This is a genomic window from Lachnospiraceae bacterium KGMB03038 (genome assembly GCA_007361935.1).
Lineage (GTDB): Bacteria > Bacillota > Clostridia > Lachnospirales > Lachnospiraceae > Massilistercora.
Window position 1 is genome coordinate 346,028 of the sequence record CP041667.1, and the last position, 230,686, is coordinate 576,713.

Sequence of the window (230,686 nt, forward strand, 5' to 3'; positions counted from 1 at the left end):
GTGTTGGAGGAGATCGTACTGCTTTTAGAGATTATCTTCTATAAAAATCTATTCAGCGCTTATAATGAGATACAGCTTAGAGATAATTTCCTGAAGCGGATGATCAATGCGGAGGGAGAGGATCTGCCTTCCAACCAGATCATGACAGAGGGGAAAAGATATGGTTTAAAGAACAGTGCCTGCTATACGATCATTATCGGTAAATATATTCATTTTGAAGCCTATCGCTTTAATGCGGTACAGTTTATGCAGCGGGAAGAAAAGTATATCTTGGGATATGAATATTTCAAAAAGAAAGTGCTGGAAAAATATGGGGACAGCATCGTATTTCTTGGTGATATCGATCATTGGCAGTATATACTCCTGCTTCAAGGGTCTTGTGAAGGGATTGAAAAAAAGCTTGAACATCTGGCGCAGAGTGCAGAAGAGGCAATGCAGGAAAAAATCGTATTTTCCATGGGAGACAAGATCTATGACATTGCGTCCGCGCCCTTGTCTTATCGAGAAGTTAAGGAAAACCTGGACGGGTTAAACGAGAAAGAATTTACGGGCCACGTGCTGGAATATCGGTCGAAAAGCGCGCTGGATCTGCTCCGGGGGATTTCTAAAAACCAGAGCAGAAGCGTATGTGAACAACTTCTGGGAGAATTAGCTTTCCCGGAGGATCAGACATTAGAAGAATTAAGGAACACGCTGAAAGTGTTCCTGGAATGTCAATGCAGTATCGCAGAGACATCTAACAGGCTTTATCTTCACCGCAATACTGTTCGTTATCGGATCAAGAAATGTGAAAGTATATTGGGAAAAGAATTGAGCGATCCGGAATACTGTTTTGAACTTCAAGTTGGTCTTATCTTGTCAGAGACAGAAAAAGAAAAGTGATGATTTTGTCACTTCTGACAATTGAAAGGCAGACACGCAGATGTTATAATCATCTGGAAGATGACATTCGATAGGGGTATCGAAGCTCTTTTTCTGACAGTATTAAGGAGAGTAAGATATGACAGAAGATACAAAGATGATTATAAACGAATTGAAGATGATTTGCGGCAACATGGAAGGCTTGCAGACAGAGATGAAGGAAGTCCGGGCGGACATGGAAGAGCTGCGGACGGACGTCCGAGGCTTGCAGACAGAGATGAAGGAAGTCCGGGCGGACATAGAGGAACTGCGGACGGATGTCCAAGGCTTGCAGACAGAGATGAAGGAGGTCCGGGCGGACATGGAAGAGCTGCGGACGGACGTCCGAGGTTTGCAGACAGAGATGAAGGAAGTCCGGGCGGACATAGAGGAACTGCGGACGGACGTCCAAGGCTTGCAGACAGAGATGAAAGAGGTAAAGGCGGACATAGAGGAACTGCGGACGGACGTCCAAGGTTTGCGGACAGAGATGAAGGAGGTCCGGACAGACGTCCGAGGCTTGCAGACAGAGATGAAGGAAGTCCGGTCGGACATGGAAGAGCTGCGGACGGACGTCCGAGGTTTGCAGACAGAGATGAAGGAAGTCCGGTCGGACATGGAAGAGCTGCGGACGGACGTCCGAGGTTTGCAGACAGAGATGAAGGAAGTCCGGTCGGACATGGAAGAGCTGCGGACGGACGTCCGAGGCTTGCAGACAGAGATGAAAGAGGTAAAGGCGGACGTCCGAGGTTTGCGGACAGAGATGAAAGAGGTCAAAGGAACGGTCCATGGAATAGAATTAAAACTTGAAAATGATACCGACAGAAGTATTGCGCTTGTTGCGGAGAATCATGTGGAATTGAACCGTAAGCTGGACAAAGTATTAGCAATGGAAAGTGAAAAAGAACTGCTTTCATTGAGACTGATTCGAGTAGAAAGTGATGTAGAGAAGATAAAAGCGAAATTAGCAGAAACAGCATAAGATGACAATATCAAAGGTTATCTGGATAATAAAAGGGGGTGTCGCAAAATCATCAAATTAGGTGATGGAGCGATACCCTCGCTCCATTTAAAGGAAAACGGGGGAGTATCCCAAAGTTTGTGTAAACCTTCAAACTGATGTAAGATAGACTTACCAGTTTGGAGGTTTATTTTATGGCAAGGAAAAAGGATACCCCACAAAAAGCAGCCCTTCGAGAAATGATGGGCAACTACATGAAAGAAAACAATGTTAAAGTCAAAGATGGGACAGATGTTAACTCTATCATGCGGGACATGATGTCCATCATTCTGGAAGGTGTTCTGGACCAGGAGATGGACGAGGACTTAGGTTATTCTAAGTATGATTATCGTAACAAGGAAACGGATAATTCCAGAAATGGACATTCTCAGAAAACAATGCATACCAGCTATGGAGACATGGAAATCGACATCCCCAGGGACAGGAAAGGCGAGTTTGAACCGCAGATTGTCAAGAAATACCAGAATACTGTCACTCAGGACATGGAGGAAAAGATCATCTCTATGTATGCCAAAGGAATGACCACGAATGATATTGAAAGCCATATGCGTGAACTATACGACATCGAAATCTCTGACAGCACCATCAGCCGAATCACTGATAAGATCCTTCCCATTGTGAAAGAATGGCAGGAAAGGCCATTGGAAGAGATTTATGCCGTGGTTTTCATGGACGCCATCCATTACCATGTGCGCAATGAAGGCCGGATTGTAAAACGTGCGGTTTATATCGCCATTGGGATTGACATGGAAGGACATAAAGACGTGCTTGGCATGTATGTGGGCCAAAACGAAAGCGCGAAATTCTGGCTTTCCATTTTGAACGGGCTAAGGAACCGCGGGGTAGAAGATATCCTGATTGCATGTGTGGATGGGCTGACAGGATTTCCTCAGGCAATTGAGGCGGTATTTCCCCAGACAGAAATCCAGCAATGCATCATTCATCAGATTCGGAATACAACGAAGTTCGTTTCCTATAAGGAACTCAAGCCCCTGATGGCTGATCTGAAACGTGTATATGCGGCTCCAACAGAAGAAATCGCATTAGCAGAGCTGGACAGCTTTGATGACAAATGGAGCGGAAAATACCCGAAAATAGCGAAATCCTGGAAAGATAACTGGGTGAATCTTTCGACTTATTTTAAGTACCCGGAAGCGGTCCGCTGTCTGATCTATACTACCAATGCAATTGAGGGATTTAATCGCCAGCTCCGGAAAGTCACAAAATCCAAGACAGTGTTTCCTTCCGATGAGAGCCTTTTAAAAATGCTGTATTTGGCCATGATGGATATCACGAAAAAATGGACAGGCCACCGACAGGATTGGGGACAGATCCATTCGCAGCTGGAGATATTTTTTGAAGAACGATTATCTGGATTATAAGCCGTTTCTGTGGTCAAGCAGGGCTGGCCAAGCCAGCTCTGCTTGACATGTCTGGAAACTGCATTATAATACAAGCAGGGGCAGGACCTCAAAAAATCGGCTCTGCCCAAAGTAACTAATAACATATCTTATATCAGTTTTTTTAGTTTACACAAAACTTGAAACGGTCTCGAAAACGGAAGTGATTCCACTTTGTTCTGTGGATTACTTCCGTTTTTGAGCATACTTTAATAAAGCTGCTTAGTTTCTGTTTGATTAAGCAGATTTCTTCACTGGAAACAGATGGTTTCCGGTTCGGTCATTTTGTATTTTAGCGTGAAGTTTGTTGAGATTATAGCCCATACTCAATAAAAGAATCTCCAGTTTTACTTTGGTTTTTCCACGGAGTAAAAATCTTTGAAATTCATAGTCGTTTTTCAGGGCTCCAAATGCTCCCTCCACCTGGATCGAACGGTTCATCCGGTATAGGAGCCCGGTTTCGCTCAGGATGTTTTCATAGGATTCCTGTCGTTTCTCCAAAAAGCTTTTGGATACATACAGCCGTTTGTTCCCTTTTGCTTTTGTACATTTCTCTTTATAAGGACAGTCCGTACAATCTTCGCATTCGTAGACGGTGACTTCGGATTCATAGCCACTTTTACTTGTCTGCTTTTTCAGGAAAATCGGCCGCAGTTTCTTCCCGGCATGACACGTATAGGTATCTGTCCTTTCATCATAACCCATGTTCTCACGTTTACTGATATCCTTTTTAAAACTCCTCTTTTTCCATTTCTCATACGTTTGCGGTTTGATATAGGGCTTTTGTTTCTGGTCTCTCAGATAGCTGTATCCTTCTTCACTTTCATATCCTGAATCTGCCGTCACGCTTGGATAACGGAATCCCAGTTTTTCTTCCATTCTCTTTAAAAAAGGGACCAGCGTCCATACATCATTCCGATCCTGAAAAATATCTGTCGCGACAATATATTCGCTGTCCACTGCGATCTGTACGTTATATCCCGGCTTCAACTGGGCATTCCGCATATGGTCATCCTTCATATGCATGAATGTGGCGTCCGGATCCGTCTTACAATAATTATTCCGTCCCCGGAAGCTGGCTGTATGCCAGTCGTAGATGGTCTGCCGTTCCAGAAAACGTTGGAACAGTTCCAGATATTTCTGGTTCCGGCTTTTCCGTTTCCCTCTTCCATGGACAAAAACGGTATGCTGTTCTTTACAACTCTGTTCCAGAAACCGACAGATCTTCTGAAGATCCTGTGTTCTTGTTCCTTCCGTTACAGAAAAACTCTGTAGATACTCCTGGTTCAGAAGAGCTACGGCTTCCTGTACTTTCTGGAACATTTTTGTTTCCCATTTCCCTACGGATTTTTTCCAGACAAAGGTATATTTGTTTGCGCATGCCTCCAGCTTTGTCCCATCAATAAAAACGGTTTCCTTCGACAGCTCGCCCGCATTTTTCAGTCTCTTTACCATTTGATAGAAGAGATCTTCACAGGCATCCGCCAGGAATCCGGTACGGAAACGTGCGATCGTGCTGTGGTCAGGTGCTTTCTGCCCGGCGAGCAGCCACATAAAGTTGATATCTCGTCTGCATGCGGTTTCAATTTTTCTGGATGAATAAATGTTCTGGGAATACGCATAGGTCAGGATCTTGAACATGGTCTTAGGATCCACTGCCGGATTTCTGCCTTTGGCAGAGTAAGCCTGATACAGCAAGCTGTAATCCAATCCCTCCAATTCGTGGCTCAGCAGTCGGACAGAATCATCATCAGGAACCAAACCTTCCAAATTTAATGGCAAAACCAGTTGATAAGGTTCGCCGAATTCGGTATAATTTTTATGGTATTTTTGGTTAGTAGGCATATCTAATTATACCATGGATTACGGACTCTTCGGGGTCCGTTTTCTGTTTTTGGATATGAAAAAGGAGCGTTGCTCCATAGATGATTACTCATCTATTTTGCAACGCTCCCTTTTATTATAAAACACACTATCCTATACTATACCATTCAGTGTTTGTAATATCATTAGCTAAATGCAACAACAAAAAAAATCAGATTGTAGAAGTTGAACAATGTATTTAATAGAAAATTCCTATAAGATTATAGGCATAGAGAACGTTATAAAAATAACAATGTGGTGAAAGGGGCGGAAAATTAGGGATGAAAGTAGATGTAGAAAAGCTTGTTTCACGGATTGAAGAAATCTATGCCTGCGGCGTCAGAGAGGACGGAAGCCACACAAGGATGGCATATTCTGATGAAGATGTGAAAGCAAGAAAGCTCTTTACAAGCTACGCAAGAAATCTGGGGATGCAGACCCGTATGGATGAGGCAGGTAATCTGATCCTGCGGATGGAAGGACGAAACGAGAATCTGCCGGCGATCCAGATGGGGTCTCACTTGGATACCGTACCTGACGGAGGAAAATACGATGGGGTCTTGGGCTGCCTGGCCGGGCTTGGTGTCTGTGAAGCCTATATCGAAGCGGGAGAGAAGTCAGAGCATCCCATGGAAGTGATTGTTTTTACGGATGAAGAAGGTTTCCGTTTTGGGAAGGGGCTTTTAGGAAGCAGCGCGATCTGCGGGCAGGATCCGGATGTGTATGAATCAGAAACAGATATCTACGGCAACCTGCGAAGCGAAGTTATGAAAAGCTACGGGATCAAGTGCAAAGAGATCGGGAAAGCAAGAAGAAATCCCAAAGATGTGCGCTGTTTTATTGAACTGCATATTGAACAGGGCGCCGCATTGGACAGAAGAGAAATCCCGATCGGTGTAGTGACATCGATCGCTGGAGTAAGCCGTTACGATATTACGGTCAAAGGAGAGGCGAATCATGCGGGAAGCACCGCTATGGCAGACCGCAAAGACGCTTTGGTCGCGGCGGCCTCATTTATAAGCCGCGTTCCCGAGATTACGAAGGAATGGGGAAATGAATTTACAGTAGCGACGGTGGGAACTATAAAAGTAACGCCGCACTCTGTTAATGTGATTCCCGGCACCTGCAGTTTCAGCCTGGAGATCCGCGATCAAAAAGAAGAGGTGATCCGGACGATCGAGACAAAGCTAAGAAAGTGTTTGGAAGAAATCTGTAAAGAGTCTGGAGAAGAATATACGTTTGAGCAGACTTCCTATCACGCGCCGGCTCCTATGACGGGCTGGGTTAAGGAAAATATTGAGAAAGCGGTACAGGAATTGGGATATCCGCATATGGATCTGCCAAGCGGCGCGTTTCATGATTCCCTGATCATGAGTTCCGTATTCCCTACGGGGATGATCTTTGTGCCGAGCGTGAATGGTATCAGCCATTCCCGATATGAGCTGACACGGACGGAGGATATCGAGATGGGCTGCAATGTACTGCTGAAAGCAGTCCAGAATATAGACAAGATGAAATAATTGGGGTTTTTTATGGCGGCATAAAACGGAGCGCCATGGAAATAGGAATGTATCATCAGTGAAAGGAGAAGGAAAGATGGCAAAGAAAAAAATTGGTATTATTGGAGGCGGAATTTCAGGAGCGGCACTTGGATATCATCTGAGTCTGTATGATGAGGCGGAAGTAATCGTATTTGAGAAAGATACGATCGGCGGAGCTTCCACCGCAAAGTCCGCGGGTACTGTGTGTCTGTTTGATGATTCGCTGAAAAACCGGTACTGGGATGTAAGACTCTATGGATTTGAAACCTATCTGAAGATGGAAGCAGAAGAACCAGGAAGCGCAGGATTCGACAAAACAGGAACGCTGGTAGTCGCTACAAATGAAAAGGTGGAAGAAACGATCAAGACTGGGATCGCGCTGACAAAAGCGGCAGGATATACAGGAGAATATATTACAGACAAGGATCGTATTAAAGAAATCCTGCCGGATATCTCCACAGAGAACATCCTGGGAGCTGGATATACTCAGGATGACGGCTACTTTGACGGAACTATGATCTCTAATACATTTGCCAAGAAGATGCAGAAAAACGGCGGCGTGATCAAAACCGGCGTGAAAGTAACAGAAATCCTGAGAGATGGAGATAAAGTGACAGGATTGAAGACGGCAGATGGTGAAGAATATGCCTTTGACGTTGTGGTAGACTGTACAGGACCTTGGAGCCGCTTTACCGGCGAGATGGTAGGGCTGGATGTGCCGATCTGGCATACCAAGGCGGAAGCATTCTTCCTCTGCCCTCCGGGAAAGAAGTTAGACTATACGTTCCCGGTACTGAAGTATCCTGAGTTCTACGGATTAAGAGCGGGAGACAATATTTTTATCTGCAAATCCCACCTTTCTATGGATCTGAACAATCCAATGCACGCAGGTCAGTGGGATCCAGACAAATTGCCGGCAACTGGCGGAACAGACGATTACTTTATTGATTTCCTGCTGGATCAGTTAGAGGCTAAGGTTCCTGGAATCGTAGACAGCGGACTGGTTTCATCCTGGCTGTCATACAGGGCGGAGCCAAAAGATTTCCTGCCGATCCTTGGAAAGACTCCGGTAGAAGGCTATATGCTTGCGACCGGATACGGTGGAAATGGTGTGATCGAAGCGCCTGCGGCCAGCAGAGACTTAGCGAAGCTGATCATGAGAGGAGAGTCTACGCCGCTGCTGGAAGACTGGGCATTTGAGAGACTTCTTGAGAAATAAGACGGTCGGCCAAGAGGGCTGATCAGCAGAAATGGAGGATCACGATGAAAATAGCTGTTTTGATCAAACAGGTTCCTGTATCAAACGATGTTTCTGTGGATCCAGAAACCCATACACTTGTCCGCGCAAGTTCGGAGGGGATGATCAACCCCTCCGACTTAAACGCGGTGGAAGCGGCTCTGGAGTTAAAGGAACAGACGGACGGACAGGTTGTTGTATTTACTATGGCGCCTCAGGAAGCAGAGAAATCTCTGCGGGAGGCTATGGCAATGGGCTGTGACGAAGCATGTCTGATCACAGATCGGTGCTTTGGGGGAGCAGATACGATCGCCACAGCGAAAGTGCTGGCAGAAGGGATCAAAAAGTTTGGAGACTTTGATCTTGTTATGTGCGGGGCGCTTTCCGCGGATGGAGCGACCGGGCAGATCGGGGCGATGGTCGCTGAGTATCTGTCCATCCCCCATATAACAGAGATTCAGGGGGTAGAGTACGACCCGGCAGAAGAAGAAAAGATCATGGCCGTTAAGAAATACCATGATAAGCTTTTAAAGATCAAGAGCAGCCTTCCGGCTTTGGTGACGGTAGGGTTTGGCTGTAATACGCCCCGGCTGGCGACTCTTCGAACTATGCGGGCGGCAAAGAAAAAGCCAATGACCATCTATACAAATGAGGATCTTCAGATGGATACTGCCAAGACAGGACTGAAAGGTTCGCCTACGATAGTCATTGATTCTTTTGAGCCGGAAGCGGCAAGGAAAGCGGTCATGATCAAAGGAAGCGGAAAAGAGCTTGCGGAGAAATTGAAAGAATTGATAGAAGAAGGGGAAAAGGAATAATGGCAAATGGAATTTGTATTTACGCAGAAACCTGGAACGGCAAGCTTGAACCGGTCTTTGCCGAATTGGTTTCGGCGGCGGAGAAGATAAAAGAGACGACAGGAGAAAAGATCCAGGCCCTTCTTGTGACTGAGGATGAAGGAGGCCTGACGGAAGAGATCCAGGCGCTTGGCGTAGATGAGATCTATGTTTTGAAGACTGGAAGAAACTGTCTTATGCAGGATGATGCCGTAAGTCAGGCGGTTGCGGAAGCGCTGCGTCAGATTCAGCCGGCCAGCGTGCTGATACCGGCAACGCCGGTGGGACGCTCTATTTTTTCCCGTGTGGCGGCCAAACTGGAATGTGGACTGACCGCGGACTGCACAGAGCTTCTGGTGGGGACAAGAGAAGATGGGACCTATTTCGTAAGGCAGAACAAGCCTTCATACGGAGACAATATTTTTGTTACGATCGTGACAAAAGAGGGTGTTTATCCGCAGATGATGACGGTGCGTCCAGGCGTTTATCAGCCGGCACAGCCCCAGTCGGATAGAGAGGCAAAGGTCGTGGAGCTATCAGATATCCATTTGGGAGAATCCGGACTGGAGGTTGTTGAGATCACAGAATCAGGCACAAACGCAGACAGTATCATGTCGGCGGAGATCGTGATCGCCGGAGGAAGAGGTGTTCTGGAAGACGGGAATTTTGAACTGATGGAGAAATTTGCCCAGAAACTGGGAGCTGCCATCGGAGGCACAAGACCGCTGGCGGATTCTGGTCTGATTCCTTTTGACCATCAGATCGGTCAGACTGGGTTTACCATTAGGCCTAGGGTGTGCATCTCCCTGGGCGCCTCTGGAGCGATCCAGCATACGGAGGGGATTAAGGATACAAAATTGATGATCGCGGTAAATATTGATGAGAACGCGCCGATCTTCAATATTGCGGATTATGGCCTGGTAGGCGATATTCATGAGGTGCTCCAGAATTATCTGGAGGCGGAGCAGAGCAGATAAAACGGTTGTATGAGAGGGGACTTATTCGGGGGATGAGGGAGAGACCGTCCGGATGAGTCCCTTTGTGTAAAATGCGTTAAATATCCCGCATAATGTATCGAAACCAGAGGAGTGGCCGATGCTGCCAAAAGTTTCTAGAATGTGACCAGGAGAAGGAAGGCCGGCCAGCTCTTTGACAGGCAGAGAGAATTGGCCTTCTAAGGCGCAGGCCAAGAAAGCGGCGCTGATATCGTTGGTATCTTTCAAATGAAAATAGATTTCTTCCCGAAGAGCATGAGCCAGAGGGTGATCTTTTAGGCCGCTCAGGATCAGTCCGGCCAAGAAGCCGCAGAGGAAATCATCTCCGCTTGGGGTCAGGCCAATGCCAAGACCGATCAGACCGCGCAGTTCAAGAGCGGCATCCAGCCAGGCAGAGCTTAGGATATAAGCAGAGGCTGCTTTAAGCCTGCGCGCGGCAAGCTGGAGTACAGGATCTTCTTGGCGGGAAAAGAGATGACCCGATTCCTGAAAAGTTTGGAATAAGGGCTGAAATCCGCCGGAAGCCGAAAGATGGATGGCGGCCCGGATGTTCTGGGACAAAAGGGAAACTTGGGGGCCGGAGAGACTTTGAGAGAGGCGCAGATCCTCATGACGGCTCTGGCCGAAATCAAAGGAAACGGTGTCTTCTCCAGACGGCTGATCCGACATCAGTGTCAGAGTATTTGGAGAAATAAAAACCTTTTGCCCAGGGCGGCAGGAGATAACGTCTGAGATACCCAGGGGCAGATCGGTGATCAAACTAATGGGAGATATAGGAGAGTTCTTTGCCTGCAGCGCCAGAAGAGACCCGCCGACAGACAGGTTGACAGTTTTGCGGTATACAGAATGCACCGCTCCAAGGGAAGCGTTTCGCAAAATATGTAAACAGTAGTCAGACAGAAAAGTAATTGGACGGCCCATAGACTCTATCTCCTTTTTGTGGAATTTACATTTTAATCATGATATCAAAAATACAAGGTCCGCGCAAATCTGAAATTGCGGAAAACTGGTTTTTAAATTTCAGGAAAAAGCATATCTAATTTTAAACAAAATGAGCAGTTTTTTGTTGTAAAAGATGCTGGATACATACGATAAAATCGGAATGTGAGAGAAAAAACTGTGAAAAACTACTAAAAAGTAAGAGTTGTATTTTAGAGTCACAGGTATTGTATTTTGCTCTTCTATAGAGTAGAATAAAAGCAACTTTAAAAACAGGTTGACCAGAGGGCGGAATCCTAAGAAAAAAGGGAATCCGCAGTAAAGGAGGAATGAAGGAAGCTATGTATGATTTGGTGATTCGAAATGGAAAGCTTGTAACTCCCGACCGTATTTATGAGGCGGATATTGCTATTACCGATGGCAAATATGCGGCTTTTGCGGCGCCGGGAACTGAGCTGGAAGCAAAAGAGACCATCGACGCGAAGGGAAATTATGTATTTCCGGGAATCGTGGACTGCCATGCCCATCTGAACGAGCCTGGCTTTGAGTACCGGGAGGATTTCGAGACTGGTTCCCGCGCGGCGGTGGCGGCAGGATGTACCTGCCTGATCGATATGCCGCTGAATAATGATCCATCTTTGATGAACAAAGAGATTTTTGATCTGAAGATGGGCAAGATCAGCAAACATTCCGCGGTAGATTACGCGCTGTGGGGCGGCTTGGTAGGCGACTATGACGACCAGCCGGATTCCGTGAAAAATAATATGAAGGATCTGGTAGATCTTCATAACTGCGGCGTGGCCGCGTTTAAAGGCTTTACCTGTCCAAACGGAGATCTGTTTCCAACCGTCAACCTTGGAAATGTCCGCAAGGCTCTGGAGATTTTAAAGCCTTACAACGCTCTGTGCGGATTCCACTGCGAGGAATACGGCCAGGTGCTTGAGAGAGAGAAAGAAGCAAAAGCAAAAGAAGGAAGAAGCAATGAGGAGAAAATCCGTGACTTCTTGGATTCCCATGATGTATGGACGGAATATGTGGCGACAAAGAATGTGATCGATATGGCAAGAGCCACCGGCGGCCGTGTACACATCTGCCATGTCAGCCATCCGATGGTTGCCCAGGTAGTCAAAGACGCGATTCATGAGGGCCTTCCGATCACGGCGGAGACCTGCCCGCACTATCTTGGATTTACAGAAGATTTTGTATTTGAAAAAGGGGCTCCGGCCAAATGTACGCCTCCGATGCGTGACAAAGAAGCCATGGAGAAGCTCTGGGATTATGTGCTGGACGGAACGCTTTCCTGCGTTGGAAGCGACCATTCACCGGCGGCAGATGAAGAGAAAGACAACGCGACGAAGGATATCTGGCATGCGTGGGGCGGGTTAAATTCTATCCAGTTCTTCCTGCCGATGATGTTTGACATGGTAGTTCACAAGAAGGGATTAAGCCCAAGCCTGATCGCGAAGGTAATGGATTACAATCCGGCGAAGATCTTCGGCCTGTATGGACGTAAGGGGGCGTTTGAACTTGGCTTTGACGGAGATATCGTGATCGTAGATCCAGAGAAAGAATGGAAATGTGATCAGACAAAGCTTCTGACGAAAGGACATGTGTCCTGCTTTGACGGTTTGGAAGGAAAAGGGGCGCCTACATGCACTATTATCCGTGGGAAAGTGGTCGCGGAGGATGGCATGTATAAAGAAGAGGCCATTGGATACGGCGAATATATCACCCCTGTAAAATAGAGGCGGCACAACAGGATATTAAGGAAGGAGTAAAGATATGAGTGATGTAAAGAACGAAACAAAACAGGAAGGCGCTTCCCTGGAACCGATTTCCAAAGATAAACGAATCATGAGCTGGGGCTCCAATACAATGCTCTGGCTGGGAGGATGTATCTCTATCGGTACGCTGGCCCAGGGGTCGGCGCAGCTGGAAGCTGGACTGAATCTGACACAGTTATTCCTGGCGGTGACCATCGGAACTTTGATCTTGGTCGTAGGTATTGCGCTCAACGACCAGTTTAGTTATAAGACAGGAGCGCCTTATGCGGTACAGCTTAGAAGCGCATTTGGTACCAAAGGCAACATTGTTCCCAGTTTGATCCGGGGCGTTCCGGCTATCGTATGGTATGGATACCAGACCTGGCTGGGCGGCGCGGCGATCAACAATATTTCAATGGCGTTATTTGGGTTCGATAATATCTGGTTATGGTTCATTGTGTTCCAGATCATCCAGATCCTGCTTTCCATCAAAGGATTCCAGGGCGCCAAGTGGGTTGGCAACATTGGAGGTGTTGTTATCTCTATCGCTATGCTGTATCTGCTGTATCTGTGCGTCACAGAGTATGGTGATGTGGTAAGCCAGAATCTGATGAGCAAATCAGGAACCTGGGGTATGCCGTTTATCGCGGCGATCATCGCTTTCTTTGGAAACAGCACACCGGTTATGCTGAACGCAGGAGATTACTCTCGTGAGATGAAAGATGGAATGTCTACAATGAAACGTGGATTTTCTTACTTCCTGGCTATGGTTCCGGCGACCGTTCTGCTCGGTATCATTGGCGCTATGGCTTCTACAGCGACAGGAGTCGCAAACCCGATCAACGCGTTCGCGCAGATGGTTGACAACAAAGTAGTCATGGTTGTTACGCTGGCCTTCATCATTTTCGCTCAGTTAACGACTAACCTTGCAAGCAACGTAATCCCGCCGGCATACGCATTCATGGATGCGTTTAAGATGAAACACAGAACGGCTGTTATCCTGATCGGTATCCTGGCAGTATGTACTTGTCCGTGGATCCTGACCGATGACAGTTCTGCAGCGGGACTCGCGCTGTTCACAAAGATTTATACCGCGTTCTTTGGACCGATTTTCGCAATCCTGATCACAGACTTCTTTATTCTGCATAAGAGAAAATATGAGAAGGCGGCGCTGGATGATCTGTATAACGTAAAAGGAAATCACGCGGGCGTAAACTGGGCGGCGATCATCGCGATGTGTGTAGGCGTTGTGATCGGCCTGATCAACGTAGATATTTCTTTCTTTACCGCAACGATCCCGACAGGACTGATCTTCTACTTCTGTATGAAGTACATGAAGAGCTCGGCGCCATTTAGGATTGGAACAACTCTTGAAAAGAAATAAAATTTGCTTCGCAAAACATAAGGGAGAGAGGAGTGTTTGCTCCCTCTCCCTGATTTATATCAAGTCAAGAAATGAGGTGGACTGGAAATGAAAAGGAAACTGAAGGGAAGATTTGTCATCGGATTTGATGGGGAAGATCATGAAATCATCCGTGACGGAGAAGTGGTATATGATGGAAATGAGATCATATACGTGGGAAAAAACTACGACGGCGAAGTAGATGTGACGGAAGATGCCGGCAACGCGGTTATTATGCCGGGCTTTATCGATCTGAACGCACTGGGCGATATTGATCATGATATCCTGCATTTTGAGGCCTATGATTATGTTTTGAATAGTCTTTGGCCTTCAGAAGAATATTTTATAAAAGGAACACATGACCGTATGACGCCTGAAGAAGAGGCGTTTAAATCAAAGTTTGCTTATGCGCAGCTGATCATGAATGGCGTGACGACAGCTCTTCCCATTACATCCGTGTTCTATAAAGGCTGGGCCGAGACCTATGAAGAGGCGGAAGCGGCTGTGGAGCACGCGGGCAATATGGGGCTTCGGTTATATATGTCTCCTAGTTATCAGTGTGGTCTGAATGTGACCAAACCGGACGGAAATCTGACGGTGCGCTTCAAGGAAGGAGAAGGCGAGAAGGGACTGGAACGAGCGGTCAAATTTGTCAAGAAATATGACGGAGCCTACGATGGACTGATCCGGGGCTGTCTGAAACCGGAACGGATCGAGATGCAGACGGAAGAAAATCTGATCAATACCAGAAGATACGCCACGGAACTTGGCGTCCCGTTGAAACTCCACGCTGCTCAGAGCCCGTTTGAGTATGACTATATAAAGGCGAAAACAGGAAAATCCCCGATCGAATATCTGGAAAGTATCGGATTCCTTGGGGCGGATGTGGGAATTCCTCACGCCTTCATGCTGAAAGGCACAAAATGGGTAGAAGATCCGGGAGACGACCTTTCAATCCTTGCAAAGCACGGCACAACAGTCATCCACTGCCCGATCATTATCGGAAGGACCGGACGGCATTTGAATACCTTTAAGCGTTATTGTCAGGAAGGAATCAATGTGGCGATCGGAACAGATACATTCCCGCCGGATTTCTTTGGTGTGATCCGTACCGCCAGTATGTATTCACGGATGCAGGAAGGAACGGCAGAAGGCTCTACTTATGCGGACATTTACCGCGCTGTAACTCTGGGAGGATCGAAGATGTTGGGAAGACCAGATCTGGGGCGTCTGTGCGAAGGCGCCAAGGCAGACATGATCGTTGTGGATCTGGATGCCTTCCACATGGGAGCTGTGGATGATCCGATCCGGACAATCTTTATGTGCGGAAATGGACCGGATATCAAGATGTCCATCATAAACGGCCGCACCGTAATGAAGGATAGAAAGATGGAAGGAATCGATCTGGAAGAACTGAAAGCTAAGGGACAGACCTATTACGAAAAAATGAAATACGGTTATATGGAAAGAGATTACCAGCACTTGCCGGAAAATGAGATCTTCAGACCATCTTATAAGGTGAGATAAGTTTTAATTGGGGGCGTTGCAAAATAGATGAGTAATCATCTATGGAGCAACGCTCCTTTTTCATATCCAAAAACAGAAAACGGACCCCGAAGAGTCCGTAATCCATGGTATAATTAGATATGCCTACTAACCAAAAATACCATAAAAATTATACCGAATTCGGCGAACCTTATCAACTGGTTTTGCCATTAAATTTGGAAGGTTTGGTTCCTGATGATGATTCTGTCCGACTGCTGAGCCACGAATTGGAGGGATTGGATTACAGCTTGCTGTATCAGGCTTACTCTGCCAAAGGCAGAAATCCGGCAGTGGATCCTAAGACCATGTTCAAGATCCTGACCTATGCGTATTCCCAGAACATTTATTCATCCAGAAAAATTGAAACCGCATGCAGACGAGATATCAACTTTATGTGGCTGCTCGCCGGGCAGAAAGCACCTGACCACAGCACGATCGCACGTTTCCGTACCGGATTCCTGGCGGATGCCTGTGAAGATCTCTTCTATCAAATGGTAAAGAGACTGAAAAATGCGGGCGAGCTGTCGAAGGAAACCGTTTTTATTGATGGGACAAAGCTGGAGGCATGCGCAAACAAATATACCTTTGTCTGGAAAAAATCCGTAGGGAAATGGGAAACAAAAATGTTCCAGAAAGTACAGGAAGCCGTAGCTCTTCTGAACCAGGAGTATCTACAGAGTTTTTCTGTAACGGAAGGAACAAGAACACAGGATCTTCAGAAGATCTGTCGGTTTCTGGAACAGAGTTGTAAAGAACAGCATACCGTTTTTGTCCATGGAAGAGGGAAACGGAAAAGCCGGAACCAGAAATATCTGGAACTGTTCCAACGTTTTCTGGAACGGCAGACCATCTACGACTGGCATACAGCCAGCTTCCGGGGACGGAATAATTATTGTAAGACGGATCCGGACGCCACATTCATGCATATGAAGGATGACCATATGCGGAATGCCCAGTTGAAGCCGGGATATAACGTACAGATCGCAGTGGACAGCGAATATATTGTCGCGACAGATATTTTTCAGGATCGGAATGATGTATGGACGCTGGTCCCTTTTTTAAAGAGAATGGAAGAAAAACTGGGATTCCGTTATCCAAGCGTGACGGCAGATTCAGGATATGAAAGTGAAGAAGGATACAGCTATCTGAGAGACCAGAAACAAAAGCCCTATATCAAACCGCAAACGTATGAGAAATGGAAAAAGAGGAGTTTTAAAAAGGATATCAGTAAACGTGAGAACATGGGTTATGATGAAAGGACAGATACCTATACGTGTCATGCCGGGAAGAAACTGCGGCCGATTTTCCTGAAAAAGCAGACAAGTAAAAGTGGCTATGAATCCGAAGTCACCGTCTACGAATGCGAAGATTGTACGGACTGTCCTTATAAAGAGAAATGTACAAAAGCAAAAGGGAACAAACGGCTGTATGTATCCAAAAGCTTTTTGGAGAAACGACAGGAATCCTATGAAAACATCCTGAGCGAAACCGGGCTCCTATACCGGATGAACCGTTCGATCCAGGTGGAGGGAGCATTTGGAGCCCTGAAAAACGACTATGAATTTCAAAGATTTTTACTCCGTGGAAAAACCAAAGTAAAACTGGAGATTCTTTTATTGAGTATGGGCTATAATCTCAACAAACTTCACGCTAAAATACAAAATGACCGAACCGGAAACCATCTGTTTCCAGTGAAGAAATCTGCTTAATCAAACAGAAACTAAGCAGCTTTATTAAAGTATGCTCAAAAACGGAAGTAATCCACAGAACAAAGTGGAATCACTTCCGTTTTCCTTTAAATGGAGCGAGGGTATCGCTCCATCACCTAATTTGATGATTTTGCGACACCCCCAATTAAAAATGCCCTGTCCCTAATTGACAAAAGGCGGAAAAGTTTTTGTATATACTGTCTATTGCAAAAGGGAAAACAGGGTGTGACAATGAAGTTAGAAAGAGTGGATGACCACTTAGCCTTAGAAAAAGAATATAGGCAGAAGGAGAGGATTTAACGATGAGTTATTTAAATGGTCAGGTTGGTTACAGAGACGAATTACTGGATACACGTTCTATCGTGAAAAAGGATAATTATGTTTTGCTTGAGCCAGACGGACTGGTAAAAAACGCCATCCCAGGTTATGAGAACTGTGACGTGACGATCCTGGGGACGCCGGCGATGGGGGCGTCTTTCGCGGATTATCTGGTAACGGCCCATGAAGGCGGGAAGAATCCTGGTCTGGGAGGGGAAGGGCTGGAAACCTTCCTGTATGTGCTGGAAGGAACGGTGACGGTAAAGAACGCGGATCAGGAAGCGGAGCTTACCGAGGGAGGATACATCTTTTCCCCAGAGAGCAGCCTGGTGTCATTTGAGAATAAGGGAAACGAAGACGCGAAATTGTACGTATACAAACGCAGATATGACAGGATCGAAGGCTACAGCGCCCGCACAGTAGTAGGAAATACAAATGAGATGGAGTGGGTAGAATACGAGGGAATGGACAACTGCCACATCAAAGACCTGCTTCCGGCGGCGGGAGACTTTGGTTTTGATATGAACATGCACATTCTGAAATTCAAACTGGGAGCGTCCCATGGCTATATCGAGACCCATATCCAGGAGCATGGGATGTACTTCCTGTCCGGGAAGGGAATGTACCGTCTGGACAACGACTGGGTACCGGTAAAGAAAGGGGACTATGTATTCCTGGACGCGTATGTGCCGCAGGCGTGCTACGCGGTAGGAAGAGAAGAGGAATTTGCGTACATTTACTCCAAAGACTGCAACAGAGACGTGAAATTATAAAAATTTCAATTGGGGCCGGGGGATTTTTAAAAATCCCCCGGCCCTAATTAATTAGATTTTGTATGTATCTGGCCATTCGATTTTCTTATTTTCCTGCTGGGCCAGGAATTTTATAACAGCTTCTAATAACCTTCCTGTAAATGCGTTTGACTCATCCCGGTCGAAATCGTGCATATCGCAGGAAGCGATAAAACGCTGGGCATTGTATCGGCTGCACAGTTCCAAGAATTCGTTATAAGGAACGTCTGGATCTTTGATGCTGTGGGCGCAGAACAAGGGGCAGGGGAATTTCTCGCAGGTGCGCAGAGAATAGTCCAGGAAAAAATACTTCTTCCGCCCTTCATACAATAGATCCGCCCATTTCCCGGTCTGCCGGGCGTAAACATAGACGCTGTAGTGGGTGTCCAGATCGCCGGCGGCGTGGATATCCTGGGGAACTGCGTCCAGACAGGAAGCCGGTACCGATGGAAGGGAGCAATAATATTTACTGGGGGAATCAAACCATCCGTCGCAGAGAAAACCATATCCGTAGAAAGAAAGGACCGCTCTTGGCAAAATAGTCAGATTTCCTTTCGCGGCGGCCAGAAGGCAGAGGTAGGCTCCGGCAGAACGGCCCCACAGATAATAGGGAAGAAGCCTGCCAAAGCGGCCGGGGCTTTCTTCTATAAAAGACTGGATTGAGGCGCATACATCTCCCAGGATCATGTCCAGTTTGGCGGCCGGGGCCAAAGGATAGTCAAAAGCGATAATCGCGTATCCGGCCTGAGTCAATGTGTTTAGATGAAGCAAGGGGAGATCGTGGCGGTCTCCATATAGAAGGCCTCCGCCGTGAAAATATAAGATACATCCGCGAAGCTCCTGGTCTGTATCGAGATAATCGGTATCAAGATAAATAGTCGCATATTTAGAGAACAGAGAGCCGGACAGCTCCCAGTCGGTTTTGTGAAGCATGAGAGGACTTCCTTTCTGTATATGATGTACCGTCAGACAACGGCTCTATCATCTATCCTAACACAGAAGGAAATGGAGAACAAGGCGCAAAAGGATAGCTCCTTACTCCGGCAGAGAAAGAAATTGAATTGATAAAAATATAACAAAAAAATATTGAGAAAATTTTAGCAAAATTTTAAGCCGAAAATAGAGCGGATTTCAGGACGGCGATAACGATAAGAGAACCATATAAGCAGAGTAAACAAAAAGAGGTCGTTGTTTTGTATAAAATGTCAATTGAAAAAACAAAAGTGTATTGTCATAATGAAAATATAAAAACTGGTTGACCACAAACAGATTTAGAAAAAGATTTTAGGTAGAAGGAGAGGGTTTAAGGATGAGTTATTTAAATGGTCAGGTTGGTTACAGAGACGAATTACTGGATACACGTTCCATCGTGAAAAAGGATAATTATGTTCTGCTTGAGCCGGACGGACTGGTAAAAAACGCCATCCCAGGTTATGAGAACTGTGATGTGACGATCCTGGGGACGCCGGCGATGGGAGCGTCTTTCGCGGATTATCTGGTAACGGCCCATGAAGGCGGGAAGAATCCTGGTCTGGGAGGGGAAGGGCTGGAAACCTTCCTGTATGTGCTGGAAGGAGCGGTGACGGTAAAGAACGCGGATCAGGAAGCGGAGCTTACCGAGGGAGGATACATCTTTTCCCCAGAGAGCAGCCTGGTGTCATTTGAGAATAAGGGAAAAGCAGACGCGAAACTGTACGTATACAAACGCAGATATGACAGGATCGAAGGCTACAGCGCCCGCACAGTAGTAGGAAATACAAATGAGATGGAGTGGGTAGAATACGAGGGAATGGACAACTGCCACATCAAAGACCTGCTTCCGGCGGCGGGAGACTTTGGTTTTGATATGAACATGCACATTCTGAAATTCAAACTGGGAGCGTCCCACGGCTATATCGAGACCCATATCCAGGAGCATGGGATGTACTTCCTGTCTGGAAAGGGAATGTACCGTCTGGACAACGACTGGGTACCGGTAAAGAAAGGGGACTATGTATTCCTGGACGCGTATGTGCCGCAGGCGTGCTACGCGGTAGGAAGAGAAGAGGAATTTGCGTACATTTACTCCAAAGACTGCAACAGAGACGTGAAATTATAAGATGCCAGGGGCAAAAGGTCCCCACTGAGTAAAAGATCCTAAGGAACAGATTGCAAATAAAAAAGAAGGATGGTTTAGAAAAATGAGACTTTCACGGAATGAGTTAAAAGACTTAATGAAGAATAAGATGGCCAAGGCGGGGCTGAAAGAAGATCATGCGGAGACCGCGGCCGAGATTCTGACCTGGGCGGATGAAAGGGGATATCATTCTCATGGCGCGGTGCGTGTAGAATACTACAGCGAGCGGATTGCCAAAGGAGGTATCACCGCGGATCCGAAGATTACCTGGAAAGAGAACGGTCCCTGCAGCGGTATCCTGGATGGGGATAATGGATGCGGCTATGTGATCGCGAAACTGGGAATGGAGAAAGCCATCGAGATGGCGAAGAAAAACGGAGTCGCGATCGTAGGCATGAGCAACCTTTCCCACAGCGGATCTCTTGGTTATTACACAGAGATGGCGGCCAAAGAAGATCTGGCAGCGATTTCATTCTGCCAGTCAGATCCGATGGCAGTGCCTTACGGCGGAACAGAGCCGTACTATGGAACGAACCCTATCTCCTTTGCGGCTCCAACAGCAGATGAGAGAATGGTTGTCTTCGATATGGCTACCACCGTTCAGGCTTGGGGAAAAATCCTGGACAAACGGTCTCGGCATGAGTCAATCCCGGACAGCTGGGCGGTAGATGAGGAAGGCGCGCCGGTGACAGATCCAAACAAAGTAAACGCGCTTCTTCCGATCGCGGGAGCAAAAGGCTACGGCCTGATGATGATGGTAGATGTATTCAGCGGCGTGCTTCTTGGAGTTCCTTTTGGAAAACATGTAAGTTCTATGTACCATGATCTGTCCAAGGGAAGAGAATTAGGCCAGATGCACATCGTCATCGATCCGGCCAGATTTGTAGGCATTGATGAGTTTAAGAAAAACATGTCTCAGGTATGTGATGAGCTGAGTCAGATGAAACCGGCGCCAGGCCACGACAAAGTATACTATCCTGGAGAGAGAGCGGTCATGAGACGGGATCAGGCTTATGCGGAGGGCGGTATTGAGATCGTAGATGAGATCGTAGAATATCTGAAGAGCGATGACATCCATTATGACAGATATGACCACAAAAACAGGTTTGCGGAGTAAGTAAAGGAAAGGAGAAATTATGTTAAAGACAATCGTAAAAAAAGGAAGCTACCATGACTCTGTTGTTCTGATGCTTCTCACCAATCAGATTTCAACAATTGAAGGTGTGAAGAAAGTTTCTATTATGATGGCTACGCCAGCCAACAAGGATATTTATAAACAGAGCGGCCTCGCCACAGATGAACTGATGGAAGCCACAGCCAACGATATGGTTGTTGTCGCGGATGTGGACGATGACAGTCTTCTGGATAAAATCATGGACGAGGTAGACGAGTTCTTCAAGAAACAGTCTACTACAGAAGGCGATAAGAAAGGCGCTGAGAGCGTGAAGTCCTGGGACAAGGCTCTGGAAAAGCAGCCGGACGCCAATCTGGCAGTGATCTCCATTCCTGGCGCTTACGCGGCTCTGGAAGCAGACCGCGCGCTGGACGAGGGACTTAATGTATTTATGTTCAGCGATAACGTGGCGCTGGAAGATGAAGTGAAATTAAAGAAAAAGGCTCACGAAAAAGGACTTGCTGTGATGGGACCGGACTGCGGTACCGGAATCATCCAGAGCGTGCCGATCGCCTTTACCAATAAAGTTGCGCCAGGGTCTATCGGGATCATCGGAGCTTCCGGAACAGGTATCCAGGAGTTGACTACGATTATCGACCGTCTGGGAGAAGGCGTGACCAACGCCATCGGAATCGGCGGACGTGACCTGAACGCGGCAGTTGGCGGAATTACCATGATGGATATGATCGACGCTATGGAAGACGACGATGCGGTGAAGGTGCTGATCATCGTTTCCAAGCCGCCGGCAAAAGAAGTGCGTGACAAGATCGCCGCACGCCTCAGCAATTTCAGCAAGCCCATTGTGACGCTGTTCGTAGGTGAGAAACCAGAATACCATGAGGAAAACTTCTATCACGCGTATACACTGGATGAAGCTGCCCGTCTGGCAGTCAGCCTGGTAAGAGGCACAGAAATCCCAGAAGCAACGGTAGATGTAGATGAATCCCAGTTCTATAAAGCAGAAGACAAGAAGACCATCAAAGCTTACTATTCTGGCGGCACGCTGGCCAATGAGGCGGCTATGCTGATCAAGGACGCCATGGATGTAAAGGTTCCGCCGGAGGATATCGAAGGCTACATGCTGCAGCTGGACGGCAATGTGGTAGTAGACTTAGGAGACGATGCGTATACTCAGGGAAAGCCCCATCCGATGATCGACCCGGCAAAACGAATCGAGTGTATGCAGGAGGCTGTGGATGATGAATCTACAGGAGCCGTTCTGTTCGATATTATGTTAGGATATGGTTCTCATGAAGATATGGCTGGAGCGCTCCTTCCAACCATCAAAGAGCTGATGGCGAAGGCGGAAGCCGCCGGAAGAAAAGTATTCTTCGTAGGAACCGTATGCGGAACCAGAAGCGACTTCCAGGGCTATGATGAAGCGGTCAATAAGCTGAAAGAGGCAGGCGTGATCGTATGCGAGAATAACAAGCTTGCATGCCGGACAGCCATCCGGGCGATCGGAAGAGATTTTAAAGAGCCGGTAAAAGAGGTTCGTCCTAAGACAGTCGTAGATTTCCCGAAGGCCGCGCCTTCCGACAAACTGCGCGCGCTTCTGTCCGAGAAACCAAAGATCATCAACATTGGTCTTAAGAGTTTCGCGGAAGTAGTAGAAGAGTTTGGCTGCGATGTAGTCCAGTATGACTGGATGCCGCCGGCAGGTGGAAATCTGAAGCTGATCAAGATCCTGAATTTCCTGAGAAATTATGAAGGACTTGACGAGAAGAACAGGGAAGTGACGGCCAAAGTAGTTGCAAGCCAGCCGGTCCTGAAAGACAATGTGCGGGCGAAAGAAGTGATTCCGGAGCTTCGGGAAGGCAAAGTGATCCTTCACGCGGGTCCTCCGGTAGAATATAAGAATATGCCGGATCCGATGCAGGGTTCCTGTGTAGGCGCGGTTCTGTTCGAGGAATGGGCGGACAACGAGGCGGACGCAAGGAAAATGCTGGAGAATGGAGAGATCAAGTTCATCCCCTGCCATCATGTAAACGCGGTAGGACCAATGGGCGGCATCACATCTCCCAATATGGCAGTCTTTGTAGTGGAAAATGAAACTGGCGGAAACAGGGCTTACTGTACCATGAATGAAGGTATCGGCAAAGTACTCCGGTTTGGCGCATACTCAGAGGAAGTGATCGAGCGTCTTCGCTGGATGCGGGACGTCTTAGGCCCAACACTTGGAAAAGCTCTGCGTTCGATGGAGAACGGTCTTGCCATTAATCCGCTGATCGCCAAAGCGGTGGCGATGGGAGACGAGTTCCACCAGAGAAATATCGCAGCTTCTCTTGCCTTCCTGAAAGAAGTGGCTCCGATCATCACTAAGATGGATATGGATGAGAAAGACCGTTACGACGTGATCAAGTTCCTGGCTGATACAGACCAGTTCTTCTTAAATATTATGATGGCAACCGGTAAGGCGGTTATGGACGACGCCCGTACCGGTACGGATGGAACCATCGTGACTGCGATGTGCCGGAATGGTTATGAATTTGGTATCCGCATCGCCGGCATGGGAGACGAGTGGTTTACAGGTCCGGTCAATACTCCGCAGGGATTATACTTCACCGGATATGACGGCGAGGACGCCTGCCCGGATATGGGAGACAGCGCCATTACAGAGACCTTTGGCGTGGGCGGTATGGCTATGATCGCCGCTCCGGCGGTTACTAGATTTGTGGGCGCCGGCGGATATGAGGACGCCCTGCGTACCAGCAATGAAATGATGGAGATCGTTATCGACCGGAATCCGAACTTTACCGTTCCAACCTGGAATTTCCAGGGAATCTGCCTTGGTATCGATGCAAGACTGGTGGTAGAGAAAGGAATCACGCCTGTGATCAATACAGGTATCGCCCACAAGATCGCCGGATATGGACAGATCGGGGCCGGTACTGTTCATCCGCCGATCGAATGTTTCGAGAAAGCGATCGAAGCGTACGCGAAGAAGCTGGGATTTTCTGAGGAATAGAAGGGAGGGATCCTGATGGAAAGAAAGAAGGTTGTCATTGCCCTTGGAGGAAATGCTCTTGGAAAAGATGTGGAAGAGCAGAAAGAAGCGGTAGCAAAGACGGCGAAGGTCATTGTTGACCTGGCCCAGCAGGGCCTGGATATCATTGTGACTCATGGAAACGGTCCCCAGGTGGGGATGATCCAGGACGCCATGGACAATCTGGTATGTATGCATGAGAACTATAAGCAGATCCCTCTGCCCACCTGTGTGGCCATGAGCCAGGGATATATTGGGATCGACCTGCAGAACGCCATCAAATACGAACTTTACGAGCGGAATATCGACGGCAAGGTATCCACTATCCTGGCCCAGGTAGAAGTGGATAAGGACGATGAGGCGTTCCAGCATCCAACTAAGCCTATTGGACGTTTCTTGAGCAAAGAGGAAGCGGAGGAAAATGAGGCTAACGGCGTTCGCTGTATGGAGGATGCCGGGAGGGGCTACCGTGTGGTAGTGGCCTCTCCTATGCCCAAAAGGATCCGGGAACTGGAGACGGTGCGCACCTTGGTAAACGCGGGACATATTGTGATCACCTGTGGAGGCGGCGGAATTCCGGTAGTCAGTGAAAAAGGGAAATTGGTAGGAGTGAACGCGGTCATTGATAAGGACAATGCCAGCAGTCTTCTTGCTTCCCAGATTGGCGCGGATTACCTGGTGATCCTGACCGCGGTGGAGAAGGTGGCCATCAATTTTGGAAAAGAAAACCAGGAATGGCTTTCCGATCTGACGGTAGAACAGGCCAAAGAGTACATTGCCCAGGATCAGTTCGCGAAAGGATCTATGCTGCCTAAGATCGAGGCGGCTATCCGGTTCGCCCAGTCCGGCGAGGGGCGGCGTACGCTGATCACCCTGCTTGACAAGGCGGCTGACGGCATAGCCGGAAAGACGGGAACGGTGATCCATTCCTGAGATAAAAAGAGTTGAAGTGAGATCAAAAAGGGAAGCTCCCGGCTGGAATGCCGGGAAGCTCCCTTTGATGTCATAAGAGAGTAGGAGACGGGATATGAATATACCAACAAATCTGTTTATGTGGATAATGGCGTTTCTGCCGATTATCGTACTATTGATCTTGATGATAAAATTCCAGTGGGGAGCTACAGAAGCGGCGCCCATTGGGCTTTTGATTACGATTTTTACAGGAATCGTGTTCTACAAGGCGGATCTTGCATTGATCGCTTCTCAGAGCGCGAAGGGAGTGTGGAGCGCGCTTCCCATCCTGTTGATCATATGGACGGCCATTCTGATGTATCAGGTGGGGGATGAGGCAAAGGCATTTCTGGTAATCCGAAATGGAATGAGGAAACTGCTTCCCAATGAACTCCTTCTGGTTCTGGCTATGGGCTGGGTGTTTGAAAGTTTTCTTCAGGGAATTACCGGATTTGGTGTTCCGGTGGCGGTGGGAGCGCCGCTTCTGATCGGCATCGGCGTAAAGCCCATGTGGGCGGTGATCATTCCGCTTCTGGGCCAGGCTTGGGGAAATACCTTTGGAACTTTGGCGGCCGGCTGGGATTCTCTTGCTATGTCAGCGGGATTGCAGGCCGGAAGCGGTGAGTATCTGGCGACAGCCCTCTGGGCGGCGGCGTTCCTGTGGTTCTGGGATGTGGTGACCGGAGCTGCGGTGTGCTGGTTCTACGGAAAGGGAAAGGCGGTAAAGAAGGGGCTTCCCGCGGTTATCGTCCTGACCTTGATCCAGGGCGGCGGAGAGTTAGCGCTGACTCAGGTGAATACCACCCTGTCCTGTTTTGTTCCGTCCTGTATCTCCCTGGTAGTGATCATGCTGCTGGGGCGGCTGAAGATGTATAAGGAAGAATGGAGCATCGCGGACAGCGGCATCATGAGGCGGGACTCAGTGGAAGGAGAAAACGACGACGCGCCGGCGGATATGACCTTGATCCAGGCGTTCGTTCCTTACATCCTTTTGTCCGCTCTGACGCTGATCGTATTGCTGGTAAAACCGGTCAACACATTTTTGGGCCAGTTTACCATAGGCTTCGCCTTCCCGGAGACGGTTACCGGATATGGCTATGTGAACGAAGCGGTGGAGAGTTATTCTCCGCTTGCGCCCTTTACCCATGCAAGCATGTTCCTTTTCATTGCGGCGATCATAGGAATCCTCTATTATAAGAGTCACGGATGGATCAAAGAAGGCGGTGTAAAGCGTGTGTTCATAAAATCCGTTTCTATGACTATGCCGTCCGGCATCGCGGTGATCGGGCTGGTCATCATGTCTATGATCATGAGCGGAACAGGACAGACGGTGGTGCTTTCAGACGGTATCGCGGGTGTGCTTGGAAAAGCATATGTGGTGCTGGCTCCATTTGTAGGACTTCTTGGAACCTTTATGACAGGAAGCAATATGAGCTCCAATATTCTCTTTGGCGACTTCCAAATGACCACAGCCAATCTTCTGTCTGTCAACAGTTCCGCGATTCTGGGAGCACAGACGGCTGGCGGCGCTATCGGCGCGGCGGTAAGCCCCAGCAAGATCATCCTTGGGACGACGACGGCAGGCATCTTGGGCAGAGAAGGAGAAGTCATGAAAAAATTGCTTTCGATCACAGTTCCGGCAACGATCCTCATCGGCGCCGTTACCTTCCTGCTGATCTGCTTATAAAGGGAAAATGGAGGTGTGGCATAAGATGGAAAAGAATAGTTTTTTTAAGACAAAAGAAGGCGGGCTGACCATTGCGTTTCTTGCAATTATGGCGGCGTTTGGTATAATTATGGTAGGGCTTAACGCATCGAATGATGTGATATGTATGATCGGTTTTTTAGTGATTGTCGCAGCAATGCTGTATTCTCCATTTAAGGTCTATATCCTGGACCGGAGAAAGAAGTAATCAACAGACCTATAAAGATCAAAGGAGGAAAAAACAATGGGTGTTGAAGAGATTACGGGAAGAATTGCGAGAGATTTGGAGCATTTGAAGAGCTTTACAGCGACTCCGGGAAATGGGTGTACCAGGCTTCCATTTACCAAAGAGGCGAGAGAAGCGGTCAACTACTTGAAAGAGATCATGGAAGAGGCGGGACTCGAAGTGAGAGAAGACGCGGCCGGCAATGTGATCGGCGTCCTGAAAGGAGAAGACTCCTCTAAGCCCTGTGTGATGATGGGATCTCACTATGATTCTGTGGTAAACGGCGGAGATTTCGATGGGATCGCGGGAGTGGTCTGCGCCATCGAGACAGCCAGGCTGCTGAAAGAAAAAGGAATTGCTCCCAAGCGGGATTTTGTTGTGGTAGGTTTCTGCGATGAAGAAGGTATGCGCTTTGGAACCGGCTACTTTGGATCTGGCGCGATGCTGGGCCACAGAGATGTAGAATATTGTAAGAAATTCAAAGATACGGATGGAATCTCCATCTATGACGCTATGAAAGGCTATGGTCTGGATCCGGAGAAAGTAACAGACGCGAAATGGCCAGACGGATCTATCGGATATTTCCTGGAGGCCCATATCGAGCAGGGACCGGTCCTGGATGCGGAAAATATCGAGATCGGGCTGGTTGACTGTATCGTGGGAATCCAGAGATATATGGTGACCGTTCACGGAAGAGCGGACCATGCGGGAACGACACCTATGGATATGCGAATGGACGCGGTAGACGCGGCGACAAAAGTCATTTCCAAGATTCCGGACTGGGCGAGGGAGAAGGCCGACGGCACAGTCGCTACCACAGGCTACATCAATACCGTTCCGGGCGGTATGAATATTGTGGCGGAAAAGGTGGAATTTACCGTGGATATCCGCTCTAAGAATAACGACAACATTAATGATATCGCCAACCGGATGCGCGCGGCGCTGGATCGGGAAGTCAAAGAAATGGGCGGCAGCTATGAGATTGATACCAAACTGGTGATCACTCCGGTCAATCTGTCCCAGGATATGCTGAAGATCATGGAAGAGGGCTGCAAGGAGCACGGATACAGCTATAAGTATCTGCCAAGCGGAGCCGGACACGATGCTTTGGAGATCGGACAGGTGCTTCCCACAGTTATGCTTTTTGTGCCAAGCAAAGAGGGCAGAAGCCATTGCCCGGTAGAATTTACCAAGTACAGTGATTTCGCGAAAGCGGCCACGATCATGGAAGAACTTGCGGAGAAACTCTTAAGCGAGTAGGAGAAAAGACCTGCGGGAAATGAAAGAAGCATGGAAGGGCAAAAGAGAGGTTTGTTATGACGGTTGAGAAGATGAGCCCCACATATAAGAAAGATAATATCCGGCTGCTGAGACGTTATCTTGGATTGACTCAGAAAGAGTTTATCAGCCAATTTCTGTCCAGCGAGGATGGAAAAGAAAGCATGAGCATCGCTACGCTGTCGAATCTGGAATCCAAGGGCGGCGCCCGTTTGAGCGAGGTAGTCCTTGCGGTAGCGGAGAATCTGTCGATTGATTCCATGGCTTTCTCCATGCCGCCGGAAGAATTCGCGGAACAGCTGGAAGTGATCCTGCCGGGAGACGGGGAGTCGGACCAGATCCGCAAAAACGCGGAGAAGAAAGGAAATATCAACCGCCTGTTATACCGTCTGACTATGTATTTCTCAGAACAGCTTCTGGAGAAAAAGCTGAAAAAAGGTGATAAGATAGAATCCGACCGGGTACTGGCCCAGAAGATGGACGTAGGCCGGTCGGCTATCCGCGAAGCCTTGAAGGTACTTGATGTACTCGGAATGATTGATATTCATCCGGGACAAGGTACGTATATCAGCAGCAGCGAGACCAATTTCTTTATCATCCCGTTGTCCTGGTCCTTGTTCCTGAATGGAAATCAGACAGAGGATATCATTACAGTCCGCAATATCTTGGAGGTAAAGGCGGCGCAGCTTGCGGCCGCGTGCAGCAGAGATGACAGGCTGGGAAGGCTGTATGACAGTTCCTATAAGATCCACAAGGCGTATATGGAACGGAATTACAAGGAATTCCTGGACGGCGATCTGGAGTTCCACATCTGCATCGCGGAATGTTCCGGCAATCAGGTGATCTACAGTATGATCCAGACCATCAGCAATCTGACCCGGCGTATCAGCGGCAGCGGAATGGTGGACGAGGAACAGCTAAAGGAGATCTACGAGGAACACCAGCGGATCTATGGTTTTATCCTGGCTCACGATTCCATCGGAGCCGGGAAGGCGATGCAGGCGCATTTGGATAAGTCTTTGCGCAGGTACAATTATAGGTAGAAAATAGAGAACAGGCTGGCTGGAAATGGCCAGTCTGTTTTTTAAGGCTTTAGTAGCGAGCATCTGAGAATTTCTCTCAAATTTCCTTGAAAAGTTGTTGACAAGCTAAAAAGTTTTGTGCTATATTTAAAAATGCACTATTGTGGAAAGCTATGCCATATTGTTGCGAAAAAAACTGCTTGACAAAGCCGTTTTCAATGAGTTTGCAATGTTTTTGGGGCATTGACGCAGCCCACAAAAAAATAAATGAGGAGTGAAACGTCAATATGGAGAAAAACAGAATTCGTCCTATCAAAAGCGGAAAAAGTTCACGCATGAGCTATTCCAGGCAGAAAGAAGTTCTTCAGATGCCTAATTTGATCGAAGTCCAGAAGGATTCTTATCAGTGGTTTCTGGATGAAGGATTAAAAGAAGTATTTGATGATATTTCTCCCATCGCTGATTACAGCGGTCATCTGAGTCTGGAATTTGTTGATTTTACCCTGTGTGAGGATGACGTAAAGTACTCGATCGAGGAATGTAAGGAGCGCGATGCCACCTATGCGGCGCCTTTGAAAGTAAGGGTAAGGCTCCACAACAAAGAGACGGATGAAATCAACGAACATGAGATCTTTATGGGCGATCTGCCGCTGATGACCAGCACAGGAACCTTTGTGATCAATGGCGCGGAGCGTGTCATTGTAAGTCAGCTTGTGCGTTCGCCGGGAATCTACTATGCGATCACACATGACAAGCTGGGAAAGAAGCTGTATTCATGTACGGTCATCCCAAACCGCGGCGCGTGGCTGGAATATGAGACTGACTCCAATGACGTTTTTTATGTGCGTGTAGATAGAACCAGAAAGGTGCCGATCACGGTGCTGATCCGTGCTCTTGGAATCGGTACGAACCCAGAGATCGTAGAATTATTCGGAGAAGAGCCGAAGATCCTGGCAAGCTTTGAGAAAGACGCGGCTACCAATTACCAGGAAGGACTTCTGGAACTGTATAAGAAGATCCGTCCGGGAGAGCCTTTGGCGGTGGACAGCGCGGAAAGCCTGATCACCAGCATGTTCTTTGACCCAAGGCGGTATGACCTTGCCAAAGTGGGACGGTACAAATTCAACAAGAAGCTGATGTTCCGCAACCGCATCGCGGGCCATGTGCTTGCGGAAGATGTGGCAAGCCCTCTTACCGGCGAGATCCTTGCAGAAGCGGGGACAAAAGTGACAAGAGAATTGGCGGACATCATCCAGAATTCGGCGGTTCCGTTTGTGTGGATCGAAAGACCGGAAGAAGAGCGCAGCATCAAAGTGCTTTCTAATATGATGGTGGACCTGCAGTCTGTCGTAGATATTGATCCCAAGGAAGTAGGCGTGACAGAACTGGTATATTATCCAGTGCTGGCCGGAATCCTGGAAGAGACGGCAGGAGATGTTGATGAGCTGAAAGAAGCGATCCGCAGAGATATCCACGACCTGATCCCGAAACACATTACGAAGGAAGACATCCTTGCTTCTATTAACTATAATATGCATTTGGAGTATGGACTTGGCAATGATGATGATATCGATCATCTTGGAAACCGGCGGATCCGCGCTGTCGGCGAACTCCTGCAGAATCAGTATCGGATCGGCCTTTCCCGTTTGGAAAGAGTAGTCCGTGAGAGAATGACCACCCAGGACCTGGAGGGAATCTCCCCGCAGTCCCTGATCAACATTAAGCCAGTAACGGCGGCGGTGAAGGAATTCTTTGGTTCCTCCCAGCTGTCCCAGTTTATGGATCAGAATAACCCGCTGGGTGAGCTGACGCACAAGAGACGTCTCTCCGCCCTTGGACCGGGAGGTCTGTCCAGAGACCGGGCCGGATTCGAGGTGCGTGACGTACACTATTCCCACTATGGAAGAATGTGTCCGATCGAGACGCCGGAAGGTCCCAACATCGGTCTGATCAACTCACTGGCATGCTACGCAAGGATCAATCAGTATGGATTCGTGGAGGCTCCGTACCGCAAGATCGATCACTCTGATCCGGAGAACCCGGTGGTTACCGATGAAGTTGTATATATGACGGCGGACGAAGAAGATAATTACCATGTGGCTCAGGCCAACGAGCCTTTGGATGCGGATGGACATTTTGTCCATAAGAACGTTTCAGGACGTTACCGGGAAGAGACGCAGGAATACGAGAGGAAAATGTTCGATTATATGGACGTTTCCCCGAAGATGGTCTTCTCTGTGGCGACAGCATTGATCCCCTTCCTGGAAAATGACGATGCCAACCGTGCCCTGATGGGTTCCAACATGCAGCGTCAGGCAGTGCCGCTTCTGATGACCGAGGCTCCGGTAGTAGGAACAGGTATGGAAGAAAAGGCTGCTGTGGACTCCGGCGTATGCGTGATCGCGGAGGAGGACGGCGTGGTAGAGCGCTCTACTTCCATAGAGATCCACATCCGTCAAAACGACGGCAATCTTAAGAAATATAAACTGGCGAAATTCGTCAGAAGCAACCAGAGCAACTGTTATAACCAGAGACCGATCGTATTCAAGGGAGATAAGGTAAAAGCCGGCGACGTGATCGCGGACGGTCCTTCTACCTCCAATGGAGAGATGGCCCTTGGAAAGAATCCGCTGATCGGTTTCATGACCTGGGAAGGTTATAACTACGAGGATGCGGTCCTGCTCAGTGAAAGACTGGTGCAGGATGACGTGTACACCTCTGTGCATATCGAGGAATACGAGGCAGAGTCCCGTGATACCAAGCTTGGGCCGGAAGAGATCACCCGGGATATCCCAGGCGTAGGCGACGACGCCCTTAAGAACTTAGACGAGCGGGGAATCATCCGCATCGGAGCAGAAGTACGTGCCGGGGACATCCTGGTAGGAAAAGTGACGCCGAAGGGCGAGACAGAGCTGACCGCGGAAGAGAGACTCTTAAGAGCGATCTTCGGAGAGAAGGCCAGAGAAGTCAGAGACACATCTTTGAAAGTGCCTCATGGAGAATATGGAATCGTTGTGGACGCAAAAGTTTTCACCAGGGAAAATGGAGACGAACTGTCTCCAGGCGTCAATCAGTCTGTGCGTATCTATATCGCCCAGAAGAGAAAGATCTCTGTAGGAGATAAGATGGCCGGACGTCACGGAAATAAAGGTGTTGTTTCCCGTGTGCTTCCGGTGGAGGATATGCCGTTCCTGCCAAACGGACGGCCTCTGGATATCGTGCTGAACCCGCTGGGCGTGCCTTCTCGTATGAATATCGGGCAGGTGCTGGAAATCCATCTGTCCCTGGCGGCAAAAGCCCTTGGATTCAACATTTCCACCCCGGTTTTCGATGGGGCGGATGAGAATGATATCATGGATACCCTGGATCTGGCCAATGACTATGTAAACTTAAGCTGGGAAGAGTTTGAGGCAAAACATAAAGAAGAACTTCTTCCTGAAGTGCTGCAGTATCTCTATGATAACCGGGATCACAGAAAACTCTGGAAAGGCGTTCCGATCTCCAGAGATGGAAAAGTGCGCTTGAGAGACGGACGTACGGGTGAATACTTCGACAGTCCGGTCACCATTGGACACATGCATTACCTGAAGCTGCACCACCTGGTTGACGATAAGATCCATGCCCGTTCCACAGGACCGTACTCTCTGGTAACCCAGCAGCCGCTGGGAGGAAAAGCCCAGTTTGGAGGACAGCGTTTTGGAGAAATGGAGGTGTGGGCTCTGGAGGCATACGGAGCATCTTACACCTTGCAGGAGATCCTGACCGTGAAGTCCGACGACGTAGTGGGACGTGTGAAGACCTACGAGGCGATCATCAAGGGAGAGAACATCCCAGAACCAGGAATCCCAGAATCCTTCAAGGTACTGCTCAAAGAGCTGCAGTCCTTAGGATTGGATGTGCGTGTCCTGCGTGATGATAATACAGAAGTAGAGATCATGGAAACGGTAGATATGGGTGAAACCGATTTCCGTTCCCTGATCGAAGGCGATAAGAAATACGGCAGAGAGGACAACCTGGGAGAGCATGGCTACACCGAGCAGGAATTCCAGAATGAACAGCTTGTGGATGTAGAAGAAGAGGCTGAAGAAGACGAGTTCGAGATCGAATTCGAAGAAACTGATGATTTCGCATATAATGATTTTTCAGATAACGAATAGGAAGGGGTGCCAGTATGCCAGAAAATAACAGGGAACAAACGTATCAGCCAATGACCTTTGACGCGATCAAGATCGGTTTGGCATCACCTGAGAAGATTTTGGAGTGGTCCAGAGGAGAGGTTACAAAACCGGAGACCATTAACTATAGGACCTTGAAACCAGAGAAAGACGGTCTGTTCTGCGAGCGTATCTTTGGACCCAGCAAAGACTGGGAGTGCCACTGCGGAAAGTACAAGAAGATCCGCTATAAAGGCGTAGTCTGCGACCGATGCGGCGTAGAGGTGACCAAATCCAGCGTGCGCCGGGAACGGATGGGGCATATTGCCCTTGCGGCTCCGGTGTCACATATCTGGTACTTTAAGGGAATTCCAAGCCGTATGGGACTGATCCTGGATCTTTCCCCAAGAACCTTGGAGAAGGTGCTGTACTTTGCCTCTTATATCGTACTGGATAAAGGAGAGACAGACCTTCAGTATAAGCAGGTCCTGTCAGAGCAGGAATACCAGGAAGCAAGAGAGAGCTGGGGCGGCGCTTTCCGTGTGGGAATGGGCGCTGAGGCCATCCAGGAGCTTTTGCGGGCCATTGACCTGGATAAAGAATACACAGAATTGCAGGAAGGCTTAAAAGGCGCTACTGGCCAGAAACGTGCCCGTATCGTGAAACGTCTGGAAGTAGTGGAAGCTTTCCGTGAGTCCGGCAACAAACCGGAGTGGATGATCATGACCAATATCCCGGTCATCCCGCCGGATCTGCGGCCCATGGTACAGTTGGACGGCGGACGTTTCGCCACCAGCGACTTAAATGACCTGTACCGTCGGATCATCAACCGCAATAACCGTCTGAAACGCCTGCTGGAGCTGGGCGCGCCGGACATTATCGTAAGAAATGAGAAGAGAATGCTTCAGGAGGCGGTAGACGCTCTGATCGACAACGGCCGTCGGGGCCGTCCGGTCACTGGCCCAGGAAACCGGGCGCTGAAGTCTCTTTCCGACATGCTGAAGGGAAAATCCGGACGTTTCCGTCAGAACCTGCTTGGAAAACGTGTGGATTATTCCGGACGTTCTGTTATCGTGGTAGGACCGGAGCTGAAGATCTATCAGTGCGGTCTGCCTAAAGAGATGGCGATCGAGCTGTTCAAGCCCTTCGTTATGAAAGAGCTGGTACAGAATGGAACCGCTCACAATATCAAAAACGCTAAGAAGATGGTAGAAAGACTTCAGCCAGAGGTATGGGATGTGCTGGAGGAAGTGATCAAGGAGCACCCGGTTATGCTGAACCGTGCCCCTACGCTGCATCGTCTGGGTATCCAAGCGTTTGAGCCGATTCTGGTAGAGGGTAAGGCGATCAAGCTGCATCCGCTGGTATGTACAGCGTACAACGCAGACTTTGACGGAGACCAGATGGCGGTGCATCTGCCGCTGTCCGTAGAAGCCCAGGCAGAATGCCGGTTCCTTCTGCTGTCTCCGAATAACCTGCTGAAACCTTCTGACGGAGGTCCGGTGGCAGTTCCGTCACAGGACATGGTACTGGGAATCTATTATCTGACCCAGGAGCGTCCGGGAGCGCTGGGAGAAGGAAAATCCTTCCGCAACGTAAATGAAGCGATCTTAGCCTATGAGAACGGAGCTTTGACACTGCACTCCAGGATCAAAGTAAGAGTGACCAAGACCATGGCGGATGGAACAGAGAAATCTGCGATCATCGAGTCTACCTTGGGAAGATTCCTCTTTAACGAGATCATTCCTCAGGATCTTGGATTTGTAGACCGTGAGGTAGAAGGAAATGAACTGCTTCTGGAAGTAGACTTCCATGTAGGAAAGAAACAGCTGAAGCAGATCCTGGAAAAGGTCATCAACACGCATGGTTCCACAGCTACGGCGGAAGTGCTGGATGCGGTGAAATCCATCGGTTACAAATATTCTACGAGAGCTGCTATGACGGTATCCATTTCTGATATGACGGTGCCGCCGCAGAAACCGGAGATGATCCAGAAGGCTCAGGATACGGTAGACCGGATCACCAAGAACTATAAGCGTGGTCTGATCACAGAAGAAGAGCGTTACAAAGAAGTGGTAGAGACCTGGAAAGCAACAGACGATGCTTTGACAGAAGCGCTGCTTACCGGACTTGACAAATACAACAATATTTATATGATGGCGGACTCCGGAGCCCGTGGTTCCGACAAGCAGATCAAACAGTTGGCGGGTATGCGCGGACTGATGGCAGATACCACAGGACGTACCATTGAGCTGCCGATCAAGTCCAACTTCCGTGAAGGTCTGGACGTACTGGAATACTTCATGTCTGCCCACGGAGCCAGAAAGGGACTTTCCGATACGGCTCTTCGTACCGCCGACTCCGGTTATCTGACAAGACGTCTGGTAGACGTTTCTCAGGAGCTGATCATCCATGAGAGAGACTGTGTGGAGAAGGGCGAAGAGATTCCGGGTATGTATGTGAAAGCGTTCCTGGATGGAAACGAAGAGATCGAAAGCCTGCAGGAGAGAATCACAGGGCGGTATCTGTGCGAGGATATCAAAGACAAAGACGGCAACGTATTGGTAAAAGCCAACCATATGGTAACACCAAGACGCGCGGAACTGATCATGAAGAAAGGCGTGGATGAAAACGGCGAGCCATTAAAGAAGATCAAGATCCGTACCATCCTGACCTGCCGTTCCCACAATGGAATCTGCGCAAAGTGTTATGGCGCCAACATGGCTACCGGAGAACCGGTGCAGGTTGGTGAGGCGGTTGGAATCATTGCCGCCCAGTCCATTGGCGAGCCCGGGACTCAGCTTACCATGCGTACCTTCCATACCGGCGGCGTGGCAGGAGACGATATCACACAGGGTCTTCCCCGTGTAGAAGAGCTGTTTGAGGCGAGAAAGCCGAAAGGTCTGGCGATTATCACAGAATTCGCCGGCACGGCTACGATCAATGATACAAAGAAAAAGCGCGAGGTCATTGTTACTAACGAAGAGACGGGAGAGACCAAAGCGTACCTGATCCCTTACGGATCTCGGATCAAAGTGACGGACGGCGCCCAGCTTGAGGCCGGCGACGAGCTGACCGAAGGAAGCGTCAATCCGCATGATATCCTGAAGATCAAGGGCTTGAGGGCAGTACAGGATTACATGCTTCAGGAAGTACAGCGTGTATATCGTCTCCAGGGTGTAGACATCAATGACAAGCACATTGAGGTTATCGTACGGCAGATGCTGAAGAAAGTCCGTATTGAGGATGCGGGAGATTCTGAATTCCTGCCGGGAACCAATGTTGATATCCTGGAATTCGAGGACATGAATAAGAAATTGGAGGAAGAAGGGAAAGAACCAGCCACAGGCGAGCAGATCATGCTTGGTATCACCAAGGCTTCTCTTGCAACCAATTCCTTCCTGTCGGCGGCATCCTTCCAGGAAACCACTAAGGTCTTAACAGAAGCGGCGATCAAAGGGAAAATTGATCCGCTGGTAGGCCTGAAGGAAAATGTAATCATCGGAAAGCACATTCCAGCCGGAACTGGTATGAGAAAATACCAAGACATCCGTCTGGAAAGCGAGGAATCACTGAACAATGAGGAAGCTTATTTGGATCTGGAAAGCGATTATGAGGATGCAGAGATCGCGATGACAGATCTGGAGGATAATCTTCAGGAAAGTGTTCCGGAGACGGAACAGGCGTTGGAGGATTCGCCGGAGTTGGTTGAGAGCTAAACAGACACGGCCGCTGCTATACTGGAGAGAGACGGCATAGCAATAAAGAATAAGAAAATATAAAAGGTTAGAACACAGTGATAAGAAGCAGCTTCATGATCTTAAAGATCATGGAGCTGTTTCCATTTCGGCTGTGAAAATTTATAGAAAAAATTTTAATTTTATGAAACTTTTTTGCGGGCAGCCTTGTCTAAGTAAATGAACAGGGGGATGAAAGAGTCCTGTTGAGAAAATCTAAGAGTCAGACAAGAGAGAAAACTAAAGGAGGATATGAAAAGATGAAATGTAAGTTTTGCGGACACGAGACAACAGAAGGAGATAAGTTTTGCGGGAACTGCGGAAAACCGGTTGGACCTGCCGCTCCCACACCTCCAATTCAGAGAAGAAAAGAAACATCCGGCAAAATAGGAAAGAAGGAAAAAATAATTATTCTCGGCGGTGTGATCGGCGTTTTGATTCTGGGGATTATAGTAACGGCTAGTATCCATAACCATAATCAGTGGGAGAGGCAGGCGCAGGAACAAGCAAAAAGGGAGAAAGAAACACAGGAATATTATGAAAAGTCATCAGAAGAATACGAACAGGCGGAAGCAGAATTCCAGAAAAGAATGCAGTTCCCGGAAAATCAGGAAAGTACAGCGGTCATGAAGGAGCTGCAGGGAACATGGCACTCGATATCTACAGATGACGATCGAAGCCTTACTTTTGAAGAAACAAATACATTTTCTGGTTATACAGAGGATAGGGATTACATAAACGGACAGTACAAGATCGATACGGAGGCGAATATAATCTATCTGATTTTTGAAACCAGAAGCGCCGCTTCTTCTTATGACAATATGGATGAATATATCAATGAAGCCACCGATCAGGTCTATTATGGATATACTCAGGAGGGAGAACTTATATTGGAGTATGATAATAGGAAGTTTCGTAATCTTGTTGTAAGATAAAGAATAGGTGAGAATAAGGAGGAAAGGAAGATGTTTTGTCCAAAGTGCGGAACTAAGGTAAATGGAGGAAAGTTTTGTCCCAATTGCGGAGGGCCGGTTCCGGCGGGCTCTCCAGGGCAAGTGAAAGCTATGAATGGTGTGAATAATGTAAGAACAGAAGACAGGAAAAAACGCCCTGTCGCGCTGATCATATGTGGAATTGTTGTGCTGGCGGCAGCTGCGATATTTGTGGGCGTCAGGATCAAAAGCGAGTCAGAACGGACAGGATTTGAATTCTGTGGATATGAGTTTTCTATTCCTGAGACCTGGGACTATGATGAGGAAAGTTCTTATGATAACTATGCCGTATTCCGGATGGGCGAAGATGACTCAGAAGCCAGGGTGGACTTTTATTGCGCCGGAGAGGGATACTCAGAATGGGAAAATGAGGATCCCATGGAGGTGATCAGGACTCTGTATGAACGGTATGATGTACCGTCTACCATGCAGGCGGGAGTGCTGAACGCAGAAGAGGTCTCACCGATCGCGGGAATGCATACCATTCATGGACAGATTATGATGCCAGGAGAACAGAGCGGGGCATGGGATGTATATGCCTGCATCAATGATGATTCTGAATTGTTTTATTTCGTTCTGACGGATGAAGAAGAGCAGGATATATTTGAAGACGTGCTGTATGATACTGCTGAGCAGGGTTAAGAAAAGCCGCTGAGAAAGCGGCTTTCCTTATGTTATGTTAGGTCAGACTTTGGGGAGGGTGAAGATAAATTCTGTACCTACCCCCTCGGTACTGACCACATTGATATTTTCTCCATGGGCCTGGATGGCTTCCTTAACAATGGCAAGCCCAAGGCCGGTGCCCTTTTTATCTTTCCCTCTGGAAAGATCCGTTTTGTAAAAGCGTTCCCAGATCTTGTTCAAAGCATTCCGGGGAATTCCAATGCCGTAATCTTTGACGGAGATATACACTTTGTCACCCCGCTGTGTGGTCTCGATGGTAACGGTGGAATCTGAATCACTGAATTTAATGGCATTGTCCAGAAGATTATAGAGGACCTGCTGGATCTTTCGTTTATCCGCGGTCACTTCCAGATGCTTAGAGGCAAAAAGAAGCTCGATAGAGATTTTTCTCTGGGTGCAGGTACCCTCAAAGGAGGCCGCGACATTCTTGATCATTTCATGGATATCAAAAATCTCTTTGTTTAGAAGGAGATTTTTGGTATCAAATTCATTCAAGGTTAAAAGATCATGAGTCAGATCCGTCAGACGCTCTGTCTCAAATAGGATGATGTCCAGGTATTTTTTCTGCATTTCCGGCGGGATCGTTCCATCTGCCATAGCTTCTATATAACCTTTGATGGAGGTCAAAGGAGAACGGAAATCGTGAGATACATTGGCTACGAATTTCTTCTGATAATCTTCCATATCTTTGAGCTGAGAAGACATATAATTCAAAGAAGCGGACAGATACCCCATCTCGTCTTCTGTATTAACAGGGATTTCATAATCCAGGTTGCCGGAGGCATACTGGGTAGCAGCCTCTGTGATCTTGCGCAAAGGACGATACACGAAGAATTCCAAAGCCAGCAGGATGATGAAAGACAGCAGAAAGACTACGCCCAGGGTAATGAACGCTGCCCGCATGAGGATCTGCTGGATATCGCTGATGTCATCCAGGCTTTTGTGGATCAGAAGATAGCCTGCCGGAGAATATCCATGGATGACAGGAGCGATCACTGTGATCACATCCTCCTGGAAGTATCCGTGATAATCCCCGGTCAAATACTGAGAGTTTCCAGCTTCCGCGGGATTGAAATCCTGGATTGACGCGGGAGCGGAAGGAAACCCGTCAGACTGGGCGGAAGACAGGAGATTGCCCTCCCGGTCAACGAACCAGACAGCCGCGTCCAAATGCGTCTCCATTCCAGACAACTGGAGGTAGACATCGCTGAGGGTGATATTATCAGAAAAATATTCCGGCAGATAGTCGGTGGCCATCATATTGGCATCCTGATAGGTGGCGGAGGCCGTAACCCTGACCAGCGCGCCGCTGGTCAGGGTGGAAGTCAGTGTAGCTACTGTAAATACGCTGAGAAAAGCGAAGATAATATATATAATTATGAATTTTAGATAGAGTGTGCTTTTCATAGGGTTCCTTCCAGGGCCGTTAGGCCCCATATTCTGACATTATTTTACTTCAAATTTATATCCGATGCCCCAGACAGTGCTAAGACTCCATTCACTGTGGTCCTTGATCTTCTCCCGGAGCCGCTTGATATGTACGTCCACGGTCCGGGTATCCCCAATATATTCATATCCCCAGATCTGGTCCAGGAGCTGTTCGCGGGTAAACACCTGATTTGGCGAAGACGCAAGGAAATACAGAAGTTCCAGTTCCTTAGGGGGCATATCGATATTCTGGCCGTCTACTACAACAGAGTAATTGGTCAGGTTGATGGTAATGCCGGGATATTCGACACACTTGCCCCGGTCTTCGGCGGAGACTTCAGGTTTCGGAATAGCCTGATAGCGGCGCAGGACAGCCTTGACCCTTGCCACCAGCTCTTTGGAATCAAAAGGTTTCATGATATAGTCATCCGCCCCCAGTTCCAGCCCCAGCACTTTGTCAAAAACTTCGCCCTTAGCAGAGAGCATGATGATCGGAATGCTGGAGCGGGTACGAATCTCGCGGCAGACCTGGTATCCATCGATACCGGGAAGCATAAGATCTAAAAGAATGAGATTGGGATGGTAGCTTTCAAAGGCTACCAGGGCCTTCTCTCCGTCATGGACCATCATTGTGTCAAAGCATTCTTTTGTAAGATAAAGAGAAATCAGCTCCGCGATATTCTCATCATCGTCTACGATCAAGATTTTCTGTTTGTTTACCATAGTTGTCCTCCCCTTAGGTTATTTTAATTCTGCAATGGTAACGCCTGCATCGCCTTCGCCGAAAGCGCCCAGACGGAAAGATTTCACCCGCTTCTGTCTGCGCAGATAATCGTGGATGCCAGAGCGCAGGGCACCGGTTCCCTTTCCATGGACAATGCGGACAGAAGTCAGATGCGCCAAACTTGCATCGTCCAGATATTTGTCTAGTTCAGCCACCGCCTCATCTACCGTTCTGCCTAAAAGATTGATCTCTGGACTGACAGACATAGATTTCCCCATCTTCATCCGCCCCTTGCCGCTCTGACGGGCGGTTTTCTTCAGATAAACGGGCTTCTCATCGATGATCTCCAGATCTGAGATAGGAAGCTGGGACCGCAGGATTCCCATCTGGACGGCAACGCGCCCTTTAGAATCAGGAAGGGAGACCACAGTCCCGGTCAGATTCATGCTTAAGACTTTTACCGATTCTCCCAATTTGAAGTCCTCTGGTCTGTGAACTTTGTGAGGGATCTCCTTCTGAGAAGCCATGCCGGAACGGGCGGCTTCCATTTTGCGGCGGAGTTTCTCGCGTTCCCGCTCCATTTCGGCGGCGGAGATGTTTTCCTTTCCAAACTTATGGAAATTGCGCATGGTCTCATCAGCGGTCTCCTTGGCTTCGGCCAAGATGGCGTGCGCTTTCTCATTGGCTTCCCGGAGGATGCGCTCTCTTTGTTCTTCCAGCTTTTCCTGTTTCTTCTGTGTTTCCGTTTTTAGGCGTTCCAGTTCCCGGCGGTAGGATGCGATTTCTTCTTGCTCTTTTTCGATAGTACGCCGACTGCTCTCCAGATCTGTCAGAAGATCTTCAAAGGATTCGTCCTGCTCGCTCAAGTGCTTCTTGGCTTCCTCGATAATGGACTCGGAAAGCCCTAGTTTGCCGGCAATGGCAAAAGCGTTGCTCTTGCCGGGGATGCCGATCAGCAGATGGTAGGTAGGGCGCAGGCTCTCTACGTCAAACTCGCAGCTTGCGTTTTCTACGCCAGGAGTAGAAAGAGCGTATACTTTCAGTTCGCTGTAATGGGTCGTGGCCATGGTGCGGATCCCACGTTTGTGCAGGCGGTCCAGGATGGCGATAGCCAGAGCGGCTCCCTCGGTAGGATCAGTTCCGGCGCCCAGTTCATCGAAAAGAACCAGGGAACGTTCATCTACATGCTTTAGGAAGGAAACGATATTGGTCATATGAGAGGAAAAGGTACTTAAGCTTTGCTCAATACTCTGTTCATCTCCAATATCCGCGTAAACGCTGTGAAAGACGGAAAGTTCACTGCGGTCCAGGGCGGGGATGTGGAGTCCGGCCTGCCCCATCAAGGTGAAAAGCCCCACAGTTTTCAAAGAAACCGTCTTGCCGCCGGTATTGGGTCCTGTGATGATCAAGAGGTCAAAGGTATCCCCCAGCGACACGGTGATGGGAACTACCTTTTTCTTGTCCAGCAGCGGATGGCGTCCTTCCCGGATATGGATGCGCCCTTCTGTGTTAAAGACAGGAGGTGTGGCATTCATTTCCAGCGCAAGGGCTCCTTTGGCGAAAATGAAATCCAGTTCTGTCAGTATGGTATAGTCAGTGCGGATGGTATCGGTATATTCCGCGGCATCCGCGCTTAAGCGGGCCAATATCACCTGGATCTCCTCCTGTTCCTTTCCGTACAGTTCTTTTAGGTCATTATTCAGTTTGACCACAGCCATAGGTTCGATAAAAAGGGTGGAACCGGTAGAAGACTGGTCGTGGATCATTCCGGGGACCTGACTCCGGTACTCGGATTTGACTGGGATACAGTAGCGGTCTCCGCGCATGGTGATGATCGGATCCTGCAGATAAGAACGAAGGGAACCATTTACCATACTGGAAAGGGTAGAATGTACCTTGTCGTTTGTCTGCCCGATCTGGCGCCGGATCTTGAGCAAAACGGAACTGGCATCATCGCTGATCTCATCTTCTTCCAAGATACAGCGGCGGATCTCCGCGGTCAGAGGAAGAATGGGCGTAAGCTGATCGAAGTATCCGTCCAGACAGTCGCGAATCTCATCTGCGTTCTCGTGACGGCCGTAAGCCTTGACCTGGCCAGCGGTTTCCAGAAGCCGGCAGATGCGCAGCAGTTCACCGCTGCCTAAAGTCCCGCCGATCTCCAGACGCTTGAGAGAATCGTTGACTGGAGCGCAGCCGCCAAATGAGGGGCGCCCCTTTTTTACGATCCGCTGGAAGGAGGCGGAGGTCTCTTGCTGGGCTGTTTGGATCTTCTCGACAGAAGTCATGGGTTTCAGCCTTTTGCAGCGGGATCTGCCGCCAAAGGAAGCGGCCCGCTCTGCCAGCATCTCAATGATCTTATCATATTCTAATTTATATAATGTCTTTTCGTTCATAATATCCACCTAACGATCAAAATGTCATTTTCTACATTCCCATTATAATCTGCTCCCATACCCCTGTAAAGGACTATCTCTGGAGGAACGAGGCCGGGGTTGAACATTTACGGGCTATCAGTTATACTATAAAAAGGGTTGTAAAGGAGAGAATGCCCATGGAAGAGCGCAAGGATCCCAAAGGACAGGAAGCTCTGGAGGAAGAGAACGTACCGGCGCGGACTGAAGAATCCATGCCGGAGGAACAGCCTGTTCCACAAGAAGAGTATTCTTTTATGCAGGAAGTGATCAAAGACGAGGCAGGCGGCCGGAAGTTTAAGCGAGATGCCAAACGGATGGCGGGACTGGGACTGATCTTTGGCATTGTGGCCTGTGTGAGTTTCTGCGCCCTTCAGCCATGGATCGAGGATCAGTTTGGAAACAGTCAGGCAGAAGTGGAGATTCCAAGAGACGAGGAAGAGGAACTGACAGCGGAGGAAGGACAGGATGATCCGGATACAGAAGAAGATGGTTACCGGCAGATGCTCAACTCTTTGAAATCCATTTCAGAACAAGCGGGGAAAAGCGTTGTTTCAGTGACCGCGATTTCTGGACAGCAGGAAGGTTCTGAAGGGGAAGGGCGTCAGACCAGCGGCGTTATTGTGGCTGACAATGGACAAGAACTGCTGATTCTGGGACAAATTGTGACAAGAGAGGATCCAGGGAATGTCCAGGTTACATTTAATGACGGAAAAAGCTATGACGGGATGGTGAAACGTTATGACCGGAATCTTGGGCTTTGCGTCTATTCCGTATCCAGAGGGCTGATTACAGAGGATACCTGGGGAGCGATCCGGGTGGCAGTGCTTGGAAGCTCTTATTCGGTGGAAGACGGTGAGGCGGCTATCGTGATCGGACAGCCCTATGAAAATACGCAAATGGCTCTGTACGGGCTGGTGGAAGGCAGCGAAAGCTATGCGGATCACGCAGACGGCCATTATCGGCTGATCTCTACAGATGTGGAAGGAGATTCCAGCAGGAGCGGCGTTGTGGTGAATACCAGCGGAGAAGTCATCGGTGTGATCGGAGAACCTACAGAAGGCCGGGGAAAAGCGGGCTTGGTGGAGGCTTACGGGATCTCGGACATTAAAGATATCATAGAATATCTGTCCAACGGTCAGGATGTGCCCTATATCGGGATCCTGGGTTCTGATGTAACGGAAGAGTTGGAAAACCAAGGACTTCCGGCAGGCGTGTATGTGGATGAAGTGGAAGCGGATTCGCCGGCTATGGGGGCAGGGATCCAAAGCGGCGATATCATCACCCAGATCAACGGCGGGGAAGTGGCCAGTTTTCAAGCGTACCACAGCGCGCTCATGCAGAAGCAGGCGGGCAGTTCTTTGCGGATCACCTGCTGGAGACAGGGAACCGGCGGAGAGTATGTGGAGATTAACTTCAGTGTTACAGTGGGCACGAAAGAATAGAGAATAGAAAGGCAGAAAAAGACAGCATGAGATATATCAATACTTTGGTAGAAGGCGAAACAATCCGGAATGTGTATCTTTGTAAAGGGAAGCGTTCCGCGGAGACGAGAAATGGGAGGCCCTATGACAATCTGCTCCTTCAGGATAAGACGGGAACCTTAGACGGAAAAGTATGGGATCCCAATTCAAGTGGGATCGCGGACTATGATGAAATGGATTTCATCGAGGTATACGGGGAGGTTACAAGCTACAACAATAATCTGCAGCTGAATATCAAGCAGATCCGGAAGGCAGAGGAAGGGGAATATATGCCTGCGGATTATATGCCGACCACAGAGAAAAATGAAGATCAGATGTACCAGGAACTCCTGGCCTATGGCAGACAGGTGAAGAATCCGTATCTGCGGGCCGTGATCGAATATTATTTTGAAAAAGACCAGGCGTTTGTCAAACGGTTCAAAGCCCACTCCGCCGCGAAGAGTGTGCATCACAGTTTTTCCGGAGGACTTCTGGAGCATACTCTGAGCGTAGTAAAATTTTGTGAATATATGACGGGAGCGTATCCAATCCTAAACCGGGATCTGCTCTATACCGCGGCGATGTGCCATGATATCGGAAAGACAAAAGAACTATCCCCATTCCCAGAAAACGACTATACTGATGACGGACAGCTTCTGGGGCATATCGTGATCGGCGTGGAGATGCTGGATGACGCGATCCGGACCATCCCGGATTTCCCAAGGAAACTGGCCAGCGAATTGAAACACTGCATCCTTGCCCATCATGGAGAATTAGAATACGGTTCTCCCAAGAAACCGGCGCTGGCGGAAGCTTTCGCGCTGAATTTCGCGGACTGCGCCGATGCAAAAATGCAGACATTGATCGAGATCTTTAAAGAAAAGAATAGTAACGATTGGCTGGGATATAACCGGATGTTTGAGACGAACTTGAGAAAGACGAGTATATAAACGTTCAATTTGGGACGTAGACTTTTGCAAAAGGGCTACGTCCCAAATTGACTTTTGCCCTGTACCAAAATGGAAAATGGAGTATATTTATGCGAAAGAATGATATTGTAAAATTGCAAATTACGGATATCGGTGTTGGCGGTGAGGGCATCGGAAAAGTGGATGGATATACGCTTTTTGTAAAGGATGCTGTAATCGGCGATGTGATTGAAGCTAAGGTGATGAAGGCGAAAAAGAACTATGGATATGCAAAGCTTTTGCATATTCTTACAGCTTCAGAAGGGCGTGAAAAAAATCCGAAATGCGGAATCGCCCGGAAATGTGGGGGCTGCCAGATCCAGGAGATGAAATATGAATGGCAGTTACGTTTTAAGGAGGAAAAGGTTCGAGACAGCCTGATGCGTATCGGGCAGATTCCAGAGCGGCTTCTGGATGAGATCATGGAACCGATCCTAGGGATGGAGGAGCCTTTTTATTATCGCAATAAGGCTCAGTTCCCGATAGGAACGGATAAAAACGGCCGGTCGGTGGCAGGATTCTACGCAGGCAGGACTCACAGCATTATCCCAGTCAAGGATTGTGTGCTGGGGGTTCCGGTGAATAAAGAGATTCTGGACTGTATTCTGTGCTTCATGGAGGAATTTCAGGTTCCGGCTTATGATGAGATCCATCATGAGGGCCTGGTGCGCCATGTGCTGATCCGGTATGGGTTTCGGACTGGAGAGATCATGGTCTGTCTGGTCATCAACGGAACTTCACTTCCCAAAGCGGAGATACTGGCAGAGCGGCTGGCGGCTATTAAAAATATGACCAGTATTTCTTTGTGCATCAATCGGGAAAAGACTAATGTGATCATGGGAAATGAGGTGAGAGTCCTGTGGGGACACGGTTACATCACCGATTGGATCGGGAATGTGAAGTATCAGATTTCTCCACTGTCCTTTTATCAGGTGAATCCGAAACAGACAGAAAAGTTATACAAAACGGCGCTGGAGTATGCGGATCTGAAAGATGGAGAGGAAACAGTTGTCTGGGATCTCTACTGTGGGATTGGGACGATTTCTTTATTTCTGGCTCAGAGAGCGGGACAGGTCTATGGCGTGGAGATTGTGCCACAGGCAGTGGAGGACGCAAAGCATAACGCCAGGATCAATGCTGTCGAAAATGCAGAATTCTATGTGGGAAAGGCGGAAGAAGTGCTGCCGGAATACTATGCCGGATTTGAACAAATGCATGGAAAGAAAGCTCATGCGGATGTGATTGTGGTGGACCCGCCAAGAAAAGGCTGTGATGAAGCGCTGTTGGAGACTATCGTGAAGATGGAGCCGGAAAAAGTGGTGTATGTAAGCTGCGATCCGGCGACTCTGGCAAGAGATGTGAAGTATCTGAGAGAAAACGGATATGAGGTAAAAAAAGTGCGGCCGGTGGACATGTTCCCGCATACGGTGCATGTGGAGACTGTGGTAGGACTACAAAGGAAAAATACCTAGAAATCCTTGAATTTACGCACTTTGTTGACTTTTTCAGTTTCAACAGATTAGAGGAAAATCACAAGGAAAAGGTACTTGTAAGCAAAGTGACCGTTGTGGTTGCCTTAGACCTCGGTACGGGGAACACAAAAAATCCTGAATTATGAAAGTGAATATAGAGCTATCAATATATTGATAGAAGATAGGGATACTTGCAGCAGAGTGTCCCTATTTTTTATATAAAATTTTAAGATTCAGGAGGAAAAGCAAATGACAAAGAACACAGCGTTAGGAGCAGAAAAGAGTAAGGAAAGAAAAATTACTTTTAAGAACAAGGAACATGAGAAATTTTATAATACCTATCTTTCTAAATGTCGGTATCAGGACACAAACCATAAAGCACTGGTTTATTGCCTTGGACTGTCAGAAGATACCAGACGAAATGTAAATAGGATCTATGACTTTAAAACAGGGTTTATAAAGCCGGAGTGCCTTCAGGAAGGCTGGCAGACCAGTGGGAGCGAGAAGATTGTCCGCATTGCATTTAACCTTTATACAGATGGGACACCTACGACAGATGAATATGATGATACGGAGGAACAGATTGTTGAGACAAGGCTTTATTCCGTCAGTGATGTCTTTTGTACGGGAGATGCCAGATATTTTTGGGAAGCAATTAAAATCCGGTATCCGGATTACTGTTTCTATGTAGATTGGGAGGAGATGTTTTATGCTGAAGATTAGGCTACAGGGAACAGTGAGAGACATTCGCTGGTTTAAAAGGATTCTGGAGAAAAACCCGGAAATCCGGGTTCTCCAGACATCAGAGATATTTTCCAATAAGGGGACAAACCGATATTTTCGCTCTTATGCAGAAATTGAGAGAACAGAAAAGGAAGAAAGGTAGGTAAGATATATGTGCAGGATAATCGCAATCGCTAATCAGAAAGGCGGCGTGGGAAAGACAACATCGTGTGTGAATTTGGGAATCGGACTGGCAAGAGAAGGTAAAAAGGTACTTCTGGTGGAAGCAGACGCCCAGGGCAGCATGGCAGTGAGTTTGGGGATTCAGGAACCGGACGAGCTGGATGTTACTCTGGTCAATATCTTGGAGAAGGTTATCAATGACGAAGATGTAGAGCCGGGTGAGGGGATTTTCCAACATGAGGAAGGAATTGACTTTATCCCGGCCAATATCGAGCTTGCTGGTCTGGAAACCTCTCTTGTCAATATGATGAGCCGGGAACAGGTGCTTCGCATGTATCTGGATGAGGTAAAAGAAGTTTATGACTATATCCTGATTGACTGTATGTCCTCTTTAGGAATGCTCACGATCAATGCCCTGGTAGCGGCGGACAGTGTGTTGATTCCGGTGGAGGCGGCCTACCTGCCTGTAAAGGGATTACAGCAGCTTATCAAGACGATTGGAAAGGTACATAGACGGCTGAATCCCAGGCTGTCCATTATGGGGATTCTGCTGACAAAGGTTGACCGACGGACAAACTTCGCACGGGATATTTCCAAACAGATCCGGGAGTTTTATGGAAATAACATTCATATCTTTGAGAACTGTATCCCTATGTCCGTGCGGGCGGCAGAGACGACAGCAGAAGGAAAAAGTATTTACCGCCATGATCCGAAAGGAATTGTGGCAGAGGGGTATCGTCACCTGACCGAGGAGGTGCTTGCGGATGAAAAGTAAGAGTGCGGAGAAGATTAAGCTGACTTCTTATGACGATCTGTTTGGCACAGAAGAAAGCAACGTAGAGGGAAAATATACAAATGTTCCATTAAACCAGCTTCATCCCTTTAAAAATCACCCGTTTAAGGTACTGGATGATGAAAAAATGCAGGAAACAGTAGAAAGTATTATTCAGCACGGCGTGATCCAGCCGGGGATTGTGCGTCCTTGTACAGATGGATATGAGGTGGTGGCAGGACACCGGAGATGGCGGGCCAGTGAGCTGGCAGGAAAGACAGAGATGCCAGTGATTATCCGGGAATTAGACGATGATGCCGCCACCGTGCTGATGGTGGATACTAATATCCAGAGGGAAAACCTTTTGCCCAGTGAGAAAGCCAGAGCTTACAAGATGAAATATGAGGCGCTGAAACATCAGGGAAGCAAAGGGGACAAGCACACGGCAGATGCCGTGGGAGAAAAGGCAGGGGACAGCGGACGGACAGTGCAAAGATATATCCGGCTTGCAAGCCTGATTGACGGACTTTTAGAGCTTGTAGATGCGGGGAATATAAAAATGGTAGCCGGGGAGCGTCTGTCCTATCTGAAAATGGAAGAACAGGAGCTGGTGTTGGAAGCGGTGGCGAATATTAGTATTTATCCATCCCCGGCACAGGCGGAACGGCTTAAAGATATGAGTGAGAAAGAAACTCTGTCAGAAAAAAGTGTTTATGCGCTTCTGGTAAAAAAAGAGAACAGCGGACAGAGTGTAACGATTTCTTCAAAGAAGATCCGGAATTATTTCCCGCCGGCATATACGAAAGCGCAAATAGAGGAAGTGATTTATTCGCTTCTGGAACAGTGGAAACAAGGAAAGGAGGGGGAAACAGATGCAGGAAATACAGTTTGATTACTTCCGTGGGATGGAAGCGGAACAGTACAGTTTTTACCGTGTCCCGAAAGTGCTGTTTACAGCAGAATGTTTTAGATCCCTCTCCTGTGAGGCAAAGGTTTTATACGGTCTGATGTTAGACCGTATGAGCCTTAGCATTAAGAACCGATGGTTTGATGAGGAAGATCGGGTGTATATCATTTTTACCGTGGAAGAAATAGCAGAACTTCTGAATTGTGGAACACAGAAAGCGGTAAAGCTGATGAAAGAACTGGACAGTAATCAGGGGATTGGACTGATTGAAAAGAAACGCCTGGGGCTGGGAAAACCGAATGTAATCTATGTGAAGAACTTTCTGGTAAAAGAAAAAAATTCTTCTGAACAGGAAGAAAAAACACTGGAAAACCCTGAAAATACACAGAATAGTGAAAATCACAATTCAAGGAATGTGAAAACCACAATTCAGGAATTTCCAGAATCACAATTCAAGAATAGTGAAAATCACAATTCAGGAATGGTGAAAACCACAAATCAAGAATTTCCGGAATCACAATTCAAGAATGGTGAAAATCATACTTCAAGAATAGTGAAAATCAAAACTCAAGAAGTTCCAAAATCACAATCTAATAATACTGATATTAACAAGACTGATTTTAGTGAGACTGATCCTATCCAATCTTATCAATCCCTGACTGCGGATGAAGTGTATCCTGTGGAAGAAGATGTGATGGAGAAGATGGAAACCTACCGGGCTTTGATACAGGACAACATTGATTATGAGTGCTTCTTGGATAAAAGGGAGCGGGAGGAAGTAGATGAACTTGTGGAGCTGATGGTGGAGATCCTGATGTTGCCGGATAATCGTGTAGTGCGGATCGGCGGGGCGGACAAGCCGGTGTCAGTAGTTAAGAGCCGTTTTTTAAAGCTGACGTATTCCCATATCGAGTATGTACTGTTCAGCCTGCACCGGAATACGTCCAAAGTGGCGAATATCAAGGCATATCTTTTGGCGACGCTTTACAATTCGTCCATGACAATGAACCATTACTACCAGGCGGAAGTGAATCATGATCTGTACGGAGGTGGCTAAGATGTATGAATTTGTGAAAAAGGTGATTGTTCCGGTAGGAGCGGCAGTATTCCTGTCAGTGCTGTTTTATCCCCTCTGTGTGGAACAAGGACAGTGCGATTATTTGAAATTGTGGATGTTTGTCGGGATTCCTTTTGGCGTACATAAGATGTTCCTGTGGATTATCCCGAAAGGCTTTGACATTGGCGGAACAGTGGGGGTGTTTGTATTTAACCTGCTGATTGGCGGTGTGATCGGAGGCGTGATCCTGACGGGACGGCTGGTTCTGGCGGCCTTTTATCTGGCGAAAGCTGTTGCAGCAGGTATATGCCGGCTGGCAAAGATCAGGACAGTATGAGAAAGGGAGAATTTCCCATAGGATGTTAAACTGAATAGAGAATTTAAAAAGCAGCTAAGTCTATGTACCTGGCTGCTTTTTCTGCCTATGTGCAGAAAACTTTGCGACACGATGGCGCAAAGTCATATTTGGATCGAGAGGAGGGACTGTGTTGGGAAACCGTGCGGGATCGCAGGAGTTGATCCAGTTGGGGGAACGTATCCGACAAAAGAGAAAAGACAGCCATTTATCCCAGGAGACTCTTGCAGAGAAAGCAGGTATCAGTGTCAACACAGTGAGCCGCATTGAGGGAGGGCAGGCGGCCATGTCTATTGAGATTTTCGCAAAGATGGTGGAGGTACTGGATGCTGACGCAAACGAGTTATTGGGAAGGAAGCCGGGAGTAAAGAAAAATCCCGCCCACAAGATGATTTCCCGTGTCCTGAACCTGCGTCCAAAGGAACAGAAAGTCGTGATCCAGACCATGAGCGCCTTGATAGATGGGATTGAGGGAATACGGTAAAATCCACAGATATGAGGGGAAATCCTGTGAGTTTCCCCATATCTGCAAGGGAAAAATAGTCGGCAGAATGATACATTGGATATGCAAAGCACAGATATGTGGAAGGAGGGAGAAACTTGACCAGGGAAGAAAACCTGCTCTATCGGAGAAGCTGCCCTTATGACGCAATGGGGGATTATTCCTCGTTGATTGGGGAGGAAAAGAAAAAAACAGAACCATTGACGCAGCATCTTCAGGAGCAATCGAAAAAGGAATTGATCCGGCAGTACCGGTGATAAAATAAATGCAGGCTTTTGCAGGCAGTAGGAGGAGTTCCAGACTCCCGTTAAAAAAAACGGGCGTGTCGGGAACCTTTTTTGCTGCCTTTTTACTGGATTTCTGTGCGCTGCCATCTGGCCGCCCGGAGCCTATGGGCGGAAAGGTGGTCGCTATGATGACGTTACAGGATTTAAAGTGGATTGTGAAAAAGCCAAAGTCAGAGAAAAAAGTTCCCACAGCTCGGCATTTGCTGGAACAAGGAGAGCGAATTGTGAGCATGGGAAATGGTGGGGAAGTGCAGCTTTTGGTGTTTCGGGAAGGGTATGCACTTTACCGGATAGGAAAATATACCACTGTTTTTCCGGTACATAGCTGCGGAGATTACTGTTATGAGAATAATGGACGGCAGATCTGCGTGGACGCATCATTTTTTGAACAGCAGGAATGGTATGTACGCCTATTGTTGGAAGGGGAGGATCGTCTGGTAAAGAATCGAGAAACGTGCCATAAGGAGAGGGTGGTTTCCTATCATGCTGTCTCTGAGGAATGGTTTTTCCTGGCTTCGCCGGCACTGCCACCATTGGATCAGTTGATAGAAAAAGAGAAGATTCAGGAGTTGATGGGGCTTCTGACAGAACGGCAGAGAGATATCGTGATCCTGTATTTTTATTATGGTGAAACACAATGGGAGATTGCTAAGGAGCTTGGCATTACACAGCCCACGGTTTCCCAGACGCTCATGTCGGCACTTCGCCGGATGAGGGTCGGTCAGAAAGATATTTCCTCCAGAAAGACAGTAGATTCTGGGAAAGGTGGAGTGCTGTATGTCGGGTAAGCGTCCAAAGGAGCGGAAATGTTATGTACTTCGTGCTGGAGATGGTACAGTTGTGGAAGTAACCAGGGAAGTCTATCTGGAATGGTATCAGTCCCGGAGAAGGGAACGCTACCAAAGGGAAAAAGAACGGAAATATCAAGTGTCCAGCCTGGAAATGCTGACAGAACAGGGAGCTATCCCGATTGGTGCTGCAGATGGTGTGGAAGATACTGTGATCCGGGAAATATGTACAGAAAAACTGCGGTCAGTTATGGAAAAATTGGCGGAAGAGGACGCTTATCTATTGTATCTGCTGTATTTTGAGGAAGTCACTGTAAAGGAAGCGGCACAGATCTGCGGGTGTAGCAGAAAGACAATTGCTAACCGGAGAAAGAGAATTTTGAAGGAACTGAACGGAAAGCTGAGGGAGATGGGGATTATAGGAGGCTGTTTTTAACACTCCGTTTTCGTTTGGCATGCAGACTAACCCAGCCACTTTGTGACACAATGTCGCAAAGTGGCTATCACATTATAGGAAGTTCTTTGGATAAAATGGGGATGTAATTCTTAGTAAAGGGTGTTAGAATTATTTTATTCTACAATATAAGGGGGAACAATTGCGTGATAGACAGAATGGAAAATAGGAAATTAACGGATGATGATATTGTTAAGGAAATAATTAATTATGTTGATGAAACTTTATATAACTATGCCGTAATGATTGATGGCGAATGGGGATGTGGTAAGACATATTTCATTAAAGAGCGGCTTTGTGAAAAATTAAAAAATAATGAAAATGAACATTACAATTCGGATCAGGATTATCAACAGAGAAAAATTATATATATTTCTTTGTATGGGGTAAAATCTATAGAGGAAGTAACAAAGCAGTTGTTTATGGAAGTTCTTGTAGCAAAAGCAGGAAAAGGGCAAGGTATTATAAAAAAAGGAACTGAAGCAATCAGTTCAATGCTCCCGATAATGTTTGATATTTTGAAAAATAAAGGCATAGAGCTTAATCTTGATAATATAACTGAAGCAACAGAAAAATTTGTTCCAATTAAAAATTGTATTTTGATTTTTGATGATTTAGAACGTTGTGATTGCCCGACAAATGAAATTTTAGGGTATATTAATTCATTTGTAGAACACGAGAATATGAAAGTTATTATAGTTGCTAATCAAAAAGAAATAGGTAAAGGGATAAGTTTTGAAAATCAAGAGTTGAAATATCTGGTGGCGGCTCATGATAACATTATATTTGAGAAAGAACAAAAAAGTGATGTGATAAGTCAATATTCGAATTCGGAAAGGAAAAATGAAAATAAAAATTCTGTGGACATAGAGACTGTAAAAGATAGAGTACAGAAACTATTCGCAGAGGATAAGTTATATGATAAAGTAAAAGAAAAACTAATTGGAGTAACAATCTATTATCAGCCAGATTTGCAGACCGTTTTTAAAGAACTTATTAGTTCAGCAAAGTTAGATGATAGTCTAAAAAAATACTTATATGATGATATAGCCTTTTTTGAAGAATATATGATAAATGAAGCGCATTCTAATATAAGAACGTTTCAGTTTTTTTTATCGAAAATAAATCAGTTATATAAAAAAATTGTACAACTAGAAGATGAAGGACGAGAGGCTTTCTTAAAATATATAATTAAATATTCGTTTAAAATAAGTGTTTCCTTCAAAAACGGAGATTATAAATACGAATGGAAAGGCACAGAAGAATATGCTTTTAAAAGTATAGGCAGTATTGACATTTTCGGAAATCAATTATCGTTTCGGTTTGTAGACGATTTTATTACTAGGAGTATATTAGAAGATAAATGTATAAAAGATATGTTTGAGTTATTTGCAAATGAATATCTTAGAAGTAGAAGTCCAGAAAAAGAAGCGTTTGCGGAATTGGATTTCAATTGGTATACGCTAACAGATTTAGTGATTGAGGAAAAAATCGACATTATTTTAAAAGGCCTAAAAAATGGTGTATATGATGTTAAGGATTATCCTCGGATCATTAATCGTTTCCTTGAATTGCAAGAGCATGGTTTCCCAGAGGAAAATACAGTAAAAATGGTTGAGAATATGAAAATCAGTTTTTCTCAGTTATCTTATCATGTAAATCTTGATAATGGTTATGGATTAATGTATGAAGGAGAAAGAAGAAATAAATATCAAAAGATAGTAATAGAATTACAGAAAGATATTGATCAGAAGTTTCAGAATAATTACTCAAATATGTTAGATTCATATTTAACAATGCAGGAGGGGTGGGGAGAAAAAATGGATACATACGTTTACCATAATAAAAATGAAATTTGTTCATCAGGAGGGTTCCTCAGAGAATTAGACTTTGAAAAGTTATGCAAACGAATCAAAGACGGTACATCAAAAGATTTGAACGCATTTAGAAGTTGCATTATAAGTTTGTATATAAGAAGTAATTGGGGGAAAGTCTTAGAGGAAGAAAGCATGATGTTATCGAAATTGAGAGAATATGTAGAAAATATAAATACGGAAGGATTTGATCGTATCAAGAAAATGCAAATCGAATTTTTGATTGAAAATTTAAAAGATGGAGAGAAAATATATTCTGTAAAATAGTGTTAAATCCCTTAATTTGATATAATGGATTATGTTATAGGCTCATGCGATTCTGCATGGGTCTTTTTTATGATTTATTTCTAAGATTTTAAAATGAATACCTATATTTTCCCCTCTAAAATCTGCCATTAGTGAGAGGGCAGAGTTCTAAGAAACATTCTTACATTTCCCCTTTCGCTGAACCTTGAAAACTTCATTGCCTGTCCAGACGGATACCCAGCGGATGAGTATGCCTTCTTTTGCGTACCCTGCCGGAGAGAACGCTGCGGAAAGTGAGCCGGAGCAGGAACGGGTCTGGAAAGAGAACAGGCATAACGCTCAAAAAAGTTTTCAGCCTGCAGACGCAGGCAGGATAACAGCAGATACCATGCGGGGAAGTCTTTTTGGGCTTCTCCGTATTCATGTGCTGTTATCAGCGCAAATCCGGGAAAGGAGGGGAAGGTGCTATGAAACGATAAAAGATACAGGAACTTATTGATACAGAAATGAAGAAAGAGAGGTTTAGTCGATGAAAGGGAAAGGAAAACGACTGCTTTCCGGGTTACTCTCATTGTTGACGATCCTGACTTCTGTGATCCAGCCTGTGGTTACTTATGCCGCAGAGCCGGAGCCGGCAGGCTATGAAGCACAGTATCCGGCGCTGGAGACCGTGCGGGAGCTTCTGGATGCGGAAGAAGTGGTGACTGCAGAAGATTATGAAGTGGAAGCAGGGAGCAGTTTTGATGTGAAATCGGATTTTTCCGGTCTGGAGATCCATGATGAAAAAGTCCGGGTGACATTCCATGAAGCAAAGAACGAAGCCGGGCAGGATTTTGACGGGAACCATGCGGACACTTACAGGGTAGTGTACTTTGTGGAGCCATTAAGCGGCCATCCGTCTTATCATGTCTGCAGGAATATTATCGTGAAAGAGCCGGTGACAGAGAAACAGTCGGAGAGCCATTCTGACGGCGGAGGAACCGGTGAGGAAAGTACGGAAAGCGAGGATGAAGATTCAGAACCACAGCCGCAGACAGAAACAGAGGCAGCTACGGAAACTGACACAGAGACAGTGACAGAACTGCCGGAGGAGACAGAGATGCTGTCAGAGGAGGATCTGGATGCGGCGTTAGAAGAAACAGAAGGACAAAAGACCGTGGATGAGGAAAGCGGCCTGACGCTTGGGGAAGTGCTTCTGCAGGCGGAGGAGCAGGGCATTGACGTTCAGGGATTGGAGAGCGGTGAGAGTATTAGCTTCACGGCGCAGGCGCCTGCGGCACGGGCAGCCAGAGCGTCACAGTCCGTTACCATTACCCAGGGCAGCTATTACTATTATGCGGATTACGGTCTTGGCTCTTATGTGACCGCACCGTTTACCGTGTCTTTTGGAAATGTGACGGCTACTGCGTATTGTATCCAGCCCTCAAAACCTGGGCCAGGTAGCGGAACTTACCAGATCACCAAACTGGAAGGAAACCGGGAACTGGCAAAAGTATGTTATTACGGAACAGAGGCGTCCGGATCAGCATATTTCTTTGCAAACTACCATACGGATTTTTCTGCGGGGAAACGGTTTATCGTGGCACACCTTGCCGCTTCCTACGCCAATGGGAGCAGTGATGCGTTCTATGGTACAAACAGTACCGGGGAAGCTCTGGCAAAGGAACTTTATAATTATGCAGTCGGTCAGCCGGATATTCCGGATGTGGAAATGTCTTTTTCCAATGCCAATGTAACTGCCTATGTGGATGGGGAGCAGCAGCGGACAGAAGAGATCACATTCCATGCGGCAAGCCAGCAGACGATCACCCTGGATCTGCCGGATGGAGTAAGGCTCCATAACGTCAGCACAGGAAGGGTGAGCGCTGCCGGAGCAGCCGTGACCATTTCCGGCGGAACACGGTTTTACCTGACCGCCCCGCTGACACAGACGAAGGATGTGTCCGGTTCCTGGTCAGCAAAGATGCAGGGAAGCATTACAAAAGATTATTCTGCCTATAAGATCACCACGGGAAGCGATAACCAGGATCTTGCCCTTGTATTTGGCGAGGGCGTGGAAGATGAAAAGTATGTGAGCTTTTCTGTAAAGTGGCTGGAGCTTGCGAAGGTGGAAGTTATTAAGGTGGACTCCGACCACTCGGACGCAAAGCTGGCCGGAGCGGTGTTTGGCATTTATAGTGATAAGGACTGCACAAAGCTGATCACGCAGATGCCGGCAACGGATAAAAACGGTTCCTCTGTGGCGGAGATCATCAAAACTCAGGATACCGTGTACTTAAAAGAGATCACGGCTCCTACCGGATACCGCCTGAATACTTCTTCGTATAACGTGAACTTGGTGGCAAACCAGACCACTTCTGTTACAGTTCCGGATCAGGAGCAGCTTGGTGAGCTGACCGTTTACAAGGAAGGACAGGTTTTGGTTGGAGCAGATGTGACGGAAGATGGTGTGACTTTCCGTTATGAGAACCGCAGGCAGGAAGGAGCTGTCTATAATGTCTATGCGGGAGCGGATATTGTAACGGCTTATGGTGCTAAAGTTTACAGTAAAGGCGATCTGGTAAAAGCAAACCTGACGATGGATTCTAACGGGGCTACAGTTTTGAAAAATCTCCATCTTGGAACTTACACGATCAAAGAAGTGCAGGCTCCGGAGAATTTTTATAACGCCGGGGAGGAAAAGACCGTCACGCTGTCCTATGCCGGACAGAACGTGGAGACGGTATTCAGCGAGAGTACCTTTGTCAATGACCGGCAGAAAGCGGAAGTTTCCGTGCTGAAAAAGGACAAGGACACCTTAAATCCCCTGGATGGCGGCGTGTTTGGACTGTATGCAGGAAGCGATATTAAAAATGCAGATGGAAGTGTTGTGGTATCTAAGGGAACGCTGATTGAGAAAGCGGTGACTGGAGAGGATGGAAAAGCCGTATTTACGGCAGACCTGCCGATAGGATTTTCTTATGATGTGAAAGAAATCCAGGCTCCGGATGGTTATGTGAGAAATCAGGCGGATGTATATTCCTTTACGTTCTCTTATACCAATGACAGCGAAGCGAAAGTGATATTTACCCATACCTTTGTCAATGAGCGTGTAAACGCCACGATCCAATTACAGAAGAAAGACGCAGAGACGAACCAGGCAGCTCCACAGGGAGACGCCACACTGGAAAATGCGGTGTATGGCCTGTATGCCCGTGAGGATATTGTCCATCCGGACGGAGCAACTGGCGTGATCTATAAAGCTGGAGAGCGGGTGGCAACGCTGACCACAGATGCGAACGGGGAAGCGTCTGTAGAGAACCTTTATCTTGGGGAGTATTTTGTAAAAGAGATCACACCTCCTGCCGGGTATCTGGCAGATGAACAGGAACATGACCTGGTGTGCAGCTATGAAGGAGATCTGACAGCTACCGTGAAACGGGAGTGCGTATCACTGGAACAGGTAAAGAAGCAGCCCTTTGAGATCATCAAAGCGGCCAATAACGGGGAGACGGATGCTGACCTGCTTTCCGGCGCCGGATTTACGGCCTATCTTCTTTCAGACCTGACGGTAAAAGAAGATGGCAGCTATGATTTTGATTCCGCAGAGCCGGTGGTGATCGGGGAGAACGGAGCGACAGAGATGTTTACGGACGAGAAAGGACATGCCTGCAGCATTGCCCTTCCTTATGGTACATACCTTGTCCGTGAAACTACCACGCCCCACAATTATAAGCCGGTGGATGATTTTATCGTGCGGATCACGGAGCATAGTCCGAACACGCCCCAGGTATGGCGGGTGCTTCTGGACGAAGAATTTGAAGCGAAGCTGAAGATCATCAAGCAGGATGACGAGACGAAAAAGCCGGTACTGCAGGAAGGCACGGAGTTCCGTATCTATGATATGGACAGAGGGGAATATGTAAAACAGGTGACGACTTATCCGACAACAGAGGTTCACATATCTTTCTTTACAGACGAGGAAGGGTACTTGATTCTGCCAGAAAACCTGAAAATTGGTCACTACCGGATCGAGGAAGTCACGGCTCCAAACGGCTACACGCTGAATGAGAACTACTATGAGATCGCTGTGGATTCCGATACCGCTTACCAGGTGGACAGTGTTTCCAGAGATGTGATCATTGAGGTGGTCTATGAGAATCATCCGGTCAAAGGAAAGTTAAAGATTGTAAAACAGGGAGAAGTGCTGGACGATTTCAACAAGGACTTTGTTTATGAAACAGAGAACCTGGCAGGCGCAGTCTTTGAGGTTTCTGCAGCGGAGGATATTTATACCGCTGATTTCCAGAAAGATGAAGAAGGAAACCGTATTTTAGAGTATGCCGCCGGCGAGCTGGTGGGAACAGTGACTACGGATGAAAACGGGGAAGCGTTCCTTTCTGATCTTCCTCTCGGCAGTTACAGGATAGAAGAAGTCACGGCTCCGGAAGGTTTTGTTTTGAATGAGGAACCGCAGATTGTTACCTTTACTTATCAGGATCAGGATACGCCGGTGATCGAACAGGAAGCCGTCTTTACGAATGAACGCCAGAAGGTGGAAGTGTCTGTAGTGAAGAAAGACGCCGAGACACAGGCAGAAGTGGCAGGCGCTGTGTTTGGACTGTATGCGAAAGAGGATATCCTGGCACATGGAGAAATCATTGTGAAAGCAGACACGCTGATCGGAAAGGCATTGTCTGATGAAAACGGGAAAGCCGTATTCATGAATGACCTTCCTTTTGGACGCTACTATATCAAGGAGGAAGCGGCTCCGGACGGTTATGTTTCTTCCGATGAAGTTATAGAAGTGACTGCAGAGTATCAGGGGCAGGATATTCCGGTAGTGGAACTGTCCTCTGAATATGAAAATGAGCCGACAAAGATTTCCGTGAAAAAGACGGATCTGACAACTGGCGTGGAACTGGAGGGCGCAAAGCTGACAGTTCTGGATATGGATGGAAATATTGTAGACAGTTGGACTTCCGTAAAAGGGGAGGAACATCTGATTGAGCGGCTGACAGTGGGCGAGATATACACGCTCCGGGAAGAGCTGGCTCCTTATGGATATCTGAAAGCAGAAGAAATCACCTTTACCGTGGAAGATACCGCAGAGATCCAGAAAGTGGAAATGAAAGACGATGTTCCGACAGGAACCTTGATCATCAATAAGAAAGGCGAGTTCCTGGAGGATGTGACGCTTGCCGATACCATTGGAGGATGGATCAGCCACCTCTTTGAGTATATTACCGGCGCTCTGAAAGATGTAACTTTCGAGGTATACGCCCTGGAGGACATCAAGGCGGCGGACGGCGAGAGTGAGGACTATTACAAAAAGGACGAGCTGATCGCTACGATTACCACAGATGAGGCAGGGATTGCGAAGCTGTCTGACCTTCCTCTTGGAAAATACTATGTGAAGGAAAAGGAGACTGCGGAAGGGTATGTGCTTGACGGAGAAATCCGGGAGATCGACCTGACCTATGTGGATCAGGATACTGCAGAAGTTACCTGGTCTGGAGACTGGCAGAATAACCGCCAGAAAGTGGAAGTCTCTGTATTGAAGAAAGAGAAGGATTCAGACCGGGTACTGGAGGGCGCTGTATTTGCTCTTTCTGCAAAAGAGGACATTACCAATAAAGATGGAGATGTGGTTCTGGAAGCGGGAACAGTGATCGAGGAAAAAGCAACCGGCGAGGATGGAAAGCTGACCTTTGAGGCGGATCTGCCCATTGGATTTTCCTATACCGTGAAAGAGACTTCACCGGCTCCGGGATTTGCCACCACAGATGAGGTGCAGGAGTTTACCTTTACAGCGGAATCTTCCGAAAAAGCGACAGCTTCCTATGAATTTACCTTTGAGGACGAACCGACAGTCTTTGAATTTACGAAAACATCTCTGACTACCGGGAAAGAAATCGAGGGAGCAAAGCTGACGGTAACGGATGAAAACGGCGAAGTAGTAGATGAATGGGTGTCTGGCAAAGAACCACATATCATAAAAGAGCTGGTGGTCGGCCAGACTTACACAATGACGGAGCTTCTTCCGGCTCCAGGGTATGTGACAGCGGAGAGCATAGAGTTTACCGTGGAGGATACCGCCGAAGTCCAGAAAATCGAGATGAAGGACGATGTGACAAAGGTGGAAATCTCTAAGACAGATATTGCCGGAGAGGAACTGCCGGGAGCGAAGCTGACCATCCTGGACGAGAATGGAGAAGTCGTGGAGAGCTGGACTTCCACGGAGGAACCGCACTATATCGAGATGCTTCCGATTGGAAAGTACACACTCCATGAAGAATCCGCACCGGAAGGATATCTGGTCGCAGAGGATGTAGCGTTTGAGGTAAAAGATACCGGCGAGATCCAGAAAGTTGTAATGACGGATGAAGCAGAGCCGGAAGAAATACCGGAGACGCCGGAGACGCCGACAACCACGGTGGACGCACCAAAAACCGGGGATAACACGCCGGTTGCGGCGCTTATGATCTCCTGCGGTCTGGGGCTTGCGGGGGCTATTGCCGCCGCTGTCTGGATGAAAGCAAGAAAAAAGAAACAGGATTGATACGATAGGATTGGGCGTTTGTGGACAGCCGTGGGCTTTCCATGAGCGCCTTTTTTGGTTTTAAGAAAGAGGTGGAGAAAAATGAAATGGTTGATTGCGGCAGGCGGAGTATTTGTGTTCCTGCTCTTATTTGGACTGTACTGCTGTATTGTCGTTGCGGCAAGGGAGGACAGGTTACTGGAAGAACTGGAGAGGAAAGGCAGACAGGATGCAGGCGGGGAAAACGGATAGAGGGAAATATGCGTCGGATAAGCCCCAGGACTGTGCTTACTGTTACTTCTGGCATAGCAGGAAACGGAAATGTACAAAGAAACGCTGTTATTATCTTCTGCCGGAAGAACGGCAGGATAGCCCCGGCAGAGAAAATGGGATGCGTGGAGACTGTAAGGTCTGCCCTTATGGACGGCACTCTCCCTGTATTGGTTACTGCCTGCAGAAGATTCTTCAAGATCTGCGTCAGTGCCGTCAGAAGTGAGAAAGAAGGTGATCTGATATGCAGGATGAAGTCAACCAGAAGGTTGTGACACTCTGTATCAATGGCGGGAAGATTTCTGCCCGGATACTGAAAAATGCGCTGGTAAAGCTCCTGCGGAAGATGGAGCAGATGAAGCGGGAACAGCGGCAGGCTGCCAGAACATCCAGACAGCAGAAAGAACCGGTGGAATACCACGGAAAACAAAGTATGGAAAAGTTGATGAAACAGAACTGTCAGCTTACCAATATCGAAGTGACGGACGGGAACATCAAATCCTTTGAAAAATATGCCCGGAAGTACAATATTGATTTCAGCCTGAAAAAAGATACTTCTGTATCGCCGCCACGGTATTATGTGTTTTTCAAGGCAAAGGATGTGGATATTATGACGGCTGCTTTTAAAGAATATACCGGGAAGCAGCTCTCAAAAGGGAAAAAGCCATCTCTAAAGAAAAAATTGTCCCTGGCAAAAGAGCGGACGGCAAAGCACCGGGAGCGGGAGAAAGACCGCCGGAAGGAGCGTGGGCCGGAGCATTGATTAAGAAGCCTATAAAGAAGAATGATACATCAGTGAAAGAAACATTTAAACGGTTTTTTGAAAAAGGCGGGAGGAAACTATCGGAGACAGTCAAGAGCAATCTGCCGCCTGTTGACGGGAAGAGGCTCTTGATGATGAATATTCCCTATGTAATCGTATTCTATCTGATAGACAAAGTAGCATGGCTGTATCGGTATTGTATCGGGGATTCCCTGATCGAGAAGGTGGGGGTGCTTTCCCTTAATTTTTCCCTGGCATTTCAAAATATCCTGCCCAGCTTCCATCCCCAGGATCTTTGTGTGGGCGCTGCCGGCGCTTTGCTGGTGAAACTGGCGGTGTATCTGAAAGGGAAAAATGCGAAGAAATACCGACAGGGCGTGGAGTACGGCTCTGCCAGATGGGGAAACCAGAAGGATATAGCGCCTTTTATTGATCCGGTGTTTGAGAACAATATCCTTCTGACGCAGACGGAACGGCTGACTATGAACAGCCGCCCGAAGCTGCCGAAGTATGCCAGGAATAAAAACGTGATCGTGATCGGCGGTTCCGGCTCCGGTAAGACGAGGTTTTATGTAAAGCCGAATTTAATGCAGATGACGCCGAACGTTTCCTATGTGGTCACGGATCCGAAAGGGACAATCCTGGTGGAGTGTGGGAAGATGCTGCAGAGAGGTTCCCCGAAGATGAAAGACGGGAAGCCCCTGCGGGATAAAAACGGAAAGATCGTGTATGAGCCGTATAAGATCAAGGTGCTGAATACCATCAATTTTAAGAAGAGTATGCACTACAATCCCTTCATGTATATCCGCAGCGAGAAAGATATTCTGAAGTTGGTGAATACGATTATCGCCAATACCAAAGGGGAGGGAGAGAAATCTTCCGAGGATTTTTGGGTAAAAGCCGAGAGGCTTTTGTACTGTGCGCTGATCGGCTACATCTACTATGAAGCGCCGGAGGAGGAACAGAACTTTTCCACGCTTTTGGAGCTGATCAATGCTTCCGAAGCCAGGGAAGATGATGAGGAATTTAAAAATGCAGTGGATAAGCTGTTTGAGGAACTGGAACGGGAGAAACCGGAGCATTTCGCCGTGCGCCAATATAAGAAGTATAAGCTGGCGGCGGGAAAGACAGCAAAATCCATCCTTATTTCCTGTGGAGCCAGACTTGCACCCTTTGATATAGCGGAGCTTAGGGAACTGACCAGCTATGACGAGATGGAACTGGATATGCTTGGAGATCAGCGGACAGCCATGTTTGTCATTATCTCGGACACGGATGATACCTTTAATTTTATTGTGGCGATCATGTATACCCAGCTTTTTAATCTGCTCTGTGACCGGGCAGATGATGTGCATGGAGGACGGCTGCCTTATCATGTAAGGCTTTTACTTGATGAATTTGCCAATATCGGACAAATTCCAAAATTTGATAAGCTGATCGCAACGATCCGGAGCCGGGAAATCTCGGCTTCTATTATTTTGCAGTCGCAGTCACAGCTCAAAACCATTTATAAAGACGCCGCAGAAACAATTCTGGGGAACTGCGACACCATGCTTTTCCTGGGCGGCAAGGAGGGAAGCACACTAAAAGAAATCTCGGAGACGCTTGGAAAAGAGACGATAGACCTCTATAACACCTCGGATACCCGTGGACAGAGCCGTTCCTATGGACTGAATTATCAGAAAACCGGCAAGGAACTGATGAGCCGGGATGAACTGGCGGTGATGGACGGGAACAAGTGCATCCTGCAGCTCCGTGGGGTGCGTCCGTTTTTCAGCGACAAGTTCGATATTACCCGGCATAGGAGATATAAGTTATTGTCGGACTATGACAAAAAGAACAGCTTTGATGTGGAGGCATATATGAAACATTCGTTAAAGCTACGGATGAAAGAAGAATTTGACCTCTTTGAAGTAGAAGGGGAGGAAAGTGAATGAGTGATATTTTCCGGGATATGCAGGCAAAAATCGGCTGCCAGTATATTTCCGATCTTCCAGACCATAAACGGGCGGTCTGGTTTGAGCTGCGGCGGATGCCGCTTTCAGACTATGAGGAAAAGCAGTTGGAGGATTTTGCCCGGTATGTATTTGGGGTGCGGTATTCTATCTTGAAAGATGTGATGGCACATCTGGAAGAAACGGACTGTGCGACACGGTGACGCAAAGTGATACAGCCATGCTAACTTTACGACACGGTGACGTAAAGTTAAAGTGACAGGAAAACCTTGCGACACGATGTCGCAAAGTTGGAAAGGGGAGTTTATGGATTTTTTTACAGAGGCGGTCAATGTTTTGGCGGATATTGTCCGTGCGTTATCCTGCCCGGATTTTCCAGAAGAATGGAAGGAAATGTTTCCGGCGAAGGTAAGGGAAGCGGCTATCCTGCCGATGCGGATTAGACGCCTGTGGCCGCCAATCCGGGCGGAGCCGGGAAATTACAAGCAGGGACAGAGCGTGATGGAATAACAAAATAAAAGAGAAAGGATAAGGGAACCGGATTCCCGGAAAAGTTGGGCGGCTATGGAAAGATGGCGGCTCTTTTTTTGTCTCTGCCGATAAAGCCGGAAAGGAATCCGGTTCCCAGGTAATATATGGCTTTTTTTAGTTCCGCAATTTCAATTTTACAAACCTTAGTGGTAGCCATTGGAGCCGGCCTTGCAGTATGGGGCGTGATCAACCTGCTGGAAGGATACGGAAATGATAATCCTGGGGCTAAAAGCCAGGGAATTAAACAACTTATGGCCGGAGGAGGGGTAGTCCTGATTGGAACGCAGCTTATCCCCTTACTTGGAGGGCTGTTCTGACGTAGAAAGGGGACTCATTTATGTTCGATGGCATTTTCGAGGCAATCGAGAACTGGATGAGGGATCTTCTGACGGGGATGGTAACGTCCAACCTGACCACAATGTTTACAGATGTCAATGAAAAGACCGGGGAGATTGCGTCCCAGGTTGGACAGACGCCCCAGACATGGAACGGCAGTATTTTCAGCCTGATACAGAACCTGTCAAACTCGGTGATTATCCCCATTGCGGGGATGATCATCACGTTTGTGCTGTGCTATGAGCTGATTTCCATGCTGACGGAAAAGAATAACATGCATGAGATCGATACCTGGATGTTTTTTAAATACTTTTTCAAGATGTGGGTGGCGGTCTGGATGGTTTCTAATACCTTCACGATTACTATGGCGGTCTTTGATGTGGGACAGTATGTAGTCAATGCGGCGGGAGGTGTGATCAGTTCTGATACAGCGATTAATGTGGACTCTATGCTGGACGCTATGAATACTGCTATGGAATCCATGAATGTAGGGGAGCTGGTTGTGCTTGCACTGGAGAGTATGCTCGTCAGCTTATGTATGAAGATTCTGTCTGTCCTGATTACGGTCATTTTATATGGCCGTATGATTGAGATCTACCTTTATACCTCGGTTGCGCCGATCCCATTTGCCACGCTTTCCAACCGGGAATGGGGGCAGGTGGGAAATAACTATTTCCGTGGGCTTTTAGCTCTCGGTTTTCAGGGATTTTTTATGATGGTATGCGTCGGTATCTATGCGGTGCTGGTATCTACCATTGAAATTTCCGATAACATGCACTCGGCGCTCTTTGGCGTGGCGGCTTACACCGTGATTCTCTGCTTCAGTTTGATGAAAACGGCAAGTTTGAGCCGCTCGATCTTTAATGCGCATTAACATATAAATTGGGAAAGGAGTATATTTATGGCGTTTGTCAGCGTACCAAAAGACCTGACGAAAGTAAAAAATAAAGTAGTATTGAACCTGACAAAAAGACAGCTCATCTGTCTGTCGGCAGCGGCGGCCATTGGGCTGCCTTTTTATTTTCTCACACGGGAGTTGATCGGAACAACCAATGCTGCCACCGGTATGGTGCTTCTTATGCTTCCGGCGTTTCTTTTCGCCATGTACGAAAAGGACGGACTTCCCCTGGAGAAAATTTTATGGAATATCGTGACGGTGAAGTTCCTAAAGCCTGCCATCCGCAGGTATGAGGTGGAGAATTTCTATGAGATGGAGGAAACGCCGGCTGACCAGAAGAAAGGAGGGGAGCATTTTGGGAAAAAGAGAAGAAATCGCAGTAGATAAGCGGAGAAAGAGAAAATACTGCAGGCTGGCACGTTATGAGAAAAAGGCCAGGAAAGCGGCTGCAAAAGAAGCGGCGAAACAGAAAAAGGCCCGCAGAAAAGCAGAGAAAAGAGATAAACGGAAGCCTGCGAAGGAACAGAAAGGCGTATCCGTAGAACGGAGTGTCCAGGGACAGGGCAAGTCTCGTCCGGAGCATACTGCTCGTAAGAAAATTGTGGGCAGTACCACGAGGGGATTAAAGAAGAAGGCGGACAAAAAAGCGGAGGAAAAACGGCTGTCCGCTCAGAAATCCATCCCTTACCGGGAAATGGCAAGGGACGGGATCTGCCGGGTGCAGGATAAATATTATTCCAAAACCATCCGTTTTTACGATATTAACTATCAGTTGGCACAGAACGAGGACAAGAACGCTATTTTCGAGAATTGGTGTGACTTCCTGAATTACTTTGACAGCAGTATCCATTTCCAGTTGTCATTCATCAATCACCACAGCAACATGAAAGAATTTGAATCTGTGATCCAGATCAAGCCCCAGCATGACGCTTTTGACGATGTGCGGATGGAGTACGCACAGATGTTGAAAAATCAGCTCGCAAAAGGGAATAACGGCCTGGTGCGGACAAAGTATATCACCTTTGGTATTGAAGCCGAAAATATCCGGGAGGCAAAACCGAAGCTGGAGCGGATTGAGACGGACATCCTCAATAACTTTAAAGTGCTTGGCGTATCTGCTTATCCCCTGGATGGCCGGGAACGGCTGCAGATTATGTATGAGACATTCAATCCGGAGGAAAAAGTGCCGTTTCAGTTTTCCTTTGACCAGGTGCTGCGCTCTGGTATGGGGACAAAAGACTTTATCGCTCCCACCAGCTTTTTATTTAAAAATGGGAAGGACTTTATGATGGGAAATACCCTGGGAGCGGTGTCCTATCTGCAGATCCTGGCTCCGGAGCTGACTGACCGGATGCTGGCGGAATTTCTCGATATGGACAGGAACCTGATCGTCAACCTGCATATCCAGTCCTTAGACCAGATGAAGGCCATCAAGCTGGTGAAAAGCAAGGTGACGGACATCAACCGGATGAAGATTGAGGAGCAGAAAAAGGCGGTGCGTTCCGGATATGATATGGACATCATCCCGTCTGACCTGAACACTTACGGCGGGGAGGCGAAGCGGCTTTTGGAAGATCTCCAGTCCAGGAATGAGCGGATGTTCCTTGTGACGATTGTATTTTTGAATACGGCAAAGACGAAGCAGGAATTAGACAATGCGGTGTTCCAGACAGCGGGCATTGCGCAGAAATATAACTGTTCCCTGCGCCGTCTGGATTATATGCAGGAGCCGGGGCTGATGAGCAGTCTACCGCTGGGGTTGAACCTGATCCCCATAAAACGGGCGCTGACCACCACATCCACGGCTATTTTTGTGCCGTTCACCACTCAGGAATTATTTATGGAGGGGGAATCCCTCTACTATGGGCTGAACGCACTCTCTAACAACATGATCATGGTAGACCGGAAGAAGCTGAAAAATCCAAATGGCCTGATCCTGGGAACACCTGGCTCCGGGAAATCCTTCTCGGCAAAGCGGGAGATTACCAACGCTTTCTTTGTCACACAGGACGACATCATTATTGGAGATCCGGAGGGGGAATATTATCCCCTTGTCAATGCCCTGGGCGGGCAGGTAATCCATATCTCCCCCACAAGCCATGACTATATCAATCCCATGGACATTAACCTGGATTACTCGGATGACGATAATCCCCTGGGATTTAAGAGTGATTTTATCCTTTCCTTGTGTGAGCTGATCATGGGAAGCCGCAACGGGATTGAAGCGGAGGAAAAATCGGTCATTGACCGGTGCCTGCCGTTGGTGTATCAGAAATATTTTGAAGCGCCGGTGCCGGAAAATATGCCTATCCTGGGAGATCTCTATGAGTGCCTGCGTCAGCAAAAGGAAGTACAGGCACAGCGGATCGCTACAGCGCTGGAAATCTACGTCAATGGCTCCCTAAAAGTATTCAACCACCGTACCAATGTGGAACTGAATAACCGGATCGTGTGTTTTGATATTAAAGACCTGGGAAAGCAGTTGAAAAAACTTGGGATGCTGATCGTCCAGGATCAGGTGTGGAACCGTGTGACAGTGAACCGGGCGGCCCATAAATCTACCCGGTATTATATTGACGAGTTCCATCTTCTCCTGAAAGAAGAGCAGACAGCGGCGTATTCTGTAGAAATCTGGAAGCGTTTCCGAAAATGGGGCGGCATCCCCACAGGGATTACCCAGAATATTAAAGACCTGCTTGCCAGCCGGGAGATTGAGAACATCTTTGAAAACTCGGACTTTATCTATATGCTCAACCAGGCGGCAGGAGACAGACAGATCCTGGCAAAACAGCTCAACATTTCTCCCCATCAGCTATCCTATGTGACCAACAGCGGGGAAGGTGAAGGGCTGATTTTTTATGGCAGTACCATTATCCCGTTTAAAGATAAATTCGATAAATCCCTGCGTCTGTATTCGCTGATGACAACGAAAGTGTCGGATCTGGAGGAACAGGCGGATGGAAGGTGATATTTCTGTCCAGAAAGAGGGCGGATGGGAATGGATGAAAAATCAAATCTATTGCTGCGACTGTTTCTCTTTTTTTGAAAAAATACCGGATGGATCAGTGGATTTAATCCTGACTGATCCTCCGTATGGTATCCGTTATCAGAATCATTTTACAAAAAAGCAAAAGAAGCCGATTGCGGGAGACGAATCCCTTGATTTTTTTACAGTGGCAAAGGAATGTTACCGCGTATTGAAGGAAAACCGACACGCTTATTTTTTTACCCGGTTTGACAGCTATCCCCTGCATTACAAATATCTGGAAGAAGCGGGATTTTACATTAAAAACTGTCTCGTGGTTGAGAAAGGAACGGTTGGAGGAATCGGGGACTTGAAAGGAAGTTTTGCGAACAACAGTGAATGGATCATTTTCTGCCAGAAAGGACGGCGGATCTTTCAGCAGACGGGATTGATGAAAAACAGGAAACCGCCAGGTACGGTATTCCACCGGGGACGTAAGCCCAGCCGGGAATACAAATACAGGTTCAATAGCTGCTGGTTTGGCGAGGACTATCCGAAAGCCACCTATAATGCAGCTTGGCTGTCCAAACACCATATCCAACATCCTACCGTAAAAAATGTGGAATGCATGTCATGGCTGATCCAACTTTCTACACTGCCCCAGGAACTGGTCTTTGACCCTTTCATGGGAAGTGGTTCTACAGCACTTGCGGCTGAAAAAACAGGTAGATTGTATTGTGGGTGTGAGATGGAAGAAGAATATTGCCAGCTTATCAAGCGGAGACAACAGGGGGTGACGGAGAATAGAGAAGATACAAGAACAGGAATATAAAGCCAGGGACAAAACCGTCCGCAAGATGAACCGGGATGGGCTGACCGAGGAGAACCTGCAAAGCGGGGAAACGATCCGTGTCAGTCAGAGAGAACGGGAGGAACGGGTACTGTCAAAGCAGGCAGAAGATGTTTCCTTTTCCCGTTCAGAAAGAGATGCGGATCAACGGTCAGAAAGTGGAAAAAGACGGCAGAAACCAAAGAATCAGCCGGAGATGAAGCAGGGGGAGGCTCTTTCTGATTCCGGCGGCTTGAGAGCAGAGGTTTCAGCCGGAGCGGATTTTGATGGGCTGTCCGGCAATCTTATGGCAGCGGATCGGAGGGAAAGCCTGGAGATGGAGTCTGACGGAGAACAGGAAACCGTTCCCTCCGGTCACAGCGGTATTCGGGAGCAGTCCTTCCGCTCCGGCAATATCCGGGGGCATCCGTCCGGTACTTCTGCGTTTCTGGAATCAGCGGCGGAGACTTCCCATCTGCGGAAGAAAAAGCTGGTGCAGGAGTACGCCAGGAAAGAGAGAGGAAAGCCAGAGGATACCGCTGCCATGGAGGACTTCCGGGAGGAAATCAAAGAGAAAACCAAACGGGAGCAACTTCGCAAAGAACAGAAGAAGGCGGGACGTTTATCCTTTGGGGATGAGGAGAGCGGCATGGTGCGTGGCGCAGGCATGGGGATTTCCAAAAAGGCAGTTTCAACAGCGGCAGGCTCCGCCGCTGTTTACGTTCATGGGAAAGCCCACGAAGCCGAGCAGGAAAACGCTGCCGTGGAGGGGACACACCGGGCGGAGCTGATGGCAGAAAGTGCCCTCCGGTACGCCATGCACCGGACAAGCCGTGGACTGCACAAGAGAAATGCCCGCCTGCAGGAAGCCGGTTCCATGGAAATGGGGAAAAGCCGGCTTTTGTATGAGAAAGCTCAGGAAGCCGGTGAGAAAACGGCAGAGCAGGCAAAAAAGGGAATCCTGCGGAAGTTCTGGCAGAAACGCCAGTATCAGAAAGCATACCGGGCAGCGAAAAAAGGTGAGAAAACAGCGGCAGGAACAGCAAAAGCCACACAGACCATTGCTTCCAAAGCAAGGAGTGTGGCTTCTGCTGTTATCGGGAAAAGCAAAGGGATTTTAGGCATTGTGGCGGCTGCTGGTTTATTCTTTGTCATGATTGCTTCCCTTCTGGCGAGCTGCGGCGCATCGATCCAGGGTGGGGCGGCGTCTACGATTGCCAGCACGACTTACGGGAGTACAGATGAGGATATTTATGCAGTGGAAGATGCGTATTCCGAACTGGAAGCAGCTCTGAATGAGCAGATCAACAGTATGGAGAGCCGCCATCCCGGTTATGACGAGTACCGCTACCAGATTGACGAGATCTCCCACAATCCGTACCACCTGATCTCTTATTTTTCCGCAAAGTACGGGGAATTTACCTATGAGCAGGTAAAGGATGAGATCGAGGAAATCTTTCAGCGTCAGTACAGCATTACCACGGAAAGCACACGGGAAACCGTGACAGAGACAAAGATGGTGCGGGTGGGGGAATCTCTGGGGAAAGTTGTAACCAGTGGCTACTGCAGTTGCTCCATCTGCTGCGGACAGTGGGCCGGCGGCCCTACGGCAAGCGGCGTCTATCCCAAGGCTAACCATACCATTGCCGTGGATGCAAGCAATCCCTTTGTGCCAATGGGAACAAAAGTGATCATGAACGGTGTGGAATATGTGGTGGAAGATACGGGAGCCTTTGCACGGTACGGCGTACAGTTTGACGTGTATTACAGCGACCATGCCGCCGCATCCGCCCACGGACACCAGAAATGGGAAGCCTATCTAGCGGATGACAATGGCAGTCGGGAAGTGGAAGTGACCACAACACAGGAAGTGAACCGGCTGGACGTGACACTGACCAATCATGGCCTGGATGCTGTGCTGCGGGAATTGATGGATGAGAACGAAGAAGGACGCTATGACCTTTATAACGGTACATACGGAAACCGGGATTATCTGTTTGATACGGAAACCCTTCCGGGTGGCGGCGGTGACTTTGGCTATGAGATCCCTGCGGAAGCCCTGACGGATCAGAAGTTCGCCAACATGATCCATGAAGCGGAGAAATACCTGGGTTATCCCTATGTGTGGGGCGGCAGTTCCCCATCTACCAGTTTTGACTGCTCCGGATTCGTGAGCTGGGTAATTAACAACTGTGGCAACGGCTGGAATATCGGCAGACAGACCACAGATGGATTGATGGGATATTGTTCCCGTGTGTCACCATCCGAGGCAAAACCTGGAGATCTGATTTTCTTCCAGGGAACCTATGATACGGCAGGAGCAAGCCATGTGGGGATCTATGTGGGAGACAATATGATGATCCACTGCGGAAATCCGATCCAGTATACGAGCATTGCGTCCTCTTACTGGCAGGAGCATTTCCTGGCATTTGGACGTATCCACGGATAAGAAAGAAGGTGAGCGGTATGAACCGGAAGCTACACCGGGTTCTGGAGGAGATCCAGAGAACAGAAAAAAAGATTGCCGAGTGGCAGGAACACTTAAAAGAACTGAAACTATTAGCGGAACAGCTTGAGAATCAGGAGATTGTGAAAACCATCCGTTCTATGAAACTGGACAGCCACAGGATGTTAGAGCTTCTGGAGGGGATTCAGAGCGGAACGGTATCCATTCCCCTCCCGGAGCAAGAAGAAACAAAAGAAAGCAGCAAGGAGCAGACAGAAAGAATAGAAAAAGCGCAGGAAAGTGAGGTTAGGAATCATGAGGAAACTTAAAAAATGGCTGATGGCGCTTGCTATGGCGGCGGGGGTATTTTCCTCCACCGCCATGAACGCCTTTGCCTATACCGGAGATACCGGACAGACAGAAACAGCCGGGGAGGCTGCGGCAGGAGAGACACAGACGGTAATCCCGGAGCAGACGGAAAGCGCCGGGGAGACAGAAGCAGCGGCCCAGGAAGAAGCGTCAGGGGGAGAGGGGACACCATTTTCCATTCCGGGAAACGGGGAAGTGCTGGACGATAAGTCGGATGATGGAACGAAAGAGTTCCTGACCATCCAGACGAAAAACGGCAACACATTTTTTCTGGTGTTAGACCGCTCCAATAATACGGAAAATGTCTATATGCTCTCCATGATCGACGAGAATGACCTGGCGGAGTTTATGGATGAGACACAGACGGAGGAGATGCCGCAGGTGGTGATTCCAGAGACAGAGACAACTGTGGCACCGGAGGAAACAGAACCGGAGACGGTACAGCCGGAAGAGGACGGAGGCATGAACACAGGGGCGCTCCTGGCGATTGGCCTTCTTGCGGCAGGCGGGATCGGAGCTGGTTATTATTTTAAAGTTGTGAAGCCGAAGAAAGAGGAAGCCCAGGAAGATGGCGAGGACTTAGAGTTCTATGACGGCGGCACTTACGTTAATGAAGATCAGCCGGAGGAGGACGGTTCCACAGAGGAAGAAAATGAGGAAACATAAGCAAGAAAGATAAGGAGAGAGACAGACAGCCGGGAAACCGGCTGTCTTTTCTCATACAGGTGCAAGCCGGAAAGGAGTATTGGATGTATTTAGTATTAGGGGAGAAGCCCAGTGTGGCGTTAGCCTATGCGAAAGTGTTGGGGGCGGACAAGCGGCAGGACGGCTATCTGGAGGGAAATGGCTGGCTGGTAAGCTGGTGCCTGGGGCATCTGGCGGAGTATGTACCGCCGGAGGGCTATGAGGAAAAGTACCAAAAGTGGGAGTTTGAAGATCTCCCGATCCTGCCGGAAAAATGGCAGATGGCTGTGGCGAAAGAGAAAAAGGGGCAGTTTTCTGTGTTAAAAAAACTGCTGAACCGGAAAGATGTGGATTATGTGGTAAATGGCTGTGATGCCGGGCGGGAGGGGGAACTGATCTTTGGACGGGTCTATGAACTGTCTGGGAGCCATCTTCCCATTAAGCGGATCTGGATCAGCTCTATGGAGGATGGTGCGATCCGGGACGGATTTGCCCACTTAAAAGAGGGAGCAGAATACCAGAACCTCTATGAAGCGGCTGTCTGCCGGGCAAAAGCGGACTGGCTCATTGGGATGAACGCCACCAGAGCTTTTACCACAAAATATTTTAAACGCCTGGTGGTGGGACGGGTGCAGACACCCACACTGGAAATGCTGGTGGAGCGGGGAGAACAGATCGCCCATTTCCAGAAAGAGAAATACTATAATCTTCATTTAGACTGTGATGGTCTGGAGGTCGTAAAAGAAAAGCTGTTTGATCCCAGGGAGGTCAAGCGTATTCAGGAAGCCTGTGAGGGCGGGACTGCCACAGTGGAATTCTGCTCATCTGTGGAAAAGGCCGTCCATCCCCCGAAGCTGTATGATCTGACCACGCTCCAGAGGGAAAGCAACCGTTACTTTGGCTATACGGCAAAGGAAACACTGGATTTTACCCAGAGCCTTTACGAGCAAAAGCTGGTAACCTATCCCCGGACGGACAGCCAGTATCTGACGGAGGATATGGAGCAGACCGCACGGCAGGCGATTACAATGGCGTGTGAAAAATACGGATTTTCCTCGCTATATCCGCAGGAACCGGATGTAAAGCGAACGATGGATAACAGTAAAGTCTCGGATCACCATGCGATCATCCCTACAGCAGAGTTAAAGGGCTGTGATCTGCAGGAGCTGTCCAAAGGAGAGCAGGACATCCTGCAGTTGATCAGCGTCCGGTTGCTTTGCGCCGGGGCGCAGAAGCATGTGTTTCAGGAGACGGAAGTCCGGGTATCCTGTGCGGGGGAAAACTTCCAGGCAAAAGGGAAAGCTGTTCAGGAAATGGGATGGAAAGCAGTAGAAGCGGCGTTTCGTGAGCGTTTAGGCACAAAAGTCCGTAAAGACGGGGAGGAGCGAACCATCCCCGCTGTGACAGAGGGGCAGACATTCCACCCGGTTACAGCCAGTATATCGGAGCATTACACAACGCCGCCGAAGCCATACAGTGAGGATACCCTGCTGTCCGCAATGGAGACTGCCGGCAATCAGGAATTTGACGAGGAGACAGAGAAAAAGGGGCTTGGAACGCCAGCAACCAGGGCGTCCATTATTGAAAAGTTGGTATCTTCCGGTTATGCCGTAAGAAAGGGAAAACAGCTTTTCGCTACCCAGGACGGGGCAGACCTGATCTCGGTGCTGCCGGAGTATCTGCGGTCAGCCGCTATGACAGCAGAGTGGGAAAACCGTCTGCTCCGGATCGAAAAAGGAGAGCTGTGCGGGCAGGAATTTCTGGAGGGGATCGTAGAACTGATTGACCGGATGCTGCTGGAGTGCGGGAAAATATCCGTGGAAGAACAGAACCGTTTTTATTCCAGGGAGAGCATTGGAACCTGCCCGGTGTGCGGAAGCCCTGTCTATGAGAGTAAGCGGAATTTCTTCTGTGGGAACCGGGAGTGCGGGTTTTCCCTCTGGAAAGAGAACCGGTATCTGTCCGGGATGAAGAAAATGATCGACAAAAAGATGGCGGCAGAGCTTTTAAAAGACGGGCGGACGTATGTGCTGGATCTGTATTCGCAGAAAAAGGGACGCACGTTTGCGGCGTATCTTATGCTGGAGGCGGCAGATGGCAAGGCTGCTTTCCGCCTGGAGTTCCCGAAGAAGAAAAAATAAAACCTTCCCGCAAAGGCTGCGGGAAGGTCAGGCTTAAACGAGAGGAAAGCCTACCTTTAAGATGGAGATCCAGTCGCTTTTGGCATATAGGAAACGGATCACTGTCACCTGGTTTTCTTCTATCACGTAAAAAGCAAGATAGTTTTTGATCTGTGTGAAGCGGATGCCCCAGGCAGCCAGCAGCTTATCCTCTACAATGGGATGTTCCTGGGGAAACGGAAGCAAGGCATTGATCTTCTGATCCGTTTCCTCAAGGAGATCGTCAGCGGCTTTGGGATTTTTCAGGACAAACTCAATATAATCGGCAGCCTGGGAAATATCCCGTTCTGCAACGCTGGTGATATGCAGATGGTAACTCATCGCCTGCGCCGGCTCCGTATATCTGCCATTGCCTCAGAGAATGGGCGGGTTTTCCCGGAAGAAAGGTCATCCATGCCTTCCTGGAGAAGCCCGTATAACTCACAGCGGCCTGCGAGCTGTTCATACGCCTCAATGCTCATAACGGCAAGATCGCCTTTGCCGTTTTTGGTAATGAAAACAGGCTCCGCATATTCATGGCAGAAAGTGGAAATTTCGTTATAGCTGTTGCGCAGATCTGCGCTTGAACGGATATTTGGCATAAAAGCACCTCCTTATAAAGAAATTATAACTGAATTTCTTTATATTGTAAATGGGAAAAGAAAAATATCCGGGATTTTATGCAGAGAGAAGCACACAGAACTTTTATTTACAGGAGGATTTATATGGCGAAAATGAATGACATCCGTTTCCTGGCAAGGGAAACGGCAAAGGAAGTCAGCGGTTCCCCACGGGACTGGATGCGCTATCTGGATACTGCTTCCAGGCTCTACCGCTATCCTTTCTCTGATACACTTCTGATCCATGCACAGCGCCCGGACGCTACGGCCTGTGCGGAGCTGGAAGTGTGGAATGAGAAGATGCGCCGGTGGGTGAACCGGGGAGCAAAAGGGATTGCCCTGATTGACGATACCGGGCCGAGGCGAGTGCTGCGGTATGTGTTTGACGTATCGGATACCCATCCAGTGAGGGGAGGAAGGAGACCATATCTGTGGCGGCTGAAAGAAGATCAGCGGGAAATGCTTCTGAACCATCTGACAGATACTTACGGGTTAAACGGGGAGGAGGCTCCAGACCTGCCCTCTGCGCTGCGGCAGGTTGCAGAGGACATGGCGGCGGATAGTTTAGAGGAAGCCATGGATGGCATGGAGTATGCCATCCCCGGTACGTTTCTGGAGGGATTGGACGAGGATACGATCCGGGTGGAGTTCCGTACCCTTCTGGCAAACAGCGCCTTTTATACCCTGGCACGGCGCTGTGGACTGGAGCCGGCGAAATACCTGGAGGAAGCGGATTTCTTTGGGATCACGGATTATAATGATCTGTCTGTCTTGGCATTCTTAGGAAATGCCACCAGCCAGCTTGTGGAGCCGGTACTTCGTGACATTGGGCGCACGATCCGACAGGCCGAGCGTGAAGCGAGACAGAAAGAAAATCCAGAGAAAACGGTTGCAAAAAAGAAGGAAGTACCTTATAATAAATTTAACACGTTAATTCGTGAAAGCGAAAATGATGAAGGAGGGAAAACAAATGGAACTGACCTATCACCGCAAGGGAGACTACCTGTTTCCGAACCTGACACTGACGGAAGAACCGCAGACCATCGGGAAATACGGGATGCTGCGGAGAACATACCTGAGAGAACACAAGGAGAACCTGTACCAGAGCCTGCTGGTCAGCGGGAAGCTGGACAACCATCTGTCAGAGATAGAGAAAGCGGCGCAGGAGAGGATGGAGATCCTTCTGGACGGGCTTCTTACGGTATACCCGGCACCGGACAAAGAGACGGATCAGATGGCGTGGACAGCACACATGAACAGCCTGACACAGATGGCGGAGGAAACCGTGCTGACGGAATTGGTATACAGCTAGGGGAGGAAACAAGAGAACAGGATTTGAGTGAAGCAGAGGAGATAGAAGCCTCTGCTTTATCTTTGCCCGAATTTCCCACCGTGGAACAGCAGATCCGTTCGATTGAGGAACGGCAGGCGGCTCTGTATGCCGGGGAAACTGCCATTCCTGCGGATGTAATTGATGAAGTTTTAAGAAAAGGCGGCAACAAAGACAGAAGCCATCTGCGGATCATCTATAATTTCATGGTTGAGCAGACACCGGAGGAATACACGGATTTTGTGCGGCGGGAGTATGGCACGGGCGGTATCGGGCTTGTGATCGGTGGGAAAGAGTATTCTGTCTGGTATGATGAGCTGGGGATGCAGATCGCTGTGGGGCATACCGTACATGACCGGATTCTGGATAAAACATTTCTGTCCTGGGAGGATGTGAGCGGGCGGATTCATCAGCTTTTAAGGCAGGGGGAATATGCTCCCCAGGCGGTTCTGGATGCAGCAAGAGAAAACGCCATAAAAGAACATGCACAGGCGCTTGCCTTTATGCACGGGGATATGGCGGAAGGTGTAGCGGAGATTGTTTTTGGAACAGAACACCAATTTGGATATGGTTATCCTGAAAAGACAGAGCGGATTGAAAAGCTGATCGCACAGCCAGAGTATCTGGCAGAGTTAAATGAGCGTCTGGCGGGGCTGGCAGAAGCCTATGAAACTGACAAAGATTTAATGAGGTTTCACCATTACCGCCCGGACAAAGTGGCAGCACAGTTCCAGAAGTTTGCAAAGGAAGCAGTGCCTTATCAGTCAAGAGAAGGCTTTCAGTGGCAGGAACATGAAATTTTTATTACCCAGGATGAGATTGATTCGTTTCTTGCCGGGGGAGGCCCTTACTCGGATGGACGTTTAAGTACCTACGCTTTTTTTATCCAGGAGAAAACAGCAAAGGAAAAGGCAGATTTCCTCAAAGAAAGATATGGGATCGGCGGGTGCAGCCATGCCTTATCCGGGGCAGATGATTCCCATGCGGACTATGACGGGAAAGGGATCAAACTATGTCGGGGGGATTATTTAAAACCGGAAGCTACAGAACTTTTGAAGTGGCCCCAGGCAGCAAAGCGTGTCCAACAGCTCATAGACCAGGGGATGTACCTGAAAGCCGGGGACTACTCCCGTATGCCGGCATATGAACGGGAGGTTCTAGCCAGGAGGATCATCCGTTTTTATTCCCGGATGCCGGAGGAGATCGAGCGGCCATTTCAAGAAGATCTTTTGAACGAGGATGCAAGGAAACGTCTGCCGCAGCTTCTGGAAGAACCGGATACTGCAGAAGAATTGGCATCAAAGATGGACGCCGCCCTTGCTGCCTTACCTTTGGACTTCCCGGAGTATGAGGAAAGGGCGGAAACCCTCTCGGTGATCCATGATTATATTGACGGAACGTATACGATATTTCCGGAACAGAAGAAAGAGATAGAAGTGGAGGCAACAGGACAGCAGTTGTCTCTCTTTGACTTTATGGGAGAAAGTGTTCCGGAAAAAGAGCCACAGGAGATAATAGCGAAACAGACAGAAGAAGCGGAGACAACTTCAGAAACGGTAATAGAGCCGGAAAATGCAGGAGAAAAGGTATCTCCAGTGGAGACGCCGGAAACGGATGAACCAGGACAGGAATCGGAAAAACGGGAGCCGGGGCAGTTAGAGAGGATCTTGACGGAAGAAGAACAGGATGCCATTTATACTGTCCTTGAGGAACAGATCACGGAAAAGATGGAGAAAGCGGGGGTATCCTTTGATGTGCTTTCCCCGGAGCAGGTGGATGTCATCTATGCAGCCGCTGAAAAAGGACAGGATGTGACGCCGGTGTTAAACCCGGAGTTCTCCCCGGAACAGATGCAGTTGATCCTTGACGTACTGGAGCGCCTGGAGACAGACAACCAGGCGGCTGTAAAGAGGGAGCTGGAACATCTTACCACAGAGGTGATGTCCCTGGACACCATCAACATCATCCGGCAGTATTACCATATCCCTTTAGAGCCAGTGGAAAAGGAGCCGGCTCCGGCTTTAGGACAGCAGGAAAAGGCAGTCAATTTTCGTATTACGGACGAGACTATTGGAACCGGGAACGCAAAAGAAAAGTTCCGTGCCAACATGGATGCGATCCGTCTGCTCCACCAGATCGAACAGGAAGGACGGACAACCGCCACACCGGAAGAACAGGAAATCTTATCTCGCTATGTGGGATGGGGCGGCCTGCAGGAAGCATTCGAGGAACGAAATGAAGCCTGGTCGGAGGAATTTACAGAACTGTATGCGGAACTTGATCCGGAGGAATATAAGGCGGCAAGGGAATCCACCCTGAACGCCTTTTACACGCCGCCGGTGGTGATTAAAGCGATGTATGAAGCACTGGAAAATATGGGGCTGGAGAAAGGGAATGTTCTGGAGCCGTCCTGCGGGATCGGAAATTTCCTGGGTCTGGCGCCGGAGGGCATGGATGGGCTGAACATGTATGGCGTGGAGCTGGACAGCATTTCCGGAAGGATCGCAAAGCTCCTTTACCCGGAAGCGGATATTACCATCAGCGGATATGAAAAGACGGAGTTTCCGGACGGTTTCTTTGATGTGGCGGTGGGAAATATTCCCTTTGGCGGATATAAGCTGATAGACCGTCGCTATGACCGGCAGAAATTTTTCGTCCACGATTACTTCATTGCAAAGACCATTGATAAAGTACGTCCTGGCGGTGTGATCGCCTTTGTAACGTCTAATGGGATCAGCGGCGGAACCATGGACAAGCAGGATGCGAAAGCCAGAGAGTATATTGCACAGCGCTGTGAGCTGCTTGGAGCGATCCGTCTCCCAAACAATGCGTTCCAGGCCAATGCTGGGACAAGGATGAATACGGATATCCTGTTCCTGCAGAAGCTGGATGCTCCCCGGATGCTTGGGAAGGAGCTGCCGGAGTGGGTACAAACGGATGAACTTTTGCGGGAGGAGTATACCAATGACAAAGGGGAAACCTCCCATAACTTTGTCACCGTCAACCGTTATTTCCAGAACCATCCAGAGATGGTGCTTGGGGAGCAGAAGATTGTATCCGGCCCTTTTGGCCCACAGCTCACCTGTCAGCCTATTGAGGGTGCAGATCTGGCGGAGCAGTTAAAGGAGGCGGTCAGCCATATCCACGGCACGATCACAGAGATCGAGTTGGAGGATTCTGACTTAGGAGAGATTGACACTTCCATACCGGCAGACCCGTCCATTAAAAATTTCAGCTTTGCCAACGTGGACGGCGCTGTGTATTACCGGGAAAATTCCCGGATGAACCGGATGGAGCTGCCTGTCATGACAACAGAGCGTGTCCTGGGAATGATCGAGCTTCGTGACTTGACGCAGGCACTTCTGCAGTGCCAGCTAGAGGATGGAAGTGATGAAAAAGTCCATTCCCTGCAGGAGAAACTCAATCAGGCATATGACCGCTTTACCGGAAGATACGGGCTGATCAGCAGCAATGCCAACAAGCGGGCGTTCTCCCAGGACAGCAGTTATTGTCTGCTCGCCTCATTGGAAATCCTGGATGAAAGCGGGAATCTGAAACGGAAAGCGGATATTTTCACCAAACGGACGATCCGGAAGCCGGAAGCGGTGACTTCTGTGGATACAGCCAGTGAAGCTTTAGCCGTGTCCATTGGGGAACGGGCCAAAGTAGATGTGCCATTTATGGCGGAGCTTTCCGGGAAAACAGAAGAGCAAGTAACCGAAGATCTGACAGGAGTGATCTTCAAAAACCCGGTAACAGAAGCGTGGGAAACCTCGGATGAATACCTGTCCGGCAATGTGCGGGAGAAGCTGGCAACAGCAAGGACTTTTGCGGAGAACCATCCGGAGTACGAGATCAATGTTCAGGCATTGGAACGAGTGCAGCCGAAAGATCTGGATGCGTCAGAAATCGAGGTGCGTTTAGGTGCAACCTGGATTGATCCGGACTATATCACACAGTTTATGGGAGAACTGTTTGAGACACCGGACTATCTGCTTGGACGGAAGATTGAAGTCAAATATGCCCCGGTCAACGGACAGTGGAATGTAAGCGGGAAAAATGCGGACTACCGCAATCCCCGTGTGACTGCCACCTACGGCACACAGCGGGCAAACGCTTATCGGCTTTTAGAGGACGCCTTAAATCTGCGTGACACGAAAATTTATGACACAGTGCAAGAAGATGGCAATGAAAAGAGAGTCCTCAATAAAAAAGAAACTATGCTTGCACAGCAGAAGCAGGAGCTGATCAAAGAATCTTTCCGGGAATGGATCTTCCGGGATATGGACAGGCGGGAAACGTTATGCCGGAAATATAATGAGCTTTTCAATAGTATCCGTCCCCGTGAATATGACGGCAGCCATATCCAGTTTGCCGGGATGACACCGGAAATCACGCTGATGCCCCACCAGAAGAACGCCGTTGCCCATATCCTTTACGGACATAATACGCTGCTTGCCCATTGCGTGGGTGCGGGAAAGACTTTTCAGATGATCGCTGCCGGCATGGAGAGTAAGCGGCTTGGACTGTCGCAGAAGAATTTATATGTAGTTCCAAACCACTTGACGGAACAATGGGGCAGCGACTTCCTGCGGCTGTATCCAAACGCCAATGTGCTTGTGGCAACGAAAAAAGACTTTGAGCCTGCTAATCGGAAGAAGTTCTGTTCCCGGATTGCTACAGGGGATTATGACGCTATCATCATTGGACACAGCCAGTTTGAGCGGATTCCCTTGTCACGAGAACGGCAGGCATTGTCCATTGAAAAACAGATTGATGAGATCACCATGGCGATTGAGGAGGCGGCTGCCCAGGAAGGAACACACTATACCGTAAAGCAGATGGAAAAGACAAGGAAGAACCTGGAAACGAAACTGGAGCGGCTCAATGATCAGTCCAGAAAAGATGATGTGGTGACATTTGAGCAGCTCGGTGTAGACCGGCTGTTTGTGGATGAGAGTCATTTTTACAAAAATCTGTTTCTTTATACCAAAATGAGGAACATTGCGGGGATTGCACAGACGGATGCACAGAAAAGCTCCGATATGTTTGCAAAGTGCCAGTATCTGGACGAGATTACCGGCGGGTGTGGCGTGACTTTCGCTACGGGGACGCCTGTCTCAAACAGTATGGTGGAGCTTTATACGATCATGCGTTACCTGCAGTATGATACTATCCAGAAGATGGGTCTGGGACATTTTGACTCCTGGGCCGCCGCTTTTGGGGAGACAGTGACGGCGATAGAGTTATCGCCGGAAGGAACGGGCTACCGTGCAAAAACACGGTTTGCCCGTTTTTTTAATCTTCCGGAGTTAATTTCCCTGTTTAAAGAATCTGCTGATATTCAGACAGCGGATATGCTGCACCTCCCTGTGCCGGAAGCAGAGTACATCAACGAGGTATTGAAGCCCAGCCCGGAGCAGGAAGATCTGGTCAGTACCTTTGCTGACCGGGCGGAATTGGTGCGGGCCGGCGCTGTGGAGCCTCGTGAAGATAATATGCTTAAGATTACCAATGATGGACGTAAGTGCGCCCTGGATCAGAGGCTTATCAACGATATGCTCCCGGATTACCCGGATAGTAAGGTAAACCGTTGTGTAAAAAATGCCTTTGATATCTGGCAGGAGACAGCACAGAACCGTTCCACACAGCTTATCTTCTGTGACCTTTCCACGCCGAAAAATGACGGTTCTTTTAATGTATATGATGATGTGAGGGAAAAGCTGGTGGCAAAAGGCATTCCCAGGGAGGAAATCGCTTTTATCCATGAAGCAGGGACAGAGACAAGGAAAGCGGAACTGTTCGCAAAGGTGCGTTCCGGGAAAGTGCGTATCCTGCTTGGTTCAACGCCAAAGCTGGGGGCGGGAACCAATATCCAGGACAGGCTGATCGCTCTCCATCATCTGGACTGCCCGTGGAAGCCGGTAGACCTGGAACAACAGGAGGGGCGTATTCTCCGGCAGGGAAACCAGAATAAAAAGGTAAAGATCTTCCGGTATGTGACGGAAAACACCTTCGATGCCTATATGTGGCAGATTTTGGAAAACAAGCAGAAATTCATAAGCCAAATCATGACTTCAAAAAGCCCTGTCCGTGCCTGTGAGGATGTGGATGATGCGGCGCTTTCCTATGCGGAGATCAAGGCTCTTGCCACGGGAAATCCGTATATCAAGGAAAAGATGGATCTGGACATCCAGGTGAGCAAGCTGAAACTGATGAAAGCCAACCATACCAGCCAGAAGTACCGTTTGGAGGAGGATATCGCTAAAAATTATCCCATGCAGATTACAGCGGCGAAAGAACGTCTGGAGGGGCTGCAATCCGATTTCCAGGCAGTGAGGCCGCTCTTGGAAAAGGGGAAAGAAAAGGACGAGTTTTCCATGACGATTGGCGGCAAGGAATACACGGACAGAAAAGAGGCGGGGACAGCGCTGATCGCTGCCTGCGCCGGGCTAAAGGCGGTGAAAACCTCCGGGCAGGTCGGGGAATTTTACGGATTCCAGATGAGTGCGGAGTTTGACAGCTTTAACCAGAAATATATGGTGACGTTGAAACGCCAGTGCAGCTATAAGATTGAGGTCGGGAAGGATGCCCTGGGGAATCTGCAGAGGATCAGCAATACGCTGTCCGGTATTGAAAAGAGAGTGGCAGAGACACAACAGAAACTGGAAACATTACAGCAGCAGTTAGAGACAGCGAAAGAGGAAGTGGCAAAACCCTTTGACAAGGAAGAAGAACTGGCGGAAAAGTCTGAACGTCTGGCAGAGCTGAACGTTCTATTGAATATGGACGAAAAAGCCCCCTCGGAAGCGCTTGGAGCGGAGGATGTGACAGAGGCGGCAGACCAGCCGAGAAGCAAGGTAAATTATGCCGGGAGGGTAGCGGAGAAAGCCGTTGTTGCAGACAGCCCCCACAGGCCGTCTGTACTGGAAAAACTGGAAAATGCGAAAACCCGGATTGCAGAACAGAGGGGCAGCCATCCTTCGGCTGTGAGGAAACAAGCAGTGGAACTTTGATTTGTATAGAAATCCCGTCAGAAATCTGGCGGGATTTTATGCTAGAAGAAAGGAAAGTAAATGTCACAGATACAATACAACTTTAATAAAAATGACGAGTACCGTACTCCGGCTTATGCGGTATATCCAATCCTGAAACGACTGAAAAAGAATGCATCTATATGGTGTCCCTTTGATAAGAGCGACAGCCAATATGTGAAAGTGTTTCAGGGGCATGGTTTCCATGTGGTTTATGGGCATATCCAGACGGGGCAGGATTTTTTTGATTTTCCAGTACCCTCTTGTGATTATATCGTCAGCAATCCTCCATACAGTCGGAAAGGGGAAGTATTTCAGCGATTATTTGAACTGCAGATTCCTTTTGCTATGCTGATCAACTTCCAGGGGATTTTTGATCAAAAGGACAGATTTGAAATGTTTCGACAGCAGCACATAGAGCTGCTGTGGCTAAGCCCCAGAGTGAATTATGATACAGACAATCAAAGAAAAAGCACAAGGGTTCCATTCCAGAGCTGTTATCTCTGTCAGGGGATTTGTAAACGGCAACTGGAATTTGATTACCTGGATACAAGTTTATTGGAATAGAGGGGGACAGATATGGCGGAAAAAGACAGAAACAAGAAAATGAAAGAGATTATGGAGCGTCTGGAACAGGGAGTAAAGGAAATCTTTACTTCGGAAATGTACATGGAATATTTGAAAACCATGTCGCAATTTCACAATTACAGTTTTAACAATACGCTCCTGATTCATCTTCAGAAGCCAGATGCAAGCCTTGTTGCCGGGTATCAGGCATGGCAGAAAAAGTTTAAACGGCAGGTCAGGCGTGGGGAAAAGGGGATACAGATCATTGCCCCGGCACCGATCCGGGAAAAGGAAGAAGTCGAGAAGATCGATCCGGCTACTATGGAGCCGGTCTTAAAACCGGATGGTACGCCGGAAACGGAAGAAGTGGTGTACACCATTCCCCGTTTCCGAATCACCACGGTATTTGATGTGTCACAGACGGAGGGAGAGCCGTTACCGGAATTGGAGACACCAGAACTGACAGGGAGTGTGGGAAATTATGAGATTTTCATGCGGGCCATTCAGGATGTTTCTCCGGTGCCGTTTCGGTTTGACGAGATCGAGAGCGGAGCAAAAGGATATTACAGCAGTACAGAGAAAGAGAATGTAATCCAGGAAGGTATGAGTGAGATGCAGACTGTGAAAACGAGCATCCATGAAACCGCTCACGCAAAACTCCATGACAGGGATCTTATGGAAGAACTGGGGGAGAAAAAGGATCAAATGACAAGGGAGGTTGAAGCGGAAAGCATAGCTTATACGGTCTGCCAGCACTTTGGTCTGGATACCTCTGATTATTCTTTCCCTTATATTGCCGGCTGGAGCAGTGATAAGAATATGAAAGAACTCCGGGATTCCATGGACACTATCCGGAAAACCGCCGGAGAAATGATCGATCAGATAGAAGAAAGGATACGGGAGATCCAGAGGGAAACGCAGCGTCATCAGGAAACAGCGCTTTTCCAAAGCGAACAGGATAGATACGGGATTTATCAGATAAGAGACGACAGTAAAGGAAATCAGTACCGCTTTATGGGAATGAGCTATCTGCAGGAAAAGAGGCTGTCTGTAGATGGGGAGGATTATCAGTTTATTTATGGGGATGTGTTGGAAAATAATGATACTCTTGAGACTCTCTATGAAAAGTTTAATGTGGCTCATCCGGATGACTATACGGGACATTCCCTGTCTGTAAGCGATGTAGTGGTGCTGAAAAAGGATGGGGAACTGACGGCTCACTATGTAGACAGCTTCGGCTATCAGGAGTTGCCGGGATTTGCGCAGCAGAGAATGGCCATTACTGAAATACATCTGGAGACAAAAGAATACCCGCCGCTTTATCTGTCGGATTTATCCTACGCTATGGAACATAAAAATGTGGATGCTTATCTGGACTCCCGGAAGCTGAACCTGGACTGTAAGAAGGCGATTGAAACGGCAATTAGCGAACATTTTGACGGGTATCATTTGGCAGAGGATGCTGCGTCAGATGTGGTAGAGGCATACGGATCAGAGAGAGTGTCATTTGTGCTTGCCTGTACTGTCCAGCATCTTAAAGCTGACGGGCGGCTTTCCAAAGAGACAAAGGAATGGGCGGATAGCTTTAAAATCCCGGAGAATATCAGCCGTGGCATGGATTTAAACGCCGATTATGTTGTAACTAGCCACCCGGCGGTGCTGGACGGTTTTATTGACCTTGCGAGGCAGACAATAGGAGCAAGGGAACAGCTTATAGAGAAAGAGACGGCACAGGTAACGGCAGAGACAAAAGGCTTTCGGGCAGAAGGATATTTCGGAACCTGGCATACGGCTGAATCAAAAGAGATTGCCGGTGAGAAATTTTACCGGATGGAACATGATGAATATGGCGATACTGTAGGCGGTATTATTTTAGATGCGGATGGGAAGCTGGTTGCGGAGGACTTGGAGCATGGATTTGGTGCCGGTGCTATGAAAGCGGTCACGGAGTATTTGTATGAGAAAGTACCGGAACCGTTTATTAAGCAGTTTTATGTGGTAAATGACACATATGGGGACAAAGCAGACCGGGAGTATCAGTATTTTGCCACACTAAAGGAAGCCCTGGAAACTTATCATGTTCATCCAAACCACTTAGACAAACAGCTCGGTATGGAAAGCCGGGAGCCTGTCACTTCTAGGATGCCCCTGATCTGCTGTAAAAACGGAATTGAGGAAGTAGAAGATATTGAAAAGGTATCTTTAAGTGGGAAGTGGATGAATCCGGAGGTGACAGATGCTGTGAACCGGGCCGTTTTTTATCTGGATAACCGGGATATGGAGGCGGTCTATTTCCTTCCGGGAATGGAGCAGTATTTTTTTATCCAGTCTACAGATGGCGGGTATGATTATACCTTTTACGATGCGGATTACCGGGAGATTGACGGGGGTATCTATGAAAATGAAGATGTTTCCGAGCAGGAAGCGATTGAAGATATCCTCTCCGGCGAAGCCGGCGGGAAGCCTGTCAATTACAAAGTAATGGAACTGGAAGGGTTTTTAGATGAAGTGGAAAAGAGGCAGGAGATTGCCACGACGCAAAAAGAGGCGTCTATCTGTTTTTATGCTGCCGAGTGCATGGAGTTCCCGGTGCTGGGGGAGTATTACGGCAATCTGACACTGGAGGAAGCCTTTCAGAAATACAAAGAAATCCCATCGGAACGGATAAACGGGATCAAAGGGATTGGTTTCCGGCTGGAAGATGGAAGTATGTATGACGGGGATTATGAGCTTATGCGGGCAGGAGTGATCTCAAAAGATGCGATTGAACTGGTTCCCCACTATAAAGAGAGTCCATTGGTGCAGAAAGCCATGGCGGATCTGGAAGAAATGCTGATAAAGGAGAACCAGAAAGAAAATGAAGTGCAGCCAAAGCATGAGGCTGGCCGGGAAGAACAGGACAAACAGGCACAGAATGTACAGAGGCAGGAAGCAGAAAAACCTACCGGAGTGCGCCAGTCCGTTCTTGCGGCGCTCAGGGAACGTCAGGCAAAACAGAAAGCGGAAAAGAAAACCCAGGGACACAGGAAAGGAGAACCGGAGATATGAGAGTAAGATTTGAAGAAGATGAACGTTTTGTCATAGCAATGTTTAAAAAGAACTGCCGGACGGAAACCATGCAGGAGATTCGTAGGATACTTCCCTTTGTGAAAGAAGATACGGAGATGCTCACACTTGTAAACAGTACGCTAAAAAAGATGGAGCAGCTAACAGATCAGGAATTTTCTGTAATGGATCTGGAAGAATACCGGCAGGAACTAGCGGAGGGAGAGGAATAGTGGAAGTCAATCAGTTTGCATGGTATCAGCTAAAGACAACGCCGGAAAACCGCCTGATCCGGTTCCGCTGTTATAAGGAGCTGCAGGAGAAGAAAATCCCGGTGCGCCATGAGAATTATGGGCAGGTATATCTGGGGCGGATGAAAAACGGCGATACGCCCGCAAGCATCCGGAAACGTCTGGAAGAACATCCGCCCCGTTCCATAGCCTGCCATTCCCTTAGTGTCAGTGATGTGCTTGTCTTAAACAGCAATGGTGAGATTACCGCTTACTATGTGGATAAAGAGGGATTTATCGTGATTGCGGGCTTTCTCCGCCTGGGTTCTTCCGGTGCGCTGATCTCTTATGATACGATAGACTTCCATATCGAGGGAAAAGAGGGAAGCTGGCTTGCATACGACAGCATCATCATAGATGGCCGGGAATTTTTCCTGATGGAGCATACCGCATACGGGGCGCAGGCGGCAAATGTAGTCCTTGACGGGGACGGAAATCTGGTAGTGGACAATGTTTTCCATGGTTTTGATGAAACCGTCAAACAGCAGATCCGTGAGTATCTGCATCCGCAAAAGACGGAGCCTGCAGAGGTTAAACAAGATAAGCCGGTTTTGGAAAACTGGCAGAAAGCCTATGAAAACGGGGAATATCTGCGGAGCGCAGAGATTACAGAAGAACAGAATTATGATATGATCGACGGGCGCATGAACAATTTGCCATTGAAACCACGGAAGATCGGGGAGCGTATCTCTGTCCTGGATCGTCTCCATCTGAAGCAGGCGGAGATTGCCAGAAAGAGCGGGAAGCCTGTGCCGCAGATGGCGGCGGAAGAAGAAATGGAGCGGAGAAGAAAATAAAAAAGAGGAAGATGTTTTGCTCATGGGGGCAGGCATCTTCCTTTTTTTAGGACACAAGGTCAGGAACGTGCGTTATCTTTTTCCTGTTCATTCTGCCGGGAGCGGTCTTTCCCCAGGAAAGCTGCTAGGTTTGCCTGGACAGTATTCAACTCTTTTACATATTTCCGGAGATTCTGGTATGCGTCATACTGGCTGTTTTTCCGTGCAGTCAGTTTTTCCTTTTCTGCTTTCAGGAGCTTCATGGACGGCAGCTTTCCATCTTCCGAGTATCCTTTCAGTACCTTACGGGCAGTTTCATAAAGAGTGATTTCTGTCTGATGTTCCTGGCGGAACTTCTTCTTATTCCTGCTGTTAAGATACTGGCGGTATACAGATTTATTTGCCAGGTATTGTCCTGTATAATGGATCTGTTCATTCACCTGCCGCAATTTCTTTTCCGTAGAGCGGAGCGCTTTTCGCATATCGGCGGTCTGTGCCTGTGCTTCTGTAAATGCGTTTTTCAGATCATCTTCGGTGTCATATCCGTGCTCCTGGATATATGCGACAGTTTTTGCCATCTGCTGTAAATTGGACAATCGGACTTTCCGGGCATAAGCAGAACTGGCCTGCGCTTTAGCGCAGCTTTGCAGGTCAACCACAAGCCGGAGATCGGATTTGATAAAGACGAAAGCGGGTAGATCATTCTGATCCGCAAAGGCAGAGCGCTCGTCGGATATGGCTGCTCCAGGCGGCAGGTGCTGCAGGCGTCTGGCATTTTTCTCCCAAACTGACAGTAGATATTCCTTTTCATATCGTGTTCCCAGGCTTCGCCCTGTAATATATTTCCCACGCTCCGGATGGAGATAGCTGAATCGTCCACGGCTGACCTTGAGGGAAATATGGTATTTTTCAGTGAGCAGCTTCTGAAATTCTTCCAGACTGTGAGCGGAAGCGGCAGATTCTTCAATGGCGCTGCGGAGGAAATCTTTCTGTGTTTCAAATTTTGTTTTGCGTGGGGTGATGCCGCCGGCAGTCATTTCCCGGTTCAACTTGTCCATTTTTTTCTGCCCTCTGCGCCGTGCGTGATATTCCCGGTCAGTTATTTTCTTTTCCGCAGGAGAGAGCAGATCAACCTGGTGGAGCTGTTCCCGATGGCACAGATCCATCACATCCTGTTTCAGATAGGAGAGGTAATCATTCGTGAGATGATGTTTAAAACCGGCACGGGAATCGCAGGGACGTTCCATGAAGTCCCGGCGTTCCACATCAAGTTTCCGCAGGCTGTTAATTACAATATGTACATGGATGTTGCTGCTTCTGTTATGCCCGTCCGTATGAGTACAGACCAGAGCCTGATGACCGGGAAAATTTTTCCTGGCATACTCCAGGCCGAGCTGCTGCGCCCGCTCTCCGGTCAGCCCGCCTTCTTCCACATCTTTTGGATCAAAACTCAAAATGTAATGATGAGATTTGATTTCATCATAGGTCTGATTTTTACGGTACTGTGCGTTCAGTTCTTTACATTCCATATCAAAAGTAAAAGGATCACAGTTGATGCCGTCCAGGTAATATTCTTCACGGGGAATCAGCCTGCCATTCTCATCCAGGATCGGCTTCATGGTATCTTCATTATATTGAAACATCAGATAACGCTGTGCCTCCCCATAATCGGCATTTTTACTGGCGATATGCTTCAGGATTGCCATGGAAGGAGTCTCCTTTCTGACCAGAAGCATCTCCCGGAGAGAGGGAGAGGAAGTCTCCTGTCATTTTCAAAACTTCGTACTTCATCTCATAAATATCAGAAATCCCCTGGTTAATTCTTGTTCGCATTTCCTGTGAATGGATACCGCCGCTGTTAAAGTGGCGGGCAATCTGATTTAGGTTACTTCCGATCTTGCCAAACTCTGCGATCAGCTTTTTAAGTTCCGGCAGATCTGCCACAATCTCATATTTGATTTTCACCTGTTTCCCTGTGACTTGTTTCCGGATATACTCTGCGAGGGGAAGGCTTGCGGATTCTGCAAGGGATAAAAGGCGTTCATACTCTGTGTCCGTGAAACGGAGCATGACGGGGTGGGTGCGCCTCAGTTCCTTTTGTTTTCTCGGTCTAGCCATAAAATTCCTTTCTGCTAAAACTTGTATTCATACTATAAGCCGATTTAAAGAGCATAAAGAGAACGAAATGAATATTTTTAAAATGATTTTTTTTCGTGATGGGAACCGATCACGCTGCGACTGTCTTTCACAGGAGCCGTAATAACACATTAAATAAATGCGCTGGAACCGAGGGTATGGGGAGCGGAATCCCCATCAAGTTTGCCGGGTAAGCAAAAGCCAAGAAGTGGGTTTTGAGTTACGCAGGCGAAACTTGCTCTGAAAAAGTGTCCCCATCATAAAGCTGATTAGCGGAAGTTTATGGGAGGATTTATTTAATAAAACTTTTTGTGGCAGAAATAAAATGCCGTATAACTAAATTTAGAAAGTGCTAACAATGCTGTTGTGGATGCGAAAAGCGGAGGCATTGCTCGTAATTCCAGTAACAGTCTTTCTATTTAGGGAGACAGCGGCATTGTCTTTAATGGATGTACCGTACAGTATACGGTAATGCCAGCTTACAGAAGGTTACTTAAACTTTATGGATTTTATGTCCAGTCTGTGGCTGTAAAATCCGGTTAAAAATCCGGGAAGATACGGTTCTTGAAAATTTCCCACTATACTGTCTGAAATGCAAACATGAAACGCTGATAGCAGTACGTCAACTGAATATGTTCGTTATCTGATCATTGGCGAGGGCGAGAGCCTGACGCTGGATAAAGGGGAAAGCCAAAGAACGCCTGCTGTGCGGCACAGAAGATTCCTTATCTTGGCGTATTTCTGAACCGGCGTGGGAAAAAGCTGATCTTAAAGGTGGAACGCTGCCCGACTTGCGGCAGTATCTACCTGCCCTGTAAGGTCTATCAGAAACAGTGGGCGCAGCTAAAAGGCTATCATTTTATCCGCACCAAAACAGGGAAACCGACAGCGGAAATGTTGATCCTTAACCGTCCGCACACTGACCCGACCGCACCGGTACAGGAAAGCCGGTACACGCCGCCGGAATACAAGACACCGGCTTATCTGATCCGGGCGTTGAAATATCCCTGTCAGGGCGGGATGTGTTCTGGAAAATAGTATCTTCTCAATGACCAATAGAAAAGGAATTAGTTTGCCTATGGTTTCTATTGACATTTCGCAGGGAAAAGTATATATTATAATTAACCAATTAACCAAAAGGTTAAAAGCTGTGAAAGGTGGTGGTTCCAGTGTTAGAAGTGTCCGGCTTGTCTTTTCATTATCAACCTCATGTTCCTGTGCTGACCGATCTTACTTTTTCTGTATTAGATGGAGAAATCGTTGGTCTGTTAGGAAAGAACGGGGTTGGGAAAACTACAACCTTAAAGCTGATATTAGGATTGTTACCGATTGAAAAAGGTTCTATCTGCCTTAGCAATTACTCACTGAATCTACATCCCATGCAATACAAGAAACAAATTAACTATGTCTCTGACAACCATGACATATACAACAATCTTACGGGAAAAGAATATTTGAATTTCATAGCCGATATGTACGAAGTACCTTCTGAAACAAGAGATAAAATTTATACTCCGCTGATAAAAGCGTTTCAGGTTGAAAAATATCTGAACAGCCCTATTAAAAAATTATCTCATGGAACAAAGCAGAAAATTGCTATTATAGCTTCGTTGGTTAATGATCCCCTGCTTTGGGTATTAGATGAACCGATGACTGGACTGGATGTAGAAGCTGTTCAGGTATTAAAGGAATTGATTAAATCCAGAACGGCTTATGGGAAATCTGTTCTGTTCTCATCTCACATATTGGAAATTTGTGAAAATTTGTGTGATAAAATTGTTATTATGCAAGCTGGAACAATTAAGAAAACAATCGAGCTTCGAGATAACCCTTCCGATACTTCTTTGGAGGATATTTATATGGAGGTGGTTAATGATGTACCGATGGACAAAGATTTTTCAATTAAGCAAAACAATAAGTAAGATCAATTTCAGCTTTTTGAACTTCCGGTATAAATTGAAAGAACGCCCCGATACTTACTTTATCGTGCTGACTTGCTTTATTTTAAGTATTGTAGGTGTGTTCTATTATTACTATTTTCAAATGCTTGGCCAACTTTATGCTGGACTATCCGAGCTTGGGTTGGAGGCTTTGTTTTTACGGCTTGTACTGTTTGCGGTAGCGATGATACTCTCGGTAGTGAGCGCCTTCCTACTGATAAATATTTTTTGCTTTTCAAAGGATATAGAACGCTTGCAATTATTTCCATTAAGGCCCTGCGACATTTTCACCGGTAAGTACATTACAGTGATCTTGTTTTGCTACGGAATTGAAATTTTACTGCTGTTTCCCATGTGTATAATTCAAATGCAATACATGAGAGAATTTTCTGTGATCATCACATATATCTCTGCGGCAGCGATACTCCCTCATATTGTTGTGTTCCCTCTGGCGGTTCTTGTCACACTTTGCTTGAAAATTGCCATGCTTCTTAAACGTATGAGAACAATTCTGGTAGTCACAGGAATAGCGGTGTATTTCGCAGGCGGTGTAATCAGAGTTCTATTATCAAACGGGCAAATCGGCGTAGAACAAGACTTGCTGAACTGGGATAATGATTTTATTGTACCATTCCCGTTCTATAATCAGTATGTCAGCTTTCATCCCGGATTAAAGCTGTTCTGCATTATACTTGTGGCTGTATTCATTGCCGGATATTACTATTTGAGTAATTTTGTGATTGGAAAGAATTATGCCATTTATGATAAAGAGGGGCGGACTCGCTTAAAGGCAGTGAAATACAATTCATCGTCAAAGCTGAGAAGCTATCTTAAGAAAGAGTATCAAACTTTTTTCCGTAATCCGGCGTATGTTATAAATGGATTGTTTGGAATTTTTATTACACCATTTTTATTGCCTCTGTCTTTTCGGATCAGCGCAACCGCAGAGAGCATAGAACAAATAAGAGCCTTAGTATCAGCACCGGAATTTTCCTTTTATGCAGTATTGTTTGCGCTTGCGGTAATTGTACTTACGTCCGCAATCAATGTAGTGGCTTCAAGCAGTTTTTCCAGAGAGGGGGCAAGTTTTTGGATAACGAAAATCATTCCTTATTCATTAAAGTGGCAGGCGTTTGTGAAAGCCCTATTTTCTACAAGTATCTCAATTATGGGAATTATCATAAATTGCTTAATATTCAAGGTTTATTTTAATTATGGTTTTATACAGATAGGAATAATCGCTTTCGTTGGCATATTATTTGCAACGTTATGGAACTTGATCGGAGTATTTATAGACATGAAACGTCCAAAATTAGACTGGACGAATGAAACAGAAGCGATCAAACAAAATGTTAATGTGGTTTTGTCCATTTTACTTTGTATCGCAATTTCAATAGGGTATTTCTTTGCGGTAGCAAAAATGCTTCAGAAAGGATTCGCTGCCGGAGGCATTATAACCTTTCTATCATGCAGTGTAAGTGTTCTAATTTTACTTATGTGTATAGGAATTACATCTAATCAAGAGTAATTACCTTTCAAAATATGTTAGACAATTAAAAGGAGGAAGAAACTATGAGTAAAAAGAATTTGATCCCCGCGGTGTTATTGATTGGAACCTTTGTCATATTGTTTGTGGCAACATTTTTCCTTCCAGACAAGATACCGTTTCATTTCGATGTAAATGGTGAAGCTGGCTGGTATGCGAGTAAGTATTTTATCCTGCTGCTTACACCTGTTCCGTATTTGATCTATCATCAATTTACACACAAGAAAAAATGAATACAGTATTATGTAGAAAGGAGCTTAGTTTAGATGACCACTGTATTCAAAGCACTATCTGATGATACCAGACGACAAATCCTGAAGTTACTTGCAAACGGTGATATGACAGCAAAAGAAATTTCTGAAAATTTTACCATTTCAAAGCCTGCCATATCAAAACATCTTGATATTTTGAAAGAAGCAAGATTAGTGACAAGTGAACGAACAGGAATGTCCGTTACTTATTCTCTTAATGCTTCGGTATTGCAAACAACTTTAGGCGCTTTTTTGGAGTTTTTTGATACAAACAAAGCGACAGGAAAAGAGGGAAACGAAAATGAAACTATATAAAAATCTAAATATGATATTCTTGATTATATTCATCATAGGGACGGCTCTGTGTTTTAATTATCTCCCCGGTGAAATCCCTTTGTTTATGCAAAGTCCTCCCCGTTGGGTTTTTATTGGAATTTGTTTTGCTATTCTACTTTTATTAGCCATTGTAGCCTTTTTCCCTCACAAAATCTCCAAAAGTGACAATGAAGTAAGAAATGATATTACTCTAACTGCGATTAACTTCTTGGGGCTTGGGATATTTCTTTTCTATTTTGTCACGATAGCTAAATATTGCGGGTTAAAGATGAATTACATGAGAGGCATTGTGCTTATCGTGGGAGGCTTAATGGTATTAGTCGGAAATTTGTTACCACAAATGCCTTACCGCAGCCGTATCGGGTTTAAATTGCCTTGGATTTTAAAAGACAAACTATGCTGGCAAAAAACACATAGATTTGCTGGATATACAGCCATTCCATTTGGTATCATTCAATGCTTACTTGTTTTGTTTGTTCCCGATAATAACATAATCTTTATGTTTGGTGTTGGCTTTTGGATTATAATTGTGTGTGTTTATTCATTATTTTGTGTAAATACCAACCGTAAGCACAAATAATAGCTCTATCAAAATCGTGAAAAAATAATCATTGATATTTGTTAGCCGGAAAATACAGATATCAACTAATTGTAACTATTCAAAAATTATTAACCGGATCGAAAAAATGAATAATAATTCGTATGCTAAACAATACAAATACCAGAGAATTGCAGAGGATATTAAAATAGACATATTCTCAAACCGCATGAAAGGCAATACGCCATTACCTAGTATCAGAGAGTATGCTAAGAAATATTGTGTCAATCCAAATACGATTAGTAATGCACTTAATCTTTTGAAGAATGAAAATATTATATATACTTACCGGACTAAAGGGTATTTTGTAGTGGAAAATATTGAGGACAGAAGATATGCACTAGCACAAAAAGAAATATGTAATTTAATAAATATCTTATACAAAATCGGAATTGACAAACAATCGTTATTAAATATTTTATTAAAACCCCCGCAGATTATTGAACCCGTAAAGACTATAAAGGCAGGTGATAACATGGGAAAGTAATGGTCTTGACCTTTAAAGAAAATGAGGAAAGAGTTTTCCGGAAAATATTATCCATTCTGTCTGATGAACCGGAAATCAGACCCGTGCAACCACAGGCAGCACCGGTCATTTCCTTTCCCGGCCTCACAATCTATCCCTATCAGCGACAGGTGTTCCGAGGAGAGACAGAAATACCGCTGACCCATCTGGAATTTAGCGTCCTACTTTATCTGGCGCAACAGCCCGGACGGGTGTTCAGCCAGCAGCAGATTTTTGAGGCGGTCTGGAATGAGGACAGCGACACATGCCGCCATGCGGTTGTCAGTATCATCCACCAGCTCCGCAAGAAGATAGAGCCTGATCCGGCGCAGCCGGTTTATATCCAGACCATGATCCATACCGGCTATAAGTTCGTCATACCAAAGGAATAGACAATCAAATACACACATTTACCTAGAGCAATCGAATCCCCGGTTGCTCTTTTCTTATGCAAAAAAAGGAGGAAATTATTATGCAATTAGTCATTGCGGAAAAGCCAAGTGTGGCTATGAGTATCGCGTCTGTGCTGGGCGCAACCGACAAGAAAGACGGATATACCGAGGGCAACGGGTATCTGGTGAGCTGGTGTGTCGGACATCTGGTAGAGCTGGCGGACGCGGCACACTATGGAGACTACCAGAAATGGCGTTATGAGGATTTGCCTATCCTGCCGGAGCATTGGCAGTATATTGTTACGCCGGATAAGCAGAAACAGTTTCAAATTCTGAAAGACCTTATGCACCGCTCTGATATTTCCGAGATCATCTGTGCCACGGACGCAGGCCGGGAGGGGGAACTGATCTTCCGGTTTGTCTATGACATGGCCGGATGTGAAAAGCCCTTCCTGCGCCTGTGGATTTCCAGTATGGAGGAAAGTGCTATCCGCAAAGGATTTGAGACTTTAATGGACGGCCATGCTTATGACAGCCTGTATCATTCTGCCTTGTGCCGGGCAAAAGCGGACTGGCTGATCGGGATCAACGCCACCCGCCTTTTTTCTGTCCTGTACCGGCATACTTTGAATGTTGGCCGTGTCCAGACCCCGACCCTGTTCATGCTGGTACAAAGGGATGAGGCCATCCGCTCTTTCCAGAAAGAAAAATACTATTTGGTACGGATCGGCTGTGATGGAATTGAGGCGGTCAGCGAACCCTTCCGACAGGAATAGGAGGCGAAGGTTGCTTAATGCCATTGGCATGAGTGGAAAGCAAATGAAAAAAATGCTGATCTGGGAAAGCGCAACATATATCGGTGGCGCAATAGTTTTAACTGTGACGATGGGTAATTTGTTAGGATGGCTAATTTGTCAGGCTGAAATAGTAAAAAATCAGTGGGCTTTCATTTATCACTTCACATTGGTACCAGTAATCGTGTGTTTGCCGTTATTGATTTTAGTGGCGATTGCTATTCCACTGACATTCTACAAAAGCATCTGCAAGAAAAGCATTGTAGAACGACTTCGAGTTGAGTAAGTACAGAAATCCTGTCGGCTAACAGTAAAAAACTGTCGTTCAGTAATCCTTATCCTATGCCAAATCGAAAAAAGCCGAGAGGTTCATTACGAAAGTCTCTCGGCTTTTTTGCGCTCTATCGCCAACTCCACCTAAAAAATATCTCAAAGGCTTTGCGGGAAGAATATGCCGAAGTGCTGGAGGCCAAAAGAAAAGCCTATGCGGAATATAAGCAGGTACGGGAAGAAATGCGGGAACTGCAGAATGTGAAGGCCAATATTGACTATCTGCTGAGGCCATCTGCGGAAAGAGCGCAGGAAAAGCACCCCAGATGATTTTTGGGCATACTTTTATTCTCCATAGCTTGTATTCTTCGAGAAAGCGAAGTATAATAAATGCTGGAGGTATGTGCTATGGATTATATGACTTTAAGGGAAGCTGGCGAAAAATGGGGGATCTCTCCCCGGCAGATCAATAGCTATTGTTCTGATGGCCGTATTCCTGGAGCCGAAAAAATGGGACGGGTTTGGTTAATCCCGAAAGATGCAAAAAAGCCGATTGATGGCAGAACCAAACTTGGAAAGGAGCGCAAAGGGAATGGCGAATAATATTCTGCTGTTAGAAGATGACATGAGTTTGATAGATGGACTGCAATATTCTCTGAAAAAGAACGGGTATGCTGTTGAGGTTGCCCGTACTGTATCAGAGGCAAAAAGATTGCTGCAGAACATCGACCAATATGATTTGCTGATTTTAGATGTTACCCTGCCGGATGGCACAGGTTTTGAAATATGCGAGATGGTCCGCAATAGGAACGAACAAATTCCAATCATTTTTCTTACTGCTTCCGATGAAGAAGTAAATGTCATTCGAGGCTTGGATTCTGGTGGGGATGACTATATTACGAAGCCTTTCAAACTTGGAGAATTGTGTTCCCGTATTCGAGCCTTACTGCGCCGCGCCGGAATTTCTAAGAGAGAAAAAAGATCGGAGATTGAATGTGGCGATATTTCCATAGATTTTTTGAGCAATCGAGTTCTGCTGAATGGGCAGCTACTTGATCTAACCAATGTGGAATACCGTCTGCTCTGCCTTTTGGTGCGGAACGCAAATCAAATTGTCACCAGAGAAATGATCCTGAATGAGCTGTGGGATGATAACGGTAACTTCGTGGATGATAATACCTTATCTGTATATATACGGCGGCTCCGTGAGAAGGTTGAAACAGACCCTTCCCATCCCAAACATTTAATGACTGCTCGCGGGTTTGGGTATCAATGGAAAGAGGTGTCTGTATGAGTTTCCTTCAAGACAAGCAGATACGCAGATATATCATTTTTTTGGCGATCTTTGCGCTTGTGACTTTATGTGCGGGCGGTCTGTTTTTCATAGATCAGAGTGATGCTGTCAGAAGCAGCTATATTGCACATGATGAAGCTATTGCTTCTTCGCTTTTGGAACAAGGCGTTCCGAAAGACGTAATCGCCAATGCCCTGACAAGTACCGAAACAAGTCAAGGCGGAATCGAATTGCTTACGGAATTGGGAATTGAAAGCCAAGCAGCAGCTAATTCTCTGCCTTATCTTTCTCAATTTCAAAGGGACACGCTGATAACGGTATTGATTGGTTTGGCTGTTTTGCTTACTTTTCTTTTTGCCGGAACGCTTATTTTCTTCCTGAGAAGGAAAAACCTATATCAGCAGGCCGGGAAAGTAATAGAGAACTATATCAATGGTGATTTTTCCTTTCACCTTCCACAAAACAGCGAGGGAGCAATTTTTTATATTTTTGCTTCTGTTGAGCAGCTTGCCACAATGCTTCAAGCCAAAAGTGATACAGACCATAAAGCAAAGGAATTTTTGAAAAGTACGATTTCTGATATATCCCATCAGCTAAAAACGCCATTGGCCGCCATTACAATGTATCAGGAAATTATTGCGGATGAACCGGAAAACCCGGAAACCGTAAAAGAGTTTTCAGAGAAAATCGGGGTATCACTAAAGCGAATGGAAGAATTGATCCAATCCATGCTGAAAATCACCCGTCTGGACACAGGGAATATTGTCTTTGAAAAAAGGAATTGCCCTGTGACAGAATTGATCTCCCGTTCCATCAGTGAATTAACAGACCGGGCCATAACGGAGAATAAGCAAATCATCCTGAAAGGTAATTCAGAGCAGACAGTTTTTTGTGATCTGGAATGGACGAGTGAAGCCATTGGAAACATTGTGAAAAACGCTTTAGACCATACAAAGCCGGGAGATACGATTCAAATTTCATGGGAATGTACACCGGCGATACTTCGTATTTTTATTGCTGACAGTGGCAGTGGGATTGCACCAGAAGATATACACCATATTTTCAAACGCTTCTATCGGAGTAAACATTCCCTTGAAACACCGGGGATTGGTTTGGGGCTTCCGTTGGCTAAGTCGATTATCACCGGTCAAAACGGCCTGCTTTCCGTTCAAAGTGAATTGAACGAAGGCACAACATTCACAGTTTCCTTTCTTACTGAATCGTAAGATTAAATTCACCTGATTGTAAGCTGGCTTTGTTATCCTTTAGGAAAGGAGGCTGATGATATGGAAATCTTGAAAGTACAAAATTTATGTAAGACCTATGGTAAGGGCGAAGCAAAAGTTGACGCTTTAAAAAATGTTTCATTTTCTCTGGAAAAGGGAGAATTTGCTGCCGTTGTTGGTGAATCCGGTTCTGGAAAAAGCACCTTGCTGAATTGTATTGGTGCTTTAGACCTTCCTACTTCCGGCACAGTATTGATGGATGGGCAAAATCTTTTTTCTATGAAGGAGGAAGAACGCACCATTTTCAGACGGCGGAATATCGGATTCATTTTTCAATCCTTCCAGCTTGTTTCCGAGCTGAATGTGGAGCAGAATATCATGTTTCCGCTGCTTCTGGATTATCGCAAACCTGATCCGGCGGCCGTTAAGGAAATCCTGGAGCTGCTTGGTCTAACAAAGCGCCGCCACCATCTGCCAAACCAGCTTTCAGGCGGGCAGCAGCAAAGGGTTGCGATTGGCCGCGCTTTGATTACAAAGCCAAAGCTGATCTTGGCGGATGAACCCACCGGAAATTTGGACAGTAAAAACAGCCAGGATGTGATTGATCTGCTCACACAGGCTTCCAGACGCTTTCAGCAGACAATCTTAATGATTACCCATAATAAAAATCTGACCGCTTCGGTGGATCGGGTGTTCCGGGTAACAGATGGCGTGCTTACAGATTTAGGAGGGAATACGGATGAAGCATTATCTTGACCTTGTTCCTATTTCAGCAAAAGTCCATCGCAAGCAAAGCCGGATGTCCATTTTCTGTATCGTGCTGGCGGTGTTTCTGGTGACGACCATTTTTGGCATGGCAGATATGTTTGTCCGCAGCCAGATCATGAAAACGCAGGCGGAAACGGGAAATTGGCATATTGCACTACGCAATATTTCGGATGAAGATGCGGCAGTTATCGCTGCGCGCTCTGATATAGAGGCGGTTGTTGCTTATGATGTCTTAAATTTTCGCGGCGATCAGGGATATACCCTGAATGGAACAGAAACACTTATTTGCGGAAGTGATGAAGGGCTGTTCACAAAAATTCTCTCTGACATAATCGCAGAGGGCAATTTCCCGCAGAACGATAACGAGGCTATGGTATCGGTAAATGCAAAAGAAATGCTTGGCTTGTCGATTGAAGATCAGATTGCCGTCAACCTGCCTGACGGAAACGAACTTGCATTTACCATATCCGGTTTTGTTGAGAATACTGCAAATCTTATGAGCAGTGATTCTTATGGCGTGTTTATCACAACAGAAAAGTACCGTACGATCACTTCCACTGCTGCGGATGGTGAGCCATCTGAAAATAATACATTTTTTTATGTCCAGTTTTCTAATACAGGGAATATCCAAAATAGGATATCTGAATTGAAATCTCAATTTGGATTAAGTGATGAACAGGTTTCAGAAAACACAAAACTTCTCGGATTGCTTGGACAGAGCAGTGATTCCTTTATGGTGCAGGTCTATATTTCTGCTGCCGTTCTGTTTGTACTGGTTTTGCTTGCAGGCACTATGATGATCGCAAGCAGCCTGAACAGCAATGTTGCCCAGCGGACAGAGTTTTTCGGATTGATGCGCTGTATCGGGGCAACACCCAAACAGGTTATGCGGTTGGTACGGAAAGAAGCTCTCAGTTGGTGCCGTTTCGCAATTTCTGTGGGCGTTTTAAGCGGTATGGTCGTCATATGGATCTTATGCTTCATCCTTCGGCTCCTTAGCCCTGAATTTTTCGGAGAGATGCCTGCATTTAGTATCAGTGTGCCAAGTATTGTGGCGGGAATTATTGTAGGATTGCTGACGGTGCTTTTGGCCGCCCGGTCTCCCGCAAAGAAAGCCTCAAAGGTTTCCCCGCTGGCGGCAGTTTCCGGCAATGCGAATGACTTGCAGCCGATTCGGAAAGCGGCAAATACAAAGCGCCTCAAAGTGGATACCGCTCTCGGTATTCACCACGCAAAGGCAAGCCGCAAGAATTTTGTGCTGACGGTGTGTTCTTTTGCCTTGAGCATTGTCCTTTTCCTGGCTTTTTCTGTAACGATCACATTTATGAACCATACCCTGACCCCGTTGTATCCGTGGGCGCCGGATCTATCTATTGTAAGCTCGGACAATTCCTGCTCCGTTGACAGGGCATTTATCGACGAGCTGAAAGAAAATCCTGCTGTGGATGCGGTTTATGGCCGGATGTTTGCGTATGATGTGCCTGTTACGGTGAATGGGGCAGAAAGGACCGCCATCTTAGTTTCGTATGAGCAGCAGCAATTTGAATGGGCTTCTGACTATTTGCAATCCGGCTCATTGGAAACGGTACAAAGTGAATTGAATACCGGGCTGACCGTATATGATACACAAAACAGTATGCAGGTTGGCGACACGGTTACAATGCAAATTGGCGGCCAGCCTGTGGAAATACAAATTACAGGGCTTCTCTCAACCAGCCCGTTCAATAATACCGGCGATTCCGGCATTATCATTGTTTCCGAAGATACCTTCCGTCAGATCACCGGGGAAGAAAACTATACCATCATTGATATGCAGTTATCCTCTGACGCGACAGATGAAGATGTGAATGCGATTCATCGCACCTACGGAGCCGGATTTGATTTCGTAGACAAACGGATGGATAATAGCAGCACATTAGGCGTTTATTACTGTGTATGGCTGTTCCTCTATGGTTTCTTGGCGCTGATTGCGTTAATTACCGTATTCAATGTGATCAACAGCATTGCGTTGAGTGTTTCAGCCAGAACAAAGCAGTACGGCGCTTTCCGGGCGATTGGGTTAAGTACCCGCCAGCTTTCCAGAATGGTAATTGCCGAAGCATCCACCTATGCGATAACCGGCTGTGTGGTTGGTACTGTGCTGGGATTGATCTGCAATAGAGTCCTCTTTGCCCTGCTGATAAATTCTAAGTGGGGAGATCCCTGGGCTATTCCCTGGGTGGAACTTGGAATTATCGTATTGATTATGGTACTTTCTGTGGTTTTGGCTGTTCGCGGGCCGATCAAAAAGATGCAGAAGATGTCCATTGTAGATACAATCAGCGCACAGTAATAGCTTTTCAACAGTATATATAAGTGGGACTGCCACATCAATGGGAAATCATAGATGCGGCAGTCCCTTTCTTTATCTTTGGAAGGCGATGACGGCTAAGGCATAAGCAAACTTCGGACTATTTTGACCAGAAGATTATCTCATTGCGTCGTCCTTAAAGTGGTGGAATATACCCTAATTGAATAGCTTTTGTGATAGCTTCTACTGCTGAAGAAACCCCTAATTTTTCAAATATGTGCTGCAAATGATTGGATACCGTTCTCTCACTCATAAAAAGCTGTTCGGCAATTTCTTTCCTTTTAGTTCCTCCGGCCAGCAGAAGCAGAACTTGCTTTTCGGTCTCTGTTAGTTCCTCTATATAGGTTCCATCTTTTTCAAAGTAGGTGGAGCCATTATTTATTGCTTCCAGAATATGCAGCAGTTCTTCGGGTTCAATATCTTTGTTGATAAAACCTTTTGCCCCCAGCTTTTCAGCTTCTTTTCTGTAAACGGGCAGATCATATCCTGACAAAATTACAATTTTTTGGTCGGGATATTTTTGTAAAAGGTTCTGTGCCAGGAGCAGGCCATCTTCCTCGGACAGTTTTCCAAGATTGATGTCCATTAGGAGAATATCCGGCTTGTCCCTTCCAATCTTTGCCTCTATTTCATCAACGGATTTGATATTTGAAAACTGTTCAATGGATGGGAAGTCTGATAATACAATCGCCAAACTTTGAGCAAAAAGCGCATGGTCATCGACCAACAAAACTCGCATAGGATTCATCTCCTTTCATGGGAATAAAGATGCTGACATTGGTTCCTCCATTTGGATTTTCTTTGATCGTCATTTTGCCATTCAAAAAGGATACCTGCTCCTGAATCGAGGCAAGTCCGTGATGAATGGAGTGATCTTCGGGAGGGGTTGAAAATCCGGCTCCGTTGTCTGACACTTGCAGGATAATCATGTCATTTTCCTGTTGCAGCCTCACATCAATTCTTGCAGCATGGGAATGTTTGAGGGCGTTTACAGCCAACTCTCTCGCAAACCGACAGATCAGCATTGTGTACGGTTCCACTAAAAAAATATCGTCTTTACAATCCAGGGCAATCAAGGTATCACTATCATTGGTAATAGAGTCCAGGACGCTTTGAAGGTTCTCTTTGAATGTCAAGTTCTTTAATAATTTTGGATGGTATGCCTGCATCTGGGACCGTATGGAAGATGTGAGTTTTCGCAGCGTATCTTCCAATAGCTGCTGAATTTCGAGCTGCCCAGCCTTACGCACCAGATTCTTCATGGAAAGAAGATCCTGTAAAATATCATCGTGCAGGTAATTGGTAAACTCTTTTCGCAGTGCTTCTTCATGTTTAAGCTGCGCTATTGTGTATTCATAAAATGAAGGAACGGCTTCGGAGGTGTTATTCTCTGATCTGCTCGCTTTCCAAAATAACAGCAGGCGATAGAGCAGTCCACAAAAAACGAGCAAGTAAAGCAGCGTAATCGCGGTTAAAATGGGCAAACCAAACAACCATACAATTAGTACGAAGCTGGCAATGCAGAATAAAAGAAAAATAGCAGTTGTGGGCCAGCTTAATGAAAAAAATGGCTTTTGCTGATGATCCGTCCGAAAAATGATACTGTGGATACTGACAAATGTAAGCATGACGATGAGGTATAGTCCCATCTGCTCAACATAGTTTTCTTTCCGAGAAAAAGCTATCACATAGCAGATAAATGGAAGCAGGACAAAGATTGCTGAAAATAGCAGTTGCTTTCTTTGACTTCTTAAAACAAACCATACTCTTTTTCGATGAATTACAGATATAGCAATGCACCAGGCAAAGGAAACCAGAAATTGAATGTTGTAGAGAATGTAAAAAGATTCTCTGTCAATAAAAAAACTGAGGGTTGCTGTAAAGCAGAGGATGGCTGTCCCGGACAGGAATATCCTTCTTCCCTTGTAATTGGCTCCTTGAAAAAGAAACGCCTGCACAAAGTTCATCAGTTGATACAAACAAATCGGAAGAATAACAACGGATGCCGTATCTGCAAGGGAATAGGAACCAAATAGCGACAATCCAAAATGCCATCCAAATAGTATCAGGAGAATTGCAAATTGTGATAAGACAGGATTCCCTTTTACGTTTTTACCGGATATATAGTATCCGTCCCAAAACAGAAATGTCAGAAGTACAATATGAACGATATTTTCTGCTGGTATTGTAGCTCCGATAGTATTCATTACGCATAGAAATGCGATAAGCAATAGCTGATTGAGTATCATTAAGCCTTGCAGTACCATATATTTTCGTTTCAAAGAAGCACCTCCTATCCTAATATATTTTACTTCATTTGCACCATATCCGCAAGGAAGTGAAAGGTCCTGACAACCGCAGGCAGCCGGTACCCATACTGGATGCCGGCTGCCTGCAGCACTATTAGTTTATCGCTGCCTTATAGCAAGAGTGTTTTGTTACCTGATAATAGATAAAGTAAACGATGGAGAAAATTCCAATGGCCAGGGCTATGGGCAGGATAACCTCACTTGCCCGTCCCAGCACATCGTCCATCAATGCCGATTTGTAACATATAATGGCAAAAATGCTGTGCAGCATACCTATCATATAAGGGATCACAAAATAAATCTGAATCTGCCGCCGGACACAGCGTTTTATCATATTCCTATTATATCCCATGCGCTGAAGGATGTTGTAATCATCCCGATCATAGGTGACGGCAGACAGGTTTTGAAAATAGAGGATGCTGCCGGTAGCAATCAGGAAGATAATGGTGGCAAATGCGATCAGCAGATAGGTAGAGCTGTTCTGTTGGATGATTTCAGTCTGCCGTTGCCATGCGCTTGCAAGATAGATGTTCTCAGGCATAGCGTCTTTCAAAATCGTATAGGCAGCCCCATCGGTACGGGTCGTTCCACCATTGATGCTGACAACCGTGATCTGTTCAGGCTGTCCGTTTGCTATGGTTTGATAAAGCTGGTCGGAGACAAGAAGCGTAGCAACACTATTTGCAAACCCAATCGGATTATCCAAGGTGGTCTGAACAACCGTTACATCTGTTGTAGCTCCATCACCAATGTTCAGATGATAAACAGCACCGACATCAGAGTTTTCAGGGTCAGGCCGGTATTTCACCAAAACACATTCGTCATCACTAAGCTCAGAAATCGAACTTTCTTTTCCCTGGCTGCTCAGTAAAGTATTGTAGTCGGTCAGACTCATGCACTCAAATCCGGGTGTTCGCACTTCTTCGCCGCTAATGCTGTATTCATCGGGAAGGTGATCTGATGTGGCCGTGATTTTTAGCAAGTCAGTTTCTTGTACCTGATATTCCTGGCTATTTAATTCTTCGGCTAATGCTGCCTGCGCTTGCTTGCTTTGCTGTTCGTCCTCAACCCGGTATTCGATTGCAGACGGAATAATCCGTTCCACAGCTCTGTAAGGATACCAAACCGAAAGCGTGGTTGCCCCAAAAACGGAAAGTGTTCCGGCAACCAGCAAAATCAAAAGGATCAGTGACTTTGCATTGGATCGGATACGGTGCATAAATTTGGGAACAACAACAATCGTATTTTCCCGGTACAGAATACGGTGGCGATTTTTGACACACTGGCATACAAAGGGGACAAAGGAATAAACGGATAATACTGTGCCAACTACTACCAGTACCAGAGTCAGCAATGCAATAGGCGAAAAGCCAATCGTTGTCCAAACAGATTGAGTACCACGAACCATGTCCAGTGCCAGGGCATACCCACCGAGCAGAAAAACAATTCCGATGATGGAGAAAACGATATTCGGGCGGACAGGCTTTTCCACCTTTTTTTCCAAGCGCACCAGATCCAAAAGGGTTGATTTTAGGAGCAATACTGCATTGGAAAGTGTAAGGGTGAGCAGCACAGCAAGGATAAACAGGAAGATTGAGCCGACAGCCTGGGGATTGATAAACGGAATGGCCCCCATATCAATCGTTAAATCAAGCAAAGCAACAATTCCCGCAGTTACGCCGATGTGCAACAGGCTTCCAGCTAAAATGCCGACAATCGTACCGCCAAGGCAGACGAAAATATTTTCTATGGTCAGCAGGCAGAGCATATCCCCTTTACGGTATCCAAGCAGAGCATAAATGCCTAATTCTTTCATTCGGCGGCGCATGAAGAAATTGTTTGAGTAGAACATGTAGAACACAACAAACACCATGATAAATACAGCGACTACGCTGCACATCATTTCTACACGGCCATCCGATGAGATCTTTTCCATGATAATCTCATTCATGGAAAAAGAAGTGAAGCAAAAGTAAACCATCAAAACGAAAGAAACGGACATAAGATACAGGGAATAAAAAGAAAAGTTCCGTTTCAGATTTTTTAATGCTATTGTCGTTAAATTCATACGCTCACCCCCAGTTACCGCTTTTCGTCCTGGCGGGCAGATTCCTGCATGATAGCCTCATAGAAGTGCCGCCGTTCAGCATCGTGGCGTTGCAGTTCAGAGATGATATGTCCATCTTTGAAGTAAAGGATGCGGTCTGTATAGCTGGCAGCATAGGGATCGTGCGTAACCATGAGAATTGTGGTTCCCAAGGTGTGGTTGACTTCTGTTAATGCAGTAAGCAGTTCGGTGGCGGAGCTGGAATCCAGTGCGCCGGTAGGTTCGTCAGCAAAGATCAGCGGAGGCCGTTTCACCATTGCGCGAGCTGCCGCCACACGCTGCCGTTGGCCGCCGGACAATTCGCTGGGATATTTTTTTAGCTGGGAGTCAATTCCAAACAGTTCAGCCAGCTCCTTAACTTTCCTGTCGATTTCCTGCGCTGGCTTGTGAAGCAAAGTCAACGGGACGGCAATATTTTCGCGTACTGTCAGACTATCTAAAAGATAATATTCCTGGAAGATAAAGCCCAGATTGTTTTTGCGAAAATCCGCAGCCTGTCCCTGTCCCAGCTTTTCAATATGGGTTTTACCCATGATAATATGGCCGCTGGTCGGAATGTCGATTGTAGATAAAACATTCAGAAGGGTTGTTTTTCCAGAACCGGAAGCACCCATGATGCCTAAGAATTCGCCCTGCTTAACTTCAAAAGATACATGATCGAGGCCGGGCTTGGGTTGGTTCTTATAAATTTTGGTTACATCCATAACTTGTAATAGTGTACTCATATACATTCGCTCCTTTCATAGTTCCTCTTTAAGTATAAAGAACTCGAAAGAATAAGGCATGAGTAATTCACGCAGTTATTGTTTGCGTGAATTACTCATGCCTTCTCCTTTGCAAAGCGATAAAATAGAACTCAACTATATCAAGAGTTCCTTACTAAACTGTAAGCTAAAATTCACCTGAATGTAAGCTGGTTCCTGTAAAATTGCAAATAGATAGTTGTCGGTAAGGAGGAAACAAGGGTGAGAAAAATACTTGTTGTAGATGATAATTTAGATTACCTGGAATTGTTGGCCTCTGTTCTGGGAAAGTATTTTGAGGTTTACGAGGCAACAGGGGTAAAAGACGCCCTGCGGGTGTTGGGCGACAAAGAAAAAGAAATTGAGGCGATCTGCTCTGATTACAACATGAGGGATGGCACAGGATTAGATTTGCTTGAAAAAGTCCGTCAAGAGGGCATAACCATTCCATTTCTGCTTATGTCCGGTGATGACGACCATGTACTTAAACAAAAGGCAAGGCTTTATGGCGGAGATTTTTGCAGTAAAACGGATTGTGATTTTATCGAAAGAATAAAGGCATTAGTCAAATCAGAAACATAATTTTGTTTTACCTGGTCGGTCTATGGCTTATCAGGAAATTTGTTCAATAAAATTAGAAGTGAGGTAATCACATGAGTGATTTTGTAATTGAAACAAGGGGATTGACAAAGGTATATGGAGAACAAACGGCTGTCAATTCTGTTAATCTCCATGTTAGAGCAGGCCGTATATACGGGCTGCTTGGCCGCAATGGAGCAGGAAAAACCACGATAATGAAGATGATCCTGGGACTCGCGCCGATTACTTCCGGCGAAGTGGATGTGTTCGGCCAAAACATCAAGGGCCGAGAGAAACAAATTTATCCCCGCATTGGCGCAATCATTGAAAATCCCGGTTTTTATCCCAATCTGACCGGTACAGAGAACCTTAAAATTTTCGCTGAAATGCGCGGGATCTACCACCATAATGCGGTAAAAAGCGCCTTAGAGGTTGTAGGGCTTCCTTATCGGGACAAAAAGCTATTCAGCAAATATTCTCTTGGTATGAAACAGCGCCTTGGCATAGCCAACGCAATCCTGCATGATCCGGAATTGCTGATATTGGACGAGCCAACCAATGGGCTTGATCCCATTGGTATTGCCGAAGTACGCAATTTCATCAAGGATTTAAGTGTCGAGCGCGGTAAGACCATTTTAATTTCCAGCCATATCCTTTCTGAAATTTCTCTGCTGGCAGACGACATCGGAATCATCGACCACGGTGTATTGCTGGAAGAAAGCAGCATGGAAGAACTGGAAAAGAAAAACCGCAAGTATATCCTGCTCCAAGTGTCTGATGCGTCAAAGGCCTCTCTGCTTTTAGAGCATGAATTTCATGTGAAGGATTATGCCATGCAGGATGAACATACTTTGCGGCTTTATGACACTGCCCTTGATGTGGCGGCAATAAATAAATTTTTGGTAATGCAGGATGTGGCGGTTATCGGCTCCCAGCTTTGCCATGACACCCTGGAGGATTATTTCAAGGAGATCACAGGGGGTGTTGGGATTGCTTAAAATGCTCAAGATAGAATTTTCTAAGATGCGGCGGCGTCCGTTTATCCTGATTGCTACTTTGGCTGCGGTGATTTTGCCTGCGCCTATCTCCCTCTTGGCGGCAAGAACCGGGCAAGGGTACGATTTTTTATATAAGTCTGTTATCAACTTGGGACAGCTTATGCTTCTGATCCCTGTCCTCTGTATTGTGGCGGCAATGCTGTTTTTTGAAGAACGCGATAACAACACATTGAAATCATTGAAGATCGTTCCTGTTTCGATGAATATGCTGGCTTCTTCAAAACTGATCGTGCTATTAGTTGTTTCTGTTCTCTATTCAATTTTGGCGTTCGTATCAACGGTAGTATTTTCGTTGATCGGTCACATGACGGTGGAGCAGTTTGCAATTAAATTATTGTTCTGTATTGCTGCGGGAATTATGGTATGGGTTGCCTCCCTTCCTTGCATTGCCCTTATTGTCGTATTCAATAGGAATTACATTTTCTCTGTATTATGTTCTTTCTTGTATGCGGTTATGGGATTCATCATTACTAATGCAACCATTCGGACGGCTGCTCCCAATGTTTTTATGATATTACCTGTAAACGTAATTAACAGATGGCTCCTTCCTTTTTTTCAAAATTTAGATACGGCAAGCTACCCATTTGATATAGGGCCAAGCTCGGTAAGCACAATCTTCTGTGTGATATATCTCCTGATATATACGGTGGCATTTGGTTGGATCATCTGTAATCGCTTTAGAAAATGGGATAATTAGCGGTGAATGGTATGCGTTTGATAAAAGATGAATTTATAAAATTAAAGCGGTGTAACATCCTTTGGGTAGGGATCATAACGCTGTTGTGTTCGCCTCTGCTGTCCGTATTGCAGCAGGAATCCTTAAACGCCCCTATTACTGATTATGGGTATGCCAATTTGGTAAACGGGGTAATTTGGAACAATATGGGCTTTTTCCTTCCTGTTACACTGATGCTGCTGGGCGGTTACATGATAAACCGGGAATACACGGACGATACGCTGAAAGAAATATTTACGATCCCCATTTCTTACAAGAAATTGATGCTGGGGAAAATCGGCGCTTTGCTTATATTATCTATTCTTTACAGTTGTTATAGCTTTCTTCTGGCGACAGGAATAAGTGCGATTTTTTATCCCGGTGGTTTGAACGGTATGGCAGTAATAAAGGCACTCATTCAAATCTGCGGGATGGGACTTTGTATCTGTATTTCCATACTGCCGTTTGTTTGTTGGTGCGGGGCTGCTAAAAACCGTTTTTGGGTAGGGACAGTTCTTGTATTTGTGTATGGATTCTTAGGAATCCCATTGGCTGGACACGGATTTCAGGATTATTACCCTATAAGCGCAGGATTGTCGATTATTCAATATTCAGGAGATACAGGAAGTACAACAACCGACTTCCGGCCAGAAATTGTGGGTATTGTGTTATTGTCCACACTATTTCTATCATTGCTAATTTTGATTATCCAAAATAAAAGCAAATAATCCTAAAAATAGAATATTGGGGATAATTAAAAGATTCAAAATATGCTCTTATTTTAAATGCAATCAGCATACCACAAATTGAAAGGGAGGTGTTTACATGGGAAAGTAATGATTTTAACTTTCAAGGATGACGAGGATCAGGTTTTGAATAAAGTATTGACCTTGTTATCTGGTGAACCAAAGTTTATGACTGTTCAACATGATACTGCTCCAGTGTTCACCTTCCCCGGCCTCACAATCCACCCTTATCAGCGTCAGGTGTTCCGGGGAGAAACGGAAATACCACTGACCCATCTGGAATTTAGCGTCCTTCTTTATCTGGCGCAGCAGCCCGGACGGGTGTTCAGCCAGCAGCAGATTTTTGAAGCTGTCTGGAATGAGGACAGTGAAACATGTCAACATTCTGTTGTCAGTATCATTCACCAGCTCCGCAAGAAGGTAGAGCCTGATCCGGCGCAGCCGGTTTATATCCAGACCGTGATTCATACCGGATATAAGTTTGTCGTACCAAAGGAATAAAACACGGGAACCCGCTGACCTTCACCGGCTGCCGGGCTCCTTTTTCTTCCCGCTCGACTTATTCTGTCGAGATTTGACGACTATTCTGACTGCGCTCCTATCGCAGACAAACTTCCCCATGATTTGACAACGATATAATTTCCTTAGATTCCATAAGTAGGAACCCGTTCTGATTGAACGGCAGCTTTGCAGTCCATTTGAACGAATGACAAATTTAGCCGCCGTTTCTTTTTAAGGATAGAATAATATAAAATGAGTAAAACCAGCAGGGCATAAAAACTTATTAACCCTACTGGTTTTATTCAGAATCTTTGTTTTTTGGATTGCTCTGGAGAGCCAGGAGCTGCTCAGCCAGATAGTTCAGTGTGTTTAAAAGAATCTGGCGGCTCTGAGGACTGCAGGACTGGAACTTTCCGATGAAGCGCTGAATCTTCTCGTCTGTATCAGAAATTTCCGGCTCGAACAGAGTATTGGCGGAGATTCCCAGACGTTTGATGAGTGGATACAGAATTTCATAGGAAGGGTTCATTTGTCCTTTTTCAATCATCTGGACTGTTTTGATGGCCACATTGGATTGATCGGCCAGTTCCTGTTGCGTCAGACCGCAAGAAATTCTGGCATTCCGTATGCAGTTGCCCAGATATAGTAACCTGTCTTTAGGCATAATTATTCACCTCACATATATTCTATCTTGCCGATTAAGGTTTTTGCATAACCTTATCGTGCATATTTGATAGGCAATATTATGCCGATATATAAATGAATTTATAGCCTTGGTGAAAAGCCAATTAAAAAAAACGGCTTTTCACAGCAGGGCTTATTTGCGTTTCCCATCTGTGTTCTGCCGTCAGGAGAAACATGGATGGTTTTGTTTTGAAGAAAAGAAAAAGGGTTGGTCTAGGTGATCAGTTAAAAAAATTTTATCTGCAGATGGGCTACCGTACACTCTTCAAAGAGTATTATCATACCTATTTCACTGGTATAAAATTCCATATGGCATAAAGCTAAAAAGCAGCGTCAGGAAGCTCAAAAAACTCCCTGGCGTTATTTTTTGTCGAATTTTGTGGAACTTTCTCCACAAACCTCGAAATCGAGGGCCACCGATCATCAGAGGAAGATTCTGATGAAAGGTTTTGGAGAAGTTGGAGAAAAGTTTTTTAAAAAAATTTTCCGCTTTTTCGATTTTTTGTCAGTTTCCCTCCTGTCCTCGCTGTGAAAGGGAGGATCAGGCGTCTTTTACTACGGCTTTAAGCAGAAGGGAGGTGATCCCTTTTGAAATTGAACCGTCAGGAAAAAGAAATCGTGCGGAGAAAATTTTGTGCTTACTGCATTAAAGTTCTGCATGGTGAGGCACTGAATTATCTTGATGAATTGGAGCGGCAGAGAAAACGGGAAGTGAATTTTTCAGAACTTCTGCAGAAAGACCTAGACGCTCTGTATTGCTGTGATGATTATGATATAGCAGATTATTTCACCGTTATGGGCAGGCAGGTTCCAGTCCGTAATGAATGGATATACAAAGCACTGAAAAAACTTCCCATAAAAAAACGGGAAATTATTCTGATGCTTTATTTCCTGGATATGACGGAGAAAGAAATCGCTGCCTGCCTGAAATTGGTGCAGAGTACCGTGCATTATCACAAAGATGATTCTTTAAGACTTATGAGAAAATTGATGGAGTGAATCTACATATGAAATCTAAGAAGCATAGAGAACCGCCGGAGTTTGAAACCATCCAGGCGGCTATCGAAGGTGACGCCGAAGCAATCAATCAGGTGCTTTCCTATTTTCAGTCATTTATCAAGAGTGAGTGTAAGAGAGAATACAAGGATGATTTTGGGAGAGTTCACTATGTGACGGATGAATATATGAAAAGGCGGATGGAGACAAAGCTGATTACAAAAATTCTGGATTTTAAGATCCGGCTATAAGCTAAGGACAGGAATATTCCCTTTCTATTTCTGATCCTGAACGTACTGTACCTTGAAAACTGAATATTTTATCCTGCAGGACGTAAGGAAACAGTGGAGCCGGGCGGCAGATACGCCAGGATGATTCAGCATCAATTTTCACTTTGCGACATCGTGACGTAAAGTTTAGGTTTATATACAAATAGGGAATTTGAAGATGGATAGGAGCGAAGAAATATCATGCTGCGGGCAGAGTGTGGGAACTTTGTGGCGAGGATACTTCCGGAGAGGCTACTCCGGTCTGAAAAGATGGTGAGATACCAATGAGGCTGTTCCCCCGACAGCCACCTGCAGGATTCTTTTGCAGTGATGAAAGGGGAGAATGAAATGGATACAAAAAAGTTACTGCGATATACAATGCAGTTGGCTATGTTAAAACAGCTTTTAACAAAGAAATTGATTGATGAAAATGAGTATTCTTTGATACAGAAAAGATTGATGAAAGATTATGGTATCGTTTCCAATATTACCGCTTGACGAATCATTTGTGTCAACATATAATAAAATTAACACTATGATAGGGATACAAATTAGGGAGCGGAAAATGGAAATAGAATTGATTAAGGCAAATGACTTTTCCAAAGGTTCTGCCGGAAAACGTGTTGAGCGATTGAGAGTTGCCGCTTATTGTCGTGTGAGTACGGACGATGAGGATCAAACTAAAAGTTATAATTCTATGGTGAGATATTATACGGATCTCATTCAAAATAACAATGAGTGGGTTTTTGCAGGCATTTATGCTGATAAAGCTATTACAGGAACTAAAACGGATAAGAGAAACGAATTTCAAAGGCTGATCCAGGATTGTATGGACGGGAAGATTGATCTAATCATCGCAAAAAGTATCCCACGTTTTGCCAGAAATACGCTGGATACTTTAAAATATGTTCGCATGCTGAAAGAGAGAAATATCGCAATTTATTTTGAAGTAGAAAAAATCAATACCATAAAAGACGGCGAATTTCTTATGACAATTTTAAGTTCTGTGGCGCAGCAGGAGGTTGAAAATACTTCTGCCTATGTGAAAAAAGGATTAAAGATGAAAATGAAACGTGGGGAACTTGTTGGTTTTCAGGGTTGTACTGGATATGATTATGATGTGGCAACAAAATCAATTTCTATTAACGAAGAAGGGGCAGAAGTTGTTCGTTATATATTTGAGCGGTATGTAGCGGGAGCCGGAAGCACTATGATTGCCAGAGAACTAAATGAACAAGGGATAATGACGATTAAAGGAAATCTTTGGGTGCCATCTAGTGTCATGGGAATTATAAATAACGAAAAGTATAAGGGCGACATTTTACAGGGAAAGACATTTACGGCTGATCCGATCTCAAAAAGGCGGTTGCAAAATTTGGGGGAAGAAGATCGGTATTATATACATGATCATCACAAACCGATTATTTCAGAAGAAATGTTTGCCAGAGCGCAGGAAATCAGAAGGCGCAGAAACGTAAACCGCAAGCATGGCGTTACACCTGGAAAAAGAGAAAAATTCAGTCGTCAGTATGCGTTTAGCTGTTTGCTGGAATGTGGATTTTGTGGAGCCAATCTTTCACGCAGACGTTGGCACAGCAATTCAAAGTATAAAAAAACAATATGGCAGTGCGTGAAAGCTACGAAAAAAGGTAAGCGTTTTTGTCCGGATAGTAAAGGAATCCCAGAGCAGGTAATAGAGGAAGCCTTTGTGGAGTCATACCGGATGCTTTGCAGAGACAATAAGGATGTATTGGAAGAATTTTTGAAGCGTACTGAAAAAGCTCTTGGAGAAAATTCTGCAAAGGATCAGTTGAACAAGCTTCAAAAAAAGATTGATAATCTTTCATATAAGAGAAAAAAGCTGTTGGATAATTATTTGAGCGGCATTGTGGAGCAGGATATTTATGAAGAAACAGACGTAAGTCTCAAAACAGATTTAAGTAATACAAAAGCTAAGCTGGAGTATTTCCAACAGCAGGCAGATGAAGAAAGTTCGCTGCAAAGGAGAATTACAGATTTTAAGAAAGCACTGTCTCAAAATGAGGTGCTGGAGGAATTTGACAGAGGTATCTTTGAGAGTATAATTGAAAAGGTAATCGTTGGCGGTTACGATGAAAATGGAGAAAAAGATCCCTATAAAATCACTTTCATATATAAAACAGGATTTACAAACGGAATTGGAAATGCAAAGAAGCGTTTTGGAAAGTCCGTTGGTGTCGGGGACAAAGCGAAAAAAATGTGTTCCGATGTCAGTGACAAGGTGAAGGATGTGTATTCCAATATTAGTGACAACACATGTCGAGACGGTTGTTCTGCTGTCCGCTGTATCTTATTGAAAATTGAATTGCTGAGATCGGGAATTCATTCCAATAAGGAGGAGGTTTTATGGCTATAATTGATGGAAATAAGGCGATTCAAGATATTCTCATTAGGAGCCTTGAATTGGATACATATGAGTATATTATGAATCAGGCATATAAAGCCAATATTGCGCGGGACAATGATTTTCAGAAAAAGTTTAACCATTTTTATAGAATCAGAAGAGGCAGTAAATGGAGAGAAAAATACTACGAAATTTTTGAGAATAACAAAACAAATAAGGATGAGGTGACATTTGAAAATATTCTTTGTAATATTTACGTTTTTACGGATAAAACAGAAGCATCTTTTGCCAGTAAAATGTTAGCCACAATAAATCCAGAAAAGCCGATATGGGATAGCAGGGTACTTTCCTTTTTAAATCTTAAACCAAAAGGAAAAAATGTAAGTGAATTACAGGACTCTATGATAGAGATTTATGCACAAATTGAAGAATGGTATCGTGTATATTTGGCGACAGATGAGGCCAGGGAGAATATTAGCCTTTTTGATAGATTATTTCCACAATATAGTTGGATAAGTGATGTCAAGAAAATCGAGTACTTAATTTGGGGATTAAAAAAGCAGGAGATACTGTAAATAGTTTCCGTATAGCATCGGTTAGAGATAATCGGTGCTTTTTCACGCCCGAATCAATCCGGCCTTTCTGCGTTCTTTTAACGGAGATGAGACATGGTTCCGTTTTTATTAATTTTGGCGCGAAAAGTGTTGGTTTTTTTCGGCAGGGATTTTGCATGGCATTGATTTAGAGATAGAGCATAAAGAAGTTTGCGGGGGATTATCGTCTGGGAGAATTAGATTTATAAAAAATTATTTTTATTAAAACTTTTCTGCAGCTGCCCTTGTCTAAGCTATAGAAATAAAAAAAGAAAGGAATAGAGTATGGAACCACAAAGAATACACAATGAAAGTAAAAAGGGGAAAATCAAAGACTGGATCGCAAAACATTCCGCAGGTGTGGCGCTTGCGGCCGCGCTGATTGCATTAGGCAGGGCGGTGGGAATCGGCAATTTATTTGCGGCGCCGGGATCGTGGAAGGATCTGACGGCAGATACAGGACTTTCGATGATGCTCTCCTCCCATGATTTTATAGCGCTGTTTTTAGCCGTATTGGCGGTCGTGCTGGGCAGAAGGGCAATGAAAAGGCAGGAAGGACCAAAGAAAAAAGGGAGGGGAGGATTTGTGATCGGCATTGTCTGCATTGTCATTTTGGTGACACCCATCGGAGATGCCCTTTCTTTAATGACCAGCACATTTCCAGTGTGGATCAGGACCGCCTATTACGGAATGACCGGACAGGAAGACAAGCTGGAAGAATTAAACCAGATTGCGAACGATGGAGGGAAAACAATACCGTTAAAAGAGGGGGAATATCTGTTGGATGCGCATTTGAATAAAGCAACAAATCCTGCCTCTGGAACAGAGATGAATGTAACGGGAACTCTGACAAACCAGACGGAGCAAGAGTGGGAGTCGGTTACCATTTCTTTGATCGTGGTGGATGCGCAAGGTAATCCAAAGAAAGTCCAGTCCTATGATGAGGTTCCCATATTGGAAGCGGTGATCCCTTCGCTTTCGCCAGGAGAAACAGCAGAATTTGAGACGGAAAACTATCCGGGGATACTGGAATCGGATTATGAAAATCTGACGGATTTTCAGATCGTAGATATCAGTTATTTTGAGCCGGTAGAAAATAATTAGAAAAGGAGAAAAGAAAATGAAACGAAGAAAAATGTTAAAAGGTCTGTTTGTATGTATGATGGTAATGGTTGTTGCGGGAGCTTTATGTGCCTGCGGAGGAAATGAGTGGGTTGGAACATATGGAGGAACTTCTGCAACTGGAAACAAAGTAGAGATCACAGTGAATGAAGATGGAACTGTGGAATATAACGAGAATGGAGATATAGAAGAAGGGACCTGGAACGAAAATGAAAACAGCATCGAGCTTGATTTTGACGGCGCGGTTTCTTCCACCTGTGAGCCGCTGATCGTGACCATGTCCTCTGACGAAAGTACGATCACTGTGGAGTCGGACAGCAGTAATTGGAATGCGGATATTTACCAAAGGCGCTAGGGGAGCAGAAAGGGGTGAAAAAACTGAAGAATATTAATGTGATCCACTGGTTTGTCTGTCTGGTCAGAAAGGATATGGATGAGTATGTGGAAAATAAAGATAAGAAACGCGGTTTGTATCGTTCTCTGAGAAAAAAGTTGAATCTTCTGCGTTTGGGAGAAGAGGATGATTGACGATATATTATATTTTAACTATAATCTTTGTGGGAATTTACAATTTTTACAGGTTTAGAATTTTCCTGTTTCAATAATAGAAGAGAAAAAGGAGGAAGAAACGTGAATTATACAGAGGCAGTTGCCCTCGCAAAAGCGGGGAATGAAAGGGGGTATGGGTTTCTTTATGAAGCCACCTATAAAAGCAAATATTACTTGGCGCTCCAATATATGAAGAATGAAGAAGCGGCGGAGGACGTCCTGCAGGAAGCGTATCTGAGAGCTTTTAGGAAAATAGATACACTGGCGGAGCCGGAAGCATTCCCGGGATGGATGGGGAAGATTGTAGCGAATACGGCAAAGAATATGCTGGCCAAAAAGAATCCAATGCTGTTTTCTGAAATAGGGAGCGAGGATGAGGACGACAATTTTGAATACCGGATTGAAGATGACAGTATTGAAAACCAGCCGGAATTGTCCTATACAAGACAAGAGACACAGGAGTTGGTGCGCCAGATGATCGATTCCCTCTCAGAAGAGCAGAGACTGTGTATCCTGATGTTCCATATTGAAGGCGTGCCCATCAGTGAAATCGCGGCCACTCTGGGGTGTTCAGAAAATACAGTTAAGTCCCGTCTGAATTACGGACGGAAGAATCTGAAGAAGAGAGCAGAAGAACTGCAGAAAAAAGGTTACAAATTGTACAACGTGGCTCCGCTGCCGCTGTTCCTCTATCTGCTTCGGGCACAGGCTGGATATTTGTCCGCGGATGGAACGCTGGCTGCCGCGGGAAGATCAGCGGCTCAGACCGTCTTTCAGTCAATCTCTCAGACAGGAGCGGCTGGAACTGCGGGAGCAGGAGGAGCGGCAGGAGGGCAGATGGCCTCCGGAGCCCAGACAGCAGCAAAAGCAGGAGGAGCGGCCAAAGCCGGCTTGCTGCATACGACCCTGGGAAAAGTGGCGGCAGTGACGGTAGGTGTATGTCTGGCGGGAGGCGCCGCGTTCTATGGCGTTTCTCAGTTTATGGATCGGGACGAAGAACCGGCAGCCGTCCAGGAACAGCAGGAACCGGAAGAACCCCAGGAGCAGCAGGAACTAGAACAAGAGCCAGAAGAAACGCCGGAAGCGGTAAGAGATGAAGAATATCCGGAATTGATCGCTGGAAATCTTACCAAGGAAGAATTGGAATATGTGCTTGCCTATGGCCCCCAGGAGATTCCGGAGCAAGGATTCCAGGAAGATGAGATCGAGCAGATTTTAAACGCCCTTTGCGAGGCTTCCAGTCGGAGCGGAGACATGATCGAAGAATATGGGGTGGATGCAAATTGGCGTCCCCAGTTTTCCGCGGAAGATATAAACCGTATGTTTGCCTCCTTTAGTGATCACCAGTTTACAGAAGAAAATGATGAAGACGGCGTAGAGTACGGTGTCAACATTGATGGAGATGTGCTTACATACGTTCCGGCAACCCTCAACTATATCTGTGAGGCCCAGATTACTTCGGCGGAGTATACAGATGAAGAGATGGACCTGTATTATACCTATGATTACAGAGGGGAGAGCAGACAGGAAAGCACCCAGAAAAAGGCGGTGCTCATGCCGAACGAGGAAGGATTATACCAGATCGTCAGGATCGAGGAAGTGGAATCTGTCGATGGCCAGGGAGGAACAGACACTGGAAATTCCGAGAATCTTCAGTCGGAAGCGGAACTTCCGGTGGGAACTTACAGTTTTGTGGCGCCAGTCGGAGGATTGAGGACCTCTCTTACGATTGAAGCGTCAGGAACCGCTGAGATTATAGAATTTATGTCGGGAACGGGGGAAAGCAATACCACAACTTACCAGATTTCAGTAGAAGGAACAGACCCGGCCAGCGGAATAACGACTTATACTCTTATCCCCGCGGATGGAAGTGACAACAGGATTCTTACCTATGACAGCAATCAGGATATCCTTCACGATGTGAGCGCTGGATTTGACTGGACGCCGGTTGAAAACTAGAAATACAGATATGGTTTTGCTGTTATGACATTGCGGCGGCAGCCGGGAGATCAGATTCCCCCGGCCGCCGCCATATAAGTTTCCGCGGGCAGGAGTTCCCGGCGGCAGTCGTCCAGATACCTTAAGATAGAAGAGACGTCCTCATTGGTGGTCTCCGGATGGAGGAGGCACAGACGGAGAGCCTTTTTCCCGCGCAATTCGGTGGTGAAGATGCCGGCGTATCCACTGGAAAGGATTTTCTGTGCGATTTCCAGATTCAGCCGATCTGTTTCTTCCTCCGTCAGCCCAAAAGGATGGAATCGGAAATTGACTACACACATCTGTGCGGGGGAGAGAAGCTGGACATCCGGATATTTGGAAAGCACCTGCTGGGCATATGCGGCCAGGTCAAAACCGTGGTCGATGGCCTTGCCTATCTGCCTGGATCCCATTACCTGCAGGGTAAGCCAAAGTTTCAGGCCGCGGGCGGGACGAGTGAGCTCCGGCCCCAGATTCCAGGGATTCATAGATTCTTCCTCTGTATCCAGGTCTTTGAGATATTCTGGATGCGAGTGGAAACTGCGGACCATATCTCGTTTGTCTTTGACAAAGACCATGCCGCAGCCATATGTCTGGAACAGCCATTTATGAGCGTCCCAGCTCAGACTGTCGGCAAGCTGGACTCCATCCAGGAGATGACGATGCTTCCGAGACAGAAGGACGGAAGCGCCGAAGGCGCCGTCTATATGCATCCACATCCCATATCTTCGGCAGATAGAAGCAATCTCTGGCAAAGGATCTACGCTTCCGGTATTAGTGGTACCAGCGCTGGCTATGACGGTAAACGGGCGGAGACCTTTGGAGAGGTCTGAGCGGATGGCCTGCTCTAAGGCAGAGGCATCCATTCGGAACGTCATGTCCGTCGGGATCTTTTGGATATGGGACTCTGGGATTCCGATCATGTGCAGTCCTTTTGCTACAGAGCTGTGAGTTTGGTCTGAAACATAGGCGGTCCCCAGAGGCCAGCTTTCTTCCGGCAGGATTTTATCCCTGGCGACAGTAAGGGCTGTCAAGTTGGCCATAGAGCCTCCGGAGACAAAGAGTCCGCCTGCCTGCCGGGGGAATCCTGCCTGTCTGGCAAGCCACTGGAGTAAATTCTGTTCGATGATACAGCCGGAAGGGAAATTAGCGAAACTTCCCGCATGGCGGTTATAGGCAGAGGTCATGATATCTCCAAGCCAGGAGAGGTATGAAGCGCCGCTGGGAACGAATCCTAAGAAACGAGGATGGGCAGAATGGCAGCCAAAAGGGTAGATCTGTTCCGTCATTTCCCAGATGACTTCGTCTGGCTGCCGGCCGTTCTCTGGAATATCCATGTTTCGCAGCCGTTCCAGGAGAGGGGCTCCAGCCGTGGTGATCACTTCTTTTTCCTTCAGATCCTGGCTGAGCAGGAAGAAGTCTTGGATGAATCGCAAGGTGATCTGTTCCAATTCTTTTCTGTTTTCCTTTGTGTTGTTTTTCATATCTGCACCTCACTGAAATTTTTAAAGACGTCTTGATTTTCTTTGCTTATTATAGTAACATTCAGACAGATATTTGTTAAATTCATAGATTTTATATATAGTTGAAAATAATTAATAATTAAAAGATGGAATTTAGAAACATTATTACTTTTTTAAAAGTAGCGGAATTAAAAAATTTTTCTAAAGCAGCGGAAAAGCTGGGGTATTCTCAATCGGCGGTCACAGTCCAGATCCGTCAGCTGGAGAAGGAACTTGGGACCAGACTTTTTGAAAGGCTTGGGAAAGGCGTGGATCTGACAGACAGTGGAAAAGAGTTTGTATTTTACGCCAATGAGCTTTTATATACGGCTGGACAGGCGGCTGAATCTGTAAAGAGAAAAGCGCCGGGAGATAACGGGGAAAAGATGACGGGTGTGCTGAGGATCGGAAGCGCGGAGTCGGTTCTGACATCCCTTCTTCCGGACCTTCTGATGGAATTTCATCATCGTTTCCCGGGGGTGGAGATCATTGTCCAGACAGCGGACCGAATCGACACGTTTATAGAGCGGATCAAGAGCAATCGGCTGGATTTGCTGCTGACGCTGGAGAGAAAGGCGGAATATCCTGGATTGGTGAGAGAGCTGCTGCGCCAGGAAGAGATTATTTTTATCATTCCGGCAGGATGGGAACCAAAGGAGGCGCCCGGCAGTCTTTGGAAGAAAGAAAAGGTGGTCAGCCTTCCCTTTGCGCTCACAGAAAAAGGGGAGAGTTACAGGCATGAGCTGGAGCGGCTGCTGGCAGAGTTTGATCTGGGCATAGAAGCGCAGTTAGAAATCGGCAATACGGAGACGATCATGCATATGGTGGAAGCTGGATTTGGCGCCTCGTTCCTGCCTCGCTTCTCGGCGAGAAAAGCGCTGGAACTTGGGAGTGTCCGTAAAATTGAGACGGATCTACCTTCGCTGACAATGTGGACCCAGATGTATTACCATAAGAATAAATGGATTTCTCCCCAGATGGAAGCTTTTATCAGAGTGGTCAGAGAATATTTTGCCCAGGATATGCGGGAAGCGGGAGAGCCTGGAGAAGGAAAGAAAGGAGAAGACGAGAGGATATGATAGAATGTATAGCTGTAGGGATGGGAGGATTTTTGGGAGCGGTCTGCAGATATCTGATCGGTCTGATCCCGATAAGAGAAGGATGTCTGTTCCCAGTAAAAACATTTTTGATCAATATCACAGGATGTTTTGCTATCGGGCTGATCTCTGCCCTGGCGGTGAAAAGTAGCTCGCTAAATCCCAGGCTGGTCCTTTTTCTGAAAGCAGGGGTCTGCGGAGGATTTACTACATTTTCCTCCTTTGCTTTAGAAACGGGCGATTTGGCCAGAAGCGGAAATCTAAAGATCGCGCTGGCTTATTGTATCCTGAGCGGAGCGCTGGGGGTGGCCGCTGTATTTGCGGGACAGGCGGCGGTGAGATAGATGGGAATAGAGATAAAACAAAAAGAAAATAGAAGGGAATGTGTGTAAGATGTTGATCAGACAAGAACGAAAGGAAGATTATAAAGAAGTCTACGAACTGATCCGGGAGGCTTTCGCCTCGGCGGAACACGCGGACGGCAACGAGCAGGATCTGACGGAGGCTTTGAGAAAGGGAAACGCATTTATCCCAGAACTGTCTTTGGTGGCGGAAATTGATGGGAAACTGGCAGGGCATATTTTATTTACCAAGGCCAATATAGGAGAAAAGGAAGTCCTGGTGCTGGCCCCGCTGTCAGTAAGGCCTCAGTACCAGAGGCAGGGCGTGGGAACGGCCCTGATGGAAGAGGGCCATAGGATAGCGAGGGATTTAGGCTATGGTTATGTTCTGGTACTGGGAAGTGAGAAGTATTATCCAAGGGCAGGCTATGTTCCGGCGGAGGTTTTTGGAATTTCTGTTCCGGATGGGATCCCCTCCGCTAATTTTATGGCCTTAAAGCTCCGGGAAGATGCGGGCCCGGTCAAGGGGGCGGTAATCTACCCGGAAGAATTTGGAATGGCTTAACTGGCAGAAGCCTAGCTTTCTTTGCTGGGCCGGACTGCCAGGTCAGAAACATCTACGTTGTCTGGCTGTGACACGGCGTATAATACGGCTTTGGCAATCGCGTCCGGATGTAACCCTACATTGCGGTAGAATTCCTCTACCATGGATTTGGTCTGGGAAGGCGCGATGGTGTGGAGGAGTTCTGTCTGGATTGCTCCAGGGTAGATGGTTGTAGTGCGGATATGGGTGTTTTCCGCAACCGATTCTGCCCGGAAAGAATCCAGCATTGCCCGGACAAAATGTTTCGTACCGCAGTATACCGCATTGCCGGGAACGGATCTGGTTCCGGCAATGGAAGACGTGACGATGATGTGTCCGCTTTTCTGAGCCAGGAATTCAGGAAGAACAGCGGCAATGGAAGTCAAAACGCCTTTGATGTTGATATCTATCATATCCATCCAGTCCTGGACCTTCAGCTCAGACATGCTGCTGCCTGGCATGATCCCGGCATTGGCAAAGAGGACATCGATCCTTTCGAATGTTTCTTTTGCAAGCGCTGCCAGCGCGTTCATATCATCCTGGCTGGATACGTTGGCTTTTAAGCAGATGGCATTTGGGCCGATTGCTTTCGCAAGCTTTTTGAGACGTTCCTCCCTTCTGGCGCCAAGGACGACTTTTGCTCCGTTTGCCGCAAGCAGTTTTGCGGTTTCTTCTCCGATTCCGGAAGAAGCTCCGGTGATCAGGACAACTTTATCTTTGATATTCTGCATGGTCTGTCTCCTTTCCGGGCTGCGTTATTTCAGCCCTGATATCATGTTTCTTAGTTATCACTTGCTTATATCATAAGTAAAAATTCGTTGACTGTAAAATGCTGATTGGGTATCATGGTATAAATATTGATTATACCATGAGAGGAGATGGCATTTATGATAGAGATTTATCTGCTGGAACAGTTGGAGGCGTTTGAGCGCTGCGGGACGCTGTCCCAGGCAGCGGAAGAACTGCACATCTCCCAGCCTGCCTTGAGCAGATCCATGAAAAAACTGGAAGAAGAGATGGGAGTGCCGCTGTTTGATCGGGCAAAAAGCAAGATTGCCCTAAATGAGACCGGACAGGTGGCGGCTGGCTATGCCAGGCGTGTCCTGGAGGCGGACAGGGAGATGATCGAGAGGACTGTAGCTTTTGAGCGGAGCCGGCGGACCATAGCGGTAGGTTCCTGCGCTTCTCTGCCGGTAAATGAACTGATGCCAGCCTTTCAGGAATGTTTCTGGCAGATGGCGATCACAACGGAGATCACCAGTGATGAAAAATTATTGTGGGGGCTGAAACATGGAATTTATCATCTGGCAGTCCTTCATGAACCGCCTGGAAGCCCGGATGTTTTTTCACAGAAATATATGGAAGAACGGCTCTGTATCACCATCCCCAAGGATCACATCCTGGCGGACAGGGAGCGGATATGCTTCCATGATCTGCAGGGCATGAAGATTTTAGCCCATGGAGGGGCCGGATTCTGGCTGGATATCTGCAGGCAGAATCTGAAAGATACGAAATTGCTGGTGCAGGACAGTATGGAGATGTTGAGCGACCTGGTAGACGCCTCCACACTGCCGTTTTTTAATTCTGACCAGGCAGCAGGGCAGCATGTGGAGCCAGACGGCAGGGTTACGCTGCCAGTTGCGGATGAGGCGGCTCACGTAACCTATTATCTGGCCTGCCTGGACACTCAGAAGGGGCGGTATAGGAAGCTGTTCCAGAAGATTTCCCGGTGAGTCTCTATTGATACTTCAATGAAGAAAACAAGATCTGTTTGGAAGTACACTGCGGAAAAATGAAAAAAGTTTTAATGTAACTATTGACATTACAACTATGTGGTGTTATATTAACGCTGTGAGATGTAACTAAAATGATTACAATAAAACAAGGAGGAATAATCATGAAAATCGCAGTAGTCGATGCTTTTGGAGCATGGACGGAGGAGGCCCTTCCGCAGCACAGTACTTCTCTGAAACACTTGTGCGACATCCTTTCTGGAACAGAGATCAGGCTCTTGGTTGTGGGAGGCGCGGGAAGCCTTTATGTAAATCCGGAGCATACGGCAGTCGTTTCTGATGGACCGGATTTCCCAGAGATGTTCCTTCCTCTTGCGAAGGCGCAGGGAAAGGCGCTTGCAGAACTTCGGGACAGAAGTGACGTAAGATGGACCTTTATCAGCCCGGCCGCAGATTTCCAGGCGGAGGGAGAGAAGACAGGAGCGTATATTCTTGGAGGCGAAGAGCTGACGCTGAATGAAAAAGGTGAGAGCATCATCAGTTATGCGGATTACGCAGTGGCTATGGTGGATGAGATCACAAAAGGGAACCATATTCAGGAGCGGATCAGCGTGGTAAGAAAGTAAACGAAAGAGAGATCAAAAAGGAGAGCGGTGATGGCATTGCAGATTTTTCAGGAAAAAGGGAAGGAAAAAGAGATAGCGTTTTCGCAGTTTTTAAGCGGACGAGCGGCCAGGGATTATGTGTTTCAGGATACGCCCTATAAGGAGCAGATCCAAAAGGCAGCAAGACTGATAGAAAACGCGGAGGCCATAGTAATCGGCGCGGGGGCCGGGCTTTCTACGGCGGCAGGGCTGAATTATGGCGGCAGCCGTTTTGCCGAGCATTTTGGCCAGTTTATTGAGAAATATGGTTCCGCCAATATGACAGATATGTACAGCGCGGGATTTTATCCTTTCCCGTCAGAAGAGGCGAAATGGGGTTACTGGTCAAAACACGTGCTGGTGAACCGCATCGAACCGGAAGGGCTGCCTCTTTACCAGGCGGTCTATAAGCTGGTAAAAGAGAAACCTTATTTTGTCCTGACGACCAATGTAGACCACCAGTTCTGGAAAGCGGGATTTGAAAATGACCGTATTTTTGCTACCCAGGGAGACTATGGGGAGATCCAGTGCGCAAGAGGCTGTCACCAGAAGGTTTATGACGGGACCGATTTTTTTCTTCGGATGGACCAGGCGAGAAAGGACTGTGAGATTCCTTCCAGTATGGTCCCCAAATGCCCGGTCTGCGGCGGCAATATGGCGATGCATCTGCGAAGCGACCAATATTTTGTTGAGGATGCCCACTGGAAGGAAGCGGCGGAAAACTATGGGGAGTTCCTAAGAAGTCAGAAAGGGAAGCGGGTAGTACTCCTGGAACTTGGCGTTGGTTTCAACACTCCTGTGATCATACGATTCCCCTTTGAGCAGATGGCAGGAGAAGAAAAGAACTGGTCCCTGATCCGGCTGAATCTCAATGAGGCGGTGATCCCAGAAAGCCTTGGAGACAGAGGAATAGGAATCGGCGCGGATATCGGGGAGAGCATCCGAGACCTGTGCCAGGCGGTGGGCCATAACCAGGAAGAAGTATAGGAGGAGACCATTATGGGAAGAAAAGAGCAGGAGGAACGGCTGGATGATCTTCTTAGGGCCTTTCAAGAGGATTCCATCCGGTATCGGAATCTGGAAACAGGGGATGACTACCAAGAGAAACGGCTGCTGCTGCGTTCTCTTATGAATATCCGGATGCCGGGAAGTATGCCTGGGGAGGTGCTGGAAGAGCAGGACGCGTTTCTTAAGGAAGAAGCGCGGGAGAAGGGAATTGTGACGCTGGAGGAGATTCCAACAGCAGCCCAACAGTATGGGAGCGGCCATCCTTATGGGGAAATCTTCTCAATCTGGCAGGGAGATATCACAAGACTTCAGGCAGGGGCCATTGTAAATGCGGCGAATTCTCAGATGCTGGGCTGTTTTGTGCCCTGCCATGGATGTATTGACAACGCCATCCACAGCGCGGCCGGAATCCAGCTTCGGGAAGCCTGCAGCCATTATATGAGACAGCGGAAGCTGCAGTATGGAAGGGACTATGAAGAACCCACGGGGCGGGCAATGCTTACAGAAGGATATAATCTTCCGGCCCAGTATGTGATCCATACGGTGGGGCCGATCGTAAGCGGGCCTCTAAATCCTGCTTTGCGGGAAGACCTGCGAAATTGCTATTGGAAGGTACTGGAATGCTGCGTGGAGCACAAGATCCGTTCCGTGGCGTTCTGCTGCATCAGCACAGGAGAATTCCATTTCCCTAATGATGAGGCGGCTCATATCGCTGTAGAAACGGCAACAGAATTCTTGAAGGCCCATGGAACTGAGTTTGACCGGATCATTTTCAACGTATTTAAAGATGTGGACCGGGAGCTGTACGAGCGGGAATTAAGATGAGCTGTAATCGTTGACATTACAATTCTTCCGGTTTACAATGAGAGCTGGAAGGAGATGAACGTTTCGTGCAGATTTCAAGTAGATTTACCATCGCCATACATATGCTGACTTGTATGGAGACGTTTCAAGAAGATTACAAGATCACCAGTGATTTCCTGGCTTCCAGTATCAACGTGAATCCGGTCATTATCCGCCGGATCCTGTCCCAGCTGCGGGATGCGGGGCTGATCGAAGTCAAGCGTGGAACTGGGGGCGCAACTATCAGAAAGCCCTTGGAGGAAGTTACGTTTCTGGATGTGTACCAGGCAGTGGAGTGCGTGGAGGAAAACGCTTTGTTCCACTTTCATGAAAATCCGAATCCAAACTGCCCGGTAGGAAAGAATATCCACAATATCCTGGACGGCAGGCTGCATCAGGTGCAGGCGGCCATGGAACGGGAGTTGAACTCCATCACCCTGGCGGATGTGATCCGGGATCTGAACAATTATATCTGAACAGGGGCGCCCTTTTGAGGCGCCTCCTGTTCTCTATTGTTTCCCATATTTTTCTAGATGATCGGCAGCCTCCTTCTCAGTTAAGGAATAGGCTTCCTGGATTTTGGCCAAAATCTCTTCCTTTGTTAACTGCAATTCTTGAAGCGTACAGATCAAGCGGCGCAGTCCTTCCTGAAGACCATGAGCTTCCCCGGCCTGGTAGCCGTCCTCGTAGCCTTCCTGCTTCATTGCTTTCTCATATTTTTCCTGATCAAAGGTTTCCAGTACCATCTGCACTACCTCCGCTCTCTGCTGGATCAGGATATCCTTTAATACGCCCCGGTGGACGCAGTCATCAATGGCTTGGCCAATGGAAGCTTCCAAAGACAGATTTTCCTTGTAGTAACGGCGTACTGTCTCTACAAAGATGGCGTATTCCTCCAGTCTCCGGCACTTCTCCATCAATGCCTGGTTGTGGCCGTAGTTGATGTTCAACATGAGGGTGGTACATTCCAGGCAGGGCTCCTTCCCTGTCTGGGAAGGTGAAAAGAGGTCGCTCAGCCTTAAGATCTGCCGGTCCGGTTCCTCCTTAGTGCCATTGTAAAACACGATGTGCTGGGGGAAGGGGAACGTCTTGGCGGCGCTGCTGTAAATGTTGATCTCCAGCCGGTCGATGTGCGTCTCGTACAGCTTGGAGAAATACAGCAGTCCACGCATAGGCATGTTGGGATTGTAGGTACTCTGGTGCTCATACAGGTTCAGGTCAGCGCCGATCAGGAAGGAAACGTCGTTTTTCATAGAAAGGTACAGGACGTTTTCTAAAGTGTTGACCTCCAGGTCGTCTGGGTCCTCATAAGAGGTGCCGTTGACCGCGTTGTACAAGGAGAGAAGATCCTCCTTTTTCTGGAAGACCAGACGAAAGAGACGGTCCTTGTACTCCCGGTTTGCCGCAGGATACTCCTGATGATTCAATTGTTGGTTCATGTGATTACCTCCATTATAGAAAAGAAAAAGAATGGCTGCAACCTTTTTGGTGAGTATAAAAAAGGTCTGGAAAAGATGCGGCGGAAACCGCCGGAAAGAAAAGAACGCTGTGCCGGGCACAGCAGGCAGGATCAGAAGATCCGCTGATTGTCCGTTTATTATAGCAAGAAAGGAAGAGTATGGCAAGATGGGAACAAAGTGTGCTATAATCAGTGATACATTACGGGAAAAAGGAGAGGAGGAGAGGATATGCGGGAAGTTGATCCCATGAAGACAGACCGGGCGGTGAGCTGGAAACTCTATATTGACGCGCCTATGCCCATGGTCACCATATTTAAGACGTTAGATATCTCCCGCTTAATGGAGCGCAAAGAGCAGGGTTATAAGCTGAATATGCTCCTGTGTTACTGTATCGCCCTGGCGGCGGGCAAGACTAAAGAATTCCGTCTGCTTCCGGTGGGAAAGAAGATGATGGAGTATGACAAGATTGGTGTGAATGTGATCGTTGCCAATACAAAGGGCGGGATCAATTCCTGCGATCTTCCTTACACGACGGATCTTGAAGGATTCCGGGATATTTATCTGAACCTGACGGAAAAGGCGGCCCAAACCTGTGAAGATCATGAGATCCAGGATCATATGATCGTAGGAACATCCAATCTGGCGGGATACGAGATTGACGGCGTGATCAATATGTACAGCGGCATTTACAATAATCCGTTCCTGATCTGGGGGAAATACCGGCAGGAAGGAGAGCGGACGCTGCTTCAGGTTTCCTTCCAGTTCCATCACGTGCAGATGGATGGCAGGGAGGCCTGCGGATTTCTGGAACGGCTCCAGAAAGAAATAGATGGATTATAGGCGGCAGCGTTTTGGGCTGTTGGAAGAATAACAGATAAGGAGGAATATTTATGGAATGCAACCTTCGTAAATGGCGGATGGAAGACAAAGAAGAACTGGCCCGTCTGTTGAATAATCCTAAGATTCTGCAAAATCTTCGGGATGGGATTCCTTATCCCTATAGAGTAAAGGATGCGGAGGAATTTATCGGGGCTACGCTGGCGGCAGACGAAAACCAGACCATAGCTTTCGCGATCACAGCAGAAGACAGGCTGATCGGCAGCATCGGGGTGTTCCGCTGCGGGAATATCCATTTCCGGACGGCGGAGATGGGCTATTATCTGGGAGAACCATATTGGGGAAAAGGATACGGAACAAGCGCGGTGAAAAAGATTTGTGAGTATGTGTTCGCCCATACAGATATCCTTCGGATTTTTGCGGAACCCTTTGCTTATAATCAGGCTTCCTGCAGGGTTTTGGAAAAAGCGGGATTTCAGTTGGAAGGGATTCTGCGCAGGAACGCGGTGAAGAATGGGAACGTGCTGGATATGAAAATGTACGCTCTGATAAGAGAAGAAAAGGAGTAAAGAAGCGATGATCGAGGATAAAGATTATATTATGCGGCTCATTCATGAGACGGTGCGCACACTGATCCGGCTGATCTGGAACCGGGACATGGACAAGGAGGAAGATGGCGCTGTTTCCTTTGCTCTTTTGCAGAGGTATCAGGAACTGGCCAAAATGATCGATGATGGACAGGTGAATGAGGCGGAGAACCTTCTGTTGGATGAATTGGATCCGGATGATCCGGAATATTTTGAGATGGCGTTGCGCTTCTATGAAAAGCTGGGCGGGAAATCGGAAGAATTTCTGGCGGCACATGACTACTCCCAGCAGGAAGTGATCGATGGCTTGAAATCAGTGGTGGAGGCCTATGGATATACGGATCTTCTGGAAGTGATCTCGGAGGAACTGGGATGATCCTCCGGGCATACCGGCCGTCTGACTGCGAAGAGGCGGCCAAACTGTTTTATGAGACAGTCCACGCGGTCAACGCCAGAGACTATACAAAAGAGCAGTTAAACGCCTGGGCTTCCGAGAACATAGATTTGAGAAAATGGGATCAGTCATTCCAGGATCATTACAGTCTGGTGGCAGTGGAAACAAGGATGGCAGAAGAAGGAAAGATCCTGGGATTTGGAGACATGGATGAAACGGGGTATCTGGACCGGCTGTACGTGCATAAGGATCACCAGAGGCAAGGGATCGCAGCCATGCTTTGTGACCGGCTGGAAGCATACGCCTGGAAGAAAGGGGCGGGCAGCGTGATCACCCATGCCTCTGTCACCGCTAAACCCTTTTTTGAAAAGCGGGGATACCGGGTGGTCCGGGAACAGCAGGTGTCAAGGCAGGGGATACTTCTGACCAACTATGTGATGGAGAAAGATCACACAGACAGATAGAAAAACAAAACGAATTCGGACGGAGATTCCTGATAATTCATCCGGCCGCCGTAGCGTTCCACGATTTCCTGCATGTTGGATAAACCAAGGCCATGGTTTTTCGAGTCCTTTTTCCAGGTCTTCGGCAGACCTTCAGTATTGTCCCGGCTGGGAGAGAAGGCACAGGAATTCCGTACTTCTGTCACAAACAGCCCTTTCTGTGCGCGGGCGTGAAAGGAGATCCGGCGCTGCTTTGTCGGGAGCTTTGCCACTGCTTCCAGAGCGTTGTCCAGGGCATTTCCCAGAAGTGAGCAAAGATCCATAGGATCTATGCCGGGCAGGTCCGGGATGTCTGCCTCTATATCCAGGCAGGCCTGTAGTTCCTGGGCCTGTTCCATTTTGGAGGCCAGCAGGATATTGGCCGTCTGATTTTCGCAGAACGTCACTTTCGTGTTTAAAGCCGGGGCATCCAGCAGGTCTTGCAGATACTGGTCCCGTTCTTTTCCGGTAAGCCCTGACAGGGCGGTGAGATGATTGCGCATGTCATGTTTTAATTTCCGGACTTCTTTCTGCTGATGCTCCACCATCTGATAGTACTGCCAGCGCATCTGGGAAAAATGGGCTTTCTTTTCCAAGTCCTGCTGTCTTGCCAGCACGGGGACGGCCAAAAGCAGGATGACCCAGTAGAGCATACACAGAACAAAAAGCCAGGCGAAAAAGAACCCGTTGTTCTCGATCAATGAGTCGAAACCAGAATCCGCCAGGATCATAGGACCGCTCAAGATTCCAAAAGGCGGAAGGAATAACAGTAAGAGCAGACGCCAGAAATTGACGGGAAGGAAGTAACCGTTCCTGGGGAACAGCTTTCTTGTGATCCCAAACAGGACCAGCCAATAGCCGGTCTTAACGACCCAATACCAGGGGGAATAGACCACAGTCCAGCCTGCAAAGCTTTTTAGAAAGTTATCAGCCAGGGCGTTGACGGAAAAAGCGCTTCCCGATACGAGAAGGGCAGCAGCCAGCTTCTGTTCCAAAGGCGTCTGGCAGGAAATCCATACAGACAGGAAAAACGCCAAAAAAGAAAAAGGGAGATTGTGCAGGTCTCCTATGAAACAAGGAATTGCCATTAAAACGGTGCACAGGAAAAATAAAAGAACCTGGCAGCGTTTTTTCTTTTTTACCGGAAGGATCCGGTTTAAGACCAGCCAAGGCAGGAAAGCCAGAAAGGCGGAGAGAAGTAAGGGCCAGGTGGTGTTCCAAAAGGTATAATGCATGGTGGATGAATGAAACTCCTTTCTGCAGATGATTTAAGTAAGCAGGAACCGGGCGAAAGCGTCCAATGCTTCCTGCCTCATGGCGCGGCTGATAGGGAGAGCTTCTCCGGCGATGGTGACTTTTGTTCCGGTGACCTGTTCTACGGCGCCGGCATTGACCGCGTAGCGGTTGTGGATACGGACAAACTGTTTGGGCAGCCGTTCCATGACCGCATCCAGCTTCCCGTAGAAAGAGGTATCCACACCCCGGCTGACCACATGCACCAGCCGTTTTTCGCTGTAAAGATAGTCAATGCTGCGGAAGGGGATCCGGAAAATCCCATCTGGGCTTTTAAAGGTAAGGGCCGCGCCGTCCTTTTCGTTTAGTTCCTGGCGTACCCGCAGAAGGATCTCCAGAAGACGCTGGGAAGAAGCAGGCTTTACAATGTAATCAGCGGCCTGGACTTGATAACCGCCAAGGGCGAATTCTTCATGGCCAGTCACGAATACCAGGAATAGATCCCGGTCAAAGGAGCGGATCTTCCGTGCGGCCTCAAGGCCGGAGAAGGGAGTCATCTCTACATCCAGAAAGAGAAGTTCCATCTCCCCGGGATGTTTTTCCAGCCAGTTCACGGCGCTTTTCCCATTGGAAAATTCATAGATCACCGATTCTCCTTCCAGAAGAAGGGGATCCAGCGTCAGATATAAGGCTTCTCTTGACGCGGCTTCGTCATCGCAGATGCCGATCCTCAACATGATTTGGTTCCCTCCTTTCAATCTTCTTAAGATATTTGTCCCTGATATCTTTACTTTATCATATTCACAGAGAGATTCCCAGGGGCGGAGAAGGCGGACGGGGACCAAAGATTACCAGGAAAAGGCCAAACATGACATTTCCTGTAAGGTGCGGTCAAATATGACGCCTGCCCTGCCGGATATGACAACTGCCGCCAGCCAGAGCCCTCCGGATGCTATGCTGATCCAAAAGAGTTTTGGAGGTGACACTATGCTTTATGTCAATAATCTGCACAAATCTTACCAAAGCGGCCTTAAGACCTATGAGGTGCTGAAAGGGGTCAGTCTGAATGTGAGCAAGGGAGAGTTTACTGCCGTTATGGGGCCATCCGGATCCGGGAAAAGTACCCTGCTAAACTGCATTTCCTGTTATATTCCTTATGAAGAAGGGGTGATCACCTTGGCGGGGCAGAAACTGTCCGGCCTGCCGGAAGGGGAATTGGCGAAAGTGCGCAACGAGAAGCTGGGATTCGTCTTTCAGGATTTTATGCTGCTGGATGGGCTGACAGTGCGGGAAAATATTCTGCTTCCCAGGATCATACACGGAGAAGTGGACCGGGACGGAGAAGAAAACGCGGACCGGCTCTGTGAGATTTTTGGAATTTCTGCTATCCGGGACAAATATCCGGCGGAGATCTCTGGAGGGGAGAAGCAGCGTGCGGCAGTGGCCCGCGCCCTCATCAACCAGCCTCTTTTGATCCTGGCGGATGAACCTACCGGCAATCTGGACTCCAAGTCCAGCCGGAAGGTGATCGATTCCTTTTTGGAAGCCCAGTATACATTGGAGGCCACTATTTTTATGGTGACCCATGACAGCTTTGCGGCATCCTTTTGTGACCGGGTTATTATCCTGCGGGACGGGAAAGTCTGCCGGACTCTGGAAAGGCAAGGAGACCGGGCGGCGTTTCAGGATGAACTGCTGCTGACGATCAAGGAAATGAGTGGTGATGAAGTATGAGAACAGAGATGATCCGAACGATGAAACAGGTTTTTGGGAAACTGAGAAAATATGGAAAAAGCGATTACCGGCTGCTGCGGCTGTGCAACTTCCTTGCGGATCTTCTGATCACTGCCTTTGCGTTTATCATCTGCTCCCCTACCATCCAGGATACCTTTCCTGACAATGGAGACAGTATGAAACAGGTAATGATGATCTTCGTCCTGGCGCTGGCAGGGTGCCTGATCTTTACCGCTTATGCGGCCGCCTTGTTTTTCCGTTATAAATCCAGGGAAATAGGAGTGCTTCTGGCGCTGGGGGCCGGCAAACGGTCTCTTGGCGGCCAATTGTTCCTGGATCTTGGCATATCTATGGTACTGCCCGGCGCTGGCGGTATCCTGCTGGGGGCGCCTTTTGCCTGGGGGATCTGGCAGATCTTCCGGTTATTTTTGGTGGATAAAAGCGGGACGGTCCTCACCTTTACTTTTGGGGGACTGGCGGTGGGACTGGCATTTCTGTCGGTGTCCCTGGCGGTATCCTGTCTGCTGGGGCTCCGGTTTCTGGCAGGGGCCAGTGTGATGGACGTGGTAAATACCCAGCGCAGAAGTGAACCGATCCGGGATGTGAAAGGGTGGTATCTGCCTGTGGGAATTCTCCTCTGTATCCTGGGGGCTGTCCTTGGCTACGGACACATGGGATTTTTTGTAAATGTGCTGAAAAGGATGCCTCCGGGCTGGATGCAGATCTTATATCTCCCAATCCTGCCGGGGATCTACATGATCATTTTGTATGCGGTAATCCGGGGCAGGAAGAAGAGAAGGCATCCCTATCAGGGCATCATTTCCAGAAGCATGATGAAGTTTCAGGGACGCCAGACGGTCAATAACATGCTGGTGATGACGATATTGGTGGCAGGCGCTTGTTTTGCCCTGTTCTATGCGCCTATGACCAGCGCGGGTCTCATCTATGATATAGAATCCTGGGAAAGAGATGTATCTCTCCGGCTGCGGAAAGATTTAGATCTGCCAGACCGGCAGGAGATCAGGGAGCTGGCTGTCCAGTATGGGGTGGAGCTTTCTGAATGGCAGGAGACAGAAGTGATCTGTCTGGGCAGAGACGGAGTGCTGGATGAACTGGATGAGGAAACGGGGCGGTTTACCGAAGAATACCGGAAGATCATAGGGGATGCGCTGTGCCTCTCAGAATCCGGCTACGAGAAGCTGACGGGTCAGGAGATCCAGGTGGAGGCAGGGACCTGCGATTCGGTCGTTTCCAAAGGAAGTGAAGAGGATTCAGCCCAGGAGACAGGGATTTTTACGAATATGTCTACCGGGCGGGAGCTGGAGGCAAAGGCCGGGCAGATCCGTCATTACCGCATGCTGTCAGACTGCGTGATCTTAAACGACCAGGATTTCCAGAAGATTTCAGAAGGTCTTCAGGAGAGCTGGCGGGAGACGTTTGTCCTGTTTGATCTGGCGGGAGACAAAGACCAGCAGGGGGAATATGGATTTGCCAAGGCCCTTTACCAGAGGATCCTAGATGGCAGCGAAGGCGCTGGACTGGATTCCGAGTTTTATTCCAGGGCGGTGAAAGCGGACACCGAGAAAAGAGGGGAAGAATACTGGGCCGATTCAGATCCGGAGGGACAGTTTACCAAAGAAGAGCAGGGGACATTTTCTTTCCAGACGCTGTGGAAATACCGGCCTCAGATCCGGGTGCTGGAAGAGCAGGATCTGATCACCAGATTCGCGGTACTGTTTATGACATTCGTCTTTATGGCTCTGGTCTGCTTTACCTCCGTGCTGATCATCAGCTATACCCGGAGCCTGACGGTAGCTTTGGGAAACCGTCAGGTGTATCAGGATCTGGAACGGCTGGGAGCTGGAGTGGAATTCAGGTACGATGCTTTGCGGCGTCAGATCTCCAAGATCTACCAGGTGCCGACGATCCTTGGGATGTTGGCGATCCTTGGATTTTTCAGCATGATCCTGTACGTCAACGACGGAAAGATCAGCCCCTCAGAAGGGATGGGGCTTCTGGTATGCGTTGTACTAGAGCTCCTTTTGGCGGCAGTCCTTTTCGGGTTCTATCGGAAGTCTCTGAAAAAGGTGTGCCAAATGCTGGGAGTAAAGAGGCGGGCAGGCGGTTCATGGCAGGAGCCAAGTTGACTTTCCGGAATGAAGCTTCTATAATAGAGCGAAACCGGACTATGGAATTTGGCGGTGAAAAGAGGTTTCGCGGATGAAAGAAAACCAGATATTACTAGAAGAACATTATCCGTTCTGGGAACATTTGACGGAGGAAGAGCGGGAGACTCTGGTCTCTAACTGTGCGGAGAAAACATATCAAAAAGGAGAGCTGGTCCACCGCTCGGAGGAACAGTGCAAGGGAGCGATTCTTGTCCTGGAAGGACAGCTTCGTGTCTACATTGTCTCAGATGAAGGCCGGGAAGTGACCCTTTTTCGGATCCGGGAGGGGGAGACCTGCGTGCTGTCAGCGTCCTGTCTGTTGGACGCCATTGCTTTTGATATGCTGATCGAGGCGGTATCGGCTGCTAAGGCGCTGATCCTGCCAACTCCGGTACTGCGTCCCATTATGGAGGAAAATCCATACGTGGGGCTGTATATGTACCGGTCAGCCACCGAGCGTTTTTCAGATGTTATGTGGACGATGCAGCAGATTTTATTTATGGGCATTGACCAGAGGGTGGCCAGCTTCCTGTGGGATGAGATGCTCCATCAGGGAACAGAGATTTCTATGACCCATGAAGAGATCGCCAGACTTATCGGAAGCGCAAGAGAAGTGGTATCAAAAGTGCTGAAATATTTATCAGAGGAAGGAATTGTAACTCTGGGCAGGGGGAAGATTCGGATTGCCGCTAAAGAAAAGTTAAGAAATATCGCTCAGAAGGCATGAACGGTTGACAGAGGGATGATTTGATGGTATCGTGTGGAAGACTTTGTATTCTTCTTATAAAAAGCGGGGAATAAATATAAAAAAAACAGGAGATCATCCAAAATATGAGACAAGAAAGAAAAGATAGTCAGCCGGCGGGAATCTTTTTGATCCGCCTGTTTCAGGGAATGTTGATCGGCCTGGGAGCGGTTCTGCCGGGAATATCAGGCGGAGTCCTCTGCGTGGTCTTTGGAATCTATCGGCCGGTCATGGAACTTTTATCCAGTCCTTTTAAACGATTCCGGACTCATATGCCCAAACTGCTTCCGGTGGTCATCGGCGTGGCTGTAGGGTTTATCGGAATTGCAAACTTATTATCCTTTTTCCTGGAAAAATATCCAGATCCTTCCGTATGCGTATTTGTTGGCCTGATCACTGGGATGCTGCCTTCCCTTATGCGGGAGGCCGGGCAGGAAGGGCGAAGTAAAGGCTCCTGGATATCCATGGGGATTGCTTTCGTGGTGATCATTGTCCTTTTGACAGCGTTAAATGTGATGAATATCCAGATCGTGCCTAATACAGGCTGGTATCTGTTCTGCGGATTCTGTCTGGCATTGAGCATTATTGCTCCCGGCATGAGCTTTTCAACGCTGCTTATGCCTTTGGGATTGTATACGCCTTTTGTGGACGGTCTGGGACATTTGGATCCGCAGGTGATCTGTGCCAGCGGGATCGGCGCCATAGTGACGGTGATCTGTCTGGCCAAAGGTGTGGACGCTTTATTCAGAAACTTTTATTCTTATGCCTTCCATGGGATCATAGGAATTGTCGCGGCGGCTACCATCATGATCATACCGGTGAAAAGTTTTGCGGCTTCCGCGGGGGCTATGCTGACCAACGTGATCTGCCTTGCGGCCGGTATTGTGTGCGCTTTGGCGCTGGATAAGTTCAACAGCAGATTTCCAAAAGAATAAAAACCAAGATGCGTGAAGAAGAAACGGAGGGCAGTTTTCTGGCGAGAGCCTGAGACTGCGCTCTTTTTTTGTTTCTTTTGAAAAAGCCTTGTGGTAGAATGGAGAAGAGTGTAAATTGTGTGATAGTTCTTGCAGACAGAGGAGGAAATGAGAGAATGGGAAGTCGAAAAATCATCCAGGTAGAGGATAAGGTTCCTTTTAAACTGCTGGTGCCTCTTAGCGTCCAGCACATGTTCGCTATGTTTGGCGCATCTGTCCTGGTGCCCTTCTTATTTGGGCTGAATCCAGCGGTGGTGCTGTTTATGAATGGTGTGGGTACGCTGCTGTTCATGGTGTTGACGAAGGGCAAAGCGCCGGCCTATCTGGGGTCTAGCTTTGCCTTTATCGCGCCTGCTCAGATCGTGATCCAGGAGATGGGATATGAATATGCCCTGGGCGGATTTGTAGCGGTTGGATTCTTGGGGTGTGTACTGGCGCTGATCATCTATAAATTTGGCTCGGACTGGATCGATGTTGTCCTGCCGCCGGCTGCCATGGGACCGGTAGTGGCGCTGATCGGTCTGGAACTGTCCGGAAGCGCCGCGGATACGGCTGGAATTCTTGGGGATCAGGTGGATATGAAAAACGTGATCGTATTTGCGGTTACTTTGGGAGTGGCTGTGTTTGGGAACATTTTATTCCGCGGATTCCTTTCGGTGATCCCGATCTTGATCGCGGTGATCGCCGGATACGCGGCGGCGCTGGCCTGCGGGATCGTGGATTTCCAGGCAGTAGCGGAGGCTTCTGTATTTGCGGTTCCTAATTTCTCCTTTCCAAAATTCGATCTGGATGCGATCCTGATGATCCTGCCAGTTCTATTGGTGATCACTTCGGAACATATCGGGCATCAGGTGGTGACAAGCAAGATCGTCGGAAGAGATCTGCTGAAAAATCCGGGGCTCCACCGGTCGCTTCTGGGAGATAACCTGTCCACTATGCTGTCCGGTCTGATCGGATCGGTTCCGACTACTACCTATGGTGAAAATATTGGAGTCATGGCGGTGACAAAAGTTTACAGCGTGCGGGTGATCGCGGGAGCCGCGGTATTGTCTATCATCTGTTCTTTTGTAGGGAAACTTTCTACGCTGATCCAGACCATTCCAGGCCCGGTGATCGGCGGCATTTCCTTCCTGCTCTATGGAATGATCGGAGCTTCTGGAATCCGTATTCTGGTGGATTCCCAGGTGGACTACGGACGGTCCAGGAATCTGACTTTGACCAGCGTAGTCTTTGTCACTGGTCTTTCTGGAATCGCGGTGAAGCTTGGAGATATAGAATTGGCGGGAATGGTGCTGGCCTGTGTAACGGGAATGGTCTTAAGCCTGATCTTCCATATTTTGGACCGGCTGAATTTGACCAACGACCAGGAGGAAACGGGAGAGACAGATGAAGGCTAATGAATGTGCGGAAAACAGGGGAAGAGGAATGGCAGGGACGCTTTGTGACCTGCATACCCATACGGTTCTTTCCGATGCTTCCCGGACAGTGGAGCAGGTGATGGATTACGCCAGACAGATCGGGCTGAAATATATTGCTATCACAGATCATGATACGCTGGCCGGGACAGAAGAAGCGGTGGAACTGGGGGAAAAATACGGAATCCGGGTGATCCCTGGGACGGAGATTTCCACTAGAGATGAGAACACCGGGAGGACGGTACATCTGCTCTGCTATCGGCCCAAAGATAGGGAGGGGCTTCAGGCGTTTCTGGATGAGACACTGGAGCATCGGCGCAGGCAGAAACTCCAGATGGCGGCCAATGTACAGAAACGCTATCCCCTCCTGACGCAGGAGCTGGTGAAGGAATATGCCGAAAACAGTCAGTCTATCTACGAATGTCATATCATGCAGCCTTTGTGTGATCTGGGATATACCAATACGGCCATAGGCGAACTGATGAAATCCCTGATCTCATCCAAGGGGAGCTGTTTCGTGCCGGGGAAATATCCCACGACCAGGGAAGCAGTCCGGGCCGTCCAGGAAGCTGGCGGAATCGCGGTGGTGGCCCATGCGGAACAGTTCGATTCCTTTGGCTTGATCGAGGAATACGCAAGCAAAGGATGGCTTCAAGGAGTTGAAGTAAACCATCCAAGGAATGGAGAAGAATCCCGGCGAAGACTGCGGAAAATCGTGGAAAAGTACGGTTTGCTGGTGACGGGCGGAAGCGACTTCCACGGGCAGTATGCAAGACAGCCCCATCCGCTTGGATTCTGCGGCTGCACAGTAGAAGAGGCCCGGAAATTGATGGAGTATGTCGATTAGGTACAGGGCAAAACGCAATTTGGGACGTAGTATTTTTTAAAAATGCTACGTCCCAAATTGCGTTCAAATTGCGTTTACTGGCAGGAATATGCGCCGTCTACGATAATATCGCTTCCGGTGGTATATCCGGATGCGTCAGAAGCCAAATATAGTATGGGCGGGATCAGCTCTTCTGGCGTTCCCATCCGGTGCAGCGGAATAAGAGGCATCCAGGCGTCTTTCAGCTCTTTTGGAACATCGACGGCCATGGGGGTGGCGATATATCCAGGGCTTAAGGAATTTACCCGGATTCCGTGCTCTGCCCATTCTACGGCCAGAGATTTCGTCATATGGATGACGGCGGCTTTGGAAGCGTTGTAGGAACACTGCCATTGAGGAATGTTTACAATGCTTCCGGACATAGAAGCCATATTGATGATACTTCCTTTGATGCCACGCTCGATCATGATTCGGCCTACGGCCCGCGCCATGATAAATTCGCCAGTAAGATTTACATCCACTACCTGGCGGAACTCTTCGACTGTGGCTTCCAATGTAGATTGATGCATACAGATTCCGGCGTTGTTGAAAAGAACGTCGATAGAACCAGAGCGCTCAAGAATTGTCTGAAGCGCGTGATCCACCTGGGCTTCATCGGTCACATCCGTCTTTAAGTCGTACGCTTTTCCGCCTTCTCTTTCGATCAGTTCAACGGTTTCTTTAGCGCCGGAGCGGCACAAGATCACAACTTCCGCGCCGGCCTTCGCAAGCCCGCAGGCAATGACCTGTCCGATTCCCCGGCCTCCTCCGGTAACGATGGCAACTTTGCCGTCCAGTCCAAACATATCTTGTAAATACATAAGCAAAATCCTTTCTTTACATATATTTTTTCAATTGGGGCCGGGGGATTTTTAAAAATCCCCCGGCCCCAATTGAAAATGCCCTGTCCCAAATTAATCCAGGTACCCTTCTCTTGGGGTGACATGGAACTGTGCCGCTAAATCTTTCAGCTGTTCTTCTGGAAGGCGGCTTTTGATTTCTAAATGTGCGATTTTCATATAAATTTCCGCGGCTTTTTCTACAGTTTCGATCAGTCCGAAAGCTTCGTCCAGATCATGGCCTACGGCAAAAATGCCGTGCTGTGCCCAGATTACCAGGCGGCGGTCTTTTATTTTTTCCGCGGTAGCCTCACCGATGGCGTTTGTGCCGGAAACCATCCAAGGTACCAGTCCCACTCCATCGGGGAAAATAACGATGCACTCGGAGCACATGCCCCAAAGCGTCCGGGTGATCTCTCGTTCATCCGGCGGACATACGAAGGTCAAAGCAATGGTGTTGACTGGATGACAGTGCATGACTACCCGGTGGGAGGGATCGGTTTTCAGCCGTGCCATGTGATTCATCAGATGGGTGGGAAATTCACTGGTAGGAGCGGCGTCCCCCTGGAATCCCCACAGCACCTCAGCTTCCCGTCCATTGTCCGCAATGCGTACGATCCCAAGATTTTCAGACGGATTTTTGGCCACGTTTTTGAAATATTTCCCAGTTCCCGTGACCAGAAAAAGTTTCCCCGCAAGGGGAGCGGCGTCAAATTGAATTGGAATCTTCCGTATGACTGCGGAGAGATCCAGATATTCTTCTAATTCTCCAGAAGATAGAAGCTGGCTGATATTTCCGCCGTTGCGCTCATCCCATCCAAGCCGGTACATATTTGCTGTCATTTCACACATTTCTGTGAGAAATGGCGCTGTCAAAATATCTTTCATATCCTGCTCCTTTCCAAAAGCCGGAGATAGTCTCGATAGTGGGTATCCCATAAGGCGTGATCCTGAGGTTTATATTCTCGGACGATCGAAGCCGGAGCCAGGATAGACTTGGCCTCCTCTAACGTAGAAGCGGCGCCCATAGCAATGAGCTGGACTGTGATGTTTCCGATAGCCGTGGCTTCATCCGGTCCGGCGATCACAGTTTTTCCAGAAGCATTGGCGGTAAACTGGCAGAGCATCTCGGCTTTGGAGCCGCCTCCCATCATATTGATCACAGGCAGAGTTTTGCCAGAGATCCGCTCCAGCGTTTCCACTGTCCAGCGAAATTTCATCGCCAGACTTTCGTAAATGCAGCGTATCAGCGCGCCCACAGTCTCAGGCTTTGCGCCAAAATGTTCCTGGCAGTAATCCTGAATCTTTCTCGGAATATTTCCCGGATCATAGAACCTGGGATCGTCGGGGTCAAAGAAAAACCGGAAAGGCTCAGCCTTTTCCGCCAGCTCTCCAAGCTGGGAAAAAGAAAAATCCATTCCATGTTCCTGGTAATACCGTCGGGTTTCCTGGATAAACCAGGAACTCATGACATTGCGCAGAAGACGGTGATGGCCCGGATACCCGCCTTCGTTCGCTAGGTTTGCCTGATATCCCTCGGGCGTGATGACGCAGGAGGGAAGTTCCGTTCCGATCAGCGCCCAGGTTCCGCAGCTGATCAGCGCGCAGTCCGTGGTAAGGGGCGAAGAAAGGTAGGCAGAGGCGGTGTCGTGTTCGCAGACGACAGCCACAGGAAATCCCTTCGTTTCCATCATCTGGTTGTAAGACTGACTGGTACGGCCAAGCAAAGTGCCGGGTTTTGTCAGGGCGCCGAAGAGCCGTCGGGGAATCTGGTATGTGTCCAAAATCTCCTGGCACCAGTCATCCTGCCGGAAATCATACATCTGGCTGACAGAAGCCAGAGTGTATTCATTGATCATCTTCCCGGTGAGATAATAGAGCAGAAGATCCGGAATATACAGTAATTTATACGCGTGATCTAATAGAAAGCCGTGTCCGTCTTCCCTCATGGCGGCAAGCTGCATATAGGTGTTAAAAAGAGCGTTCTGATTCCCGCTTAAGGAATAAAGATGTTCTTTCGAGATTTTCTTATAAATTTTATCCGCGTGGCGTTTGGTGCGGTTGTCTCTGTAGCAGCGTACAGGAGAAAGTAAAGCGCCGTCCTTGTCGATCAGACCGAAATCATTGGAGAAAGAATCGATGGCAAAGGAATCAATACGATCCCCGGTCAGCGCGATAGCCTTCTTAATGCCCACATTCATTTCCCTATAAATGTTCATAATATCCCAGTACAGCGCATTTCCCATAGAATAGGAAATATTGTCGAACCGGTGGATATCCTGGACCGACACGTTTTCTCCTTCGATGGCCGCAAGGAACAGTTTTCCGCCGCTTGCGCCAAGGTCGAAAGCTAATATGTTCAATGATAAATCCTCCTCTAGTCGGTGATGATCCGGATGCCGTATTTCTTCGTGATCATCCGGACCGTCTCGGCGGTCTGAGGTGTATAGTCATATTTATCTGTGATGATATAATCCACGGCATCAAAACCGGATAAATAGAAAGGCCCATTGATCTCAAATTTTGTATGATCCGCCAGAAGATAAGTTTTCTCGGACTTACGCATCATGGCCAATTTTGTGTCAACCTCATTAAGACTGATGTCGGTAAGCTGTTTATTCAAGGTGACGCCGGTACAGGAAATGAACGTTTTATTTGGGAAAAATTCTTCCGCGCTTTTGATCGTTCTGGTCCCGTACACGGAGTAATTGTTTTGGTTGTAAAATCCGGCCAGAGAAATCAAAGACAAGTTAGGATTCTCCATCTTGGCAGCTTCCAGCAGTACCTTGATCGAGTTGGTGATGATCGTAAGGTGCAGTTCCCTTGGGATATAATCCAAAAGGAAAAGAGTAGTGGAACTGTTGTCGATAAAGATTGTGTCTCTGTCCTCAATAAACGTAGCAGCTTTCTGGGCGATCACCTTCTTAGCCGGGATGTTGCGGACATGACGCAGGGCGAAAGGATAATCATTGTTCATGACGGCTTCGCCGTACTTTGCCGCCGCCCCAACGCTGGGAGTATTGGCATTTAAGATCGCTCCGCCGTGGGTGCGAGTCAGGATGCCTTCCGCTTCCAGCCCTTTTAGATCCCGCCGGATCGTTTCTTTGGAAGTGTGCAGCATATCGGCAAGGATACTGACGCTTACAGATGACTGGGATCCCAGAAGATCAATGATTTTCGCTTTTCTTTCCTGACTATACATAATTCATACCATCCTTGTTTCTATTTTGAGCAGCTCCTAAGACTGCGCCGCGCGTGAGCGCGCCTGGAAGCGCTAGATGAGCCCTTTGGTGATGGTGCAGAACGCGTCGCACTCGATCCGCTCTAACATACTGTAAGCAAGATAGATGCTGGGGCCGGACACAACTACCCCATGTTTAGGCATGATCATGCCAATGGGTTTCTTTTCGGCAAGTTCTCTGTGATCTTCGAAATACTGATAAACATTTCTGCTCAATTCTTCAGAATAGGCCTTGGTCCATTGGATGCAGCCCACTTCTCCTCTTCCCATGGTAGCTTCTGTCACATTTGGAATGGGTTTTCCCTGTGCGACGAAAGGCATGCAATAAAACGGATGCGCGTGGATCGTACACTCGATTTCTTTGAAATTACTCAGGATCAGTACATGCATCAGACTTTCTCTGGAAAGTTTGCCCTCCCCTTCCAGAAGATTTTGATCATAGTCGATCAAAAGAAAATCTTCCGGCTTCATATTGCAGTGCTTGCGCTCGGACATCAGTGAAGGAGAGATCAGGATGCGGTTGTCGTCCACGCGGACCGCGAAATTTCCTCCCGCCGCGTTGGTGAGTCTGCGCTCCCACATAAGCTTCGCGATAGTTACCATTTCCTGTCTCATTTCATAGTAAGATAAGTTGCTCATTTTTTTCTCCTTTTACTTTAATATAATTATTGAATTTTTTCAATTGTTACCTGATTTTTCAAAGCCATTGCCCGATCCAAGTCATAGCCTACGGAAATATCGGATTCCGCGGTCGCGGCAGATACTGCGGTAGCAATGCGAAGCGTCTCTTCTATTCCGTGATTCCTGGAAACTCCGTAGACAAAACCGGCCAGATAGCAGTCTCCGCAGCCAATGGTGTTGCAGACATGTACTTTTGGGGGATGTACCCGATAGAATCCTTCCGGAGTCTTTACGATGGAACCATCTCCCCCTAATGACACCGCGATGATCGGAATGTTGTAGCGGTCCAAACTGCTGATGGCGTTCATGATAGCCGTATCGTCCTCTGGGATCGGGAAACCGGACAGGGTAGACAATTCGTCCAGGTTTGGCTTGATCATGTATGGGCTTTCCTGGATGCATTCTTTTAAGGATTTGCCGCTGGTATCCAAGAAGAACCGGACATCTTTATCCCGAAACACCCGCAGGATCCGATTGTAAACGGCAGGGTCCGGGGAATTAGAGGCATCGCCGGAGAAGACCAGGTAATCGCCTGGCCGGATCACAGCCTCCATTCTCGTGATCAGGGATTCCAGTTCATTTTCTGTAAGCTGTACGCCGCTCTCCGCGACAATGGTGCAGTCAGCGGTATCTTCGATCAGAAGATAATTCGTCCGCGTCTGACGGCCGCCGGCCTCATAGTGGTCAAACTCTACACAGATACCAGCTTTTTCCAGCATATCCATAACGCGTTTTCCCGTGGCGCCGTGGCAGATGCCAAAAGCGGTGTTGTCCTGTCCCAGCAGCTTTAGATTGATGGATACATGCGTACCCTTCCCGCCCAGAGTATCCTGGATTCTTTGGATCCGGTTCGTAACGTTCCGTTCAAACCTGTTCAGGTAAAGGATCCGATCGATGGCGGGATTCAGCGTCAATGTATGGATCATAACATACCCCTTTCTGTTTGTTTTTTGTATTTGACAAGGGTAGAATAACACAAAAACAAAAAGAAAACAACAAAAAAGTAAAAAAGTTAAAAAAATATCAAACTAAAACAGAAGTAATTATGAATAAAGTATGAATAAAAAATGTCCGAAAAAACGGGGCGGTTCATAAAAAAGAACAAGAAAGGACATCCGATAGGGCAAAAAAATGAATTGACAATAGGAGAGAAGAAGTATATCATAAAGCTATAACAAGCATAATGCATAAATATGGCGGTTAAAATAATGGTTTAACTATCGGAAATGACTAAAACAACATTTTTGATTGCTAAATCATATAAAAACGGTCAAAAACGGAAAATGCTGACGGCTTAATAATGAAGGAAGGGAGGAAGCTATTCATGAGTGAAATTCAAATGAGAGTAAGCGGGATCAGTAAATCTTTCCCGGGTGTCAAGGCGCTCAGCAATATAGATTTCGCTGTCCGTAAGGGTACAGTCCACGCGCTCTGCGGTGAGAACGGCGCAGGGAAGTCTACCTTGATGAAGATCATCAACGGGCTGTATAAAGCGGATGAGGGGCAGATCTTCATTGATGAGAAACCGGTAGAGGTTAAGAACCCGATTCAGGCCAGAGAGCTTGGAATTTCCATGATAGCGCAGGAACTCAACTACGCATCGGAATTGTCTGTAGAAGAGAATATTTTTATGGGACGTCTTCCGGTGAACAAGTTTGGAAAAGTAAATTGGAAAAAGGTCCGCAGTGAGGCAGTGAAATTTTTGGAGGAGCAGAAGCTCCCTTATGCTCCGACACAGAAACTGAAGACACTGACGGTATCAGATATCCAGATGCTGGAGATCATCAAGGCGATTACTAATAATGCCAAGATCGTGATCATGGATGAGCCGACATCATCAATTTCTCAAAGAGAAGCAGAACTGCTGTTTAAGAAGATCGCGGAGCTGAAGGCCGCTGGTGTCAGCATCATTTACATATCCCATAAGATGGACGAGGTGTTCCGTATCGCGGACGATATCACGGTCCTTCGTGACGGAACAGTGGTTTCCACAGACCGGGCGGAAGATCTTGATCTGGAAACGGTCATCAACCGGATGGTTGGGCGGAAACTGGACAACGCGTATCCAAAGGAAGAGGTTCCGCTTGGAGACGTGGCTCTGGAAGTAGAGCATTTCTCTATGAAAAATATTTTCGACGACATTTCTTTCCAGGTGCGCAAAGGAGAGATCGTTGGTTTTGCCGGTCTGGTAGGAGCTGGAAGAACAGAGACGATGAGAGCGATGTATGGCTTGGATCCGCATGATTCCGGGACCATCAAACTGAACGGCAAGGAAGTAACGATCAAAAATCCGATGGATTCGATCAAACAGGGGATGATCATGCTGTCGGAAGACCGGCGGGAATACGGGCTGATTCCAGTGCGGAGCGTACGTGAAAACGCTAGTATCGCCAATTTGGAGTCCTATATCTATGGCGGGATCACTCATAAGAAGAAAGAGGAACGAGAAGTCGCAGACATGTTCGAGAAGATGGAAGTGAAGACGCCGTCTCTGGAGACTCCGATTTCTTCACTCTCCGGCGGAAACGCGCAGAAGGTCCTCCTGGCAAGATGGATGCTCTGCAATCCAGACGTCATGATCCTGGACGAGCCTACCAGAGGTATCGATGTTGGAGCGAAGTTTGAGATTTATAAACTGATGACCGACATGGTAAAAAATGATAAAGCGGTTGTCATGGTTTCATCAGAGATGGCAGAGCTGATCGGTATGTGTGACCGGATCTACATTATGTGCCAGGGCCGGATCACAGGCTGTCTGAACAGAGATGAGTTCTCTCAGGAGACCATCATGAAATACGCGACCAACTTAATGAATCTTTAAAAATATGTTGGATGGAGGGAATGAAGAAAATGACTACGAATTCTAAATTACGTCAAAATGCTCAGAAGTACTCTATCTTTTTGATACTGATCGCGATGTTTATCATCTGTAGTATCTTAAGCCCGTACTTCTTAACGAGCAACAACTTGATCAATATTTTGCGTCAGACCTGTGTGGGCCTGCTGATCGCATACGGTGAAATGATCCTGATCATCGCTGGATTCCTGGATCTGTCTGTAGCATCTGTTCTGGCTCTTTCAGGTGTCCTGGCGGTGGATACATATCGGCATACACAGTCGCTGATCTTATCACTGGTGGTAGCGATCGTAGTAAGTATCCTGTGTAACCTGTTCAACGCGTTCTTCGTAGCTCAGTTTGATGTGCCGGCGTTCATCGCCACCTTGGGTATGCAGGAGATCGCCCGTGGTATCGCGCTTTACTACTGCGGCGGTTCTAATATCCTGCAGCTTGGAGATTTCGTTGTTCTTGGACAGGGAACGGTAGGGCCGATCCCGATTCCGGTCATCATCGTGTTTGTGATCAGTTTTATCATCTGGTATCTGGTCAACGAGACCCGGTGGGGCAGAAGCCTTTACGCCATCGGCGGAAACCGGAACGCGGCGGTAGCCAGTGGTATCAATGTAAAAGTAAGTATCTATAAAGCATATATCATTAATGGTATCATGGCCGCTTTCGCGGGAGTGATCTTTATGGCGAGAAATAACGCGGGTCTTCCCAACGGCGCGGTAGGATATGAGATGAACGGTCTGACGGCGGCTATCGTCGGCGGTACTTCCTTTACCGGCGGTATCGGAACAGTTACCGGAACCATTGCCGGTGCGTTTATCATCGCGTTCCTGGAGAATATCATGAACTTGCTGGGAATCGACTCTTATATCCAGCAGATCATCAAAGGAGCGATCGTAGTTATCGCTGTAGCCTTCGACGTAATGAGCAAGAGCAAGAAGAGCGCGAAGGTGATCATCGCGGATGATTCTGATAAGAAGAAAGAGGAGAAATAATCCAGATTGCAGCTGAGGATTTGTACGGCAAAGCGTTTTTTTCCTGCATGACGATGCTTGCGGTACTTAAAACCTAAATGAAAAAAGAAAAAGGGAGGAAAAACTATGAAAAACATCAAAAAGATCCTTTCAATGGTGCTTGTTCTGGCAATGGTGGTTGCAATGACCGCCTGCAGCGGCTCCGGCGGAGATTCCGAAGGCGGAGACGGCGGAGATGGCTATCGTGTAGCGTTTATCGCACGTGCCAGCGCTGATACATTTGCCGCGTGGCTGACTCGTGAGATGCAGTCTGAGGCAGAAAAGTATGACGACATCACCCTTGAGTACTTCAGTGGTGAGGGAGACAACAACCAGGTTAACAGTCTTCTGGAGGACTGTGTAACAAAACAGTACGATCTGGTTATCGTACAGGTTAACGATAACGCGGCATCCGCTCCTTATGTAAAACAGGTTGTAGATGCTGGAATCCCGGTTATCACAACAAACCCGGCAGTACATCAGGGCGACCTGGACGGAACAGATGATGATTCTCTTCTGGAAGGAACCGGAACTGTTGACGCTGACCCTGTAGCACAGGCACAGCCAAGCGCTGAGGCGGCGGTAGAGGAAATCCCAGAGAACGCTAATGTAGTTGTATTGATGGGACCATCCAACAACTTCCACTCTGACGGACGTCGTGACGGATGGGAGCAGTACTTCTTCGCTGAGAGACCTGACGTAACGATCCTTTACGAAGATTACGCAAACTGGAACAGTGACGAAGCTCTTGCGCTGATGGAAACATGGGTACAGGGCGGAACTCATATCGACGCGATCATCTCCATGAACGACAACATGGCAGCAGGCGCGATCGAGGCGATCCGGAACAACTCCGATTACTTCAATGAAGACGGAACACCGAACTTCCTGGCATACGGCGTTGATGGAAACGCTCAGGGCGTTCTCCTTGTAAAAGAAGGACTTCTGACCAGAACAACTCTTCAGGATGCTTCTCTGCTTGCTGAGCAGTGTATGTCCAACGCACATGACGTTCTGACAGGCGAAAAAGAAGTTACAGATGTAGAGTACTATGTAGACGCTCCTGTAATCAACAGCGAGACTGTTGACGAGTATGTACAGCTTTACGTTGACAACGGCGAGATTTCTGAAGATGGAAGCAGCCTTGTTGAGCAGTAAGATACAGATTGATTTGGGAAAGTAAGTTTTAAAGAGCAAACGAAAATGATGCAGGAATAATGACGGCGCCTCGCCGGGAGGACCTGGCGGGGCGCCCATTAAAAGGGAATACTGGGGAGTCTTACGGCTTGTCAGTTTTTTATTTTAAAACGCTTGAGAAAAAATTAACGATATGAGATCGGAAAATACGGAGAAATCCGTGGAAATTTATAAATAAATCAAAGGAAAGGAGAAGCGGTGCCTGTAGGCATCGCGGTGAGTGACTATGAAGAACAGAGGAGCATTTATGGTTGGACTGGACAAGATGGAGATCCGCGACATTCCTATGCCGGAGCCAAAGGAGAAGGAAGTTCTGGTAGAGATGGAGTATGTAGGGATCTGCGGATCCGATGTCCACTATTTCCATGACGGAAGATGTGGTTCCTATGAAGTAGAAGGCGACTTTATGCTGGGGCATGAATGTGCCGGAACGGTCGTAGCTCTTGGAGAAGGTGTACAGAATCTGAAGGTAGGCGACAGAGTCGCTCTGGAGCCGGGTATTACCTGCGGCGAGTGTGAGTTCTGTAAGAGAGGTCTTTACAATCTGTGCCCGGACGTACAGTTCCTTGCAACTCCTCCGGTACAGGGCTGCTATGAAAACTATATCGCGTTCCCGGAGAATATGTGCTTCAAGCTTCCGGAAAACATCAGCACCAAAGAGGGCGCTCTGATCGAACCCCTGTCTGTTGGTCTTCATGCCGCAAATCAGGGAAATGTTCAGCTTGGTGACTCTGTAGTCATCCTGGGCGCTGGCTGCATCGGTCTTGTTACGCTTTTGGCCTGCAAAGCCCACGGCGCATCTGACATCACAGTTGTAGACGTGATCCCGAAACGTCTGGACTATGCTATGAAACTGGGCGCTACCCGCGTTATCAATGGAAAAGAAAAAGATGCGGTAGAAGAGATCATGAAGCTGACAAATGGCGCAGGTGTTGAAAAAGTATTTGAGACCGCAGGATCTCCGTTTACTATCCAGCAGACTCCTTATCTTGTAAAGAGAGCTGGAACTATCACTTTGGTAGGAATCTCCGCGCAGGAGAAGATTGAGTATAACTTTGCCCAGATCATGGACAAAGAACCAACGATCAAATCCGTATTCCGTTACCGGAACATTTATCCGCAGGCAATCGCGGCGATCGCGGACGGAACCATCGATGTGTCTGGTATCGTGACACATGAGTTCGCGTTTGATGATATCCAGGAAGCCTTTGACTGCGCCATCAACAATAAGGATGACGTTGTAAAAGCGGTGATCAAGATTAAATAAGGATATCCTCAGGTATAAAAACAGGAGCAATTAGGGGGCGCCTGTTTCAGGCGCCCTCAGATCTTGGAGGGAAGGATCATGGATTACAGAAATTTTGATGAGAATTTCTCGCTGTCCGGCAAGACGGCCATTGTGACCGGAGCTGCCAGTGGAATTGGATATGAGATTGCGAAAATGTATGCCAGAAAAGGGGCGAATGTAGTGTGCTTTGACTTGCGCGCGCCCCAAGAGCTGGAAAAATATATGCAGGAACAAGGAGTAGGTTTCCTGGCATGTGTGGGAGACATTACGAAGACAGAAGATATCGAAGCGTGTGTAAATGCCGCGGCGGAGAAGTTCGGGGCGCTGGATATCCTGGTAAACTGCGCCGGCATCGGCGTGGTGGAAGGAGTGTTGGAACACGGAGAAGCATTGTGGGACAAGACGCTGGCTATCAACCTGACCGGAAATGTCCGTTTTATGCGGGCGGCCGCCGCGTATATGAAAGAACATGGCGGCGGTAAGATCATCAATATGGGATCTCAGGCCGGAGTAGTAGCTTTGGACGGTCATTTGACCTATGGCTGCTGCAAAGCGGCGATCATCTATGCCACAAAGCAGTTTGCTATGGAACTGGCACAGTATAACATCAATGTAAACGCCATCTCTCCGACGATCATTCTAACCCCTATGGGAGAAGAGAACTGGAACAACGAGCGGGGAGAGGAATTTAAGAAAAAGATACCGGCGCATCGGTTCGGCTATCCGGAAGAGGTGGCAGCCTGCGCGGTATTCCTTGCCAGCGATGCGGCAAGTCTGATCAACGGGGCAAACCTGGTGATCGATGGAGGATTTACGATCTGTTAATCAACAATGACAGGCAGAAAAGTAAGGCATAATCAACATGGAGGTTCTTAAAAATGGAAGAGAAAAGAGTAAAAGAACTGGCACTGCAGGCGGCGAAGATCCGTAAGACGGCGCTGAAGGCCATTGAGGCCGCTCAGTCCGGCCACGTAGGAGGATCCTTCTCAGTGGCTGATATCCTGACGGTACTGTATTTTGACAAGATGAACATTGACCCGAAAGATCCAAAGAATCCAGACAGAGACAGATTCGTTTTATCCAAAGGCCATTGTACGCCTACGATGTACGCGACACTTGCGCTGAAAGGATATTTCCCGGTAGAAGATCTAAAGACATTCCGGAATGTGGACAGCTATCTGTCCGGTCATGTAGAGATGACGAAAGTTCCGGGCGTGGATATGTCGGCAGGATCTCTGGGACAGGGACTTTCCGCGGCTATCGGAATGGCGCTGGCAGGGAAAGTAGATAAAAAGGACTATCGTGTTTACGCGGCTCTGGGAGATGGCGAGATCCAGGAAGGCCAGATCTGGGAAGCGGCTATGGCGGCTGGCAACTACGGGCTGGATAATCTGACAGTGTTCGTGGACAACAATAATCTCCAGATAGACGGAACGGTGGAAGAAGTAATGTCCCCATATCCGATCGATGAGAAATTCCGGGCGTTCAAGTGGAACGTGATCGATATAGATGGTCATGACTACGCGCAGATCGCCCAGGCTGTTGACACCGCGAAAGAGACCAAAGGTCGTCCAACGATGATCGTAGCCAAGACAGTGAAGGGAAAAGGCGTATCTTTTATGGAGAATAATGTGAAATTTCACGGAAGTACTCCGACGGCAGAACAGTTTGAACAGGCATTTAAAGAGTTGGATGCGCAGATCGCATCACTGGAGGTGTAATCATGGGAAAAGTAATCGCTACAAGAGAGGCATACGGAAGAGCTCTGTGTGAATTCGGGGCAGATGAGAGGATCATGGTATTCGACGCGGACCTTACGATCTGTACGATGTCCTGCTATTTTGCGGAAAAATATCCAGAGCGGTTTTTCAACGCGGGGATCGCGGAGTGCAACATGGCGGGAATGGCCGCTGGAGCGGCAACGGCGGGGAAAATCTCCTTCTGCCATACATTTGCTATGTTTGCCGCGGGCAGGATTTACGATCAGGTGCGCAATTCCATTGCGTATCCGGGGCTGAATGTGAAAGTAGTAGGAACCCACGCGGGCCTTTCTGTGGGGGAGGATGGAGCTACCCACCAGTGCATCGAGGACTTGAGTCTTATGCGTACGATTCCGGGAATGACGGTGATCTGCCCTTGCGATGCCAATGAGACCAGAGAGGCAGTGAAAGCAATGATCGATTATGAAGGACCGTGCTATCTGAGGCTGGGCCGTTCTGGCGTGGAATGCATCACAGATGAGATTCCGGGATATAAGTTTGAACTTGGGAAGGGAATCCAGCTGGCAGACGGAAAAGATGTGACTATCATTGCCACCGGACTGATGGTGCAAGAAGCGGTAAAAGCGGCGGAAATCCTGAAGGGAGAAGGCATCAGCGCAAGAGTGATCGACTTGCATACTATTAAACCGATCGATCGGGATATCATTGTGAAAGCGGCCAAAGAGACGGGAGCCATTGTTACTACAGAAGAGCACAACGTGATCGGCGGTCTGGGAGCCGCGGTTTCCGAAGTGGTCGGGGAGACTTGCCCGGTCCCAGTAGTGAAACATGGAGTAGAAGACGTATTTGGCCATTCTGGAACGGCGGAAGCGCTGATGGTGAAATACGGTCTGACGCCGGAGAAGATCGCGGCAAAAGCAAAAGAAGCGATCGCGCTGAAGAAATAGAAGACTTCTGCAGTCACAGAAAAGAACTGAAATTATGGAAAGGGAGTGTAAGATATGGAAATGATGCGCGCAAACGTGTATGATAAACCAGGACACTGTGAGATTACCCAGGTTCCGGTGCCGGAGATCGGCCCTCACCAGGTATTGATCAAAGTTATGTCCTGCGGAATATGCAAAGGTGCGGATGTGGCACTGGCAAACGGAGGATTTCTCGCGAAGTTCCCGCTGTTGAACGGCCATGAGTTCGCAGGTTATGTATGCAAGGTGGGTGAACATGTAGATACATTTAAGGTAGGAGACAGAGTGACCGCGGACAATACGGTATTGTGCGGAGACTGCTATTACTGCCGGAAAGACCAGCCCCTTTATTGTGAGAATTTCTATTCTCTTGGCTGTAACGGGCCGGGAGGATTTGCGGAGTATGTGGCAGTAAACGCGGATAAGGTATTTCCGATCAGCGATAAACTGTCCTTTAACGAGGCGATTTTCGCGGAGCCAACAGCCTGCGCGGTCCACTCTATGGACCGTATCCAAGTCCAGTTTGGCGACGATGTGCTGGTTTATGGCTGCGGCCCGACCGGGATCATCATGATTCAGCTTCTTATGCATTCCAACGCGAATCGGGTAGTGGTATGCGGCCCGAGCCAGGACAAGCTGGATATCCTGAAAAAATATGGATGTAAAGAAACAATCCTGATGGATCGCAACGATCCCAGCGTCCATGAAGAGCAGTTAAGGAAGATCGCGCCAAACGGATTCGATATCCTGGTAGATACAACGGCAAACGTAGATGTGATGGAAAGCATGATCAAGTTTGGAAAAATGGGCGCTAAATTTATGATGTTCGCAATGCCGCACGCAGGAGCAAAATGGGCCATCGATCCAGAATACTGGTATCTCCATGAGATCCAGCTTATTCCAACGTGGGCGCAGACCCACTGCTTTGGAAGAGCGCTGGAATATCTGGAGGCAGGAAAAGTACAGGTCAAAGATCTTGTGACCCATGAGATGGATCTGGCAGATTACGACAAAGGAATCGCTTTGGCGGCAAAAGGAGGGCCCGGAACACTGAAGGTCATCCTCCATCCTAATTACGAAGAATAGACAAGAGAAAAGTCATTTGGGTACAGGGTGAAAGTTAATTTGGGACGTAGTATTTTTTAAAAAGGCTACGTCCCCTGTTAAAGTTTAGACAAAGGTGGATATTTCATGAAGGCGGTTGGTATTGACATAGGAACTACAACAATCTGCGGAGTTTTGATGGACGGGGAGACGGGGAAACTTTTGGATTCTCGTACGCTTCCCAATGATACATCGATACAGGCGGACGATGATCGAAGCTGGGAGCATCTCCAGGATCCGGAGCGGATTCTGGGAAAATGCCGGGAGATCTTGAAGAGTTATTTAGACATCTATAGTGATATTGTCAGTGTAGGAGTGACAGGGCAGATGCATGGGATCCTGTATGTGGATCGAAATGGGAAAGCGGTCAGCCCTCTTTATACCTGGCAAGACCGCAGAGGAGATCTGGAATACGATTGCGGCCTGGAGAACGGCGGAAGGGTCACCTATGTGCAGGAGCTTGCCCGGAGAACGGGATATCCTGTAGCCGCCGGATTCGGCCTTGTGACGCATTTCTTTCATGCGCGCAATCAGAGCGTGCCTAAAGAAGCGGTTTCCCTATGTACGATTCCAGACTACATTGCCATGTCTCTGGCAGGGAAAAAACGGCCCCTTATGCATCAGAGTATGGCGGCCAGTTTAGGACTCTATGATCTGGAACATTCCTGTTTTGATAAAGAGGCTCTAAAAAAAGCCGAGATCGAACTGGAATTTCTGCCGGAGGTGACCATAGGAAATCAAGCGGCGGGACGTCTGGCTGAGTTTGACCAGATCCAGGTCAGTGTGGCTTTAGGGGATAATCAGGCCAGTTTCCTTGGGTCTGTAGGTCCAGGAGAGAGGCTGCTCTTAAATGTAGGGACTGGAAGTCAGATTTCTGCCTGTACAGAGCGTTTTGTGAAAACAAAAGAAGCGGAATGCAGGCCATATTTGGGAAAAACATGGCTGATCGCGGGATCTCCTTTGTGCGGCGGATATGCTTATTCTTTATTAAAAAGGTTTGTAGAAGAAATTTTTGCCCTTGATGGGACAAAGCCGGGCCGGTCAGTATATGAGCTGATGAATGGAGAGGCCAGGCAGGTATACGAAGAAAAAGGGCGGGAAGTACAAGTGGATACCCGGTTTAACGGAAGCCGGAGTAATCCATCCCTTACAGGCGGCATTGGGAATCTTACGGAAGAGACCTTCCATTTGGGTTCTTTTGCCCTTGGGACACTGAAAGGAATTTGCGAGGAGTTGTACTGTTTTTACAGGGAGTTTCCAGAAGAAGTAAAGAAATCAGGAACCCTTGTAGGAAGCGGCAACGGGATCCGGCTGAATCCGCTTCTTCAGGAAATATGCTGTGAGCGGTTTGAAATGGGGATGAAGATCCCGCTGTATTCAGAAGAAGCCGGATATGGCACAGCCCTTTTCTCCCTGCTGGCGGCAGGCAGATATAGGGATGTGGAGGAAGTAAAAAGCCTGATCCGCTATGAATAAAGAGGGGGGCGTTGCAAAATAGATGAGTAATCATCTATGGAGCAACGCTCCTTTTTCATATCCAAAAACAGAAAACGGACCCCGAAGAGTCCATAATCCATGGTATAATTAGATATGCCTACTAACCAAAAATACCATAAAAATTATACCGAATTCGGCGAACCTTATCAACTGGTTTTGCCATTAAATTTGGAAGGTTTGGTTCCTGATGATGATTCTGTCCGACTGCTGAGCCACGAATTGGAGGGATTGGATTACAGCTTGCTGTATCAGGCTTACTCTGCCAAAGGCGGAAATCCGGCAGTGGATCCTAAGACCATGTTCAAGATCCTGACCTATGCGTATTCCCAGAACATTTATTCATCCAGAAAAATTGAAACCGCATGCAGACGAGATATCAACTTTATGTGGCTGCTCGCCGGGCAGAAAGCACCTGACCACAGCACGATCGCACGTTTCCGTACCGGATTCCTGGCGGATGCCTGTGAAGATCTCTTCTATCAAATGGTAAAGAGACTGAAAAATGCGGGCGAGCTGTCGAAGGAAACCGTTTTTATTGATGGGACAAAGCTGGAGGCATGCGCAAACAAATATACCTTTGTCTGGAAAAAATCCGTAGGGAAATGGGAAACAAAAATGTTCCAGAAAGTACAGGAAGCCGTAGCTCTTCTGAACCAGGAGTATCTACAGAGTTTTTCTGTAACGGAAGGAACAAGAACACAGGATCTTCAGAAGATCTGTCGGTTTCTGGAACAGAGCTGTAAAGAACAGCATACCGTTTTTGTCCATGGAAGAGGGAAACAGAAAAGCCGGAACCAGAAATATCTGGAACTGTTCCAACGTTTTCTGGAACGGCAGACCATCTACGACTGGCATACAGCCAGCTTCCGGGGACGGAATAATTATTGTAAGACGGATCCGGACGCCACATTCATGCATATGAAGGATGACCATATGCGGAATGCCCAGTTGAAGCCGGGATATAACGTACAGATCGCAGTGGACAGCGAATATATTGTCGCGACAGATATTTTTCAGGATCGGAATGATGTATGGACGCTGGTCCCTTTTTTAAAGAGAATGGAAGAAAAACTGGGATTCCGTTATCCAAGCGTGACGGCAGATTCAGGATATGAAAGTGAAGAAGGATACAGCTATCTGAGAGACCAGAAACAAAAGCCCTATATCAAACCGCAAACGTATGAGAAATGGAAAAAGAGGAGTTTTAAAAAGGATATCAGTAAACGTGAGAACATGGGTTATGATGAAAGGACAGATACCTATACGTGTCATGCCGGGAAGAAACTGCGGCCGATTTTCCTGAAAAAGCAGACAAGTAAAAGTGGCTATGAATCCGAAGTCACCGTCTACGAATGCGAAGATTGTACGGACTGTCCTTATAAAGAGAAATGTACAAAAGCAAAAGGGAACAAACGGCTGTATGTATCCAAAAGCTTTTTGGAGAAACGACAGGAATCCTATGAAAACATCCTGAGCGAAACCGGGCTCCTATACCGGATGAACCGTTCGATCCAGGTGGAGGGAGCATTTGGAGCCCTGAAAAACGACTATGAATTTCAAAGATTTTTACTCCGTGGAAAAACCAAAGTAAAACTGGAGATTCTTTTATTGAGTATGGGCTATAATCTCAACAAACTTCACGCTAAAATACAAAATGACCGAACCGGAAACCATCTGTTTCCAGTGAAGAAATCTGCTTAATCAAACAGAAACTAAGCAGCTTTATTAAAGTATGCTCAAAAACGGAAGTAATCCACAGAACAAAGTGGAATCACTTCCGTTTTCCTTTAAATGGAGCGAGGGTATCGCTCCATCACCTAATTTGATGATTTTGCGACACCCCCTTTTTAGCCCGCGGTATGTTCGGCGGTCTGCGCAAAGCGCGGAATCTTATTGTGATCAGGCGATTACCAGCGGTACGCCCATTTCTTTCGCGATTTCCACATTTTCATGAGAGACTTGGCTGTCAGTTATGATTTTCTTTACTTGATTGATCGGACAGATCACCGACAGGTATCCGCCGCCAAATTTACTGCTGTCCGCCAGTACATAGACTTCCTTTGAAGCCTTTAGGATCGCCCGCTTGACCTGCATCTGCGGAGTGGCGATGGAAGTAAGACCCGCTTCGAAGTTGATTCCGTGAACGCCGATGAAGCCTTTATCCACGTGAAAACTTTCCATATTTTCCAAAGCGGATTCTCCCATGGTTGCGGACAGATGACCGCCTACGTATCCGCCGATCATGTACAGCTCCACGTGCCCGACACCTGCAAGCTCGTTTCCGGTCAGGAGGGAGTTGGTGACGACCGCGATCCGTTTCTCCGGGTGGCTTTTGATATACAGAGCCAGGTAGAAGCTGGTAGACGCGTCATCGATGATGATAGTATCGCCATCGTCGATATATTCGTATGCCCGGCGAGCGATCGCCTCTTTCCGATCCGCATTCCGGAAAATACTTTCTGTACGGTATTTTTTGGCCAGATTGGACTCCAGCCGGACCGCTCCTCCGTGGATTCGTTTTAAAAGGCCCTCATCCTGCATCTCTTTAATATCATTGCGAATGGTAACTTCAGAGCAATTTAGAGACCTGCTCAACTCTGCGACTCGTACCTTTCCTTTTTTTTCCAGCTCCTCTAAAATTGCCTGCCTGCGTTCTTCCATAATCAGCCCCCCTTATGTCTTTATTTAAACTTGTGTGTATGCTATTGCGTCAAGCGTACATGATTCAGCCCGATATGGCGGACCACCATCTGCATGATCGGTACAAATCGGTCGCCAAAGGATTCTTTTGGGATAATAAAAGCCAGATCTCTTCCATAGTAGATGCCGATAGTCTTAGGAGTGGTTACCGTTCGCTGGATTTGATCCCAGCTATATTTTGTGTTTTTCCCGTTTTGGGCTACCACAATCCCGTCTGCCTCAGAGAAAATATACTCCTTCGGATCCTTGTATTCTGGATTGGTCTTCATCTGTTTATTTGCACGGATCTTTAAAAGAATAGGCGTATAGGACAGAAAAGCGACCCCGGCGATCACGTATAGGAGAAAATGTTCAAAATCAACCCTTCCCATGACCTGCATGACGACTCCGATTACGATTACGCCCATGCCAAGCATGTTGACAAGAAAACCGGACGCCTTTGAAAATGTGTGATATAGCAAAAAATCAAATAAATGTTCCTTTGTAAGTTGTACATCCAATTTTTCCATAAGAATCTTCCTCGTTTTGATTTTAAGAAAGTCCTCTAAACATGCTAATGTTATTGTAGCATATCAGAGGACTTTTTTCACTTTTTGATTTTGATTAATCCGCGGCGCTGGGAGCGGCCACACTTGCGTCAACTTTATAGCGGGCCCAGCCTTCCGGCGAGTAGATACCCAGCTGCTTCTTCTGCATCAGCTTGTCAAAGAATGCTGTAATAAACGGGCAGAGGAACAAAGTTACAACAGAGGCTGTCGCGCACTGGGCTGTCGCCATATCTACATACTGAGCCATAGTCGGGTCGGCTTCGCCGACGGCGGCAGGGGTCATGGCGGAATTCAGCGCGGTTGTACCGATGGCCGCGCCCATAGCGTTCCTTTCTTTCTTTGGCAGCAGCAGATTGTTTGTAAAGAAGAAGATCACTGCTGTAGCGGCAGATACCAGACCAAGGATGATGCCGGCGGCGCCTGCTGTAATGATCGTATTGATATCTGTCTTGGCTCCGATGGAGATCGTCATGAAGAAAGTAACGATAGGCTGAGCGGTCGCGCAGGCTTTTCTAAAGCCGGCATCCAGATTACCCCAGATAAAGCCGATCAGCAATGGAACCAGTACCGCGATCAGGGAATCGATTGGGATGGAAGCCAGCCCGGTCGCGCCCAGAGCGATCAGAGTAAAAAACGGCCCGTCATTTAGAGACAGAATGGAGATAGCGCCAGTATCTGTCGCGTTGCCAAACTGGGAGGACAAAGAGATATACAGGGAGCCGTTTGAATTTGTGATAGTAGCGATCCATACAAACGGGGCAATCCCAAGGAAGCCGGCAGGCCCGCATAAGGTGCTGATTAAAAAGCCAATGAGCACGCCAAGGAGAAATTTGGTGGCGGTCAGAGTTACGCCTTTATAGAGAGGCATACCTACCTGCTTGATGTTGATGGCAGAACCGCAGACAATCAGGAAAAATCCCATCATACAAGAATTGCCCTCATAAAACAGCGCGGTCACATATCCGCCGATCTGATAAGCCTGTGGGAAAAAGGTGGCGATCAGGACAGCCAGGACCAGGGGGATGATGACAAGTCCGCCGGGGAGTTTCTTCATTTTATTAAGCAGATCGAGATCTGTGGGTTTCTTAACTTCATTGTTTTGTTCGCTCATTTCTATTTCCTCCAATTTTAGTTTCTTGCCGACTCGCGGAAAAGACGATCCACAATATCACAGGCAGTATTGTCATTTCCGGTCAAGCCGCCTTTCCCCACGATCGGAAGCCCGTCATAGCTTCCTACAAGCCGTCCCACATCTGTCTGGGGAATTACATAATCTACAACTTCAATACATTCTACACCGAGCTGATAACATACATTTACCATAGTGTCGCCGCCGGTGGTATAAAGACCGGCTATTTTTTCACGGCCGCATTGCTCCAAAAGCTGTGAAATAATGGTCCCAAGCCCCGCGTTAATCCGGTTGGCGCTCATGCCGCCCGCATAGTGCCGTTTATTGTCTTCTTCATCCAGATTCAACAGTTCTCCGTGGAGAGCTGTTTCAAATAAAATGGCCCGCGGAGGAACCGAGGAATTCAGAAGGTCTTCCGCTTTATGTACTGCCCGAAAGACTTCATCCAGAGAATCAGCGCCTCCCTCAACCAAAGGGATTGGATCTACACTGATGCGCGCATGACGGGGATCTTGGCACAGAATCTCCATCTGTTTTTTTGTCACTGGCGTCGCGCTGCCAGCGGCGATCAATACTGTTTTACCCGCCTCGTTGGCAGCAGGGGGGATATTATCTGCTTCTTCCTGGATCAGATCCCGGTAATAGGCCAGTTTAGAAGTAAAGGGACCGGGATCTACCGCCAGTACGTTCCACTTTAGTTCAATACATGCCTTAGCGATCTCTTCCACATCTTCCAAGGTGATCGCATCTACAACGATCACTTCACAGCCATTTGCCCTCTGCTCCCGTAACGCATCCCGGATGGCTTCTTCGCCGCCAAGTACCTGGCTTAAAGTGACCAGTCCGATTTTCCGACGGGTCTGTCCGGCAAGCAGACGTGGAACATAATTCTCTGTTACCGGCGTGCGTACGTCGTGGGCAACAGGTGTGTTGATCAAGGCTACTCCATCGATCACAGAATATCCTCCGACCAGGATCCGTCTGGATTGCGGCATGGCTGGAACTACAACGGCAATGCTGCCGCTGGCCAGTTGATCCAGCATCGCATCGATTTCCACACCAACGCCTCCGCGCAAAGTGGTGTCGATCCGTTTGGAAAAATATTGTACGCCCATACGTTTCAGGGCGAGCGTGGCGGAAGATACCTTCTCATAGGCTTCATTTGCGGGAAGCGGACGACTGTTGCTGCTAATGAGGATCGCATCCAGCTGTTCTACGCCTTCTCCTTTTTCCGCGGCTTCCTCGTTAAAAAATACAGCTGTTCTTGCCTTTGACCGGGCCAGGAGCACACCTGTCGTTGTGGCGCCTGTCAGGTCATCGGCTACAGCACCGATCAATGGCATTACTTTTCTCCCCTTTCATGCTGTTTGGCGGCGTATTCGGAAACAACCGCTGTTGATTCGATGAGGCTGATCGGATTCGCGATGCCTTTTCCCGCAATATCAAACGCGGTTCCGTGGTCTACAGAGCTTCGGATGAAAGGAAGGCCAAAAGTCAGAGTAACGGACTTTTCGAAATCCAATGTTTTGCAGGCGATATGTCCCTGATCATGATAAAGAGACAGAATCGCGTCGAATTTACCGGATTTTCCAATGTGAAATACAGAATCTGCCGGGCAGGGTCCGATCGCGTTGATGCCGAGAGCTTTGGCCGCTTCTACCGCGGGGCCGATGTCGGTAAGCTCCTCTGTGCCGAAAAGACCGTTGTCTCCATTGTGGGGATTCAATCCGGCAACGGCGATCAATGGATTTTCAATACCCACCTTGCGCAGTTCTTTGTCGATGTTGACTACATTCTCCAAGATCACATCCTTGGTAGCGTAATGGCAGGCATCGACCAGCGACATGTGGCGGCTGACGAAGAACACTCTCAGCTTATGGCAGGAAAACATAGTCAAGGCGTAAGGAGAATTTGTGGCGTGCTGATAGATCTCTGTGTGTCCGGGTTCTTTTACACCGATAAGCTTAATGGCGCCTTTGTGGATCGGCGAGGTGGATACGGCATCGATCTTTCCGGCCAGTCCAAGCTCAATTGATTTCATGATCCAGTCAATCGCCATCTGTCCGGCAAGTTCCTGGACCTGTCCCCACTGGATTGAATCGGTGTCGTAGGTTCCTGTTTCCAAGATATCGACCACCCCATATTTGAATTCTGCCTCAGAGGGATCGGTGATCTTATGGTATTCCAGATGTTTGCCGAGCACATTAGCGGCTTTTTCCATAATAGCCTCGCTTCCGATTACAAATGGCCGGCAGCATTCATGGATTCCCTGATCCAGCATGGTACCTACAACGATTTCCGGACCGATTCCGGCCGGGTCTCCCATTGTAATCGCGGTAATTGGTTTAAAAGTTTCGCTCATTTTCTCTTTCCTCCCATTTATATTTCGTTTTACTTTTGTTTGTAAATAAATTCTAAAACTTTTTGGTTTCGATTTCAATATAATTTTATAAATTTGGAGGATTTAGATAGATAAAGATAAGATAATTGTGCAGTTTAACAATTAAAAAAGAGAGAGATTTTCGTTTGGTTTCGATTTGATGAAAATAAGAAAGAATTGACGCTTACACTTAGTGTGAAATTTCCTGTACGCTATCGGCTATGTCCCGCAGTACCTTTACCGCCGAGTCTGTCACATAAGTGGAGTAATAAGCGATACCAGGGGCGGAATTTGACATTGCGCGGCTGATTCCGGCAAGCTGCAGCATTTCTGCCTCCTTTTTCCGTGAAATGATTGCGAATCCGCAAAGTAACGATTATAATAAGGATAGCGTCATTATAATATAATTACAATCTGAATGGAAGACGAGGTTAGACAAAGATGAGAATTGGAATTGGAAATGATCATGCGGCAGTGGAAATGAAAAACGAAGTGGCAGAATACCTCCGGGAAAAAGGATATGAGGTTGTCAATTATGGGACAGACACCCATGAAAGCTGTCATTATCCGGTATATGGAGAAAAAGTGGGAAGAGCGGTGGTTTCCGGTGAAGTGGATCTTGGAATCTTGATCTGCGGGACAGGCGTAGGAATCTCTCTGGCGGCCAATAAAGTAAAAGGCGTCAGGGCTGTGGTATGTTCAGAGCCCTATTCCGCGAAACTGTCCAGGCAGCATAATAATACCAATGTGCTTGCCTTTGGAGCAAGGGTGATCGGAATCGAGATGGCGAAGATGATCATTGATGAGTGGCTGAACGCGGAATTCCTGGGAGGACGCCATCAGACCAGAGTGGATATGATCATGGATATTGAGAACCGTTAGGAGTATTCGGACAGGTAAGAATATCCTGAAAGATGAGACGTAATATAAAAAGAACCGGCCATAGCGGGCCGGTTCTTTTGTTTGCCATAGCGGAGCGATCATCAGATCACATAAATTGCTGGATCACATGGAGCACCCCATCCTCATCATTAGACTTGGTCACATAATCCGCCCGTTCTTTTACCAAGGGCTGAGCGTTTGCCATAGCAACGCCAAGGCCTGCTGTTTCGATCATAGTCAGATCATTATAACCGTCTCCGCAGCAGATCATCTGGTCGGCGGTCAAGCCAATGCTGGTAAGGAGACGCAGAAGAGAATGTGCTTTGTCAATCTGAGGAGGCATGATCTCCAGGAAGAAAGGGTCCGAGCAATAGACGGACAGATAGGAACGAAAGTAATCCGTTACTTCTTTCTTTGCGCTGCTGATCATCTCCGGTTCTCCTGTAACAAGAAACTTATTCGGTTTCCTAGGGACTTGTGAGGGAAAATCATCCGCCGTAATGATCGGCATATGGTTGATATAGGATTCCAGCTGGCTGTAAGCATTGGGGCCCGCCGCGGAGATCAGATGGTCTTCTCCATAAGCCAGGATATCAAGGCCAGGATACTTCCTGATAATGTCAAACAAAGGAGCGGCCACATTGTCTGGAAGTACTTTGTTGTAGATCACCTGTCCAAGGCGGCAGTCGATTATACGTCCTCCATTGAAGGAGAGGACATATCCGCCATAGTCCTGGAGGCGGAGCTGATCCGCGAGAGGCAGGACGCCCTGAGTGGGACGCCCGCTGGCCAAGACTACTTTTTTCCCTTGTTTTTGTATATCGATCAGCGCTTCCAAAGTGGGAAGGCTGATCTCTTTTTTTGAATTGGTAAGTGTACCATCTAAATCCAGCGCTAGAATCTGATAGTCCATCTTAACGGTTCCTTTCCTGCCCGCTGCAACAGCTCATACATTTTTTTGATCTATTTATTTTGAAGCGCCTCCACGACAACCGGAAGCTTCATGTATTTGGAGGCTTTTACAAGGACATTGTCCCCTTTTTGAATCAGAGTATCCAAAGAAGAGAGAAAATCTTCCTTGGTTTCAAACCACATTCCTTTCGCGGAAGATCCGGCCTCTGTCACTCCGCGGACCAGATCCTTGGACATAGGCCCGATGCCGCAGACCAGATCGATGCCTTTTTGGGCGGCATAAGCCCCGACCTGATAGTGAAGATCCAGCTCATCGCTGCCAAGTTCTCCCATATCCCCAAGCACAGCTACTTTGCGCCCTTCAGATAAGGCGAGCACATCGATGGCGGCTTTGGTGGAGACAGGATTGGCATTATAGCAGTCGTCCAAGATCGTTAAGGAGTCGGTCTGGATCAGGTGATTCCGTCCGGGAAGAGCAGCGTAGCTTTCAATACCGGCCTTGATCTCCTCAGGAGTAAGACCTAAGGAATATCCGACAGCCGCGCCGGCCAGCGCGTTGGAAACCATATGGGATCCGGGAACGGGGATCACGCAGGTAAAGGAGTCTCCTGAAGGCAGATGGATGGTACATCTGGTCCCTTTCAGCCCAAGAGCCTGAATGTCGGATGCTCGGAACTGGCTGTTTTCCCCTGTTCCAAAGAAAAGGGGAACGCTGCCTTTGACTGGCTCCATCTGGGAGAGCAGGTCGTCATCGCCGTTCAGGATGATGGTTCCTCCGTTTTTCATGTCCTGGATCATCTCTGATTTCTCCTGCAGGATTCCTTCTCTGGTCTTGAAGAATTCCAGATGGGCTACGCCGATATTGGTAATGACACAGATATCCGGGCTGGCTACAGAAGAAAGCCGGCGCATCTCGCCAAAATGATTGACGCCCATTTCCAGGATCGCCACCTCGTGAGAATCGTTCATCTGAAAGATGGTAAGAGGAAGTCCCCATTCGTTGTTAAAATTTCCCAGGGTTTTGTGGACGTTATATTTCTGGGAAGCTACCGCGGCGATCATTTCCTTGGTGCTGGTCTTTCCAACACTTCCGGTAATTCCGACTACTTTTACGTCAAAGGAGTCACGGTACAGCTTGGCAATATCCAAGAGAGCCTGACCGGTAGATTCCACTAAGATATAAGGATAATCCGTATCTCCAAGATCTTCATGGGAGACAACGCACAAAGCGCCCTTAGCGATGGTGTCTGGAATAAACTGGTGGGCATTCACGTTCTCGCCGTCGATGGCGACGAAGAGATCGCCTTTTTCCACTTTCCGGCTGTCGATCACAACATCTGTGACTTCCTCCGAAAGCAGGCGTTCCGGTCCGTGATATGTTCCTCTGCAGGCTTTGGTAATGTTTTCCAAGGTAAGGTTTTTCAATGTTACTTTCTCCTTTCGCACTTCATTAACGATAGCGGACATTCATCGATTCTTCAATGATCAGTTCGCACAATTCTCCGTAATCAATCCCGGCGGCCTTGGCGGCTTTAGGGATCAGACTTGAAGGGGTCATCCCAGGCAGTCCGTTCATCTCCAGACAGTAGAATCTGCCGTCTGATTCGTCTACGATAAAATCAGCGCGGGCATACACGTCCATACGCAGGGCCTGAAACGCTTTTTCTCCTGCCCGGCGCATTTTTTTCTGAGTCTTCTCATCCAGAGATACCGGCGGGCACAGTTCTTGGGCGCCGCCCGCCTGATATTTATTCTCATAGTTAAACACCCCATTTTTGGGAATGATCTCGACCAAAGGAAGAGCTTTGCCGGCAACGATGCTGCAGGCGTACTCACGGCCTTTGATATAAGGCTCGATCACTACTTCGTCCTGCTGGTCTTCCTCAAAAGAACGGCGCACCGCTTCCTTGTACTCGTCTTCTGTGTGGACGATATATACGCCGATGCTGGAACCGCTGGAACAAGGTTTGATCACAAGAGGAAGGTAGTAACCCAGCTCTTCCAGCGGAGTATCTTTGGTTTCTGGAGTCAAAGATGTTCCTCTGGGAGTGGGAACACGGGTCATTTTAAAAATCTGTTTGGCTACCAGTTTATTCATAGACAGAGAGCAGCCAAGAGAATTAGGTCCTGTATAGCGGATGCCAAGGATATCGAAGGTCGCCTGGAGTTTCCCGTTTTCTCCGACAGAACCATGCAGACCCATGAATGTGATATCAGCCATTCGGCACAGCTCTACCACGTTAGGGCCAAGATAACAGTCTGACTGGTCGGGACGGGAGGCCTTGAGAGCTTCCAGATCCGGCGTAGTAGTTTTGATCCCGTCTGCGATCTCAAGTCCGCCTCCCGGCAGATCAAAGACTTTCTCAAGCTCATCGGGAGCGCAGGGATAGCCGAAGAATACGTCCAGAAGAAACGCGCGATGTCCCCGGTCTCTGAGCGTTTTGCAGATCCCGGCTCCTGAGATCAGTGAAACGTCTCTTTCTGGGCTTAATCCCCCAGCTAATACAATAATTTTCATAATTTAAAAATCTCCTCATTTTCTAGTTAATCGGTTTTCGCCATCTCATCCAAAAGGGCCTTTTTCACATCATACAGCTTCTGGGAGAGATCCACATGCACTTCGTGCGGGTAGAAGAGACGCTTGGTCTCCTCCCACAGGGTGTTCTTCTCCTGGCGGCAGTAGTCGGCGATTTCTGTGACGGTGGGAGACTGGTAAATGCACTCCCCATTCCGGAATATGGGGACAAGAATCTCCCGCATGGTGTAAGAGCCTCCGGGAAGTTTGGTTTTCTTCCAGGTCTCGATCGGATCAAAGAGCAGAAGATCTTTGCTGGTGTCGTATTTTTCGCCTACAAAGCAGATCAGGTCCGCTTTGATTTTTCCTGTTGCTTTATCATAGATCCGATAGATTGTCTTGTTTCCAGGATTGGTGATTTTTTCTGTGTTTTCTGAAATTTTGATCTTAGGGATAAACTCTCCGTTTTTATCCATGGTAGCGGCCAGCTTATAGACGCCGCCAAAGGAAGGACAGTCTTTGGAGGTGATCAGGTTTGTGCCTACACCCCAGGAGTCGATCTTAGCGCCCTGCAGTTTCAGGTCGTGGAGCAGGTATTCGTCCAAATCGTTGGAAGCGCAGATGGTAGCGTCCGGGAAACCGGCCTCATCCAGCATCTTGCGGGCTTCTTTAGAAAGATAAGCAAGGTCTCCGCTGTCTAAGCGGATTCCATATTTCTTCAGAACATGACCTTCCTTTTTGCACTCTTGAAAAACCCGGATGGCATTTGGTACTCCTGATTTAAGAGTATCGTAAGTGTCTACCAGGAGGGTGCAGTTATCGGGATACATATCCGCGTAAGTCTTGAAAGCGGTATATTCATCTTCAAAACTCATGATCCAGCTGTGAGCGTGAGTTCCCATTACAGGTACGTCAAAAAGCTGCCCGGCCAGTACATTGGAGGTTCCGATACAGCCGCCGATCATAGCCGCCCTTGCGCCGTAAAGACCGGCATCCGGTCCCTGGGCCCGCCTGAGCCCGAATTCCATGATACCGCTTCCATTTGCGGCGAAGACGATCCGGGAAGTTTTGGTAGCGATTAAAGACTGGTGATTGATGATGTTTAAGATCGCGGTTTCCACAAGCTGCGCTTCCATGATGGGAGCGATTACTTTTAAAAGAGGTTCCTTGGGGAATACCACAGTTCCCTCCGGGATGGCGTAAATGTCTCCGCTGAAATGAAATCCGCTTAAATAGTGCAGAAATTCTTCATCGAAGATTCCAAGTCCTCTCAGGTAATCTACATCTTCATAGGTGAAGTTCAGATTTTTGATGTAGCTGATGACCTGATCAAGCCCCGCGCATACAGAATATCCGTTATTACACGGGTTTTGCCGGAAGAACACGTCAAAGATGACGGTTTCATTCTGGGATTGTTTATAATAATAGCCCTGCATCATTGTCAATTCGTACAGGTCGGTCAACAGTGTCAGATCCTGTGTGTTCATTTGTTTGATTTATCTCCTTTGTCTCCTTTTCGGGCCTTTTGACCCTTGGTTACCCATCATTATAGCATTAGTATCTGGAAAATGGAAGAAAAAAAGCCGGGACCGGACCCTTATAAAAGGGCCTGGTTCCGGTTGATGGTTTCCTGTATGATATTCTGACAGTAAGACGCCAGTTTTTTGCGGGTTTCTTTGTCTAATTCATTGGGATAGATCGGTTTTCCATACTCAAGGATGACGTGAGTCTTCCGAACGAAAGGAAGATGGCTTTCAAAAATGGAGATCGTATTGTTCATACTGATAGGAATGATGGCGCAGCCAGTCTTTTCCGCGATTTTAAACGAGCCGCTGTGGAAGGGCAGCAGACTCAACTCTTCTCCAGTGTTGCGGGTTCCCTCGGGGAAAATGCAGATAGAGATTCCCTGTTTGATATAATCAATAGCCTGAAGGATGGTCTTTAAGCCTTCTTTGGGATTCTCCCGGTCCAGGAAGAGGCAGTAGAGCCGCTTCATCCAATCCCGGAGCAGGGGATAGCGCAGCATCTCTTTCTTGGCGATATATCCGGTCAGCCGCCGGCATCTGGAATAGGTAAGCAGAATGTCAAAATAGCTTCTGTGGTTGCCGATGAATAAAACCGGTTCGTCGGGCACATTTTCCTCCCCGATCACTGTGATCTTGGTACCGGCTGCGGTGAGCATCAGCTTAAATGTCCACTGCACCAGACGAAGACATTGATAATCTCTTGTTTTCTTGCTGAAGCATCCCACCAAAGCCTCGAAAAGGAGCACCGGGATGCCAAGGAGCAGATATAAGAACAGGATTAGAATAATGGTCAAAAATCTTATCATAAGTTAGGAACCTCACATTCATTTCTTAGTTTTGCACAGCACTAAAGAGTATTATACAACAAATTTGGAATTTTTCCTAGCACTGTTGTGTATCATGTTAAAGAGCAGATACCGTTTGCGGCGGTACTTATATAACAGGTGAAAGCAATGAAGCGTTTTAGAAACCGCGCGGCCGCTTTTCTTATGGCATGCGCCCTGCTTCTCCCGGCTTGCTCGATGCAGATCGACGATGAGGAAAAGCTGAGGGATATTGAGTATACGGTGGTAGATCCGGAGGAAGTGCCAGAGGAGCTTAACGCTCAGATCGAAGAGGAAAAGAAGGATGTTTTCCGTCTGACTTTTGCCGATGAAGGCTGGCTCTATCTTGCGAGAGGATATGGAGAGAAGGATACCAGCGGCTACAGCGTGGAGGTGGCGGAGTGCTGGGAATCTGATAATGCCGTCTGTCTGCGTACCCGGCTTACAGGCCCTTCCAGGGATGAAGAAATTGCAGAGGAAGCCACATGGCCATATCTTGTGGTGAAAATGGAGTATTGCGATAAGGATGTTATATTTTATTAAAAGAAAGGAGACAAAACAGATGGAATGTGAGAAGAGGAATTTCCAGGTATACCGTCAGGGAAGGACAGCCTTGGATCAATTCTATATGGATGAAGACTATAATGTACCCGATGCGAAAAGCGATGTAAAGCGTGTGATATTGAGCGAAGGAAATGTACATATTGAGGACATGAGTCTGGCAGAGAACTATGTGCGGGTCCAGGGAAATCTGAAGTTCCGGATCCTTTACGCGGCGGACGAGGAGATTCAGGGCCTGGCTTCTATGGAAGGCAGCTTTCCATTTGAGGAAATGGTTTATATGGAAGAACCTCCCATGGAGAATCTGTTTCTAAAAAGCGCCCAGGCGGACCTGGCGGTATCGGCGGTTCATTCCAGAAAGCTGAATATCCATGCTGTAGTCGAACTGCAGATCAGCTCTGAAGGGAGAGAAGAAATGGAGCTGACCGCAGATGCAAAGGGAGAAGAAACCCTGTATAAAAAATACAGGACCGAACAAATCCTGAAATTATTTGCCGTGCGTAAAGATACCTGCCGCATTCGGGAGGAGGCTCAGATCGGGGGTATGCAGGAAAGCATCGGCAGTCTTCTGTGGACAGATCTTGGCAGCAGGAAGCTGGATACCAGAGTAGGGACGGATGAACTTCTGCTGCAGGGGGAACTGCTTCTATTCTGCTTCTATGAATCTCCTGAGGGAAAAACAGACTGGATCGAGCAGACGCTTCCTTATGAGGGAAGGATGGAGTGTCCGGGCGCCCAGGATTCTATGTACCATCAGATCTATCCGGAGCTGAAAGACGTTCATATTGAAGCTCGTATGGATGAAAACGGGGAAATGCGCCTTCTTGGAGTGGAAGCGGTGATAGAGGCAAGGATCGTCCTTTATGAAGAGGAAGAGATGAGCCTGCTGGAAGATCTGTATTCTTTAAAACAGGTGTGCGCGCCCAGGCGCCGGAGTGTGGTACCGGAGCAGCTTCTCATGCAGAATCATTCAAAGTGTAAGGTGACAGAGCGGCTTTCTCTTCCGGAGATCCAGGATGATATCCTGCAGATCTGCCATAGCGGCGGAAGGATTCAGCTGGAAAATGTGTCGCCGCAAGAGGAGGGGCTTTCTATCGAGGGCGTGCTGCATGTTTCCTTTCTATATGTAAAGGCGGATGACGCGCTGCCATTTGATGTGTGGCAGGGAATGGTGCCTTTCTCCTATCTGCTGGAAAGCAACGCCACCAGCCCGGATATGGAAAGCGACCTGACATGCGGCGTGGAACAGCTTGCGGTAGGGCTTCTGGGAAATGGGGAGGTGGAAGTAAAAGCAGTGCTGGCTTTTAACAGCTTCTTGAGAAAACCGGTGCCGATCGAGAATATTGAAGAGGTGGAGACGCGGCCGGAAGATCTAAGAGAAATAGAGAACCGTCCGGGAATCATCGGTTATGTGATCCGGGAAGGGGATGAACTATGGGATCTCGCTAAACGATACCACACTACAGTAGAAGGAATACAGCAGATCAATGGAATTGAGGATTCCAAAGTTAAGCCGGGAGAAAAACTATTGATTTTTAAAGAAAATATGGGTATACTATAAAGACATTGTATACAAGATACATAGTACAAACAAAGTACAAAAGCAAGGGGAAACATAGATGGAAAAGATGGAACTAAGAGCGCTGGGCAAGATCAACTTAGGACTGGATGTGCTGGGAAGACGGGAAAATGGTTATCACGACGTGCGGATGGTAATGCAGACGGTGTACCTTTATGACCTGATCACACTGGAACTTACAAGAGAACCGGGGATCGAGATAAAGACCAATCTTTCTTTTCTTCCGGTAAATGAGAATAATCTGGCGTATCGGGCCGCAAAACTTCTGATGGATGAGTTTAAGATCCAGGATGGGATCCGGATCTCGTTAGAAAAACATATACCGGTGTCCGCGGGAATGGCAGGGGGAAGTTCTAACGCGGCGGCAGTCTTATATGGATTAAACCGGATGTTTGATCTGAAGCTTACGGATCAGCAGTTGATGGAGCGGGGAGTGACGCTGGGGGCTGACGTTCCTTATTGTATCTTACGGGGAACGGTGCTGGCGGAAGGGATCGGGGAGATCCTGACGCCTCTTCCTCCAATGCCCCGCTGCTATGTGCTTTTGGCGAAACCGCCGGTGAATGTATCTACAAAGGCGGTTTATGAGAAGCTGGACGCCTGCCGGATCGAAAGACATCCCGACATCAGCGGGATCTTGGAAGGACTGGAGGAGCAGGATCTTCATAAGGTGGCGGGAGCTATGGGGAATGTCCTGGAAGAGGTCACGGCGGGAGATTATCCGGTGATCGACGAGATCAAGAAGGTAATGAAAGAAGGCGGAGCGCTGAATGCCATGATGAGCGGAAGCGGTCCAACGGTATTTGGCATCTACGACGACCGGAGAAAGGCGAAAGCGGCGGCGTCTAAGATAAGGGAACAGAAGCTTGCAAGGCAGGTGTATGTGACAAACGTACATAACGCAAGGAGGAGATAAAACATGGAATCCAATTTTAATGTCAGTATGAATGAGTACCTTCCGCTCAGAGATGTGGTATTCAATACACTCAGACAAGCGATCCTGCGGGGAGAACTGAAGCCGGGAGAGCGGTTGATGGAGATCCAGCTTGCCAACAAACTGGGAGTGAGCCGCACACCGGTGCGGGAAGCGATCCGCAAGCTGGAGCTGGAAGGATTAGTGCTGATGATCCCGCGAAAAGGCGCGGAAGTGGCGGATATTTCGGAGAAAAGTCTGCGGGATGTCCTGGAAGTGAGGGAAGCGCTGGAAGAACTGGCGGTGCGGCTGGCCTGCGATAAGATTACGAAAGAGGGGATCGAGGAACTTAAGAAGGCGGCCCAGGATTTCAGAAAAGTACTTAAAAGTCATGATATTACAGAAATCGCGGAGGCAGACGTGCGGTTTCATGATGTGATCTGTATCATTACAGAGAACCAGAAACTGGTCCAGCTTCTGAATAATCTGCGGGAACAAATGTACCGTTACCGCATCGAGTATCTGAAAGACCCGGAAATTTATGAAAAGCTTCTGGATGAGCATGAGGAGATCATCCGGCATATTGAGAAGGGCGAGAAAGAAGAGGCCGCCAAAGTGGTCTCGCAGCATATTGAGAACCAGGCTCAGGCGGTCACGGATGTGATCCGAACGAAAAAGAATTAAGTATATGGTATAAACACGGGAAAATATGTGCAGACTCCAGACAACCAAGATCAAGGAGGTACATAAACCGTGGGAAAAGGGAAAAGATTTAGAATTGGAATAGAAAACAGAAGGGTACAGAAAGTGATCTGCATCGTGCTGGCATTCTGCAGCGCATTTCTTTTGACAGGGTCAGTGGCGGAGCGAAGGAATCTGTCTGTGGAGGCGAAGGTAAGCTCTCTGCAGGAAGACCTGGCGGAAGAAGTGCTTCGCTTCCATGTGGTCGCCAACAGCGACAGCCAGGAAGACCAGGCGGCAAAATACCAGGTGCGGGATGCGGTCATCGCTTATATGCGCCAGTCCCTTGGAACGGGAGAGGAAACATCCCTGGAACAGACCAAAGAGTGGGCGAAAGATCATCTTGGGGAGATCGAGGCAGTTGCCAGAAACGTGGTGCGGGCCGGGGGAGGAACCTATGAGGTCCGGGCTAAAATGGCGAACCTCTATTTCCCGGACAAGCGGTATGGAGACGTGTGGTTCCCCAAAGGCCGTTATGAAGCTCTCCGCGTGGAACTGGGAGACGGAGTCGGACGAAACTGGTGGTGCGTCCTCTATCCCAATCTCTGCTTTACCGATACGACCTGCGCGGTGGTGACGGACGAAGGTCGGCAGGAACTGGAGCATGTTTTGACGGAAGAAGAGTACGAGATGGTGACAGCCACCTCAGACTTTAAGATAAAATCATTTTTCTTTGGAGATTTATTTGGAGAAACGTAAGAAGCGGCAGGAGAATTGATATGACTGAATTCTTGGTAAGACATTTTGTAAAAGAGCATGAAGCGGTAGAAAAGGTGTCTGTCCGTACGGCCTACGGAGTGCTGGCCAGTATGGTAGGCATCTTTTGCAATATTTTCTTATTTATAGTAAAGTGGCTGATCGGATTTTTTCTGCAGAGCCTGTCAGTTATGGCGGATGCTTTTAATAATCTTTCGGATGCGGGCGGCTCGATCATCAGTCTGGTAGGCGTCAAGATGGCGGAAAAGCCGGCGGATAAGGATCATCCTTTCGGACATGGGAGGATTGAATACATAGCGGCGCTGGTGGTGGCGTTCCTGGTGCTGGAAGTTGGATTTACCTTCTTCAAAGACGCGGTGGGCAAGATCCGGGAACCGGAAGCTATGCGTTTCCAGCTGGTATCTATCGTTATTTTGTCGCTTTCGGTAGGAGTGAAGCTGTGGCTGTCCGTTTTTAACCGGAAACTGGGGAAGAGGATCGATTCGAAAGTGTTGCAGGCCTCAGCCGCAGATGCTATCGGAGATGTGATCACTACATCCGCGACGATTATTTCCGTACTGTTTTGGCGGATTACGGGGTTGAATATCGATGGGTTCGTAGGCCTTGGCGTGTCTTTAGTCATTATGTGGGCAGGCATCGGAATTGCCAGAGACACGCTGGAACCTTTGATCGGGGAACCGGTTTCCAGGGAAGAATATGAGAAGATCACGAAGTTTGTGGAACAATACGAGGGGATCATGGGAAGCCATGACCTGATCGTCCATAATTATGGGCCGGGAAGAAGTATGGCTTCGATTCACGCGGAGGTGCCGAATGATGTGGATATCGAAGAATCCCATGAGATCATCGACCGGATCGAGCGGGACGCGGTTAAAAATCTGGGAATTTTCCTGGTCATCCACATGGACCCGGTGGAAACCAAGGATGCCCAGGTGCTGGCGGTGAAAAACCAAGTGGAACAGATCCTGGACGCGGTAGACAGGAACGTGACCATCCATGATTTCCGTATGGTGGATGGAAAAGAGCAGATCAACCTGATCTTCGATATGGTGGTGCCATATGAATATGATGATGAGAAGCAGACCCAGCTTCGCCGTACGGTGGAAAAGCTTCTGCATATCGCAGATCCAAGGTATCAGTGTGTGATCACGGTGGAAAGGAGTTACATAGATGTTGAGAAGGGATAACGCATATTCATTTGTAAGCAGGGTAAGATTCAGCGAGATCGACCATACCAAGAAGATCACGCTCCCGGGGATCATTAATTATTTCCAGGACTGCAGTATCTTTCAGTCGGAGAGCCTGGGGCTTGGCGTAGATTATCTGGCGGAGCATGGGAAGGCGTGGGTGCTTTCTGCCTGGCAGGTGATCGTGGATCGGTATCCCAAACTGGGAGAAGAGATCCAGATCCATACCTGGGCTACCGGATTTAAAGGGTTCATTGGAAACCGGAACTTCTGTATGACAGACGGCAAGGGAGAGACTGTGGCCTATGCCAATTCAATCTGGTCGTATATGGATATGAGAAAAGGCAGGCCGGTACGGCCGTCCCAGGAGGAAGCGGCTTCCTATGGGATGGGAGAACCGCTTGCTATGGAATATGCGCCCCGGAAGATCGAACTGCCGGAAGGATTCCAGCAAAAGCCCTCTTTCCCTGTGCGGAAATATCATATTGATACCAATGAGCATGTGAATAATTGCCAATATGTACAGATGGCGCTGGAATCTTTGGATGAAGAGATCCAGGTGAGGCAGATGCGGGCGGAATATAAGAAGTCGGCAGTCTATAAAGATGTGATCATGCCGCGGGTGTCGAGGGAAGAAGACCGGATCGTAGCGGCTTTATGCGGCGCGGATCAAGAGACTTACGCAGTGGTAGAATTCCAGACAGAAACGGGCGGCTGTAAGTAAACCAGGCACACGCATCAGAAAGAACACAAGGAGAAACGTATGAGGTTAGAAGAATATTTAGGAAAAAAGCGGACGCTGATGATCGTCAAAAAAGTAGAGTTTGGAGTCTATCTTGGAACAAAGGAGGACAAGGTGCTTCTGCCGGGGAAACAGGTGCCCAAGGGATTAGAAGCAGGAGACCCGGTGGAAGTATTTTTGTACCGGGATTCAGACGACCGCCTGATCGCTACCACAGCGGAGCCTAAGATCCAGCTGGGAGAGATCCGGAAACTTAAGGTAGTGGATACCGGACGCATTGGAGCCTTTTTAGACTGGGGGCTGGAGAAGGATCTGCTGCTTCCGTTCCGGGAGCAGACCAAGAAAGTCAAAGTGGGGGATCAGGTGCTGGCGGCCCTCTATGTGGACCGGTCGGGAAGACTGTGCGCCACCATGAAGCTGTATGAACGGCTGCGCCAGGATGCCCCTTATAAAAAGGATGATATGGTCCAGGGGACGGTGTATGAAACCAGCGATAATTTCGGGGTGTTTGTGGCGGTGGACGACTGCTACAGCGCGTTGATCCCAAAGCGAGAAGTCTATGGAGAACTTCAGGCAGGAGACGTGGTAGAAGCAAGAGTGACCAGGGTCCATGAGGACGGGAAAATGGACTTAAGTCTCCGCAAGAAAGCCTTCCTTCAGATGGATGAGGACGCCGGGAAAGTGCTGGAACGGCTCAAAGAGAACGGAGGAAGTCTTCCTTTTACCGATAAGGCGGATCCGGAACTGATCAAAAGGGAGCTTGGACTTAGTAAAAATGCCTTTAAAAGAGCGGTAGGACGACTGCTGAAAGAGCAGAAGATACAAATTACCGAAAAGACTATTGAATTCCTGGAAAAATAAGTTATAATTAGGGCGTAAACATAGAAACCGAAAGGAGATCTAAGAGATGAAAGTACAGAATATCACAGATATTGATAAGTTCTTTAAAGTAGTAGATTCATGCAAAGGAAAAGTAGAGCTGGTAACAGGAGAAGGAGACAGACTGAATCTGAAGTCCAAACTGTCTCAGTATGTATCCATGGCAAATATCTTCTCTAACGGTGAGATCCCGGAATTAGAGCTTGTGGCTCATGAGCCGGAAGATATTGATAAGCTGGTTTCCTTTATGATCAACGGTTAATTTTAACAAAACATAAGGAAGCGAATGTAGAGACTCTCTGCCAGGAACATGGCAGGGAGTTTTGTTTCAATGAATCAGACAAAGGAGCGGCTATGAGTTTTGCGCATCTGCACGTCCATACGGAGTATAGTCTTCTGGACGGATCTAATAAAATCAAAGAATGTATTGCCAGGGTCAAAGAACTGGGAATGGACAGCGTGGCCATCACGGACCATGGCGTGATGTACGGAGTGATCGATTTCTACCGGGCGGCCAAGGCGGCGGGCATCCGGCCGATCCTGGGCTGTGAGGTATATGTGGCGCCTGGATCCAGATTTGATAAGGAAGCCGGAGGCGACCGGGAGGAGAGGTATTATCATTTGGTTCTTCTGGCGGAGAATGATCTGGGATATCACAATCTGATGAAAATCGTTTCCAGAGGATTTACGGAAGGATATTATTACCGTCCCCGTGTGGATATGGAAATCCTGGAGCGGTATCACGAGGGCATCATTGCCTTGAGCGCATGTCTGGCTGGAGAGGTGCAGAGAAATATCGCCAGAGGCATGTATGAAGAAGGAAAGGCTGCTGCTCTGCGCTATCAGCAGATTTTCGGCGAAGGGAACTTCTTCCTGGAGCTTCAGGACCATGGCATCCCCCAGCAGAAAATGGTCAACCAGGGTCTGGTGCGGATGGCGGGAGAGACCGGCATTGAGCTGGTGGCTACCAATGACGTCCATTATACCTATGCGGAAGATGAGAAGCCTCACGATATCCTTCTGTGCATCCAGACAGGAAAGAAGATTGCCGACGAGGACCGGATGCGCTATGAAGGCGGCCAGTACTACATCAAGTCGGAAGAAGAGATGCGGGAACTGTTCCCCTATGCGCCGCAGGCGCTGGAAAACACTCAAAAGATCGCCCAGCGCTGCAACGTGGAGATTGAATTTGGAGTGACCAAGCTTCCGAAATTCGATGTGCCGGAAGGCTATACTTCCTGGGAATATTTAAATAAGCTGTGCCGGGAAGGCTTTGAGAAAAGATATCCTGACGCCGGAGAAGACCTGAAGGAACGGCTGGAATATGAGCTGTCCACCATTCACACCATGGGGTATGTGGACTATTTCCTGATCGTGTGGGATTTCATCCGCTACGCCAGGGATCATGGGATCATGGTAGGACCGGGGCGAGGGTCCGCCGCGGGGAGCATCGTGTCCTACTGTTTGGGGATCACCAGCATCGACCCGATCAAATACCAGCTTCTGTTTGAGCGTTTTCTGAATCCGGAGCGTGTGTCCATGCCGGATATTGACGTGGACTTCTGCTTTGAGCGGCGCCAGGAGGTCATTGATTATGTGGTGAGAAAATACGGAAGCGACCGGGTGGTACAGATCGTCACCTTTGGTACTCTGGCGGCCCGCGGTGTGATCCGGGATGTGGGCCGGGTCATGGACCTGCCCTATGCTTTTGTGGACAGTATTGCCAAGATGGTTCCTCAGGAATTAAATATTACTTTGGAGAAAGCGCTGAAGATGAGTCCGGAACTTCGGAAATCATACGAGGAAGATCCCCAGGTCAAAGAACTGGTGGACATGTCCATGCGTCTGGAAGGACTTCCCAGACATACTTCCATGCACGCGGCGGGCGTCGTCATCAGCCAGAAGGCTATCGATGAGTATGTTCCCCTTTCCCTGGGATCTGACGGTTCTGTGACAACCCAGTTTACCATGACGACCCTGGAAGAACTGGGCCTGCTGAAGATGGATTTCCTGGGCCTGCGGACCTTGACGGTGATCCAGGATGCGGCCCGTCTGGCGGGACAAAGCGCGGGACATGCCATAGACATCAACCAGATCGACTACGATGACAAAGCTGTGCTGGATTCCATAGGGACAGGAAAGACGGACGGCGTCTTCCAGCTGGAAAGCGCGGGGATGAAGAGCTTCATGAAGGAACTGAAACCGCAGAGCCTGGAAGATATCATCGCCGGAATTTCCCTGTACCGTCCGGGTCCTATGGATTTTATCCCTAAGTATATCAAAGGGAAGAACAACGCGGATACCATTACTTATGACTGCCCTCAGCTGAAACCCATCCTGGAACCCACATACGGCTGTATTGTCTATCAGGAGCAGGTTATGCAGATCGTGCGGGATCTGGGAGGATATACTCTTGGGAGGAGCGACCTGGTGCGCCGGGCAATGTCAAAGAAAAAGGGCGATGTCATGAAGAAGGAACGCCAGAATTTTGTCTATGGAAACAAGGAGGAAGGCGTTCCGGGCTGTGTGGCGAATGGAATTGATGAGAAGACCGCCAATAAGATCTATGACGAGATGATCGACTTCGCTAAGTACGCCTTTAATAAATCCCACGCCGCCGCGTACGCGGTGGTGGCCTATCAGACGGCGTGGCTGAAATATTATTATCCAGTAGAGTTTATGGCGGCGCTTATGACCTCTGTCATTGATAATCCGGGAAAGGTAGCAGAGTATGTCTATAGCTGCCGGCAGATGGGAATTCGGATCCTGCCGCCGGATATCAATGAGGGATTTGGGAACTTCTCTGTGGACAGCGGAAATATCAGATACGGCCTCGCGGCGATCAAGAGTATCGGCCGGCCGGTGATCGAGGCGGTGATCCGGGAGCGTGAAAGCGCGGGGAAATTCCGCAGTTTGAAAGATTTCATTGAGCGGATGGCTGGAAAAGAAGTGAACAAAAGAGTCATCGAACATTTTATCAAGTCAGGAGCGTTTGATAGTCTGGGAGGGACTAGAAAACAGTTTATGGTGGTCTACATCCAGCTGATGGATCAGGTCAGCCAGGAGCGGAAATATTCCATGACAGGGCAGATGTCCCTGTTCGATATGGTGGGAGAGGATCAGAAAGCAGAATTTGACGTCCAGCTGCCAGATGTGGGAGAATATGAAAAAGAAACGCGGCTGTCTTTTGAAAAAGAAGTGCTGGGCGTGTATCTGAGCGGCCATCCCATGGAAGAATATGAAGAGAGGTGGCGGAAAGGGATCACCCGGACCACATTGGATTTCCAGTTGGACGAAGAGACTGGACGGACCAAAGTGCACGACGGTGTGAAAGAGACGATCGGAGGGATCATCTCAGGGAAAACGATCAAATATACCAAGAATAATAAGACGATGGCTTTCCTTACTATTGAGGACCTGGCAGGTACCGTAGAAGTGGTAGTGTTTCCCAGGGACTATGAGAAGAATCAGCAGTATCTTACTGAGGAGAGCAAAGTCTTTATCCGGGGAAGGGTCTCGGAAGAGGACGATGCGGCCAGCAAATTGATCTGCGAAGCGGTGGTCCCCTTTGACCAGACCAGGAAAGAACTGTGGCTCCAGTATGAGAAGAAAGAGGACTTCCTGGCCAGAGAAAAGGAACTCTATGAGATCATCGGTGATTCGGAAGGAGAGGATCAGGTGGTGATCTACTGCAAGGCGGAACGGGCGGTAAAACGGCTGCCAAGAGGCAGAAATGTCCGTGTAGATGCCGCCCTTTTGAACAGATTGACGAATTATCTGGGTGAATCTTGCGTAAAAGTGATGGAAAAACCAATTGAAAACCTAAGATAATTCATGTAAAATGAAGCACGGATATAGAAAATGAAACAGGAAACCGATACGAACAACGGGAGGAATTAGAATGGCAGATAAGATTATTCGTACGATAGGTGTTTTGACCAGCGGAGGCGATGCGCCGGGAATGAATGCGGCGATCCGGGCAGTTGTCAGGACGGCGTTGGGAAAAGGTCTGAAAGTCAGAGGAATCAGACGTGGTTATCAGGGACTGTTGAATGAGGAGATCATAGATATGTCCGCCAGAGATGTGTCCGATACGATCCAGCGTGGAGGAACCATCCTGCAGACGGCGCGCTGCGCGGAGATGCGTACGGAAGAGGGGCAGCAGAAAGCGGCGGCGATCTGCAAGAAATATGGGATCGATGGCCTGGTAGTCATTGGCGGAGACGGTTCCTTCGCAGGCGCCCAGAAGCTGGCGAACTTCGGGATCAATACCATCGGGCTTCCGGGAACCATCGACCTGGATATCGGATGTACCGAATATACGATCGGATTCGATACCGCGGTGAATACCGCAATGGAAGCGATCGATAAGGTAAGGGACACATCCACTTCTCATGAGCGCTGCTCCATTATCGAGGTAATGGGAAGAGATGCGGGATATCTGGCGCTCTGGTGCGGAATCGCCAATGGCGCGGAGCGTATCCTGATGCCGGAAGAGCACGATTACAATGAGGATGCGATCGTAGCAGATATTCAGGAATGTCGGAAGCGCGGCAAGAAGAATTATATCATTATCAACGCGGAAGGAATCGGAGATTCCATGAATATGGCTAAGCGGATCGAGGAAGCGACAGGAATGGAAACGAGAGCTACTGTACTTGGCCACATGCAGCGCGGAGGAAGCCCGACCTGCAAAGACAGGGTATATGCTTCTATTATGGGGGCGATGGCGGTAGACCTTCTGCTGGAAGGCAAGACAAACCGCGTGGTAGGATACAGGCACGGCCAGTATGTAGATTTTGATATTGATGAAGCGTTGAATATGAAGAAAGAAATTCCGGCTTATCAGTATGAGATCGCGAAACAGCTGGCACTCTAAGATATAGAAGAGAAGGATATGACAAAAGAGGTATTATTATCCATTTCCGGTCTTCATTACGATGTGTTTACGGGGGCGGAGGAAGAGGAAAACGAGCTCATAGAAGTCATTACCCCGGCCTCTTATTACTATAAAAACGGGAAACATTATATCATCTATGAAGAGGTGGTAGAGGGACTTCCGGGAACGATCAAAAATAAAGTGAGGATTTCCGAATATGGGATGCTGGAAATTATAAAAAGCGGCATTTCCAATCTCCATATGATCTTTGAAAAAGATAAGATCAATATGACTCAGTATGAGACACCCTATGGGGAACTTCTGGTAGGCGTCTATACAAAGGACATCCGCGTGGAGGTTTCTGAGGAAGAAATGCACATCTGCGTTTCTTATGTATTGGATATCAATGGAGAAAAAGTGGCGGATTCAGAAATCGTTATGAACGTAAAATCAAAACAAGAATAAGTAAGTTGTCAATTGGGGCCGGGGGATTTTTAAAAATCCCCCGGCCCCAATTGCGCATTTCGTAAAAAAGCGAAAGTGGACAAACCGGGATACCGGTGGTAAAATGTGCGTAGAATAAAAACTTACTAGACCAAAGGAGACGTGTATCATGAAAATTGCAATTGGGTGCGATCCAAACGCGCAGGAAGCAAAAGAAGAACTGATGAAATTTATTGAGGCAAAAGGCTATGGTGAGCTGACAGATTTTGGAAGTGAAGATCCAATCTATGCCCATACCGCGATCAAGGTAGCCGAGGCAGTTGCGGCGGGCGAGTATGACAGGGGAATTCTGATCTGCGGTACCGGAATTGGAGTATCCATTGCCGCGAACAAAGTAAAAGGCGCATACGCGGCGCTGCTGTCCGATGTGTATTCCGCACAGCGCGCGCGTTTGAGTAATGATGCGAATATCGCCTGCATGGGAGCATTTACTTCAGGAAGTAAAGAGAGAGAACTGATGACAGAGGCGTTCCTGACAAACGAATTCGTGCCGGGATGTTCTTCCCAGCCAAAGGTAGATGCCTTCGTAGAGTATGATAAGAATCGGTAAGCTGTCAAAAAGGGACAGGGCATTTTCAATCGGGGCCGGGGGATTTTTAAAAATCCCCCGGCCCCGATTGAAAATTACTGAATAATCCCGCCGTCGTTGATGGCAATGATCCGGCATGGGCAAGCCTCGATGCCAACGATCTTGAGTGGCAGCATGAAGACTAATGCTCTGCCGTTCTCAATCTTATCCAGATTGGTTAAAGATTCTACCATAGCAAGATTGTTCTTGAATGCGAGATTATGGTTCGGCTGATCTGGAATGTTGAAGTTCTCAAGAGATGTGGCATCAGTTCCGATGGCGATGATCTTTTTCTCTCGAATCAGCCATTCCATAGCATCGCAGGCTACATACGGATATGGCTCCCAGTCGTCAGTCCGCCATTTCTTGTCAAGACCGGTATGAAGAAAGACGATATCTCCTTCTTTGATCTTATCATCATAAGCTTTGAATTCTTCCAGAGACATGCAGTCGCCGGCATTCTTATCTGTGAAATCCAGGACAACCGCTTCCCCGATCAGACTGGTCAGAGGGAAATTAGCCGCGTTCATGCCGCCTTCTACATGATGCAGCGGAAATTCCACATGAGTTCCGCAGTGGGTTGAGAAGGAAACATCACCGGACACATACCAGGTTCCAGGGCTGTGAGGCTCTCCGCGCTCTCCTAAGAAATCAACATCATAGACCCAGGTCTGCAGATTAAATGGTTCCTCTCTTGGGATCATCCGATGGCTTAACTCAACTACTTTGCTGAAATCAACTTTCATAACTGACATCTCCTTTTCTTCTTATTAAATAGTAGTTTTATTTGAGTATGTCCGCGCGTTTGGACATGGTCTCTTTCAGAACGGGATAAAGTTCTTTATAGATGGTGAAGTATTCGTTATACTGTTCGTGGGCTTTGGCGGAAGGAAGAATAGCGGGGTTCATAGTGAGCCATTCGCCCATCCGGCTGTAATCTGTGATAAACCCGGCGCCTACCGCGGCTAAAAAAGCATCTCCCAGCGGGGCCTCGATCTCCTGCACCGGCGTCAAGATTGGAAGACCGGTTACATCGGCAAAGATTTGTTTCCAGATCGAGGAACGGGCGCCTCCTCCTACCAGTACAATTTTTTCGATGGCAAGGTCTGAGTCTGTCATGGACTCCATGATGTGACGGAGAGAATAAGCAACAGACTCTAGAAGAGCCCGGTAAATGTGCCCTTTCGTGTGAGATAAAGTAAGTCCAAAAAGGACACCGGAAGCCTTCTCGTCCCAGATTGGAGTCCGTTCCCCCATGAAATATGGAAGGGCGACAAGTCCATCTGATCCGGGGCCGATATTCTGGGAAAGGATCATTTGCTCTAGTTCGTCATAGGTTCTGCTGGTATCATCTCCCATAAATTGATTGGCAAACCAGCGGGGAAGCGCGCCTGCGGTAGAGGACCCGCCATAAGTATAGCTGAACCTGGAAGGCTCGATACAGTAAGGCATGGATACCAGATCGGGATTGTCCGGCCTTCGGTCGTGAATATATCCCCAATTCAAGGAAGTGCCAAGTACCGCCGCGTTATCTCCGGGGCGCACAATCCCTGCGCTCAGCATAGAAGCGATACAGTCGACAGTGCCGGCGCACATGGGAACAGGAGAGGACAGGCCTAATTTCTTCTGATATTCCGGGGTTACAGTCCCGATGATATCGCTTGGACTGTGGAAATCTTTTGGCAGCGCCTCGTAAGGGATGCCCATTTCCCGGCACATATCCTTTGACCAGGAGTGAGTGCTGTAATCGTAGATTCCGCCTACATTTCCGGCAGAACAGTAATCCACCGTCAGTTTTCCGGTCATCTTATAAAGAATATAGCTGTGTATGGGGAGGATGTGTCGGATTTTTTCCCAGTTTTCCGGTTCGTTTTCTTTGACCCATAGTAATTTGGTGTAGCCAAAGTAGGAATCGGTGCCATTTCCTGTAGTCTGAAAAATGCGTTCTCTCCCGATCGTCTCTTCCACCATGCGGCGCTCTTTCTCCGCTCTGCGGTCCATCCAGATCAAGGCCGGACGTACGGACTTCATGGATTCATCGCACATAGCCCCGGTACCTCCATAGAGCGCGCTGATACAGATTGCTTCAATCGAGCTGTCCTGGGGCGGAAGGCTGGAGATGACAGCGTGTATGGTGGAGACGGCCGCTTCCAGCCAGACGTCTGGATCCTGTTCAGCCCAATTATTATGAAGCTGGATGATGCCGTATGTAGTAGAAGATTGAGAGAGTATGTGTCCATCTTTGTCTGTGGCAACAGCTTTTGTACCGGAAGTTCCAATATCACATCCAATGAAAATCTGTCTATTCATAAATAACCTCCTGCTGGCAGATGTGCCAGAACTATACGCCTAATTTTGCGTGAAGAAAATACATGGTTTTTTTCATCCGCTCATAGACGGCATCATCATCGTCTTCGAAAATTGTAACAACTTCCAGATACTGGGGGATATCGTTCAGTCCGGCTTCGGAAGTTGCCTTTATGATTCCTTCAGGGGTGACAATACCGTCCTGAGTGAAGTCCCAGTGCCGATCCCACTGCCCGTCTGTCTGCTGGAGATGGATAGAACCAATATAAGGGGCGCAGGTTTTAAGCCATAAGCCGATATCTGCCTCATCTTTTAAAAGGGGCTTATAAAGAGCGTGTCCCCAGTCGATCAAGAGTTTGATGGGGATATCACTTCCTTCTAGATCCTTCATCATCTGGACAGAGACGGAGGGGCTGTGGGGAAATTCTGTAATCAAAGGCGTTGCCTCGATATGGATTTCCTGAAGGCCGATCTGTTTGCCGTAAGATGCGATGGCGCGCAGGTGAGAAAGCATAGATTGATACAATTCTTCTCGTTTCTGCGGATTCCTTGCATCTTGATAATCCATGCCGCCCACAGGGGTCCCCATAATAGGAGAGCCAAGCTCCAGCGACAGATCGGCGGCCCGCTTGAAGAATTCTACCGAGATATCTTGCTGCTCCGGGTAGGGAGAGAGAAGCTGCGGGTAGGAATAGGAAGCCACGCCGCCAAATGTAGCATCGATAGATACGCCCGCATCGGCGAAGGCCTTCCGGTAGCGGTCGGCCATGGCTTTTCGCTTATCCTGCGGCCACCAGGGATCAATAAGATCCCATGTAAACTGGACATGCTCTACCTCGAAGTCCTTCCGGCACATGTGGGCCAGATAGTCAGGGCGGAGCCAACGTTTGACCGCGAAGGAAAGATTTAATCCGAATTTCATAGTTATACCTCCTTGTGGATTGATCACGCCTGAAGAGCTTCCTTCAGCTCTTTCATTCCGTTTTCGTATTCTTCCTTTGTGGGAGTTTTGCCATGGAAAGCGACTACATTCTCCATGAAGGAAACTCCTTTCCCTTTGATGGTGTGAGAAATGATTGCTGTCGGGCGGTCTTTGCATTTTCTGGCCATATCCAGAGCGTCAAAAATCTCTTCAAAATCATGCCCGTTGATCTCCAGGGTGTTCCAGCCAAAAGCGCGCCATTTGGCGGCAATATCCAGCATATCTTTGACCTTCTTTGTTTCGGCATCGTTCTGGAGTCCGTTGACGTCTGTAAAAGCAACCAGGTGATCCAAGTGATAATGAGAGGCGGTAGCCGCGGCTTCCCAGATTTCCCCCTCATTGATCTCGCCGTCGCCGATCATGCAGTAGACACGAGAGTCAATTTTCTGATGTCTGAGCCCAAGTGCCATGCCGCAGGCGGCAGACAATCCAATACCTAGGGAACCACTGGTCATCTCCACGCCGGGCGTCTTCTTCATATCAGGATGCCCCTGCAGCATAGAGTCGATGTGCCGAAAAGAAGTCATCAGCTTCTCTTTTGGAAAAAATCCGGCGTTTGCCAATGTGGCATAGAGGGCTGGAGCGGTGTGGCCTTTTGACAAAACAAAGCGATCCCGATCTTTTAGCTGCGGGCGTTTTGGATCATAGTGCATTTCGTCAAAATAGAGAGCTGTCAGGACTTCGACCATGGAAAATGATCCTCCAAGGTGGCCGGATTGGGCGTTGTAGATCATTTCCAGAATGTCTCTGCGGATGATATTTGCTTGTGTTTTTAAAATGGGAATATTTCTGGACATATCTTTTACCTACCTTTTCATACTGATTGCTTTTTTTGCTGCTTTTACAATGTGGGCGGAAGTAAGGCCGTATTTGGTATATAGTTCATCTTGGGAGCCGGATTCGCCAAAATGGTCATGGACGCCTACTTTTACTACAGGAACAGGATAGTTTTCTGACAAAAACTCACTGACCGCGCCGCCTAAGCCTCCAATGACTGAGTGATCTTCTGCGGTAACAAAGGCGCCGGTTTCCTTAGCTTTGTCTAATAGAAGATCCTCTGGCAGCGGCTTGATGGAATACATATTCAGTACGGTAGCCCGAATCCCCTCAGCGGCTAAGGCGGAGGCGGCGAGAAGGGCTTGCTCTGTCATTAATCCGCAGGCCGCGATTGTAACATCCGAACCATTGGCGAGAAGGTCGGCGCCTCCTGGGATGAATTCCTTAGAGCCGCTGAAGATATCTTCCGCGAGATCCCTCCCCAGTCTTAAATAGGCGGGCCCATTGTGTTTAAGCATGGCGCTTACAGCTGCTTTTGTCTCTGTTACGTCAGCGGCCGCAAAGACTTTGAAGTTTGGGAGAGTCCTTATGACGGCCATATCTTCCAATGCCTGGTGAGTAGCGCCGTCTTGACCAACGCAGAGACCGCTGTGGGTAGCGATGATCTTAACATTTAAATTGGGATAAGCGATTGCCTGCCGGATCTGTTCGAAAGGTTTTTCGGAAACAAACATAGAGAAACCGACAACAACAGGAATCAATCCGGTGGTTGCCATTCCGGCCGCGGTTCCGATCAGATCTGCTTCGCTGATCCCCACTCCAAACATTCTGTCCGGGTAGGCGGCTTGAAAATCTGTCAGTTTTAGAGCTCTTGCGGAATCGGCGTTAAGAACCACCATATTGGGATAGATTTCCGCGTTCTCCATTATTGTATCAATCATTGTGGAGCGAAAAGATTTTTTCATGGTTGTCATTTCCTTTCTGAAGAAAAATGGTTAAAACTCAATTGTTACTCAAAGTATACCGGGGGGGGGTAAATGTCAATACAAAATAATAGACAATATAGAGGCGCTAAAGGTGTGAATAAATATACAATTTGACGAAAAGCGAAACGGAAATAGAGAAAAAATACTCCATAAATTAAAATTGAAAATGGAGTAAAAATGCGATATAATAGTAGGAAAGTACGGACAAGAGGTGCGGAATATGGAGAAAAAGGAAAATGTGCGGAATATTTTGGCGACAGCCAGATTTCTTCTCCCCAGTCTGACCCCGGCGGAAAGGAGAGTGGCGGAATTCGTTCTTGCATCGCCCAAAGAAGTGACGAAGATGTCGCTGCAGAAGCTGGCAAAGCGCTGCGAGTGCGGAGAAGCTACGGTGGTGCGCCTTTGCAGGACGATCGGCCTGTCTGGCTATACTCAGTTTAAACGGCAGCTAGCGGCGCAGCTTTTAAATCCTCAGGCGAAAGATGAAGTGGTGCAGCTTTCTGTGGGTCGTGGAATGGAAGAAATTTTGGAAAGTGTTTTCAAGCTCAACATCCTGAATCTGAAGAAAACGCTGGAAGTGGCCGCGGCAGAAGAGTATGAGAAGGCGTGTGAAGCTATTGTAAAAGCAAACAAGATCTGCTTTTTTGCTATTGGGGACGCGGCGTTTCCCTGCAGTTACGCCAGTCTGCGTTTCCGCCGGATTGGATATGATTGCTTTGCTGACAGTGATGCGGATATTCAGATTGTGAACGCCTGCAATATGAAAAAAGGAGATGTCGCGGTGGCGATCTCCCACAGCGGGCGGACGAAGCAGGTAGTGGAGTCTATGAGGATCGCGAAGGAGCGAGGGGGTTTTACGATTTGTATCACAAAAGCGGGGAAATCAGAGTTGACCAAATATTCAGATGTGGTATTGTATAATGTGACTACTGATTCTACGGCGGACAAAGAAATTATCGCTCGGCGGGTGGCGGAACAGGCGATGCTGGATGCTCTTTATATGGGCGTGCTTCGGAGGAAGGAGACGGATTCGTTTCAAAAACTGCACGAGGTTTCTGAAAGCCTGAAGGTAAATAAAATCGTGGATAAGTAGGGGGCCGGCGGAATGGACGGTGAATATGAAATATGCGGAGGGAATCGAACGTGAAATATAAGGCGAAGGATATAGCCAGAGAGCTTGGAGTGTCACCGGCTACGGTGTCCCTTGTGCTGAATAATAAACCGGGAGTAGGTGAGGCTAAGCGGAGAGAGATCATGGATAAGATCATGGAGATGGACTGTGAGTATCTTTTGAAAGAAGCGGAAGCGCACAGAGGGAATATCGGATTTGTGATCTATAAATGCGGCGGTCAGGTTGTGGAAGAATATCCTTTTTTTAACTATCTTTCGGAGAGCATTACCAGAACGCTGGAGAAAAACAGCTATACTATGTCGGTGATGTATCTGGACCGTCAGATGTCGGCGGATGAACAGTATCTGGCGCTGGAAAATTCTAAATACGCTGGCTATATCGTCTATGCGGTGGAGATGTATCCGGAGGATGCGGAGGTATTCGCGCGCTTAAACGCGCCTTGTGTATTCTTGGATAATCCATTTCCAACGCTGGCTGTGGATGCGGTGACGGTGGATAATTACTTGGGGATACATCAGGGGTTTGAGTATCTCTATCGGATGGGGCACCGGAAAATCGGATATATCAGAAGCAAGTTCCAGATCATCTGTTTTGAGGAACGGCTCCAGGCTTTTCGGGAGTGTATGAGGAAACATGGCCTGCCTTATCGGGAGGACTATGTGATGGATGTGGGGTATCTGGAGACGGAGACGGAAGCGGATGTGGAAAATTATCTGGACAGGCATAAGGATCTGCCCACCGCGTTCCTGGCGGATAACGACCTTCTTGGCTGCAGAGCGGTACAAGTTTTTAAAAAACGGGGGATCCGGATACCAGATGAAGTGTCGGTGATAGGATTTGATAACCGTCCGATCTGCTCGTTTACAGAGCCGAAGGTGACAACGATCCAGGTTCCCACAGACGGCATGGGCGAGTCGTCGGTAGAACTTTTGATGAAGCGGATCGGGAAGGAAAAAGGGGCGACTACCAAATACAAGGTTGGAACAAAATTAATTGAAAATGAGAGCGTGAAAAAGCTGAATTAGCCGAGAAATTCCAGAGAACTCTATTTTTACTAAAAATAATTTAGTAAAAATAGAGTTTTTTTATTCAAAATTTAGTTGACACGATAAGGAGAAAATGATATAACTTAGTCATAAAGTCTAATTAAGAGATGGGAATCTGTTAAATGTTAGTCAAAATGACAAATTATGATTGACGCTAATGACGAAATGCAAAATAGTTATAAAAAATAATTTAGTTATAATTTATAATATTGAGTAATTCGTTGGATGAGAGAATTCCCAAGAAAAGACTGCAAATCTAGAAGAAAGGAGGATATTTCAAAAAGTTGGACGTCTTGCAGAGACATGAGGATGTTTAAGTTTGAAAGGAGAGAATTATGAAAAAGAAAATTGTTAGTATGTTATTGGTAGCGGCTATGGTATTGACCATGGTAGGCTGCGGAAGCGGATCTAGTGACAGTTCGTCAGAAGGTTCTGACAGCTCCGCGGGAACAGAAGAAGAAGTTGCGAACGCGGAAGCCCTTGCGGATCAGGATTTCGATACAAGCTATGAGCCAAAGAAAGATGAATATTCAATTTATTGTACATATAAGCTGGTACACGCTTGGTACGATGCCATTGAAGTTGGTGTAAAAGCGGCGGTAGAAGACTTTGCCGCTAAAGGCGTTACCATTGACTATGAGTGGTACGCTCCGGTTGAGGCTGACGCTGTTGACCAAGTAAACTCTATTGAGACAGCTACCGGACAGGGCTATGACCTGATCGCTGTTGACGTAAATCAGATCGAGACTACACAGCCGGCGGTTGACGCAGCTGTAGATGCGGGCGTTAAGGTTGCGCTGTTTGCTTCTTCTGATATTCCGGAATCCAAGAGATCATTCTTCGTAGGAAACAATGATAACTATGGAGACGGCGCGGCGGTAGCGAAAGCTGTCTGCGATAAGATGCAGGAAGAAGGCAAGACTCAGATCGCGTTCTTGTCCGGAACTATCGGAGCTTCTTCTCATGAGCAGAGACTGGAAGCCTTCTATGACACTGTAGCGGAATATCCAGACATCGAAGTTGTTGACGATCAGAGAGATGATGACTTCGTAGAGAACGCTATCTCAATTACAGAAGCATGGCTGCAGTCCTATCCGGACCTTGGCGGAATCCTTTGCAACAACATGTCTAATCCGATCGGAGCTGGCCAGGCGGTTGCGGACGCAGGTAAATCCGGCGAGATCATCATCGGTGGTATGGATCATGACCTTCGTGCGCTGAATTATTTGAAAGACGGTACTCTGTACTATCTGCAGATCCAGAATTGCTACGATATGGGCTATAAACTGATCTACAACGCTGTAAAATGTATCGACGGTGAAGAAGTAGAAGAGATCACAGATGTTGGTTCTCAGGGCGCATATCAGGAAGACGCGCAGGGCTATATCGATATGCTTTTTGCTGAGGAAGCTGCGGAATAATTATATGAGTCAAATTGAAGAACGGATATGACACCATGTGCAGGACTAGATGAATGAGAGGGATTCCACGTGATTATGGTAAGCATGGTCACGTGGAATCTTTTTGTTGAGAAGGAACTAATTAAGGAAGCGGAAGAATAAAGAGTAGAGGAAGTGAAAAAGTTGAGCGAATTCATACTTGAAATGAAAGGGATCACAAAAACTTTCCCGGGAACTAAGGCGCTGGACAAGGTAGACCTCAGTATCAAGCCGGGAGAGATCCACGCGCTTCTGGGAGAAAACGGAGCGGGGAAGAGTACCCTGATGAATGTGCTGGTAGGCCAGTACATTATGGATGAAGGCGAGATCTTCATGGACGGAAAACCGATTAAGATCTCTTCTCCTAAAGAAGCATCCGCAAAACAGATCGTAATCGTGCCTCAGGAATTGAATTTGATCCCGGAAGCATCAATTGCGGAAAATATTTTCCTTGGCAATGAGCGTGCCAATGGAATGGCAATTAATTGGAAAACAGCAGAGAAAGAAGCGGCAGAGCTGCTGAAACTGTTAGATGTAGAAATAGACGTTACACAGAAAGTAAAGAAACTGTCCGCGGCGTATCAGCAGTTAGTTTCAATTGCGAGAGCGCTGGCTTATTCTCCCAGGATTCTGATCCTGGATGAGCCAACGGCGGTATTGACCAATAAGGAAGCGGAATCCTTGTTTGCCTCTATGCAGCGGCTGAAAAAGGCGGGGACCTCTATGATCTTCATTACCCATCATCTGGATGAGGTTATGGCACAGGCCGACCGTGCTACGATCATGCGGGATGGACAGCTCGTGAAGGTGACAGAGATCAAAGATATTACCAAAGATGAGATCATTACTAATATGGCGGGAAAGAAGGTACAGGAATCTAAACATGTGAACCGTACCGTGTCTGACGAGGTGTTCTTTGAGGCGAAACATCTGACCCGTGAGGGAGAGTTTCAGGATGTAAGTTTCCAGGTGAAGAAGGGGGAAATCCTTTGTGTGGCCGGATTGGTAGGCGCCGGAAGAACCGAGATCTTTAAGGGTGTATTCGGGATAACGCGCCCTGAGCCAGGCGGAGAAATGTATGTCGAGGGCAAGAAGGTAGATATCACGGATCCCCGGGTGGCAATCAGGCTGGGAATGGGATACGTATCAGAGGAGCGCCGTCATGATGGTATTACACCGGGAATGTCGGTCATGGAAAATATGGTGCTCCCATCTTATGATCAGTTAAAGGTACATGGCCTGATCAACTATAAGAAGGCGGCTGAGATTACAGATGATTATATCGGTAAATTCCACATCAAGACGGCGGGAAGAGAACAGTTGATCAAGAACCTTTCCGGCGGTAATCAGCAGAAGGTGATCGTTGCCCGCTGGATGGCGAAGGGGATCAAGATGCTGATCATGGATGAGCCGACGCGTGGAATCGATGTAAACGCAAAGTCGGAGATCCACGCCCTTGTCCGGGAACTGGCAGACAGCGGGGTGTCCGTTGTGGTGATCTCTTCGGAGATGGAAGAGGTTCTGGCGTTGGCAGACCGGGTAATGGTAGTCCATCAGGGAAGGATCAAAGGATACATTGAGGATGTAGATATGACCACGGAAGAAGATGTTCTGAAAGTGGCATTTCAGTAGGAGGTAAGAAAACATGAAAAAAGTAATAGATTTCTTTAAGTCAACCGCCGGGATGGTTCTGATCGTAACACTCCTTGCGGGATGTGTGGTACATCTGGTAACCGGTAACTTCTGGACGGCCTATAATATCAGTACCCTGACCAGATCTGCGGCGTTTGTGATCATCGTCAGCTTTGGTCAGACATTGGTCTTGTTGACAGGCGGTATCGATCTGTCTGTAGCGGCGGTCGGTTCTGTGGCAAGTATGGTGGCCGCTAAGATGATGGTAGAGCAAGGCATCAACCCGTGGATTTCCATTCTGGTTTCCTGTCTGGTAGGTCTCGTCCTTGGAATGATCAACGGATTGTTCATTGCGTATCTGAAGCTGACACCATTTATCGTAACCCTGGCGACGGCGGAAATATATAAAGGTATCGTATATATTATCACAGAGGGGACTCCGATTGTAGGTATTCCGGAGAATGCTCAGTTTCTGGCTAATGGTGTGCTGGGAGGCATTATGCCGACGATTGTGATTATTATGCTGGTCATTTGTGTAGTCTTGGCTCTTATGCTCAAATATACCAAATTTGGACGCCATGTATACGCATTAGGTGGGAACCGTAACTGCGCTAAGATTGTTGGTATTAAAACAGAAAGGGTGGAAATTCTAGTGTACAGTTTGGCCGGCCTTTTATCCGCGATTGCTGGAACTATGATGGCTTGTAAGCTGGCCTCTTTCCAGGCGTCTATCGGAGTAAACTGGGTGAACCCGACCATTGCGGCTTCTGTTCTTGGCGGAACCTCCATGACCGGTGGTATCGGCGGCGTTGTTGGTACTGTAATCGGTGGTCTTTTGAACAGTACTGTGTCTACATCCATCGTGCTTCTCCGTGTATCTTCCTATTGGGAGACGATCGTTACAGGCGGTGTTGTGCTTGTAGCCGTAACGGTTGATGCACTGAAGGAGAATCCGACAATGCGTGACAAGGTTGCCCACCTGATAAAGAAAAAATAAAGTGTGTAGCCAAAACTTGAATTTTTACAAGAAGTAGAAATATTTTGGCAGGAAGGAAATGATTATGGAAAATCTGAAAGCGTTAGCTTATGAATTAAGAGAAAACGTGATCGATATGATCGTAGAAGGCAAAGCCGGACATATCGGCGGCGATATGAGCGTCATGGAGATCCTGACAGAGATCTATTTTGAGCAGATGAATATCTCCCCGGAGAACCAGGATGATCCAGACCGGGATAAATTCATCATGAGCAAGGGACATTCCGTTGAAGCGTATTACGCGGTGCTGGCGAGGAAAGGATTCTTTGATATCAAAGAAGTCATCGCCACCTTCAGCAAGTTTGGGTCTATGTTCATCGGACATCCCAATAATAAGCTGCCGGGCATCGAGATGAATTCCGGTTCCCTGGGCCATGGGCTCCCAGTCAGTGTGGGAATGGCTCTGGCGGGAAAGATGGACGGCAGGGATTACCGGGTCTACACCGTGATGGGAGACGGGGAACTGGCGGAAGGTTCCGTCTGGGAAGGCGCTATGGCGGCCCACCAGTATGGGCTGGACAACCTGTGCGCGGTGGTAGACCGCAATCGGCTCCAGATCTCTGGGAATACCGAAGATGTGATGGGGCATGACGATCTGCATGAACGGTTCCGCGCCTTTGGATGGCATGTGATCGATGTGGCCGACGGGAACGATATCGACCAGCTCCGGGCCGCCTTTGAGGAAGCGAAGACGGTGAAAGGGAAACCGACGGTATTGATCGCCAACACGGTAAAAGGGAAAGGTTCTTCCGTGATGGAGAACAAGGCCAACTGGCATCATAAAGTTCCGAATGAGGAGGAACTGGCCCAGATCCGGAAAGATCTGGCAGAGAGGAAGGAGGCGCTGCTTCATGGCTAAGATCGCGAACAAACAGGTGATCTGTGACGTACTGATCGAGGAAGGAAAGAAGGATAAGGATATCATCGCGCTGTGCAGCGATTCGAGGGGGAGCGCGTCTTTTACGGCGTTTGCCAATGAGCTGCCCCAGCAGTTTGTGGAGACAGGGATCGCGGAACAGAACCTGGTGAGCATATCGGCGGGACTCGCAAAATGCGGGAAGAAGCCATACGCGGCGTCCCCGGCCTGCTTTTTGTCTACCAGGAGCTATGAGCAGTGCAAGGTGGACGTGGCATACTCCAATACGAACGTAAAGCTGATCGGGATCAGCGGAGGAGTCAGCTACGGAGCGTTAGGGATGAGCCATCATTCGGCCCAGGATATCGCGGCGATGGCGGCGGTGCCGAACATGCGGGTATATCTGCCCAGCGACCGGTTCCAGACCGAGAAGCTCATGCGGGAACTGTTAAAGGATGAGAAGCCGGCGTATATCCGGGTGGGCCGGAACGCGGTGGACGATGTATATGAGGAAGGGAAGGTGCCGTTCGAGATGGATAAGGCGACGGTGATCCAAGAAGGAACGGATGTGGCGCTGATCGCCTGCGGAGAAATGGTAAAGCCCTGTGTGGAAGCGGCCGAGATCCTGAAGGAGAAAGGGATCAGCGCCGCAGTCCTGGATATGTACTGCGTGAAACCGTTGGACGAGGCGGCTGTGATAAAAGCGGCCCAGAACGCCAAAGCGGTGATCACGGTGGAAGAGCACGCGCCCTATGGAGGTTTAGGGTCAATGGTGAGCCAGACGGTAGGAGCCAACTGTCCGAGGAAAGTTATAAACCTGGCTCTGCCGGACGCGCCGGTGATCACAGGGACCTCAAAGGAAGTGTTCGCCTACTATGGGCTGACCGGGGAAGGAATCGCGAAGAAAGCGGAGGAGCTGATCTAAATGTCAGAGCAATATATCATCAGTATCGATCAGAGCACACAAGGGACCAAGGCGCTTCTCTTCGATGAGAGCGGGAGCCTGATCCAGCGGACCGATAAGTCCCATGAGCAGATCGTCAATGAGAAAGGCTGGGTCTCCCATGACCCGGCCGAGATCTATCATAATACCATCGAGGTGGTCCGCCGTCTGGTGGAAGAGTCCGGGATTGAGAAAGACAAGATCGCCGGACTTGGCATCAGCAACCAGCGGGAGACCTCCCTTGCCTGGGATAAGGAGACTGGGGAGCCGATCGGTCAGGCGATCGTATGGCAGTGCGCCCGCGCGGCAGATATCTGCGAGCGGGTGGAAAGCCAGGGGAAGGCGGAGCTGATCCGCCAGAAGACAGGGATGAACCTGTCGCCCTATTTCCCGGCTTCCAAGATCGCCTGGATCTTGGAAAATGTAGAAGGCGCGAAGGAGAAATCCGACAAAGGGCAGATCTGTCATGGAACCATCGACAGTTGGCTGATCTATAAGCTGACCGGCGGGAAAGAATATAAGACGGATTACTCCAATGCCTCAAGAACCCAGCTTTTTAATATCTTTGACCTGAAGTGGGATGAAGAGATCTGCGGCTTATTTGGGATCGATCCGGCCAACATGGCAGAGGTCTGCGACTCGGATTCGGAGTTTGGCTGGACAGACTTTGAGGGCTTTCTGCCCAATAAGATCCCGATCCACGGGGTACTGGGAGATTCCCACGGGTCCCTGTTTGGGCAGGGGTGCCTCCGGCCTGGGATGATCAAGTCCACCTATGGGACAGGATCCTCGATCATGATGAACATCGGGGAGAAGCCGGTGTTGAGCACCCACGGCGTAGTGACCTCTCTTGCCTGGAGCATGGGGGGGAAGGTGAACTACGTGCTGGAAGGGAACCTGAACTATACAGGAGCGGTGATCACCTGGCTGAAAGATGACTTAAAGCTGATCCAGTCCCCGGGAGAGACGGAAGGGCTGGCAAGGGAAGCGGTACAGGATGACCAGCTGTATCTGATCCCAGCCTTCTCGGGCCTGGGAGCGCCGTACTGGGACAGCCACGCCGCGGCGGCCATTGTAGGCATGACCCGTACCACGGGGAAAGCGGAAGTGGTACGAGCGGGAGTAGAATGCATCGCTTATCAGATCACGGATATCGTGAAGGCCATGAGCGAGGACGCGGGAGTAACGGTAGGAGAGCTGCGGGTAGACGGAGGCCCAACGAGGAACGGGTATCTGATGCAGTTCCAGAGCGACATCGCGGAGGCGGCGGTACAGGTGCCGGATTCCGAGGAATTATCAGGGATCGGTCCGGCGTACGCGGCCGGGATAGCTCTCGGAGTATGGGATGAGCATATCTTTGAGAAGCTGAAGCGGACGAAATATGAGCCTAAGATGGCGAAGGAAGAGCGGGATCACAAATACGCAGGATGGAAGCGGGCGGTCGCCGGTGTGCTTAGCAAGTAGATTCATCTATGGTCTGAATGTTTATAGATGTTGATATGTAAACAAAAAATGTCTAAAAATGTTGAAGAACAAACAGAAACACAGACGCGGAATGTTGAAAGTAAGAGTTTTCCCCCAATATAATGGGCACATAGTGGTCGAGATTAGGTGAATCCTAGACGAATAAGCGGCCGCATGGAAATTTATAGAAAGAGAAAGAAAAGAGGTAGAAAAAACATGGAAGGAAAAATGAAAGTATGCGTTTTGACGGGTAAGAAGAAACTGGAATGGGTAGAGCGCGATATTCCACAGCCAGGCAAAGGCGAGATTCAGATCAAGCTGGAGTATGTAGGTGTGTGTGGATCTGACCTTCATTTCTATCAGGAGGGGCAGCTCCAGAACTGGAAGCTGGATGGCCCTCTTGCCCTGGGGCATGAGCCGGGAGGCGTGGTATCCGCCATTGGAGAAGGAGTAGAAGGATTTGAGATTGGCGACAAAGTTTCCATTGAACCGGCCGTACCCTGCGGACATTGCGAAGAGTGCCGGAAAGGTCTTTATAATCTTTGCAAAAATATTAAGATGCTGGCGATCCCGGGGGAACGGGACGGCGTGAACGCGGAATACTGTGTGCATGATGCAAGTATGTGCTACAAACTTCCGGAGAATGTGAGCACCCTGGAAGGAGCTTTGATCGAGCCTCTGGCTGTTGGTATGCATGGAACGGAGCTGTCCGATGCAAGAGTTGGGGAGTCCGCGATCATTCTTGGAAGCGGCTGCATCGGATTGTGCACGCTGCTGAGCCTGAAAGCCCGCGGTGTTGCTGAGATCTATGTGGCGGACGTGATGGATAAACGTCTGGAGAAAGCCAAAGAGTTGGGCGCAACCAGAGTATTTAACAGTACCAGAGAAGATATCGTAGAATTTGCGCATACTCTTCCGGGCGGCGGCGTGGATCAGGTATATGAGTGCGCCGGCAACCGGATTACTACGCTGCAGACTTGCAAGCTGATCAAGAGGGGCGGAAAAGTAACGCTGACAGGCGTATCGCCGGAGCCGATCCTGGAGCTGGATACCGCAACTCTGAACGCGATGGAAGGAACGATCTATTCTGTATACCGTTATCGGAATCTGTGGCCAAAAGCCATTGCGGCAGTTGCTTCCGGTATGATTCCGGTCAAAGAGATTGTGTCTCATGAGTTTGATTTCAAAGACTGTATCGAAGCCATTGATTACAGTTTAAACCATAAGGATGACGTTGTGAAATCCGTGATCAAGATGGTATAAGTCAATTGCAGAAGGTATAAAGAGAGAATTCGCTCATACTTTATACAGGGGGCAGCTTCTGTGGTGGGAGCTGCTCCCATTACTGATTTTAGGGAGAGATATTTATGAAAAAGGTATTGCTGACAGTGACCATAGCGGCGCTGCTCGCATCATTGACGGGATGCTATGGGGGAGCGGGAGAGCTCTCAAATGAATATGTGACGATCAAACAATACGTGGGGGTTGAAGTAGAGGATGTTGTTCAGGAAGAAACAACAGAAGAAGATATTGATCAAGTGCTGGATTATATGATGGATCAGTATATCCGCGACAATGATCTGCCGGAAGATACGGAGGTCACCGATGAGATTGTACGGGATGGGCTTTCCACTACAACAGACAATGTGGAGGATTTCCGCAAAGAGATTCGTAAGCAGATTGATGAGACCAAAGCGGAAAGTGCGAAGGAATCGCTGGAGACTCGGGTGTGGGAGAAGGTCATTGATAATACAACGGTGGAAAAATGGCCGGAAGACCGGGTAGAAGAAGTGAAGCAAAGCTGGATCGAACAATATGAAAATTATGCCTCGGAATATGGCATGGAATATGATGAATATATGGAGGCCATTGGACTGACGGAAGACGATGTAGAAGAAGCGGCGCGGGCTAATGTGAAGCAGGAACTGATCGCCGAGCTGATCGCGGAAAAACATGCGCTGCGGCCTACAGAAGAGGAACTGCAGACGGCTTTAGAAGAATATGCGGAAGAATATATGTTTACGAATGTGGATCTGCTTCTGGAAGCGATCCCTGAGGAAGAGATGGAATTGTTGATTCTTCAGGACAGAGTGAAAGAATGGCTGGCAGATCGCTGCGAGGTGGTGGAGCCAAGCAAAGAAGAAGAGCAGGAGCAGGAGGAAGAAACCTCAGAAGCTGAAGAAGAGGCGGAAACACAAGCGGAAGAAGAGCTGCTGCAGGAAGAGCAGACGGAGACATCGGAGTAAAGAGGGAATAAGGAGGTGCCTGCATGAAGACAAAAGTAATCATGGTACGCCATGGAGAGACAGAGTGGAATGTGCTGTGCAAATTTCTCGGAAGCGTAGATCTGCCATTGAATGAAAAGGGAAGAAGGCAGGCGGGTTATGCGAAAGAAGCGCTGAAGGATACACCGATTGATGTGATTTATTCCAGCCCGATGAAGAGAGCTTATGAGACTGGAGAGATCATCCGCGGAGAACGTCCCCTTGATATCCGGGTGGACGAAGGGCTTCGGGAGATCGGCTGCGGCAAATGGGAAGGCCTGGACGGGAAAGAAGTGGAAGAAAGATGGCCCGGCCAGATTGAACTCTGGGGAAACCGGCCGGAAGAATGCAGGATCGAAGGGGGCGACACTTTTCAGCAGGTATCGGACCGGATCGTGGAGGCGTTCTTCAGAATCGTCAATGAGAATCGTGGAAAGACAATCTTGATCACATCTCATATGATCTGTCTGACGCTTCTGATGATCCATTTTAAGGGAGGATCGATCAACGATATGTGGAAAGTGAAGCCCATCGCAAATGGAGCTCTGAATGTTGTGGAAGTCTCTGAAGATGATGATGTAAAGATCCTGGCCTGGAGTGATGACCATTTTGTGCCGGATGAAGATAAAAAAGGAAGTGCTCTGGTAGCCGGACGGAATTATGTAGAGGACTGAAGCGTGTAGCGCCAGTCCTCAGCTCCGGTTATAGTGGTGGACGATCTCGCAGGACTGTGGATTTACCACTAGAACCTCTTTCCCAAGTCCAGCGGCTTTTTTGATGATTTCTGGAGAAGTCTGGTCGTCAGTGATAATCACGTCGATCTGGTTGAGCGGGATTGAATTACACAGGGATGTATGTTCGCATTTGGTGTGGTCGATCAAAAGCACGGTCTTTTTAGCAATGGAGACCAGTGCTTTTTTTGTTTCCACCAAGGGATAAGTGTGTTCAAAAGCGCCGCCGGGGATACGGAACGCGCGGGCGGAGATAAAGGCTACATCGGCCGGGTGCTGTGTCAGGCTGTCCGCCGAATCAGTCATGATGGATTTGGTTCGATGGAAAAGAAGCCCGCCTACCACGTATGTCTGAATATTTTCCTTTGAAGATAATTCAACTGCTGTCATTAGATTGGAGGTAATAACAGAAAGAGGAACATTATCTGGAAGAAAATGGGAAAGAGTATGAGCGGTGGTTCCGGAGTCGATACAGATCACGCTGTATGGGTGTACAAAGCGGAGGGCAGCCTTCGCAATAGCCTCTTTCTCGTAAAGGTGTTCGTCGATTTGCTCATGGAAGTAATTTGGCTTTTCGTTTTTGGCGAGAAACGCACAGCCGTGTTTCCGGTGGATCAATCCCATTTCCTCTAATTCATTTAAGTCTCTGCGGATGGTCATTTCGCTGCAGTCCAGTTCTTCGGACAGTTCTTTGGGAGTGCAGACCATACGGTTTTCCAGTAGTTCTATGATTTTGGCATGGCGCGCTTTTTTCATATCGAATATCCTCCTGATCGTTTGTAATCATATGGTATAACTTTTTTTGTGTAATTGCAATATGTAAAAGCTAAAAATGTTAAAATTCGAACAAAATAGAGTTTAAAATGATTTTATTCAAACATAATGGAGTGCCTGAAATGTTGAAATAAAAACTTCTATCATTTTATAATTAACACATAAGTTATAAGACCCAAACAGGAAGGAGAAAAGACTATGATAAAAATGCCTGAGAAGGAACGGGCGGTGGGAATGTACAAGAAAATGTACCAGATCCGTCAGTATGAAGAAACTATCTATTATCTTTTCCTGGAAGGGATCATGCCTGGAACAATCCACCAGTCTCATGGCCAGGAGGCGTGTGCGGTCGGCATGATCTATGATCTGAGGAAAGAAGATTATATTTTGACGACTCACCGGCCTGCCGGACATGATCTGGCAAAAGGAGTTTCCTTGCGTTCTATGATGTGTGAGATGTTTGGAAAGGCGGAAGGCTGCTGCAAAGGTAAAGGAGGAGCAATGCACACGGGAGATATTTCTGTGGGCGCGGTGACCGCGAACGCGATCGTGGGAGGAAACCTTCCTATTGCGGCAGGAGTGGCGCTGCGCTGTAAGATGATGAAGACAGATAACGTGGCGGTCTGTTTCTTTGGTGATGGCGCCAGCAATGAGGGATCGTTCCATGAAGCATTGAACGCGGCGGCGGTATGGAAACTGCCAGTGGTATATGTGTGTGAGAATAATCTGTATTCCGCAACCACTTCAATCAAGATGACTTGTAATCTGGAAAATGTGGCGGCAGACAGAGGAAGCGCTTACGGGATTCCAAGTGAAGTGGTAGACGGAAACGATGTTTTGGCAGTCAATGAGGCGGCCGCAAGAGCGATCCATAGAGCAAGAGCTGGAGAAGGTCCTACGATCCTGGAACTCAAAACCTACCGGATCGGCGGTCATTCCAGAAACGATGCCTGTGGATACCGTCCTAAGGAAGAGGAAGAAGAGTGGTTTTCCAGAGATCCAGTACACAGCTTCCGAAAGCGCCTGATCGAAGAAGGTGTGATCAAAGAAGAGGAACTGACAAGAATTGAAGAAGAGATCACAGCGGAAATCGAGACGGAAGTAGAGTACGCCCAGAACAGCCCGGATCCAGAACCGGAATCCGCGCTGAGAGACGTTTATTGGGAAGGAGGCAGAGCATAATGGCTGAAATGTCGATCGCAGATGCGTTAAAACTGGCAATACAGGAAGAAATGAGGCGGGACGAGACAGTATTCTGCCTGGGAGAAGACGTGGATATCAAAGGCGGTATGGGCGGAGCCTTTACCGTGACCAAAGGTCTTTTGGATGAGTTTGGGCCGGAGCGGGTCATTAATACGCCGATTGCGGAAATCTTAATTTCCGGCGTTTGTGTGGGAGCCGGGATGACCGGGATGCGGCCTGTGGCAGATCTGCAGTATGGAGACTTCCTCTTCTGTATGATGGACCAGTTGGTGAACCAGGCGGCAAAGATGTGCTATATGTCCGGCGGTAAAGTACATATTCCTATGGTTATGCGGGCACCCTGCGGGGCCACTAACCGAGGCGCGCAGCACGCCCAGAGCTTGGAAAGCTATTTTATCCATGTGCCGGGACTTAAGGTGATCAGCCCATCCACTCCTTATGATGCCAAGGGGATGATGAAACAAGCGATCCGGGATGATAACCCTGTGCTTGTATTTGAACATAAGCTTCTTTATGGAGGGAGCAGAAAAGAAAAAGATGCCATTAAGACATCCGGAGAAGTTCCGCAAGAAGACTACACGATAGAATTTGGCAAAGCGGCAGTCAGAAGAGAAGGAACGGATGTGACCATTGTGGCAAATCTTTTGATGAGTTACAGGGCTCAGGAAGCGGCGAAGATTTTAGAAGCAGAAGGCATAAGCTGCGAGGTGATCGATCCCAGGAGCCTGCTTCCATTTGATTATGAAACGGTAGAGCAGTCGGTGAAAAAAACCGGAAAGTTAATGATCGTGCATGAGGATACCTATACCGGAGGATGGGGGGCTCAGGTGGCGGCCCATTTTGCGGAGCACAATATTTTTGATCTGGATGCGCCGGTGAAGATCGTGGCGGCATATGACACGCCGATTCCCTTTGCATCACCAATGGAGAATTTTGTGATCCCATCTACAGAGAGAATTACGGAAGCGGCAAGAGAATTAGCAAAATTTTAAGGAGAGAAGACCATGAGCAGAATATCTGTGAAAGAATTAATGAAACACGCAAAAGAAAACAAATACGCGGTGGGGTATTTTGAAAGCTGGAATTTAGAATCCACCCTGGCGGTAGTGCGGGCGGCGGAAAATATGAGGTCCCCGGTTATGATCGGTGTGTGCGGAACTTATATTGGAGAACCAAAAAGGAAATATAAGGAAAGCTTGACGGTGTACCAGGCAATGCTGGCCCAGATCGCCGAGGAAGCTTCCGTTCCGGTAGCCCTTCTTCTCAATGAGGCGGATGATGAGAATATGGTTCTTCAGGCGGCACAGTGTGGATTTGATATGGTGATGTTTGCTCCAGTTTTTGCCTCAGAAGCTTTGCCGCTTCAGGAGTTGACACAGATTCAGAAGCGAATCGCGGCAGAGGCTCATAAGCACGGCGTTGCCGTAGAAGGAGAAGTGGGCGAACTGCCTCTGTTTAATTCTGCTACTGGCGAACTGCATGAGGGGGAAGACACAGACCCAGAGCTTTGCGGCCAATTTGTAGAAGAAACAGGAATTGATACAGTGGCGGTGGCTGTTGGAAATTGTCATCTGAAAGAAGACGGTATGGTGACGATCAACTATGAGGCGCTGCAAACACTTGCCGAGAAGATCAATATTCCCCTTGTTCTTCACGGAGGCACAAGTATTGCAAAAGAGGATTTGTCAAAAGCAGCTTCCATGGGCGTTTGCAAAGTGAACTTCGGAACGGGCCTGAAGAGGGCTGTATTAAATACCATGAAGGCTTATCTGGCGGAACACGATGTGGATAAGATGGATCCTAACGATGTTCTGGGAAGAGGTGCGGACCGAGATATTATTGTTCAGGAACAGGAAGCAGTGATCCGTTATGTAGAAGAGACGATTCGGGCTTTGAACGGAGAAAATAAAGCATTTTAAGAGAGCAGGTGGCGGTTTATGTTAAAAGAGATTACAATGCCGGCAGGCGGCCAGACGACAGATACCTCTGTGATCGGCGCTTGGCTGGTGAAAAAGGGAGACAAAGTAAAGCGCGGCGATGCTCTTCTGGAGATTGAAACAGATAAAGCGACATTGACGGTAGAAAGCTTTGCCAAGGGAACAGTCCTGGCAATTCTTGCTGAAGAAGGAGACGAGGCTTCTGCGGGGGATGTGATCGCCTATATCGGAGAAGAAAGCGATCTGCCGGAAGTGGAAAGAAGGCTAAACGCTGGGACAACACAGTCCGCAGAGGATAAGCAAGAACTGCCAGAACAGAAGATCAGCGCAGGCAGACAGGAAGATGAATATCAACCGATAGATCTATCCGCTCCAATCAGATATGAGGCTGGAACGGAGGAGAATACCGCAGGAGGGAAAGAAGCGCTGGGAGATATCAAAGCTATGCCGAATGCCAAAAAGTTGGCGAGAGAGGAAAAGGTTTCCTTAAAAGATGTGGCTGAATATGCCGGGAAATCAATCTTAAAACGCCAGGATGTGCAGGCTTACCTGGAGCGGGCAGAAAAAATAGCGCCGCCAGATGCTGGAAATGCGGATGAGAAAATTCCGCTTACCAACATGCGTAAGGTGATCGCCAGAAGAATGACGGAGAGCGCTCAGAATATCCCTGCTTTCCAAGCGGCAGTAGAAGTGAATATGGAACGGTGTATTGCTTTCCGCAAAACGATAAATGAAGCGCGTAAAGAAGGAAAGATCTCCTATAATGATATTCTGTTCAAATGTATGGAAGCGGCGATCCGCAGATATCCTTATTTGAATGCATCTTATACAGAAGAGGCGATCATCCTCCACAAAGATGTGAACATTGGTCTTGCTGTTTCTGTGGAAGCCGGTCTTGTAGTGCCGGTAGTAAAACAGGTTAATGGAAAAGGAATTGAGGCGATTTCTGCCGAAAATAGAATAAATATTAAAAAGGCAAGGGAAGGGAAGCTCATGCCGGAGGATATGTCCGGCGGTACGATCACCCTGTCAAATCTGGGCATGTACCCGATTACAGAGTTTAACGCAATCATCAATCCTCCGGAAGTATGTATCCTGGCTGTGGGAGCTATGGAAGAGAAGCCGGTATTCGAGCAGGGACAGTGGAGACCGGTCCCGGTGATGAAGATCACAGGAAGTTTTGACCACAGAGTCATTGACGGAGCCTACGGCGCGGAATTCTTAGCGGAACTTAAGAAGGTTATCGAAAATCCTGCCCTTGCGCTGTTGTAGGCGGAAGAAAATATATAGGAGGCGTAGAAGGTGAGCAAGAAAGACTATGACATAATCGTGATCGGAGGCGGACCGGGAGGATATTCTGCCGCTATATCGGCCGCGAAAGAAGGGCAGAAAGTTCTTCTGTTTGAAGGGGAGGCTATCGGAGGCACCTGCCTGAATGTGGGATGTATTCCGACGAAATATCTGCTGGATAAAGCGGCGGCTTTGGAGAAGATCCGAAGTCTGGCTGGAAAGCGGATCTTAGAAGAAGCCGGATACTACAGCTTTCAAAAGATTCAAGAAGGCCGGTCGGCAGTGGTCAAAAAACTGGTGGGAGGCGTGGAATATCTTCTGAAAGCCAATCGGGTAGATGTGGTACGCAAAAACGCTGTTTTCAGACAGCCTGGCCAGGTGGAATGCGATGGTGAGGTTTATGAGGGAAAGCATATCATTATCGCGACCGGATCCCAGAGCAGCCAGATCCCAATTCCAGGAGCAGAGTACGCCATTACCAGTACAGAGGCGCTTGCTCTTTCCAAGATACCTAAGAAACTGACGGTGATCGGCGGAGGCGTGATCGGGATGGAACTTGCCAGCGCGTTTCATTCCTTTGGCGCGGAAGTGACGGTGATCGAAGTGCTTCCAGAACTCTTTCCGGCGGAGGACAAGAAAGCCGTATCTTATCTGACCAAAGAGTTGAAAAAGAGAGGGATCCAAATATTCTGCGGAACTGGAGTAAAGGAGATCCGGAAGGCGGCAGATGGATACCAGGTAGTATATGGAGGAGAGGAATCCGGGGAAGCGCAGGCGGATATCGTCTTGATGGCGACTGGGAGAAAACCAAGACTTACCGGTATCGACGCCGAGGCTCTGGGGTTGGAATTGACGGAGAAAAAAGAAATCAAAACGGACTGTCATATGCAGACGAACCTTCCCAATGTGTACGCGATCGGAGATGTGGCAGGTGGTTATCAGCTTGCACATGCGGCCTATGCGGAAGGAGAGGCGGCAGTAGCCCATATTCTTGGGAAGGAAGGGGAGGCAGACTTGGCTGTTATGCCAAGATGCATCTATACAATGCCGGCTTTTGCGGCCGTTGGTATGAGTGATGAGAAGGCAAAGGAACAAGGAATCGAGACGGCAGCGGGAGAGTTTTCCTATGTGGGAAACGGCATGGCTCTTGCAGAAGGGGCGGAAGGCCTGGTGCGGGTCCTGATGGATAAAAGGCAGAAGAAGACCATCGGCGTACAGATTATAGGGGAAGGCGCTCCGGAACTGATCTCGTTTGCGTCTCTGGCTGTAAAGAAAGAACTGACACTTGAGGAGTGGGGGAACTTGATCGTAGCCCATCCGTCGCTGTCTGAGATGGTAAAAGAGGCGGCACTGGATTGCTTTGGGCTAAGTGTGCATGGAAGCGTAAAGAAGTAAAGGAGGAGACGTCTATGGGAAATTATTTAATTGGACTGGATTATGGGACGGGAGGAGGAAAGGCCTGTATTATCGATGAAAATGCAGATGTGCTGGCCTATTCTTTCCAAGAATATCCGATATACGTGGATAAACCGTCCTGGTCAGAACATGATGCGGAGAACTACTGGACCCTGGCCTGTGAAACCATACGGGACTGTCTCAAGAAATCGGGAGTCTCGCCGGAAGAGATTCGTGGAATCGGCATTTCTTCAGCCCAGCCTTGCCTCGTGATGGTGGATAAGGCTTGTAATCCTATCAATCGGGCGTATAACCTGATGGACCGCCGGGCGGTGGATCAAGTAGAATGGCTGCGGGAGAATGTTGGCGTGGACGAGATCTTCCAGATCAACGGCAATCGGATCGAGGATTATCCTACGATGGTCAACATTATGTGGGAGAAAGAGAACCGGCCGGAGGATTATAAGAGAATCTGGAAAACCCTTACGATAGATGGGTTTGTACGCCTTAGGATGACAGGGGTGGCAGCTATGAGCTATTCCCACGGCGGATTCTGGGGTGTAGCCTATGATATCCGGAAAAAAGAGTTTAACCAGGAACTGATGGACAAAATCGGGATTGATATGGATCTTATGCCGGATCTCTATCCCTGTGAAGCGGTGATAGGGACAGTGACAGAGAAAGCGGCCAAAGAACTGGGGTTGGTGCCAGGGATACCCGTATGTGCGGGACAGGTGGACTGCAATGCTGGATTTGTGGGCGGCGGCGCGATCACGCCGGGAGATGTACAGATCAATCTTGGAACCTGCGGGGTCATGGGAGTAGTCAATGACAGCAAAGAGTTTATTGATCTGGTATGTAATGATGCTTATACCACGAACTCCTGCAACGACTTTATTTCGATTGCGGTAGTTCTGACGGGAGGACAGGTGCTCAGATATCTGCGGGATAATTTCTGCCAGATGGAAAATGCCACAGCGAAATTAATGGACGGCATGGATGTGTATGATATTATGAATAAAGAGGCGGAAAAGATTCCGGCGGGAAGCGAAGGGCTGATCGTACTGCCTTACCTTGCGGGCGAGCGGACGGTTTTGTGGGATGCTTATGCAAGAGGAACGGTGTTTGGCTTGTCCATGCATCACACGAAAGGCCATCTGATCCGGGCGTTCATGGAAGGGGTAGCCTATGCTCTGTATGATAACTACCGTCTGATGCTGGAGAAGGGGATCAAAGCCAACGCGCCGATCATTTTGAATGAAGGCGGGGCGAAAAGTAAGCTGTGGCGCCGGATTATTACAGATGTCTTCAATGTGCCTACCGCGTTTGTGGAGAACCGGGTAGGAGCGCCCTACGGCGATGCGATCTTGGCGGGAGTATCCGCCGGGGTTTTCCAGGACTTTACCATTGCCAAAGAAAAGGTAAACTATATTGATTATATGGAACCGGATGAGGAAAACCATAAACGGTATATGGAGTATTTCCAGATTTATCACCGGCTGTATGAACATTTAAAGGACGACTTTGCGGACTTGTATCACGCGGCGAAAAAGTATGAAGCATAAGTATCTTTTGATAAATGACTGTACCGATCCTTATTATAATCTTGCTCTGGAAGAATATCTGCTCTTGAATCACAGGGAAGGAACGATTGGGCTGCTCTGGCAGAACGATCAAACGATCGTGGTCGGGAGACACCAAAATACGATTGAAGAGATCAATCAAGGCTATGTCAAAGAGCATGGGATTAAGGTGGTAAGGCGGACTACTGGAGGGGGAGCCGTCTACCACGACCTGGGAAATCTGAATTATTCTTTGATCACAGACTATGACAAGGACGGAAGCCCTCCTACAATGAGCGAACTGGCCTATCCTGTCATTGACACACTGGAAAGCTTTGGAGTGCATGCCTCTTTTAGCGGACGAAATGATATTATGATAGAGGGAAAGAAAGTGTCTGGAACGGCGCAGAGGATTTATGAAGAAAGAATCCTGCACCACGGCTGTCTTTTGTTTGAATCCGATCTGAGCAAAGTATCAAAGAGTCTGAATGTACGAGCGGATAAGTTTTCGTCCAAAGCGGTGAAATCTGTACGGGGAAGAGTAGCCAACATCCGAGATTTCTTAACGGAAGATACTTCAATAGAAGAGTTTAAAGAACGGCTGGCTCAGCATCTTTTGGGAGAGGGAAGCTGGGTAGAACTGGAGCTCGATCAAAGGGATAAGCAGGAGATAGAGAAACTGAAGAGAGAAAAATACGAGACCTGGGAATGGAATTACGGACTTCCGATCAAGTATTCCGCCCATAATTATAGAAAGTTTCCAGGCGGGACGGTGGAAGTCTACTTAAACATTAATAAAGGCAGAATCGAAACATGCCAAATGTTTGGGGATTTTATGGCTCTGCGTCCGGCTTCAGAAGTGGCCGGGAAGCTGGAAGAGTGCCGATACCGTTATAAAGACGTGGAAAGGATTCTTGCCGGACTCAGTATAGAAGAATATTTCGGGACAGTCAGCATCGGGGAAGTGGCAAAGACGATATGCTGTGCGGAGGAATAAGAGATGAAGGTCGTTTGTATGGGAGACAGCCTGACATATGGATATGGAGTTGCAAGGGCAGCGGTGTGGACTGCCCTTCTTTCTGATGCGTGGCCCCAAATGAGCGTGATCAATAGAGGGATCAGCGGGGATACCACGGGAGGAATGATGGCGCGCCTGGAAAGGGATGTGGTGGAAGAACAGCCGGATTTTGCGATTTTGATGGGCGGAAGCAACGACATCTTTTTTGGGCGGGATTTAAAAGGGGCAAAGTGCGGCATCAGCGGGATGGTATTTCAATGTTTAGCCAATAAAATCAAAGTTGGGCTGGGCGTTCCTTTTCCGGTAGTCCAGGAAGGAATCGATGATAGGTGGAAACCATATGCGGGCGGAGAGAAAGTGCAGGAACTGCTCAAAGAATACAGACAATGGCTTCTGGAGTTTGGAGAGAGTTTTTCGATCGAGATCCTGGATTTTTGGAAAGTTCTGTCAGAACGGAAGGAAACCATAGGAAGATATTATCTGGATGGGATTCATCTGAATCCATTGGGGCATCGTTTGATCGGAGAATACCTGATAAAAAGGTTTTCCGTGAAATACAGCAATATGCTACAATAACAATACCAATATGCCGGTGTTGTGAATAAAGAAAGAAAAGAGGTTTGATCATGAAGAAAATTATCAATCACCCAGACCATGTTGTGCAGGAAATGATGGAGGGCTATATCGCTGCCTACGGAAGATATTTTAAGAAGCATCCGAAGGTAAACGGCGTCCTCTTAAAACAAAGCAGAAAAGATAAAGTTGCCCTTGTAATCGGCGGGGGAAGCGGTCATGAGCCTATGTTCTCCGGATTTGTCGGAAAAGGGTTGGCGGATGCGGCTGCCTGCGGGAACTTTTTCGCTTCTCCGGATCCAAATACAGTCTATGAGACGGCAAAAGCGGTGGAACAAGGAAAGGGAGTCCTTTTTGTCTATGGATGTTATGCCGGGGATAACTTGAACTTTGATATGGGTGAAGAGTTCTTGAATGATGAGGGGATCTCTACCGCCCACGTGCGGGTGTGGGACGACGTAGCCTCCGCTCCGAAGGAGAGGATCAGCGACCGCAGGGGTATTGCCGGGGATGTGTTCGTTGTCAAGATTGCGGGAGCGGCTTGTGATGCGGGACTCTCGCTTGAAGAAGTGACCAGGGTAACGGAGAAAGCCAGGGATAATACCAGGAGCGTAGGAGTGGCTACCGCTCCGGCTCAGCTTCCAGGGGTGGACCGTCCGATTTTTGAACTTCCGGAAGGAAAGATCGAGTATGGAATGGGACTTCATGGAGAGCGGGGAGTACTCAGGACAGACTGGCAGGAGGCGGATGTTCTGGCGGAACGTATGTATGGCCAGATTATGGAAGATGCGGATCTGTCGGCGGGAGATGAGGTGTGTGTCCTTGTAAATGGTCTTGGCTCTACTTCTATCGCGGAACTGGCGATTGTTTACCGTAAAGTGAAAGAACTGCTTGATCGGGACGGAATCAAAGTTCATGACACAGACTTGAACAGCTACTGCACCAGCCAGGAGATGGGAGGCTTTTCGATTACGCTTTTTAAGCTGGATGATGAATTGAAGAAATATTATGATATGCCTTGTTATTGTCCGTTTTATGCAAAGGGAGAGTTGACAGGAACGAGCATACAAGAAACGGAAGACTGCGCATCGGCAGCAGAGGAAACAGAAGAGCCTGAGTTTGATGAAAATGATATCGAAGATGTGGAGGTGGTCCGCAGCAAGGCGGGAGAACTGACTGAACTGAACGCGGAAGATACCAGAAATATGCTGATCTATATAGCCAATAAAATCATAGCCAATAAGCCTTATCTGACGGAAGTGGACAGCGCCATCGGAGATGGAGACCATGGGATTGGGATGGCTGGAGGAATGCAGAAAGTCCGCAGGAAAATGAGACAGATGGAAGGAGAGCATAATGCTTACGCATTATTTGAAGCTGCAGGCAAAGCCATGCTGTTGAGTATGGGCGGAGCATCGGGAGTGATTTTTGGAAGTCTATATCTGGCAGGAGCAAAGGGAATGGAAAGGAAAGAGACGCTGGCAGCTCAAGATCTGGCGCAGATGGAGCGAAAGAGCCTGGAAGCGATTCAGGAGAGAGGAAAAGCCGCGGTAGGAGACAAGACCATGGTAGATGCATTGGCGCCCGCGGTAGAAGCGCTGGAAGCGAATCAGGACAAAAGTTTGCTGGAGATGCTGAAATCAGCGGAAAAGGCGGCAAAGCAGGGAGTGGAGGACACAAAGAAATACCAGGCGAAATTTGGCCGGGCAAAATCGCTAATGGAACGTGCGATAGGTTACCAGGATGCGGGAGCGACATCAGTTTGGCTGATCTTTCAAGGAATGCGCGAGTTTGTAGAAGGATAAAAAGACATAAAAACGGATACATACTAGTATGGTATGTATCCGATTTTTTTGAGAATATTTTTGATCGAGAGTGGAAAGGGGGCTTCCCGGTGAGGGGAAAGGTAATTATTTTTTTTGTAACAAGAAGCCGGGAAGGCCTCCCCCTTTCCATCCCTTAGTGGATCAATTTCTTGACCGCACTCAGAGAGTCCCGAATAAGCCGATTAAATTTATCTGCCTGCCAGGCTGCCCGCCCGGTAAACAGTCCGTCGATGGAAGGCTGAACGATGAGTTCCTCTGCGTTTCCGGGATTAACACTCCCGCCGTAGAGGACGGGAATATCAGCTCCGGCTTTGCCAAAGATCTCGTTCAGACAGGTTTTGATCACTTGGTGCATTTCTTCGGCATAATCCGCGGTGGCAGGAGTCCCATTAACCCCTATGGACCATACCGGTTCATAGGCAACCCAGATTTTTGGAACCTGTGAGACGGGAACGTCATGAAAACCAACCTTAAGCTGTGTACGGAGAACTTCCGGACTGATGCCAAAAGCTTTCTCTTCCGCGGTTTCGCCGATACACAGCAGAGCGGTAAATCCGTGATTAAGAGCGGCTTTTACTTTCTTGTTTTCTTCCACATCCGTTTCGCCAAATACATGGCGACGTTCCGAATGACCGATCATTACAAGATCCAGTCCCAGCTCTTTAAGCATAAGAGGAGAAATCTCTCCGGTAAACTGTCCTTCGTCCTCCCAGCACATATTCTGCGCGCCCAGTTTGATATACTGCCGGTCAAAGCATTGAGTCGCGCTTTCCAGAGTGGTAAAAGAAGGAATGATAAAGAGCTCGATCTCTTCACGACTAAGATCCTTGGTGTAGTCCGCAAGAGCTTTGAGATACTCGGTTGTGTCTTTGATATTTTTATACATTTTTAAATTGCTTCCAAAATATATCTTCTTCATGCCGCGCTCCTTATATGTCATACACCTTGAATTGTAAAAACCAAAACTACTATATCTATTATACTAAAAAGGAAAGAAAAATTCAATCAAGAACAAAGGAATTTTCGATTTCATCTGTTTTTGATCAGGAAGGAAGAGTGTCAAAGCAAAACACACCGCATATTCTGATAGCAAGAGGTATTTGGAATATGAGGTGTTTTGCTATGGCTTACTCGATTATGCTGGATGCTGGGCACGGCGGCCGGGATCCGGGGGCTGTGTATAATGGACGGCAGGAAAAGGATGATACGCTCGCGCTTACGCTGGCTGTTGGAGAAATCCTCCAAAATAACGGAATCGACGTGGAGTACACCAGGACGACAGATGTCTATGAGACACCGCTTGAGAAGGCTATGGAAGCGAATAACGCGGGAGTAGACTTCTTTGTTTCAATCCACCGCAATTCGTTTCCTGTAGATAATGAAGTGTCAGGGGTGGAGACATTAGTTTATGACCTTTCCGGCCTGAAGTATCAGGTGGCGCAGGACATCAACGAGCAGTTAGAGTCGGTGGGATTTGTGGATCTTGGCGTGAAAGCGAGACCGGGACTGGTGGTTCTTAGAAGGACAGAGATGCCGGCGGTGCTGGTGGAAGCGGGATTTATCAATTCAGACACAGACAATTATCTGTTTGATGAAAATTTTGACGATATTGCACAAGCGATAGCAAGGGGGATTTTAGATGGGCTGACTTCAGCCGGTGAGATCCAGAATACAAATTACCGGGTTCAAGTGGGATTATTCCGGAATTGGAACTATGCTCAGAGATTGGAAAACGAACTGTTGGAACAGGGCTTTCCGGCGTTTATCGATGATTCCGGTCAGTATATCAGCGTGCAGGTGGGAGAATATCAGACTCTCGAAGAGGCGGCAGAGGCTGAAAGACAGTTGAAAAACGCGGGCTATCAGACATTGATTGTCAGTTAAACAGGAGTGAAGAAGTTTTACCTAAGTTTTGCGAAAGTTTACCGTATGTTTTAACAAAGAGCTCTTACAATAAAAACAAAGAAATGAGAGTTGTCGATACATAGGAGGAGGTATGACAAATGACGCTTTTGTGGAATGTGGTAAAGAGATTTTTTCATGAAGAGTGGACAGCCGGCGTATTTTTGGCGGCAAATATCCTTTTCTGGACAGCGGGAAGTATGGCGGCAGGAATGATGTTCTGCGTTGTTGCGGCAGGAGCGGCGGCAGTCAGCTGCGCGGCAAACGTTTTGTGTATATCTATCTATGCGGGGATCATCCTGGGGCTGTTCGGGGGGATTCTGTTTTTGGCCCGCAGACAGCAATAGCTTTTTGAGATTGTCTGTGATAATATATTCCCAGAAACACCAGGGGGAAATTTCCCCTGACATCTTCTTGGAAGACGGAGGGAATATAGATGGCAGAGAAAATTGGATTTCAAGAGAAGTTAAGAGGAATTCTGGAACTGGCGAAAGAACAAGGGGACGTTCTTTCTATGGAAGAAACAGAAGAATACTTTGAGGAAGAAGCGCTTTCTCAGGAGCAGATAGAATTAGTATATCAATACTTAATGGAGCAGGGAGTGCGGGTAAAAGGATACGAGCCCGCCGGAGGGATCTTAAAGGAGTCCGGCGAGGAACGGGAGGCGCTTAACGCAGAAGAGCAGAAGTATCTGGATCATTATCTGGGAGAGATAGAGACGCTTGAGGAATCGGGCGAAGATAGACTTGCCCATTATCTGGGGGAAGTTGTAGAAGAGGCAAGGGAACTGCGGCGGGGAGAGGTGTTTCTGGGGGATCTGATACAGGAAGGAAACATGCGTCTTGTGGTTTCCATGGGAGAAAATCCCGAGAAATCAGAGGAGGAGATCCTTAAGGAAGTCCGCCAGTCCATGATAAGTCTGATCGAAATAAGCGGAGCGGCCAAACAGGGAGACAGACAGATGGTTCGGAAAGTATCCCAGCTGAAAAAAGCGGTGATCGAGATGGAAAAGGAAGAAGAGCGAAAGGTGACTCTCGAAGAAGCCGCGGAACGGCTGGGGATCACAAGACAGGAGGCGGAAGCGATCTGGAAGCTGACTGGAGAAGAGGAAAATTAGAGCGCAGACAGGAACGATGGAGAGGCATCGTTCCTGTCTTTATCTATAGGATGAGGTTTGGCGGATGAAAGGCATTGTCTGGAGGGAGTGTTTTTGTTATAGTTAAAGAACGGAGAAAAAAGAAAAAGGAGGCTGGCGGCATGATTTTATTTATTGAGTATCCGAAATGCAGCACTTGCCAGAAGGCGAAGAAATGGCTGGATGAACATCAGGTGGAGTATCAAGACCGTCATATCAAAGAAAATAATCCGACAGCAGAGGAACTGCGTCAATGGCACGAGATGAGCGGGCTGCCTTTGAAGAAGTTCTTTAATACCAGCGGGATGCTGTATAAGAGCATGGAGCTGAAGAACAAACTGCCGGAGATGACAGAGGAGGAGCAGTACGAGCTGCTTGGAACGGACGGGATGTTGGTAAAGCGCCCGCTGGTCATAGGCAAAGACTTTGTACTGACCGGTTTCCGCGAGAAGGAATGGGAGGAAAAGCTGGGTTTCCATCCTTGTGTTTTTTGAAAGGATGATATATAATAAGGAAAGCAAAAAAGCAGCCCAGCGCCGATGGCAGAGCAGATGCCGCGGCGGCGGAGAAATTGGAGGATTCGTTTTATGTTAGTATCAGCAAAAGATATGCTTGAAAAAGCGGTAGCAGGCCATTACGCAGTCGGCCATTTTAACATCAATAATCTGGAATGGACGAAGGCTATCCTTACGGCGGCGGAAGAGTGCAAATCTCCCGTTATCCTTGGAGTTTCTGAGGGAGCGGGAAAATATATGACTGGTTTTAAGACGGTGACTGAGATGGTAAAAGCAATGACAGACGAAATGGGGATCACAGTACCGGTTGCTCTCCATCTGGATCACGGAACTTATGAAGGATGCTATAAATGTATTGAGGCGGGGTTCTCATCCATTATGTTTGATGGGTCTAAGTATCCGATTGAAGAAAATGTGGCGAAAACGAAAGAACTGATCGCTGTCTGCAGAGAAAAGGGAATGTCTTTGGAAGCGGAAGTAGGGGCCATCGGCGGCGAGGAAGATGGAGTCGTTGGACAAGGCGAGTGCGCTGATCCGGAGGAATGTAAGATGATCGCGGATCTGGGTGTGGATATGCTTGCGGCAGGGATTGGAAATATCCATGGGAAATATCCCGCTAACTGGGCAGGATTAAGCTTTGAGACCCTGGATGCGATCCAGAAGCTGACCGGCAATCTTCCTCTGGTACTGCACGGGGGGACAGGAATCCCGGAAGATATGATCAAAAAGGCGATCAGCCTTGGCGTGGCTAAGATCAATGTGAATACAGAGTGCCAGCTTGCGTTTGCGGATGCGACGCGGAAATATGTGGAAGCGGGGAAAGACCTGGAAGGAAAAGGGTTCGATCCAAGGAAGCTTCTCAAACCAGGATGCGATGCGATCATCGCCACAGTAAAAGAGAAGATGGAACTGTTCGGCTCCGTCGGAAAAGCGTAAGAAAAAGGAAAATAAAGGCGTTCCGGCAGTTAAGTTGGAACGCCTTCCTTGTTTGAAATCAAGAAGAAAAAGAAAGGATAAACAAAGCATGGGAGAGGCATTTAATGTAGCTGATATTTTTGGGGAAGATGTATTTAATGATACAGTCATGCAGGAAAGACTTCCTAAGAAAGTATACCGGGATCTGAAACAGACAATAGAAGAAGGCAAGGAGTTAGATCTTGCGACAGCGGATGTGATCGCCCACGAGATGAAGGAATGGGCGATTGAAAAAGGCGCGACTCATTATACGCACTGGTTTCAGCCGCTGACCGGAGTGACCGCGGAAAAGCATGATTCCTTTATCTCAGCGCCGCTGGACAGCGGCAAGGTCCTGATGAGTTTCTCGGGAAAAGAGCTGATCAAGGGAGAACCGGATGCTTCTTCTTTCCCTTCGGGAGGATTAAGGGCAACCTTTGAGGCCAGAGGCTATACAGCGTGGGATTGTACCTCTCCGGCGTTTGTAAGACACGATGCCGCGGGGGCGACCCTGTGTATTCCAACCGCGTTTTGTTCTTATACAGGAGCGGCGCTGGATCAGAAAACGCCGCTTCTTCGTTCTATGGAAGCGATCGGTGAGCAGTCTCTCCGCCTGATCCGTCACTTTGGCAATACCACATCTAAGAAAGTCATTCCGCAGGTGGGGGCGGAGCAGGAGTATTTTCTGGTAGACGCTAAGAAGTTTATGGAGAGAAAGGACCTGATCTACACCGGAAGGACTTTGTTTGGCGCAATGCCGCCCAAAGGGCAGGAATTGGATGATCACTATTTTGGAACGATTCGGCAGAGGATTGCTGCTTTTATGCGGGACGTCAATATTGAATTGTGGAAAGTTGGAGTGACGGCTAAGACTCAGCATAATGAAGTGGCGCCGGCCCAGCATGAACTTGCGCCCATTTACGCAAAGGCAAATGTGGCGGTAGACCATAACCATTTGGTTATGCAGACGATGAAGCGGATCGCGGGACAGCACGGTATGAAGTGTCTGTTTCATGAGAAACCCTTTGCCGGAGTCAATGGTTCAGGAAAACACAATAACTGGTCTTTGACTACGGATGATGGAAAAAATCTTTTGGACCCCGGGAAGACTCCTCATGAAAATATCCAATTTCTGCTGGTTCTGACGTGTATTCTGAAAGCGGTAGACGAGCATGCTGATCTCTTAAGAGAGTCGGCTGCCGATCCGGGAAATGATCACAGACTGGGAGGAAACGAAGCGCCTCCGGCTATTATCTCTGTATTTTTAGGAGATCAATTGGAAGATGTGATCCAACAGCTTGTAAGTACGGGGGAAGCGACCCACAGCTTAAAAGGCGGCAAGCTGGAGACAGGCGTGAGCACCCTTCCGCAGCTTGCGAAAGATGCGACGGACCGCAATCGGACCTCGCCATTTGCCTTTACCGGAAACAAATTCGAATTCCGCATGGTGGGGGCCAGAGATTCTGTGGCAAGCCCTAATGTAGTCTTGAATACTATCGTTGCGGAAGCGTTTGCGGAAGCTTGTGATGTGCTGGATCAGGCAGAGGATTTTGAAATGGCGGTCCATGATCTGATCAAGCAGTACGCGATCGAACATCAGAAGATTATTTTTAACGGGAATGGCTATTCGGAAGAGTGGGTCAAGGAGGCTAAGAGAAGAGGTCTGTCAAATATCCGCTCTATGGTGGAGGCAATCCCTGCGCTTACTACAGAGAAGTCGGTCAAGATGTTTGAGCGATTTAAGGTGCTGACGAAAGCGGAATTGGAATCCAGAGCGGAGATTCGTTATGAGAATTATTCCAAGGCGATCAATATTGAGGCCAGGACAATGATCGATATGGCAAGCAAGCAGTTCCTTCCGGCATTTATCAAGTATACAAAGTCTTTGGCGGATACAGTCAATTCAGTGAGAGAAGCGGGCGCGGACGCGACGGTGCAGACGGAGATCCTGCAGGAGGTGACGAAACTTCTTGGAGAGACCAGAAACGCGTTGGAAGCACTGACGAAAGCGGCGGATGAGGCGCTGGAAAAGACGGAAGGAAAAGAGAGGGCAAGATTCTACTATTTTGAAGTGACTCCGGCAATGGAAGCCTTAAGGGCGCCGGTAGACCGGATGGAAATGATCATGGATAAAGAAGCGTGGCCCATGCCGTCTTATGGAGATCTTCTTTTTGAAGTATAAACCGACAGGAGGGACTAAATGACCAAAAAGGAGTTTTTGGAAAAATTAAAAGAGGCTCTTGGCAATGACTTGAGCGGCCCTGTGGTACAGGAACAGACCGTTTATTACAGGCGGTATATTGAAGATGAAGTCAGAAAAGGAAGAAGAGAAGAGGATGTGGTAGCCGAACTGGGCGATCCCTGGGCGATCGCCCGGACCATTATCGATTCTGTGGAAATGCAGGGAGGAACGGGAGGAAGCTACGCTTATGAGCCGGAAAGCAAGAGAAGCTATGACAGATATCAGGAAGAAGCCAATGTCCATGTGTTTGGAATTGATACCTGGTGGAAGAAGCTGCTTTTGATCTTGGGCGTTGTTGGGATTTTTCTCCTGGTGATCGCGGTCATTGGGGGAATCTTCAGTCTGCTGGTACCCATCCTTATTCCGTTGATCTTGATTTCGCTGATCTTTCGTCTGCTGGATCGGCGAAGATAGGAAAATAAAGGAAAAAGTAAAAGACCGATGGGGGAGCCATCGGTCTTTTGAGGGGAGTATAAATAATTAATAAGGGGTTGTAGAAAGTATCCTTCCTACAAACATAAGTATAATATAGGGAAATATAAAAAGCAAGATAAAATTTAAAAAAATCTTAATATATTTGAGATTCTATTTTTGTGAAAAAGATACATAAAAAAAATCCGCAGGGACATAATAACCTCGTAATCAAAAAGATTAGGAGGAATTCAAATGGCTAAGAATTATCATTCATCCAACAACAGCTCAAACACATTCGACCAGAATTCTAAGAGCAAAAACGGAGCAAAACAGAATGCCGGAACTCAGAATTCAATGAATAAGAATGCATCCGGACAGAATACGTCCAATAGAAATGGAGCGGGAACTGACAGCGAAAACAGCAAATACTAGATCATGCAGAGTCAAAAAGGCGGGGCATAAGAATATGTCCCCGCCTTTTTGCGCCGCGTAAAATCAGATTGACAAAGGCATAGAGGCGGGGCTAAGATAGAGAAAGGGACTGACCCCTGGAATGTACAGGAAATGGAGAGATTCGACGGATGACTGAGAAGATAGAATTGATCGCGCCGTGTCATTTTGGCCTGGAGGCCGTCCTGAAACGGGAAATTGGGGATCTGGGATATGAGATCACTGAGGTAGATGACGGAAGGGTGACCTTCCGCGGAGATATTACGGCGGTATGCCGCGCAAATTTGTTTCTGAGGACAGCGGAGAGGATATTGATAAAAGTGGGGAGCTTTCGCGCCGAGAGCTTTGAAGAGTTGTTTGAAGAGACCAGAAAACTGCCATGGGAAGCATATATCCCAAAGGATGGAAAATTCTGGGTGTCCAAAGCGGCATCGGTCAAGAGCAGGCTGTTTAGTCCATCGGATATTCAATCCATCATGAAGAAAGCTATGGTCAGAAGATTAGGAGACCATTATCATGTGGGATGGTTTCCGGAAGACGGCGCTTCTTATCCGGTTCGGGTTTTTTTGAAAAAGGACTGTGTGACGGTAGGGCTTGACACATCTGGGGTATCTCTCCATAAACGAGGATACCGGGAGGTGTCCGGAAAGGCGCCTATAACGGAGACGCTGGCGGCGGCCCTGATTCTTCTGACACCGTGGAAAAAAGACAGGATTCTGGTAGACCCTTTCTGCGGAAGCGGGACATTCTTGATTGAAGCGGCAATGATGGCGGCAGATATAGCGCCAGGTATGAACCGTTCGTTTACGGCGGAAGAGTGGACGAATTTTCTGCCTAAAAGAGGCTGGTACGACGGGGCTGATGAGGCGGCTTCCCGGATACATATACCGACAGGAATGGATATCCAGGGATATGATATTGACGGGTCTGTTATTAAAATCGCGAGGAGAAACGCGAAAGAGGCGGGAGTGGAAGAAATGATCCACTTCCAGGAGCGGGATGTGAGAAATTTAAGCCATCCCAAGAAATATGGCTTTATCATTACGAATCCGCCTTATGGAGAGCGGCTGGAGGAAAAAGAGGCGCTGCCTGACCTGTACCGGGCTTTTGGGGAAAGCTTCAGAGGACTGGATTCCTGGTCTGCTTATATGATCACATCCTATGAGGACGCGGAGCGTTATTTCGGCCGCAAGGCAGATAAAAACCGGAAGATCTACAACGGAATGCTGAAGACATATTTTTACCAGTTTCTGGGGCCAAAACCGCCCAGACGGACAGATAAGCAGCGGAAGGGAGAAGAACGGTAAAGATGAAGACGATTATTTTTGCTACGGGAAATGAACATAAAATGGTAGAGATCCGAATGATCTTGGATGGGCTTGGAGCCCGTATTTTGTCGCAGAAGGAAGCCGGAATCCAGGCGGATGTGGTGGAAGATGGCAGGACCTTTGAGGAAAACGCTCTGATCAAAGCAAGAGAGATCGCTAAAGAGGCCGCAAAGAATCCTGAATATCAGGATGCGGTAGTTTTGGCGGATGATTCGGGATTAGAGATCGACTATCTCAATAAAGAACCGGGAATTTACTCGGCCAGATATATGGGAGAAGATACTTCCTATGATATCAAGAATAACGCTTTGCTGGAAAGAATGAAGGGTGTGCCCAAGGAGCAGAGGACCGCGCGGTTCGTTTGCGCCATAGCGTCAGTATTTCCAGACGGAGAGGCTCAGGTAGTACGCGGCACGATGGAAGGACAGATTGGATATGAGATTGCCGGAGAAAATGGATTTGGATACGATCCGATATTTTTCCTGCCGGATTACGGGTGTACCAGCGCGCAGCTTGCTCCGGAGAAAAAGAATGAATTAAGTCACAGAGGAGAAGGACTTCGAAAGATGCGGAAGATCCTGCTCGAGAAATGGGATAATGAAAAGGGAATGAAAAATAGATGAAAATATTGATCGTAAGCGATACACACAAATCTCATGGGAACCTGGAAAAAGCGATCAGGGAATCGGCGCCTATTGATATGCTGATCCATCTTGGAGATGTGGAAGGCGGAGAGGATTACATCAGAGCGCTGGCGGATTGCCCCGCGCATATTTTGGGAGGAAACAACGACTTTTTCTCAGAGCTTCCAAGGGAAGAAGAGTTTTTTGTAGATGGACTTCATCTGTTTATTACCCATGGACATTATTATTATGTGGCTGTGGGGGAAGAAAATCTGAAAGAGGAAGCCAGAGGCCGGGGAGCGGATATTGTGATGTACGGCCATACCCATAAGCCTTCTTTTACAAAAGAAACAGATCTGATCACGCTCAATCCGGGGAGTATCGCATACCCAAGACAGGAGGGGAGAAAAGGGACCTATATGCTGATGGAAACGGATAAAAACGGGAAAGCAGAATTTACATTAAAGTATGTCTGAGACTGTTTGAGAAAGTTGATGAGAAAATTAAAAAAAGTTGTTGACAAGCAAGAAACCATGCTATATAATATGTCTTGTGTCACGGCGAATGACATACAGTGACAGGAATAAAATACGAACGGGGTGTGGCTCAGCTTGGCTAGAGCGCCTGGTTTGGGACCAGGAGGTCGCAGGTTCAAATCCTGTCACCCCGATATTCATGCGGGTGTAGTTCAATGGTAGAACACTAGCCTTCCAAGCTAGATACGTGGGTTCGATTCCCATCACCCGCTTTCTTAAAGCCCTGAAAAGGGAATTAAGAAGGCGTCGTTCCTGAAGAGAACGGGCTTGTGAGTCTGTAGCTCAGCTGGATAGAGCAACGGCCTTCTAAGCCGTAGGTCGAGGGTTCGAATCCCCCCAGGCTCGTTGGAACCACGACAATTGAATAATGTGGTACTTTGCCGGATCTGAAGGTCTGGCGGGTAATAGATATGGTGGGTATGGTGCAGTTGGTTAGCGCGCCAGATTGTGGTTCTGGATATCATGGGTTCGAGTCCCATTACCCACCCTCTTTTTTTATCCTTTTCCAGGAACCTGGCCTTGTGGCCGGGAAAGCAGTGGGCTATCGCCAAGCGGTAAGGCACAGGACTTTGACTCCTGCATTCGTTGGTTCGAATCCAACTAGCCCAGTTATAAGGGCGTGTAGCTCAGGTGGTAGAGCACTTGACTTTTAATCAAGTTGTCCGGGGTTCGAATCCCCGCACGCTCATGGAATGAGAGGGGCGGAAACCTAGTATTTGTACGGGTTTCCGCTATTTTTCTGTTTTCTTATACGGTGCTGTCTGGTGCCTGATTTTGCCGTTCAAAATGTTCCAATCGTGTTCCAATGTTCCATTTTTGTTCCATATCTTCCTTAAAAATTGATCGCGTCATTGACTGCCTCTGCCGCATTCTCCCGCTCCAGTATAATATGATTATATACCTCCAGGACCATCCTCTCTGTGTCTCCCATAAGCTGGGCGATTCTTCCGATCGATATCTTGGGAATCTGATAGCAGAGTTGCGTACAGTAATTGTGCCGGAACATGTGCCCGGTCAGGCCGGTGATCGGTTCGTCTGCGGCCTCATTCATCCGGCGCAGGATCCTGGCCCACATCTTGTCATAGCTGCTCTTGGTCACAGGCTGGCCGCTCGTTATCGTGAAGAGATAGGTCCTGTTTTTAGATTTCAGGCTTTGGACATATTCTTTCACGGCCGGAAAGACCAGATCCGGGATAGGTATGGTCCGGTACCCGTTTTCTGATTTTGGAATCTTAGTGATCGGGGTCCCCCGGACAAACTTGTGAGCCTTTGTTATGCTTACCTCCTGGGTGTCTATATGTATATCGAAAATTGTCAGCGCCAGAGCCTCCTCGCGCCTCAATCCGCAGCCATAGATCAGATAGACATAGATTTTATCCTGATCGTCAAAATCGGCCTTAAAAACGGCCCTGCGCTCGTTGTCAGTTAACGGCCGCTTTTCCGGGGCTGTATATTTCACTGGAGGAATAGACTGGAAGATGTCGGCCATAATGTTAGCGGGGTACAGGTGATCCGTCACGGCGGATTTCAGGATCTGTTTGAAGGTCATATAGATTTGCTGCTGGGTCCGTGTTTTTCCGTCTGCGTTGTTTAGGACCATCTGCAGATGGATCCGCTCAATGGACTGAAGCTGTATGCCTTCCAGGATAATCAGGTGCTTTTCGATCACGTTCTCATACATGGCCTGCGTGTTGGTTTCCGCCTGGTGCTTGTAGACCCGCTTCCATTCTCTCGCATAGTCCAAAAATGTTACATCCATCTTTCTGATCTGCCGACGCTCCCGGACTTGCTGCTCAAATTCCTGAACCTTCCGCTCCAGGTCTCGGCTGGATTTTTTCGATCGGATTGGTTTCCGGTGCTTTTTTCCAAGGTCGTCATAAGTCCCATCCCATACTCTGGCTGTAAAATATCCGTCTGAGCCTCGTGTGTACTTTGCTGTTGCCATGTCATCATCTCCCTTTTTTTGAAAATTGCATAATTGCATTTTTAGTTGCAATTTATGCGGAAAAGTTGCAATTTTGGGTATAAAAATAACAGCCAGCAGGAACGTGAGTTCCGCTTGCGCTGTCTCCCGGAAAATGATACAATACATATGACTCGTTGAAAAGCATTTCCTGATGTCCGGGAGGTGCACAGCCGCTCTGGTGTTGGTAGCGCCAGGGCGGTTTTTTAATAGACGGAAAAGCTGGTCACTTCTGGACTATCAGAAGTTCCAGATACTTTCGCTTCACAAGTTGCATCTGATTCAGCACCGTATTCATTGGTAATGGTGCATTCAGCTTTCAAAAACCAGGTTGTTTCATTTTCTGGTTGCTCTGCCAATTTCCCCATAATGTAGTGAAGCTCAAATCCATATGGATATTGAGACTTTCCATATTCATCTGTAGCCTGCCAAGCAGATGAGGCACTTAACGTTTCCTCCAATGTTTTTTTAATGGCGGAAGAGGCTTCATTTGAGGCAATATTTTCACTTGTATTCACAATTACTTCTACTGTCTTAGATTCAATATTGTGTGATTGCAATCCGGTCACAATCCATTTTCCCAGCTCGCTATCGCTATATACGGATAAATCTTCTGTTATTTCCAAACCGGAATCCTGATGAAAATATGTGGCTGTATACCCAAGATCATCCAATTTTGCTTTTGCCTCTGGAACAGTCAAATTTAAAACTTCATTTAACTGATCTGATTCAAGTTCTTCTGTTTTTTTGCATGACAAAGTGATTTCTGTTTCCGCTGTTTCTTCACTACCGGCTTCTGGTGTTTGCGTTACAACAGTCCAATTCGAAGAATCTAAAATTATAGAGCTTTCACCGGAAGAATCTGCAGATAGCGTGACAGTTGTAAACCCGGATTCTTTTAAAAGGTCGGAAGCTTCTTGAGCATTCATTCCCGTAACATCAGCTACCTTTATTTTCTCTTCTTCGCATGCTAATAGTCCTACGGATAATAGACATATTAAGACTGCTATAATTAAGGCTTTTTTCATAACTTTCCCTCCTCATTTGTACCTTACATTGAGAAATATATAATCCGCCTTGGCGGTTATACCTGCAATTTTCCTATCACCTTTCCCAGGCAAACGACATTGTCATCTTCCATGACAGGGATGTTAGGGTATTCTGGATTTCTGGAAATCAACTCTGTCTCACCTAATTCTTTTATAAAAGCCTCTCCATTTTTCACGAAAATCCCAACATCTCCAATGTTCATTTCCTTTCTCTGAGAAACTAGAGCGGCATCCCCATCATTAAAGTCTGGAGACATCGAATCCCCATTTACTCTAACTGCGTAATCCACATCATCATATTCCGGCCCGATTGGTATTGCCAACTGGTCTGCGGCTTCGTTACCAAGGATATAAATACCGCTTCCAGCGGAAGCGCTGTGTTGATAGGGGATGAACCTATTCAGCGAATTACTGGTCGAGGTGTATTCTATAATGTTCCGTGATTCTTCCCTATCATGAAGACGATTTAGGAGAGTAGTAACGGTCTCCTGGTCGTAGGGGGATAGACTGCGGTATTTTTTAATAATTTTTAATTCCTCGTATGTAATGCCAGAACTATTCTCTTGTGAAAATTCTTTCAGCATATCACATTCATAATATTCACATAGCTTTAGTAGCATGTCGCCGGACGGTTCGGACTTTCCTACTTCCCACGAACTGAATGTTGATTGTGGTATATCAAAGTGTTCATATACTTGTTTTTGAGAAAAACCGGCACGAAGGCGCAATTCTTTTAATTTTTTTGAAAATTCTTTGCTTGCCATATAAGCACCTCCTTTTAATTTCTATTATAACGAAACATTTTAACAAGTCAATAAAAATATTGAAAAATTCGTTAAGACATATTGACAAACGAATAAATCGATATTAATATATGATTATAACGAAATATTCGTTGTACGGGTCGCATTGGAGCGATGGTTTACGGTTACAGGAGAATTACTTCTCCAAAATGTAAGACGGAACAGGGTTGCTTACAAAATACGCGATTGAAACAATTCTGTATCCTTCTTTGAGAAGTTTTTTCACTTCTTCATATGAATCAGTGTGCTTCTTCGTGAGTATCACCTCCCTTCGAAGAGGTGATTTGCGACCCGTAAAAATATTATATCAGAAAGGAGTGATAAACGATATGTCCTTAGAGGATAACCTTGCCAAATATATAAAAGGAAAAGCAATCAATCTGTCGGACATGTCAAGACAGACAGGAATTTCTTATATGTCTTTGTACAACAGCCTGTTTAATGAAAATAGTGAAAGACAACTAAAAGCACGAGAACTTGTGGCAGTATGTATTTTCCTCGAAGTTGATCCGAGGGATTTTGTCGAGAAAACAGATGAGAAGGAGGTGAAAGAGAAGAGATGAAGTCAGAAAAATTCAACTCTATCCATATTGATTTGGAAAAAGGGATTTATAAAATTAACGGTGAGCCAGCGGACTTTATAACAGAACTGAAACTAGAGTGGAATCCAGAAGATGGATGGGCGCTCAACATATCTAAGGATAAGACATATTTGGCGCCCATTCAAAGGATTAAGGAATGAATTTAGAAATAAAATCAGTGACTTCTATTAATCCATTTTTAAAGCGGTTTTCCATGTAGATGATGCAATGTTCTGTGATTATGAAAGTTCCATCCAGATATGTTTTAACAAAGTTGGCTCTTTTTAATTCACCTATTGTATATAGATAGTCATCATGAAGCCAACCTGATAATTTAGATGTATTTTCCCTAAAATCTGGATGAAACGTATTTGCTTGACGCTTCGGAACGCCCCTCTTTCTACGATCGAGGTATTCTTTATAAGCGCAGCAAACGAGTAAATCCGCATCTTTTGTTAATTGCATAAATTCACCTCCCTGTAATGGGATTATACCACAGAAAGACTAACTATTAAAAGTCAAGTCTAAAATGAATATTTTAATGAAATAGGAGAAGGAGGTGGTGTGACGGTGAAATGTCCCAAATGCGGAGCAGAATCAAGAATCAAAGAAGACGATGTGTTTTGCTGTAAGTGCGGATATCCGTTAACGGCAAAAGCAAATGATGGCGACGATGCGGAATTAAAATCATTTTTCCTGGATGTGAGCTCCGGGGTAATGCTGATAAATGGTAAAGAAATAAATAATGTGACCGCATTCTCCTTGAATTTTAATGGAGGAAAATACGGTCTGTGTGTTACTCATGATGATCCATATAAAGCTATTGCCCCGTTAAGTATTGAAAAAGAAGTTTCATAGCGAGTTCAGGAAGCCAGTGATGCTTGGCCAATATATCACTGAACTTTGAGAGGAATCCCTTTTTTAAAGGAGCCTCATTTTCAATTAGTGCTTCGATGTATGTGACCATTTTTTCTGCTTCTGCTTTGTCCTCCGCCGAGATGTCTTGTGAGCGAATAAAAGACAAGGCTTCATTAACAGAGATTTCGTTGTTGATGGTTACGGCGCCGGAATTCCCAATAGCCGATCCAGTGACGGGAGCGTTGAAAATGTTAGTTTGAGCAGTGGGAGCTGTGACAGATTCAAGTTCTTTATAATGCATACCTTGGTGTGTGACATCCTGCACGAAACCGCCGCCTTTATAGCGTTTGATTCTCACATATCCTAAAGATTCCAGGTATTGCAAGGCTGAATCTACAGCGGAAAGTGATAA

Annotated in this window: 208 protein-coding genes, 6 tRNA genes and 2 pseudogenes (2 of these 216 cut by a window edge); 168 read left to right on the forward strand and 48 right to left on the reverse strand. The window is 47.7% G+C overall.

Annotation, left to right across the window (positions count from 1 at the left end):
• From FND36_01715 to FND36_01725, 3 genes are all read left to right on the forward strand, one after another.
• A protein-coding gene (locus tag FND36_01715) for a hypothetical protein (GenBank protein ID QDW72865.1) crosses the window boundary here: on the forward strand, positions 1-882 show its 3' portion. The gene continues 738 nt to the left of window position 1, outside the view; only the last 882 of its 1,620 coding nucleotides appear in the window; its start codon lies off the left edge, out of view; the stop codon is at positions 880-882.
• 118 nt (positions 883-1,000) lie between these two features.
• Positions 1,001-1,882, forward strand: coding sequence for an AAA family ATPase (locus tag FND36_01720; protein ID QDW72866.1), 882 nt, complete (start codon positions 1,001-1,003; stop codon positions 1,880-1,882).
• A 173-nt stretch (positions 1,883-2,055) separates the two neighbouring features.
• Complete coding sequence (locus FND36_01725) at positions 2,056-3,303, forward strand: IS256 family transposase (protein QDW72867.1); 1,248 nt, start codon at positions 2,056-2,058, stop codon at positions 3,301-3,303.
• A gap of 255 nt (positions 3,304-3,558) precedes the next feature.
• Here FND36_01725 and FND36_01730 read toward each other — a convergent pair whose 3' ends face one another.
• Positions 3,559-5,166 carry an IS1182 family transposase gene (locus FND36_01730; protein QDW72868.1) on the reverse strand — a complete coding sequence of 536 codons (1,608 nt, stop codon included), beginning with the start codon at positions 5,164-5,166 and terminating at the stop codon, positions 3,559-3,561.
• Positions 5,167-5,465: 299 nt separating this feature from the next.
• On the opposite strand from FND36_01730, the gene FND36_01735 reads away from it, so the two are divergent.
• The 4 genes from FND36_01735 (at position 5,466) to FND36_01750 (ending at position 9,775) form a co-directional block, all read left to right on the forward strand.
• On the forward strand, positions 5,466-6,704 hold the full coding sequence (locus FND36_01735) for a Zn-dependent hydrolase (GenBank protein ID QDW72869.1): 1,239 nt from the start codon (positions 5,466-5,468) through the stop codon (positions 6,702-6,704).
• A gap of 76 nt (positions 6,705-6,780) precedes the next feature.
• Entirely contained in the window at positions 6,781-7,944 is a 1,164-nt protein-coding gene (locus FND36_01740) for an FAD-binding oxidoreductase (protein QDW72870.1), read from the forward strand.
• Positions 7,945-7,988: 44 nt separating this feature from the next.
• Positions 7,989-8,780: an electron transfer flavoprotein subunit beta/FixA family protein gene (locus tag FND36_01745; GenBank protein ID QDW72871.1), complete on the forward strand. Its 792-nt coding sequence runs from the start codon at positions 7,989-7,991 to the stop codon at positions 8,778-8,780.
• Positions 8,780-9,775: an electron transfer flavoprotein subunit alpha/FixB family protein gene (locus tag FND36_01750; GenBank protein QDW72872.1), complete on the forward strand. Its 996-nt coding sequence runs from the start codon at positions 8,780-8,782 to the stop codon at positions 9,773-9,775. The genes FND36_01745 and FND36_01750 overlap by 1 nt, the downstream gene beginning before the upstream one ends.
• 21 nt (positions 9,776-9,796) lie before the next feature.
• Here FND36_01750 and FND36_01755 read toward each other — a convergent pair whose 3' ends face one another.
• Positions 9,797-10,714, reverse strand: coding sequence for a DUF2877 domain-containing protein (locus FND36_01755; protein QDW72873.1), 918 nt, complete (start codon positions 10,712-10,714; stop codon positions 9,797-9,799).
• Between the two features lie 359 nt (positions 10,715-11,073).
• On the opposite strand from FND36_01755, the gene allB reads away from it, so the two are divergent.
• From allB to FND36_01780, 5 genes are all read left to right on the forward strand, one after another.
• Entirely contained in the window at positions 11,074-12,477 is a 1,404-nt protein-coding gene (gene allB / locus FND36_01760; protein ID QDW75509.1) for an allantoinase AllB, read from the forward strand.
• Between the two features lie 37 nt (positions 12,478-12,514).
• Positions 12,515-13,879, forward strand: coding sequence for a transporter (locus tag FND36_01765; GenBank protein ID QDW72874.1), 1,365 nt, complete (start codon positions 12,515-12,517; stop codon positions 13,877-13,879).
• Positions 13,880-13,966: 87 nt separating this feature from the next.
• Complete coding sequence (locus FND36_01770) at positions 13,967-15,424, forward strand: amidohydrolase family protein (GenBank protein QDW72875.1); 1,458 nt, start codon at positions 13,967-13,969, stop codon at positions 15,422-15,424.
• A gap of 119 nt (positions 15,425-15,543) precedes the next feature.
• A complete protein-coding gene (locus tag FND36_01775) occupies positions 15,544-17,151 on the forward strand; it encodes an IS1182 family transposase (protein ID QDW72876.1) in 1,608 nt (535 codons plus the stop codon).
• A gap of 302 nt (positions 17,152-17,453) precedes the next feature.
• Positions 17,454-18,242, forward strand: coding sequence for a (S)-ureidoglycine aminohydrolase (locus FND36_01780; GenBank protein ID QDW72877.1), 789 nt, complete (start codon positions 17,454-17,456; stop codon positions 18,240-18,242).
• A gap of 51 nt (positions 18,243-18,293) precedes the next feature.
• Here the strand turns inward: FND36_01780 and FND36_01785 are convergent, their stop codons facing one another.
• Complete coding sequence (locus FND36_01785; GenBank protein ID QDW72878.1) at positions 18,294-19,193, reverse strand: alpha/beta hydrolase; 900 nt, start codon at positions 19,191-19,193, stop codon at positions 18,294-18,296.
• Between the two features lie 376 nt (positions 19,194-19,569).
• On the opposite strand from FND36_01785, the gene FND36_01790 reads away from it, so the two are divergent.
• The 12 genes from FND36_01790 to FND36_01845 all read left to right on the forward strand — a co-directional run bounded on the left by FND36_01790 (position 19,570) and on the right by FND36_01845 (position 39,243).
• Positions 19,570-20,358 carry a (S)-ureidoglycine aminohydrolase gene (locus FND36_01790; GenBank protein ID QDW72879.1) on the forward strand — a complete coding sequence of 263 codons (789 nt, stop codon included), beginning with the start codon at positions 19,570-19,572 and terminating at the stop codon, positions 20,356-20,358.
• A gap of 82 nt (positions 20,359-20,440) precedes the next feature.
• Positions 20,441-21,493 carry an ureidoglycolate dehydrogenase gene (gene allD, locus FND36_01795; protein ID QDW72880.1) on the forward strand — a complete coding sequence of 351 codons (1,053 nt, stop codon included), beginning with the start codon at positions 20,441-20,443 and terminating at the stop codon, positions 21,491-21,493.
• A gap of 19 nt (positions 21,494-21,512) precedes the next feature.
• The gene (fdrA, locus tag FND36_01800; GenBank protein QDW72881.1) at positions 21,513-24,518 is read left to right on the forward strand and encodes an acyl-CoA synthetase FdrA; all 3,006 of its coding nucleotides are present in this window, start codon (positions 21,513-21,515) and stop codon (positions 24,516-24,518) included.
• Positions 24,519-24,533: 15 nt separating this feature from the next.
• The gene (locus tag FND36_01805) at positions 24,534-25,469 is read left to right on the forward strand and encodes a carbamate kinase (GenBank protein QDW72882.1); all 936 of its coding nucleotides are present in this window, start codon (positions 24,534-24,536) and stop codon (positions 25,467-25,469) included.
• 94 nt (positions 25,470-25,563) lie between these two features.
• Positions 25,564-27,174 (forward strand): L-lactate permease, encoded by a 1,611-nt coding sequence (locus FND36_01810; GenBank protein QDW72883.1) that lies wholly within the window; start codon positions 25,564-25,566, stop codon positions 27,172-27,174.
• 25 nt (positions 27,175-27,199) lie between these two features.
• The gene (locus FND36_01815) at positions 27,200-27,400 is read left to right on the forward strand and encodes a hypothetical protein (GenBank protein ID QDW72884.1); all 201 of its coding nucleotides are present in this window, start codon (positions 27,200-27,202) and stop codon (positions 27,398-27,400) included.
• Positions 27,401-27,436: 36 nt separating this feature from the next.
• Positions 27,437-28,678, forward strand: a complete 1,242-nt coding sequence (locus FND36_01820) for a M20 family metallo-hydrolase (GenBank protein QDW72885.1) — start codon at positions 27,437-27,439, stop codon at positions 28,676-28,678.
• A gap of 56 nt (positions 28,679-28,734) precedes the next feature.
• Positions 28,735-29,739, forward strand: a complete 1,005-nt coding sequence (locus tag FND36_01825; protein ID QDW72886.1) for a FadR family transcriptional regulator — start codon at positions 28,735-28,737, stop codon at positions 29,737-29,739.
• A gap of 266 nt (positions 29,740-30,005) precedes the next feature.
• Positions 30,006-33,875 carry a DNA-directed RNA polymerase subunit beta gene (locus FND36_01830; GenBank protein ID QDW72887.1) on the forward strand — a complete coding sequence of 1,290 codons (3,870 nt, stop codon included), beginning with the start codon at positions 30,006-30,008 and terminating at the stop codon, positions 33,873-33,875.
• A gap of 14 nt (positions 33,876-33,889) precedes the next feature.
• Positions 33,890-37,591 (forward strand): DNA-directed RNA polymerase subunit beta', encoded by a 3,702-nt coding sequence (gene rpoC / locus FND36_01835; GenBank protein QDW72888.1) that lies wholly within the window; start codon positions 33,890-33,892, stop codon positions 37,589-37,591.
• A 278-nt stretch (positions 37,592-37,869) separates the two neighbouring features.
• A complete protein-coding gene (locus FND36_01840) occupies positions 37,870-38,544 on the forward strand; it encodes a zinc ribbon domain-containing protein (GenBank protein ID QDW72889.1) in 675 nt (224 codons plus the stop codon).
• A gap of 30 nt (positions 38,545-38,574) precedes the next feature.
• Positions 38,575-39,243: a hypothetical protein gene (locus FND36_01845; GenBank protein QDW72890.1), complete on the forward strand. Its 669-nt coding sequence runs from the start codon at positions 38,575-38,577 to the stop codon at positions 39,241-39,243.
• A 42-nt stretch (positions 39,244-39,285) separates the two neighbouring features.
• Here the strand turns inward: FND36_01845 and FND36_01850 are convergent, their stop codons facing one another.
• The 3 genes from FND36_01850 to FND36_01860 are packed head-to-tail and all read right to left on the reverse strand — an operon-like array spanning position 39,286 to position 43,830.
• The gene (locus tag FND36_01850) at positions 39,286-40,692 is read right to left on the reverse strand and encodes a HAMP domain-containing protein (GenBank protein ID QDW72891.1); all 1,407 of its coding nucleotides are present in this window, start codon (positions 40,690-40,692) and stop codon (positions 39,286-39,288) included.
• Positions 40,693-40,731: 39 nt separating this feature from the next.
• The gene (locus FND36_01855) at positions 40,732-41,436 is read right to left on the reverse strand and encodes a response regulator transcription factor (GenBank protein ID QDW72892.1); all 705 of its coding nucleotides are present in this window, start codon (positions 41,434-41,436) and stop codon (positions 40,732-40,734) included.
• A gap of 18 nt (positions 41,437-41,454) precedes the next feature.
• Positions 41,455-43,830: an endonuclease MutS2 gene (locus FND36_01860; GenBank protein ID QDW72893.1), complete on the reverse strand. Its 2,376-nt coding sequence runs from the start codon at positions 43,828-43,830 to the stop codon at positions 41,455-41,457.
• 152 nt (positions 43,831-43,982) lie between these two features.
• Here FND36_01860 and FND36_01865 point away from each other — a divergent pair, with 152 nt between their 5' ends.
• The 28 genes from FND36_01865 (at position 43,983) to topB (ending at position 76,606) form a co-directional block, all read left to right on the forward strand.
• Entirely contained in the window at positions 43,983-45,293 is a 1,311-nt protein-coding gene (locus FND36_01865) for a PDZ domain-containing protein (GenBank protein ID QDW72894.1), read from the forward strand.
• Positions 45,294-45,319: 26 nt separating this feature from the next.
• Positions 45,320-46,261 carry an HD domain-containing protein gene (locus tag FND36_01870; protein QDW72895.1) on the forward strand — a complete coding sequence of 314 codons (942 nt, stop codon included), beginning with the start codon at positions 45,320-45,322 and terminating at the stop codon, positions 46,259-46,261.
• Positions 46,262-46,350: 89 nt separating this feature from the next.
• The gene (gene rlmD / locus FND36_01875; GenBank protein ID QDW72896.1) at positions 46,351-47,751 is read left to right on the forward strand and encodes a 23S rRNA (uracil(1939)-C(5))-methyltransferase RlmD; all 1,401 of its coding nucleotides are present in this window, start codon (positions 46,351-46,353) and stop codon (positions 47,749-47,751) included.
• 249 nt (positions 47,752-48,000) lie between these two features.
• Positions 48,001-48,474, forward strand: coding sequence for a hypothetical protein (locus FND36_01880; GenBank protein ID QDW72897.1), 474 nt, complete (start codon positions 48,001-48,003; stop codon positions 48,472-48,474).
• A gap of 172 nt (positions 48,475-48,646) precedes the next feature.
• Positions 48,647-49,432, forward strand: a complete 786-nt coding sequence (locus FND36_01885) for a ParA family protein (protein QDW72898.1) — start codon at positions 48,647-48,649, stop codon at positions 49,430-49,432.
• A complete protein-coding gene (locus FND36_01890; protein QDW72899.1) occupies positions 49,422-50,321 on the forward strand; it encodes a ParB/RepB/Spo0J family partition protein in 900 nt (299 codons plus the stop codon). Before FND36_01885 ends, FND36_01890 begins: the two co-directional genes overlap by 11 nt.
• Positions 50,302-51,393 carry a hypothetical protein gene (locus FND36_01895; GenBank protein ID QDW72900.1) on the forward strand — a complete coding sequence of 364 codons (1,092 nt, stop codon included), beginning with the start codon at positions 50,302-50,304 and terminating at the stop codon, positions 51,391-51,393. The genes FND36_01890 and FND36_01895 overlap by 20 nt, the downstream gene beginning before the upstream one ends.
• On the forward strand, positions 51,371-51,730 hold the full coding sequence (locus tag FND36_01900; protein ID QDW72901.1) for a hypothetical protein: 360 nt from the start codon (positions 51,371-51,373) through the stop codon (positions 51,728-51,730). The genes FND36_01895 and FND36_01900 overlap by 23 nt, the downstream gene beginning before the upstream one ends.
• 151 nt (positions 51,731-51,881) lie before the next feature.
• Positions 51,882-52,232 (forward strand): helix-turn-helix transcriptional regulator, encoded by a 351-nt coding sequence (locus tag FND36_01905; GenBank protein ID QDW72902.1) that lies wholly within the window; start codon positions 51,882-51,884, stop codon positions 52,230-52,232.
• A 283-nt stretch (positions 52,233-52,515) separates the two neighbouring features.
• Positions 52,516-53,325 carry a sigma-70 family RNA polymerase sigma factor gene (locus FND36_01910; protein QDW72903.1) on the forward strand — a complete coding sequence of 270 codons (810 nt, stop codon included), beginning with the start codon at positions 52,516-52,518 and terminating at the stop codon, positions 53,323-53,325.
• Positions 53,315-53,761: a sigma-70 family RNA polymerase sigma factor gene (locus FND36_01915; protein QDW72904.1), complete on the forward strand. Its 447-nt coding sequence runs from the start codon at positions 53,315-53,317 to the stop codon at positions 53,759-53,761. The genes FND36_01910 and FND36_01915 overlap by 11 nt, the downstream gene beginning before the upstream one ends.
• Positions 53,762-53,925: 164 nt before the next feature.
• Positions 53,926-55,920: a hypothetical protein gene (locus FND36_01920; protein ID QDW72905.1), complete on the forward strand. Its 1,995-nt coding sequence runs from the start codon at positions 53,926-53,928 to the stop codon at positions 55,918-55,920.
• Positions 55,921-56,143: 223 nt separating this feature from the next.
• Positions 56,144-56,398: a hypothetical protein gene (locus FND36_01925; protein QDW72906.1), complete on the forward strand. Its 255-nt coding sequence runs from the start codon at positions 56,144-56,146 to the stop codon at positions 56,396-56,398.
• A gap of 30 nt (positions 56,399-56,428) precedes the next feature.
• Entirely contained in the window at positions 56,429-62,440 is a 6,012-nt protein-coding gene (locus FND36_01930) for a peptidase (protein ID QDW72907.1), read from the forward strand.
• Between the two features lie 208 nt (positions 62,441-62,648).
• Positions 62,649-62,915, forward strand: coding sequence for a hypothetical protein (locus tag FND36_01935; GenBank protein QDW72908.1), 267 nt, complete (start codon positions 62,649-62,651; stop codon positions 62,913-62,915).
• Between the two features lie 18 nt (positions 62,916-62,933).
• On the forward strand, positions 62,934-63,452 hold the full coding sequence (locus FND36_01940; GenBank protein QDW72909.1) for a PcfB family protein: 519 nt from the start codon (positions 62,934-62,936) through the stop codon (positions 63,450-63,452).
• Between the two features lie 11 nt (positions 63,453-63,463).
• Complete coding sequence (locus FND36_01945; GenBank protein ID QDW75510.1) at positions 63,464-65,389, forward strand: type IV secretory system conjugative DNA transfer family protein; 1,926 nt, start codon at positions 63,464-63,466, stop codon at positions 65,387-65,389.
• Positions 65,386-65,610 (forward strand): hypothetical protein, encoded by a 225-nt coding sequence (locus FND36_01950; protein ID QDW72910.1) that lies wholly within the window; start codon positions 65,386-65,388, stop codon positions 65,608-65,610. Before FND36_01945 ends, FND36_01950 begins: the two co-directional genes overlap by 4 nt.
• Positions 65,611-65,713: 103 nt before the next feature.
• The gene (locus FND36_01955; protein QDW72911.1) at positions 65,714-65,917 is read left to right on the forward strand and encodes a hypothetical protein; all 204 of its coding nucleotides are present in this window, start codon (positions 65,714-65,716) and stop codon (positions 65,915-65,917) included.
• Between the two features lie 125 nt (positions 65,918-66,042).
• On the forward strand, positions 66,043-66,255 hold the full coding sequence (locus FND36_01960) for a conjugal transfer protein (protein QDW72912.1): 213 nt from the start codon (positions 66,043-66,045) through the stop codon (positions 66,253-66,255).
• A gap of 20 nt (positions 66,256-66,275) precedes the next feature.
• On the forward strand, positions 66,276-67,148 hold the full coding sequence (locus tag FND36_01965; GenBank protein QDW72913.1) for a hypothetical protein: 873 nt from the start codon (positions 66,276-66,278) through the stop codon (positions 67,146-67,148).
• A gap of 27 nt (positions 67,149-67,175) precedes the next feature.
• A complete protein-coding gene (locus tag FND36_01970; GenBank protein ID QDW72914.1) occupies positions 67,176-67,559 on the forward strand; it encodes a PrgI family protein in 384 nt (127 codons plus the stop codon).
• Between the two features lie 211 nt (positions 67,560-67,770).
• Positions 67,771-70,140, forward strand: a complete 2,370-nt coding sequence (locus FND36_01975; protein QDW75511.1) for a conjugal transfer protein TraE — start codon at positions 67,771-67,773, stop codon at positions 70,138-70,140.
• The gene (locus FND36_01980) at positions 70,130-70,969 is read left to right on the forward strand and encodes a site-specific DNA-methyltransferase (protein ID QDW72915.1); all 840 of its coding nucleotides are present in this window, start codon (positions 70,130-70,132) and stop codon (positions 70,967-70,969) included. Before FND36_01975 ends, FND36_01980 begins: the two co-directional genes overlap by 11 nt.
• On the forward strand, positions 70,950-73,415 hold the full coding sequence (locus FND36_01985) for a hydrolase (protein ID QDW72916.1): 2,466 nt from the start codon (positions 70,950-70,952) through the stop codon (positions 73,413-73,415). The genes FND36_01980 and FND36_01985 overlap by 20 nt, the downstream gene beginning before the upstream one ends.
• Positions 73,416-73,432: 17 nt before the next feature.
• The gene (locus FND36_01990) at positions 73,433-73,741 is read left to right on the forward strand and encodes a DUF4315 family protein (GenBank protein ID QDW72917.1); all 309 of its coding nucleotides are present in this window, start codon (positions 73,433-73,435) and stop codon (positions 73,739-73,741) included.
• The gene (locus FND36_01995) at positions 73,725-74,447 is read left to right on the forward strand and encodes a DUF4366 domain-containing protein (protein ID QDW75512.1); all 723 of its coding nucleotides are present in this window, start codon (positions 73,725-73,727) and stop codon (positions 74,445-74,447) included. The genes FND36_01990 and FND36_01995 overlap by 17 nt, the downstream gene beginning before the upstream one ends.
• A gap of 83 nt (positions 74,448-74,530) precedes the next feature.
• Positions 74,531-76,606 (forward strand): DNA topoisomerase III, encoded by a 2,076-nt coding sequence (topB, locus tag FND36_02000; protein ID QDW72918.1) that lies wholly within the window; start codon positions 74,531-74,533, stop codon positions 76,604-76,606.
• 33 nt (positions 76,607-76,639) lie between these two features.
• On the opposite strand, the gene FND36_02005 is transcribed toward topB, so the two are convergent.
• Together FND36_02005 and FND36_02010 are read right to left on the reverse strand one after the other, a co-directional pair.
• Positions 76,640-76,966 (reverse strand): type II toxin-antitoxin system RelE/ParE family toxin, encoded by a 327-nt coding sequence (locus FND36_02005; GenBank protein QDW72919.1) that lies wholly within the window; start codon positions 76,964-76,966, stop codon positions 76,640-76,642.
• Positions 76,963-77,226 carry a type II toxin-antitoxin system Phd/YefM family antitoxin gene (locus tag FND36_02010; GenBank protein QDW72920.1) on the reverse strand — a complete coding sequence of 88 codons (264 nt, stop codon included), beginning with the start codon at positions 77,224-77,226 and terminating at the stop codon, positions 76,963-76,965. Before FND36_02010 ends, FND36_02005 begins: the two co-directional genes overlap by 4 nt.
• 123 nt (positions 77,227-77,349) lie before the next feature.
• Between FND36_02010 and FND36_02015 the strand changes: the two genes are divergently transcribed.
• The 5 genes from FND36_02015 to FND36_02035 are packed head-to-tail and all read left to right on the forward strand — an operon-like array spanning position 77,350 to position 90,307.
• A complete protein-coding gene (locus FND36_02015; protein QDW72921.1) occupies positions 77,350-85,590 on the forward strand; it encodes a DNA methylase in 8,241 nt (2,746 codons plus the stop codon).
• 60 nt (positions 85,591-85,650) lie between these two features.
• Positions 85,651-86,175, forward strand: coding sequence for a sugar-phospahte nucleotidyltransferase (locus FND36_02020; protein ID QDW72922.1), 525 nt, complete (start codon positions 85,651-85,653; stop codon positions 86,173-86,175).
• A 12-nt stretch (positions 86,176-86,187) separates the two neighbouring features.
• Positions 86,188-89,223, forward strand: a complete 3,036-nt coding sequence (locus tag FND36_02025; GenBank protein QDW72923.1) for a DUF3849 domain-containing protein — start codon at positions 86,188-86,190, stop codon at positions 89,221-89,223.
• The gene (locus tag FND36_02030; GenBank protein ID QDW72924.1) at positions 89,220-89,453 is read left to right on the forward strand and encodes a hypothetical protein; all 234 of its coding nucleotides are present in this window, start codon (positions 89,220-89,222) and stop codon (positions 89,451-89,453) included. The genes FND36_02025 and FND36_02030 overlap by 4 nt, the downstream gene beginning before the upstream one ends.
• Positions 89,453-90,307: a DUF4316 domain-containing protein gene (locus FND36_02035; protein QDW72925.1), complete on the forward strand. Its 855-nt coding sequence runs from the start codon at positions 89,453-89,455 to the stop codon at positions 90,305-90,307. Before FND36_02030 ends, FND36_02035 begins: the two co-directional genes overlap by 1 nt.
• A gap of 59 nt (positions 90,308-90,366) precedes the next feature.
• Here FND36_02035 and FND36_02040 read toward each other — a convergent pair whose 3' ends face one another.
• Entirely contained in the window at positions 90,367-91,992 is a 1,626-nt protein-coding gene (locus FND36_02040) for a rlx protein (GenBank protein ID QDW72926.1), read from the reverse strand.
• Positions 91,964-92,404 (reverse strand): MobC family plasmid mobilization relaxosome protein, encoded by a 441-nt coding sequence (locus FND36_02045; protein ID QDW72927.1) that lies wholly within the window; start codon positions 92,402-92,404, stop codon positions 91,964-91,966. Before FND36_02045 ends, FND36_02040 begins: the two co-directional genes overlap by 29 nt.
• Positions 92,405-92,928: 524 nt before the next feature.
• Between FND36_02045 and FND36_02050 the strand changes: the two genes are divergently transcribed.
• From FND36_02050 to FND36_02125, 16 genes are all read left to right on the forward strand, one after another.
• The gene (locus FND36_02050) at positions 92,929-93,069 is read left to right on the forward strand and encodes a conjugal transfer protein (GenBank protein QDW75513.1); all 141 of its coding nucleotides are present in this window, start codon (positions 92,929-92,931) and stop codon (positions 93,067-93,069) included.
• A gap of 127 nt (positions 93,070-93,196) precedes the next feature.
• Positions 93,197-93,460, forward strand: a complete 264-nt coding sequence (locus FND36_02055; protein ID QDW72928.1) for a hypothetical protein — start codon at positions 93,197-93,199, stop codon at positions 93,458-93,460.
• 131 nt (positions 93,461-93,591) lie between these two features.
• The gene (locus tag FND36_02060) at positions 93,592-94,344 is read left to right on the forward strand and encodes an ABC transporter ATP-binding protein (GenBank protein QDW72929.1); all 753 of its coding nucleotides are present in this window, start codon (positions 93,592-93,594) and stop codon (positions 94,342-94,344) included.
• The gene (locus FND36_02065; GenBank protein ID QDW72930.1) at positions 94,295-95,890 is read left to right on the forward strand and encodes a hypothetical protein; all 1,596 of its coding nucleotides are present in this window, start codon (positions 94,295-94,297) and stop codon (positions 95,888-95,890) included. Before FND36_02060 ends, FND36_02065 begins: the two co-directional genes overlap by 50 nt.
• A gap of 44 nt (positions 95,891-95,934) precedes the next feature.
• A complete protein-coding gene (locus FND36_02070; GenBank protein QDW72931.1) occupies positions 95,935-96,141 on the forward strand; it encodes a DUF1648 domain-containing protein in 207 nt (68 codons plus the stop codon).
• A gap of 33 nt (positions 96,142-96,174) precedes the next feature.
• Positions 96,175-96,474: a winged helix-turn-helix transcriptional regulator gene (locus tag FND36_02075; protein QDW72932.1), complete on the forward strand. Its 300-nt coding sequence runs from the start codon at positions 96,175-96,177 to the stop codon at positions 96,472-96,474.
• Positions 96,461-97,075, forward strand: coding sequence for an SdpI family protein (locus FND36_02080; GenBank protein QDW72933.1), 615 nt, complete (start codon positions 96,461-96,463; stop codon positions 97,073-97,075). The genes FND36_02075 and FND36_02080 overlap by 14 nt, the downstream gene beginning before the upstream one ends.
• Positions 97,076-97,181: 106 nt before the next feature.
• Complete coding sequence (locus FND36_02085; protein ID QDW72934.1) at positions 97,182-97,580, forward strand: GntR family transcriptional regulator; 399 nt, start codon at positions 97,182-97,184, stop codon at positions 97,578-97,580.
• Positions 97,580-97,990, forward strand: coding sequence for a winged helix-turn-helix transcriptional regulator (locus FND36_02090; GenBank protein QDW72935.1), 411 nt, complete (start codon positions 97,580-97,582; stop codon positions 97,988-97,990). Before FND36_02085 ends, FND36_02090 begins: the two co-directional genes overlap by 1 nt.
• A gap of 80 nt (positions 97,991-98,070) precedes the next feature.
• Entirely contained in the window at positions 98,071-98,766 is a 696-nt protein-coding gene (locus tag FND36_02095) for a hypothetical protein (protein QDW72936.1), read from the forward strand.
• Positions 98,669-99,070 (forward strand): ABC transporter permease, encoded by a 402-nt coding sequence (locus tag FND36_02100; protein ID QDW72937.1) that lies wholly within the window; start codon positions 98,669-98,671, stop codon positions 99,068-99,070. Before FND36_02095 ends, FND36_02100 begins: the two co-directional genes overlap by 98 nt.
• Before the next feature lie 392 nt (positions 99,071-99,462).
• The gene (locus FND36_02105) at positions 99,463-99,657 is read left to right on the forward strand and encodes a helix-turn-helix domain-containing protein (GenBank protein ID QDW72938.1); all 195 of its coding nucleotides are present in this window, start codon (positions 99,463-99,465) and stop codon (positions 99,655-99,657) included.
• Positions 99,647-100,348 carry a response regulator transcription factor gene (locus FND36_02110; GenBank protein QDW72939.1) on the forward strand — a complete coding sequence of 234 codons (702 nt, stop codon included), beginning with the start codon at positions 99,647-99,649 and terminating at the stop codon, positions 100,346-100,348. Before FND36_02105 ends, FND36_02110 begins: the two co-directional genes overlap by 11 nt.
• Positions 100,345-101,574, forward strand: coding sequence for a HAMP domain-containing histidine kinase (locus FND36_02115; protein QDW72940.1), 1,230 nt, complete (start codon positions 100,345-100,347; stop codon positions 101,572-101,574). Before FND36_02110 ends, FND36_02115 begins: the two co-directional genes overlap by 4 nt.
• Before the next feature lie 60 nt (positions 101,575-101,634).
• Entirely contained in the window at positions 101,635-102,330 is a 696-nt protein-coding gene (locus FND36_02120; protein ID QDW72941.1) for an ABC transporter ATP-binding protein, read from the forward strand.
• Positions 102,314-104,674: an FtsX-like permease family protein gene (locus FND36_02125; protein ID QDW72942.1), complete on the forward strand. Its 2,361-nt coding sequence runs from the start codon at positions 102,314-102,316 to the stop codon at positions 104,672-104,674. Before FND36_02120 ends, FND36_02125 begins: the two co-directional genes overlap by 17 nt.
• Positions 104,675-104,828: 154 nt before the next feature.
• On the opposite strand, the gene FND36_02130 is transcribed toward FND36_02125, so the two are convergent.
• The 4 genes from FND36_02130 to FND36_02145 all read right to left on the reverse strand — a co-directional run bounded on the left by FND36_02130 (position 104,829) and on the right by FND36_02145 (position 109,833).
• A complete protein-coding gene (locus FND36_02130; protein QDW72943.1) occupies positions 104,829-105,440 on the reverse strand; it encodes a response regulator transcription factor in 612 nt (203 codons plus the stop codon).
• Positions 105,409-106,974: a hypothetical protein gene (locus FND36_02135; protein ID QDW72944.1), complete on the reverse strand. Its 1,566-nt coding sequence runs from the start codon at positions 106,972-106,974 to the stop codon at positions 105,409-105,411. Before FND36_02135 ends, FND36_02130 begins: the two co-directional genes overlap by 32 nt.
• A 121-nt stretch (positions 106,975-107,095) precedes the next feature.
• Positions 107,096-109,069 carry an ABC transporter permease gene (locus FND36_02140; protein QDW72945.1) on the reverse strand — a complete coding sequence of 658 codons (1,974 nt, stop codon included), beginning with the start codon at positions 109,067-109,069 and terminating at the stop codon, positions 107,096-107,098.
• A gap of 14 nt (positions 109,070-109,083) precedes the next feature.
• Positions 109,084-109,833 carry an ABC transporter ATP-binding protein gene (locus FND36_02145; GenBank protein ID QDW72946.1) on the reverse strand — a complete coding sequence of 250 codons (750 nt, stop codon included), beginning with the start codon at positions 109,831-109,833 and terminating at the stop codon, positions 109,084-109,086.
• Positions 109,834-110,073: 240 nt separating this feature from the next.
• On the opposite strand from FND36_02145, the gene FND36_02150 reads away from it, so the two are divergent.
• From FND36_02150 to FND36_02170, 5 genes are all read left to right on the forward strand, one after another.
• A complete protein-coding gene (locus tag FND36_02150) occupies positions 110,074-110,433 on the forward strand; it encodes a response regulator (GenBank protein QDW72947.1) in 360 nt (119 codons plus the stop codon).
• Positions 110,434-110,504: 71 nt separating this feature from the next.
• Positions 110,505-111,428, forward strand: a complete 924-nt coding sequence (locus FND36_02155) for an ABC transporter ATP-binding protein (protein QDW72948.1) — start codon at positions 110,505-110,507, stop codon at positions 111,426-111,428.
• Positions 111,343-112,185, forward strand: coding sequence for an ABC transporter permease (locus FND36_02160; protein QDW72949.1), 843 nt, complete (start codon positions 111,343-111,345; stop codon positions 112,183-112,185). The genes FND36_02155 and FND36_02160 overlap by 86 nt, the downstream gene beginning before the upstream one ends.
• Positions 112,186-112,187: 2 nt before the next feature.
• Positions 112,188-112,931: an ABC transporter permease gene (locus FND36_02165; GenBank protein ID QDW72950.1), complete on the forward strand. Its 744-nt coding sequence runs from the start codon at positions 112,188-112,190 to the stop codon at positions 112,929-112,931.
• 108 nt (positions 112,932-113,039) lie between these two features.
• Positions 113,040-113,450 (forward strand): response regulator transcription factor, encoded by a 411-nt coding sequence (locus FND36_02170; GenBank protein ID QDW72951.1) that lies wholly within the window; start codon positions 113,040-113,042, stop codon positions 113,448-113,450.
• Positions 113,451-113,748: 298 nt separating this feature from the next.
• On the opposite strand, the gene FND36_02175 is transcribed toward FND36_02170, so the two are convergent.
• Positions 113,749-114,114, reverse strand: a complete 366-nt coding sequence (locus tag FND36_02175) for a helix-turn-helix transcriptional regulator (protein QDW72952.1) — start codon at positions 114,112-114,114, stop codon at positions 113,749-113,751.
• A gap of 608 nt (positions 114,115-114,722) precedes the next feature.
• On the opposite strand from FND36_02175, the gene FND36_02180 reads away from it, so the two are divergent.
• The 8 genes from FND36_02180 to FND36_02215 all read left to right on the forward strand — a co-directional run bounded on the left by FND36_02180 (position 114,723) and on the right by FND36_02215 (position 122,005).
• Positions 114,723-115,133, forward strand: coding sequence for a sigma-70 family RNA polymerase sigma factor (locus tag FND36_02180; GenBank protein ID QDW72953.1), 411 nt, complete (start codon positions 114,723-114,725; stop codon positions 115,131-115,133).
• An 8-nt stretch (positions 115,134-115,141) separates the two neighbouring features.
• The gene (locus FND36_02185) at positions 115,142-115,381 is read left to right on the forward strand and encodes a helix-turn-helix domain-containing protein (protein QDW72954.1); all 240 of its coding nucleotides are present in this window, start codon (positions 115,142-115,144) and stop codon (positions 115,379-115,381) included.
• Positions 115,382-115,747: 366 nt separating this feature from the next.
• On the forward strand, positions 115,748-115,897 hold the full coding sequence (locus FND36_02190) for a conjugal transfer protein (GenBank protein ID QDW72955.1): 150 nt from the start codon (positions 115,748-115,750) through the stop codon (positions 115,895-115,897).
• A 67-nt stretch (positions 115,898-115,964) separates the two neighbouring features.
• On the forward strand, positions 115,965-117,794 hold the full coding sequence (locus FND36_02195; GenBank protein ID QDW72956.1) for a recombinase family protein: 1,830 nt from the start codon (positions 115,965-115,967) through the stop codon (positions 117,792-117,794).
• Positions 117,785-118,357 (forward strand): hypothetical protein, encoded by a 573-nt coding sequence (locus FND36_02200; GenBank protein ID QDW72957.1) that lies wholly within the window; start codon positions 117,785-117,787, stop codon positions 118,355-118,357. Before FND36_02195 ends, FND36_02200 begins: the two co-directional genes overlap by 10 nt.
• A 303-nt stretch (positions 118,358-118,660) precedes the next feature.
• Positions 118,661-119,479 (forward strand): hypothetical protein, encoded by an 819-nt coding sequence (locus FND36_02205; protein QDW72958.1) that lies wholly within the window; start codon positions 118,661-118,663, stop codon positions 119,477-119,479.
• Between the two features lie 16 nt (positions 119,480-119,495).
• Complete coding sequence (locus FND36_02210) at positions 119,496-119,852, forward strand: hypothetical protein (GenBank protein ID QDW72959.1); 357 nt, start codon at positions 119,496-119,498, stop codon at positions 119,850-119,852.
• Between the two features lie 200 nt (positions 119,853-120,052).
• Positions 120,053-122,005, forward strand: a complete 1,953-nt coding sequence (locus FND36_02215; protein ID QDW72960.1) for an RNA polymerase sigma factor — start codon at positions 120,053-120,055, stop codon at positions 122,003-122,005.
• Positions 122,006-122,055: 50 nt separating this feature from the next.
• On the opposite strand, the gene FND36_02220 is transcribed toward FND36_02215, so the two are convergent.
• On the reverse strand, positions 122,056-123,507 hold the full coding sequence (locus FND36_02220) for an aminotransferase class V-fold PLP-dependent enzyme (protein QDW72961.1): 1,452 nt from the start codon (positions 123,505-123,507) through the stop codon (positions 122,056-122,058).
• 125 nt (positions 123,508-123,632) lie between these two features.
• Here FND36_02220 and FND36_02225 point away from each other — a divergent pair, with 125 nt between their 5' ends.
• The 3 genes from FND36_02225 to FND36_02235 are packed head-to-tail and all read left to right on the forward strand — an operon-like array spanning position 123,633 to position 125,528.
• Positions 123,633-124,604, forward strand: a complete 972-nt coding sequence (locus FND36_02225) for a LysR family transcriptional regulator (protein ID QDW72962.1) — start codon at positions 123,633-123,635, stop codon at positions 124,602-124,604.
• Positions 124,601-124,966: a fluoride efflux transporter CrcB gene (crcB, locus tag FND36_02230; protein ID QDW72963.1), complete on the forward strand. Its 366-nt coding sequence runs from the start codon at positions 124,601-124,603 to the stop codon at positions 124,964-124,966. Before FND36_02225 ends, crcB begins: the two co-directional genes overlap by 4 nt.
• A gap of 49 nt (positions 124,967-125,015) precedes the next feature.
• Positions 125,016-125,528 (forward strand): N-acetyltransferase, encoded by a 513-nt coding sequence (locus tag FND36_02235; protein ID QDW72964.1) that lies wholly within the window; start codon positions 125,016-125,018, stop codon positions 125,526-125,528.
• A gap of 11 nt (positions 125,529-125,539) precedes the next feature.
• Here the strand turns inward: FND36_02235 and FND36_02240 are convergent, their stop codons facing one another.
• The gene (locus FND36_02240; protein QDW72965.1) at positions 125,540-126,277 is read right to left on the reverse strand and encodes an SDR family oxidoreductase; all 738 of its coding nucleotides are present in this window, start codon (positions 126,275-126,277) and stop codon (positions 125,540-125,542) included.
• 147 nt (positions 126,278-126,424) lie between these two features.
• Between FND36_02240 and FND36_02245 the strand changes: the two genes are divergently transcribed.
• The 5 genes and pseudogenes from FND36_02245 (at position 126,425) to FND36_02265 (ending at position 130,250) form a co-directional block, all read left to right on the forward strand.
• On the forward strand, positions 126,425-127,279 hold the full coding sequence (locus tag FND36_02245) for a LysR family transcriptional regulator (protein QDW72966.1): 855 nt from the start codon (positions 126,425-126,427) through the stop codon (positions 127,277-127,279).
• A gap of 176 nt (positions 127,280-127,455) precedes the next feature.
• Positions 127,456-127,905 (forward strand): annotated as a pseudogene (locus tag FND36_02250) (NAD(P)-dependent oxidoreductase).
• 72 nt (positions 127,906-127,977) lie between these two features.
• Positions 127,978-128,910 carry a Sir2 silent information regulator family NAD-dependent deacetylase gene (locus FND36_02255; GenBank protein ID QDW75514.1) on the forward strand — a complete coding sequence of 311 codons (933 nt, stop codon included), beginning with the start codon at positions 127,978-127,980 and terminating at the stop codon, positions 128,908-128,910.
• Between the two features lie 12 nt (positions 128,911-128,922).
• Positions 128,923-129,756: a protein-ADP-ribose hydrolase gene (locus FND36_02260; GenBank protein ID QDW72967.1), complete on the forward strand. Its 834-nt coding sequence runs from the start codon at positions 128,923-128,925 to the stop codon at positions 129,754-129,756.
• Positions 129,757-129,821: 65 nt separating this feature from the next.
• Positions 129,822-130,250, forward strand: coding sequence for an Rrf2 family transcriptional regulator (locus FND36_02265; protein ID QDW72968.1), 429 nt, complete (start codon positions 129,822-129,824; stop codon positions 130,248-130,250).
• 33 nt (positions 130,251-130,283) lie between these two features.
• Here the strand turns inward: FND36_02265 and FND36_02270 are convergent, their stop codons facing one another.
• Complete coding sequence (locus tag FND36_02270; protein QDW72969.1) at positions 130,284-131,213, reverse strand: hypothetical protein; 930 nt, start codon at positions 131,211-131,213, stop codon at positions 130,284-130,286.
• Between the two features lie 31 nt (positions 131,214-131,244).
• On the opposite strand from FND36_02270, the gene FND36_02275 reads away from it, so the two are divergent.
• From FND36_02275 to FND36_02295, 5 genes are read left to right on the forward strand one after another with little or no spacing between them, the layout of a single operon-like run.
• Positions 131,245-131,484, forward strand: a complete 240-nt coding sequence (locus FND36_02275; GenBank protein ID QDW72970.1) for a hypothetical protein — start codon at positions 131,245-131,247, stop codon at positions 131,482-131,484.
• On the forward strand, positions 131,463-132,074 hold the full coding sequence (locus FND36_02280; GenBank protein QDW72971.1) for a chloramphenicol acetyltransferase: 612 nt from the start codon (positions 131,463-131,465) through the stop codon (positions 132,072-132,074). The genes FND36_02275 and FND36_02280 overlap by 22 nt, the downstream gene beginning before the upstream one ends.
• A 50-nt stretch (positions 132,075-132,124) precedes the next feature.
• The gene (locus FND36_02285; GenBank protein ID QDW72972.1) at positions 132,125-132,640 is read left to right on the forward strand and encodes a GNAT family N-acetyltransferase; all 516 of its coding nucleotides are present in this window, start codon (positions 132,125-132,127) and stop codon (positions 132,638-132,640) included.
• A gap of 7 nt (positions 132,641-132,647) precedes the next feature.
• Positions 132,648-133,034: a hypothetical protein gene (locus tag FND36_02290; protein QDW72973.1), complete on the forward strand. Its 387-nt coding sequence runs from the start codon at positions 132,648-132,650 to the stop codon at positions 133,032-133,034.
• Positions 133,031-133,516: a GNAT family N-acetyltransferase gene (locus FND36_02295; protein ID QDW72974.1), complete on the forward strand. Its 486-nt coding sequence runs from the start codon at positions 133,031-133,033 to the stop codon at positions 133,514-133,516. Before FND36_02290 ends, FND36_02295 begins: the two co-directional genes overlap by 4 nt.
• Here FND36_02295 and FND36_02300 read toward each other — a convergent pair.
• On the reverse strand, positions 133,501-134,769 hold the full coding sequence (locus FND36_02300) for a GHKL domain-containing protein (GenBank protein QDW72975.1): 1,269 nt from the start codon (positions 134,767-134,769) through the stop codon (positions 133,501-133,503). The two genes, FND36_02295 and FND36_02300, sit on opposite strands and share 16 nt — an antisense overlap.
• A gap of 33 nt (positions 134,770-134,802) precedes the next feature.
• Positions 134,803-135,504 (reverse strand): response regulator transcription factor, encoded by a 702-nt coding sequence (locus FND36_02305; protein ID QDW72976.1) that lies wholly within the window; start codon positions 135,502-135,504, stop codon positions 134,803-134,805.
• Positions 135,505-135,754: 250 nt separating this feature from the next.
• Here FND36_02305 and FND36_02310 point away from each other — a divergent pair, with 250 nt between their 5' ends.
• The 6 genes from FND36_02310 to FND36_02335 all read left to right on the forward strand — a co-directional run bounded on the left by FND36_02310 (position 135,755) and on the right by FND36_02335 (position 142,650).
• Positions 135,755-136,501, forward strand: a complete 747-nt coding sequence (locus FND36_02310; GenBank protein ID QDW72977.1) for an ABC transporter ATP-binding protein — start codon at positions 135,755-135,757, stop codon at positions 136,499-136,501.
• Positions 136,498-138,648 carry an FtsX-like permease family protein gene (locus FND36_02315; protein QDW72978.1) on the forward strand — a complete coding sequence of 717 codons (2,151 nt, stop codon included), beginning with the start codon at positions 136,498-136,500 and terminating at the stop codon, positions 138,646-138,648. The genes FND36_02310 and FND36_02315 overlap by 4 nt, the downstream gene beginning before the upstream one ends.
• A gap of 73 nt (positions 138,649-138,721) precedes the next feature.
• Complete coding sequence (locus FND36_02320) at positions 138,722-139,396, forward strand: Crp/Fnr family transcriptional regulator (protein ID QDW72979.1); 675 nt, start codon at positions 138,722-138,724, stop codon at positions 139,394-139,396.
• Positions 139,397-139,500: 104 nt separating this feature from the next.
• A complete protein-coding gene (locus tag FND36_02325) occupies positions 139,501-140,349 on the forward strand; it encodes a DUF368 domain-containing protein (protein QDW72980.1) in 849 nt (282 codons plus the stop codon).
• A 155-nt stretch (positions 140,350-140,504) separates the two neighbouring features.
• Positions 140,505-141,785 carry a uracil permease gene (gene uraA, locus FND36_02330; GenBank protein ID QDW72981.1) on the forward strand — a complete coding sequence of 427 codons (1,281 nt, stop codon included), beginning with the start codon at positions 140,505-140,507 and terminating at the stop codon, positions 141,783-141,785.
• Positions 141,786-141,813: 28 nt separating this feature from the next.
• Entirely contained in the window at positions 141,814-142,650 is an 837-nt protein-coding gene (locus tag FND36_02335) for a PHP domain-containing protein (protein ID QDW75515.1), read from the forward strand.
• Positions 142,651-142,724: 74 nt separating this feature from the next.
• Here the strand turns inward: FND36_02335 and FND36_02340 are convergent, their stop codons facing one another.
• The 6 genes from FND36_02340 to FND36_02365 form a co-directional block, all read right to left on the reverse strand.
• Positions 142,725-143,489, reverse strand: coding sequence for an SDR family oxidoreductase (locus FND36_02340; GenBank protein ID QDW72982.1), 765 nt, complete (start codon positions 143,487-143,489; stop codon positions 142,725-142,727).
• A gap of 93 nt (positions 143,490-143,582) precedes the next feature.
• Positions 143,583-144,395, reverse strand: coding sequence for a rhamnulose-1-phosphate aldolase (rhaD, locus tag FND36_02345; protein QDW72983.1), 813 nt, complete (start codon positions 144,393-144,395; stop codon positions 143,583-143,585).
• Positions 144,392-145,870: a rhamnulokinase gene (locus tag FND36_02350; protein ID QDW72984.1), complete on the reverse strand. Its 1,479-nt coding sequence runs from the start codon at positions 145,868-145,870 to the stop codon at positions 144,392-144,394. The genes rhaD and FND36_02350 overlap by 4 nt, the downstream gene beginning before the upstream one ends.
• Positions 145,871-145,884: 14 nt before the next feature.
• Positions 145,885-146,709 (reverse strand): DeoR/GlpR transcriptional regulator, encoded by an 825-nt coding sequence (locus tag FND36_02355; protein QDW72985.1) that lies wholly within the window; start codon positions 146,707-146,709, stop codon positions 145,885-145,887.
• Between the two features lie 72 nt (positions 146,710-146,781).
• Positions 146,782-147,387 (reverse strand): aldolase, encoded by a 606-nt coding sequence (locus FND36_02360; GenBank protein ID QDW72986.1) that lies wholly within the window; start codon positions 147,385-147,387, stop codon positions 146,782-146,784.
• A gap of 26 nt (positions 147,388-147,413) precedes the next feature.
• Positions 147,414-148,355 (reverse strand): 1-phosphofructokinase family hexose kinase, encoded by a 942-nt coding sequence (locus FND36_02365; GenBank protein ID QDW72987.1) that lies wholly within the window; start codon positions 148,353-148,355, stop codon positions 147,414-147,416.
• Positions 148,356-148,753: 398 nt separating this feature from the next.
• Here FND36_02365 and FND36_02370 point away from each other — a divergent pair, with 398 nt between their 5' ends.
• The 10 genes from FND36_02370 to FND36_02415 all read left to right on the forward strand — a co-directional run bounded on the left by FND36_02370 (position 148,754) and on the right by FND36_02415 (position 160,763).
• Entirely contained in the window at positions 148,754-150,250 is a 1,497-nt protein-coding gene (locus tag FND36_02370; GenBank protein QDW72988.1) for a sugar ABC transporter ATP-binding protein, read from the forward strand.
• Positions 150,251-150,279: 29 nt separating this feature from the next.
• Positions 150,280-151,272: an ABC transporter permease gene (locus tag FND36_02375; protein QDW72989.1), complete on the forward strand. Its 993-nt coding sequence runs from the start codon at positions 150,280-150,282 to the stop codon at positions 151,270-151,272.
• 105 nt (positions 151,273-151,377) lie between these two features.
• Positions 151,378-152,448: a substrate-binding domain-containing protein gene (locus FND36_02380; GenBank protein ID QDW72990.1), complete on the forward strand. Its 1,071-nt coding sequence runs from the start codon at positions 151,378-151,380 to the stop codon at positions 152,446-152,448.
• Positions 152,449-152,713: 265 nt separating this feature from the next.
• On the forward strand, positions 152,714-153,754 hold the full coding sequence (locus FND36_02385) for an NAD(P)-dependent alcohol dehydrogenase (GenBank protein ID QDW72991.1): 1,041 nt from the start codon (positions 152,714-152,716) through the stop codon (positions 153,752-153,754).
• Positions 153,755-153,832: 78 nt separating this feature from the next.
• Positions 153,833-154,600, forward strand: coding sequence for a D-threitol dehydrogenase (locus FND36_02390; GenBank protein ID QDW72992.1), 768 nt, complete (start codon positions 153,833-153,835; stop codon positions 154,598-154,600).
• Between the two features lie 53 nt (positions 154,601-154,653).
• Positions 154,654-155,496, forward strand: a complete 843-nt coding sequence (locus tag FND36_02395) for a transketolase (GenBank protein ID QDW72993.1) — start codon at positions 154,654-154,656, stop codon at positions 155,494-155,496.
• A 2-nt stretch (positions 155,497-155,498) separates the two neighbouring features.
• Positions 155,499-156,443 (forward strand): transketolase family protein, encoded by a 945-nt coding sequence (locus FND36_02400; protein QDW72994.1) that lies wholly within the window; start codon positions 155,499-155,501, stop codon positions 156,441-156,443.
• A 54-nt stretch (positions 156,444-156,497) separates the two neighbouring features.
• Positions 156,498-157,547, forward strand: coding sequence for a zinc-dependent alcohol dehydrogenase family protein (locus FND36_02405; GenBank protein ID QDW72995.1), 1,050 nt, complete (start codon positions 156,498-156,500; stop codon positions 157,545-157,547).
• Positions 157,548-157,652: 105 nt separating this feature from the next.
• Positions 157,653-159,041 (forward strand): hypothetical protein, encoded by a 1,389-nt coding sequence (locus FND36_02410; GenBank protein QDW72996.1) that lies wholly within the window; start codon positions 157,653-157,655, stop codon positions 159,039-159,041.
• A gap of 114 nt (positions 159,042-159,155) precedes the next feature.
• Positions 159,156-160,763, forward strand: coding sequence for an IS1182 family transposase (locus tag FND36_02415; protein QDW72997.1), 1,608 nt, complete (start codon positions 159,156-159,158; stop codon positions 160,761-160,763).
• A gap of 198 nt (positions 160,764-160,961) precedes the next feature.
• Here the strand turns inward: FND36_02415 and FND36_02420 are convergent, their stop codons facing one another.
• The 5 genes from FND36_02420 to pdxA all read right to left on the reverse strand — a co-directional run bounded on the left by FND36_02420 (position 160,962) and on the right by pdxA (position 165,801).
• The gene (locus FND36_02420; protein QDW72998.1) at positions 160,962-161,723 is read right to left on the reverse strand and encodes a DeoR/GlpR transcriptional regulator; all 762 of its coding nucleotides are present in this window, start codon (positions 161,721-161,723) and stop codon (positions 160,962-160,964) included.
• A gap of 41 nt (positions 161,724-161,764) precedes the next feature.
• Positions 161,765-162,271: a YcxB family protein gene (locus FND36_02425; GenBank protein QDW72999.1), complete on the reverse strand. Its 507-nt coding sequence runs from the start codon at positions 162,269-162,271 to the stop codon at positions 161,765-161,767.
• A 94-nt stretch (positions 162,272-162,365) separates the two neighbouring features.
• Complete coding sequence (locus tag FND36_02430) at positions 162,366-163,421, reverse strand: 2-keto-3-deoxygluconate permease (GenBank protein QDW73000.1); 1,056 nt, start codon at positions 163,419-163,421, stop codon at positions 162,366-162,368.
• A 17-nt stretch (positions 163,422-163,438) separates the two neighbouring features.
• On the reverse strand, positions 163,439-164,782 hold the full coding sequence (locus tag FND36_02435; protein ID QDW73001.1) for a four-carbon acid sugar kinase family protein: 1,344 nt from the start codon (positions 164,780-164,782) through the stop codon (positions 163,439-163,441).
• On the reverse strand, positions 164,782-165,801 hold the full coding sequence (gene pdxA, locus FND36_02440) for a 4-hydroxythreonine-4-phosphate dehydrogenase PdxA (GenBank protein QDW73002.1): 1,020 nt from the start codon (positions 165,799-165,801) through the stop codon (positions 164,782-164,784). Before pdxA ends, FND36_02435 begins: the two co-directional genes overlap by 1 nt.
• 459 nt (positions 165,802-166,260) lie before the next feature.
• On the opposite strand from pdxA, the gene rpiB reads away from it, so the two are divergent.
• The gene (gene rpiB, locus FND36_02445; GenBank protein ID QDW73003.1) at positions 166,261-166,701 is read left to right on the forward strand and encodes a ribose 5-phosphate isomerase B; all 441 of its coding nucleotides are present in this window, start codon (positions 166,261-166,263) and stop codon (positions 166,699-166,701) included.
• A gap of 106 nt (positions 166,702-166,807) precedes the next feature.
• Here the strand turns inward: rpiB and FND36_02450 are convergent, their stop codons facing one another.
• The 5 genes from FND36_02450 to FND36_02470 form a co-directional block, all read right to left on the reverse strand.
• The gene (locus FND36_02450; protein QDW73004.1) at positions 166,808-167,614 is read right to left on the reverse strand and encodes an HAD family phosphatase; all 807 of its coding nucleotides are present in this window, start codon (positions 167,612-167,614) and stop codon (positions 166,808-166,810) included.
• Between the two features lie 50 nt (positions 167,615-167,664).
• Positions 167,665-169,038, reverse strand: coding sequence for a UDP-N-acetylmuramoyl-tripeptide--D-alanyl-D-alanine ligase (locus FND36_02455; protein ID QDW73005.1), 1,374 nt, complete (start codon positions 169,036-169,038; stop codon positions 167,665-167,667).
• Between the two features lie 25 nt (positions 169,039-169,063).
• Positions 169,064-170,131, reverse strand: coding sequence for a D-alanine--D-alanine ligase (locus FND36_02460; protein QDW73006.1), 1,068 nt, complete (start codon positions 170,129-170,131; stop codon positions 169,064-169,066).
• Positions 170,132-170,157: 26 nt separating this feature from the next.
• Positions 170,158-171,615, reverse strand: coding sequence for a nicotinate phosphoribosyltransferase (locus tag FND36_02465; protein ID QDW73007.1), 1,458 nt, complete (start codon positions 171,613-171,615; stop codon positions 170,158-170,160).
• A 110-nt stretch (positions 171,616-171,725) separates the two neighbouring features.
• Complete coding sequence (locus FND36_02470; protein QDW73008.1) at positions 171,726-172,460, reverse strand: 1-acyl-sn-glycerol-3-phosphate acyltransferase; 735 nt, start codon at positions 172,458-172,460, stop codon at positions 171,726-171,728.
• Between the two features lie 147 nt (positions 172,461-172,607).
• On the opposite strand from FND36_02470, the gene FND36_02475 reads away from it, so the two are divergent.
• The 13 genes from FND36_02475 to FND36_02535 all read left to right on the forward strand — a co-directional run bounded on the left by FND36_02475 (position 172,608) and on the right by FND36_02535 (position 185,730).
• On the forward strand, positions 172,608-173,021 hold the full coding sequence (locus tag FND36_02475) for a protease complex subunit PrcB family protein (GenBank protein QDW73009.1): 414 nt from the start codon (positions 172,608-172,610) through the stop codon (positions 173,019-173,021).
• 19 nt (positions 173,022-173,040) lie between these two features.
• On the forward strand, positions 173,041-174,600 hold the full coding sequence (locus tag FND36_02480; GenBank protein QDW73010.1) for a DUF3794 domain-containing protein: 1,560 nt from the start codon (positions 173,041-173,043) through the stop codon (positions 174,598-174,600).
• A 58-nt stretch (positions 174,601-174,658) separates the two neighbouring features.
• Entirely contained in the window at positions 174,659-175,534 is an 876-nt protein-coding gene (locus FND36_02485) for a 4-(cytidine 5'-diphospho)-2-C-methyl-D-erythritol kinase (protein QDW73011.1), read from the forward strand.
• 3 nt (positions 175,535-175,537) lie between these two features.
• On the forward strand, positions 175,538-176,215 hold the full coding sequence (locus tag FND36_02490; GenBank protein QDW73012.1) for a GntR family transcriptional regulator: 678 nt from the start codon (positions 175,538-175,540) through the stop codon (positions 176,213-176,215).
• A 69-nt stretch (positions 176,216-176,284) separates the two neighbouring features.
• Positions 176,285-176,971, forward strand: coding sequence for a stage II sporulation protein R (gene spoIIR / locus FND36_02495; GenBank protein QDW73013.1), 687 nt, complete (start codon positions 176,285-176,287; stop codon positions 176,969-176,971).
• 20 nt (positions 176,972-176,991) lie between these two features.
• On the forward strand, positions 176,992-178,176 hold the full coding sequence (locus FND36_02500; GenBank protein ID QDW73014.1) for a cation transporter: 1,185 nt from the start codon (positions 176,992-176,994) through the stop codon (positions 178,174-178,176).
• The gene (locus tag FND36_02505; protein ID QDW75516.1) at positions 178,163-178,900 is read left to right on the forward strand and encodes an acyl-[acyl-carrier-protein] thioesterase; all 738 of its coding nucleotides are present in this window, start codon (positions 178,163-178,165) and stop codon (positions 178,898-178,900) included. The genes FND36_02500 and FND36_02505 overlap by 14 nt, the downstream gene beginning before the upstream one ends.
• A 39-nt stretch (positions 178,901-178,939) precedes the next feature.
• Complete coding sequence (locus FND36_02510; GenBank protein ID QDW73015.1) at positions 178,940-179,779, forward strand: S1 RNA-binding domain-containing protein; 840 nt, start codon at positions 178,940-178,942, stop codon at positions 179,777-179,779.
• Between the two features lie 46 nt (positions 179,780-179,825).
• Positions 179,826-180,059 carry a polya polymerase gene (locus FND36_02515; protein QDW73016.1) on the forward strand — a complete coding sequence of 78 codons (234 nt, stop codon included), beginning with the start codon at positions 179,826-179,828 and terminating at the stop codon, positions 180,057-180,059.
• Positions 180,060-180,151: 92 nt separating this feature from the next.
• Positions 180,152-183,628: a DNA polymerase III subunit alpha gene (locus FND36_02520; GenBank protein QDW73017.1), complete on the forward strand. Its 3,477-nt coding sequence runs from the start codon at positions 180,152-180,154 to the stop codon at positions 183,626-183,628.
• A gap of 70 nt (positions 183,629-183,698) precedes the next feature.
• Complete coding sequence (gene pfkA, locus FND36_02525) at positions 183,699-184,676, forward strand: 6-phosphofructokinase (GenBank protein QDW73018.1); 978 nt, start codon at positions 183,699-183,701, stop codon at positions 184,674-184,676.
• 18 nt (positions 184,677-184,694) lie between these two features.
• Positions 184,695-185,141 (forward strand): DUF1934 domain-containing protein, encoded by a 447-nt coding sequence (locus FND36_02530; protein ID QDW73019.1) that lies wholly within the window; start codon positions 184,695-184,697, stop codon positions 185,139-185,141.
• Between the two features lie 148 nt (positions 185,142-185,289).
• Positions 185,290-185,730, forward strand: coding sequence for an RpiB/LacA/LacB family sugar-phosphate isomerase (locus tag FND36_02535; protein ID QDW73020.1), 441 nt, complete (start codon positions 185,290-185,292; stop codon positions 185,728-185,730).
• Positions 185,731-185,804: 74 nt separating this feature from the next.
• Here FND36_02535 and FND36_02540 read toward each other — a convergent pair whose 3' ends face one another.
• Genes FND36_02540 through FND36_02560 form a run of 5 tightly spaced genes read right to left on the reverse strand, consistent with a single transcriptional unit; the run spans position 185,805 to position 190,779 of the window.
• Positions 185,805-186,503: a cyclase family protein gene (locus FND36_02540; protein ID QDW73021.1), complete on the reverse strand. Its 699-nt coding sequence runs from the start codon at positions 186,501-186,503 to the stop codon at positions 185,805-185,807.
• 28 nt (positions 186,504-186,531) lie between these two features.
• Entirely contained in the window at positions 186,532-188,058 is a 1,527-nt protein-coding gene (locus tag FND36_02545; GenBank protein ID QDW73022.1) for a hypothetical protein, read from the reverse strand.
• Positions 188,059-188,089: 31 nt separating this feature from the next.
• Positions 188,090-188,977: a TIM barrel protein gene (locus tag FND36_02550; protein ID QDW73023.1), complete on the reverse strand. Its 888-nt coding sequence runs from the start codon at positions 188,975-188,977 to the stop codon at positions 188,090-188,092.
• Positions 188,978-189,000: 23 nt separating this feature from the next.
• Complete coding sequence (locus FND36_02555; GenBank protein ID QDW73024.1) at positions 189,001-189,834, reverse strand: transketolase; 834 nt, start codon at positions 189,832-189,834, stop codon at positions 189,001-189,003.
• A gap of 9 nt (positions 189,835-189,843) precedes the next feature.
• Positions 189,844-190,779, reverse strand: a complete 936-nt coding sequence (locus FND36_02560) for a transketolase family protein (GenBank protein ID QDW73025.1) — start codon at positions 190,777-190,779, stop codon at positions 189,844-189,846.
• Positions 190,780-191,020: 241 nt separating this feature from the next.
• On the opposite strand from FND36_02560, the gene FND36_02565 reads away from it, so the two are divergent.
• The 11 genes from FND36_02565 (at position 191,021) to FND36_02615 (ending at position 203,286) form a co-directional block, all read left to right on the forward strand.
• The gene (locus FND36_02565) at positions 191,021-191,893 is read left to right on the forward strand and encodes a MurR/RpiR family transcriptional regulator (protein QDW73026.1); all 873 of its coding nucleotides are present in this window, start codon (positions 191,021-191,023) and stop codon (positions 191,891-191,893) included.
• Positions 191,894-191,925: 32 nt separating this feature from the next.
• Positions 191,926-192,957: a LacI family transcriptional regulator gene (locus FND36_02570; protein ID QDW73027.1), complete on the forward strand. Its 1,032-nt coding sequence runs from the start codon at positions 191,926-191,928 to the stop codon at positions 192,955-192,957.
• A gap of 356 nt (positions 192,958-193,313) precedes the next feature.
• A complete protein-coding gene (locus tag FND36_02575; GenBank protein ID QDW73028.1) occupies positions 193,314-194,399 on the forward strand; it encodes a substrate-binding domain-containing protein in 1,086 nt (361 codons plus the stop codon).
• A gap of 162 nt (positions 194,400-194,561) precedes the next feature.
• On the forward strand, positions 194,562-196,049 hold the full coding sequence (locus FND36_02580) for a sugar ABC transporter ATP-binding protein (protein ID QDW73029.1): 1,488 nt from the start codon (positions 194,562-194,564) through the stop codon (positions 196,047-196,049).
• A gap of 13 nt (positions 196,050-196,062) precedes the next feature.
• Complete coding sequence (locus FND36_02585; GenBank protein ID QDW73030.1) at positions 196,063-197,046, forward strand: ABC transporter permease; 984 nt, start codon at positions 196,063-196,065, stop codon at positions 197,044-197,046.
• 64 nt (positions 197,047-197,110) lie between these two features.
• Complete coding sequence (locus FND36_02590; protein ID QDW73031.1) at positions 197,111-197,944, forward strand: transketolase; 834 nt, start codon at positions 197,111-197,113, stop codon at positions 197,942-197,944.
• The gene (locus tag FND36_02595; protein ID QDW73032.1) at positions 197,937-198,866 is read left to right on the forward strand and encodes a transketolase family protein; all 930 of its coding nucleotides are present in this window, start codon (positions 197,937-197,939) and stop codon (positions 198,864-198,866) included. The genes FND36_02590 and FND36_02595 overlap by 8 nt, the downstream gene beginning before the upstream one ends.
• On the forward strand, positions 198,867-200,348 hold the full coding sequence (glpK, locus tag FND36_02600; GenBank protein QDW73033.1) for a glycerol kinase GlpK: 1,482 nt from the start codon (positions 198,867-198,869) through the stop codon (positions 200,346-200,348).
• Positions 200,349-200,564: 216 nt separating this feature from the next.
• Positions 200,565-201,611 (forward strand): NAD(P)-dependent alcohol dehydrogenase, encoded by a 1,047-nt coding sequence (locus FND36_02605; protein QDW73034.1) that lies wholly within the window; start codon positions 200,565-200,567, stop codon positions 201,609-201,611.
• A gap of 104 nt (positions 201,612-201,715) precedes the next feature.
• Positions 201,716-202,594 carry a hypothetical protein gene (locus tag FND36_02610; GenBank protein QDW73035.1) on the forward strand — a complete coding sequence of 293 codons (879 nt, stop codon included), beginning with the start codon at positions 201,716-201,718 and terminating at the stop codon, positions 202,592-202,594.
• Positions 202,595-202,617: 23 nt separating this feature from the next.
• On the forward strand, positions 202,618-203,286 hold the full coding sequence (locus tag FND36_02615; protein QDW73036.1) for a histidine phosphatase family protein: 669 nt from the start codon (positions 202,618-202,620) through the stop codon (positions 203,284-203,286).
• An 18-nt stretch (positions 203,287-203,304) separates the two neighbouring features.
• On the opposite strand, the gene FND36_02620 is transcribed toward FND36_02615, so the two are convergent.
• Entirely contained in the window at positions 203,305-204,099 is a 795-nt protein-coding gene (locus FND36_02620; protein ID QDW73037.1) for a DeoR/GlpR transcriptional regulator, read from the reverse strand.
• A gap of 216 nt (positions 204,100-204,315) precedes the next feature.
• Here FND36_02620 and FND36_02625 point away from each other — a divergent pair.
• The 8 genes and pseudogenes from FND36_02625 (at position 204,316) to dhaL (ending at position 214,900) form a co-directional block, all read left to right on the forward strand.
• Positions 204,316-206,312: pseudogene (locus FND36_02625) on the forward strand (dehydrogenase).
• Positions 206,313-206,324: 12 nt separating this feature from the next.
• Complete coding sequence (locus tag FND36_02630; protein ID QDW73038.1) at positions 206,325-207,239, forward strand: hypothetical protein; 915 nt, start codon at positions 206,325-206,327, stop codon at positions 207,237-207,239.
• Between the two features lie 18 nt (positions 207,240-207,257).
• Complete coding sequence (locus tag FND36_02635; GenBank protein ID QDW73039.1) at positions 207,258-208,529, forward strand: 2-oxo acid dehydrogenase subunit E2; 1,272 nt, start codon at positions 207,258-207,260, stop codon at positions 208,527-208,529.
• 30 nt (positions 208,530-208,559) lie between these two features.
• Complete coding sequence (lpdA, locus tag FND36_02640; GenBank protein QDW73040.1) at positions 208,560-209,942, forward strand: dihydrolipoyl dehydrogenase; 1,383 nt, start codon at positions 208,560-208,562, stop codon at positions 209,940-209,942.
• A 14-nt stretch (positions 209,943-209,956) separates the two neighbouring features.
• Positions 209,957-211,507, forward strand: a complete 1,551-nt coding sequence (locus tag FND36_02645; GenBank protein QDW73041.1) for a carbohydrate kinase — start codon at positions 209,957-209,959, stop codon at positions 211,505-211,507.
• Positions 211,497-212,501: a lipoate--protein ligase gene (locus FND36_02650; protein QDW73042.1), complete on the forward strand. Its 1,005-nt coding sequence runs from the start codon at positions 211,497-211,499 to the stop codon at positions 212,499-212,501. The genes FND36_02645 and FND36_02650 overlap by 11 nt, the downstream gene beginning before the upstream one ends.
• 3 nt (positions 212,502-212,504) lie before the next feature.
• A complete protein-coding gene (locus FND36_02655) occupies positions 212,505-213,098 on the forward strand; it encodes a hypothetical protein (protein ID QDW73043.1) in 594 nt (197 codons plus the stop codon).
• A 47-nt stretch (positions 213,099-213,145) separates the two neighbouring features.
• Positions 213,146-214,900 carry a dihydroxyacetone kinase subunit L gene (dhaL, locus tag FND36_02660; GenBank protein QDW75517.1) on the forward strand — a complete coding sequence of 585 codons (1,755 nt, stop codon included), beginning with the start codon at positions 213,146-213,148 and terminating at the stop codon, positions 214,898-214,900.
• A 154-nt stretch (positions 214,901-215,054) separates the two neighbouring features.
• On the opposite strand, the gene FND36_02665 is transcribed toward dhaL, so the two are convergent.
• Positions 215,055-215,840 (reverse strand): triose-phosphate isomerase, encoded by a 786-nt coding sequence (locus tag FND36_02665; protein QDW73044.1) that lies wholly within the window; start codon positions 215,838-215,840, stop codon positions 215,055-215,057.
• 203 nt (positions 215,841-216,043) lie between these two features.
• Between FND36_02665 and FND36_02670 the strand changes: the two genes are divergently transcribed.
• The 17 genes from FND36_02670 (at position 216,044) to FND36_02750 (ending at position 225,708) form a co-directional block, all read left to right on the forward strand.
• The gene (locus FND36_02670) at positions 216,044-216,805 is read left to right on the forward strand and encodes an N-acetylmuramoyl-L-alanine amidase (protein ID QDW73045.1); all 762 of its coding nucleotides are present in this window, start codon (positions 216,044-216,046) and stop codon (positions 216,803-216,805) included.
• 119 nt (positions 216,806-216,924) lie between these two features.
• Entirely contained in the window at positions 216,925-217,170 is a 246-nt protein-coding gene (locus FND36_02675; GenBank protein ID QDW73046.1) for a hypothetical protein, read from the forward strand.
• An 89-nt stretch (positions 217,171-217,259) separates the two neighbouring features.
• A complete protein-coding gene (locus tag FND36_02680; GenBank protein ID QDW73047.1) occupies positions 217,260-217,940 on the forward strand; it encodes a hypothetical protein in 681 nt (226 codons plus the stop codon).
• A 140-nt stretch (positions 217,941-218,080) separates the two neighbouring features.
• Positions 218,081-218,452, forward strand: coding sequence for an arsenate reductase family protein (locus tag FND36_02685; GenBank protein ID QDW73048.1), 372 nt, complete (start codon positions 218,081-218,083; stop codon positions 218,450-218,452).
• A 93-nt stretch (positions 218,453-218,545) separates the two neighbouring features.
• A complete protein-coding gene (fba, locus tag FND36_02690; protein ID QDW73049.1) occupies positions 218,546-219,409 on the forward strand; it encodes a class II fructose-1,6-bisphosphate aldolase in 864 nt (287 codons plus the stop codon).
• Between the two features lie 88 nt (positions 219,410-219,497).
• Positions 219,498-221,609: a glutamine synthetase type III gene (locus FND36_02695; GenBank protein ID QDW73050.1), complete on the forward strand. Its 2,112-nt coding sequence runs from the start codon at positions 219,498-219,500 to the stop codon at positions 221,607-221,609.
• An 18-nt stretch (positions 221,610-221,627) separates the two neighbouring features.
• Positions 221,628-222,083 carry a DUF1700 domain-containing protein gene (locus FND36_02700; protein ID QDW73051.1) on the forward strand — a complete coding sequence of 152 codons (456 nt, stop codon included), beginning with the start codon at positions 221,628-221,630 and terminating at the stop codon, positions 222,081-222,083.
• Positions 222,084-222,335: 252 nt separating this feature from the next.
• The gene (locus FND36_02705) at positions 222,336-222,515 is read left to right on the forward strand and encodes a hypothetical protein (GenBank protein ID QDW73052.1); all 180 of its coding nucleotides are present in this window, start codon (positions 222,336-222,338) and stop codon (positions 222,513-222,515) included.
• Positions 222,516-222,664: 149 nt separating this feature from the next.
• Complete coding sequence (locus FND36_02710; protein QDW73053.1) at positions 222,665-223,840, forward strand: class I SAM-dependent RNA methyltransferase; 1,176 nt, start codon at positions 222,665-222,667, stop codon at positions 223,838-223,840.
• 2 nt (positions 223,841-223,842) lie between these two features.
• Positions 223,843-224,484, forward strand: coding sequence for an RdgB/HAM1 family non-canonical purine NTP pyrophosphatase (gene rdgB, locus FND36_02715; GenBank protein ID QDW73054.1), 642 nt, complete (start codon positions 223,843-223,845; stop codon positions 224,482-224,484).
• A complete protein-coding gene (locus tag FND36_02720; GenBank protein QDW73055.1) occupies positions 224,481-224,960 on the forward strand; it encodes a metallophosphoesterase in 480 nt (159 codons plus the stop codon). The genes rdgB and FND36_02720 overlap by 4 nt, the downstream gene beginning before the upstream one ends.
• 119 nt (positions 224,961-225,079) lie before the next feature.
• Positions 225,080-225,154: transfer RNA gene (locus FND36_02725), tRNA-Pro, on the forward strand.
• Positions 225,155-225,161: 7 nt separating this feature from the next.
• Positions 225,162-225,232: transfer RNA gene (locus FND36_02730), tRNA-Gly, on the forward strand.
• 59 nt (positions 225,233-225,291) lie between these two features.
• A tRNA-Arg gene (locus tag FND36_02735) sits at positions 225,292-225,365 on the forward strand.
• A gap of 68 nt (positions 225,366-225,433) precedes the next feature.
• Positions 225,434-225,507 (forward strand) — tRNA-His (locus tag FND36_02740).
• Between the two features lie 50 nt (positions 225,508-225,557).
• A tRNA-Gln gene (locus tag FND36_02745) sits at positions 225,558-225,629 on the forward strand.
• Positions 225,630-225,635: 6 nt separating this feature from the next.
• Positions 225,636-225,708, forward strand: a tRNA-Lys gene (locus FND36_02750).
• A gap of 144 nt (positions 225,709-225,852) precedes the next feature.
• Here FND36_02750 and FND36_02755 read toward each other — a convergent pair.
• The 3 genes from FND36_02755 to FND36_02765 all read right to left on the reverse strand — a co-directional run bounded on the left by FND36_02755 (position 225,853) and on the right by FND36_02765 (position 228,652).
• Complete coding sequence (locus FND36_02755; GenBank protein QDW73056.1) at positions 225,853-226,965, reverse strand: site-specific integrase; 1,113 nt, start codon at positions 226,963-226,965, stop codon at positions 225,853-225,855.
• 224 nt (positions 226,966-227,189) lie between these two features.
• Positions 227,190-228,011 carry a PASTA domain-containing protein gene (locus tag FND36_02760; GenBank protein ID QDW73057.1) on the reverse strand — a complete coding sequence of 274 codons (822 nt, stop codon included), beginning with the start codon at positions 228,009-228,011 and terminating at the stop codon, positions 227,190-227,192.
• Between the two features lie 56 nt (positions 228,012-228,067).
• Positions 228,068-228,652: a S24 family peptidase gene (locus FND36_02765; protein ID QDW75518.1), complete on the reverse strand. Its 585-nt coding sequence runs from the start codon at positions 228,650-228,652 to the stop codon at positions 228,068-228,070.
• Between the two features lie 512 nt (positions 228,653-229,164).
• On the opposite strand from FND36_02765, the gene FND36_02770 reads away from it, so the two are divergent.
• Positions 229,165-229,398 (forward strand): hypothetical protein, encoded by a 234-nt coding sequence (locus FND36_02770; GenBank protein QDW73058.1) that lies wholly within the window; start codon positions 229,165-229,167, stop codon positions 229,396-229,398.
• Positions 229,395-229,577 carry a hypothetical protein gene (locus FND36_02775; GenBank protein QDW73059.1) on the forward strand — a complete coding sequence of 61 codons (183 nt, stop codon included), beginning with the start codon at positions 229,395-229,397 and terminating at the stop codon, positions 229,575-229,577. Before FND36_02770 ends, FND36_02775 begins: the two co-directional genes overlap by 4 nt.
• On the opposite strand, the gene FND36_02780 is transcribed toward FND36_02775, so the two are convergent.
• Positions 229,567-229,881, reverse strand: a complete 315-nt coding sequence (locus FND36_02780) for a hypothetical protein (GenBank protein ID QDW73060.1) — start codon at positions 229,879-229,881, stop codon at positions 229,567-229,569. The two genes, FND36_02775 and FND36_02780, sit on opposite strands and share 11 nt — an antisense overlap.
• 105 nt (positions 229,882-229,986) lie before the next feature.
• Here FND36_02780 and FND36_02785 point away from each other — a divergent pair, with 105 nt between their 5' ends.
• Positions 229,987-230,274 (forward strand): zinc ribbon domain-containing protein, encoded by a 288-nt coding sequence (locus FND36_02785; GenBank protein ID QDW75519.1) that lies wholly within the window; start codon positions 229,987-229,989, stop codon positions 230,272-230,274.
• Here the strand turns inward: FND36_02785 and FND36_02790 are convergent.
• On the reverse strand, positions 230,237-230,686 hold the 3' portion of the coding sequence (locus tag FND36_02790; GenBank protein ID QDW73061.1) for a hypothetical protein. The gene runs 105 nt beyond the window's last position; 450 of the gene's 555 nt are visible here — the last part of the coding sequence; its start codon lies off the right edge, out of view; it ends in the stop codon at positions 230,237-230,239. The genes FND36_02785 and FND36_02790 overlap by 38 nt on opposite strands.

What these genes read in the sequence shown, in the direction of transcription:
- FND36_02095 (QDW72936.1), top strand. Translation starts at nt 98,071, where the DNA reads ATGCAATTAGTCATTGCGGAAAAGCCAAGTGTGGCTATGAGTATCGCG.
- FND36_02090 (QDW72935.1), top strand. Translation starts at nt 97,580, where the DNA reads ATGGTCTTGACCTTTAAAGAAAATGAGGAAAGAGTTTTCCGGAAAATA.
- FND36_01850 (QDW72891.1), bottom strand. Translation starts at nt 40,692, where the DNA reads ATGAAAAGCACACTCTATCTAAAATTCATAATTATATATATTATCTTC.
- FND36_01725 (QDW72867.1), top strand. Translation starts at nt 2,056, where the DNA reads ATGGCAAGGAAAAAGGATACCCCACAAAAAGCAGCCCTTCGAGAAATG.
- FND36_02610 (QDW73035.1), top strand. Translation starts at nt 201,716, where the DNA reads ATGAAAAAGGTATTGCTGACAGTGACCATAGCGGCGCTGCTCGCATCA.
- FND36_02390 (QDW72992.1), top strand. Translation starts at nt 153,833, where the DNA reads ATGGATTACAGAAATTTTGATGAGAATTTCTCGCTGTCCGGCAAGACG.
- FND36_02465 (QDW73007.1), bottom strand. Translation starts at nt 171,615, where the DNA reads ATGAACACACAGGATCTGACACTGTTGACCGACCTGTACGAATTGACA.
- FND36_01915 (QDW72904.1), top strand. Translation starts at nt 53,315, where the DNA reads ATGTCGGGTAAGCGTCCAAAGGAGCGGAAATGTTATGTACTTCGTGCT.
- FND36_01925 (QDW72906.1), top strand. Translation starts at nt 56,144, where the DNA reads ATGAGTATGCCTTCTTTTGCGTACCCTGCCGGAGAGAACGCTGCGGAA.
- FND36_01790 (QDW72879.1), top strand. Translation starts at nt 19,570, where the DNA reads ATGAGTTATTTAAATGGTCAGGTTGGTTACAGAGACGAATTACTGGAT.
- FND36_02645 (QDW73041.1), top strand. Translation starts at nt 209,957, where the DNA reads ATGGGAAATTATTTAATTGGACTGGATTATGGGACGGGAGGAGGAAAG.
- FND36_01745 (QDW72871.1), top strand. Translation starts at nt 7,989, where the DNA reads ATGAAAATAGCTGTTTTGATCAAACAGGTTCCTGTATCAAACGATGTT.
- FND36_01895 (QDW72900.1), top strand. Translation starts at nt 50,302, where the DNA reads ATGCAGGAAATACAGTTTGATTACTTCCGTGGGATGGAAGCGGAACAG.
- FND36_01780 (QDW72877.1), top strand. Translation starts at nt 17,454, where the DNA reads ATGAGTTATTTAAATGGTCAGGTTGGTTACAGAGACGAATTACTGGAT.
- FND36_02775 (QDW73059.1), top strand. Translation starts at nt 229,395, where the DNA reads ATGAAGTCAGAAAAATTCAACTCTATCCATATTGATTTGGAAAAAGGG.
- FND36_01900 (QDW72901.1), top strand. Translation starts at nt 51,371, where the DNA reads ATGATCTGTACGGAGGTGGCTAAGATGTATGAATTTGTGAAAAAGGTG.
- FND36_01860 (QDW72893.1), bottom strand. Translation starts at nt 43,830, where the DNA reads ATGAACGAAAAGACATTATATAAATTAGAATATGATAAGATCATTGAG.
- FND36_02220 (QDW72961.1), bottom strand. Translation starts at nt 123,507, where the DNA reads ATGAAAAACAACACAAAGGAAAACAGAAAAGAATTGGAACAGATCACC.
- fdrA (QDW72881.1), top strand. Translation starts at nt 21,513, where the DNA reads ATGTTAAAGACAATCGTAAAAAAAGGAAGCTACCATGACTCTGTTGTT.
- FND36_02590 (QDW73031.1), top strand. Translation starts at nt 197,111, where the DNA reads ATGGAAAATCTGAAAGCGTTAGCTTATGAATTAAGAGAAAACGTGATC.
- FND36_02280 (QDW72971.1), top strand. Translation starts at nt 131,463, where the DNA reads ATGCGGGAAGTTGATCCCATGAAGACAGACCGGGCGGTGAGCTGGAAA.
- FND36_02170 (QDW72951.1), top strand. Translation starts at nt 113,040, where the DNA reads ATGATTTTAACTTTCAAGGATGACGAGGATCAGGTTTTGAATAAAGTA.
- FND36_02700 (QDW73051.1), top strand. Translation starts at nt 221,628, where the DNA reads ATGACCAAAAAGGAGTTTTTGGAAAAATTAAAAGAGGCTCTTGGCAAT.
- FND36_02585 (QDW73030.1), top strand. Translation starts at nt 196,063, where the DNA reads ATGAAAAAAGTAATAGATTTCTTTAAGTCAACCGCCGGGATGGTTCTG.
- FND36_02470 (QDW73008.1), bottom strand. Translation starts at nt 172,460, where the DNA reads ATGATAAGATTTTTGACCATTATTCTAATCCTGTTCTTATATCTGCTC.
- FND36_01955 (QDW72911.1), top strand. Translation starts at nt 65,714, where the DNA reads ATGGATTTTTTTACAGAGGCGGTCAATGTTTTGGCGGATATTGTCCGT.
- FND36_01730 (QDW72868.1), bottom strand. Translation starts at nt 5,166, where the DNA reads ATGCCTACTAACCAAAAATACCATAAAAATTATACCGAATTCGGCGAA.
- FND36_01990 (QDW72917.1), top strand. Translation starts at nt 73,433, where the DNA reads ATGAACCGGAAGCTACACCGGGTTCTGGAGGAGATCCAGAGAACAGAA.
- FND36_02045 (QDW72927.1), bottom strand. Translation starts at nt 92,404, where the DNA reads ATGGCTAGACCGAGAAAACAAAAGGAACTGAGGCGCACCCACCCCGTC.
- FND36_02175 (QDW72952.1), bottom strand. Translation starts at nt 114,114, where the DNA reads ATGCCTAAAGACAGGTTACTATATCTGGGCAACTGCATACGGAATGCC.
- FND36_02245 (QDW72966.1), top strand. Translation starts at nt 126,425, where the DNA reads ATGGCATTTATGATAGAGATTTATCTGCTGGAACAGTTGGAGGCGTTT.
- FND36_02080 (QDW72933.1), top strand. Translation starts at nt 96,461, where the DNA reads ATGAAACTATATAAAAATCTAAATATGATATTCTTGATTATATTCATC.
- FND36_02615 (QDW73036.1), top strand. Translation starts at nt 202,618, where the DNA reads ATGAAGACAAAAGTAATCATGGTACGCCATGGAGAGACAGAGTGGAAT.
- FND36_02685 (QDW73048.1), top strand. Translation starts at nt 218,081, where the DNA reads ATGATTTTATTTATTGAGTATCCGAAATGCAGCACTTGCCAGAAGGCG.
- FND36_02200 (QDW72957.1), top strand. Translation starts at nt 117,785, where the DNA reads ATGGCTATAATTGATGGAAATAAGGCGATTCAAGATATTCTCATTAGG.
- FND36_01950 (QDW72910.1), top strand. Translation starts at nt 65,386, where the DNA reads ATGAGTGATATTTTCCGGGATATGCAGGCAAAAATCGGCTGCCAGTAT.
- FND36_02225 (QDW72962.1), top strand. Translation starts at nt 123,633, where the DNA reads ATGGAATTTAGAAACATTATTACTTTTTTAAAAGTAGCGGAATTAAAA.
- FND36_02305 (QDW72976.1), bottom strand. Translation starts at nt 135,504, where the DNA reads ATGTTGAGGATCGGCATCTGCGATGACGAAGCCGCGTCAAGAGAAGCC.
- FND36_02630 (QDW73038.1), top strand. Translation starts at nt 206,325, where the DNA reads ATGAGCAGAATATCTGTGAAAGAATTAATGAAACACGCAAAAGAAAAC.
- FND36_02425 (QDW72999.1), bottom strand. Translation starts at nt 162,271, where the DNA reads ATGGAAAAATTGGATGTACAACTTACAAAGGAACATTTATTTGATTTT.
- FND36_02315 (QDW72978.1), top strand. Translation starts at nt 136,498, where the DNA reads ATGAGAACAGAGATGATCCGAACGATGAAACAGGTTTTTGGGAAACTG.
- FND36_02780 (QDW73060.1), bottom strand. Translation starts at nt 229,881, where the DNA reads ATGCAATTAACAAAAGATGCGGATTTACTCGTTTGCTGCGCTTATAAA.
- FND36_01890 (QDW72899.1), top strand. Translation starts at nt 49,422, where the DNA reads ATGAAAAGTAAGAGTGCGGAGAAGATTAAGCTGACTTCTTATGACGAT.
- rlmD (QDW72896.1), top strand. Translation starts at nt 46,351, where the DNA reads ATGCGAAAGAATGATATTGTAAAATTGCAAATTACGGATATCGGTGTT.
- FND36_02460 (QDW73006.1), bottom strand. Translation starts at nt 170,131, where the DNA reads ATGAAAATTATTGTATTAGCTGGGGGATTAAGCCCAGAAAGAGACGTT.
- FND36_02270 (QDW72969.1), bottom strand. Translation starts at nt 131,213, where the DNA reads ATGAACCAACAATTGAATCATCAGGAGTATCCTGCGGCAAACCGGGAG.
- FND36_02025 (QDW72923.1), top strand. Translation starts at nt 86,188, where the DNA reads ATGGCGGAAAAAGACAGAAACAAGAAAATGAAAGAGATTATGGAGCGT.
- FND36_02620 (QDW73037.1), bottom strand. Translation starts at nt 204,099, where the DNA reads ATGAAAAAAGCGCGCCATGCCAAAATCATAGAACTACTGGAAAACCGT.
- FND36_02500 (QDW73014.1), top strand. Translation starts at nt 176,992, where the DNA reads ATGACTGAATTCTTGGTAAGACATTTTGTAAAAGAGCATGAAGCGGTA.
- FND36_02105 (QDW72938.1), top strand. Translation starts at nt 99,463, where the DNA reads ATGGATTATATGACTTTAAGGGAAGCTGGCGAAAAATGGGGGATCTCT.
- FND36_01840 (QDW72889.1), top strand. Translation starts at nt 37,870, where the DNA reads ATGAAATGTAAGTTTTGCGGACACGAGACAACAGAAGGAGATAAGTTT.
- FND36_02100 (QDW72937.1), top strand. Translation starts at nt 98,669, where the DNA reads ATGAGGCCATCCGCTCTTTCCAGAAAGAAAAATACTATTTGGTACGGA.
- FND36_01965 (QDW72913.1), top strand. Translation starts at nt 66,276, where the DNA reads ATGTTCGATGGCATTTTCGAGGCAATCGAGAACTGGATGAGGGATCTT.
- FND36_02655 (QDW73043.1), top strand. Translation starts at nt 212,505, where the DNA reads ATGAAGGTCGTTTGTATGGGAGACAGCCTGACATATGGATATGGAGTT.
- rpiB (QDW73003.1), top strand. Translation starts at nt 166,261, where the DNA reads ATGAGAATTGGAATTGGAAATGATCATGCGGCAGTGGAAATGAAAAAC.
- FND36_02480 (QDW73010.1), top strand. Translation starts at nt 173,041, where the DNA reads ATGGAATGTGAGAAGAGGAATTTCCAGGTATACCGTCAGGGAAGGACA.
- FND36_02065 (QDW72930.1), top strand. Translation starts at nt 94,295, where the DNA reads ATGATGTACCGATGGACAAAGATTTTTCAATTAAGCAAAACAATAAGT.
- FND36_02285 (QDW72972.1), top strand. Translation starts at nt 132,125, where the DNA reads ATGGAATGCAACCTTCGTAAATGGCGGATGGAAGACAAAGAAGAACTG.
- FND36_02430 (QDW73000.1), bottom strand. Translation starts at nt 163,421, where the DNA reads ATGAGCGAACAAAACAATGAAGTTAAGAAACCCACAGATCTCGATCTG.
- crcB (QDW72963.1), top strand. Translation starts at nt 124,601, where the DNA reads ATGATAGAATGTATAGCTGTAGGGATGGGAGGATTTTTGGGAGCGGTC.
- fba (QDW73049.1), top strand. Translation starts at nt 218,546, where the DNA reads ATGTTAGTATCAGCAAAAGATATGCTTGAAAAAGCGGTAGCAGGCCAT.
- FND36_02765 (QDW75518.1), bottom strand. Translation starts at nt 228,652, where the DNA reads ATGCTACTAAAGCTATGTGAATATTATGAATGTGATATGCTGAAAGAA.
- FND36_02005 (QDW72919.1), bottom strand. Translation starts at nt 76,966, where the DNA reads ATGAGTTACCATCTGCATATCACCAGCGTTGCAGAACGGGATATTTCC.
- uraA (QDW72981.1), top strand. Translation starts at nt 140,505, where the DNA reads ATGGGAAGTCGAAAAATCATCCAGGTAGAGGATAAGGTTCCTTTTAAA.
- FND36_01740 (QDW72870.1), top strand. Translation starts at nt 6,781, where the DNA reads ATGGCAAAGAAAAAAATTGGTATTATTGGAGGCGGAATTTCAGGAGCG.
- FND36_02290 (QDW72973.1), top strand. Translation starts at nt 132,648, where the DNA reads ATGATCGAGGATAAAGATTATATTATGCGGCTCATTCATGAGACGGTG.
- topB (QDW72918.1), top strand. Translation starts at nt 74,531, where the DNA reads ATGTATTTAGTATTAGGGGAGAAGCCCAGTGTGGCGTTAGCCTATGCG.
- FND36_02070 (QDW72931.1), top strand. Translation starts at nt 95,935, where the DNA reads ATGAGTAAAAAGAATTTGATCCCCGCGGTGTTATTGATTGGAACCTTT.
- FND36_02565 (QDW73026.1), top strand. Translation starts at nt 191,021, where the DNA reads ATGGAGAAAAAGGAAAATGTGCGGAATATTTTGGCGACAGCCAGATTT.
- allD (QDW72880.1), top strand. Translation starts at nt 20,441, where the DNA reads ATGAGACTTTCACGGAATGAGTTAAAAGACTTAATGAAGAATAAGATG.
- FND36_01830 (QDW72887.1), top strand. Translation starts at nt 30,006, where the DNA reads ATGGAGAAAAACAGAATTCGTCCTATCAAAAGCGGAAAAAGTTCACGC.
- FND36_02140 (QDW72945.1), bottom strand. Translation starts at nt 109,069, where the DNA reads ATGAATTTAACGACAATAGCATTAAAAAATCTGAAACGGAACTTTTCT.
- FND36_02380 (QDW72990.1), top strand. Translation starts at nt 151,378, where the DNA reads ATGAAAAACATCAAAAAGATCCTTTCAATGGTGCTTGTTCTGGCAATG.
- FND36_01880 (QDW72897.1), top strand. Translation starts at nt 48,001, where the DNA reads ATGACAAAGAACACAGCGTTAGGAGCAGAAAAGAGTAAGGAAAGAAAA.
- FND36_02490 (QDW73012.1), top strand. Translation starts at nt 175,538, where the DNA reads ATGGAATCCAATTTTAATGTCAGTATGAATGAGTACCTTCCGCTCAGA.
- FND36_02520 (QDW73017.1), top strand. Translation starts at nt 180,152, where the DNA reads ATGAGTTTTGCGCATCTGCACGTCCATACGGAGTATAGTCTTCTGGAC.
- FND36_01855 (QDW72892.1), bottom strand. Translation starts at nt 41,436, where the DNA reads ATGGTAAACAAACAGAAAATCTTGATCGTAGACGATGATGAGAATATC.
- FND36_02295 (QDW72974.1), top strand. Translation starts at nt 133,031, where the DNA reads ATGATCCTCCGGGCATACCGGCCGTCTGACTGCGAAGAGGCGGCCAAA.
- FND36_02695 (QDW73050.1), top strand. Translation starts at nt 219,498, where the DNA reads ATGGGAGAGGCATTTAATGTAGCTGATATTTTTGGGGAAGATGTATTT.
- FND36_02755 (QDW73056.1), bottom strand. Translation starts at nt 226,965, where the DNA reads ATGGCAACAGCAAAGTACACACGAGGCTCAGACGGATATTTTACAGCC.
- FND36_02570 (QDW73027.1), top strand. Translation starts at nt 191,926, where the DNA reads ATGCGGAGGGAATCGAACGTGAAATATAAGGCGAAGGATATAGCCAGA.
- FND36_02015 (QDW72921.1), top strand. Translation starts at nt 77,350, where the DNA reads ATGGCGAAAATGAATGACATCCGTTTCCTGGCAAGGGAAACGGCAAAG.
- FND36_02510 (QDW73015.1), top strand. Translation starts at nt 178,940, where the DNA reads ATGAGGTTAGAAGAATATTTAGGAAAAAAGCGGACGCTGATGATCGTC.
- FND36_01910 (QDW72903.1), top strand. Translation starts at nt 52,516, where the DNA reads ATGCAGGCTTTTGCAGGCAGTAGGAGGAGTTCCAGACTCCCGTTAAAA.
- FND36_01820 (QDW72885.1), top strand. Translation starts at nt 27,437, where the DNA reads ATGGGTGTTGAAGAGATTACGGGAAGAATTGCGAGAGATTTGGAGCAT.
- FND36_02665 (QDW73044.1), bottom strand. Translation starts at nt 215,840, where the DNA reads ATGAAGAAGATATATTTTGGAAGCAATTTAAAAATGTATAAAAATATC.
- FND36_02355 (QDW72985.1), bottom strand. Translation starts at nt 146,709, where the DNA reads ATGTATAGTCAGGAAAGAAAAGCGAAAATCATTGATCTTCTGGGATCC.
- FND36_01750 (QDW72872.1), top strand. Translation starts at nt 8,780, where the DNA reads ATGGCAAATGGAATTTGTATTTACGCAGAAACCTGGAACGGCAAGCTT.
- FND36_02085 (QDW72934.1), top strand. Translation starts at nt 97,182, where the DNA reads ATGAATAATAATTCGTATGCTAAACAATACAAATACCAGAGAATTGCA.
- allB (QDW75509.1), top strand. Translation starts at nt 11,074, where the DNA reads ATGTATGATTTGGTGATTCGAAATGGAAAGCTTGTAACTCCCGACCGT.
- FND36_02575 (QDW73028.1), top strand. Translation starts at nt 193,314, where the DNA reads ATGAAAAAGAAAATTGTTAGTATGTTATTGGTAGCGGCTATGGTATTG.
- FND36_02300 (QDW72975.1), bottom strand. Translation starts at nt 134,769, where the DNA reads ATGCATTATACCTTTTGGAACACCACCTGGCCCTTACTTCTCTCCGCC.
- FND36_02115 (QDW72940.1), top strand. Translation starts at nt 100,345, where the DNA reads ATGAGTTTCCTTCAAGACAAGCAGATACGCAGATATATCATTTTTTTG.
- FND36_02710 (QDW73053.1), top strand. Translation starts at nt 222,665, where the DNA reads ATGACTGAGAAGATAGAATTGATCGCGCCGTGTCATTTTGGCCTGGAG.
- FND36_01775 (QDW72876.1), top strand. Translation starts at nt 15,544, where the DNA reads ATGCCTACTAACCAAAAATACCATAAAAATTATACCGAATTCGGCGAA.
- FND36_02195 (QDW72956.1), top strand. Translation starts at nt 115,965, where the DNA reads ATGGAAATAGAATTGATTAAGGCAAATGACTTTTCCAAAGGTTCTGCC.
- FND36_02400 (QDW72994.1), top strand. Translation starts at nt 155,499, where the DNA reads ATGGGAAAAGTAATCGCTACAAGAGAGGCATACGGAAGAGCTCTGTGT.
- rpoC (QDW72888.1), top strand. Translation starts at nt 33,890, where the DNA reads ATGCCAGAAAATAACAGGGAACAAACGTATCAGCCAATGACCTTTGAC.
- FND36_02130 (QDW72943.1), bottom strand. Translation starts at nt 105,440, where the DNA reads ATGAATCCTATGCGAGTTTTGTTGGTCGATGACCATGCGCTTTTTGCT.
- FND36_02705 (QDW73052.1), top strand. Translation starts at nt 222,336, where the DNA reads ATGGCTAAGAATTATCATTCATCCAACAACAGCTCAAACACATTCGAC.
- FND36_02235 (QDW72964.1), top strand. Translation starts at nt 125,016, where the DNA reads ATGTTGATCAGACAAGAACGAAAGGAAGATTATAAAGAAGTCTACGAA.
- FND36_02560 (QDW73025.1), bottom strand. Translation starts at nt 190,779, where the DNA reads ATGAAAAAATCTTTTCGCTCCACAATGATTGATACAATAATGGAGAAC.
- FND36_02210 (QDW72959.1), top strand. Translation starts at nt 119,496, where the DNA reads ATGAAACGAAGAAAAATGTTAAAAGGTCTGTTTGTATGTATGATGGTA.
- FND36_02435 (QDW73001.1), bottom strand. Translation starts at nt 164,782, where the DNA reads ATGCCATTGATCGGTGCTGTAGCCGATGACCTGACAGGCGCCACAACG.
- FND36_01720 (QDW72866.1), top strand. Translation starts at nt 1,001, where the DNA reads ATGACAGAAGATACAAAGATGATTATAAACGAATTGAAGATGATTTGC.
- FND36_02720 (QDW73055.1), top strand. Translation starts at nt 224,481, where the DNA reads ATGAAAATATTGATCGTAAGCGATACACACAAATCTCATGGGAACCTG.
- FND36_02120 (QDW72941.1), top strand. Translation starts at nt 101,635, where the DNA reads ATGGAAATCTTGAAAGTACAAAATTTATGTAAGACCTATGGTAAGGGC.
- FND36_02110 (QDW72939.1), top strand. Translation starts at nt 99,647, where the DNA reads ATGGCGAATAATATTCTGCTGTTAGAAGATGACATGAGTTTGATAGAT.
- FND36_02020 (QDW72922.1), top strand. Translation starts at nt 85,651, where the DNA reads ATGTCACAGATACAATACAACTTTAATAAAAATGACGAGTACCGTACT.
- FND36_02485 (QDW73011.1), top strand. Translation starts at nt 174,659, where the DNA reads ATGGAAAAGATGGAACTAAGAGCGCTGGGCAAGATCAACTTAGGACTG.
- pdxA (QDW73002.1), bottom strand. Translation starts at nt 165,801, where the DNA reads ATGAGCGAAACTTTTAAACCAATTACCGCGATTACAATGGGAGACCCG.
- FND36_02535 (QDW73020.1), top strand. Translation starts at nt 185,290, where the DNA reads ATGAAAATTGCAATTGGGTGCGATCCAAACGCGCAGGAAGCAAAAGAA.
- FND36_01815 (QDW72884.1), top strand. Translation starts at nt 27,200, where the DNA reads ATGGAAAAGAATAGTTTTTTTAAGACAAAAGAAGGCGGGCTGACCATT.
- pfkA (QDW73018.1), top strand. Translation starts at nt 183,699, where the DNA reads ATGGCAGATAAGATTATTCGTACGATAGGTGTTTTGACCAGCGGAGGC.
- FND36_01930 (QDW72907.1), top strand. Translation starts at nt 56,429, where the DNA reads ATGAAAGGGAAAGGAAAACGACTGCTTTCCGGGTTACTCTCATTGTTG.
- FND36_02155 (QDW72948.1), top strand. Translation starts at nt 110,505, where the DNA reads ATGAGTGATTTTGTAATTGAAACAAGGGGATTGACAAAGGTATATGGA.
- FND36_01765 (QDW72874.1), top strand. Translation starts at nt 12,515, where the DNA reads ATGAGTGATGTAAAGAACGAAACAAAACAGGAAGGCGCTTCCCTGGAA.
- FND36_01935 (QDW72908.1), top strand. Translation starts at nt 62,649, where the DNA reads ATGCAGGCGGGGAAAACGGATAGAGGGAAATATGCGTCGGATAAGCCC.
- FND36_02240 (QDW72965.1), bottom strand. Translation starts at nt 126,277, where the DNA reads ATGCAGAATATCAAAGATAAAGTTGTCCTGATCACCGGAGCTTCTTCC.
- FND36_02680 (QDW73047.1), top strand. Translation starts at nt 217,260, where the DNA reads ATGGCAGAGAAAATTGGATTTCAAGAGAAGTTAAGAGGAATTCTGGAA.
- FND36_02365 (QDW72987.1), bottom strand. Translation starts at nt 148,355, where the DNA reads ATGATCCATACATTGACGCTGAATCCCGCCATCGATCGGATCCTTTAC.
- FND36_01735 (QDW72869.1), top strand. Translation starts at nt 5,466, where the DNA reads ATGAAAGTAGATGTAGAAAAGCTTGTTTCACGGATTGAAGAAATCTAT.
- FND36_02370 (QDW72988.1), top strand. Translation starts at nt 148,754, where the DNA reads ATGAGTGAAATTCAAATGAGAGTAAGCGGGATCAGTAAATCTTTCCCG.
- FND36_02185 (QDW72954.1), top strand. Translation starts at nt 115,142, where the DNA reads ATGAAATCTAAGAAGCATAGAGAACCGCCGGAGTTTGAAACCATCCAG.
- FND36_02310 (QDW72977.1), top strand. Translation starts at nt 135,755, where the DNA reads ATGCTTTATGTCAATAATCTGCACAAATCTTACCAAAGCGGCCTTAAG.
- FND36_02605 (QDW73034.1), top strand. Translation starts at nt 200,565, where the DNA reads ATGGAAGGAAAAATGAAAGTATGCGTTTTGACGGGTAAGAAGAAACTG.
- FND36_02375 (QDW72989.1), top strand. Translation starts at nt 150,280, where the DNA reads ATGACTACGAATTCTAAATTACGTCAAAATGCTCAGAAGTACTCTATC.
- FND36_02275 (QDW72970.1), top strand. Translation starts at nt 131,245, where the DNA reads ATGGCTGCAACCTTTTTGGTGAGTATAAAAAAGGTCTGGAAAAGATGC.
- rhaD (QDW72983.1), bottom strand. Translation starts at nt 144,395, where the DNA reads ATGAAAGATATTTTGACAGCGCCATTTCTCACAGAAATGTGTGAAATG.
- FND36_02555 (QDW73024.1), bottom strand. Translation starts at nt 189,834, where the DNA reads ATGTCCAGAAATATTCCCATTTTAAAAACACAAGCAAATATCATCCGC.
- FND36_02475 (QDW73009.1), top strand. Translation starts at nt 172,608, where the DNA reads ATGAAGCGTTTTAGAAACCGCGCGGCCGCTTTTCTTATGGCATGCGCC.
- FND36_02145 (QDW72946.1), bottom strand. Translation starts at nt 109,833, where the DNA reads ATGAGTACACTATTACAAGTTATGGATGTAACCAAAATTTATAAGAAC.
- FND36_02040 (QDW72926.1), bottom strand. Translation starts at nt 91,992, where the DNA reads ATGGCAATCCTGAAGCATATCGCCAGTAAAAATGCCGATTATGGGGAG.
- FND36_01785 (QDW72878.1), bottom strand. Translation starts at nt 19,193, where the DNA reads ATGCTTCACAAAACCGACTGGGAGCTGTCCGGCTCTCTGTTCTCTAAA.
- FND36_02675 (QDW73046.1), top strand. Translation starts at nt 216,925, where the DNA reads ATGACGCTTTTGTGGAATGTGGTAAAGAGATTTTTTCATGAAGAGTGG.
- FND36_02550 (QDW73023.1), bottom strand. Translation starts at nt 188,977, where the DNA reads ATGAAATTCGGATTAAATCTTTCCTTCGCGGTCAAACGTTGGCTCCGC.
- FND36_01770 (QDW72875.1), top strand. Translation starts at nt 13,967, where the DNA reads ATGAAAAGGAAACTGAAGGGAAGATTTGTCATCGGATTTGATGGGGAA.
- FND36_02325 (QDW72980.1), top strand. Translation starts at nt 139,501, where the DNA reads ATGAGACAAGAAAGAAAAGATAGTCAGCCGGCGGGAATCTTTTTGATC.
- FND36_01940 (QDW72909.1), top strand. Translation starts at nt 62,934, where the DNA reads ATGCAGGATGAAGTCAACCAGAAGGTTGTGACACTCTGTATCAATGGC.
- FND36_02770 (QDW73058.1), top strand. Translation starts at nt 229,165, where the DNA reads ATGTCCTTAGAGGATAACCTTGCCAAATATATAAAAGGAAAAGCAATC.
- FND36_02395 (QDW72993.1), top strand. Translation starts at nt 154,654, where the DNA reads ATGGAAGAGAAAAGAGTAAAAGAACTGGCACTGCAGGCGGCGAAGATC.
- FND36_02530 (QDW73019.1), top strand. Translation starts at nt 184,695, where the DNA reads ATGACAAAAGAGGTATTATTATCCATTTCCGGTCTTCATTACGATGTG.
- FND36_02260 (QDW72967.1), top strand. Translation starts at nt 128,923, where the DNA reads ATGGGAAGAAAAGAGCAGGAGGAACGGCTGGATGATCTTCTTAGGGCC.
- FND36_01960 (QDW72912.1), top strand. Translation starts at nt 66,043, where the DNA reads ATGGCTTTTTTTAGTTCCGCAATTTCAATTTTACAAACCTTAGTGGTA.
- FND36_02030 (QDW72924.1), top strand. Translation starts at nt 89,220, where the DNA reads ATGAGAGTAAGATTTGAAGAAGATGAACGTTTTGTCATAGCAATGTTT.
- FND36_02010 (QDW72920.1), bottom strand. Translation starts at nt 77,226, where the DNA reads ATGCCAAATATCCGTTCAAGCGCAGATCTGCGCAACAGCTATAACGAA.
- FND36_01980 (QDW72915.1), top strand. Translation starts at nt 70,130, where the DNA reads ATGGAAGGTGATATTTCTGTCCAGAAAGAGGGCGGATGGGAATGGATG.
- FND36_01865 (QDW72894.1), top strand. Translation starts at nt 43,983, where the DNA reads ATGCCCATGGAAGAGCGCAAGGATCCCAAAGGACAGGAAGCTCTGGAG.
- FND36_02595 (QDW73032.1), top strand. Translation starts at nt 197,937, where the DNA reads ATGGCTAAGATCGCGAACAAACAGGTGATCTGTGACGTACTGATCGAG.
- FND36_02760 (QDW73057.1), bottom strand. Translation starts at nt 228,011, where the DNA reads ATGAAAAAAGCCTTAATTATAGCAGTCTTAATATGTCTATTATCCGTA.
- FND36_02335 (QDW75515.1), top strand. Translation starts at nt 141,814, where the DNA reads ATGGCAGGGACGCTTTGTGACCTGCATACCCATACGGTTCTTTCCGAT.
- FND36_02635 (QDW73039.1), top strand. Translation starts at nt 207,258, where the DNA reads ATGTTAAAAGAGATTACAATGCCGGCAGGCGGCCAGACGACAGATACC.
- FND36_02190 (QDW72955.1), top strand. Translation starts at nt 115,748, where the DNA reads ATGGATACAAAAAAGTTACTGCGATATACAATGCAGTTGGCTATGTTA.
- FND36_02405 (QDW72995.1), top strand. Translation starts at nt 156,498, where the DNA reads ATGGAAATGATGCGCGCAAACGTGTATGATAAACCAGGACACTGTGAG.
- FND36_02320 (QDW72979.1), top strand. Translation starts at nt 138,722, where the DNA reads ATGAAAGAAAACCAGATATTACTAGAAGAACATTATCCGTTCTGGGAA.
- FND36_02420 (QDW72998.1), bottom strand. Translation starts at nt 161,723, where the DNA reads ATGGAAGAACGCAGGCAGGCAATTTTAGAGGAGCTGGAAAAAAAAGGA.
- FND36_02340 (QDW72982.1), bottom strand. Translation starts at nt 143,489, where the DNA reads ATGTATTTACAAGATATGTTTGGACTGGACGGCAAAGTTGCCATCGTT.
- FND36_01870 (QDW72895.1), top strand. Translation starts at nt 45,320, where the DNA reads ATGAGATATATCAATACTTTGGTAGAAGGCGAAACAATCCGGAATGTG.
- FND36_02160 (QDW72949.1), top strand. Translation starts at nt 111,343, where the DNA reads ATGTGGCGGTTATCGGCTCCCAGCTTTGCCATGACACCCTGGAGGATT.
- FND36_02410 (QDW72996.1), top strand. Translation starts at nt 157,653, where the DNA reads ATGAAGGCGGTTGGTATTGACATAGGAACTACAACAATCTGCGGAGTT.
- FND36_02125 (QDW72942.1), top strand. Translation starts at nt 102,314, where the DNA reads ATGAAGCATTATCTTGACCTTGTTCCTATTTCAGCAAAAGTCCATCGC.
- FND36_02515 (QDW73016.1), top strand. Translation starts at nt 179,826, where the DNA reads ATGAAAGTACAGAATATCACAGATATTGATAAGTTCTTTAAAGTAGTA.
- FND36_02075 (QDW72932.1), top strand. Translation starts at nt 96,175, where the DNA reads ATGACCACTGTATTCAAAGCACTATCTGATGATACCAGACGACAAATC.
- FND36_02650 (QDW73042.1), top strand. Translation starts at nt 211,497, where the DNA reads ATGAAGCATAAGTATCTTTTGATAAATGACTGTACCGATCCTTATTAT.
- FND36_01825 (QDW72886.1), top strand. Translation starts at nt 28,735, where the DNA reads ATGACGGTTGAGAAGATGAGCCCCACATATAAGAAAGATAATATCCGG.
- FND36_02540 (QDW73021.1), bottom strand. Translation starts at nt 186,503, where the DNA reads ATGTCAGTTATGAAAGTTGATTTCAGCAAAGTAGTTGAGTTAAGCCAT.
- FND36_01810 (QDW72883.1), top strand. Translation starts at nt 25,564, where the DNA reads ATGAATATACCAACAAATCTGTTTATGTGGATAATGGCGTTTCTGCCG.
- glpK (QDW73033.1), top strand. Translation starts at nt 198,867, where the DNA reads ATGTCAGAGCAATATATCATCAGTATCGATCAGAGCACACAAGGGACC.
- FND36_02385 (QDW72991.1), top strand. Translation starts at nt 152,714, where the DNA reads ATGAAGAACAGAGGAGCATTTATGGTTGGACTGGACAAGATGGAGATC.
- FND36_02205 (QDW72958.1), top strand. Translation starts at nt 118,661, where the DNA reads ATGGAACCACAAAGAATACACAATGAAAGTAAAAAGGGGAAAATCAAA.
- FND36_01970 (QDW72914.1), top strand. Translation starts at nt 67,176, where the DNA reads ATGGCGTTTGTCAGCGTACCAAAAGACCTGACGAAAGTAAAAAATAAA.
- FND36_01885 (QDW72898.1), top strand. Translation starts at nt 48,647, where the DNA reads ATGTGCAGGATAATCGCAATCGCTAATCAGAAAGGCGGCGTGGGAAAG.
- FND36_02670 (QDW73045.1), top strand. Translation starts at nt 216,044, where the DNA reads ATGGCTTACTCGATTATGCTGGATGCTGGGCACGGCGGCCGGGATCCG.
- FND36_02450 (QDW73004.1), bottom strand. Translation starts at nt 167,614, where the DNA reads ATGGACTATCAGATTCTAGCGCTGGATTTAGATGGTACACTTACCAAT.
- FND36_02360 (QDW72986.1), bottom strand. Translation starts at nt 147,387, where the DNA reads ATGAGCAACTTATCTTACTATGAAATGAGACAGGAAATGGTAACTATC.
- FND36_01755 (QDW72873.1), bottom strand. Translation starts at nt 10,714, where the DNA reads ATGGGCCGTCCAATTACTTTTCTGTCTGACTACTGTTTACATATTTTG.
- FND36_02415 (QDW72997.1), top strand. Translation starts at nt 159,156, where the DNA reads ATGCCTACTAACCAAAAATACCATAAAAATTATACCGAATTCGGCGAA.
- FND36_01805 (QDW72882.1), top strand. Translation starts at nt 24,534, where the DNA reads ATGGAAAGAAAGAAGGTTGTCATTGCCCTTGGAGGAAATGCTCTTGGA.
- FND36_01845 (QDW72890.1), top strand. Translation starts at nt 38,575, where the DNA reads ATGTTTTGTCCAAAGTGCGGAACTAAGGTAAATGGAGGAAAGTTTTGT.
- FND36_02545 (QDW73022.1), bottom strand. Translation starts at nt 188,058, where the DNA reads ATGAATAGACAGATTTTCATTGGATGTGATATTGGAACTTCCGGTACA.
- rdgB (QDW73054.1), top strand. Translation starts at nt 223,843, where the DNA reads ATGAAGACGATTATTTTTGCTACGGGAAATGAACATAAAATGGTAGAG.